Here is a 230,686-nt window from a genome sequence, read left to right on the forward strand (position 1 = left end):
TCTCTTCAAACTTTTCTATCGGTGCAATTCCTGAAGCAAGTTTTATATTTGAAGATGGGTTTGTAATTACATAAAGTCCCTTGTCTTTAAATATATCCATGTCTTCATCGTTTAAATATACACAGTGGTATCCTCCACCACCGTAATCATATATGCCCAGTTCATCGAAAAGTTTTGTAGGTGTTATGCCATATCTTTCGATACAGTCTTCAACTTCCTTTTTTGTTTCAGAGTTATGAGTCCAAACCGGTGCTTTATATTTTTCAGCAAGTTTTCCAATCTCTTCTAAAAGCTCTTTTGAACAGGTGTACTCTGCGTGAAATCCTAGTTTATATGAAATTAATCCATTATATTTTTCGTCATTGTATTCAATATAGGACTTTTCCATGTCTTCAATTGAAGACACAAAGTTATTTAGCGCACCACATAGTACGGTTCTAAATCCAGTATCAACGGAAGCCTTCACTATCATGTCCTCTGGGAAGTACATGTCGAAGTTTGCAGTTATACCTGATGTTAAATATTCCATAATGGCAAGAATTGAAAGCCAGTAAACATCGTCCCCTTGAAGCTGTGCCTCCCTCGGAAAAATATGTTCAGTAAGCCATGTTTGTAGTGGATAGTCATCTGCATTGGATCTTAAGAAGGTCATTGCAGAGTGAGTGTGTGCATTTTTAAATCCAGGCATAAGAAGATTTCCCTTAAGGTCTATCTCTTCATCCCATTTAATATCGCCGTCCTTCTTCTCTCCAACATAAATAATTTTATTATCCTGTACCCAAACTTCTTTTTCTTCTACTTCATAACCATTTGCCATGGTTAAAATTCTTCCATTGTAAAATCTTATATTCATTATCTCTTTCCTTTGTCGTAAATTTCTCCAAGTGCTCTAGGTGCTCTATTGCTCTTACTAAAGAATACAAGTAAAAGTAATGTCAATAGATATGGCAGTACCATTATCAAGTTAGAGTAGCTACTTGGTAGTTTTAATAGTTGTATAAATTGGAAACCTGCAGATTTTGCAAATCCAAATAGTAAACATGCGCCAAGTGTAGGTATTATGGTCCAGTTCCCAAATATTAAAGCTGCAATGGACAAGTATCCATATCCAACAAAAAGTGCGGATGAGAAGTTTGTGGAAATTGAATATGCAAAACTTATTCCCGCAAGTCCTGAAAGGGCTCCTGAGAACATTACCGCAATAAATCTTGTCTTTGCCACGTCAATTCCCGCAGCATCTGCAGAGTTAGGATTTTCACCACAGGCTCTTAAGTGAAGGCCATACTTGGTCTTGTAAAGTATATACCAAGCGATGAAGGCAATCACTATAATGATAATTTCAAATGGATATATCTTTGAGAAAAATCCACCGATTATTGGTATCTGTGATAAATATGGAATCGTGATTCTATCTGATACATCCAATACAAACTTATCTGAAGGGTTGTTGAACACAACTTTATTTATTTGCTTTGTCAAGAAAGTTGTTAGGGCCAGGGCAAGAATATTTATTACCACACCGGATATAACTTGATCCGCCTTAAACTTTATACATAGTAGAGCGTGTAGCATTGAGTAAATCATCCCTACAACCATTGCAAGTAAAAGGGATAGATAGTACACAGACTTTCCTTCCATTCCCCAAAAGCTCACTGCCATAACTGCAAACAGTGCTCCTCCAAATGCTCCAAAGCCTTGTAAGCCTTCCAGCGCCAAGTTCGTAATCCCCGACTTTTCAGAATAGATTCCTCCAATGGCCATTATTAAAAGTGGAAGTGCAAAGGACATTCCGTCAATTATTATCGTATTAAGCATTTTCTTCCTCCTTGTTTGCACTTTCTTTAATTACTGCTTTTTCTCTATTGTTAAGTTTGTATTTAAAATATGCTCCACAGGCACTAAATAGTAATATCAGTCCTGTTATAACTGCAGATATTTCTCTGTCCACTCCCGCTTGTGAACTCATATAGTTTCCACCTTCACTAATTAAGTTGATTATAAATGATGCAAACACAATTCCCACAGGGTTTGAGTTACCAAGTAGACAAACTGCAATGGCGTCAAAGCCCACAGCTGGAAGTACATTTGGTCTTATTGAACCGTAGTATCCAAGGAAGTAGGTTACTCCGGCAATTCCTGCAAGTCCACCGGAGATAAACATTGTCTGTAAAGTCTTTTTTCCAACGTCAATCCCCATGTATCTTGAAGCCTCTTTACCTGCCCCAACGGATTTTATTTCAAAACCCATAACTGTCTTATCCATTATGAATTTAATTACAATCACTGTTATAATCGCCAAGATTATAGCCAGTGGAATATTTATTTTAAATCCACCGATGCGCATATTCATTAGGGTAAGCCTAGCATTTTGAGAAATATTTTTAGACTGTCTACTAACGGGGTCGACATATTTCGTATTTATGAAAAATGCAATTATATATTGGGCAATGTAGTTTAGCATTATGGATGACACAACTTCGTTTATATTGAATTTGTATTTTAAAAATCCAATTAGTCCACCAACAATTGCTCCCACGATAAATCCAATTATAATAACAAGTGGCTTTGCAATTACTGCATTTAAATCTGAATAGCCTATTAACACAGTTGTTATAAAACCAGCCACAAGCATCTGTCCAGAAACACCAATATTGAAAAGTCCACCCTTTAAGGCAACCATTACTGCAAGGGATGCAAATATCATTGGAGTAAGTGCGTTCAAGAAGTCCGCAAAGTCTGTAACCATAGACTTTCCTCCGGCGTATCTTGCCTTTGGCGCAAGTCCCACACCTTGTAGTAGATTATAAAATGCAGAAAGAGGATTCTTACCAAGTATTAGTAAAATTATTGCTGCAACCACAAGGGATAATGCAATGGAAAGTATTGGGATTAAAATATTTTGTCTTTTCATGAAATTCTTTTCAGTTTTATTTTTCATTCCCTCACCCCCATCATGGCAGCTCCAACTTCTGTACTGGTAAGTTTAGAAGCTTCTTCGATTTTTAATATTTCACCATTGTAGATTACGCCAATGGTATCAGCAAGGTTCATTACCTCTTCCAGTTCAAGGGAAATTAAAAGTATTGCCTTGCCCTTCTTTCTCTCTTCCAAAATATATCTGTGAATATTTGTTACGGCACCTATATCAAGGCCCCTGGTAGGTTGTACATAGATTTGAAGTGGAGAGTCCTGTTCAATTTCACGACCGATTATGGCCTTTTGTTGGTTACCACCACTCATGGAACGAACTATGGTGTCTCCCCTCTGTCCCGATCTAATATCGTATTTGTCTATTATTTCATCGCCATATGACTTTATCTTTGAAAAGTTTAAAACTCCCGACTTTGAAAAGCCATCCTTATAATAATTTTTGGAAGAAATATTGTCTTCAAGATTAAAGTCCATTATTAGACCAACTGAATGTCTGTCCTCTGGAATATATGAAATTCCACCGTCATTTCTTTCTCTAATAGACCAATGGGTAATATCTTTTCCCAAAAGTTTTATATTTCCAGATTCCGCCTTCATCATACCTGCAATTGCATCAGCCAGTTCCACCTGTCCATTTCCTGACACACCGGCTATGGCCATTATTTCGCCCTCTCTAATGTTGAAGCTTACGTCTTTTACAACTTTTAACTTATCTTTGTTAATAACATTTAGATTCTTAACTTCAAGAACATTTTTACCAAAATTTGCTTCTTCTTTTTCAAGGGTTAGCTCGATGTCCTTGCCAACCATCATAGATGAAAGTTCTTTTTTACTAACATCCTTAGTTTCAACCACATCAATGAGCTTTCCTCTACGAAGAATTGCACATCTATCTGCAACTTTTTTTATTTCGTCCAATTTATGTGTAATAAGAAGAATGGTCTTTCCCGCTTTTTTTAAATTCAAAATAATTTCAAGAAGGTATTCTATCTCTTGAGGAGTTAAAACAGCGGTTGGCTCGTCAAATATTAAAATCTCTGACTCTCTGTAGAGCATCTTTAAAATTTCAACTCTTTGTTGAATAGAAACATTTAAATCTTCTATAACAGACTTCGGGTCAACTTCAAGTCCATATCTCGTTGAAAACTCTTCAACTTTTTTATTCGCCTCTTCCATGTTCACATATGGAAATAGCCCCAAAAATTTCTTTTGCGGTTCAATTCCCATAATTATATTTTCTGCCACAGTATAATTTGGAACCAGTTTAAAATGTTGGTGAACCATTCCAATGTTTAATTCTGTAGCAACATTTGGTGATGTAATTCTAACTTCTTTGCCATCTATTAAAATACGACCTTCGTCAGGTTCGTACATTCCAAAAAGCATACTCATCAGTGTGGATTTGCCCGCACCGTTTTCTCCAAGTAGTGCAAATATCTCCCCTTTTTTTACTTTTATAGTAACATCGTCATTTGCAACAACACCTGGAAATCTCTTGGTAATATTTTGCATCTCTACAATATACTCCGCCATTGTACCCTCCTCTTTAATATGTAGAGGTTACCCGAAGGTAACCTTAATCTTATAGTCCTTTAAATTGTTCAGGAGTTTCTTCGCTGAAGTTTGATGGAGGTACTATATTACCATTTTTAACTTCGCCATATGCTTCTTCTAACTTCTTAAGAGTTTCTTCAGATAGTTGATGTCTTCCTTCTTCCTTTACATATCCTGTAGAGTCAGTGTCTGCTTGAAGAAGTGCATTTTCACCTTTGAAACTTCCGTCAGCTATTGCATTTAATTGTTTTTCAACATTCATATGCATAACTTTTAGTCCAGAAGTAAGAATAACATTGCCTGAACCTGTCTTACCATCATCAAATTGGTCTACGTCACAGCCTATAACCTTAACGTCTGTAGCTTCTTTAGCAGCGGTAAATACACCATTTCCTGATCCACCAGCAGCTACAAATAGTATATCTACGCCTTCTTTAATTAAAGCTTCCCCAACAACTTTACCTTTAGCTTCGTCATTGAAGTTACCAACGTAGTTACCACCAACGTTTTTGCCTGTAACATCTTCACCAGCATATGATGGAAGTTCTACTAATTCTGCCTTAGCTCCCATGTTTTTAACCGCATAGTTTACACCAGCTTCAAAACCATATTGGTAGTTAACATTTGATGGGAATGCAATACCATTTACTACAGCAACCTTACCTGTTTTTGTTTCAAGAGCTGCAGCGATACCTGCAAAGAATCCTGATTCTTGTTCAGCGAATTGCATTGCATAAACATTGTCAACAACTTTTTCTTCTCCGCCAACTGTTGGATAGGAGTCAACTAAGATAAACTTAGTGTCTGGGTTTTCTTCTGCGATGTCACCGATTCCTGCAAATTGGAAACCACAGCAAACTATTACGTCATAGTCTGCAACGATATCTGCAACTTGTTTAACTCCTGCTGCAGGGTCCCCTGTTGGTTCCTTGATTGGAGTAACCTTTGCATTTGGATGGTTTTCAATAAATGCTAAAACCCCATTGTAGTTATCTTCGTTGAAACTTCCGTCATCAACACCTGATGGACTTGAAACTATTGCAATGTTTAGTCCTTCTTCACTTGTTTTTCCTGCTGCACTTGATGCACCAGTTGATCCTGTTTCAGGAGCTGGTTTACAAGCAGTTAAGAAAAATGATAGTACAAGTAGTAGCGATAAAATCGCTATGTTTCTTTTCTTCATCTTTATCCCCCTATTATAAATTTTTTAAACTCTCCTCATACGGAGGTCTACATATCCCTTTTTCAGTAATGATTGCAGTGATTAAGCTGTGATCAGTTACATCAAAAGCTGGATTATATGCTTTAACACCCTTTGGTGCCATCGCCTTTTCATACCACTTAGTACTGATTTCTTCTTCAGGTCTAAGCTCGATTTCAATATCCTCTCCCGTCTTACAATTTAAATCAAGAGTGGAAGTAGGTCCTAGTACATAAAATGGAATGTTGTAATGTTTTGCTAAAATTGCAACTCCACTGGTACCAATCTTATTTGCCACGTCTCCATTAGCAGCAATTCTGTCGCAGCCTACAAGAACTGCTTGAACCTTGCCTGACTTCATGACGATACTTGCCATGTTGTCACATATAAGCGTGGTGTCAAGGCCCGCCTTTTGTAACTCGTATGCAGTTAGTCTTGCACCTTGTAAGAGAGGTCTTGTTTCATCTGCAAATACATGGAAGTTCATTCCCTCTTCCTTACCAAGTATCATAGGTCCTAGTGCCGTACCATAAAGTGACGTTGCCATTGGCCCTGCATTACAATGGGTAAGTAGTCCCATTCCATCTTCAAGTAGTGACAGACCATTCTTTGATATGGCCTTACACATTTCTATATCTTCATCTTGAATTTTTATAGCTTCTTCTCTTAAAAGCTTTCTCAATTCATCTGCTGAGTCTCCCTTATACTCTTCCACCAATTTGTTCATTCTATTAAGTGCCCAAGAAAGATTTACTGCAGTTGGTCTTGAAGAATTTAAATACTCAGAGTCTTTGAAAAACTTTTCTTTAAATACATTTAGGTCGTCATCATAGCCCTTGGATAAAATATACATGGCATATCCACCACATATTCCAATGGCAGGTGCTCCTCTGACTTTCAAATGAAATATTGCATCATAAATATCTTTGGCATCTTCTAATTCAATATAAACCTCTTCACCTGGAAGCTTTGTTTGGTCCAGAATAATAAGTTTATCTTCATCGTTCAAATAAATATTATTAGGTTTCATTAATCCTCCCATAATTTAAATCCAACTTTAAAGCTTTTTGATGAAAAAGCTTTTTCATAGTCCTTCAGTTCAAAAAATTCAACATCGGGAAATTCCACATATCCTTTTTTCAATAGGTTTAATGCCGGTTTAAAAGGACCACATCTAGAACCTTTGATAGAAATCTCTCTCACTACGATTTCAGAAAGGTCAATTTCTACATTTTCAGTGTAGGTGGACTTCACAATTATTCGTCCTCTATTTTCAACAAGCTTTAATGCAGTTTCTATTCCCGAAGGACTTCCCGTTGCATCAATAACTATTTCAAAAGTGTCCTTCGTATCCATTATAACATTAGCAAAACCTTTAAAGTTATCTAACTTCTCCTGGTGTTTACCAAGCACTGTAAGGTCCGCTCCAGTAAGTGCTATAACCTGGCCAATCATAAAAGATAATCTTCCATCTCCCACTAGAAGAACCCTTGAAGTTGGTTTTATATCTTCCCTCTCACATATTTCAACAGCCGCCGCCAGTGGCTCTGTGAAAATGGCCTTCTTTGGATCAAGATTGTCTTCTACAACGTGAAGTAAGTCGTTCTTCCAAGTTATATACTGTGTGAACACACCGTCGTGGCCACTAATGCCAAGAACTTTTCTGTCAATGCAGTGGGTCTCTTCACCTCTTAGGCAGTACTTACAGTGGCCACATCCCTGGTTTATTTCACCTACAACAACCTTACCTAAAAGTTCTTCGTCATTTGACTCCACCACTTCTCCCACAAATTCGTGTCCAAGGACGCCTTTGAAGTCGGGCCTATAGCCCTTCATTATCTCTCTATCCGTGTTACAAATTCCAGCGTATAAAATTTTTATAAGGGCTTCATCTTCCGCCCTTACTGGCTTTTCATAGTCCTCTAAATATTCTAAGGACTTTCCATTAAAGTATAGCGCCTTCATTAGATTATCTCGTTTATCTTTCCAAGTGTATCTTTTACAATTTCCTTAAACTTAGGTGCCACAAGTTTTGCATTTTCATTTACCTCTTCATGAGTAAGTGGGTCTTCGCTCATGCCTGCAGCTAAGTTACTTATAAATGATATTCCACAAACTCTCATGCCCATGTGAACTGCAACCATGGCTTCAACGGTGGTGGACATACCAACTGCGTCAGCGCCCACAACCTTTGCAAATTTTATCTCCGCTGGAGTTTCAAAGTTAGGTCCAGTAGTTTGTAGATAAACTCCCTCTTTCATTTCGTGACCAACTTCCTTTGCAGCATCCCTAATTACATCTATTAGTTCAGGGTCGTAGACATGGGACATGTCTGGAAATCTTGTTCCCCATCTATCGTCATTTTCTCCAATAAGTGGTGATGGAACTAAACAGCTTATATGATCCTTAATAATCATAAGGTCAGCTGGTACATAGTCATCGTTACAGCCTCCCGCCGCGTTAGTTAGGAATAAAACCTTTGCACCCATTTCCTTCATAAGCCTAACTGGAAGAACAACATCCTCCATCTTGTAGCCTTCATAGTAGTGAACTCTTCCTTGCATAATAACAGTTGGAAGTCCATTTACATGGGCAAACACAAATCTTCCCTTATGTCCTTCAACGGTTGACTTTGGAAAGTCTTCAATGTCCGCATAGTCAATAGTTCCTTCTATTTCTAAATCACTGGCAAAGTCTCCAAGGCCTGATCCCAATATTAGAGCAAGTTTTGGCTCAAATGGAATCTTGTCCTTTAAACTTTCGTAACAACTTTGTACTCTTTCATATGCTTTTGTCATCTTTTACCTCCATCCTTTATTCCATTATATAACAAGAGTAATGTAAAATAAAATTAAAAATTATTTACACTTGCACTTAATTTTATACCCAATTAAAGCAATTTCCCTTTACATAGTGGAATTGCTTTATTATTTTTAAATTACATATTATAATTAAATGAGATTTGACAAAGGAGAACAGATTGATATTTAACAAGTACAGAAAAAATATTAATTTGATTCTTTCAATACTTTCCATAGCAACTGTTGTATTTATTTTTCTAGCAGCTCCCTTTGGACTGCAGAGAATTTTCCAGAAAGAATACATCAGCAAAGATATTTATGTAAAGGAAAAGGGTTTAAGACGAGAAACTTTTTCAAATAATTATTTGAAAGAATCGGATAATCTATTAAACAATAAAATATTAATACCTTCAGAGAAAAATAACTATTGGACATATAATGGTGACATGAATGAGTTCAAAGATAAAAATAGGTCGGATCAGCGTTACCTATATTCCTTTTTTATGCTTAACGATTTAGTAAATGCATACACTCAAACGGAAGATGTGGAATATTTGAAAAAGGGATTTGCATACTTAAAGGACTTTTATGAACAATGTCCCTACGACTTCGAGCCAGTTAATAATATGCCATGGCATGACGAGGCAACGGCCCAAAGGCAAATAAATACAGTAAGGTTTTATAAGATAGCAAAGAATTTTTTAAATGATGACGAATTAAAGCTTATGCGTGATAACTTGGAGTTTACTGCGGAGAGATTAAATTCTGAAATGTATTCTGGGTTTAATAATCATGGAATGTTTCAAGACCTGTCCCTATACTTCTACGGAAAGGCCTTTGCAAAACCAGAGTATGTTTCAACATCAACCGGTAGGCTTCAAGACTACTTCTTAAAATCTTTTTCTAGTGAAGGAGTGCATCTTGAAAACTCTCCAGAATATCATTTTGAAATGCTTTATATATTAAAGGACTTTTTCAATTCGGTGCAAAGGGATGATTTTGACAAGTACAATGAACTACTGGATGTTTATAAAAAGAGTATCCACTATTCAAAGGCAATTATTTTACCAAATGGATACCTGCCAAATATAGGCGACACCGCATCAATAAAGATAGACCTGATGGATTTCTATTCAAAGGAAGATTTAAAAAATAGTCATGAAGGTAGAAATGCCTTTTTAGACTCGGGCTTTGATATTTATAAAAGGGACAAAAACTATCTTGCCTTTATCGGCCCTGCATATCTGTCCTATCATCATCACGACCACGACCTGTCCTTCTGGCTATATAAAAATGGAAATATTTTTACGGAAGTTGGAAAGTACGGATACGACTGGGACAACCCAGAGAGTCAGTATGTTAGAACCTATCCTGCACATAATAGCGTTGTAATTGATGGTGAAGAGGAAATTTCTCCAAGCGTTTTAGACGGTGAAATGTTAAACCTTGGGGACAACAAAATGGCAGCCATTTCAAGAAGATCACAAAGGGCAGAAATTTACCGCGAAATTGATTTTGACGATGAGCTAACGAAGATAAATGTTAAAACCTCCATCTTTCCAAAAGATGATAAAGAAAAAACCTACGAAATGTACTTCCACTTGGCGCCGGAAATAAAAGCTGTATCTTCAAAGGACAAAAACTCTATAGAACTTTTTAGAGCAGACGAAAGTATTGGAAGTGTTCACTGCAAGGAAGAGATGGAATTAAAAAATGATAAATACTATTCAAAATCCTATGACAAGGGACAAAAGATACAGGTTATTTACATCAAAACAACTGGATTAGAAAAGCATATAGATTTTGAAATCAAATTAAAATAGTCAAGCACTCCTAGGAGTCTTGACTTATTTTATTTCACTATTATCCCTTAACACTTTATAGAAAGTTCTGTGGTTCGCAATCCTCCTTGGCAAGAGTTTTTGAACCTGTTTGTCGTTGACGGCGTCCATCATTTCTTTATATTCTTTAGTATCCATATTGATAAAAAGTTCCACATAGGACTTTTCTTTAAATGCTCTACTCTTAAATCTATTTAACTGTAAAAATATATCAAAATCCATTCCCGCCTTTTGACTCTTGAATATCTTAAACAGCTTCTCCTTTCCTTTTTCATCTATTTTATAATATGAATTCACCATATGGTCTGGAAGAAAACTGCTGACTTCATATAAATAGATATTGTATTCCAAATGCAAGTCCTCCAAGGCCTTTCTAAACACATAGTTACACCATCTGTGTTCATAGTGGGAGTCGTAGGGAGTTACTATAAATACATTTTTATAATCTTTTCCCTTTAGATAATCCTCCAGGTCATTTGCTGTTTGTGAAGTGTATTTATTTACATTATTATTTTCAGCGTCAAATATTTTAATTGACCTTAATCCAAGTTCCTTCGCCAAGGTATTTGCTTCCATCTTTCTCTCAGCCTTAATGTCAACTCCCTTTATGGGTTTTGATCCTGAAGAGTCCGTAAGGTAGATAAGGTCCACCTTATCGTTATATTTTTTATTTCCCAGAAGAAGACCTCCCATTCCAATTGTCTCATCATCCACATGGGGAGATATAACTAGGGTTTCTCCTAAAGGTATTTTTATCTCTTTTAAATCTTTGAAACTTTTACTTCCATACATCCTCTTAATATTAAAAATATTAAACCATTTTATAGGATAGTATAAAATTTCTGCAAGAGTATCTTTCCACATTTATTTTAATTCCTCCAAGGCTTTTTTAAAGCCAATCATCTTCTTTATTCTCTTTCCCTTGTCTGAAGTAAAGTAGTCTAAAATGTATATATTTGTAAATGAATTTGCATATCCAAACTTCCAAGCATATCCTCCAACGCCGAAGTTAAACTTTTTAAATTCACCACGTTTAAACAACTCTTCAAATATAAAATAGAATAGTGCATTGTTGAGTCTATATTCTCTATATTCTGGAGAGTACCCCGTGTTCCAAGACACAAGCTCTTCTCCATTTACATAGCAATTTCTATAGGCAATAACTTTTCCCGTATCAACATCACGAATAATAAAGTTTTTAACAGCACGGGACCCAAGCTGCACATTTTTTATAAACTCTTCCCTCTTTTCATCTTCATATAAAGAGTATCTTTCGTTCCTTCCCTGGGATTTTAAAAAACTCTTTTCCTCTATATGAATATTTTTTATCTCTTCATAAAGTTCTTCACTCATATCATCAATTACTTGAAACTCGATGTTCTTTTCCCTTAAAATCTTATTTTTATACTTCCTGGTGTTTGAGGGAAAAGTTTTATTATATTCGTCAAAGTTCTCGTAATCTTCAAGATTTAATGTTGGAACCATATTTTGTTGAAAAAAGTTTCCATTTAGTTTTTGATTTTTTAAAATGTATTTACTCAAATAACATTCGTGCAAAATATTATCAAGAACAACTCGGTCAATTGCAAGTTCTTCAATGTACTTAAAGAGATTTTTTATTGATGTGTCGTAGTTTACAACACAGTCGTCCAAAAGAATGTTTTTAAAATCTCCCTCTAAACCAAATTGTAGTTCATTCCATTTTGAAAGGGCGGCCTTCCTCTCCCTAATTTCAAAGGGAGCAAGAAGTATGGGATTGTTGTTTTCAAACATTAGTAGATAGAGAAGATTTTTGTCTTCATTTGCCCTCACATATTCCCTTAAAAAAAATGGCGATGAAAAAACTATTTTTTCCTTAGTATTTTCCCAAATCTTTTCAATATCAGAAATATACTTTTCAAAATCTTCTAAATTTTTAATCTCTATTATTTCCATCTTCTTCCCTTTCTTATGTTCTTCAACCTTTCTCTATTTGTAATAGCAAGAAATATCGCCGTTATTATTGAAACTATAAGGCCATACACAAATCCAGAAGGAACATATTTTAACTCCACATGGTTTTCTCCACTAACTCCATCTATCTTTAAAAAACTTCCATAAAAGCTATCGGTTTTAGCAGGCTTGCCATTGACATAGGCCTTCCATCCTTCGTTATATGGAATTGATGTAAGTATTTCGCCGCTGTCACTGTCTATGTCAAAGCTTACCTTTTCCTTATGAATATTTACATTCTTTGCGCCATTTTCCATTACATTTTCAAAGCCTTTAACATAGTTATCCTCTTCAAGCTTAAACACTCTAAAGAAGAAGTCCTCACTGTCTCCTTCTCCAAATTCCACATTTATTTTAAAGATGTCGCCCTTGTTAAAATGAAGTCCACCAACAATATTCTTGTTTCGTACATCAAAGGAGGTTCTTTCTCCATAGTAGTCCACAACAAATTTATCGTCGTCAACATGATCAGAGTCAAAGTAATAGTAGCCATCTTCAGTGGCTTCATATTCTAGTGTTAGATGTGAAACGTCCTCTTTCATATTAAAAAATACCTTATCTTCAAAGGAATTTGTAATCTTTAATCCCATGCCAGATTCAGAAATTCTCGGAACTTCCGTGAAAATATCTTTTTCAACACCATAAATCATTTTAAAAAGCTCTTCTTGATTTTCTATATTATCATATTTGAATTCGTCCTTAGATATATCCCCCTTAGGCTCAAAGGCCAGCGGAAGACAGTACTCGTTTTCTAAAAGTCTAACGCTTCCCCAACTGGAAATCTCTTTGAATCCAAATACATCCACAGGATAATCCCTCTCGTAAATGTATCCAATATTTAAAAATCCATTTATAACTGGAGTGGTGTAGTTGTAGTAGACTCTATTTCCAATTGGACTTGCACTATGTCCCATCTTTTCTAAAAATGTGGACACTCTTTTGTCCAGTGTGGAAGAAAATAAAGACAGTCCATTGTAACCATAAAGGGCCGGGTCATTAAATGTGAAGCGGTTCATAGACTCTTGTCTCTTAAACTCTTTTTTATCCGTCTCCCCTTGTAATACCTTTATCTCCTCTTTGCCCTTAATAAAATCATAGTAGTTTGTGCTTCCTCCAGAATAAAGTCCAAAGCATCCGTTAACTATAAGTTCTATGGAAAGTAATATGCAAAATATTTTCTTGCCATAGTCTTCTCTTCTAATAATTAAAAATGTACAAATTATATAAGCAAACATCAACAAAAGGTTAGCAACAGTAATCTCCCAGTCTCTTTCCTGTCCAATATAATAAATTATAAATAGGGACAAAAAGGCAAAGGGGAAAATCATTTTTATATTTATAGTTTCCAAGTTAGTATAGGTTTTGTAACATATTATACCTATTATAAACGCTAGAATAAATGTAAACCTTGAAGGTAACATATTTGAATATCTAAAACCATGCCAAATATAGTCAAGCACATTTATATTGGTACTAAGATATAAAAAGAGAATGAAAAATAAGCTAATTAACTTTTCTCTCTTGGAGATGCCCTTTACAAAGATATACACAAAAATAAAAAATATTATTATTAGTCCGCTGTAGATGTTTGGAAGGCCGTCCCTTACTGTGGACTCGTTAAATGCCAGTGCATTTGCCATTAAGTCCCTAAAGTCGTTAACTAACTTTATCCTCTCGTTAAAGGCGGCGGGAGTTTTATATACTCTGCTAAGCCCAATTGCCGTGGGCACAAGTAAAACGGCAGAACAAAGGGCCGCAGCAACGGAGTAGTACAGAGTTTTAAAACCCTTTTTCAAAAAGTCTCTAAGGTTGAGTCTATAGAAAAAGCTGTAGCCGAAATAAAACAAAATAATTCCAATAACTACAAATATGGACATGTAGTAGTTAAATATAAAGCATCCTAGCAATGTAAAAAAATAAAATTTATATGAGTTTGAACATACTATGTTTTTAACTCCAAGAATTGTAAGTGGAAATAAAATAATTACATCAAGCCACATAATATTCCAGTAGTATCCACATATAAATCCACTTAATGAGTAGATTAGTGAAAACACAACCAAAGAGTAGTCCTTCTTTTTATAAATAAAATAAAGAAATACACTGAAGCTAAGGCCTGCCAATCCAATTTTAAATGCAATTAAAAACTCAAAAAATACAATTACAAAATCTTCAGGAATTGCAATTAAAAGCAGATTAAAGGGAGACATTAAGTAATAGGCCATAAGGCCAATAAAATCAGACCCAAGTCCCATGGCAAATGTATAGAAAAATCCCCCGCCATTAATTAACTTATCCCGTAATACTTGAAAAAATTGAAAATATTGATGATATGCATCAACAATTAAAATTTGATTCTTCCCAATTGGATAGTATCCATTTGCAATATATGTAATTACAAAGGTCAAAAATGGAATCAAAAATGCCAATGTAAAAAAATAATATTTCTTTTGTTTTAGTCTTTCGTGTTTTTCTTTCATAGTTCCCCCTCTAGAGTATTATACTAGAAAGTAAAAAAGGTTTCATTAAAAGAGGTTGGAAGTGGAAGATGATAAAGTTAAAAATAATTGTATAACAAAGATTAGCGAGAGTTTCTTTTAAAAACTCTCGAGATGTTTCGACTCGCTCACGCTCGCTCAACATGACATGTCGAAGTATTTGTGCTCCAATATAGCAACTATTTACCATGAAAGTCTTTTTGAATGTAAAATTTTGTAGTCGAAGAGTCTAAAAAGAAGCCAAAAATTTCAATCAGCTTCTCTAAATTTAAATTTATAATTAACCTATTTTTTTATACGCCCCAATCCTTTGTCTAAACTTATGGGCTCCTATAAATATTAGTATAACAAATGCTGCAAAGGTAATAGTAGACTGAACCAGTGGTGCCATATTGTATGTTTTTCCCAAGTAGAAATCTAAAAACTTTTCGTCTCCTATATGGTACATTGGCAAGAACAACCTTCCAAATGTGTTTAAAGCCTTTGGTAGTGAGTCCTTTCCCACTCCCATCAATCCAGAAGTGACCATGGCGAAGAAGTAAAAACTCATTGTAAATGCATATGTTGTTCCAAACTTTCTTGTGGCATATGCCACCCCATGGGCAAGTAGCATAAATAGTACTGCCAATATATAAAACATTATTAACGACCCAATTAGTCCCACTAATGAAGGTTTCCTTATATCAAGCACCGACTCTGCAACTATAGTATAAATTGATAAGTCTATGGTCACATAGATTAAATTTGAAACTAGCTTTGCAAGGAAAAGTTTCTTAGGGCTATTTCCAAATAGTTCCAATCGAAGTGGTATATCTTTTTCAAGTGACTCTGCATATAGCGCCGCGTATCCAATATGCATTGCTGAAAAGGGGATTACTATACAAAAGCCTAAAAACAAACCCGTCTGTACATCTGGAAGTATTTCCTTTGGCACATCTCCTAAACCAGTTTTTCCAACAATTAACAATAGAAAAAGTGGAAGGAAAAGTCCAAATATTAAAAATAGAACATTTTTCAACATGGTTTTTAGTTCCATTATAACTAGATATTTAAAATTATTCTTTTTCATTACTTCCTCCTCAATGCATTTATATACATTACTTCCATATCGTTAGATGTTCTTTCAAAGTCGATGTCTTTTTGAACCAAAATCCTCCCCAGTTCAAGCTCCTCTTCGTCATTGTCTATGGAAATTACAACTCTTCCCTCTGGTGCTTCAATTTTTTTATATTTCTTCATAAGATTTTCATCATAGTCCAAAGCACTAAATGAAATTATTCTGTTTCCACAATACTTTTTAAACAGTGCAGTTTTTGAATCATAATCCACAACTTTTCCATTTTCTAAAATCAGTACATCATCCACTAGCCTTTCCAACTCGTCATAGTAGTGGGACACTAAAATCAAAGTGTCGTCCCTGTCTCTATACCACTTTTCCAAAAGCTCCATAAGTGAAGTTCTCGTTTGAAAGTCAAGGCCAGAGGTCACTTCGTCAAAAATCGTAAGTGGGCTCTCCTGGGCAAGGACTAAAATCACAGTCAGTCTTTGCTTTTGCCCTCCTGAAAGATCTTTATAGGTTTTTTTAAGCGCGGATTCAAACTTAAAAAACTTTATTAACTGCATAATCTTTTCTGAATTCTCAATCTTACATCCAATAATTGCTTCCATAACCGTTCTTACAGCTATTGTTTCAGGGTAGTTATTGTACTGCATATGAACTGCAATTTCATTTGTTGGAATATCCTTTACAATGCTCCCACTGTATGGCACAAGCTCCATTATGGCATTGATTAAAGTGGTCTTTCCCGCTCCATTGGATCCTAATATACCAAGCTTTTTATTCTTATCAATAATTATTTCATCTTCAATGGTAAGTGCTGTAAAGTCACCATATTTAACCTTAAGATTATCGATCTTAATCATCTCTTCCCCTCCTTAACACTGTTAAAACTCCCTTGTTTTTATTTTTCACTTCAATTTCAAGTCCAATTAAATTTGAGTAGTACTTTGCAATGTATAGACCAAGGCCCTTGCTCTTACTCTCAGTGGAAGATACAAAGGGTTCCATTATGGATTTTTCAATCTCCCTAGGTATGGCCGCCTCTTCGTTGTAAATACTTATCTCTTCCCCAAGTTCTATGTCAATAAAGCCATTTTCGCTTGTATAGTTAATGGCATTTTCCAAAATATTATCTATTACTTTGATAAAAATTTCTGAGTCGGTGTTTAAAACGCCATCCCCTATTAAATTCACTTTTAAATTCTTTTCTTCAGCTTTAAGTTTATGCTTTAAAATCTCCTTTTCAAAAGTATCCCTTAAATTAATATCTCCAAAGGAAAGTTCTTCCATTTCTTTTGTGGTTAAAAGAATTTCTGAAACCATGGAGCTCATCTCCAAGAGTTCTTTTTTTAAAACCCTTAAATACTTATCCCTGTCTTCATACTTTCCTAGATTATTAATCATGCCATCACATAGTAGGATTGACGCAGCAATAGGTGTCTTTAGTTCATGGGTTGCAGATCTTGTGAAGACTTCCTTCCTCTCCCCTTCAACCCTAAGTTTTTCAATGTTTTTTCTTAACGCCTTGTCCATTTCAACTATATTTCTACTAAGGGTTGCTATTTCATCTTCTCCATGAAAGTTAATGGAATTATAATTTGGAGTTGACCTCTTTGAAACTTCGCTAAACCTTTGTATCTTTACAATTGGCTCCACAATCCTTCTTGAATAAAGACTTGAAACAACTATTACAAGTAACATCAAAACTAAAATAATCATTGGGATACTGGATAACACCACTGGAAGTAAGTCTTCAATTCTAGGTGCAATGAAAGAGTCAAGGGAAACCTTATAAAAACCATCTTCATTTGTAATTAAAATGCAGTTAATGTATTCAGCCACATTTTCTTCCCTATAACCAAGGCTTAGCATCACAGTGTTTATATTTAGCTTTTTAAATTCAGTATATGAATTTTCATCAGGCCTTTTAATAGCTTCACTAAATTTTAAATCGGTTTTAATTCCCTCAATTTTAAAATTGTCCTGAATATAGTTTCCAATTTTACTAGCTTCTTTTTCTACTTCATCTGCATCTTTGTCGTCCATTTTTTGATTCTTTCCAGTCTTAATCGAAATCTCTTCAATTTTTTTAAGACTTTGCTGTATTTCAGAACAGCTAATGTCTACTTTTCCCTTTAAACCGATGGAGTTTAGTTTTATTTCATTAAAACCCTTATCAACTTCAATAAAAACTTGGTTCCCAAGTTTACTTATCTTCCGTAAATCCTTAGCGCCATCAACCATTTCAAAATGAGATTTTTTTATTTCTTCGTTAATACTTTCAATATTTTGCTCCACATATAGATTTGGTAATAGAAATGCCAAATAGGAAATTATTATTATTAAAATTGTCACAGCAAGGAAGATGCTGTAGATTAAATTTTTCTTACCTAATTTCATTTTCACTAAACTTATATCCTATTCCAATAACGGTTTTGATATAATCCTTTCCCAGTTTTTTTCTAATATTTTTTATATGTGCGTCAATAATTCTGTCATTGCCAATATAATCCTCATTAAATGCACCCATAATTAACTGTTCCCTGCTTAAAACTTTATTTTTATTTTCGTAAAGCATTTGAAGTATTAAAAACTCACTTAGGGTAAATGGAATTTCCTCCCCATCAACAAATACAGTATAAGATTCATCATCCATAATAAACTCGTGGTCAACTAGAACCTGTGGCTTAATACGACGAAGCAGTGTTTCAATTCTCTTTATTAAAATAATCGGCGACACTGGCTTTACCAAATACTCGTCGGCAAAGTTGTTAAAAGCCGACACCTGAGTTCCTATATCATCCAGGGCAGTGAGCATTATTACCCCGATATTTTTTGTCTTGGGATTCTTCCTGATAAAAGACAGAACATCAATTCCACTCATTCCTGGAACCATAATATCTAAAACTGCCACGTCAATATCTTCGCCTTTTAATATTTCAACGGCTTCATTGCCGTCCTCTGCTTCAAACGTGGTCGCTCCAGAAACTTTTAAATACTCAACCAGTACTTCTCTTATGTTTTTTTCATCTTCCAATATTAATATATTTGCCATATCTATCTCCTTAGGATTATATTAACAGCTCCATGTGAATTTCATATGAAGTTTTTATGATTGTTTAAATTTAGTTTATTAAAAAACAAAAAAGATGAAGCTATTAACCTCATCTTTTCATTATTATTTCTTTTTTTCTTCCACAAATCCACTTTGTTTATTTGAAACCTTAAGTCCCTTGCCATAAACAAAGTAAATTACAATTGAGTTTAGTAGTACAAGTAGTACTGAATAAACTAAGTTTACCGCTTTTGCATTTAAAGTTTCCGCCGATGAAGCATTTTGCGCAATGATTATACCAATTGTTTCGCTTCCCGGTGGATATAGGAATGCAGACATATTATACTCTGCTAGGTTTGTATTAAAGTTTAGCGCGCATAGTGCCAGTGCCGTTGGCAGTACCGCCGGTAATACTACTTTTAAGAATGTTCTTAGTGAACTTGCTCCCAAGTTTTGTGAAGCCTCTTCTAAACTGGTATTAAAGTTATAGTATGCACTCTTTAAATATCTTAGAGTGGCCGGGATAATTGCAACCGTATATGCAATTACAAGTATCCACTGTGAACCAATAACCGATTGATTGAAGATTAATAGTCTTGGTCTGTCATAAATCATCATATATCCTAGAGCTATTAGGATTGATGGCACTAGCCAAGGCACGTAGTAGAAGTATTCTAAGCTCTTTATAAGTTTATTACTCTTTGCCTTCATAACTAGTCTTACAAGTACAAGCATCAACAACACAGAAGCCACTGCTGCAATTCCTGAAAACACAAATGATCTCAGTAGCGGGTTCAAGTTACTTGATTTTGTTAGTACATTTTTATAGTTTTCTAATGTAAAATGTCTAAAGTCTATAACATTTCTTGAAAGGGCCTGTGTGTCTAAGAATGATGAAATAACTATCATCACACATGGTAGTGCTTGAATAATAAATAGTATTACTGCCACCACATATGCAAAGACCTTTGCCACAGGGCTGTGTATTTTTTGCTTTTTTAGTCTCTTTTTACTATTTGACACAGACATGTAATTTCCCTTTGATTCATTCCATGTCATAAAGGCCAAGAGTAGTATTTGAAATGATGCCAGCACCAGTGAAAGCACCGCTGCAATATCCCTTGATCTTGGTCTATTTGCAAAGGTCAGTATCAGTGGAGAAATTGTTTGAAAGTTCTTCCCCCCTACCATAAGTGGTGCCGCAAAGGAAGTTAAACCTGTTTGAAATGTAATAACAGTTAGTGTTATTAATGTAGGTTTAACTATTGGCATAACAACTTTAAACAGGATTTGCAATTGATTACTTCCTAAGTTCTTTGCTGAGTCAATCAATTCATTATCTATTCCCTTTATTGCATTTCTAAAGAAGATCATGTACTGATGGGTACATGCAAAGGTCATTACAAAGAAAACTGCAAATGCTCCATTAAACCAACCTGGGTCAAGGTTTGGAAAAATCTTAGTCAAAAACTGTGTAAGTATTCCAGTCTTTCCATACACATATAGATAACCACTATTTAATATAACTCCTGAAAAAACCAGTGGTAACATATATGCGGCCTTGAACACTTTGGAAAATTTCAAATCAAAATATTCTGTTAATAATACCTGTGTAACTCCTACAATGGTAGTTGTAAATATTAGAACAAGCCCCGTCAATAGTGAATTTTTTATTGAGGTCATTGCCCTTTTAGAGTTTAATACCTTTTTAACCGCATTAAAGCTAAAGCCTGATCCATCATGAAATGAACTAACTATTATAGTTGCCGTTGGTAAAATTATAAATGCTACTGCAAACCAGACTATAACTAAAATTAAAAGTATTTTTGGGATATTAATATCTCTACTTTTTTCAAAACTTTTATTCTTAGAATTTTTCATAACTACACCTCATATTCTAAGATGTCTTCCGGATTAATATATAAATCTATTTCCTCGTTAAGATTTATATTTGTAGTAGAGTCATTTTTTTGTAAAATTGTCAGGTCTGAACCAAATACATTTATAATGTAGTGGGAGTAGGCTCCCTCATACATAAGCCTTTCAACTTTCCCTTTAACTTTTACGGTTTCTCTATCTTGTAATGGATGAAGTAAAATCTTTTCATTTCTTATATAGTGATTTTTATTTGAATCAAATTTAACAGTTGATGAGTTTTCGTTTATATAATTTAAAAGTTCCTTGCCTATCTTGTTTGATTCACCGATGAATGTACAGACAAATTCAGTTTTTGACCTGTCATATATTTCAAGTGGCTTACCTATTTGTTCAACACGTCCCTTGTTAAACACAGCAATTCTATCTGACATTTCAAGAGCTTCCTCTTGGTCATGGGTTACATAAATTGCTGTCATTCCAGTTTTTCTTTGAATATCCTTCATTTCTTGACGAAGTTGCTTTCTAAGTTTTGCATCAAGATTAGATAGTGGCTCATCAAATAATATAAGCTTAGGGTCCTTTGCCAAGGCTCTTGCTATGGCAACTCTCTGCTGCTGTCCTCCTGAAAGTTCAGACACATTTCTCTTTAGATGTTCCTCTTTGATTTCAACAAGATTTGCCATTTCGATGACTTTTTTATGTATTTCATCCTTTGGCATCTTCATTATCTTTAAGCCGTAGCTAATATTATCAAAAACTGTCATTGTAGGAAATAGTGCATAGGACTGGAACACCATACCTATTTGTCTCTTCTCCGGCGCAACATTTGTTATGTCCTTTCCTTCTAAGATAACATTTCCACTATATGGTTTTATAAAGCCTGCTATGGATCTAAGTATTGTAGTTTTGCCGCATCCAGAAGGTCCTAGAAAAGTAAAAAATTCTCCTTCTTTAACGTCAATATTCACGTCTTTAACTGCAACATAATCTCCATATCTTATTTCTATATCATTTAACTCTATCATATATCCTCCCTGTTAAATAAAATGCGGGAAAGCTCCCGCATTCTATTTAAAAATTTATGGCATAATTTCTAATTCTAATTTTTCAACCCATTCGTCAAGGTGTTCGTTTAAAGCTTTCCAATCAACTTTCATACGATCAGTTTGTTCAAATAATTCAAGAACTCTTGGGTCTGCTGCATCTTTTGCATTGTTATTTGCAGGAACTACTCCAAAGTCCTTTGCCCAAGCTTTTTGAATTTCTGGTGTTCCCCACCATTCAGCAAATTCTTTTGCCACTGTGTAGTCTGCATCATCACCATGATCCATTACACCAATTTGTTCTGCCATGGCAAAAATTCCCTTTTCTGGGTTTATTGGCACAGCCTTAACACCAAATTCTTTTTCAGCTTTTATTATTCCACCAGAATAATAGAAACTATAATCTAGTTCGCCGTCCTTTACCATTGTCATAGTCTTTTGAAGACCTGCTAAACTGCTTTCAGCTTCAACTGACTTACCATATTTATAATAATTCTTTGCTAGTTCCCATCCCTTATCTGAAACTCCAAGTTCTCCATTTTCATCTAGGTTTTGAAGTAAGATTGGGAATACTATTTTTTGGTTTGTAGAGCTTGATAGATTGTCTGGAACATAGTATCTGCCATCATTCTTTTCAACTGCAAGTTCTTCATATGACTTTGGCGCGTCTGCCTTGTCCATTTGATTTTCATCAAAGTAGTAGAAGATACGTTGTTCAGACCATGGGTAGTAGTATCCATCTCCATGGATTAATTCAGTATCAATGTCACTTTTCCATTCAGGATCCCACTCTGTAAGCATTTCTTCTTCATGTAGCTTTGCAAATCCACCTTCGTCAAGACCGATGACAACATCTGCTTGAGGGTCGTTCTTTTCCGCTAATAGTCTTTGAAGTAAATCTCCTCCAGGGATATATACTATTTCAACATCAAAGCCAGCTTCCTTTGTCTTTTCTTCAAGCCAAGTTGTCTTGTCATCTGTGAAAGAGTTACTGTAAAGAACTAATTTTTTGTCCTTTGCTCCTTCTTGTTTTTCACCTGTTTCCTTTTTAGAACCGATTTCAGTACCATCAGTATTACTTGGTTTATTACAAGCTACCAAAGTGATTGATAGTAAAAGAAACATCGCTAAAATACGCAATTTTGATTTCACTAACACTTCATCCTTTCTATTTTGTAATCAATTTCATTATACCATAATTAAATTGCTTTTTGGCAACATTAGATTTTTGAAATTTTTATAGATTGTCGAATAATATAAAAAAATCTTTGACATTGATATTGATTTATCCAAACATAAAAGTTTCCACTAAAAAAATGCGGGTAATCCCGCATTAATTTACAGTTTATGGCATAATTTCTAATTCAAATTTTTCAACCCAATCGTCAAGATGTTCATTTAGTAGTTCCCAATCTACATCCATACGATCGGTTTGGTCAAATAGTTCAAGAACTCTTGGATCTGCTGCTTTTCTTGCGTTATTATTTGCTGGAACAGTACCAAATTCTTTTGCCCAAGCTTCTTGTACTTCTGGTGTTCCCCACCACTCAGCAAAACCTTTAGCCGCTGTATAGTCTTTATCTTCACCATGGTCAACTATTCCAACTTGTTCTGCCATGGCAAATACACCCTTTTCTGGGTTTATTGGCACTGAGTTTATATCAAATTCTTTTTCAGCTTTGATAATACCACCTGAGAAGTAATAACTATATTTTAATTCTCCGTCCTTTACCATCGCCATAGATTTTTGAAGAGCACCTAAACTATTTTCAGCTTCCACTGTCTTTCCATATTTATAATAATTCTTTGCTAGTTCCCAGCCTTTTTCTGAAACTCCAAGCTCTCCATTTTCATCTAGGTTTTGAAGTAAGATTGGGAATACAATCTTTTGGTTTGTTGAACTTGTTAAGTTGTCTGGTATATAGTACTTGCCTTGGTTTTCTTCTGTAGCAAGTTCTTCATATGACTTTGGTGCATCTGCCTTGTCAACTTGATTGCCATCAAAGTAGTAGAAGATACGTTGCTCAGACCATGGGTAGTAATATCCATCACCATAGATTAAGTCGCTGTCTATTTCTTGTTTCCACTCCGGATCCCATTTTCTAAACATATTTTCTGCTTGTAGTTTTGAAAATCCTCCTTCGTCAAGACCAATAACAACATCTGCTTGAGGGTCATTCTTTTCTGCTAATAATCTTTGAAGTAAATCTCCACCTGGAATAAATACAACTTCAACATTAAATCCAGCTTCCTTTGACTTTTCTTCAAGCCAAGTTATCTTTTCGTCTGCAAAGGAGTTACTATAAAGAACAATCTTTTTGTCCTTTGCGCCTTCTTGTACTTCTGTTTTAGAACCCATTTCTGTACCATCAGTATTATTTGGTTTATTACATGCTACCAAAGTGATTGATAGTAAAAGAAACATCGCTAAAACACGTAATTTTGATTTCATTAATATCATCCTTTCATTATAATTTTCTATCCCATTGTATCATATACAATTTTATTTACATAATCTGTAGGTCAATGGGAAAATGAAAATTTTTTTATCATCTGTTATAATATATTTGAAAATTTGAAAGGTGATTATATGAAAAGAATAGCAATAGTAAGTGATACCCATGGAATGTTTTTAGATGAAACCGCTAAACTGATTCTTGAAAACAAATGTGAATACATAATTTTTTTGGGAGATTTTTATTTAGATGGTCCTGTACTACAAGAAAAGACTTCTTTAGAATGTGTAAGCGTCTTGGGGAATAATGATTATAAAATTTATGATAAGTATGAAGATGAAGCTTTAGTTGAAATAAATGGCTATAAAATATTTGCCTGCCATGGCCATAAGTATAAAGTTGAAGAGGACTTAAAAAGGCTACAAGAAAAGGCAAAGAGAGAAAATTTTGATATCTGCCTATTTGGGCACACCCATGTGTATCAACATGAAGTTATAGATGGAGTTCACTACTTTAACCCTGGCAGCCCCACCATAGCAAAGTATAATTATGATCCAACTAGCTTTGCAATTATGGACTTAAGTGATGGTGTGAAATTTGAAAAAATAATACTGGCACCACCTATTTCTGAAATAAAAATAAAATAAAAAAAGACCCTCTTACCATATTGGTAAAAGGGTTTTGTTTTATAGATTATCTTCAACTAATGCTGTTGCTTCGATTTCTATTACAGCATCCTTTGGTAGTTTGCAAACTTGTACGCATGCTCTTGCAGGTTTATGATCTTTAAAGAATTCTTCATATACCTTGTTCACTTCGCCAAAGTCGTCCATATTCTTTACAAATACTCCAACTCTTGCAATGTCCTCTAATTTTCCGCCACCTGCAATAACTATTTCAAGCACATTTTCAAGGCTTGCCTTAGTTGCTTCTTTAATATCTGTCTTTAATTCTCCATCTTTAATTGGAAGTTGTCCTGATACTAAAAGTACTCTTGCACCTTTTTCTCCAACTGTTCCTTGTGAGTAAGGTCCGATTGCTTCAGGGGCCTTATGAGTTTTAATAAATTCTAATCCCATGGTACATCTCCTTTAAATTTATTTCCACAATCTTTCAAGATTGTAGTATTCTCTTGCTTCTGGTGTAAAAACATGCACAATAATATCTCCCAGGTCTACAAGTATCCAGCTACCTTCTCTGTATCCTTCTACGCCAACAATGGTCATTCCATTTTCTAGGGCAACTTTTTCAACTTCGTCAGCGATTGCCTGGGTCTGGCTAGATGTATTTCCTGTAGCGATTACAAAGTAGTCTGCTATTGCCATGCCCTCTTGTAGTTTTATGGACAATACATCCTTTGCAATCTTGTCTTCGCATGCCTTTACTACTAAATCAATCTCTTTCACCAATACCTCCTAATAAAAAGTTTCTAAGTTCTATACTCTCCGGTGCGATGGTTCTATTTTTTTCAATTAAGTACATTATCGTATTGTTTAAACTAAGCACGATGGCTTGGTCCATATTTATCATGGAAATTTTTCTAATTTCATCTACACCGTCATAATCTCTATTGTCTTCAGTCTTGTCCGCCAAGTAGAGAACCTTTGCAAGGTCCGTCATGTGTAGACTTCCCGTTGTATGTTCCTTTATGGCATTAAGAATTTCCACGTCACTTATTTTATATTTTTCCTTCGCTACTATCATACCCAATAAGCAGTGTTTTAAAAAAGGATTTTCATATTGTCTATTCTCATCACGACTTAAAAGTTCATTGAATTCATCACTATATTTTTCTTCATAATATTTTTCATTTCCCTTGGCACAGTCGTGAAGAAGCCCCGCCAGTTCACAAGTCTCTTCGTCAAGTGAAAACTTCTTTCCAAGTTCAATTGCCTTCTTCGCCACTGAAAGGGTGTGCTCAAAACGACTCTTTGAAAGCTTCACCTTTAAGTCTTTAATTATTTCATCTTTACTAATCATATAGACCTCTTTGTTTTATATAATCATATGAAGCCTTTGGTATATAGTACTTCGGATCTCTTTTTTCTTTAAACTCTTCTCTTATATATGAAGAAGATATTTCAAGATTAGGTATCTTTACAAATTTTACTTCAATACCTTTTTTTGCATATCTTTTTATCTTTTCTTCAATGGTATCTGAATATTCTGTTTTTCTATTTACCACTATTAGCTTAACCTTTGAAATAAGTTCTTCATATTTATACCAGTCTTCGATTTCCATAAAGGAGTCCTCACCAATAATAAAGTACATGTCCTTGCAATTGTACTTTTCTTCCAAATGCTCTATGGTCTCAAGAGAATAGGACTTTGAAGTCTTTTTAATTTCGTAATCTTCAATTACAAAATCACTATTGTCTTCAATTGCAAGACTTAACATTTGAAGCCTGTCCTCTTTTGTTACATCTGCCTTCTTATGGGGAGGATTTCCCGAAGGGACAAAGATAATCTTTTCCAAGTTCATCTTCTCCTTTACTTCCTGCGCCAGGATTAAATGGGCAATATGCACTGGATTAAATGTCCCTCCAAAAATACCAAAATTATGGCAACTCAATTTTCTTTTCCTCTGACTGTCTATAAATTGTTAATTTTGAACCGATGAACTGAACAAATTCACATTGCAATTTTTCAGTTATCTCTTCAATCATCTCTTGTCTACTATCTAAGTTGTTGTCTAAAATTTTTATCTTAACCAGCTCTCTGCTGTTTAAAAGGTCGTTTAACTCTGCAATGGTATTTTTAGTAATACCATCCTTACCTATTCTTAAAAGTGGCTCCATGTTGTGAGCAAGCCCTTTTAAATAAGATCTCTGTTTAGGACTTATCATAATACCTCCTATCCTAAATAATCAAATTCCATTTCTCCTACGATTACCGTATCATTTTCCTGAATACCCATTTCCTTTAGTTCTTCAAAGACTCCCTTGTCCGTTAAAACCTTTTGGAAATGGCGTAGTGCTTCATGATCTTCAAAATTCGTTCTATATACTAAGTTGTCTATTAGTGGTCCAGTGACGATGTATGCGCCGTCTTCCTTTGTAATTGTGTAGTCTGGCTCTGCTTCCTCTTCCACTGGAATATATATTTCGTCAAATGTCTGTGGATTGATATTTGCTTCTTGCACGGCTTCATAAATTTTATATTTTAATTCATCAATATTTTCCGTTGTCGCAGCAGAAATTGCAATTATATCTTCAAGTCTATCTGAAAATACCTTTTTCAAATTTTCCAGGCCCTCTTCTGCTCCCGGAATATCCATTTTATTTGCAACAATAATCTCTCTCTTGTCGCCGATTTTTAAATTATAAGAAAGCATTTCCTTTCTTATTATATTATAGTCTTCAATTGGATCTCTGCCTTCAGAACCGGACACGTCAAGCACATGAACAAGTACTTTTGTCCTTTCAATATGCTTTAAAAAGTCGAATCCAAGTCCAACACCTTCGCTGGCACCTTCAATAAGTCCAGGTATGTCTGCAATTACAAATGAATTGTGATTTCCCACGTCTACAACTCCAAGATTTGGTTCAAGAGTTGTAAAGTGATAGTTTGCAATCTTTGGTCTTGCCTTTGACATAATGGATAGTAGTGAAGACTTTCCAACATTCGGCATTCCCACAAGGCCAACATCTGCAATTAATTTCATCTCAAGCTTTATAGTCTTTTCTTCGCCCTTTGTTCCAGGCTCTGCAAATCTTGGCGCCTGTCTTTTTGAAGTGGCAAATCTCGCGTTTCCTCTACCACCTCTACCGCCTTTACAAACCAGGGCCTCTTGACCATTCTCCCTTAGGTCGAACATAACAGTGTCGGTGTCAAAGTCTTTGATTAAGGTTCCCACTGGAACTTTAAGGAATAAATCTTCTCCCCTCTTACCAAACATCTTCTTCGTGCCACCATTTTGACCATTTTCTGCCTTATAGTGTTTTCTATATCTGAAGTCTAAAAGTGTTGTTACAGATTCGTCGGCAACAAAGTAAATACTTCCACCATTACCACCATCGCCGCCGTATGGTCCACCTGACGGTTCGAACTTCTCTCGTCTAAAGGAAACAGCTCCGTCTCCTCCCTTTCCTGCCTTTAATTCTATCTTTGCTATATCTATAAACATGTTATTTTCCTTTCAATTCATCTTTCTGTTCCTATAATATCATAAATACAGAAAATAACCATAAAATAAAAATCACCGATAAACGGTGATTAATTAAGCTAAATTTTCTTTAGGATAAACAGAAACTTTTTTCTTTGTCTTTCCTAATCTTTCAAATTTTACAACTCCGTCAACTTTTGCAAATAAAGTGTCATCGCTTCCTTTACCTACATTAGCTCCTGGATGAATCTTTGTTCCTCTTTGTCTAACAAGGATATTTCCTGCTAAAACGAATTGTCCATCTGCTCTCTTAGTACCAAGCATCTTAGCTTTACTATCACGGCCGTTCTTAGATGAACCTACCCCTTTTTTACTTGCAAATAATTGCAAATTAAGCTTTAACATTATTGCACCTCCTCAGTTACAATTTTAATGTATTCTCCGTATGAATCCTCAACTGAAGTCAAGGCTAATTTTAAACTTTCTAATATTAAAGTAGTTTCCCTTTTCTTTTCTAAATCAAGATTGTCATAGTACACATTCAATAAAAAATGTCCTTCGCCAATCTCATATTCAATAAAGTCTTCTACTTCAACTATCTCGGTTAATGTATTTATTGTGTTGGTTAGATATATTGAAACTGCAGCACAGATAATGTCTTCGCCATATTCATCTGAGTCCGCATGACCCATTACTGAAATGCTTATAATATCCTTGGCTTCGTTTTTAATAATCTTACCTTCAATCATATTAACCTTCTATTGCTTCTATTTTTACTTGAGTGAAAGGTTGACGATGTCCTTTTTTCTTTCTGAAGTTCTTCTTTGCTTTGAACTTATAAACGATAACCTTCTTGCCTTTTCCTTGAGCTTCAACAGTTGCTTTAACCTTAGCTCCTTCAAGAACTGGTTTACCTACTTTAAGTTCTTCTCCATCAGAAATCATTAGAACCTTGTCAAATTCTACAGTATCTCCTTCAGATACATTAAGTTTTTCAACTTTGTAGCTTTTGCCAACCTCAACATTTAGTTGTTTTCCACCTGTTTCAATTATTGCGTACATAGTGCACCTCCTCATATTTAAGACTCGCCGACACAGGTGCTTTCGCTTGAAACCTGTATCGTGCGGTTACACACTTGATTATTATATTTCAATTATCTTGAAATGTCAACAGTTATTGCAGACTTTGTGAACTCTAAAAGTCCTAATTTAGTTATTCCATGAAATTTTATTTTAAAGTGTCTTTTTAATTCATCTTCAATGAACTCTGCAAGTAACTTTTCATCTTTTTTATTCATTGTAATGGCGTCCACCACGACAATGCCATGGAGGGTCAAAACATCAATTGCCCTTAGGGTTTCTCTAACAGCTTCCCTATTGGTTTCTAAAAAGTTTTTATCTCCAAGGCCATTTATATCCACAACCGTCATGGCCTTTGTCTTTTCTACTATGATGTTCCCTCCACTAGGTAAAGGCAAAACTCCCCTCTTTAAGTTTACCAAGTCCTCTTCTAAACTTCCGTCAAATTCATATGAATAGTTTTCATCAAGGAAAATTTTCTTTTCGCCCAAATACTTTTCTAAAAATTTATAGATTTCTCCATCATTTACAATAATATTCTCCTTGTCCTCTAAAATTGAAAAGAGATTTTTGTATGATGTAAATAACTTTCGTGGCACTGGAAGAAATTTTGATTCCTGTAAAATCTTTTCATTTACCTTTTTAAGTCGTTCATACTCTGTTATGATTTTAGAAAAATTCACTTTGTAGGAATTGGTCCTTAAGTCCACTCCGATAATTTTATTTTCCTTAGCCTGATGTAAGAGAAACTCTCTTTTATCCTTGGGAACTTTCTTTGACACATTTACCTTTTTTGAATTTGGATAGTACACGATGTATCGCCCTGGTATGGAGTAGTCCATGGTGTATTTGTCAAGCTTGTCCTGTGAGGTCTTCTTATATAGCCCCACCAGCACAGCATCTCCCGGCTTTACTTGTCCAGTGGTTTTGTTTTCATCTAAGAGGCCCTTTTCTTTATTTTCCAGAGAAATAATATATCCACTATAGTTTGGCATCTTTCTTTCTATTCTTGCAATGAAAATCGCCTCGCTATTGGTGATTTTAAAAATGTTTTGTAATTTTTTGTCCTTTATACTGCCAACTATTAGTTCATCTTTTTTCTTTTCTACAAAATGCTTTATCATTTATTTTCCTTTGGTGATGCTTCAAGGCATGCTCCCATAATCTCCCTTACCATTGGACTTATGTTCATACTTGTTCCCGCTTGTGTTACCACTGCGGCGATTACATATTGTGGATCATCATATGGTGCAAATCCAATCATCCAACCATAGTCGCTATAAGGCTTATGAGTAACTGGGTTAGTAAAACCAACTTCCGCAGTCCCCGACTTAACTCCCATCTCAAATGGAAGTTTGCCTAGAACCCTTCCAGTGTGTCCCTCTTTTGCCGCCATATTAGCTCCCTCTCTAATAACTTGCAGTGAAGAGAAGTCATCAATATCTATTTTGTCGCCAGTAGGACTGTTTTTGTAAATAACTCTTCCATTCATAGGATCCTTTACTTCATCTACAACGGAGACCTTGTTCTTAGTTCCTCCATTGGAAATTGTGGCCATGTACCTTGCCATTTGCAGTGGTGTGTAGGCATTTTGTCCCTGACCGATTACAACGTTTAAACTGTCTCCCACTAACCAATTCGATTGGTCGATATAGTTATACTTTATTTGCGCAGGGAAGTTTTGTTTTGAATCCCCCACAACTTTTGCCGTGTCAAATCCAAGGTCCTTAAGTCTCTTTACAATTTCAGTTTCAGTTGGAACCTCTTTTTCGTCAATCCACTTTACCATAGTTTGAATCTTTTCTTCCAGTTCTTCTTTTTTTATATTTTTATCTATTAAATACTTTTCTGAATTTTCCTCTAAGAAATTTTGGTATAGCCTCTTATAAGTGGCCTTTTTTATGCTTCTATCTGGAAGTATTCCCGTTGCTTCCTTTGGAATATTTATATCTATTCCCGTCTTTTCTCCAAGACCAAGTATCTTTGCATACTTCGCAACATCATCCACATTTAATTTATACGGACCATTGTCCTTTGATCCCTTTTCAACTCCTAGGGCTAAATTGTAAAAGTAATAGTTACATGAGTCTCTAATTGCCTCCCTAGTACCTTCGTTGCCATGAACTCCCCTATATAGTCCCCAAATGGCGTCTTGGAAAGTTCTTCCACCAACTTCAATAAAGCCTTGACATTTTATAGTGAAGTCCGGGTTAAGTCCCGTTTCAAGTCCTGCTAGTGATGTGGCAAGTTTAAATGTGGAACCTGGCTGTATTGCAGATTGCATCGCCATATTCAAAAGTGGTCTTGGTGCAATCAAATCCCTTTCGTCCTTTGGAAATAGATTTTTCCAGTCGGAGGCGGATATGCCCGTTGCAAACATATTTAAGTTGATGTCCGGTGCGTTTGCCATGGCTACCAGCTGTCCAGTCTTTGCATTTAAAACTACAACTGAGCCTGAAGAGGCGTCTTTATACTGTCCAGTGGTGTTTGAATTAACCATATTGACATCGCCCCATTTAGAGTTAAACACATTGTCGGTTTGAAGGGAATTTATAGTTTCTTTCAGTGCATCTTCTGCAGCCTTTTGAATATTTTTATCCAGTGAAAGATATACATCATTTCCAGGAATTGGTTTGGTCTCTCCTAAAACTTCCGTAACATTCCCACGGTTATCAACCATGACTCTTCTACTTCCATTAGTTCCCTTTAACTGTCTCTCTTGGCTCTCTTCAATCCCATTTTTACCAATTAGTGATGCCAAATTATAATTTTTATCAGACAAATAGTCCTCTTTTTCAACTTCCGTGGAAATTTTTCCAATATAACCAATTGTATGTGATGCAAGGGAACCTTCAGGATAGTATCTTATGGGTTCCGAGTCCACAATTATACCTGAACCACTTGGAAATCTCTCTTCAATCGACGCAAATGTAACTTCCGATAGATTGTAAGTTAGATCCAGCGGTACATATCGTAGGTCACCATGCTTATTTATAAGGTCATAGAGCTTTAAGATATTATATTGGTCATAGATGTCATAGTCCTTTAACTCATAGTAGTCTATAACTTCAGCATAAAGCTTTTTAATATCATCCTTTTCTCTATCCAGTTTAAATCTCTCATACATATCGTCAATGTTTTTTTCATATGAATAAATCCAGTCCTTTACAGAGATTGATGGCAAGATGTTTTTATTCGTATTTATATTTTGTGCAATGTACTTAACGTCGTCATTTGTTATAAACTCTTTCATTAACCCATTTTCGTTAAGTAGTGATATTAACATATCCTGCGCTTTTAAGTCATGCTTTTCATCGTCTTTATATTCAATTGTCGCCACTGGTTTATTAGCATCTTTTTCATCTAACACAACCTTAAGATTGTGATTTATATTTTTTTTATCCAAAAGTTCAATGGCATACTTTGCAGGAACCATAACTTTTTCTTCAGCCTTTGAGTTAATTGTTACATTTGAAATCAGTTCATCAAGGGATGATTTTTTTACAATTTCCACAAAGTCATCCTTTGCAGAGGACTTTTCCGTTATTCCAGGGTATTCCTTTGCAAGCTTTGCCTTTGTCTCCCAAAGTGCCATTTCATCTTGAAATCCCATTGGTACAAGTTCAAGATTCTCTTCTAGTTTCGAAGACTCTAACAATTCAAAGGCAAGTTTTCTTCCTACAGGATGGTTTAAAATATTTCTAATTATACCTTCGTCCTTGCTAAGGTTTCTACCTAGAAATTCGTAAGGCACTTCCCCATCATAGTAGGAATTGTCCTTTAAGTACTGTGAGCCCTTAGGATTTATAAACTCTATCTTTTCACTTCCAGACATAACCGGAAGGTCAACTCCCTTGTTCTTCATGGACTTTATAACAGTGTCTATAACTCTGTACTTATAGCCTTCATGTTCTTCCTCTTTATAGATTAAGGTCTTTAAAAGGTCGTTGTCCTTTATTATCTCAATCATCTTTTCAGTTGGACTTAGCTCTTCATTTTTATAGGCCTCTTTGTCCTTGTACTTTATAAGGTTTAAAGACAATACATAATCTGGATTTATATTTGAACCGTCAAGCTCTAAAAGCCTACTTAGGTCCCTTAAATTTTTATTTCTCTCTTCTTGATCATGCTCTAAGAATTCATTTTTTAAAATGCTCGCTGTAAAAACCGTCTTATTTGTGGCTAAGATTTCACCATTTCGGTCGTAAATATTTCCTCTGGGAGCTGCTATTTCAATATCCCTTATTCTTGTGTTCTCAGACATTTCACTATAGTAGTCCCCCTTTACCACCGTCAAATAAAACAGTTTTAAAAAAAGAATGAGCATTAGAATAAATAGGATGATTTTTGTAACAAAAAATCTATCCTCTCTATCTGATGCTTTAAAAAATTTTTTTATATTTTTCATATTCACACCTATAACCTAAACTTTGGAAATTCGAAAAACTTTTGAAATATCATAAATATTGGGATGTAGCATATGGAATTTAAAATAAGCTCAATTAGCATTGGAAAGAATGAATTTCTAAAACTAAATGAATCGCCAATTAGTTTTCCAATTATAATTGTCAACACAAAGGACGCTACTGTGGAAAGTGCCGTAAGAACAACTCCCGTCCTAACGTCGTCCTTGTTAATTCCCATATCTGAATATCCTACTAAAAAACCTATTACAAAGTATATTAAGGCCTTAACTCCAAGCACCCTACCAAACAGAATGTCTTCCAAAAGCCCTATTAAAAGCCCTGAAAAACCTCCAGTGTATGCACCAAAACCAAGTCCCAGTGCAACCACTATTGGAATTGTGATATTAGGGTTAATTCCAAAAATCTGTATTCTACTAAATAGAACCGTCTGTAATAACAGGTTCAATATTATCACTATAAATATCTTGTATCTATTCATTGTCTTCTTCTCTCATCGTCTTCAATACCAATACTCTGTAAATATTGTTAAAATCTATTGCCGGTTCTATGCTAACCTCTTTTACGGCGTTGGAGTCATCTTTAAAAACCTCTTTAACCTGACCTATATAAAGATCCGGTGGATAGGTTCCACCAAGTCCAGAAGTGTAGACCTTGTCACCAACGGCAATGTCAGCAGAGGTCTTATACATAAATCCCTTTAGTTCACCCTTTTTGCTTCCCTTAATAACACCAATGGCGTCGCTTCGTGAAGTCTTAAAGGAAGTTCCCGTGGTGGAGTTTGTTATGGATGAAACCTTTGCGTAGTTAAATCCAACGTCGGTTACAACACCTAAAAGCCCTTCCACTATGGAAGAGTCCTCTCCAACAACACCTTGAACCACAGGGTCGTTTACACTTATATCATCCTTAGTTCCCTTGTCTATTGTGAATCTATCGTAAAGATTTGACGAATCCACACCAACAATACTAGCTCTCACAAGTTTGTCGTCCTTTTTTGAGATAAGATTGTATTCGTCTTTCAAATATTCTTCATTGTCAATAACCTTTTGCATATTTGCATTTTGATCTTTAAGGGTCAAATTCTCTTTGGTAAGTCTTTCGTTTTCATCTCTCATCTCCCTTGAACCAAAAATAAATTCAATTCCATCAATCACTTTGGAAGATGTAAAGTAAAACACCTTTGAAATAGGAGTTGTTATTGATGAAATTACATTGCCTCCAAAGTCAATAACTTTACTATTTCCATTGCTCGTACCTATTAAAGAAATCAAGAATATGCATACTATGGCAAAAACGCTCAGTTTTCTTTTTTTATTGTTGTTTCTAAAGTCTCTATAAATCATTTTTCCTAAATATAAACCTCTTTCTTTCCTTTAAAAGAGTTAAAGCCTTACCTATTCCAACTCCCGTAACCTTAATTGGATTTTCAACCACAAATGCATTTATCTCCAGGTTGTCCCTGATGGATTCCACAAGGCCAGAAAGCTCCGCCATGCCACCACATATTTTAACTCCGTCATAAATAACTTCTCCAGATATTTCCGGTGGTGTTGTCTCAAGCACATCCCTAATGCAAGTGTGAACTTCATTTACCAGTGGTAGTACACATGGTAGTAGATCACTGGCAGTTATATTTGCCACCTTTGGCATTCCAGAAACCAAGTCCTTGCCACTTATGGTTGCAGACTTGTCCTGTTCATCTGTCTTTAAACTAAGTATATTGTTCTTTAAATACTCTGCAGTGCTATCTCCAATTACAAAGTTGTAATTCTTCTTTATAAATTTCTTTATATTTCTCTCCACATTGTCTCCACCGTACTTTCTAGAACTTGAAGACACAACTCCCGCAAGAGAAACCACAGAAACTTGCACCGTTCCCGCACCAATGTTTAAAATTAAATTTCCCTTTGGTTCATTAATATCGATGCCCATGCCAATTGCAGATGCAATATTTTCATCAAGAAGCTTTACATCTCTACATCCGGCATAGATTACAACATCTTCCACCGCCCTCTTTTCAATATCAGTTAAGAAAGACGGAACCGTTACAACAGCCCTTGGTTGAAACACAGAAAATCCAGAGTTTGCCTTTCTTATAAAGAACTCAAGCATGGCCCTTGTTAATTCAAAATCTGAAATAACTCCATTTTCTAAGGGCCTAACCGCCATAATATTTTCTGGAGTCTTTCCAATCATATTTTTTGCTTCAACACCTACTGCCAGCACCTCATATGTCTTTAAGTCAATGGCAACAACAGAAGGTTCCTTAACCAAAACATTACCGTCAATGTCGGTGATAATGGTATTTGAACTACCTAAATCTATTCCTATGTCCTTTGGAAAAAACTTTATAAATGTTGCCATAACTTACTCCTTAAAAATATGATTTTTCTTTAAAACTTAAATATTTTCCATCTCCAATAATAAGATGGTCTAAGACTTCTATGCCTAAGAGTTTTCCCGCCTGTTCCAGGCGCAGAGTTAACTTTATATCTTCGTTACTAGGCGTAACATCACCACTTGGGTGATTATGTAAAAGTATAATCGACTTAGCACTCTTCTTTACTGCGGGCTTAAAAACCTCCCTTGGGTGGACCAATGAAGAACTCAAAGTCCCTATGGAAATTTCTTCCGCCGAAATAATTGTGTTTTTTGTGTTAAGTAAGATTATATAAAAATATTCCCTTAATTCTCCCGACAGCTTGTGCATAAAAATTTCTGCAAGCGACCTGGGACTGTCCACCTTATAGTGTTCCTTAGTGGCCTGCCTTACATTAAGCCTCTTCACAAGCTCTATGGCAGCCATAATGGTCGCTCCCTTTGAAAGCTTTATGCCGTCAATCTTCATAAGCTCGTCAAGGGTTATGTCGTTGAAGTTGTTTTGACTTTCAATCTCGTCAAGAACCTTTGACGCAAGCTCAAGTGCATTTAACTTCTTCGTTCCAGTTCCAAGCAAAATTGCCATAAGCTCCTGTTCAGAAAGACTTGAAGGACCATAGTCCCTCATCTTCTCTCTAGGTCTATCAAAGGTTGAAAACTCCTTTATAGTCTTCATCTTTCTATCATTGCTATTATCTTTAGAAAGTCCTTCATTATTATCTTTCTTTTTCTTTACTTCTTTTTTAACTAATTCATCATTAATTTCATCCACATCTTTTTCTATAATAAGAATAGGCGTTTCTTTTATTTTATCATCCGACATTTATATCACCTTTTTTAAGTCTATCTGAAACAAATTTAGAAGTAATACCAACTATATAACCTGTGACAACCCCCATTAATGCCATTACTGGAAGGTATGCCATAATCCTAATATTATTTAAAATAAAACTTGCAGCAAGAAGTTGCGCAAAGTTAAAAAATAACGATCCAAGCTCACTTACACCAATTAAACTTAACCATCTTCCCAAATATCTATGGGAAAGGTACATTGCCACTACGGCAAACATGGTTCCCGTAAGGCTATATGGAAGCGCTCCAAGCCTTCCAGAGACCAAAACCATTAAAATCGATTTAAACACTGCCACAATAAAGCCTTCCTTAAGTCCAAACATAAGTAGAGTTACAAGCAGAACTATATTAGAAAGTCCAAGCTTTACCCCCGGCACCGGAATTGGTATGGGCATCATGTTTTCAAAAAGCGATATTATAAGTGCAAATGATATTAAAATTCCTAATTTAACTGTCTTTCTCAATAGTTAATACCATCCAATTCTTTTTCACTGTTGTCACTCTTTATTTCCACCACAACTTTATTGGGAACACAAACTAAAACCTCGCCCACTTTGGAGATATATCCCTGTTTAATACAAAGTTTATCAGGGCAATCCGCCTCAGTCATATGCACCTTGTCCCCATCTACCTCTATTATATTTAAACCTTCGTCAGTATCGAGTTTGTATTTATACGAATCGTTTTTAGAAGTAAAAGTAAGTCTTTTGAATTCACTTCCATTAAACTGTACCGAAATATATTTATCTCTATCCTCACTGCCCGAAAAATATATAATTACATAGGCAAGTAACGATAAAATAACTATGGCTGAAATGAGTATTTTATCTCCCTTTGTCATGTTATAATCCTTTCTTTTTCTCCATTAAGTGTATCATATTGAGAGGCTTTTTTAAATAGAGACTAGTAGTTAGAGGTGAGTTGAGATGTTAGAAACATTATAAGAAAATTTCTGAAGAATATTCCTAATATGTTTCTAATGTCTTATATTTAACCTTTATTGAACTAGGTTGAAGGTAAGTTGTTAATGACATATAAAAAACCGACCACATGGTCGGTTTCTCTAACTTGGTAATTTAAATATTTTTTCTTCGTAATCTCTTATTGAGTTTTGTGGACATTTTTCTATACATATTCCACAGTCAATACATTTGTCATGATCTATATGTGCAAGGAATTTTTCTACTGTAATTGCTTCTTCTGGACAGTTCTTTTCACAGATCTTACATCCGATACAGCCCACTTTACAATATCCTCTTACATCTTTACCTTTGTCAGTTGTACTACATAGTACTTCTGTTTGATTGTCGTATGGCATCAGTGTGATTAAATCTCTTGGACAGATCTTAATACACATTTCACATGCGGTACATTTTTCTTTATCGACTTTTGCAACACCATTTACAATGTGAATTGCATCGAATTGACAAACGTCAACGCAAGTTCCACATCCTAAACATCCAAAAGGACATTTTTTATGACCATTTTGTAGCGCTTGATCCGCTCTACAGTCTCTAATTCCAACATATTTAAATTTATCTTCTGCAAGTGTTTTGTCTCCTGCACATCTTACTACTGCAACTTGCTTTGATGTTTCGTTTGCAACTTGTCCCATTATTTCTGCAAGATGTTCTACGACTTCTGATCCTCCTACAGGACATGCATTTATGCTTGCGTTACCATTTGCTATGGCGTCTGCAAGTCCGTCGCATCCTGGAAAACCACAGGCACCGCAGTTTGCTCCTGGAAGTGCAGCTCTAACTTCTTGTACTTTTGGATCTACTGGTACGTGAAATACTTTTGATGCAAATCCTAATAGTACGGCAAAGACTATAGCTACCGCCCCTAAACTTCCAACTGCTATAAGAATTTGATTAATATCCATTTACTCCCCCTATACTAATCCTGAAAAACCTAGGAATGACATCGCCATAAGCCCTATTGCTATCATTGCGATTGGAACGCCTTTGAAAGGTTTTGGCACATTGGCAAGTTCTAATTTTTCTCTAATTGCAGCAAGGAAAACTATAGATATAAAGAATCCTACTGATGAACCTATTGCTGATGCTAAGGTTTCAATAAGTGTGTATCCTTGTTGTATGTTTGCAATTGCAACTCCAAGTACAACGCAGTTTGTTGTGATTAGTGGTAGGAAAACTCCCAAGGCGCTATATAGCCCTGGCATTGTCTTTTTTAGTACCATTTCAACAAATTGTACCAGTGATGCTATTACTAAAATAAACACTATGGTTTGTAAAAATTGCAAGTTTAGTGGTTCTAGAATTAAGTACTGAATTGCATAGGTAACTACTGATGCAATTGTAATTACGAAGGTAACTGCAATACCCATACCTGCCGCTGTTTCTGTCTTTTTTGAAACTCCTATTAGTGGACAGATTCCAAGGAATTGTCCAAGCACGTAGTTGTTTACAAAAATATATAAAATAAGTATTTTAAAAATATTACTTAACATAGTCTACCCCCTACTTGCTTTCTTCTTTTTTGCTTGCTACATAGTTAAATACTGCAAGTATCATACCAAGTACGATAAATGATCCTGGAGCTTGTGCAATTATACCTATTGGTTTTATTCCCTCTCCTGAAAGTAATTCATATCCGAAGATTGCTCCTGCTCCTAATAACTCTCTTACAAAAGCAAGTATAACTATTGTAATTGTGTATCCAACACCATTTGCAAAACCGTCAACTATTGAAGGTAGTATTTTGTTTTTATTTGCAAAGCCTTCAGCTCTTGCAAGGATTAAACAGTTTACTACTATAAGTGGTATAAAGATACCTAGTTGAGCATAAAGTTCTGGAGTGTATGCCTTCATAACCATGTCTACCATTGTTACGAATGATGCTATAACTACTATATAGCATGGAATTCTAACTTCGTCTGGTATAAAGTTTCTAAGTAGGGAAACTACAAGGTTTGATAGGGTTGCTACTACAATTACCGCCGCACCCATTCCAAGTGCGTTCATTACTGTTGTACTTACACCGAGAACTGAACATAGTCCTACAAGTTGAATAAGAACTGGGTTGTTGTCTATGATTCCACTTTTTAAAATTTTCTTCATCATCTTCCCCCTATCCTCTTAGTTCCGCCAAAGCCTTAACTGCACCGTTAAGTCCGTTTAGTATTGCCTTAACTGAAATTGTAGTTCCTGAAATAGCTTGGATTTCGTTGTCCGCTGATGGATTGTCAGCTTTTGTCATTTCCCCTGCCATGCTCTTTCCCACTACTGATGAGATAAAAGGCTCTTCTGCTACTTGTGAACCGAATCCCTTTGTTTCAGAGGATTCAAGAACTTGATATCCTACAATTTTATCTTCTTTGTCTACGCCTACTACAAATGTAATAGGTCCACCGTAACCACCTTTACCAACGGTCTTTATAACATACCCAACTTCTTCATTGCCCTTTAATGCAATAACGATGTCTTGGACATTTTCATTTTCTTCAACGATTTTATCAAACTGAGCTTTATCCTCTTCTTCAAGTGATTTAAAGCTGTCTGCCTCTTCAAAAACCATTTTCATGGATGCTTCATATTCTTCCCTTGCTCTCTTTTCAACAATTGGAGATGTGAAGCCATTTATTATGGTTAGGCAAGTTGTAGCCACTGCTGTGATTACAAATAGTTTTAATGCTAAAGTCAAAATCTTTTTCATTAGTTCTTACCTCCCCTTCCAAAAGGTTTTGGAGTGGTTAGCTTTTCAATAAGAGGTGTTGCACAGTTCATTACAAGAATTGAGTATGAAACCCCTTCTGGTAGTGATCCGTAAACTCTTATGGCTGCCGTAATAAGCCCACAGCCTATGGCAAATATAATTTGTCCCTTTTTACTTACTGGAGCTGTAACATAGTCCGTTGCCATAAAGATAGCCCCTAGTAAAAGTCCACCAATAAGTACATGATTTAATAGTTCTCCTGCTGGTACTCCGAAAATAAATAGGAAAACCACTGTTGTTAAAATATATGTCAATGGTATTCTTATGTGTATTACCTTTTTAACTAATAGATAAATTCCACCGATTAAAAGCGCAAGGGCTGAAACTTCACCAATACATCCTCCCATATTTCCAAGGAAGGCGTCTAGAAGTTTTACTTCTCCTCCTGCAAGTGGTGTAGCTATTGACACAGCGTCTGGCCCTGGTGCAACATAATTTGCCATTTCCTTTGGCCATGAGGCCATTAGTGCCGCTCTAGCTGCAAGTGCAGGGTTCATAAAGTTGGCACCTATTCCACCAAATAATTGTTTTGTAATAATTATCGCAAAAATTCCACCAAATATTACCATGTAAAATGGCATGGTTACAGGCACGTTAAATGCAAGTAATAATCCTGTTACAACCGCTGACAAGTCTCCTATGGTTACAGGTCTTTTTGTTAGCTTTTGAAAAGCGTACTCAGAAAGCACACATGAACCAACAGATACAAGACATAATAACAAAGCTCTCATTCTAAAGAAGTAAACACCTGCAATAAGAGCTGGCATTAAGGCTATAATTACATCTAACATAACCTTAGAACTTGTTATTGAATCTCTCAAATGAGGAATAGCAGATACTTCAAGCTTTCCTTCAAGATTATCAATAACTTCTTGATCTTTTATTTTTTTCTCCACTATAACTCTCCTATCTCTTACTTGACTGAGCTCTAAGTTCTCTCTTACCATGTCTGATAGCCTCTATAAGAGGTCTCTTTGAAGGACATACATAGGAACATGATCCACATTCAATACAGTCCATGATATAAAGGTCCCTTGCTTCTTCAAATCTATTGTGTAAAACATTTAATTGAATATATAAAGGCATTAGTCCTATTGGACAAACATCAACGCATTTGCCACATTTTATGCATGGTGTTACCACTGGAGGTTTTGCCTCTTCCTTATTTAGCACAAGGATACCACCAACGGCCTTTATAGTTGGAAGATCTGTCTTAAATTGACTTTCCCCCATCATAGGCCCACCAATTATAACTTTGCCCACATCATCTTTTACTCCACCACAAAATTCAAGAATTTCATTAATTGGAGTACCAACCCTAACAAGTAGATTGGAAGGTCTGTTTATAGAAGAGCCTGTTACAGTAACAACCTTTTCATAAAGAGGTTTTCCTTCAACTACGGCTTCATATACAGAAGCGGCCGTACTTGAGTTAATAACTTGAACCCTTTGAGTAGTACTTCTTACAGAAGAAGGCATCTTCATCTTTAATATAGAGTCAATCAATCTTCTTTGATCCCCTTGAGGATACTTTGTCTTTAAAACAGAAACCTCTACATCGTTAAATTTCTTACAAACTTGATCGATAAGTTCTATGGCTTTAGGCTTATTGGACTCAATTCCAATATATCCCTTTTTAGCCCCCATGGCCTTCATTACAATTCTTAGACCATTTACAACCTTTTCAGGATATTTTTCCATAGTCTTTTGATCACTAGTCAAATAAGGTTCACATTCTGCACCATTAATAAGAACGTAATCAATTTTGTCATCAGGCTTTGTCTTGATTTTAACATGAGTAGGGAAACCTGCCCCACCTAAACCAACAACTCCTGCCTCTTTTACCCTTTCCACTATAGTAGCAGAATCTAAACTTTCATAGTCATCATCATAAGGAGTATAACCAATAGTGTCTAATCCATCGTTTTCAATAACAATGGCCTTAGTATGTACCCCAGTAACTGTGGTCAAATCTTTAATTTCCACAACTGTACCTGAGACACTGGCATGAACCGGTGCTGTAATAGTTCCTGGCGCCTCTCCAATCTTTTGTCCCATCTTAACTTCATCCCCAACCTTAACAAGAGGACTACATGGTACCCCTGTGTGTTGGTGAAGAGCGATGTAAACCTTTTTTGAAACTGGGCCATTCTCTATTTCACATTGATTGGTCAATTCCTTAAAATCATGCATATGAGTTCCACCTTTAAAGGTCAACTCAATCTTACTCATAACACCCCTACCTTTCATTTATTTAAAATAATCGCATTCCCTCAAGAATTTGCTTTTATTTATTCTTACATTATACATTATAACATAATTTTCACTATTAGATTTTACAAAAAAGCTGATTGACTCAAATTAATTAGCATTTTCATAATAATTTGAGATTAATAAAAAAAGAATGCAAATAAAAATTCTTTTTTATTATCAGTTCATTAGCCCTTTGGAACCAAAAATATTTTCATTCACTTAACAATGCTTTTCAAAAAAATCTCTCAGTAGTTAAAAAGCCTTGAAACGTTTATATTTCAAGGCTTTTCCTGGTGACCCATCAGGGGTTCGAACCCTGGACAACCTGATTAAGAGTCAGGTGCTCTACCAGCTGAGCTAATGAGTCATACTATTATGTTGTATTATTTTATTTAGATTGTCTTATTATTAAACTTATTTATTCAATGCCGCTCATCTTTTTTTTGCTTCGCAAAGACTAAGTTATCGCCTCCATTTCCTGTGGGAAATGGGCCGCTCACTTATACCAGCTGAGCTAATGAGTCATACTATTATGTTGTTTTATTTTATTTAGATTGTCTTATTATTAAGCTTATTTATTCAATGCCGCTCATCTTTTTTTTGCTTCGCAAAGACTAAGTTATCGCCTCCATTTCCTGTGGGAAATGGGCCGCTTACTTATACCAGCTGAGCTAATGAGTCATACTATTATGTTGTATTATTTTATTTAGATTGTCTTATTATTAAGCTTATTTATTCAATGCCGCTCATCTTTTTTTTGCTTCGCAAAGACTAAGTTATCGCCTCCATTTCCTGTGGGAAATGGGCCGCTCACTTATACCAGCTGAGCTAATGAGTCATATCAATTTATTATTTTGTTTTAATCTAACAGTAAAATTATATCACCAATTATTTACTTTGTAAACACTGGTGCCCAGAGCCGGAATCGAACCAGCGACACGAGGATTTTCAGTCCTCTGCTCTACCGACTGAGCTATCTGGGCTCATACTATATTTTTTGTATTAACAAGTTTTTAAAAAAATTATTTTGTTTATTTCCCGACCGCTCATTCTTTTTTTGCTTCGCAAAGACTAAGTTATCTGGGCGCAATCTATAACAAAAAATTTGAAAATAATTGGCCGCTTTAGCGGCCAGCATTTCAACTATAGGGTATGTAAACTACATACTCCGAAAACAGAATACATAGTTGGTGGGCCTTCAGGGACTCGAACCCCGGACCTACCGGTTATGAGCCGGGCGCTCTAACCGACTGAGCTAAAGGCCCCTATAGTTGGCGGAGAAGGAGGGATTTGAACCCTCGCATCCCTTATCAGGATCTACTCCCTTAGCAGGGGAGCCTCTTCAGCCACTTGAGTACTTCTCCTAAACCAATCTAAAAAAAATTGGCGGAGAGGGTGGGATTCGAACCCACGTGGGCTTGCACCCTAACGGTTTTCAAGACCGCCCCGTTATGACCACTTCGGTACCTCTCCTTGATGGTGACCCATCCGCGACTCGAACGCGGGACACCCTGATTAAAAGTCAGGTGCTCTGCCGACTGAGCTAATGGGTCATATATAATTGTATTCTTATGATGCCAATTTTTTAAGCTATTTATTTTATTTTATCCACTCGCTCATTCTTTTTTGCTTCGCAAAAACTAAGTTATCGCCACCATTTCCTGTGGGAAATGGGCCGCTCACTTATGCCGACTGAGCTAATGGGTCATGTATTGTATTTTGAAAAGTAAATATTGGCTGGGGTGACAGGACTCGAACCTGTGGAATGCTAGAGTCAAAGTCTAGTGCCTTACCGACTTGGCGACACCCCATTATGGCGCACCTAAGAGGAGTCGAACCTCTGACACACGGATTAGAAGTCCGTTGCTCTATCCAACTGAGCTATAGGTGCATATGGAGCGGGTGAAGGGAATCGAACCCTCGCAACCAGCTTGGAAGGCTGGGGCTCTACCACTGAGCTACACCCGCATATTAAACTGTTTTTTATTAAGTATGATTTAAATAATGGTGGAGGAGAGTGGATTCGAACCACTGAAAGCACAGCTAACGGATTTACAGTCCGTCCCCTTTGGCCAACTCGGGAACTCCTCCATGTATTATTTAAGTGGAGCTGATGAGAGGACTTGAACCCCCAACCTACTGATTACAAGTCAGTTGCTCTACCAATTGAGCTACATCAGCATATTGTGACTTTAATTGGTCACGTATTGTGCGTATCCAACATGTCACATATTAATAAAGTAATTGGCGACCTTGATCGGGCTCGAACCGACGACCTCCAGCGTTATTGACCTAACTTAGCGAACGTAGTGAGCTTTAGTAGGTCACATACAACCTGTTTCCCAAGAGGCGTAGCCGATTGGTTGAAACAGTCTGTAAAGGCTCGCCTGGCACGCTTGCCCTATCTGTCTTATTTTAATAAAGTAATTTTGGCGACCTTGATCGGGCTCGAACCGACGACCTCCAGCGTGACAGGCTGGCATTCTAACCAACTGAACTACAAGGCCATATACTATTAATACTTTATTAATTAAAATCATTATGGTGGGCGGTACAGGGCTCGAACCTGTGACCCCCTGCTTGTAAGGCAGATGCTCTCCCAGCTGAGCTAACCGCCCATAATGGTGACCCTACCGGGATTCGAACCCGGGATACCGCCGTGAAAGGGCGATGTCTTAACCGCTTGACCATAGGGCCATAATATTATAGTTTATTATATTATATCAATTCGTATTTCTAAGATTGCAGCTTCGCTGCAAATGTCTTAGTCGCTTCATAACGAAATCGAAGATTTCTATTTCGCGACATTTGACCTACCTACAAATCACTTCGTGATTTGGGTTAGGATCAAGAACCGCTTGACCATAGGGCCATAAAATATATACATAATTTATGATTATTGATTTGTTAAAGTTTTTCTTTTATAGCGGTTACCGCTTTCTAGACCTAACTTAGCGAACGTAGTGAGCTTTAGTAGGTCTGATGCAACCTGTTTCCCAAGAGGCGTAGCCGATTGGTTGAAACAGTCTGCTGACCATAGGGCCTTATAAAAACAAATCAATGTTTTTTGTCTCTCTTACGATGTGACTAGTTTATTATAGCTCATGTAAAAACTAATGTCAAATATTTTTTAAACTTTTTTTACATTTGCTCTCTCAAATCAATCCGTCTTTTTTGACGTCGAATAACATTGTAATATAATCCTTATTTTTTTTCAAGTGTTTTTTTGAAAAAAGGCAAGATTTTTTAAAAAAACTTGCCTTACCTTCTACTTTCCGCTATTTATTCAATTTCTAGTTCTATAAAATCAAATTTATTTACATCAAAAAGTCCCTCATCTGTTATTTTTAATTCAGGAATTACTGGTAGCGACATAAAGCAAAGCGTCATTATTGGATCTATATTTGAATTAACTTTAAGTTCTTCTATGGCAATGTTGTGAATATCTTTTAATTTCTCATTTACTTCTTCTATGGACTTGTCACTCATAATCCCACCGATTACAAGTTCCATCCTGCCTATAACTTTTCCGTTTTTAATAAGCACAACTCCCCCGCCTTGGTTGGTAAGTTCTTCAACCGCTGCTGCCATGTCCTCGTTGTTTGTTCCAGATACTATTATATTATGCGAGTCGTGGGCTATGGATATTGCAACAGCACCACTTTTTATTCCATATCCCTTCAGTAGTCCCACTGCAACATTTCCAGTGCCATTATGTCTTTCCACAACTGCTATCTTTACTATATCTCTATTAGGATTGTATAAGAAATCTCCCTTTTCATCTACTTCTATTTCTTCTACTATACTTTTGGTTACGACTCCTCCGGGAATTATTTCTATTACATTTGCTTTTTCAATTTTTAAATTTAATTTTAATCTATCTATACTAAAATTTTTTACATTAAAAGAATTTATGACTTTTTCCATATTGGCTTTTTTTACTTTGGATAAATGCTTACCATTTTCAGAAACTTTTTTACCTTCTATAAAGGTCATGGTGTTTTTAAAGTCTTTTAAATCTTTAAACACCGCTAGATCCGCTCTTCTTCCAGGGGCTATTGCTCCTCTTTCATTAAATCCATAACAGCTGGCTGCGTTTATTGTTGCAATTTGGATTGCCATTATAGGGTCTAGCCCATGCTTTACTGCTATTCTTAAATGATTGTCTATGTGTCCATCTTTTAATATTGTCTCTGGTTGTCTGTCGTCTGAACAGAACATACATCTTTGGTAATTTTTTTCATCTACAACTTCTATTAGTCTTTCTAAGTCGTGGCAAGCTGAGCCATGACGAAGTTGTATATACATTCCCTTAGATATTTTTTCCTTCATTTCTTCTTCCGTCATACATTCGTGGTCTGTCGTAATCCCCGCACCAATATATGCGTTTAGTTCCAATCCCCTAAGGCCTGGACAGTGGCCATCAATTATTTTATAATTTTTCTTTGCAAGATTTATTTTCTTTAGACACTCCTCATCGCCGTAAATGACACCTGGAAAGTTCATAAACTCACCTAGACCAATTATATCTTCCATCTTCATATGTTCACGCATGTCATCGGCGTTCACAATTGCTCCTGCATTTTCAAATGGAGTTGCTGGCACACATGATGGCAACACATACTTTATATCAAGTTCGGTGTTCTTTGAAGCTTCAATCATGTAGTTTAGTCCATCTAGTCCTTTAACATTTACAATTTCATGAGGGTCTGCAACTATGGTTGTGGTTCCAAAGTTCACAAGTAATGATCCTAGTTCCTCTGGTGTTAGATAGGAAGACTCTATATGTATATGTCCATCAATAAGGCCTGGAGTTACAAATTCCCCTTGTAAATCTATTTCTTCCACTCCATCGTAATCGCCAAAACCAACAATCACTCCTTCATGTATTGCCAAGTCCTCTTCTATAATGCTTCTTGAAAATACATCTATAATCTTTCCATTTTTTAAAACTAAATCGGCTTTTTTTCTTTTCATGGCTACGTCTATAAATTCTTTATTTGCATTAAACATAATTTCCTCCTAAGAGCTTTCTATATGAACATTATACCAGTTTTGGGCATAAAAAAAACGACCCTAAAGGTCGTTTTGGCAGGGACAGGAGGATTTGAACCCCCGACATTTGGTTTTGGAGACCAACGCTCTACCAGCTGAACTATGCCCCTATATAACAAATTAGATTATACTAAAACAAGAAAACATTGTCAAATCTTTTTAAGTTTTTAGTTTTAATATTTTTAAATAAAAAATAGCATGGGGATTTTCCCACATGCTATCTATTATCTTTTTATTTTAGAATCCCATTCCGCCTGGCATTGCTGGTGGCATTGGTGGAGCTGGTTCTTCTTTTTCTATGTCTGCTACTGCAGCTTCTGTTGTCAATAACATTGCAGATACTGATGCAGCGTTTTGAAGTGCTGATCTTGTAACTTTTGCAGGGTCAACAATTCCAGCTTCAATCATATTTACATATTTTTCGTTGTAAGCGTCAAAGCCGATTCCCTTTTCTTCAGCCTTTACCTTTTCAACTATAACTGATCCTTCAAGGCCAGCATTCTTAGCAATTTGCTTAATTGGTTCTTCAAGTGCATTTAGTATAATGTTTACTCCTGTTCTTTCGTCGCCTTCAACTTCATCAAGAAGTGCTGCAATCTTGTCAAGAGTGTTAATATAAGCAGTTCCACCACCGGCTACTATACCTTCTTCTACAGCAGCTCTAGTAGCAGCTAGTGCGTCTTCAAGTCTTAATTTTCTTTCCTTTAATTCAGTTTCAGTTGCAGCTCCAACTTGGATTACTGCTACACCACCTGCAAGTCTTGCAAGTCTTTCTTGAAGTTTGTCTCTATCGAAATCTGATTCCGCATTTTCTAATTGCTTTTTAATTATGTGAACTCTTTCTTCAATAGCTTCTTTAGTTCCTGCTCCGTCAACGATAACAGTGTTATCTTTAGATACATTAACTTTTCTTGCAGTTCCTAAATCGTTAATTGTTACAGATGATAATTCTATTCCAACATCATCAGAAATCATGTTAGCTCCAGTAAGGATCGCTACGTCTTTTAACATTTCTTTTCTTCTGTCGCCAAATCCAGGTGCCTTAACAGCTACAACGTTGAAAGTTCCTCTAAGTTTGTTAATTACAAGAGTTGAAAGAGCTTCTCCTTCTACATCTTCTGCAACAATGAATAGAGGCTTTCCTGACTTAACAACTTGTTCAAGTACAGGTAATATATCTTGAATGTTTGAAATTTTCTTGTCAGTTACAAGTACATATGGATCTTCAAGATGAGCTTCCATCTTTTCAGTATCTGTCATCATGTATGGTGATAGATATCCTCTTCCAAATTGCATACCTTCAACAACGTCTAAAGTTGTTCCCATAGTGTTTGATTCTTCTACAGTTATAACTCCGTCTTTGCCAACTTTTTCCATTGCTTCAGCAATCATTTGTCCAACATGTTCGTCAGCTGCAGAAATTGCTCCAACTTGCGCTATTGCTGATGAAGTTTCTACAGGCATTGCAATGTTTTTTATTTCTTCCACAGCAACGTCAACAGCCTTCTTAATACCCTTTTGCATAATCATTGGGTTTGCTCCAGCCGCAAGGTTTTTAACACCTTCTCTAACGATTGCTTGAGCAAGTAGCGTTGCAGTTGTTGTTCCGTCTCCTGCGATATCGTTTGTCTTAGTTGCAACTTCTCTTACAAGTTGTGCGCCCATGTTTTCGAATCTATCTTCTAATTCAATTTCTCTAGCAATTGTAACACCATCATTTGTTATAAGAGGTGATCCAAATTTTTTATCTAATACAACATTTCTTCCCTTAGGTCCTAAAGTAACCTTAACTGTATCGGAAAGCTTGTTAACTCCATTTATTAAACCTTCTCTTGCATCTACTGCAAATTTAACTTCTTTAGCCATGTTTCCTCCTTCTATCCTTCAACGATTGCAAGTACATCTTCAAGTTTTACAATGATGTATTCTTCGTTTTCTAACTTAACTTCTGTTCCTGCATACTTTGAGTAAATAACCTTTGTTCCAACTTCTATATTTAAATTATCTTTTCCTGATAATTCGTTGGATATAGCAACCACTTCCGCAACTTGTGGCTTTTCTTGTGCTGAGCTTGGTAATACAATACCTGAAGCAGTTTTTTCTTCTACTTCCAACATTTTTACAACAATTCTTTCTCCTATTGGTTTCAGATTCATAATACCCTCCTATTTATTTTATCACTCTCTCGATTGGAGTGCTAATAACTACATTCTTATCATAATACATTTTTTTAAATATTGCAAGCGAATTTAATTCTTTTTACTTTTCTATTCTATACTGTCTTCTATAAAAAAGAAAGGCTTTTCCCGTTGTAAGTTTACAAATTTATTTTTTCAAAATAAAAAGGGCCACGCCACTAGCGCATGCCCTTCATATAGGTAAATATTTATTCAATTACAACATTAGACTTCCGAAGCTAAAAATCATAACATATCTTTTTAGAATTTCCATCATTGAATTTGAGTAGCCAACCATCACCGCAATAAAAATTATATGTGGTATGGCTAGGAGTATGCATATGGTCACAACTAAAAAGTTTTTTTTAACGAATAGAAGTCCAAACAAAACTAGCCAAGACCAAAGGCAAAATGGTATAAAGAAAGTCATATCTGCAAGGAAGTCCAATCTTTTATTAAACACACTGCCATCTAATCTTCCATTGACGGCGGTAATTATAACTCCCACCGCAAAAATTAACAGGGAAATAGCAGTAAATATATAAAATATTTTTCTTGAGTCCATTTCCTTTTTCTCTTTTTTACTCATTTTGCACCTTCTATAAATTTATTTTATGATTTTTTCAAGCTCATCTTTTTCCACAATTCTTATGCCCAGTTCCTTCGCCTTGTCAAACTTTGAACCTGGTTTTTCGCCGACCACAACCATGTCTGTGTTTTTGGATACAGATGAGGAGGTCTTTGCTCCCATGGATTTAAATATCTCTTCAAGTTCTTTTCTTGAATAGTCTTCAAAGGACCCTGTTATAACTACACGCATGTCGCTAAACTTTTGTTCAACATCTTTTTTATTTTCTTCTTTTATAATTTCAACGCCTTCATCAAGTAGCCTGTCTAGACCTTCCACCACCTTTTCATCATGGAAGAACTCTTCTATTGCATCGGCGGTTATGTCACCAATGTCCGGAACTTCCACCAGCTCCTGGGCAGTAGCCTTTCTAAGATTGTCAAATGTTTTAAATCTATTTGCCAAGTCCTCTGCAGTTTTTATTCCCACATTTGGTATTCCAATGGCGTAGATAAAGTTTTTGAGTCTTACTTCTTTGCTATTTTCAATTGCATTTAAAAGATTGTTTACTTTTTTATCTTTAAATCCTGGAAGTTTATATAAATCTTCTGCAGTTAGTGAATATATTTGTGATATTTCCTGTACCTTTAGTATCTCAAGCATCTTCTCAATGGTCTTTTCACTAAGTCCATCTATATTCATGGCGTCCCTTGATGCAAAGTGAACAAGCCTTGAAACAAGTTGCGGTTCACAGTTCATGGAGTTGGGACAGAAATAGTGTACTCCGTCTCTTATTAGTGGTGTGTGGCAGAATGGACAGTCACTAGGCATAACTATTTCTTTTGAATCTTCATAGTCTTCAATCTTTCCAAGGATTTCTGGGATTACGTCATTGGACCTTCTGATTAACACCCTGGAATTTATCTTAACTTGTTTTCTTTCGATGTCGTCCATGTTGTTTAAAGTGGCACGACTAACTAATACATCGCCTATTTCCACCGGCTCAAGTAAAGCAGTTGGCGTTACCTTGCCAGACCTACCAACATTCCACTCAACTTCTCTGACGATGGTGCTGTACTCTTCTGGTTCAAACTTATATGCAATGGCCCATCTTGGAAATTTATTTGTGTATCCAAGAACTTCCCTGGTCTTCATGTCGTTTATCTTTATAACTGCACCGTCAGTTAATACATCAATCTCTTTTCTGTACTCTTCTATATATGAAAGAATTTCTTCCAGCTCTTCCAATGTCTTGGCTTTTTTTATAAATGGATGCACTTTAAAGCGATTGTCTTTTAAAAACTGCATCATCTCTTCTTGACTTGTAAACTCTTTTCCTTCAATATAGCCCACATTATAAAAGTATGCTGTGAGATTTCTCTTTTTCGTCTCCTTTGGGTCCAGATTTCTCAAAGCTCCCGCCGCTGCATTTCGTGCGTTCTTAAGGGCAGGAGTATACTTTTCGTTATATTTTCGCAGTGCAGAAAGTGGCATTAGCCCCTCTCCTTGCACTTCAATTCTACCCTTATATGGAATTGTAAATGGTATTGATGGGATGGTCTTTACTTGGGCCAAAATGTCTTCTCCAACAACACCATTTCCTCTAGTGGCTGCCATAACAAGCCTTCCTTCGTCATAGGTTAGGTTTATTGTAAGGCCGTCAAATTTAAGTTCTACTAAAAATAATAATTCTAATACTTTTTCATTTGAGGCCTTTACAAGTCTTTCCGCCCTCTTCTCCCACTCACGGATCTTTTCAATATTTTGTGCCTTGTCCAAACTATATAGAGGAGCCAAGTGGGTATGTTTTACAAAGCCCTCTAAAAGCTCACCACCAACTCTTTGTGTCGGCGATTCGGACAATACTATTCCCGTTTCATGTTCAAGCTTTACTAATTCATCATATAATTTATCGTATTCGCCATCAGATACTATGGGCTCGTCAAGAGTATAGTAGTGATAGTTGTAGTCGTTTAATTGTTTTACTAATTCTTCAATTCTCTTATTACTCATCTAATAACTCCAATGGGGCCATGCTCTTGTTAAGCTTTTTAATGCCTTTTTTATCAAAGGCGATTACAAGCTCGTCCCCTCCATTTTTTTCAGTGATTGTTATAATTGTTCCAATACCAAAGCTCTTGTGCTTTACCTTGTATCCAAGTTTTAACTCTACCCCTTCCAAGGTCTTTTTGTTTGGGTCAGATTTTTTTACAAAGCTAGCCCTTAAATCCTTTGCCATATCCTGTGCAGAAGTTGCAAAGGTCTCTCTAAAGTTGTCGGTGTATTGGTATGACTTCGGCTTTTCAACTTCAAGCAAATCGCCCATCTCTTCAATAAAGCGGGATGGTTTATGCATCATAAATTTTCCAAAGACCCTTCTGCTGCTGCATGATGTAAGATATAACTTTTCTTCCGCTCTAGTTAGGGCCACATAGCAAAGCCTTCTCTCCTCTTCCAGACCGTCGTCTTCTACAATTGTCCTTTCTGAAGGGAAAAGCCCTTCTTCCATGCCCGTTAGAAATACAATTTTATATTCTAGTCCCTTTGCCGCATGTATGGTCATAAGGCTAACTCCCGTCTTAGAGTCGTCGGTCTTATCCACATCTGAAAGCAAAGTCACCGTTGCAAGGTAATCTTCCAAGGAAGGCTCTTCTGCAGATTTTTCATAATCTGAAATCGCCGATACAAAGGAAGAAATATTTTCTATTCTCGTTTTATCTTCCCTTAAGTTTGAGTCTTCTAACATCTTTAAATATCCCGACTTTTCTAAAACATGGTTTGCAAAGTCCGTAACAGATAAACTATCCTTTTCTCTTTTTATATTTTCCATCATATAAATAAACTCTTGAAGCTTTGCCTTGGTACGTCCAGTTATTCCTTCAATGGCAGTTTCAGAAAGAATTCTATATATGGATGAATTTTTTTCAAGGGCAATGTCGGAAAGTTTATTTAATGTAGTATCTCCAATGCCCCTCTTAGGGATGTTGATAATTCTCTTTAACGCCACATCATCATCGGGATTTACAAATATCTTCAAGTATGCAACAAGATCCTTAATCTCCTTGCGGTCATAGAACTTCAGTCCACCAACAACCCTGTAGTTGATGCCTTCACGCATGAGCATCTCCTCGAAGGCACGGGACTGGGCATTTGTCCTGTATAGAATTGCCATATCTTCAAACTTGTAGCCGTCATGGCGAAGCTGTTCAATATAATTTGTAACTACCATGGCCTCTTCAGAGTCTGAGTCCACCTCTTTGTAAATAACCTTGTCACCTTTTTTATTATCGGTCCAAAGATTTTTTTCTTTTCTTTCAAAGTTATTTTTTATTACCTTATTGGCAGTATCCAAAATATTTTTTGTAGATCTATAATTTTGTTCCAATAAAATTACCTTCGCCTTATCAAAGTCCTTTTCGAAGTTTAAAATATTACTTATGTCGGCACCTCTCCATCCATAAATGGATTGGTCTCCATCGCCAACGGCACAAATATTTCCATATCCTTTAGAAAAATATTTGATTAGTTCATATTGTGGCTTGTTAGTGTCTTGATATTCATCCACAAATACATATTTAAATTTATTTTCGTATTTTTGTCTTATGGAGTCATGTTCTCTAAACAGTTCCAAAGTCTTTAGTATTAAGTCGTCAAAGTCCAAAGAATTATATAATTTTTTCTTTCTCTCATACTCTTCAAAAATTTCCCCAAATACTTTATAAGTTGGATGGTATCCGTAGATGTCATTAATGTAATTGACACCTTCCCCAATATTTTTCGCAGAGGAAATTGCGTTTAAACATTGTGACACGGGAAAGTCCTTTGCACTTAGTCCCTTGTCCCTAAGTATCTCTTTGATTAGTGACTGTTGATCGGACCTGTCGTATATGGTGAAGTTGTTTGTGTATCCAAGGGCTGAAATCTCTGCACGAAGAATCCTTACACAAATGGAGTGAAAGGTTCCAATCCACATGCTTGAAACATCTTCTCCCAGTAGATTTTCAACTCTCTCCTTCATCTCCCCAGCGGCCTTGTTGGTGAAGGTAAAGGCAAGTACTTCCCATCTTCTTGCAAGGCCTTCGTTTAATATATGGGCGATTCTCGTTGTTAATACCCTTGTCTTCCCACTGCCGGCTCCAGCAAGTATCAAAAGTGGACCTTCCGTTGTCAACACCGCTTCTCTTTGTCTGTCATTAAGTCCTTTAAGTAATTCGTTCATTTATTTCTCCTATCAAAAAAGGTCTAAATATAAATATTAAAGACCTGTTAGCTATTTCAAAATTTATTTCATTCCCTTATTCATTATAACATAGCAAAATAAAAAAGAGCCTACAGGCCCTCTTTATCTATAAATTTAATTCGCAAAGTTCGTGCTTAGTGTCCTTTGCCACGGATTTAATAACAACCTTGCCATCATATGTGTTTATTCCCGATTTTAATTCAGGAAATTTTTCAATGGCACCCTTAAGACCATATTCGCCAATTGCCTTTGCATACACTGTTGTGGCATTTGATAATGCATATGTGGAAGTCATGGCAACAGCCCCCGGTATATTTGCAACGGCATAAAATGTTACGCCATACTCTTTGAAAACTGGATGGCTATGACTTGTTGGACGTCCCTGTGTTATGTCAGTTGAGCCACCTTGGTCAATGGCAACGTCGACTACAACGGAACCTTCCTTCATCTTCTTAACGCTGTCCACCTTAACCAGCTGTGGAGCACGTCCCCCTGGTATTAACACAGTTGATATAACAAGGTCCGCCCCACTAACGGCTTCGTCGATGTTAATAGGATTTGAATAAAGGGTTTCAATTTTATCTGGGAAGATATTGTGAAGTTTTGTAAGGGCATCCACATTTACATCCAAAACAGTAACCCTTGCACCCATACCAACTGCTATTCTAGTTGCCCCTGTACCAACTGTACCGGCACCAACTATAACCACATTGGCAGGCCTTACTCCAGGCACACCTTGTAACAGGATTCCCCTTCCACCTTCAGGCTTTGTCAAATATCTCGCTCCTTCTTGCACTGCCATTCTACCGGCGATTTCAGACATAGGTTGAAGTAATGGAAGTTTATTTCCCTTTTGCACCGTTTCAAAACCAATTGCAGTTACCTTATGTTTTATTAATTCATCCACAAGCTCTTCGTTACCTGCCAAGTGTAGGTAGGCATATAGAATAAGGCCTTCCCTTAAATATTTATACTCTTCTCTAAGGGGCTCCTTAACTTTGTAAATCATATCTGCCCTCTCCCAAACCTCTTTGGCAGAATTTATAATATGCGCTCCCGCGTCTTCATATTCTTTATCGCTAATTCCAGAGCCCAGTCCCGCTCCAGTTTCGATTAACACTTCTATTCCATGTTTTACAAGGTCACTAACCGCTGCTGGAACAGCTGCAACCCTTGACTCTTGATCTTTTAATTCTTTTGGTATTCCTATTATCATATTTTTCCCTCACTTTCTTTAATAAATTTTTATACATCAACACAATTAAATTTCTTCATTTTATCTTGAATGATATTATTATAAAATGGATTAATTTTCATGTCAATTTATAAATTTAAATTGCTAAATTATTTTCGTAAATAAAAAAGGAGCCGCCGCCCCTTCTATTTTAAAAATGTAAAATATAAAATTACAATTAGTCCCAGTGCTATTCTATACCAACCAAACACCTTGAAGTCATGTCTCTTTACATATGAAAGCAAGAACTTTATTGTAAGTATGGATACAACAAATGAAACTATGGAAGACACTAGGAGTATCATCAGCTCAAAGGATGTAAATACAAACCCAAACTTAAGTAGTTTTAAAAAGCTTGCGCCAAACATAACAGGGATTGCCAAGTAAAAAGTAAACTCTGCGGCAACGGTTCTGGATAGTCCAAGGAGAATACCTCCAAGTATTGTGGATCCTGATCTTGAAACCCCTGGAAATATTCCTGCAAAGAGCTGAAACACACCGATATAAAAAGCAATCTTGTAACTTATGCTTTTGACGTCATTAACCTTAGGAACTTTATCTTTATTTCTGTTTTCAACAATTATAAATAGTATACCAACTATTATAAGCGCCAGTGCTATGGGGATCGGTTTATGAAACATCTCTTCAAACACATCATCAAATGGAATAATTAAAGCAGCAGGAATGCAGGCAATAATAATTTTCCCCCAAAGGCTAAACTTTTCTTTATTTAGAGCAACCTTTCCCTCTCTCTTTTCAAATGGGAAGATGTCGTTCCAAAATAGTACCACCACAGCTAAAATTGCTCCAAGTTGGATTACAATTTTAAACATGGACATAAATTCATCACTTACATTAAGTTTTATTAATTCGTCAACTAAAATAATATGGCCCGTTGAAGATATGGGAAGCCATTCCGTAATCCCTTCAACAATCCCAAGTATAATCGCTTTTAAAATTTCTATCATAATTCACCTCGATTATTCAATTATACAAAAAAATAAGCTACATAATCAAATCTTACTTGATTTTTTCACATCTTTATCATACATTATAATAAAACATTAGGAGGTATTATGAAGACAAAGAGTAAAAAGTTTTTATTTGTGAAAATAATTGTTCTTTTGGTCCTTGGGTGTGCCCTTTTCTTTGCTGGAATGTTAAAGACGAAGAAGGAAATGACTCCAGAGATGACCACCGAACTAATTAATAATAGACTGGAAGAAGCAAAAGAATTAACTACAACGAAATATTATTATACAAATATGGGACAGTTTGAAAATCAAAACGACTTCTATGGTTGGAAGGTTCCCTTCACCACAAAGAGTTTTATAGTTTCATACGACGGTATAATTCATGCCGGTGTGAATTTAGAAAATGCAGTGGTGGACTTTGGAAATAATAGAATTGATATTCAAATTCCTAGTTCCACAATACTTTCCCATGAGATAAAGGAAGAGTCACTAAAGGTTTTTTTAGAAAAGGATACAATATTTAATCCCATAAAGATTGAAGACTATAACGACTTTTCAAAGGATCAAAAGAAAGTTGTGGAAGAAAAGGCAATTAAAAATGGTCTTTTAACTGAAGCAAATGAAAAGGCTGAAAAGACAATTAAGGAACTACTTAAACTTGATGACCTTTTCAAAGATTACGAAATAAAAATTTATTTTAAGTAAAAATAAGCTCCAAATTATTTTGGAGTTGTTTTTTTGCATTACTTGTATTATAATCATTAATACATATAAGACAGCGGAAGGAGAGCATATGATTTTAAAAATTGATATGGCAAGTGAATTTCCAATCTACCAGCAGGTGCGAGACGAAATCGTATCTTTAATAGGCATGGGTGAACTTAAGCCAGGAGATGAACTTCCTGCAGTGAGATCCCTTGCAGCAGATCTTGGAATAAATCCAATGACCATTCAAAAGTCCTACAACATTTTAAAAAATGAAGGCTTTATCGAAATTCACAGACGAGTTGGCGCTAGAGTTTCAAATTTAAATAATTTAAAACAAGATGAATTTGAAAAGAACTTAGAAAGACTTTTACTGGAAGGCAAGGCTCGTGGGTACAACATTGAAGAACTTATTAGGAGGGTGCTATGATATTTAATTTAATCCTTGTGGGCTGTTTGGTTTTAATACTTTTTTTAATGAAGTTTCAAATAAAATATATTACAAATTACAAAAACGGATATATTTTAGCCACATCCATGCCTTACGACATAATTAACGACGAAAGGGTAAGTGAAATTACAGAAAATTTAAAAAGAGAAAGCTCTTTAATATTTAAAATATTTCTTCCAATACCCCTTTTGGTATTTTTTGCAGAGACAGAATTAATTAAAATGCTTTTATTTGTCTTTGGGATTATTATTTACGCCATTTTAATAAACATCTTCATCTACAAGGCAATGAAGGAGCTTAGGGAGTATAAAAAGCTTAAGAGAGTACAGTCAAGTGTAAAGTACGCCGACTTAAAGGCAAATGTGGAAATAAAAAAGAATATGCCAAGTAAATTCATGCACCTACTTCCAATGATATTACTTTTACCGGGACTTTTCTTTTTAGACTTTGACGTTAAAACTTCCACCATGATGCTAATTACTGGGTCCCTTATAAACCTAAGCCTAATTTACTTTGCCATGTCAATAGAAAAATCGCCAAATATAATTTATTCAGAGGACACAGAGGAAAATGTAAAGCTAAATATAAAAAACAAGGGCAAGTTTAGTAAAACGATACTTATCTTTACTTCATTTCTATCTGTATTGACTTTGCTAGCAACTATTATTTCTTACAAAAACCCATATGCATATTGGCCATTTATAATTTATGTAATCGCCATAACTTTTGGAATGCTCGCCATTGTCATTAGTCAGTATAGGGTTTCAAAGGAAGATGTAAATTTAAATGTGGATGAAGTGGACTACTACGATATCTTTGGATATAAAAACAAAGACGATGCAAGAATATTTGTGCCATCAAAGTTGTCCCCGGGCAATATAGATTTAAACCGAGGAAGACCAGTAGGTAAGGCAATTTTTTATGGAAGTATCGTCATAGGAGTGGTTCTACTAGCATCACTACCTTACTTCCTATCTCCTACAAACTACAATTACAATGTGGGAAGGGATAAAATATTAATCTCTGCAAAGATGTACAATGACGAAATAAAATATAAGGACATCAAAGAAATAAAATTATTGGATGAATTTCCTAAAAGCGAAGTTGTAAGGACAAATGGCACCTCATTGGAAAGCCAAAGTTATGGATCCTTTTCAGTAAGGGGAATTGGAAATGTAAGGCTATATTATTACAACAACAGCAAAAAAGTTATCTTTATAAAGGCGGATAAAAATTATATTTTCAATGAAAAGACCGACAAGGATACGGAAATGTTATATGATAAAATTAAAAGCGAAATAAAATAGCGAAGGCTCATAGAGTCTTCGCTTATTTATTCTCCAAGTCCAAGGTTTAATGCCTTTCTTATGGTTTCTCTTGCTATTGGCCCAGCGGATTCGTCTCCACCGGTTCCACTGTCTTCCAATACAACTGCAACAGCAATGGTCGGATTTTTCGCCGGCGCTGTTGCAATAAACCATGCGTTTGTGGACTTTTTATCTTTTATTTCTGCAGTACCTGACTTACCTGCAACTGTAACTGCTCTCAAGCTCGCTTCCGAGCCATCCCTTACTACTGCAACCATATCTTTTAAGATTTCATTTGCAATTTCAGGTGTGGTTACCTTTGAAAGTATTTCAGGATTTTTCTTAAACTCAACTTCTCCTTCAGGGTTTGTAACCTTGTCTACTATATATGGCTTCATCATAACTCCATTGTTTGCAATGGCAGACATGACCATTGCCATATTAAGGGGAGTAACTAAAGTGTCCCCCTGTCCAAAGGATGTGGTTGCAATATTTGCAGCGTCTATTCCATCATAGTATCCATTAATGGACTTTGTAGTTGGTAGGTCAAATGGAATTTTTTCTCCGATGAAGTATCTACTACTTACATCTTGCAAAATCTTTCCACCAACTTCTGAACCGAGCTTACTAAAGTAAACATTGGATGATTTTACTAGAGCCTTTTTCAAATCGGTTCTTCCATTTACCATTCCATTAATGTTACTTACTTTATATCCACCTATCTTAATTGAACCTTCGTCCTCTATTTCCATGCTCTCAACTTTATCTTGATTTTCTAAAATACCTGTGGCAGTTACAACCTTGAATACGGAACCCGGTGTGTAAAGCCCTTGAGTAGCTCTGTTAAGTAGCCTAGCGTCCTTTTCATTATTTATAATGTCTTCCCAGTCCGCTGTAATTGTATTTGGGTCGAATGTTGGGAAGGAAGCCATGGCATAAATTTCTCCAGTCTTTGGATTCATTGCCACAATGGACCCCTTATGCTCTTTCAAAAGCTTCATGGTATAGCTTTGAAGTTCTGAGTTTGTTGTTAGTGTCAAGTTGTTTCCATCTTTTTGATTTTCCACAAGCTTCTTTAATTCAGATAGTGGTGTATTCTCTTTTATGTTTAAAAGTGTCTTTGCATATGACTTTTCAAGACCAGCTGTTCCATAATTCTTAGAGTTGAATCCAGTAATTGGCGAGTAGATAGAACCGTATAAAAACTTTCTAAAGTTATTGTTGTTGCTGTCGGTTTGAGTTTCAACTAGCACATTTCCTTCAGAGTCGTAAATAGTTCCCCTCTTGACTTTATTTTCATCAACCCAATGTCTTCTGTTGTACTGAGCGTACTCCCCAGTTGCAATGTCCTTTGCCTTTACAATTTGGAAGTAAGTCATGTATAACACCAAGGCTAAGAACATTCCTAAAAACATGGTAAGCACAACTATTATCTTTTTATTTATTCTTTCCATTCTTCCACCATCTTATCTTTTATATCCGATGAACAGTATTGTAATATTCCTAGACAGATAAACGAAGTTACCATGGAGCTACCACCATAACTTACAAATGGAATTGTAATACCTGTCATTGGAATTAGTTTTAGTACTCCACCTATCATAAACACGGCTTGGAAGGCAAACATTATTGAAATGCCCAACGCTACGTATTTAAAAAATAGATTATTTTGTTCCATGGATATTTTAAAACCTCTATACACAAGTATCATAAATAGCATTATAATACCCATACCTGTAAACACTCCCATCTCCTCTACAATTGCAGGGAAGATGAAGTCAGAGCTTGCAACGGGTATTAAATCGGGACGACCAAGTCTAAGTCCCGTACCAAAGAAGCCTCCCGATGCAAGAGCAAATAGGGATTGTACAATTTGGTATCCCTTGTCTTGTACTGACTTCCATGGATCAAGCCATATATCAAATCTAACTCTTATATGAGAGAACATTAGGTAGGCCATTATACTTCCCACCACTGCTAAGAGCATGTTTAAGGCTAAGAAGTATCTATTATAATCAAAGATGTACATAAAAATAATATACACTATGAAAAATATTACAGCAGACCCTAAGTCCTTTTGTATAAAAAACAGTCCAATTAGCGAATAGGCAACCACCATAAAGGTAAGCGGCTTTTTCTTTTCAATTAAAAAGTGATACTTGGACAGCTTCTTGCCGGTCAATAGATTTTCATTTGTTTCAAAAGATGCTATAAAGAAGATGAATAATATCTTCGTTAATTCCGATGGCTGAAACACTATGCCCTTAATATCGGCCCAGTTCTTTGCACCGTACTTTTCAAAACCGAATACTATGGTTATGAAAAACATAAAGAAACATCCTGCCAAGTAAAGTAGCGTAAGATTTTCCCAGCCCTTAAATGACTTTAGTATAAAGTAGGTTACATAGAACATAGAAACGCCTATTAAATACCAAAATAGCTGTCTTGTTCCCTCGTATGGATTAAGTCTAAAAATCATTACAACGCCAATACTAAATAGCATTGAGGCTACCAGTAATAGATAGTTGTCTCCATCGGTGACCTTTACCACCAATCTATTTGCCACATTAACACCAATAATAAAAGAAATGAATAGCAAAGTGTTTTTCGTATTGAAGTTTTCTCCAGCAGATACAGAAATAAGTCCCATGGCAAGTATCTGAAACCAAAGTAAAAGCCTTAGGGGATTTTTTACGCTGGATCTAGTAAAGTTGAAGTCTTTACTAAATATCTTTTTAAAAAAACTGCTTTCATTTCTCTTAAGCGTTTTTTTATTTTTCATCGTCATCATCACCATCTACAAATAAGAATTCAACTTGACCAAAGTCAACCAAATCCTTATCTTTAAGTAATACTACCCCAGACACCTTTTGGCCATTTACATATGAGCCATTGGCAGAGCCCAGGTCTTCAAGGTAGAACTGTCCCCTTTGTTTAAAAATTCTGGCATGTTTTTTTGAGATAAATCTATCTCCAAGCACAATGTCATTACCGTCAGCTCTTCCGATTGTAGTATTATTTTTTATAAAATAATGTTCTTGTATTTTGAAAGGTAATCTCTCTTTTCTATTGATAAGTTTCAAATAGCTGTCCGCCGGTGTATTTAAATTATTAATTCCCTTGATGTCAAGGTAAATCATCTTTATTATGTTGAAGATGAAATAATAAATTATTATTACAAAGGCGTATTTGAATATCATGGCCAATAGGTCATATAGTTTCATATTGGCTGTCAATTGAATTGAGAAAAACTTTTCAAGTAATTCAATAATAAAATTCATATCTTCTCCTAATATTTTAAGTACTAATATTCCAAGTACTAATATTTTACACGAAAAACTTAAATTTTCCTATAATTTAGAGATTTTGTAACATTTGTTAAAAGTCTACAGAGTTTTCAAACTCCACTTTGCCATTTTCTAAAGATTTTATTGTGGCAAGTGACTCAATTTCATATCTCTTTTCCCTAAGCCTCTTTCCTCCATTTTGAAATCCCTTTTCAATTAGTATTCCAGTGGACACAAGCTCTGCCCCAGCTTGATTTAAAATATCGTAAACCCCTTCCAAGGCCTTTCCATTTGCTAAAAAATCATCTATAACTAAAACTCTGTCACCTTTGTTCAAATAGTTTTTGGAAACCATAATATCATAGGTAACTCCCTTAGTATAACTGTATACAGAGCTTTTGTACACATCATCTCCAAGGGTTTTTGAAATATTTTTCTTTGCGAATACAACTTTTTTATTCATGGCAAGTCCAACTGCAAATGCTATTGCAATTCCAGAAACTTCCACCGTAAGTATTTTATCTATATCTAAATGTTCGAATCGCCTCTTGAACTCTTCTGCAATCTGCATAAAAAATTCTGGGTCGATTCTATGATTAACAAAGCCATCTACCTTTAGTACATTTCCTGGAAGGACTATTCCTTCGTCAAGAATTCTCTTTTCTAATATGTTCAAGTTGTCCTCCTTAAATATGTTTACAACTATTATATCAAAAGGGCATAAAAAAAGAGAAGACTTGCTTCTCTCTTTCTAAACTCTATCTATTTTTTCTTTAGTACTCTTTTCAATTAAATCCAATTTCTTTTTAGAGTCCTTTTCACTTTCTCCCTTGGAGTAGATATATATTTTTATTTTAGGCTCTGTGCCTGAAGGTCTAAGGGCGTACCATGATCCATCATCAAAGTAATACTTAAGTACATTTGACTTTGGTATTCCAGTGTCGTCATTTAAATAGTCAATGGTCTTTTCAAGTTTCATTCCCTTTATCTCTGTAAGAGGATTTTCTCTAAACTCCTTCATGATTTGACCAATCTTTTCTTGTCCTTCAAGCCCTTCAAGAACGATGGAAATTAATCTTTCATCATAGAAACCATACTCATCCTTAAGTTCTTCAAGCACATCCAGTAATGACTTGCCCTGCTTTTTATAGTAAGCAGCCATTTCACAAATCACCATTGCTGAACTTACTGCATCTTTGTCCCTTACAAAAGTTCCGTAGTTATAACCAATACTTTCTTCAAATCCATAGATAAATTCTTTTTCACCGGTGATTTCAGATTCATTTGCAACCGCACAGATATTTTTAAATCCAGTAAGGGTTTCAATTGTTTCAACGGAGTATTTATTCGCAATGGCCTTGCCCAAGTCTCCCGTTACAATACTCTTTACTATAACTGAGTTTGAAGGAAGATCTTTCTTTTCATATCTTTGGCTCAAGATGTAATGGATCATTAGAGCGCCAATTTTATTTCCATTTAGGAACACGTAGTTTCCTTCTTTGTCCCTAACTTCAATGGCTGCTCTATCCGCATCAGGGTCTGTGCCTATTAACATTTCAGCAGAAACTTTTTTGCCAAGATCAATGGCATACTTAAAGGCCTTTGGATCCTCAGGGTTTGGATAGCCAACAGTTGTAAAGTCGGGGTCTGGGTTTTCTTGTTCTTCAACCACAACTATGTTATTAAAGCCCCTTCTCTTTAAAACCTCTCTAACATATTTGTTTCCAGTTCCATTTAGTGGAGTGTAAACAATTTTTATATCCTTATCAATATCTTCATTTATTGTAAGGGACAGTACGTCCTTTAAATATTTTTTGTCAAGCTCTGTGGAGTACATCTCAATAAGTCCCTTTTCAATTCCCTCTTCCAGTGGCAACCTCTTAACTTCAGAAAAACTTTCAATCTTTCCAATGTTTTCTTCAATGGAACTTGCCATGTCTTCAAGAATTTGTGACCCTTCTGGTCCATAAGCCTTGTATCCGTTATACTCCTTTGGGTTGTGGCTTGCAGTTACCATTACCCCACCGGCACATTTAAAGTTTCTCACCGCGTAGGATAGTAGTGGTGTTGGTCTAATGTCGTCAGAAAGATATACCTTTATTCCATTTCCCGCAAAGACTTCCGCAGTGATTCTTGCAAACTCCTTTGAAAAATGTCTAACGTCATATGATATGGCAACTCCTTCGCCCTTTATGTCGTCGCCTTTTTCAATTATAGTAGTTGCAAATCCCTGTGTAGCTTTTGCAACCATGTACTCGTTCATTCTATTTGTACCGGCTCCAATCTTTCCCCTAAGGCCTGCAGTCCCAAATTGTAAGCTTTGATAAAATCTGTCTTTAATCTCTTCTTCGTCAGACGCTATGGCCGCCAGTTCTTTTTTTGTCTCATCGTCAAACTCATTTCCGTTTAACCATTGTCTATAAATTTCTTTGTAATTCATTTTGCCCTCCTAACGAAAGTACGCCAATCCCTTGTAAAGTGATTTACTCCTTATCCAACGGGATAAATCAGTTTCAAAAAATTCATGTCCATTGAATATCTTTGCAAATATTTTTTCTCCTTCTCGCTTAACACCTACTATAAGTCCCCACTTGCCCCTCAACTTTTCGTCCTTGTTGTTCCAAGTTACCATTAATAAAGGACAGCCGTGGTATAGACCGGAGTTAATATAATTATAAATGGCCTCTTCCTTCCAAATCCATGCATTTTTCATGTAATGCATCTTTCTGCCTCTCTTTACGCTGAAAGCTCTTACCCTATGGGCCATTTGAAGAATTAAAAAGGCCTTGTTCTCAAAAACTTTTTTGAAATCCCAAAAAGCATTCTCATCGTTAAATAGATACCCATATTTGTCCATTTTGTAATAAAAATAGTAGAGCATTATAAAAGCTTCTAAATTCCCATTGAATTCCTGTGTTCTTCTGTCTTTAAAAATTTTATCTTTGGTTAAAAGAAAGTTTTCATCTTTTAACATCTCTTCAAACCCATCTAGTTCTCTATATTCCATTTTTACATCCAATTTTGTAAACATAACTTGTAATTGGTGAAATTTTAATATTTTCACCTAAAGAAACTTCCCTTTCATCTTCTCCAAAAATTATTTTCATATTTTTAATGGAAAGGTCTTTGTAATTGTTTTTTATATGATCTTCAAGATTTTTATATTCCAAAGTGAATTCGACTCTTCCGCTGTTGTGAAGCACAAATAGAATTTCATCTTGGGCTAATATGGTGTAAGCAATTACTGAGTCAGGAAGATTTTCTATAAAGTAAAAGCTTTCAGAAATATCTTCGTAGCTCTTTAACATGAACTTTGAATTTTCTCTTCTTAGATGAATAAGTTTCCTCACATGTTCATTTAACTCATAGTTTTCCTTTTTCAAACTCCAATGGATTTGGTTTGTGGTTATGGGACTATTGTATGAGTTATGGTCCATGTTCTTCGAACGGGAGAACTCATTTCCAGCGTGGAAGAATGGTAGGCCCAGTGAAAGTAAAATTATACTAAAAGCCATTTTGCTTATTTCCGTAAAGTTTTCTACGTCTTCTTCTGAAATAGATTTTTTTAATTTGTCCGCCAAGATTAAATTGTCGTGGGAGTTAAAGTAGTTTATGCTCTCCTGTGGATACATGGTTAGCCCTTCATAACCTTCCAGTGAGGTTGTGCTTCCCATGATGCCAACTTGAACATCTCCCTTCATCCAAAACTCACCTTGAATGTAACCCTTGCCGTCCGAGTCGTTGTCACCTTTAATGGAGTCTCTAAATCTAGAGTTGAATATGGAAAAGCCTCTGCCCTTTTGTGAACCTGGTAGGGTTTGATTATTTATTGGCAAGGTTGAACCCCACGCCATCCACGGCTCGCCGTAGATTAAAACATTTGGATTTATCTCTCTTAATTCCTCTATTAAAATATCAACGGTCTCCCTATCCATTAGCGCCATTAAATCAAATCTAAATCCATCAATTTTATACTCTTTAACCCAATACTTAAGGGAGTCGATAATAAACTTTCTTCCCAAGGCCTTCTCTGAAGCAAATTCATTTCCACAACCTGATCCGTTGGAGAAGGTGCCATCTTGATTCATTCTATAATAATATGATGGAGCAAGCACATTGAAGTTTGAGTCCATGGTTCTAAAGGTATGATTATAAACCACATCAATTACTACGGATATTCCTTTTTCATGTGCCGCCATCACGAGCTCTTTAAAATCTTTTATCCTTGCAATTGGGTCAGTTGAATCAACTGCGTAGGACCCTTCTGGAACATTATAAAGTTCAGGGTCGTAGCCCCAGTTATAATTGTTTTGATTGTCAAAGGCTTCGTTATTTTCATCCACTGTTAAATAGTCATAAATCGGCATCAAGTGAAGATGTGTTATGCCAAGCTCCTGTAGGTGGCTAAGTCCTGTTTTATATCCTTCGTAATTTGTGTCTACTTCAGTAATGCCCAAAAACTTTCCACGATGCGCTTTTGAAACTCCCGATGACTCATGGAAACTGAAGTCCTTAACATGGGTTTCGTAAATTATTGCATCGTCTTTGTTATTCACCGGCACTTCATGTTCCAAAAAGCCCTTTGGATTTGTCATTTCCAAGTCTATAACAACGGACCTCTTACTGTTCACTGAAGCAGAAACAGAATAGGGATCTGTCACTTCATATTCTTCATCAACTAAATAATTATAGTACTTAAGATTTAAATCACCTTCTACTACACATTCCCAAAAACCAAATTCATCCTTTTGCATTTCATATTTTTCCCTTTCCATGGTCTGTGGGTCGTTATATATAAGAAGGGATATCTTCTTACGTGGAGAATAGGTCTTAAATGTAGTTTTTTCTTTGCTGTACCTAAATCCTAAGTTTATATCTTTTATCTCTTCGTAATTCATATACACCTGCTAAAATTTTAGGAGATAGAAAAATCACCGCAAGCTTTTATGCTCTGTAACGATTTTTTTCTCCAATCATCTTTATTTCTATAATCTCTTTCTATTTCTTTCCATTTCTCATAGTATTCATCATAATTTTCAAACACTTGAAAACTGTCATTGTATTTTAAAATCAAATTGTAAAGCTCTTCAAAGGAATTTTTAAGTTCAAAGAAATTAGAATTTCTTATTTTATTTATAAGATTTCCCAAACGACCACTTCTAATTTTTTCTTCTATCTTAGAAAGGTCTTTGTATTCCACTTCCTCCTTCGAACTTCCAAATAGATATATGAAACAGCCATTATTCTCTTCCAGTTCTAAATTGATTCCAGTTCTACTTCCCATTACAAGGGATCCGTTTATCATGTAATTTAAAACTTTTTTCGCCACAACTTCAAGTCCTGGAGTTGCAATTTGTTCAACCACATCACAGCCCTTTGAAAGATTTAGTATTTTCTTTCTGTTTAAATCTTCCACAAAGACAATTTTTAGCTTATCCTTTATGGACAGGTCGCTATTCACAATGTCCTTCAATATATTTATATATTTTATCACATGTTTTGATTGAAGATATTTTGGCGAAGACAATCCACCAATAAAGTAGGTCATGTCCGGCATATCTAAGCTAGCGTTTTCAATAAGTTCAAAATACTTTTCAGTTAGGTATAGACAGGTCAAAAACTGTCTTCTCTTCTCTTGAAAAGTCCCAAAGTTCATAATGTACATGGACTTTGGATTTAAAATTATTTTGTATTCTTCAAAAATATCTCTCTTTATGTCTAACTTGTTTTCATATTTTATCTTTTCAAATTCATTTTGCTGTTCAACTTTTAATTGGTCAGGAAGTTTTTTTAATGAAGAAGGATTTTTTGAAACATCTTCTTCCAATACATCACTTAAAAGTTTATACAGTTTTGGATTTGCCTGACAAAGCCAAGGCGAAATATTTAGTAGATTTTTTTCCACTTCATATTCCTTGGAAATTCCGCCATTATTTAGACTGTACTCCCTACTAAAGCTTTCACTTTGCATCTTAGACATGGGAACTATATTCTTCACTGTGTTAAATAATATTTTATAAAAATTATAGTACTCCGCTTCATTTTCAAATCCACCATAAATATAGTCAAGATATTCTAAAATATCTGGACAAACCTCTTCTATTAAACTTCTAGACCAAATCTTTTTATTTGTCTCAATGGACTCAAAGGTTCTAAATTCAAAATTTTCTTCTATTGTCTTTAGTGCTTCCTCTTTAGAAACTCCAAAGTTTTTTGTGTACTCTTTAATGAAGATTGGAATTGTTATTATGGTATGACTTCCATTTAAAAGTACTTTGAAATTATTTTCAAATTCACCCTCATCAACTTTCTTAAAGTCATTTATAATGTCACTTACTCCAGAACTTGCCAAAAAGTATTCCTGTCCAAGTCTTATCTTCTTGCCCAGTGGATTAACATCTTCCATGTATAAAAATCTTGAAAGAGAATTTGTAAAGAGATAATTTTCAATATCCCTAAGGCCCTCTCCCTCAATTATCTTCATGGGATATGTTAGCCTCTCAACATTGGATTCAAATAGCCTAAGGGTGTTTGTATTATCCAAGTTCCCTGTCATAATAGGTATGTCATAGGCTGTGGACTTAATGTCCTTGCCATATATCTTTATGTCTTCGCTATTTCTTTTTATTTCCCATGGAAAGTATTCCAAGGTCCAGTTATTAACCATTTCAACTTGGTTATGATTTACTATTTCCTGTTTGAACCTTCCACTTTCATATCTTAATCCATAGGCCTTTACTTTACTTTTAGAGTTACCTTCAAGCATAAAGTATGAAAGGTCCCCTAGCTCCCCCTCTCCAAGAAGAGGAAACACTTCACACTTTAATATTTCATCTAATTCGTATCCTAATATCTGAAGGGCCTGTCGTGCCACTTCATTAAGGCCAAGATGATTTAAGTTCTTTTTTAAAAAGTTGCTGATATTATATTCAAAGGAGAAGATATAAATCTGCTCCCTTGAAAAAGGCTTATCCTTAGAACGCCTCCAAGAATAAGCCACCATATCTCTAATAGATTTTACCAATGCGTTATACACATCTTTTTTATTTACTTCGTAGTCCGCCAAGGCATTTCTTATATAGAGTTCTTCTTCAATTTTTTGTGCTAATTCATATCTATCAACTTTAATCATATATTCCCGAAGTCCTCTTATATAATTTTAAATATTCATTGGCAGAGCTTTCCCAGTCATTCTTTTGAAGCATGGCCGATTTTTGAAGTTTATTAAAAGCTTCCTTGTCATAGTAGGTTGCTATTGCATTTTTAATTGTGAACAGCAGTTCGTGGGCATTTATATTCGCAAATGAAAAACCCGTTCCCTCTCCAGTAAATTTATTATATGGAATGACCGTGTCTTTAAGTCCGCCGGTCTCTCTAACGATTGGAAGATTTCCATATCTCATTGCCATTAGCTGAGATATTCCACATGGTTCTGCCAGTGAAGGCATCAATAGGAAGTCCCCTCCTGCATATAGTAAATGAGACTCGTCATTTGAATAATAAATTCTTGCGGCAAACTTGTCTGGATATTTATTTTGGAAGTACTTAAGTGACTCTTCGTAGTTATAACTTCCAGTTCCAAGAACCACCACCTGTATATCTTCAAAGTAAAGTAGTTCGTCCATAATGAAAAGCAAAATGTCTAATCCCTTCATGTCCACAAGTCTAGACACCATGACAAACATAGGTATGTTAGGATTTTGTGGTAGGTTATACATCTTTTGAACTTCAAGTTTATTTAAAACCTTGTCATCGATGCTATCTATGTCATAATTTTTCACAAGATATTTATCCGTTAATGGATTCCATGTGTTATAGTCCAGTCCATTTACGATTCCATATAGCTTGTAGGAATATTTTCTTATTATGCCGTCCAGTCCCTCTCCAAAGTAAGCATGTTGTATTTCATTGGAGTAGGTGTTTGAAACCGTTGTAAGGATGTCTGAAAAAACAATTCCACCCTTCATAAAGTTTACACAGTCGTAGTACTTTAGGGCTTCGTCATTGAAGTACTCTGGAGAAAGTCCTGCAAAGCCAAGTATGTCTGAGTTAAAGACACCTTGGTACTTTAGATTGTGAATTGTAAACATTGTCTTGATGGATTTATAATAGTCGTCTCCCCTGGCAAAGTCCTTTACATATACATTCACCATGGCAGTATGCCAGTCATTGGTGTGAATGACATCAGGTTTAAAGTTTATTACCTTTGGAAGTATGGTTACAGCCTTTGAGAAGAATAAAAATCTCTCTCCATCATCAATCTCACCATAAACATTTTGCCTTTTAAAATAGAATTCATTGTCTAAAAAGTAAAATGTTACATCATCATGCACAAGCTTCATTATGCCCACATAGTCATGTCTCATTCCAATGTCCACATAATAATAGCCCACATACTCCATTTTTTCTCTATATTCATTTGGTATTTGACCATAGAGAGGAAGCACAACGCGAATGTCCTCTCCCATGGCTTTAAGCTCTAAAGGCAGTGAGCCTGCAACGTCAGCAAGCCCTCCCGTCTTAATAAATGGATAGCTTTCAGAGCTACAATAAAGTATATTCATCTTATTTCTCCACAACTAAATATTTCTCAACTACATAAGGTGCAGTTCTTGATCCTGCAATGGACACTTCACTTTTTATGATTGCGCCCTTGTCCGTAATGGTGTTCACCACCACCGCATCCTTTTCAACAACTGTGTTTTGGAAAAGGATGGAGTTTTTTATAACTGCTCCCGATTTTATTTCCACTCCTCTAAATATAATGGAGTTTTCAACATAGCCATCAATTTTACAACCATTTGCAATTAGCGAGTTATTTATCTTTGCATTTTCTCCATAGGATGTTGATGGTTCGTCCTTTGACTTTGTAAGAACAACTCCATTTTCATAAAAGAGTTTATTATAAAAGTCTTGATTTAAAAGTTTCATATTTACATCATAAAATGATTTTAAATCCCTAATTAGTTCCACGCTTGAATCCTGTTTGTAAATTCCTATTTTAAGTTCATCCATATTATTTGAAATAGCTTCAAGAAGTGTTTTTGCATCGGAATTTTCCACTGCCTTTTTAACTAGTTTTATAAAGACTTCTTTTTTTACAAAGCCCTCTCTAATAAGCATTGGGAATGACTCTTCAGTACCAAGGTTGGTACCTATTTTTATTAGATTTTCATCTTCACTAAAGATAAGTTTCTTTTCGCCAATGTACTTTCCTAGACTGTCCTCTTGTTCCACATAGAATAAAAGCACATCCAAATCTTCTTTCCTCATTCTGTCATAGGCCTTTGTTAAGTCCTCCTTGTCAATTGCCATTGGGTCTACAAAGTAAAGATACTCTTCCCTAGAGTCTTCAAAGTACTTTAGCGTTTCAAAAAACATTCCCATCTCAGTGTTTCCATTTGCCACTGAACTCTTTATCTCTGGAAATATTATTAAACCATTTCTCCTTCTATTTAGTTCCCAAGACTTTCCATTTCCAATATGGTCCAAGGTGGATCTCAAATTTCCACCGCCATATAAAATCACATTGGACAAGTCGTTGTTTGCGAGGTTCGAAAGGGTAAAGTCAATCAATCTATATCTGCCTGCAAATGGAAGCATATAGGCAGGTCTTGTCTTGCAAAGAGAACTAAATTTGTCTGTGGATTTTCCTCCAATTATTATACCAATACAGTCTTGCATATGCCCCTCCTATTCTTCAGCAATTCCATCGCCAGACACTAGATACACCTTGCCATCTTCAGGGCTTCCAATTTCTTCCCCCTCTTCAATAACAAGATCCTCTGTAATAACAGAGTTATATACCTTTGCGTCCTTCTTTATTTTTACGTTTGATAATACTACACAGTTTTCAACTACGGCCCCCTCTTCCACAGTCACCTTTGAAAATAGAACTGAGTTTGAAACCTTTCCTGAAATCACACAGGCTTCGTTAACAAGGGACTTCTTCACCTTGCCCGTAGATGAAACATAATGTGGTGGAAGGTCCTTTGACTTTGTAAAGATTCTAAAGCTATTGTCGTATAGATTCAATTTTTCGTCATCTTCAAGTAGATCTAGATTTGCTTCCCAAAATGACCTTACTGTTCCAACGTCCTTCCAATATCCATCAAATTTATATGCATAAACCGGTTTGTCGTCACCAATAATGCTTGGAATAATATTTTTTCCAAAGTCATGGGAGGTGTTTGGATCTTTATTGTCCTTTTCCAAATAGTGTTTTAAGATTGGCCAGTCAAACATGTATATCCCCATGGATGCCAAATTGCTCTTTGGATGTTCCGGCTTTTCTTCGAACTCTACAATTCGTCCTTCGTCATCCGTATTTAAAATCCCAAAGCGTGGCGCCTCATCCCAAGGCACTTCACGAACTGCAACTGTAAGTGCAGCACCATTTTCTCTGTGGCATTTTAAAAGTTCGTTGTAATCCATCTTATAAATGTGATCTGCAGAAAGTATTAATACATATTCTGGAGATAGATGTTCCAAATAATTTATGTTTTCATAAATGGCATTGGCAGTTCCCTCGTACCACTTACCACCTTCTTCTGTGTAGAAGGGTTGAAGTATTCTAAGTCCACCATTGTTTCTGTCTAAGTCCCATGGAGCACCATTTCCCAAGTGGGCGTTTAGTGAAAAGGGCTTGTACTGAGTTAATACACCTATATCTCTTATGTCCGAATTGGTTGCATTGCTCAAAGCAAAGTCAATAATTCTATATTTTCCTCCAAAAGGTACGGCAGGCTTGGCAATATTTTTTGTTAAGTCTTTTAGTCTTGAGCCCTGTCCCCCTGCCAGGAGCATGGCCACAACTCTTTTCTTCGCCCTCATATCTCCCTCCTATTTTTTCTTTATAAACACCGCAGATAACGGTTCTAAGTCTATTCTAAAAGAGTTTTCTCTTCCTTGAAAATCTTCCTTATTCGTCTTTATACTCTTATTTCTACTTAAATGACCACCATATTTTTCCATGGCACTGTTAAAGATTACTTTGTAACTTCCCTCTTCATTCACTCCAATTGGATAATTTTCTCTCTTAACTCCTGTGAAGTTAAATGCACAGATTATCTTCTCTCCGTCCTTTGCAATTCTTTCAAATATGAATACGGATTCGTCCCTATTATTAACTTCAATCCACTCAAAGCCGTCATAGGAGTCGTCCACTTCCCAAAGGGCTTTTTCTTTTCTATAAACTTCATTTAATTCTTTGAAAAACTTTTGATATTTTCTGTGGGAGTCGTAGTCTAAAACGGACCATGTTAAGCTTCCCCATTCATTCCATTCATCAAATTGGGCAATTTCATTTCCCATGAAGTTTAATTTCTTGCCAGGATGTCCAAACATAAACATCATAAGTAGTTTTAGTGCAGAAAATTTATCGTCATAATTTCCAGGCATCTTATTTATCATTGAGCCCTTCATGTGAACAACTTCATCGTGGCTAAATGGAAGTATAAAATTTTCATTAAAGGCATACACCAAACTAAATGTAATTAGATCGTGGTGGTCCTTTCTAAATAGCGGATCCATTTCTACATATTTTAATGTGTCATTCATCCAGCCCATGTTCCACTTGAATTCAAATCCAAGTCCGCCGTCAGAAACGCTCTTTGTTACATTTGGCCATGGCGACGAGTCCTCTGCAACCATGATTACTTCTGGATAAAACTTTCTAATTGTTTCGTTTAATTCCTTTAAGAAGTTTACTCCATTCCAGTCCACATTGTTGCTATTTGGATTTCCCACCTCATGGTCTATTCTATAGTGAATGATATATGCCACCGCGTCCACTCTTATGCCATCTATGTGGTAGTAGTCCATCCAATATAGCGCGGAAGAAATTAAAAAGTTTTTAACTTCGTTTCTACCTAAGTCGAAGTTCACAGTGCCCCAGTGTTCGTTTTGTGAAAGGGAAGAGTGTTCCGATTCATAGGTTGGTGTTCCGTCAAACTCCCTTAGTGCAAACTCGTCGGGACAGAAATGCCCTGGAACCCAGTCCAGTATAACGCCAATATTTTTTTGATGAAATTTGTCCACCATGTACATAAAGTCATGTGGCGTTCCAAATCGTGATGTTGGTGCGAAGTATCCAGAAATTTGGTATCCCCAAGAGCCATCATATGGATGTTCCATTACGGGCATAAGCTCCACATGTGTAAAGCCCATTTCCTTTACATAGTCCACCAGTTCATCTGCCATCTCTCTATATGAATAGAAGTCGCCATTGTCCTTTTTCTTCCAGGAACCAAGGTTCAGTTCATATATGGATATGGGTGAGTCGATTCCGTTTTTATTAACCCTCTTATTCATCCATCTCTTGTCATTCCATTTATAGCCTTCAAGGTCATAGAACTTTGATGCAGTATTAGGTCTGTTTTCTGCGTGGAATGCAAATGGATCTGATTTTAATTTCACTTGGTCATTTGGACCGACTATTCTATACTTGTAGCTGTCATAAATATTTATCCCTTCCACAGTAATGGTCCAAAGTCCCGTTTGACCAATCCTCTCTAATGGAAGATTGAGTTCGTCCCAGTAGTTAAAGTCTCCACATAGGTTGACGAACTTCGCCCTAGGAGCCCAAACAACAAATCGAACATATTCTTTTCCATCTATATTTATTTTGTGGGAGCCTAAAAAATCATAAGCCTTGTAATTTTTACCTTCATTATAAAGGTATGCGTCTTTTTCTAAATTGTCCTGATAAAAAAATTTCATATGAATCACCTATTTAATACACTTTATATTATTATACCCTTAATTCACGAATTAAAGTATTAAATCCATAATAACAAAGTTAAATTTTGTTAAAATTAAAGGGCCAAGTAAAACTTAAGCCCTAAAATTTATTTTTTTAATTTTTCCTGTTCCTTCTCTTCTGAGAAGTCGTTGTAAATATTCATGATTTCATTTTTAATATTGTATATTTTTCTTCTCACATCGGAGTAGTCATCTCCCGACATATTCTTCAAATCATTTAAGAAGTCTTTGCTCTTTATATTGTCCAAATTTTTAATTAAGTCATCTACTTCCGATTCAATTTCAAAGGAGTTTTTAACATTTTCATATGCAGTGTTTATGCTCTCCTTGCCCGGTTCAAGAACAAACTCTTCGTTTAGTCTTGGTATTGTACAGTCAAGACCAAGGCCCTCTTCCAATGTGTTTTTAAATTCCTTTTGAGCTTCCTCTTCACCATGGACTATAAACACCTTTGGTTTGCCTTCAAAGTGTTTCATCCACTCATATAACATATTTTTATCTGCGTGGCCGGAGAATCCGTCTAGGTCATACACTTCTGCATTTACTTTTATATCTTCTCCAAGTATCTTTACATTCTTAACTCCATCGAGAATTATTCTTCCAAGGGAGCCTTCTGATTGGTAACCTACAAATACAACTGCATTTTTTTCGTCCCATAGATTGTGCTTCAAGTGATGTCTTACTCTACCTGCCGTTGCCATTCCAGAGGATGAAATTATTACCCTTGGAAACTTCACTTTGTTTAATGTAATGGACTCTTCCACATTTGAAACATATTTTAAGTTTTCAAACTCAAAAATATTGTCTCCACTCTTAATCAAATCCCTTGCCATGTCGTCAAAGAAGTAGGAATTTTTCATAAAGGCTTCAGTTGCACGAACTGCCAGTGGAGAGTCGATATAAATTGGAACTCTGTTATGGTATTCTATATTTTCAGCGCTGTCGTAGTGGCTGTTCAAATCATAAATAATCTCTTGTGTTCTACCCACTGCAAAGGAAGGTATGATTACCGTGCCTCCCCTATTTGTAACCTTGTCAATAATTTCAGTTAATTTTTGAACTGAGTATTCATATTTGGGATGCAATCTGTTTCCATAGGTGGACTCTACGATTACATAATCTGCAGAGTTAATGAATTCCGGATCTTTAAGTATTGGTTTGTCAGGCATTCCCAGGTCTCCAGAGAATACAATCTTGGTAGTCTCTTCATCCTCTTTAACCCAGATTTCAAGACAGGCTGAACCTAGAATGTGCCCTGCGTCTCTAAACCTTACGGATACATTGTCATTTATTTTCATTATGTCGTCATAGTAGCAACCTTGAAAATATCTCATAACATTTTCTGCGTCATTTATATTGTAAAGAGGTTCTACTAGAGGCTTGCCCGCCCTTGTTCTCTTTCTATTTTCCCATTCCACATCCGACTCTTGAATCTTTGCGCTATCCTGTAACATGATTTCGCAAAGGTCTACAGTTGGCTTTGTTGCATAGATTGGATTTTTATATCCCCTTTTATAAAGTAATGGCAATCTACCACTGTGGTCAATATGGGCGTGGCTTAATATTACAAAGTCTATTTCACTTGGATTGAATTTAAAATCTTCCTTATTTAACTCTTCAAGTTCTTTTCTTCCTTGGAACATTCCACAGTCAATTAAAAATTTTTCATTTTTCGTCTCAACTAAGTAATTTGATCCCGTAACTTCTCTTGCTGCACCTAAGAAACTTATTTTCATAATGCACCTCCTTCTATGTTTATACCCAAAAAAGACCCTGGACTTAACCAAGGTCTTTTAATTATAAACTGTCCTCAAATTGACTATTGTATAAATTGTAATAGAATCCTCTTTTAGCCATTAGCTCTTCGTGGTTTCCACTTTCGATAATGTCACCTTTGTCAAGCACGAGGATTATATCTGAATTTATTATTGTAGAAATTCTATGGGCAATAACAAATGAAGTTCGTCCCTTCATTAACTTATCCATGGCCCTTTGAATTACAATTTCCGTTCTCGTGTCCACATTACTTGTGGCTTCGTCAAGTATAAGCATTGGCGCATCCTTTGCCATGGCCCTTGCTATTGTTATAAGCTGCCTTTGCCCTTGAGATATGGATACATTTGAATTTAATACTGTGTCATATCCATCTGATAGAGCTTCTATAAAGTGATGTAGCCCAATGCTCTTTGCAATCTTTACCACCTCTTCCTTTGAACTGCCAGAGTTATAAGCGATGTTTTCATACACTGTGCCTTCAAATATCCAAGTGTCTTGAAGTACCATGCAGAAGAGTTCTGCAATATTTTCTCTAGTGATGTCCACCGTGTCCACTCCGTCAATTAAAACCCTTCCACCATCGATTTTGTAAAACTTCATGAGTAGATTTACCAGGGTGGTCTTTCCTGCTCCAGTTGGTCCAACTATGGCAACCTTTTGTCCGCCCTTCACGTCGACGGAAAAATCTTTTATGATTATTTTTTCTGGAACATAACCAAAGGACACATGTTCAAATAGTACATCGCCCCTAACTTCATCTGGATTCAAATATAACTCCTTATGGCTTTCGTCTTCAAGTTCTCTTTCTTCTAAGAATTCATACACCCTTTCACCTGCCGCCGCTGCACTTTGCATGGTGGTGGCAATCTCTGCAATATTTGTAAGTGGATGTGTGAACATTCTAATATACATCATAAATGAAACGATTATTCCAAATGTAATCCTTCCATCCATTACAAGGTATGCACCTATTATGGCGATGGCAACGTAGCCGAAGTTTCCGATGAAGTTCATCACTGGATACATAAATCTTGACAAGAACTCCGCCTTCCAAACTGAATCGTAAAGCCTTTCGTTTATCTCATTAAACTCTTCAGTGACTTCCGTCTTTGCATTGTAGGTCTTGACAATAGTATGGCCTTCAAATACCTCTTCAATATATCCATTTAATTCTCCAAGGGTCTGTTGCTTTTCAAAAAAATATTTTTGTGAAAGGCCCATAATCACAAACATAAGTGCAAAACCTATTAGGGTTGATCCCACTGATGCCGCCGTCAAAAGTAGATTTGTCGTAAGCATCATATACAGTGAACCAACTAACGAAGTAATGGATCCCACAAAGGAACTCATGCCCATGTAAAGACTTTGGGATATCATGTCCACGTCATTTGTAACTCTACTTAAAATGTCTCCGGTGCTATTGTTGTCGAAATACTCAAGCGGAATTTTATTTATCTTTCTTGCAATCTTGTTACGAAGTTTTCTTGATACCTTTTGCACCACGGTAACTATAATAAATTCCTGGCCGTAGAGCATAATAGCACCAAGCACCATTAGTACCACAGCAACCATGGCAATGCTCTTTATATTTTGGAAATTAATACTTCCTTCAATGCCCTTCTTTACTTCATTCGCCATGTCACCAAGTTTTTTTGGAGTCATCAAGAAGAAAATATTTGCCATAAAGGAAAGTACTAGTGCAATAATCGTTGGAAATTTATAGTCATTGAATTCACCTAGTAGTTTCTTCCACGCTTTTAAAAAGTTTTTAGGTTTGTTCTTCTTTTTCTTGTCCATTTTATTTTCCATTATTATCACCCACTTCCTCTTTTATGGAAAGTTGTGTACTTGCAATCTCTTGATAAAGTTCGCATGACTTCATAAGCTCTTCATGCTTTCCAAAACCAACTATCTTTCCTTCTTCAAGCACCATTATCTTGTCCGCATTCATAATGGAACTAATTCTTTGACTAACTATAATCTTGGTGCTGTCCTTTGAATATTTTTGTAGTGCAGATCTTAATGCCTTGTCGGTTTTTAAATCAAGGGCGGAAAATGAATCGTCAAATATCATTATAGGAGCGTTCTTTACAAGACCTCTAGCAATGGAAAGTCTTTGCTTTTGTCCTCCAGAGAAGTTACTTCCCCTCTGTGAAACTTTGTGGGTCAAGCCTTCGGGGCTTTTATCTATAAAGTCAAGCGCCTGCGAAACTTCCAACGCCCTTAACATCTCTTCTACGGAAGAATCTTCTTCGTCACCAAAACTCAAATTGGATTTAACCGTTCCCGAAAGAAGCAGTGCCTTTTGCGGCACATAGGAGATGTTTTCATAGAGGCTTTTGAGCTTGTAATTTTTTATATCAACTCCATTTACCTTTATAACTCCACGGCTCGGGTCATATAGTCTAAGGAGTAGTGACGCTATGGTAGTCTTTCCCGACCCTGTGGGTCCAATTATCCCCATGGTCTCTCCAGGGTTTAGTGTAAAGGAAATATTTTCAAGTACATTCTCTCTGCTGTCGTAGTATGAAAAAGATACATCTTCAAATTCAACCAGTCCAATGTCAGTATTTGAATTTTCCAAATCCCCTTCTTCAATGGAAGTTTCCTTCTCCAACAGCTCCTTAACTCTGTTTACGGAAACCATAACCCTTGGTAGCATAACAAATATAAATGAAAGCATCATAAATGAAACTATAACTTGAACCGCATAGGAACTAAACACCACCATGTCGCTAAACACGCCTAGCTTTTCAGGCGTTGCAGTCTTAACCAATATATAGGCGCCGGTCCAATAGATGGTCAAACTCAATATGCTTACCATGGATCTCATTATTGGATTTAAAACTGCCATGGCACGGCCTGTATACATTTGATTTTCCATTAGCTCGTTATTTGCTTTAAAGAATTTTTCTTCTTGAAAACTTTGTCCATTAAAGGCTCTTACTTCTCTAATACCTTCAAGGCCCTCTCTAGTAACCCTATTTATTCCATCAATTAACTTTTGCACCTTTTTAAACTTCGGTATGGAAAGTTTTGAAATTATAAATACAACACAGACAATTATGACAACGGATAAAAATGTTAACGAAGTCCAAAGTCCGTTTCTTCCCATTATCTTCCATATGGCCATGGCAGCCATAACCGGAGCCCTCACCGCAAGTTGCGTTCCCATTATAAGAAGATTTTGCACTTGGATGATGTCATTTGTTGATCTTGTTATTAAGCTATCTGTGGAAAAATAATTTACTTCCCTTTCAGAAAGGCTATTTACCTTTTCAAACACCGCCGCCCTTAGCTTCTTTGAAAACCCTGCACCAACTCTAGACACCAAGAATCCACAGATAAATGCAAGGATTAATACAATCAGTGCTGAAAGTAACATCTTCTTTCCACCGGCGATGATTGAAGCGAACTGCCCCTGATTTTGTAATGTCTCTGTAATGTCCTCCATGTAGTCTGGAATTTTAAGTTCTAAAAACACCCTCACAAAAATTAGGAGGATGTTTATTATAATAAAAGTCCAGTCCTTAGGACTCAAATACTTTAGTAATTTTTTCAAATAACCACCTTTTTTCTAAATAAAAATTAATATAATACTTATACCCATTTTAAACAAGTCTTTCGGGACAGGAATATATATGATACCTCTCTCCCCTGGTGAAACCACATATGGTGATGTTGTACTTCTTTGCCATGTCCACACCAAGGCTTGTAGGGGCAGACTTCGAAATAAAGATTGGTACCCCCATCATGGACAGCTTATTGATTATCTCAAAGGGAATTCTTCCGGAAAAAACAATAATCTTATCGCTAATATCAATTTCTTTTAAAACGCAGTAGCCCATTAGCTTGTCCACGGTGTTATGCCTTCCAATATCCTCCATAAATAAAATTATCTCTTCCCCATCGCAAATCCCGGCGTTATGAACTCCACCGGTTCTTGAAAAAAGATTTGCCCTTTCTTGAAGCTTCTTCATAAGCTTGGGCACCTTTTCTTTTGGTAAGGTCAATGGTGACTTAACAAATTTGTAGTCCCTGTTTTTATTTTTCGTTTCAATATTAAGAAAAACTTTAATAATTTCTTCTCCAATGTCGATTGACTTTATGTCCTCCTTATTGTCGATTAAATTTCTCATCCACATATTTCCAACTAAAAGTTCTAGCACATTGAAAGGAGAACAGGTTAAGTTATATAAAATTTTTTCATTTACAATGACTTGGTATCTCTTTTCCTCCACCACATCTTCAACGCTTTCAAACACATTTCCATCTTCATAGGTTAACACATCGTAATTTAAAGTTTTTTCCTTCATAGTGTCTCCTTCGCCATCTTTAAAAATTCACTTTGGGCCTTGGTTATATACTTGTTCTTCAAATAATAAAAACAGATGTCCCTGTCATTTTCATAATTCTCCAGCTTGTAGTAGCAAAGGGAGTCATTGTCCCCCACATTTCTAATTAAATAGTCGGAGATAAACGAAATCCCCAGGCCATATGCCGTAAGGTTGTAGGATGTAATCTGCTGTTCAACTTCCAGTAACACCTTTGGAGATATATTTTCATTTACAAATTTCTTATGTGCCCTTGTTCTAGTGTCGTTACCCTCTTTAAGTAATATAAAATTTTCATCTTTAAACTCTGACAGTTTAACAAATGGAATGTCATCGTTTTTAAATTCTCCCGACTTTATCTCTTCAAAGCTTAGGGCATAGTTCTTTAAGTTTTCATTTGATGAAAAACTCTTTGGCACCGTCAGTATCATAGTGTCCTTCGTTTGAAACTGTCTCGAATAGTCCTCTTCATCATAGGAGTAGTTATCTATGGCAATGTCGATTATGCCTTCATTCAAGTACCTTATTAGTGACGAGGTCTTTGCCTCTACTATGTCCACATTTATATGTGGATACTTCTCAATAAACTTTGATACAATTGCCGGCAGCATATAGGAAGTGTATTGTTGGGTACCACCAACAGAAACATTTCCCGCCTTTAAATCGTCCACGTCATTTACATATTGAATAAAATGCCTTTCCAGTTTCAAAATCTTTTCAATTGTCTTAATGTATTTCTCTCCAATGTCCGTTACTCCAATTGGCTTTGTGGATCTGTCGAAAATTTCATAGCCAATCTCTTCCTCCACCCTTTTTATAGTTCCACTTAGGGATGGCTGGGAAATAAAAAGATTTTTTGCCGCTTTTGAAAAGCTTCTTTCCTTATATACTTCATAAACATATTCATTTGCATTAAACATTATAAGTACCTACCTATACTTCCATATCGTTATTTGTATTTTATTCTATACTAATCTAATCATATAATATAATCAAGAGGATAGAAATGATAATTTTTGAAAGGAGCAAAAAATGAAAGATTTTAGAGTTGAATCAGATTCCATAGGAGAACTTCAAATACCTAAAGAGGCCTATTATGGTGTGCAAACTTTAAGGGCAAAAAATAATTTTCACATAACAAACTCAAAGATGCATCCACTTCTAATCGAATCTTTGGCAGATGTTAAAAAGGCCTGCGCCATTACAAATATAAAGACAAAAGCTTTGGACGAGAAGATTGGTAACGCTATCATCGAAGCTTGTAACGACATCATCGAAGGCAAGTACAGAGATGAATTTATTGTAGATCCTATTCAAGGTGGTGCCGGAACTTCTGCAAACATGAATGCAAATGAAGTTATTGCAAACATAGCCCTTGAAAAACTTGACAGCATCAAGGGAAATTATAATCTTGTTCACCCTAATGACCACGTGAACTTAAGTCAATCTACAAATGACGTGTTCCCTACTTCTGGAAAGATAACTGCAATCAAGCTCCTTTACAAACTGCTAGCTGAACTTGAAGAGCTTTATAAAGATTTAATGGTTAAGGCAATTGAATTTAAAGATGTAATCAAAATGGGTCGAACTCAACTTGAAGACGCAGTGCCAACAACACTGGGCAAGGAGTTTCAAGCCTATGCCGCTGCCATAAAGAGGGACATTAGAAGAACCAAGATGTCCATTGAGGAACTGGAATATGTAAACATGGGCGCCACTGCCATCGGTACTGGAATAAATGCATCAAAAGATTTCTTAGATGAAATTGTAATAGAGCTTGATAGGGTTTGTGATTTAAATTTAAAACCATGTGAAGACCTTGTTGATGGAACTCAAAACCTAGACTGCTATGGCTTTGTGTCTGGCAATTTAAAAACCTTGGCCATAAGTTTGTCCAAGATGTCAAACGACTTAAGACTTATGAACTCTGGACCAAGGGCAGGACTTAGCGAAGTGTTCCTACCCGCAAAGCAAAATGGATCTTCCATAATGCCAGGCAAGGTAAATCCAGTTATCCCTGAAGTTGTAAATCAAATTTCCTTCAATGTAATTGGAAATGACACCACCATAGCAATGGCATGTGAAGGTGGACAGTTAGAACTAAATGCATTTGAACCAATAATCTTTTACAATCTATTTGAGTCAATTCAAACACTAACAAATGGAATAAACACTTTTAGAATAAATGCCATAAAGGATTTAAAGGCCAATGAAGAAAATTGTAGAAGACATGTGGACAATTCAATTGGACTTATCACTGCGGCAAATCCATATATCGGATATGAAAAGTCTGCAAAGATTGCCAAGGAAGCCCTTAAGACAAATAAAACAGTAAAATCACTTCTTCTTGAACAAGAGATTTTTGACGAAGAAAAGATTGACGACATACTAGACCCTAAGCATATGCTTGAGCCTAAATAAAAAATAAAAAAATCGGGATGCTGAACAATAGCATCCCTTATTTTAAATTAAAAAGGCTCCCTTTTTGTCAATTTCCAGTGTCATAACCCTATATGAATTTGATAGGCATTCTAATTTTTTTCTAATTTCACTTTCAGTTGTTTCATCATCTGAATTTAAAATCAACATTATTGTTGAACCAGCGCCACTTAGGTAGTGACCAATGGCGTCGGACTCTTTAATAATTTTTTCAATCTTTTCTATTTCAGGAATAAGTTTATATCTGTAGGGCTGATGAATTTTATCTTCAAGGGAAGCTTTTAAATTATCTTCATTCCCAGACATTAAAGATAAAATCAACATGGAAACCCTTGAGATGTTAAACACTGCGTCTTCCTTACTGTATTCTTTAGGAAGGGTCTCTCTTGCATCCCTGGTTGAAAGTTCAAAGTCTGGAATAATTGCCATGAATTTAAACTTGTTTGAAACTTCAAACCTCTCTACAAAAACATCGTCCTTTAAGATTGACACATTTGCTCCACCGTAAATTGCCGGCGACACATTGTCGGGATGTCCCTCAATTTTTGTTGCGATTTTTAAAATTTCCTTTTTATCAAAATCTCTTTTCATTACGGAAAATGCCATAAACACTCCCATTACAATGCAAGCTGCAGAAGAACCCAGTCCCCTTGACAGCGGAATATTTGTACAAAGGTCGATGTCTATCGGAATAACTTCTTCGTTATAAAAATCGAAGGCATATTTGTAGGAACTATAGATTAAATTCTCTTTTACATTTTTTTCAAACTTGTTTTTGTCATCTGTAAAATTAAACTCACAAGTATTGTATAGATTTACTCCAAGGCCCAGTGCATCGAACCCAGGTCCCAGGTTCGCGGAAGTTGCTGGAACGGAAATTCTTTTGCCTCTGTTGGCAAATTCCATAACTTCTCTTTCAATTTCATCTTTTGAAATCTTTGTATTATGAATAATCTTTTTGTCCCTTAACTTTTTAATTTCCTTTGGAATTTTAACTCCCGTTACTCTATTAAGCAAATTTATATTTTCAAATTCGTCATTTGAAAGCTCGATCCCAAGGGCTTCAAGAACTGAAGATGAAAACTTATATGGACTTGCTGTGGATAAAATCACTGTGTTTTTAAGGCCGAGCTTGTCTACAATATTTTTTGCAACGCCAGTGTGTGGGTCCATTAAATAGCCTTCTTCTTTATAAACTTTTGCAATAGTCTTTTTTGTGTCTTCTTCAGTTGTATATCCACATAAAAATTCATCGAAGTCGCAATCAAATTCAAAAACACCTTCATTTTTTAAGTCTTCCATCTTCTCCCTCACCACTTTGTCACAAGACTTGTGATAAAGAAGTCTCTCTAGGTTTGATGACACCAATATATCCATGGATGGAGAGATTGTCTTTACAAGTTTTCTATTTGCATCATAGGTTCCAGTTTCAAAAAAGTCTGTCAGTACATTGTTTTCGTTTGATGCTATTATTAGTTTATCCACTGGAAGTCCCATTTCCTTTGCATAATACCCCGCCAAAATGTCGCCAAAGTTTCCCGTTGGTACACAGAAGGAAATTTTTTCCCCCGCAGATATTTTTTTATTATTCACCAAGTCGGCATAGGAATAAAAATAATAAACTATTTGTGGAATTAACCTGCCAATATTAATGGAGTTTGCAGAGGAAAGACAGATGTTTTTTCTTTTCAATTTAGCTTTTACATCTTCATCATTAAAAATTTTCTTTACTGCATTTTGAGCATCATCAAAATCGCCATTAATGGAAATAACTTTTGAATTTAGTGACGAAGTTGTGTCCATCTGCGCCTTTTGAATGGAACTTACGCCTTCCGTTGGATATAGCACCAAGATGTCGATGTCTTCAGTATTATAAAAGCCTTCCAGGGCGGCCTTGCCAGTATCCCCAGAAGTGGCCGTTAAAATTAAAGTCTTTTCATTAATACCAAGGGATTTTTTTGCATATGACAAAAGATTTGGCAACAAACATAGGGCAAAATCCTTAAATGCAGAAGTCCTACCATGATAGAGTTCCAAATAAAAATCTTTTACATAGGAAACTTTTGCAATTCCATCTTCAAAACTTTCGTATGATTTCTCTATAATCTCCAGAAGGTCATGGCTATCAAAGTCCGTTAGATAAAGGGACAAAATTTTATGGGCCAACTCCGTATAAGATAGGTCCAGATGATCCATTATATTAAACTCAGGAAAGCTTTCAGGCACATAGAGTCCTCCATCTTCAGCTATTCCATTTATAATTGCTTCTCTACTAGAAATTTTTAATTCTGAATTTCTTGTTGATAAAAATTTCATATTGTTCCCTCTATTTCTGCAATAAACATTTCTTCTTCAAGCAATTTTTTTAATTCATCAAGGGGAATTTCCCTTGTAATAATATGGTGGTCCTGTCCTAAAACTTTTTCTTCTTCAATTATTTCTTTTAATCCAGGCGTAACCACTGAAGTTCTCACATAGTACTTGATCTTTAAATTATTTTCCACTTCATATGAATTTGACGAATCATAAAAAGTGTTTATTTCTCTACGGGAAAGAATTCTTAAAAGGTCTCGCATAATTGCATCTGCCGTTTCAAGTTTCCCTGCACCAGGCCCCTTTAATTCATAACAAGAAAAGTTTTCTCCCCATACCTTTACTGCGTTTGTGCCTTCAAAGGTCTTCGCAAAGAAGTTGTCCTTTAAAAAAGTTGGAATAACTGAAATATTTATCTTTCCCTGAGACAGTTTCGACTTTGCAATAAGCCTTATGGAATAACAAAGCCCTTTTGCATAGTCAAAGTCGGATTTTTTTATATTTGAAATCCCAAAAGTGAAGATGTCCCCTTCATCAATCTTTGCATTATATATAAGGGAAGATAAAATTCTAATCTTTCTCATGGCGTCAAAGCCACCAACATCCGCCGTAGGATCTGCTTCCGCATAACCAAGGTCTTGAGCTTCTTTCAGTACATCCTCATAGGACGAACCTTCCACTTCCATCTTGGATAAAATATAGTTGGAAGTTCCATTTAAAATTCCGTAAATCTTGTCCATATCGCTGAAGAAAGTCTCTTCCATTATTGGATGGATTATTGGAATTGCCCCTGCCACGGAAGCTTCGTAGGAAAAATAAACTTTATTTTCTTTTGCCAAGGCATTTAATTCTTCAAAATATTTTGAAACCACCGCCTTGTTTGCAGTTACAATGTTCTTTCCCGCCTTCATTAATAAAACAATTCTTTCAAAAGTTTCTTCAAGGCTTGAAGTAACATCAATTACCGTATCCACCTCTGAATTTAAAATTTCGTCAAAATTATTAGTAAAAACTAAATCACTTTTTAATGGCGACCTCTTTTTATCTTTGTTCTTTATTAAAACCCTATCAATTTCTATATCAAAACCATTTTTTAATAGGGACTCCTTCTTTTTATATAAAATTTCTTCGACACCTGTTCCCACAGTGCCAAAGCCCATTATTGCAATTTTCAAATTAAACCTCCAAGACTTTTTTAGCAATCTGCACTGCGTTAGTTGCAGCTCCCTTCCTTATGTTATCTGCACAGCACCATAAATTTAATCCATTTTCCACTGTAAAGTCACGTCTAATTCTACCGACAAAGACTTCATTTTTACCAGTCGAAGTAATTGGCATTGGATATTTTTTTTCTGCAAGGTCATCTTCAAGAACCATTCCAGGATACTCTGAAATAATTTTCTTTACATCTTCCACTTCAAAAGGTTTTTCTGTTTCAATATTAATGGAAACGCAGTGGGAAGATTTTACTGGAACACGCACAGTTGTGGCAGTTACAAGAATGGAGTCGTCATGAAGAATTTTTTTAGTTTCATCAATCATCTTCATCTCTTCCTTTGTATAGCCATTGTCTAAAAACACATCTATTTGTGGAATACAGTTGTTATTAATTGGGTACTTGTAAGCCAGTTGTGTTCCCTTTTCCAAGTCAGAAATTCCATTTAATCCAGATCCAGATACTGATTGATAAGTTGAATAGATAACTCTTTTAATTTTATATTTATCGTGAATTGGTTTTAGTGGCAACACCGATTGTATTGTGGAACAATTTGGATTTGCAATAATGCCCTTATTGCTCTTAATGTCCTCCGCATTTATTTCTGGAACAACCAGTGGCACGTCCTTGTCCATTCTAAAGCAAGAGCTATTGTCAATTACAGTTACTCCAGCCCTTGCCGCAATAGGCGCGTACTTTTCACTTACGGCCCCGCCTGCAGCAAATAGGGCAATCTTTATACCCCTTCCATCAAAGGAGTCCTCTTTCAACTCTTCAACAATGTACTCCTTCCCACAGTAATTTATCTTTTCACCATGGGAATTTTTGGAACCGAATAAATATAATTTATCTACTGGAAAATTTTCTTCACTTAAAACCTGTAACATCATGCCACCAACAAGACCAGTAGCACCTACAACCGCTAAATTAACTTTCATCTTAGTCCTCCTTGTAAAATTCTTCGTATATGGAACGAATTGCCTTTTCAAAATCCTTTGTTTCAACGCCAATAATAATATTTATTTCACTTGAGCCCTGGCTAATCATCTTTATATTTACTCCTTCTTTTGCAAGGGCAGTAAAGGTTCTCGATGATACTCCCTTTTCATTTATCATGCCACGACCAACCACGGCAATAAGGGAAATATCCCTCTCCCAAGAAATACTGTCCACATTTAAATAGATTTTCAATTCTTCAATGACCTTGTTTAACTTTGGTGCAATGTAAGAATCCGCCACAAGAACGGAAACGGAGTCAATACTTGAAGGCATATGCTCAATGGAAATGTCGTTGGATTCAAAAACCGTAGTAAGCTTTCTAAAAAAGTCCTTCTCCGAGTTCATATTTACCTTTTCAAGATTTATAACGGTAAATCCTTTTTTGCCAGATATGCCAGTTAAAATATTTTTATTCTTCTTGTCACATTTCGATAAAATTAAAGTGCCATCTTCATCTGGCGCATTTGTGTTCTTTATGTTAATTGGAATGTTTTTATCTCTAAGAGGAAAAATCGCCTCTTCATGAAGTACCTTTGCACCCATGTAGGAAAGCTCGCGAAGCTCGTTGTAAGTGATGGTGCCCATGGGATGTGGATTTTTTACAATCTTTGGATCCACCACCAAAAAGCCTGACACGTCAGTGAAGTTTTCATACATCTTAGCATCAAGGGCAGATGCAATAACAGAACCCGTAACATCAGAGCCGCCACGAGTAAAAGTTTTGACCCTTCCCTCTTCATCAACGCCATAAAAACCTGGTACAACGGCCCTTTCATGTTTAGATAAAATATTTTTAATCTTCTCCTGGGACTTGTGAAGGTCCAACACTCTATCATTAAAAACAATTAAGTCCTTTGCATCCACAAAGTCATATCCTAAGTAGGAAGCAAGAACTTGTGCGCTAATAAACTCCCCACGGCTAATAACATAGTCATAGCTTGCGCCACCTTCAATCTCTTCCTTAACTTCTGCTAAAATACTATCAATGTCAATATGCAAAACAAGATCATCAACAATATTTTTATAAACATTCTCGATGATCTTGTAAACTTCATTAAAATTTAAATCGTGGTCACTTAATTCATGACACATTGCTAGAAGGTCAGTAACCTTGTGATTATTTTTTGCACCCTTTCCAGGCGCAGAAACGACGATGTACTTTCTAGCATCATCTTCAAGTATAATATCTCTAACTTTTTTAAGCTGAATAGCATCAGCCAGTGAACTTCCACCAAATTTTACAACTTTCATAACTTTCCCCTTTAAATTTAAAATAACAATCTCTTGAGTCAATTTTATATAAAAATAAAAGTAATTTCAACGATTATATAATGATTTAGTTAAGTTGTCAATTAAAGAGTGAAAGCATGAATGGAAATAGGAGGTTAGATGTTAGATGTTAGAAATGAAGTAATAAAAAAGCTTTTGTTTTTTTGAGATCTTTCGACTCCAAAATTCCTCTGGAATTTTTTCGCTCAAGATGACAAATACGACATGTTTTCGTTCTACTATAGATATTCTCTATCCTGAATGTCATTCTGAGGGAGAAAATTTTGAAAAAATTTTCGAATCGAAGAATCTCTCTTTCCGTAAGGAAAGTGTCACTAAAGGTGACAGCTCTATTGTCAAACAAATCTCTCACATCTCACTTCTAAGCAAAAAAACTGCCCTCCCACGAGAGCAGTTTCTATCTATTCTTTTTCTATTGAAAGTTCTCCATCTTTCACTGTTATTACAACTCTATCTTCATCGGACACTTCCCCTTTAAGAAGCTTTCTTCCAAGTTCTGTCTCCACATACTTTTGTAAAAATCTCTTAATTGGTCTTGCGCCATAGTGAACATCATAGGCCCTTGCAAGAATAAGTTCCTTTGCAACCTTGTCAAGTTCAACAGTGATTTGTCTTTCTGAAAGTCTGTCCTCTATTTCCTTCATATCTTTATCTAAGATATCATAAACTTCATTTTCTGTTAGTGGTTTAAACAACACGATATTGTCCACTCTGTTTAAGAACTCTGGTCTGAATGTAAACTTCATTTTATCCATTACTTCTTCCCTTGCATCTTCAGATATTTCTCCATCTTGATTAATACCATCAAGAAGATTTTCTGAACCAATATTTGAAGTCATAATTATAATGGTATTTTTAAAGTCCACTGTTCTACCTTGATTGTCTGTTAGTCTACCATCATCTAACACTTGAAGTAAGATATTAAACACATCTGGATGTGCCTTTTCAATTTCGTCAAATAGCACCACTGAATATGGTTTTCTTCTTACCGCTTCTGTTAATTGTCCACCTTCTTCATAGCCAACGTATCCTGGAGGTGAACCTACAAGTCTTGATACGGAATGTTTTTCCATATACTCAGACATATCTATTCTAATCAAGTTCTTTTCATCATCGAACATGGCTTCTGTAAGTGCCTTTGCAAGTTCGGTCTTACCAACTCCTGTAGGTCCTAGGAATATAAATGATCCAATTGGCTTTTCGAATGATCCTATGCCAGATCTTGAACGGATTATGGCTTCAGTTACTGCTTCCACAGCTTCCTCTTGGCCGATAACTCTCTTGTGAAGAACTTCATCCATGTTTAATATTCTATCTCTTTCAGACTCAACCAATTTATTTACTGGAATATGGGTCCAATTTGATACGACTTCTGCAATTTCTTCTTCAGTTACTTCTTCCTTTAGTGAAGAGTCGCTGTTCTTTACATTTTCAGTTGCCTGTGCAAGTTTTGTTTCAAGTTCTGCCAGTGTGGAGTATCTAAGTTTTGAAAGCTTTTCAAAGTCGTAGTTTCTTTCCGCTTCTTCCATTTGAATACGAACTCTGTCAATTTCAGCCTTAAGTTCCTTTACTTCATCTATTTCAGACTTTTTATTTCTCCAGTCCTCATACTCTAAGTCATATTCATTCTTCAAATCTTGAAGTTCTTTTTCCAAATCTTCAAGCCTCTTCTTGCTCAATGAATCGTCTTCCCTCTTTAATGCAGCCCTTTCAATTTCAAGTTGCAATACCTTTCTCTTCTTTTCATCAAGAGATGATGGCATGGAGTCGATTTCAGTTCTAACCATGGCAGAGGCTTCGTCCATTAAGTCGATTGCCTTGTCAGGTAAGAATCTATCGGTTATATATCTATTGGAAAGTGTGGCACATGCAATAACTGCATTGTCAGAAATCCTAATACCATGATGTATTTCGTATTTCTCTTTAATTCCCCTCAAGATTGAAATTGTATCTTCAACAGTAGGTTCAGTTACAAGTACCTTTTGGAATCTTCTTTCTAGCGCGCCGTCCTTTTCAATATATTTTCTATATTCATCAAGGGTTGTTGCACCAATTGTATGGATTTCTCCCCTTGCAAGCATCGGCTTTAACATATTTGATGCATCCATTGCCCCTTCAGATGCTCCCGCTCCAACTAGAGTGTGAAGTTCGTCAATGAATAAAATTATTTCACCGTCGGACTCCTCAATCTCTTTCAAAACAGATTTAAGTCTTTCTTCAAATTGACCTCTATACTTTGCTCCAGCAACTAATGACGCCAAGTCCAGTGCAAAGATGGTCTTATCCCTAAGTGTTTCAGGAACGTCATTCTTTACAATTCTTTGAGCTAGCCCTTCAACAATTGCTGTCTTACCAACACCAGGTTCACCAATTAAAACTGGATTGTTCTTGGTTCTTCTGGAAAGAATTCGAACGCAGTTTCTTATCTCTTCGTCTCTACCAATTACAGGGTCAATCTTTCCCTTTCTAGCTTCTTCGGTTAAATCCCTTCCATATTTTTCCAAAGCATTCATGGAGCTTTCAGGGTCATCGGTTTCAACTCTGTTACCCTTTCTAATTTCCGCAAGAACCTTTTCAAAACCCTTGGCAGTAATATTATATTTTTTCAAAATTTCAGGAAAAGTCATATTCTTTTCTTTTATTAATGCAAGATAGATATGTTCAACAGAAATAAAACTGTCCTTCATCCTCTTTGCTTCATCTTCTGCAATCAAAATAATTCTTTGGAACAATTGAGACGGATAAATATTTGATGCACTGTCCACCTTAGGAAGTCTATCAAGTTCATAACTCAAGTCCTTAAGGTAGCTTTCCATATCAACTCCCATCTTCTCCAAAGTCTTATTAACTATACCTTCAACATCTGCAACCAGTGCATAGTGAAGATGTAAATCAGAAATCTCAGGATTTTTATTCTTTAGCGCAATATTTTGAGCATCTTGCACCGCTTCCATTGATTTTTTAGTAAGTTTGTTTAAATCCATATTATCCCTCCTTACTACATTTCTTTTAATTTTCTATATAATTCTTCTTGTTCTTCATTTAAGGTTTCAGGGTTTACAATTTGAACTTCCAAATATAAATTCCCTTTATTTCCCTTCATATCCCTAAAGCCTTTACCAGACAATTTTATTCTTTGTCCGGACTTAATGCCCTTAGGCACACTTACTTTTATCTTCTTTTCTAAAGTGTCCACAACAACCTTGTGACCAAAATATGCATCCCATGGATACACTTCAATCTTCTTAGTTATATCGAGACCATCAAGAATATTTTTAGAATCAATAACATTTACCTTGATGTAGATGTCACCATCAAGACCAATCTTTTCGCCCTTGGTCCTAATCTTCTTGCCTGGAAGAATCCCCTTAGGAATCTTTACATTTAGCGATTTATTTTCACCATTTACATTTAGCGCAAGAGTCTTCTCTGCACCTTCATAAGCTTCCTTTAAGCTAATGGAAATTTCAGTGTCATATCTTTCCCTTTTCTTTTTAGAGCGGCCGGTGAAACCAGAAAAAATATCCCTCTTGTTCTTGCCAGAGCCCTTAGCTCCACCACCTAAACCACCAAAGATCATATTGAAAAAGTCAGAGAAACCTTCCCCACCACTAGTTGTGTAGGTGTATGATCCATTGCCAAAATTTGAAAAATCAAATCCATAGGCAGATGGATCGAAGTTTTGACCACCGGTAAAGTTATAACCAGAGCCAAAAGTATCATATTTTTTTCTCTTTTCCTTATCACCTAGCACCTCATAAGCTTCGTTAATCTCCTTTAACTTTTCAGATGCCTTCTCATCTCCTTGATTTAAATCAGGATGATACTTCTTTGCAAGTTTTCTATATGCTTGTTTTATATCACTATCAGAAGCAGACTTTTCCACTCCCAATATCTTATAATAATCTTTATATTCCATAATGCCTCCTTGGACTTTGACTTTCTTTGACTATCATTAGTATACCATAGTTAAATGCAATTATCAATAGAATTATAAAAAAATATTTCAATTTTTAAATAGTTTTACACTCTCTCATCTATGTCATTCTTAATGGAAAATTCTTTCAAAAAATTTGAGTCGAAGATTCTCAAAAAGTAACAGCTTATTGCTTTATTTTCTATAACTTCTAACATCTAACATCTCACTTCTAACCTCTCATTTCTCACTTCCCCTTCCCAACTCTTAATTAAAAGAAATTTCTTTTCGTAACAAAAACAACGCAAAAGTGCAACGTATTTTTTTACGTTGCACTTTTGCGTTGCAATTTAACGTATTTTTGTTTTATATCTCATCATATTAGTGTCATATCTAATGCTTTCGCTTATCTATAACTTTATATATTTTGTTCCCCTACCTCGTCCTACTTTCTTAACTAATCCCTCGCTCATTAATTCTTCCAGTTCTCTAAGGGTCTTATATTTATCAAAACCTGTTATTTTTTCAATTTCCATTCTACTTAACTCTTTATTTCTAGGTATTTTTTGTAGGATAATAGACGCATTTTTACTTATTCCTTCTACTTTATCAATAAGAATAGGCAGCCTAACCATTATTGAATTAGGATAAGTTTGAAACTGAGGTTGTTTAGCTCTTCCTTGATATAAGTATTTTATCCTTCTTATCCCTGTTCCAAATTTTTCTATTAACCCTAGTCTATTAAATAAACTTCCTATCTTCTCATTTCTGAGAATAGAAATTTGACCACGAACATATTCTTCATTACTTATTCCCTTAGGTAAGCCACCTGGGGATGAAATGTCGATATATTGATCATGTAATTCAACTTTAATCGGTGCAGAGATACTCCAATCTCTATGAACAAGCGCATTTGCTATGGCCTCTCTGAAAGCATCTTCAGGTATAAGCTCAATAGTTTTTCTAACAAATCCATCAATTTTTTCATACTTAAAATACCTATTAAACACTTCTATAGTTTTATAATAGGCACTAAGTATAGAAGTATTTTCAATTATGATTCTTTCTTTAAACTCGTTAATATTAGCTCCAAACTTGACAATATCAAAGATTTTATAATTATTTTCGTCCGATATAATATTCGCCGCTAGATTATATCCTTTTTTATCATCATATAGTCCCAATGTTTTTAAGATGTTCAGACTTATGCTATCTATATTCATCTTTTCTTGTAATTCACTTTCTAAAATGTTAAAAGATAAATTCTGATTATTAGATGGCAAATCTTCATAATTTTGGTTCATTCCCTCTAGTATAAGTCTTTTTAATTCTTCTCTATCGTCTACAGGTAAACTTGAAGAGTCTCTTCTCATATAGGCCTTGCCCTTGTAAAAATAAGGTTTTAACTCCCCTTCATATACTTTTAGTAAAACAATTTCATTATATTCATCTATTTCAATGTTATACTCCGGTATCGGATTGATACTATCATTTATTTTGTTCTCTAGCCTTAATGCCAATTCTTTTAAATTGTTAATATGCAAAGATTCACCACTATCATCTACTCCAAATTGAATAATTCCATCATTATAATTAGCATATGCACTAACTGTTTTTAAAAAACTATCTGATAATTTTGACTTAAATTCTAGATTATATGTTTCTCTCATGATAATATTCTCACCTCCATGATCTTATCGTAACAAAAACAACGCAAAAGTGCAACGTATTTTTTTACGTTGCACTTTTGCGTTGAACTTTAACGTATTTTTATTTTTGCGTTAATTAGCGCTACAAAATCTAGAAAAGCCAATATTGAGGCGTACGTGAAGCACGCCGCAATGAAGGTACTTTCGAAACAAGCCTAGTTTGACATTTTTACCGCAAATTTATTCCTATTCTTCTTTTCCAAAAGTATAGTATATCCCAAACCATTCAAAATACTGCATTCTATTTTTTTAGAGTATCACTAAATCCACCTAATTATAGGACGTTTTCAAATTTTTAGTCTCGTCCCAGTACAGGAATTAAATTTAATAACAGAAATGTACATCTTTAACCGCATCATAATATGACTTCTTTATTGAAAATTAGACTCCCTTTGTCATTTTGACGAATTTTATTTAAATGTCAACCGAAAAATTAATCACATTGTCCTTCCCTTAAGGGAAATGTGTTTTACATATAGCTAATAGATTCTTTGACCACTCCATTGTATCTTCCATTCTATAACTTTTTTCCCTTGATATCCATAATATGTGCTCTATGAGCAAGTCTATCTACTATAGTCCCAGTTAGCATAGGATCTTTAAAAACTTCCCCCCATCTTTCAAAATTTAAATCTGTTGTTAAAAAGAATCTAACATCCTATCTTATCAAATGAAACATAACCTAAAGAGTACTAAGTCGTGTTTTTCAAATTTTTTCTTGTAGTTAGTAATGTGACTTTTACTCATAGCCTACCGTAATTCTATTACAAGGTTAGAAACTGAAATAAATAGTATATTCTTTCCTGCAATACATGCCTTAATACCTAAGGCAGTCGCATAATGAGTTTTACCATATTTAGGTGTCACTATTAAGATAATATTTTCTTTGTTATCTACAAATGTTAAAGTTTCTAAGTATTCAATTTCTTATTTAATTCAAGATATATTTGCTTTTATCAAAGTCTTCTAAAAACTTTTTATTGATAAAATAAGATTATTAGCCTCACCTATATTTCACTTACGGAGTACAAACTAAAGTAAGTGGTCCATTTTTCGATTAGAATTAATCGACTATTGGACCACTTGTTGTTTATCATTTGCATCCATTCTTAATTAAGCACTTCTACACTTTTTAGTTTTTTCATAATTTTATTTTTATTTTCAAGTTCTATAATTGATTAGTAAATAGTTATTTTACTTATTTAAACATAACAAAAAGCCATCCCTAAGGAAGGCTTTTTGTCTTTTACTTCTCATACATATTATATCTTTTGTATTTTCTAGTCTTATATAAACCTATAGCGGAACCAATAAAGGCTAGGATAACAAAATTATCTAAACCTGATATACCTGTCTTAGGATTGTCACCCTTTGTAGGAGAAGTAGTTTTCTTCTTGTAGATATGCTTTGTATTTCCTTGTTCATCGGTTTTTGTTTCTACAAATTCATATCCAGGAATATCTTTTTTGTCTTTTGTTCCAGTTTCCTTAGGAGAAATAGTATTACCATCTTCATCGACATATTCAGTAACTACCTCTGTAGTAGGAGTAGTTTTCTTCTTATAGATATGTTTTGTATTTCCTTGTTCATCTTTTTCGGTTTTTACAAATTCATATCCTTCGATATCTTTTTTAGGTTGTCTACCATTTTCCTTAGGAGCAATAGTCTTACCATCTTCATCCACGTACTCTGTTACTACAGCTGGTGTAGGAGTAGTAGTTTTCTTCTTGTAGATGTGTTTTGTATTACCCTTATCATCAGTTTCGGTTTTTACAAATTCATATCCATCAATGTCTTTTTTAGTTTGTTTACCATTTTCCTTAGGAGCAATAGTATTACCATCTTCGTCAACGTATTCTGTAACTACATCAGCAGGTGGTGTGACTTTCTTGTAGATATGTTTTGTATTTCCTTGTTCATCAGTTTTTGTTTCTACAAATTCATATCCATCAATATCTTTTTTGTCTTTTGTTCCATTTTCCTTAGGAGCAATAGTATTACCTTCTTCATCGACATATTCAGTAACTACCTCAACATCTGGTGTAAATACCCATGTTCCTTTTACGTTTTCGTCTTTGTTAGTGATTTCTACTTCATTCTTATCGTATGATTTGAATGTCCAAGTTCCCTTGTTTGCTTCATCTCTAAATTCAGCGTCATCGCCTGTTGGAACTGGGGATGTTACTTTATCACCTTTTACTTTGCCTGTTACGTCTTCTGGAGCTTTTGCTTTCAATGCTTCTGGTAATTCTTTACCATCTGTTCCACTTACGTATTCATAAGTTACTTTGTGTTCATTTGGTGTGAATTTCCATTTTCCTTCGAATGTTACATCAGATTTATCAATAGTTTTACTATTTTCATCATAACCTTCGAATGTCCATGTTCCATCGTTTTCTGTATCTTCGACTGTTTTTTGTGCTGGATCAGTAGGAGTTACAGTTTCTCCATCTTTCTTACCAGTTTTTTGGTCTGGTATTAAATCTGTAACAGCTTTTGGAAGTTCTTTGCCTTCTGTTGATGATACAAATTTATGATTTACATTGTAATCAGTAGGAGTGGTTTTTGGTGTGAATTCCCATGTACCTGTAAACTCAACATCCTTGTTATCGATAGTTTCTTGATTTTTGTCATATTTTACAAAAGTCCAAGTACCATCTTTTACATTAACTGTTGTTGTTTGTGGTGCGGTTGGTTTTACTACTTCACCTTTAACTTTTCCAGTTTGATTTTCTGGTAGAAGAGCAAGTACTTCTTGTGGAAGTTCTTTGTTTGGATCGTTACTTACAAATTTGTGGGTTACGTTGTGTTTCTCTGGTTCTGGATCTTGATTAGGTGTGAATTCCCATGTTCCTGTGAATTCTACATCCTTGTTATCGACAGTTTCTTGATCTTTGTCATAACTTACAAATTTCCATGTTCCATCTTCAACTTTTACTTCTTTTGTTTCTGGCTCTGTTGGTTTTACTACTTCGCCTTTAACTTTTCCAGTTTGATTTTCTGGTAGAAGAGCAAGTACTTCTTGTGGAAGTTCTTTGTTTGGATCGTTACTTACAAATTTGTGGGTTACGTTGTGTTTCTCTGGTTCTGGATCTTGATTAGGTGTGAATTCCCATGTTCCTGTGAATTCTACATCCTTGTTATCGACAGTTTCTTGATCTTTGTCATAACTTACAAATTTCCATGTTCCATCTTCAACTTTTACTTCTTTTGTTTCTGGCTCTGTTGGTTTTACTACTTCGCCTTTAACTTTTCCAGTTTGATTTTCTGGTAGAAGAGCAAGTACTTCTTGTGGAAGTTCTTTGTTTGGATCGTTACTTACAAATTTGTGGGTTACGTTGTGTTTCTCTGGTTCTGGATCTTGATTAGGTGTGAATTCCCATGTTCCTGTGAATTCTACATCCTTGTTATCGACAGTTTCTTGATCTTTGTCATAACTTACAAATTTCCATGTTCCATCTTCAACTTTTACTTCTTTTGTTTCTGGCTCTGTTGGTTTTACTACTTCGCCTTTAACTTTTCCAGTTTGATTTTCTGGTAGAAGATCAAGTACTTCTTGTGGAAGTTTTTTATTTGGATCTTTACTTGCAAATTTGTGTGTTACGTTGTATTTTTCTGGCTCTGGATCCGGTGTGAATACCCATGTTCCTGTGACTTTTTCGTCTTGGTTAGAAATTGTTACGTCATTCTTATCGTATGACTTGAATGTCCAAGTTCCTTTGTTTACATCATCTCTAAATGTAGCATCTTCACCTGTTGGAACTGGGGATGTTACTTTATCGCCTTTAACTTTGCCTGTTACTTTTTCTGGAGCTTTTGCTTTTAATGCTTCTGGTAATTCTTTACCTTCTGTTCCACTTACGTATTCATAAGTTACGTTGTGTTTGTTTGGTGTGAATTTCCATTTGCCTTCGAATGTTACATCTGCTCCGTTTACTTTTGCATCTACTTCGTCTGTAGTTGTATCTTGATCTTTATAGCCTTCGAATGTCCATTTTCCATCGTTTTCTGTATCTGCTACTTCTTTTTGTGTTGGGGCAGTAGGAGTTACAGTGCTTCCATCTTCGTTATCTGGTTTATCTTTTGGTGTTAAATCTTTTACGGCTTGTGGAAGTTCTTTATTTGGATCTTTACTTGCAAATTTGTGTGTTACGTTGTATTTTTCTGGCTCTGGATCCGGTGTGAATACCCATGTTCCTGTGACGGTTTCGTCTTTGTTAGAGATTGTTACGTCATTCTTATCGTATGATTTGAATGTCCATGTTCCCTTGTTTACATCATCTCTAAATGTAGCGTCATCGCCTGTTGGAACTGGGGATGTTACTGTTTCACCTTTTACTTTGCCTGTTACGTCTTTTGGTGCTTTTTCTTTTAATGCTTCTGGTAATTCTACGCCTTTTGTTCCACTTACGTATTCGTAAGTTACGTTGTGTTCGTTTGGTGTGAATTTCCAGCTTCCTTCGAATGTTACATCTGCGCTATTTACTTTTGCATCTACTTCGGTAGTATCTTTATCTTGGTCTTTGTAGCCTTCGAATGTCCATGTTCCATCATTGTCTGTATCTTTTACTTCTGTTTGTGTTGGAGCTGTTGGTTTAACAACACTTCCATCTTCTTTGTCTGTTTGATCTTTTGGTGTTAAATCTGTAACAGCTTTTGGAAGGTCTTTGCCTTCTGTTGCAGATACAAATTTATGTTTAACATTGTATTCTGGATCTGGTGTGAATTCCCATGTTCCTTTTACGTTTTCGTCTTTGTTAGTGATTTCTACTGAATCTTTGTCGTATGATTTGAATGTCCAAGTTCCCTTGTTTACATCATCTCTAAATGTAGCGTCATCGCCTGTTGGAACTGGGGATGTTACTGTATCACCTTTTACTTTTCCAGTTGCTTCTTTTGGAGCTTTATTTTTTAATGCTTCTGGTAATTCTTTACCTTCTGTTCCACTTACGTATTCGTATGTTACTTTGTGTTCGTTTGGTGTGAATTTCCATTTTCCTTCGAATGTTACATCAGCTCCGTTTACTTTTGCATCTACTTCGTCTGTAGTTGTATCTTGATCTTTGAAACCTTCGAATTTCCAAACACCGTCATTTGTTTTATCTTCTACGTCTTTTGGATTTTTTAATTCTCCCGGTGTAACTATTTTGCCATCTTCTGCTGTTTTATCTTCTGGAAGTTGGGCATCAACGGCTGTTTTAACATCAGCTGGCATTTCTTTAACTGGAGAATCATCTGCTACTTTAAACTCATGTGTTACTTTAAATTCATCTTTTACAAAATTAGCTTTAAATGTAAGTGGTTCTGTGATTACTGCTTGTTTTAATTGTTCTTCAGTAATTTTTCCTCCAGCAGGAATTTTTGTTCCATCATTTAATGTGATTTCTTTATCAGCTGTCCAGTGGCTAAATTTATATCCTTCATTTGCTTTTGTTTCTGTGCCCTTTGGATTTGTTTTAAGTTCAACTCCTTCTTTTGTATTATCTACAAAGTTTTCGCCTTCCTTAACTTGTCCATTACCATCAGTTGTGTAATTGATGATAGGAGCCCAGATTGCGTAGATATAATTATTTTTATCTTCTTCTAATTGGTTGACATTGACCTCTTCACCTGCTTGGAATTCAGCTTTTGTTGCAGCTTTATCTCTGCTCCAGCCCTTAAAGACATATCCTTCACGGCTGTATTTAAGATTTTCGTCTTTATCATTGTCTAGGACCTTATGGAAGTCTTCTACAATTATATTTTCAACTGTATATTGCTTACCTGTGCCACCGTTTGGATCATAAGTTACTTTTGTAGTTGCTAGATCTGGAAATTCTTTCCATTGAGCGTAAAGAGTTTTATTTTTATCCATTAGGACAGTTTCGCTTGGTAGAATTAGTCCGCTAGAACCATCTTTTGTTTCACTCCAACCTACAAAAACTTTTTTGCCGCCATTTACTTTAACTTTTCCTATATCCTGAGCTTGTGCTTTGGCATCTCTGATATAAGTGTTTGAATCTGTTGGAGCAGTTCCTTCAACTTTGTCAGTAGCTGGCAAGTTCAAATCGTATTTTAATTCTAAATAACCATATTTCCACTTAGCATATAAGTGAGTATCATTATTTTTAATTTGTTTGCGAAGATTTGCTTTTACATATCTTCCATATTGATTTTTTTCATACCATCCCAAAAATTCTGTTGCGCCTTCTGGTTGAATTGGTTGAGGGAAATTCTCTTTGCTAGCTTTGGCATCTTTATATTTTCCATCATAAAGAGTGCCATCTTCTGGAATTTCAGTTATTTTTTCTATATCTTTTTCATAGTCATCTTGGTTGGTGTGGAAGGTCACTTCGTATTGACGAGAATCCCATTTTGCATAGACTGTAATGTCATGAGCAGGCATTTTTGCTCCATTTTCATGTTTGTGTTCTACGCTAAATGTTGAGTCTTCATACCAACCCATAAATACTTGATTAGGATTTTTAGGATTTGTGGTTACTCCTTTTTCATAACCAAGTCCAAAATCGCTTGTATCAGCCTCGTATTTGTATGGATTGGATTTTAATCTTGTACTACCAGAGTAATAATTTATATTATAAGTTTTGCGTTCGTAGAATAAGAAACCTACATAAGAACCATCTTCTATATATGGTGTTCCTGTGTAGTTTTGATAACCTCCTAACCCTTTACCTGCGGCAAACATATAATCTCTAAATGCAGGGTTATTTACATTTACTGATTGCAAACCATCTCGAGACATATCACCTTTCTTAGGTTGGAATCCTTTTATGTCATCTACATGGTCAGTTTTATCCACCCAAGAATATGTGACTTGTTGATAATTATTGTTGTATGGTTCAAAGACTCTATATTTTTGTCCATTCCAATTCATGTACCACTCAGAGTTTTGGAAGCTTACTCTTTTACCAATTTCTTTCATGGTACCAAGGGTAGATTGCAAGGTTCCAAGATTTGATGAGTTTATCTGTGCATTAAATTTACTTGGGTCCCATTCAACAAAGCGGAGTTGATATTTTGTACCCTGAGCATAAACTCTATACATGTAGATGTCTTTATCACCCATTGCTGGTGCTCTAGTATAGAAAGATCCTATGTTTTTGTCCATATAGTAAACATAGTTTTTATCAAGCTTATCAAACCATGTTTCAGAACTTTGACCGTAACGCAAATCTACGTGAATATTTCCATTTTGATCTGTAGCATTGACCCAATTAGCTTGATAATAACTAATTGCACTTGCATTTTTATAAACCCATATAGTATGAACATTTCTATCCATATAGACAGGCACAACTGTGCTGCCATCAGCTTCTATTGTTTCAAAAGCTTGTTTTGTTTTTTCTTCATTTAAATGGAAGCCTAAATAATCTAGGGTTTGAGGATTAGTATATTTGTGATCCATGTTTCCATTTTTATCTTTACTATTGTAGCCATTGTTAAAGCGGCCATCTTTTTCTGTTAGATTTTTAATATCTTCTACTATTGGACCAGTTGGAGCAACTTTAGGATCTGGATTTTCACTTCCTTTAAAAGGTAGGCTTGTTTTTTCTCCATTAAGTCCTCTTGCTGATATTATTTCATGGAAAGTGTAGCCATCATCATTTATATTTTGGACCATAACCTTAAATTTATAGTCAACTACAACTGGTTTCCATACAGCATAGACATCAATGTCTTCGTTTAGTTCTAAAGTTTTAAGATCAACAGGCTTTCCATCTTCTGTCAAAGACCAATAGCTAAATTCATAGCCTTCTCTTGTAGGATCTTCTGGCATTTTCTCAAGCTTACTACCTTCACCTTCAAATATTTGATCTTGGAAGCTTGCACCGTCCCCTGTTATAAATGTTGCCTTATGTTTAGACTCTGTAATTGCATAAAGTTTAATGTCAGTTTTTCCTGCTTCAATATCTTTTTTCAAAGAATTTTCATCATAAAGGCCAGATGAGCCGTCTTTAGATGTTGACCAATTTACGAAGTATTTATTAGCATCATAAATTGTAGGCTCTACTGGTAGTTTATAAGAACTAGCATCAGTGATGGTGTCAGTCATATAAACTCTATCATTTGTACTGCCAGTTATATAGTAGGTTATTACTACTTGGTTTTTGAAAACTGGGTAAACTTTAATTATTTTTTTGTCGTTACCTTTAATTTCTATCGGCGTATCAAATTTGATGTCGTTACCTTCTTCATCTTGCCATTTCTCCAAAACTTTGCTTTTATCTTTGAAGACATGGCCAGGATCAGATATTTTTCCTTTATCGACAATTATTTGTTTTTGTATTTCTTTGGCTGAATCTTTGTTTTCTATTGAGTCATTATAGAAATGATACTCATTGATTCCTTGTTTTTCAAATAATATGTTAGCATAGCTTGACTTTATAACAGGAAAAATAAAAGCGACAGCTAATAATACTGAAAACAAAATTATCCCAAAGTGCTTGTGTTTATCTTTCATACTTCCTCCTTGTTTTTCAAATAGTATGTTAGCATAGATTGGCTTTATACCAGAAAAAACGATAAAAGCGACAGCTAATAATACTTACAACAAAATTTTTCCAAAGTGTTTGTGTTTCTATTTCATATTTCCTCCTTTTTTTCAAAGTCTAACATGGCATAACATGGGTATTGAAAACATGATCTACCAGCTAGAATCAATAGTTCTCGTTAAAATAATTTACATGCAACATAATAACCAACAAGCAATTTACAATTTAGGGAAAAGCAGGTGAGCCCTAGTTTTATATTGAGTGAATTTGTAAAATCAACTCTTATATGAAAACGGTATCCTTTCAAATAAAATTCCCATATTGTTGTTTATTATTATATCACATTTTCTTGAAAATTGAATTGTTTACAGAATATATATTTATAATTTGATGATAATAATTGATGTTTATTGGATGAAGTAATTTTTACATAGATGTTATAAGAAGAGATTGACCTAATAAACCTTAATAATTATGGATGTTTATAAAAATAGAGGGTTAAGCTTTTTGAAAAATCCCCGAGAGTGTGAGATTTTTCCTGTAAATTGCCTTTTTCATCTGTTCAAGATCTCCTTTAATGAAATTATCAATGGATATTTCAAAAACTTCACTTAGTAATACATTACCATTTATATCTGGATAATTTTTATTATTTTCCCAATTTGAAACAGTTTGTCTTGAAACATATACTCTATATGCTAGTTCTATTATCTTATTTGACTTTTGATAAATCAGAAATCTACTACAACATTTCTGTTTTAGTGAAAATCAACTGTCGACAAATGTCGACTTCTGATTTTATCTCCAATCAAAAAACTCACAAATAATAACATTCTTGTATATTTTGTGAGTTTTTAAAATTTCTACTATATTTTTTCCAAACAAGCTGAATAATTTGCGAGGAAAAATGTTATAAATAGACGAAGTGCAAAAAAGCCCACAGTGAGGCGTACAACAAGTACGCCGCAACGAGGGCTATTTGAAACAAGCCTAGTTCGACATTTAAAATGCTACAACAATTTGCGGAAATAAATGGATGGATTAGACGCCGATGAGGAGTCTCGCAGCCGAGTCGTACAATTAGTACGTCGAGGTTGTGAGACGGCGAATCAAGTTTATTTCGTCATTTAATACCACAACAATTTGCGAGGAAAAATGTTATAAATAGACGAAGTGCAGGAAGTGCCGGAATGAGGCGTACATTAGATACGCCGCAATGAGGTACTTCCGAAACAAGCCTAGGTCGCCATTTAGACCGCAAATTTATTCCCACTCTTCTTTTCCAAACGTACGATATATCCCAAATCATTCAAAATACTGGATTCTATTTTTTGTAGTACCACTAAATCCACCTAATTATAGGACGTTTTAGGATTTTTAGTCCCGTCCCAGTCCCAGTACCGGTCAAAAATTTATAAATTTTTAACTCTTTCAGTTTCTCTATCATCAATCTCAAAGGATCCGTCATTTACTTCATAAAATCTTTTCATAAGTTTTCCAAGTAGATCAAGCATTTTATATTTATCTTTTTTCTCTTGTTCCTTGTCAAAATATACGGGTTCATCATTGCAATCAATTTTATAATATGATGAATATAAATCCGAAATTTCATCATTTAGATTTTGAATGTATTCATCATGATCAACCACATCTATTCCGGTAACTAATTCTTCCTTTTAGAACTTATTTCTATTCCGTTTTCAGTTTAGTTTTCATCATTAATAATGATTGATATTTAGACTATTCAATAAGTCTTCTTAAAATATACTTTGAAACTATCCCTATTTTTGGCTCAATTTTATGAAAATTCTCTTGTATTCTTTTTTTCAACTCGTTTACAGTTTCAAAATCCTCATTAATAATTGCTGAAATTATTTTAATGTCTCTATCATAAACTCCAATATCTTTAAGAATTTTTTTTGATGGTGAATTAATAAAATACACTTTTTCAATATTAGTCATCAGGTTCTCTTCTACAATTTCAACTAATTTCGCAAACCCTTCCAACTTCATAAAATATAGAACAACGGATATTTTTTTATAAAATTCATGTTCTATATAACTACTTTTCATTTTTATAGTCGTAGTAATAATTCTATCTAAATCAATATCAGTTTTCTTAAAAGCTTCTCTTGTTTTTTCAACTGTCTGTCGAATATTCGGAGCAGTCTTATATGTCAACACGTTTATAATATAAGTATTTAAATAACTATTATAAGTATTACTTTCAATAATCTTATAGAGTGGCCTTATCAATTTCAATTTACTTTGTTGACCTAATTCACTAAATTCTTTAATAGCGTTTATTAATTCTGATTTATTATTTTGGTATCTTGTATATATAAATTTTACAGTTGAAAATCTACAAACTGTTGCTAAATTAGTTTTATAATCTTCGTATGAAATAGCTAGTTTATTTAATAATTCAATAAACTCAGGATGATCTTGATAATGCCCATTATTAATATCCATGTCAATTGATTCAGAAGTAACTTCAAATTCAATTGATTTTAGCGCTTCTCCTTTAAGATACTCTCGATCTTCTGGCCCACGTATATAGTGTGCGGTACCTAAATAATATCTATATAACCTACCTGTTCTACCAACTAAATTGAAAAAATCAAAAGCGTCAAATTCATTAGTACTTCTTGCTGGCTTTGTAATTATTATATGTTCTGCAGCTGTATTAACCCCTTCTAGCAAAGTAGATGTACATAACATAACATCAAAATTGCTTTCTAAATCATTAAATAATTCAAGAACAATCATTCTAATTCCCAGAGGCAACTGACCATTATGAACTAACACTCCTCTCTCGAGCGCTTTTAACACCGACCATTCTTCATGTATTTCCTCTTTTGCCCAGTCTATAAACTCCTCAAGAATAGGGTTGGGAGCTATATCTTTTAAAATATTTATACTTCTAGCATATTTGTTAAGGCTACTAACTGTTGGAAAATATACTAACGTTTTTCCTTTGAGATTGAGTAAAATATCTGAAGTTTTTTCTTCCCTATCACGCTCATCCAGTATTTTATATTCTATAACTTCATTTACTACAGGAGCAAAATTACTTGAGTAAAAGTTCGGCTCCGATTTAAGTTTTTCAATATTTTTTATATTTTTCAAGAACGGTGCTAGCAAAACATATTTCCTGGCTTTTTCTGCTAATAACTTATACGCAAGATTTAAAATAAGGACTCTATCATTCGACATGTCTTTCTTTAACTTATAAACTTCATCAATAACTAAAAAATCTATTTCACTTAAGATTTTGTCAGCATCCTCAGTAACGACACGATCGTGAGTTAAAATAAAAAGATTATACTTTGAAAAATCATATTGTCCATCTGGATTAATGCTTAAGTAAACACGATATTCTGAAAACTCTTCCTTATATTTGTTAATCACCCTCTGTTTATATTCATCAACTAAGGCTAATGTAGGCACAATGAGTACAACATTCTTAGGTTTGTACCTAACTATATATTCAAAAATCACAAAAGTTTTACCAAAACTCGTTGGAGCACTAAAAATAGTCCCTATATTTTCAGATATTTTATTTAAAATTTTCATTTGTTCAGGGTGAAGAGAGATGTTTTCATCTAAGTAACTAACGGCAAATCCGTTATATATTGCTGATTGTAAAGAATACTCTTTTGAATACATAGTCAATCCTAGATTAAATAAGTTCTCAGAATTTTTTTTGGCAAAAACTGTTCGATTGGAACTTTCATGAAGCTCAAGTATAAATGAATCTCTATATTTCTCAATTTGATGGAATTTTTCTTCTGTATTCATCTTGTTTCTTCACCGCCAATCTTATTGCATATTCCACAAATATTCTTTTATCTATTACGGGCAGGGAAATAAATAAGTATTTCGTATTAAATCCTGCTATCTTTTTAATTTTTATCTTGTCAAATGCATTTAGAATTTTTTCAATATCAGTATCTATTTCACCCCCATGTGCTATAAATACAGGAATAACTACTGATTGAATCCCCTCCATCTTTGCAAACTGATCAAATGAACAGCATAGTTCTATACTATCTCCATACGACTTCATAAATTGTGAATCTAGTTGTAAGAAACTATTTGATAATATTAACAAAAATTCCTCAGCTATTTGATGCTCATAATTCAGTAAGGAGACATTTATTAATTCTATTCCATTATCAATACTGTTAGAAAACTTTGACTCACCGAAAAGTATTTCAGAATTATCTTGATCATAAAACAGCGCATCAATTCCAAAAACACTCATATTTCTATTTGTCGTGAGCGTAAACTTTGGAATAATACAACGGTATTGAAAATACTTACTAAGAAGTAAATGGAAAACATATTCCCCAATTTTCCCAATCTTATCATTTTGAACTATAAACTTTCCCTGCTCTTCAATACAGTCATATTCATCGCTCAAAATTTTTTTCAAATCTTCATCAATATTGGTCATGGGAATTTTTTCTAACTCATCATTTAAAAAATATGAAATATTCTTATATAAGTGAACATATTCTTTGTCTCCAGGATTAAAATCGATTCCAGTTAAATTTTCTGTATAAAACAATAGATTCTGTTCACTAAAAATATATTCAACTAACCCTTCAATAAATTTATCTGCTTCAGTAAAATTCGCATATATAATGCTATATCTTTCATTATCATTTGAATGATATACAGTAAACTCATCAAACTTATGCTGTTTCAAGTTACACCTCCTTCCCTATTTAATAAATATTCTCTTTAAAATTCTCAGCCTGTTCCATGACAATATTAAATACTTCGTCATTCCACTCTGATGGGTATCCATTTTCATATAGTAAGATAACTAAATGCATCTTTAATTGTGACTTAATATCGTTTCTATTCGACCAATCTGTATACTGAGATTTATTATCTACCAATTCTTTAATCTTCTTTCCATTTGTCTTTTTCTAGTAAATGGCCTCCTTAAGGTTCGATATAAATTTGTTCTCTAAAATATCCATCTACACCTTTCTTTTGTAAGAACAACAAAAAGTCTGGCTCAAATCTTTCGCCTGTATCAAATTCATAAATAACCAAGGCTGGAATTTTCTCATTTCTTACCAAATAAATTTCATCATATTTTAGGTACAATAGAATGGTTATCTATACCATTTTTAGCGATGTCCCACCTTGCAACTTTAATTTTTTTAATTCTTCTACCACTTCCATAATCAAGTAGATCTTCTCTATTTAGGTTATTTAATATCTTATTTAAGCTACCTAAGCCACTAGATGATAGTAAATAAGCTTCTTCCGGATTACACAACTTACAATATATAAGCAATTGACCTAAATCATGTAAATTTAAAGCTGTTTTTTTAGCTTCAATGAAGTAAATTTCTGCTTTATCACTCTCTTTAACTATACCCAAAACATCTATTTGTATATTTAATCCTACCGCCTGTGGATAGTATTTAATTACATCGTGTTTATTCAAAACAGAATCCAAGTCTACAGCATGACTATCTTCAATAATAATAGTACAATCTTTATTCTTATATTTATCATTAAGGTATACTCCTAACCATTTGCACATTGGTTTATAGAGTTCAATTTCAAATTTAACATTTTTATTCAGCATACCCTAAATCCTTTGCTAAATCTGTCCAAGAATCATAATGTTTTCCACGTATTTTTAAAGGCAGACTAGAATCATTTTCCATAGGATGTTTTTCTTTTTTTCTTATTCTTACTGGTTTTTCCCAATAAAATTTATGTGTTTTATTTTCATCCATATATTCTAACAATTCTTCCGCATATTTTTCTAAGGCTCTTTGCTTATGAACAATGTTAAATCCAATTGGTAGAAATTCATTTGCCCATATTTTTACTTGATGTTCTTTTTTCCAATAATTTGGTTTTCCTTCATTATATTTTTTTAAGTTTGAATCTCTAAAATTCGGATGACCAAAATCTATTGTCTGTATTGGTATGTCTAATGTTTTCAGCATATTTGCAATATCAATAACAAATTGCCAATTCCCTGGTATTTCAATATAAACTCTATGCTGTCCCTGTTGACCGTATGCCATATTACTTCTTCTTATATAACCAGTAACATCAGCTACTCCTCGTAATAATTCTTTTTTCTCATCAGTAGTTATATTGAACAAATCATCATTCATTGTCATAGTAGAATGATGGACACCATTTCCTATAAACCTTAAAATTTCTCTCATTGTATAATCTTCATTTGATTTTGTAAAAGAAATTTTTGTAGCTCTTTTTGTTTGTGTTATAGGAATTGAGTGACCTATCAAAGGCTCTATAACATTCCTAATATCAGCCAAGCTACTTTTAACATAGACCGATACCTCTAAGCCATCGTCATCTTTTAAATTTTTATGAGGAATTTCTATAGTTATTGTTGTGTCTCTTTTATTTCTCTGTATTTCTCCGTTGCCTAATATCATTCCTATTAAATAAGCCATTTGATTATTCATTTAAATTTCCTCACTTTCTGTATTCGTAAAAGCATTATATATTTGATCAGCTATAGCTTTTGCTAATAATGGTGGAACTGCATTACCTATCTGAGTTCTTATATCAACCTTATTACCATAAAAAATAAAATTATCATCAAATGATTGTATCCTAGCAGCTTCTCTTGGTGTTATTGATCTATTAAGATATGGGTGATTATTTGTACCATTTGATGCGGCATCAAATCTTGTATCAATCGTTGGAGATGGTTCATCCCATTTTAAACGTCCCCATGTAGAATTAAATTTTTGATTCCCTAATAAGTGATCAGGCAAATACTCTTTTCCTTTTTCAGGTGGAATCATACTTAACTTTTTAATAGCTACATCAGAATGATTTGACGCTTTATGGTTATATAATTTTTTAGATCCATGTCTCATATTCTGTTGATACTCTGAATTCGGATTGATTTTATAATCTTGTTCAAAATCTCCCTCATTAGAGTTTAAAAAAGATAAGTCACCAATAGCTTCCCTAACAGTAACAGGTTTAATTGCCGAAGGTTCTGGCAACTCAATTGTACTACTCTTACTGCATATAAAGATGGCTCTCTCTCTATTTTGAGGAACCCCATAATCACTTGCCTTTACGATTCCATAACTAACTTTATATCCTAAATTTTTAATTTCTTTTATAATTTGCTCTTTAAACCATCCATTGGAAGTAGCTAATAAATTTTTGACATTTTCAATGACAAATACTTCAGGATTTATTCTTTCAACTATGTGAAGATATTCTATAAACAGAAAATTTCTAGGATCCTTTAAGCCAAGTTTCTTGCCTTTTAAAGAAAACCCTTGACAAGGAGGTCCACCTATAATCATATTAACTTTATTTTTTATAGATAAATCAACTATATTATCTTGAATTTTTTTGTCTCTAATATCACCTATTATCACTTTAGCATCAGGCATATTTTTAATAAAAGTTTGTGCTAATTTGTCATTTACATCTAATGCTATTTTCGTGGTAAAGTTGCTATTTTTATGCATTCCATAAGACATGCCCCCAGCACCACAGAATAAATCTAATATTCTAAATTTCATAAGATTCTCTCTTTCGTTTTCTAATCAGTATTCTCTTAAAAGTTTCTTTGCCATTAATAACTGGTTTAAATAAATCAAACTCATTATCTGATCCATGATTGGCTTCTCCTATTATCTCATAAGATTTTTCATCATAATATTTTAAAAAAGTAATAGGTACACCCATTACTCCATCATAATCGTATGGAATTTCTGAAACTTTTGAAATGTGAATTGCATCAAAGTTATCATACTTAGGATACTTACCCTCAACGTATTTATGTTTTAAAATTAGTTGGTTAATATTTTTATTTATATCTAAATTGGTTAACCACATAGCATTTCCTATACTTCTCCATTTTTGACCTGATTCATCAATCCAAAATCTTGTTCTTCTAGGCTCGGTATCAGCAGGAACTTTAAACTGCATATCTCCAAAATGATATCCAATTTTAGCTTTATTCATTTTTATATAGGGGAATATTTCTTTATATGTGATAGCGTTTTGATTGCTTATTAACAAATATTTTTTATTATATTGAGATATTAAAGAAAATAACTCAATAAATTTAGAAAAAGGTGGATTTGTAACCACAATATCGGATTCAATTAGGTATTTAATAGATTCTTCACTTCTAAAATCACCATCTCCAAGTAATTTTTTTACAAAATTGTTCTCTTTTATATATTTCTCTATTTCTTCACCATATAATGAATCTGGTAAATGGTCTATTTCTAACACCAAGCCTCTATCACAATCTAACGAATGCATCTTTGATTTCCCATAAGATATGCAAACAAGTTTTTTAAGCTCTAGCTTATTAAAATTATTCAAAAAATATTTTGAGAATGAAGATTCATAAGGATCATCACAATTGCATAATACAATTTTATTTTTAAATTGAGGCATATAATTAGATAATTCTTTTTCTACAGTTTCATAAGTTGTATACCATTCATCGGTATTGCTTTTACTGTATTTTGCTTTATTTAAAATTGAATTTCCCAAATTATTCTCCTTACATTTTAACTAATGATTTTCTGTGCTAGTTTTTTCACATTCAACAATATCTGATATATCGCAATCCAGTGTATTACAAATTCTTAAAAGCACATCTGTAGTAACATTTTGTCCATTTTTTATTTTATAAAATGTACTTTTACTTATTTGTGCTTTGTCCATAAGTTCAGTACTTTTCATTTCTAAGTCTATAAGTTTTTTAAACAATTTTTTATAACTAAATTTCAGCATGAGATATTTGAAACAACTCCCTATATTTATCTATATTGTCTTAATTATACCATTAAAACCATTCTTTTAACAGGCTTTTATTCTCTTATCTCGAACTAATTAAATAATTATTTTCTTAATAACAGGGAATGTATATCCAATATCTCTTTTACCAATTTTTCTATTTTTTCTCTCATATAGTCAATATCTTTTTTGTAAATAACACCAGTTGTATTAGTAGCTTTTGCAATTTGGTTTATATTATTTGTTGCATTTGAAAGTAGCCATTGGAGATCTCTAAATGGTTCTAGGTCTACAATATAAATTTCTTTTTCTAATACACATTTTCTAAGAAAGTGGGACATTGTTTTGAAGTTTGCAAGTTTCATTTTCTTTTCAAAAATTTCTTTTTCTTCATCTGTTAAATATATTTTTAGTTGATTATTTCTTTTTCTATTATCCATATATTTCTCCTTTTAACTTATCTTTTGGGGTCTTAGGGTTCTCCCTAACAAGGAAAAAATCATAAAATTATATAGCCTTAATAACTATTGATTTTTTGATTTTTTCGTAAGTGGGTACTCACTTACTGTGCTTGCTACTACTAACGAGTTTTTAATCTATTTTTTAATATTTTTTCAAATAGGAATTAATAAGTGTAACTGTAACTCACAAAATAAAAACTTCCAAAATTAGGCGAGCTTGTTTTAAGAGTCTGTGACAACTCCTTATTATCAAGCCATTAATTTATGTAATCCTAATTTAAGAAGATTTATAACAATAGGTTACAGGTTACAAAGTTACATTTGTATCTTTACTTGATTTGCTGTATCTATTTCTAATTGATTTTCTTTTTGCCATTCTTCTGGCAATAAATTCTTGTCAGCTTCTATAAAGTCAGTTTCGTTTTCTATTTTCTTTTCATAATATAGTTTTACTGGAATTGAGACTCCACTTGGTGATATTCTCTTGGTCTTTGATGACCTAACTGGAATCCATTCTTGAAAATAATTATCCATAATTTCTGAAAAGGATTTTGATTTTATTTGGTAGCCTTGCATGGTTAGTTCTTTGAAACAAGTTATATTTGGATCTGCACTTTTTGGCTTATATTCTTCTAAGAAATATCTAATGTCTTCCACATCTGGGTTTAGATATTTGAATTTTTCTTGTTCCTTATACAAGTCTTTTAAAAGATTTTTTGGTATAGTCCATGCGTGAGTCTTGTTTTTAAAGATTTCATATCCAAAGGCTAGAGCCTGGTTAAAATCATCTCTTATAAGAGATATATATTCTTTATCCGAGAGTTTTTCCTTATTATTTTTATCTGGATATATAGTCCTTACTCTTTTATTTGGGTTGCATTCCACAGGCAAATATCTTCTTTCTCCAGTATGATCATTAAGAAAAGTTCTTTCGTTTAATGTCCCTATGAAGATACAAGTTCTAGGCACATCTGTTGCATATTTTTCGTAGGGTATTCTTATCCTATCACTTAATTTTGATAAAAAAGATTTAGCTTCATTAGCCGATTTTGCATTTCTTAAAGCAACAAATTCTTCGATTTCAACGACAGTTTTACCCATAAGGTTCATGACGGCATCCTTGCCTTGAATGTTTTCAATTGTGCAAAACCAATCATCTGTTATGGACAAGTATCTTGCAAAAGTCGATTTGCCTATACCTTGTCCACCAACTAAAACAATCATCTCATCAAACTTAGCTCCTGGATTGAAAATTCTTTTTATCATGCCCAATATCATATGTTGCATTATCCAATTGTTAAGCTCTGTATCATCTGCTCCCAAATACTTTGGTAAAAGTTTTCTAATGGCATTTTTATCTCCATTCCATTTTAAATTTTGAAGATATTGCTTTGGCGGACTCACTTCATATTGGTGAGCTACAAAACGAATAGCTTCCCACATTTTATTGGCGTTATAATTAATTCCAAAATGTTTTTCTATCTCTAAGCCCAGTCTATTGTTTAAAGAATCATCCCAAAGTCGTATTTGATTTTCCTTTATATTTCTTTCTCCGATAATTTTCCCCTGGAATTTTATTTCATTGGTAAATTTATCAAAGAATATTTGTCCCTCAATTATTTTTTGATTTTGACAATATTTGGGATTTAAAATAGCTGTTACAATATTCCCAGTAATTTGTCTAACCGTCCCCTTATCTGTAGTTTGTAAGTCTAAAAAGGCGTAAGTCTGATCTATTTCTGGGAATTTTAATTTAATATCTGTCATAAGCCTTACTCCTCTTCTTTTTACAACCATCTAATCTCTTTATTGTTTTATATTTATTCTCCATTTTATCCTCCTGTCTGGTATAAATAAGACTCCTGTGGTAAAATGAACTTGTCTAGAGAACACTTCTCACAGGAGTGCATGCCTTTACTCTTTGTAGTAGGGGCTTTTTTCTTTTTTGATTTCTTCATATATTTCTAAAATATAGATTAAAATATCAGTTTCATCGTCATTGAGTTTGCCAAACTTTTTAATAGCTTTTGCTAGTTGAAATATTTCCTTGGCTATATTATCAGAAAGTCTATAATCACTTACTAACTTAACTTCGTGATTTAATAGCATTTGTAGAAAATAATCTTGTTTTTTAAGTCCACTGATTTCAATCTTTTTGTTTATTAGATCATATTCTTCTTCAGATACTCTAAAGTTTAAAATTCGATTTCTTTTTCTATTTTTGTCTTTATTTCTCGTTTTTTTAGAAATTTCATCTAATGAATGTCTTCTAAACATCTTTATCATCCTCTTCTAATAAATCTTTCCAGTTATTTGCCTTATTATTTCTTACTTGTGTTAAAGACAAAGCCATTTCTTTTTGCTTACTAGGGAAGAGATGAGCGTATCTATAGGTTATATCAATCGATTCATGTCCAACCCTATCAGCTATTGCAGTTGCAGAAAATCCAAGTTCAATTAAGAGAGAAACGTGAGAATGCCTTAAATCATGTATTCTAATTCTTTTTACTTGAGATTTCTTAGATCCCCTATCCATTTCATGGTGTAGGTAACTCTTAGAAAAATTAAATATTAAGTCTTTTGGTTTTAACTTATAAAAGCTATCAATATATTCTTTAATCTCATCAGTTAAAAATTCAGGCATAACTATTGTCCTTATGCTTTTTTTAGTCTTAGGGGCTGTTATTATATTTTTCCCATCAATTCTTTGCAAAGATTCATCAATTTTTAATGTATGCCTTTCAAAATCAAATTTCTCTTTTGTTAAAGCTAATAATTCTCCCATTCTAAGACCACACCAATATAAAAGTTCAAAAGCATAGAATGATTCAGGTTTATCTTTTATAGCTTCTATAAATCTTTCGTATTCATCTTGAGTCCAAAAGAGCATTTCATCAGCTTCTTTTTCACCCATAGAACCGACATCACGAGCAACATTAGTTTTTAAATTATAGTACCTGCAAGCATGATTTAAAATACTAGATAACTGGGCATGAATAGTTCTCAAATAAGTAGGAGAGTAGTTCTTCCCATTTTTATCCTTAATCTTCATAAGCTCATTTTGCCATTGAATAATGGTTACATTATTAATCTCATTAAGCATTAAATCACCAATATAGGGAAGTATTTTTTGATTTACAATTGCTTCTTTTGTCCTCCAAGTATTTTCTCTTATTCTTGGTTTTCTATCCCTCTTGTAAAGTTCAAAAAACTCCCTAAAGGTCATCTCAATTGATTCAGAATGTTGATTTAAAAATTCTTGTTCCCATTTTAATGCTTCTTTTTTTGTTAAAAATCCACGTTTTTTCTTAGTTAATTTTTCTCCTTTCCAGTTGGTATAATAAAACCTGCAATACCAAGTTTTGTTTCCACTTTCATCTCTATATGCTGGCACTTTAAACCTCCTTTGTATTTGTTGGTTTATAGCAATACTTTTCCATAAAGTATTCTCTATTTACCTTTCCTCTTTGCACACGATAACCTAATTTAAGTAGATCTTGATTCATATCGTTTATTATCTGATATGCTGTTGTCCTACTTACATCAAGAAATTCTTGTACATCTTTTGCATTCATAAAAATACCTTTCATAATGTCCTCCTTTTATAGTTTGTAAGGTTCTACATCCTCAAAAGGGCGAGCATTAATTTATATGTCTTACAATCTCCGTTCAATATTGAACGGTATGTATATATAATAACAGTTCATATTTGTTCTGTCAAGTTTTTTCTATTTATTTTTTTCTAAAATATTCAGATACTTACAAATATTTACAACAGAACAGTTTTGTTGAGCTTTTGTTCGTTTTGTGATAAAATATTTATAGTTATTGTGAAATAAGGAGGAGTTAGTTTGATTTCTGGAGAAAAATTAAAAAAGTTAAGACTTATGCGAAACTTAACTCAAAAAGAACTTGCCATTAAGTCTGGTTTGACAGATGCTGCTATAAGAAATTACGAGCTTGGGAATAGATCTCCAAGTAAAGAACAATTACAAAAAATATCTGAAGCACTTGATTGTGATATATCAGCATTAATTAATCATGAACCTAATTCTATTTTTGAAATAATGCATATAATCTTTGATTATGAAAAAGATATGAAGTTTAGACCCTTCGCAGACGAAGGAGAAATTACTGGACTTTTATCAAATGATGTAGACTTCAATAATTTTCTTATAGAATGGAATGAGATGAGAAAAAAGCATTACAACGATGAGATAACAGACGAGGAATTTGAAGATTGGAAGTTATCATATCCTAAAAAATCAAGATTTTTAAAATAAAATATGTACGCAAAAAGACCGCAGCTTGAAACTACGGTCTTATTTTTTGTCCAAATGTAAACTACTAAGAACTATTATTTTAATTATTCTTTTTTACTTCCAGTACCATTCGAGTCCCAGTACCTAACAATATAGGCAAAAACAATCTATTAAATTTTTAAAGAATCTTATCTTCCTTATGGAATCCTTAAATTTGTATTTTATACTAAGTTTATAAAATGAAAAGGAGGTTCATTTATATGGACAAATTGATATTAGAAACAAAAAATCTTACTAAAACATTTGGAAAACAAAAAGCAGTAGATGATATTTCTTTAAAAATAAAAGAGAATTCTATCTATGGATTGCTAGGACCTAATGGGGCTGGTAAATCGACTACATTAAAGATGATTACTGGAATGATTCATAAAACATCTGCCCAAATCTTTTTTGAAGGTCATGAGTGGAGTCGTGACGATTTATCTGATATTGGTGCCTTGATAGAAATGCCTGCCTTGTATGAGAACTTATCGGCTAGGGAAAATTTAAAAGTAAGGACACTCCTGTTAGGGTTGCCAGATTCTAGGATTGATGAAGTTTTGGAAATAGTAAGTTTAAAAGATACTGGTAAAAAGAAAAGTGGTCAGTTTTCAATAGGCATGAAACAAAGACTAGGAATCGCCATTGCCTTATTAAATAATCCTAAGCTTTTGATTTTAGATGAACCAACAAACGGACTTGATCCTCTTGGAATTCAAGAATTACGTGATTTAATAAGATCTTTCCCAGAAAAAGGAATAACCGTTATTTTGTCTAGTCATATTTTAGCAGAAGTTGAACAAACTGCTGATCATATTGGGATTATTAATAATGGAAAATTGCAATATCAAAACATTATTAATAATGATGACAATTTAGAAGAACTTTTTATGAATGTTATAAAAAGTGGAATGGGAGTGTAAAAAATGATAAATTATATTCTTGCAGAAAATTTAAAACATAAAGGCACTTTTTTGAAGAAGTTATTAGTTATTATGCCAATATCTTTAATCTTGTTGTCACTCTTTCTTATGCCAAGTTATTTCACTGCTAATTCCTATAACTGGTGGTACGTTATAATAATGCCTACAACTTTTGCATTAATCCCAGCAATGATGGATAGAAAAGAAAGTAGGAAATTAAACTACAGAGCAGTTTTCCCTCTAAATATTAATCTCAAAAAGTTATGGGTTTCAAAGATAATCACAGCATTTATTTATATGAGTATTGCTGCTATAATTCATATGCTAGGGGTGTATATTTTTCAATTTTTAATTGGAGGGCAATTAACACCAAACTATGGATTTTCCACATTACTATTTGCTAGTGCCTTACTAATAATAACCAATATTTGGCAAATCCCTCTATGCTTTTTCTTAGCAAAAAAATTTGGCTTTATCGCAAGTATTGCAGTAAATGCAGTATTAGGTTTAGGATCAGGAATATTGTTGTCTGACAGTGCTTTTTGGATTTATTGCCCATATTCTTGGGGAATCAGATTAATGATTCCTGTTATGCGTATTCTACCAAGTGGCATTTTAATAGAAGCATCAAATCCAATGATATCAAACACATCGTTACTTATTCCTTGTATTTTATCTATATGTCTATTTACCTTACTAACAATGATAAGTGCAAAATGGTTTTCAAAACAAGAGGTAAAATAATGATAAATATAATAAAATCAGAAATATACAAAATTAAAGGCACCTGGCTTTCTTGGATTCACATAGTCTTACCTATAGCCTATTCTTTATTATTTTATGTGACATCAAAAACTACTGGATTAAAAAATTTTGAAGAAAGCGATATAATACAAACTTATTTTGTACTTTTAGGAGCGGTAATGCCAATAATATTAAGTTTTATAAGTTCAAAAGTCGTTGATATGGAGATGAGTGCTGGGAAATTTCAAGTGCTCTTATCAACTACAAAATCTAGAAGCAAAGCCTATATAGGAAAACTCCTTGTATTAGAATTGGGATTTGTTATTTCTCTTGCTTTAGCTATTATATTTTTTGCAATATTAACAGGATATCAAAATATCTTAGATTGGTTTATTGAATTTTTCTTAATTCTTATTAGCAGCCTTTCTCTATACATGATTCATCTTTGGGTATCAATTGAATTAAGTAGTGGTGCATCTATAGGATTGGGTTTTCTAGAAACATTGGTTGCTTTACTCTCAATGACTGTCATTGGCGATAGTATTTGGTATTTTATACCTTGTACTTGGGGCTCCAGGCTTCCTGCCATGTATATAAGGCTGGGCAAAGCTTTAGATCCTTCATATTTTTATAAAGAGTTAAGGCTGTGGGGTTTAATAGCTTCCTTTATTATCTTAATCCTATTTATTTCCTCAATAATTTGGTTTAATAAGTGGGATGGGAAATCTGTTAGTGAATAAAAGTTTTTAATTTGAAATTAAGAGGTGATGAAATGTCTTTAATTCTTGCAGTTGATGACGAGCTAGATATGCTTGATTTAATAGAAAATATTTTGAAAAAGAACAACCATCAAGTCGATATATATCAAAATCCTTTAGACGTTGATAATAGTAAACTCAACAAATATGACTTGATTCTACTTGATATTATGATGCCAGGTATTGACGGAATTAGTTTCTGTAAGGATATTCGAGCTAAAGTAGACTGCCCTATTCTTTTTTTAACAGCGAAAACTATGGAAGAAGATATAGTTGAAGGCTTATTAATTGGTGGTGATGATTACATCACAAAACCATTCGGTGCAGCAGAACTCCTAGCTCGTATAGAAGCACATTTAAGACGAGAAAAAAGAGAACGACACACTAGTTTAAATCTTGGTGAAATTCGATTTGATTTATCTTCAAATGAAGTTTTTGTAGGAGATGAAAAAGTTCATTTAACAAAATCCGAGTATCAAATTTCAGAATTGCTAGCAAAAAGAAAAGGACAAGTATTTTCAAGGGAGCAAATATATGAGCTTATCTTTGGATTTGATGGTATAGGAGATGCATCTGCAATATCAGAACATATAAAAAATATTAGGGCAAAGTTTCAAAAATATTGGAAAAATCCAATTGAAACAGTATGGGGAATCGGATATAAATGGAATTAAAATCAAAAGGTAAATCTCTTAAAAATATACTTTTTAAATATTTGCTAAGTATTGCACTAGGACTAGTAATCTCCGTTGGATTAATAATAGTTTTTATATCTGCTTCTTTCCAATTTAAGTGGATATTTCCTGCTAACTATACTGAGAATCTAATTCTTGAAAAAAGGACAGATATTTCCACTTCAAAAAATTTCGAAAAATCATTACTTCCAGATAATACATCTTATCTATTTCTATCAAAAGACGAAAAAGTTATAGAAACAAATATGAATAAGAATATCCAAGATATAGCCTTTAACTATCATAAGGGCTCTGGTAATTCTAATGCCAACTTATCCTTTATGGAAATACAAAGATCAGATGGATATGTGCTTGTAGCTTATGACCTAAAGCCTTTTTATAAAAGTCCTTGGATGCAAAAAAATCTACCACAAGTAAATAATTTATTTCTAAGCTTGCTTATAATATTTTTTCTTATAAGTATTATTACTATCACATTAATTTGGGCAAAGAAATTAGCAAAAGAATTAAATCCTTTGCTAGAAGCTTCGGAAGAAATCGGGAAACAAAACTTAGACTTCCAAGTCAAAAAGTCAAATATTCAGGAATTTAATGCTATATTAGATAGTTTAGAAAAAATGAAAGTAGGATTAAGTGAATCTTTAAGGACAAACTGGAGAGAGGAAGAGAAAAAAAGAAATCAGATTTCAGCATTAAGCCATGATATAAAGACTCCTCTTTCAATTATAAAGGGAAATTCAGAGTTATTGGGAGAAACAAACCTAACAGAAGATCAGGAAAGCTATCTAGGTTATATTAGGAAAAATACAAACCGTATTGGTAAATATATTGAAACCTTAATGCTTGTTAATAAATCTAACCAAGTAAATGAATTAAACTTTACTCAAATTAGAGCAAAAGAATTTGTAGAAAACATTGAAAAACTAGCTAAAGAATTCACATCGACTTATAAGTTAAATCTTTTAGAAGATATTAACTATGATGATGATTTTTTAATAGTAGATTTAAAAAATTTTGAACGAGCCTTTCTTAATATTCTTAGCAATGCTGAGGAACACAGTCCTAAAAACTCAACCATTGAGTTACTTATATGTTCCAAAGCTGATGAGCTTAAAATATCAATATTAGACCAAGGGCATGGATTTACAGGTGAAGACCTATTATATGCAACAGATCAATTCTACCAAGGAGACAAAAGTAGGCATTCAAAAGAAAACCATGGAATCGGATTATTTGTTGCCGAACAAATTATTAAGATGCATGGAGGAAGTCTTGTTTTAGAAAATAGGACTGATGAATATGGTGCTAAAGTCAGCATACTATTGCCAATAAAGAATACTCAAGAATAGGGGTATTCTTTTTTCTTTCATTTATGAATTTTATGTGTGTGGTTTTTGTATATCTTTTTAAAAGCACTTTCATAAGTTTTTTCACTTTTAGTAATATAATCTACTTCTAAATTTAGAGCTTATATTATAGGATATATTTTTGTAATTACCATACTAAATACCATAACTTTCTTTTGATTTATTAAGAAGTAGGAAATGGATCTGCCATATTTCTCTTGATAATTTTTCTATTTCTTTATTCATTGAATCAATTTCATTTTTGTATATAACACCAGTTGTATTAGTATCCTTTGCAATCTAGTTTATATTATTTGTTGCATTTGAAATTAACCATTGTAGATCTCTAAATAAATTAATCGTCATAATATATACGCAAAAAAGACCGCAGCTTGAAACTACGGTCTAATTTTTTGTCCAAATGCAAACCACTTGGAACTATTATTCAATTTATTCTTTTTTATAAATGTTCCCATTTTAATCCCAGTTACAGTTTTTTATCTTCTGTAACCGTTGATTTTACAAGTATTTTTGTTTTTTTGCGACTATTCCCACTCGATTGTTGCAGGGGGTTTGCTTGTAACATCATACACAATTCTATTTATATGATCCACTTCGTTTATTATTCTAACGGAAACTTTATCTAGCACTTCGTATGGGATTCTAACCCATTCTGCTGTCATAAAGTCTGTGGTGTGCACTGCTCGTAGTGCCAATGTGTAGTCATAGGTTCTGAAGTCCCCCATTACTCCCACTGTTCTGTTTTCTGTAAGCACTGCAAAGTATTGGGATAGGTTTTCAACTTTGTTCTTTTCTAATTCTTGTCTAAAGATGTAGTCTGCGTCTCTTAGGACTTCAAGTTTTTCTTCTGTAACTTCTCCTATTACTCTTATGCCAAGGCCTGGACCTGGGAATGGTTGTCTATTTACTAATACGTCTGAAAGGCCAAGTTCTCTTCCCAGTCTTCTAACTTCGTCTTTGAAGAGCATTCTAAGTGGTTCGATTAAGCCTGTAAAGTCTACAACGTCTGGTAGTCCTCCTACATTGTGATGGGATTTTATTACTGCCGCATCCCCTACTCCCGACTCGATTATGTCTGGGTAGATTGTTCCCTGTGCTAGGAAGTCAACCTTACCTATCTTTTTGGCTTCGTCTTCGAAGACTCTTATAAATTCTTCGCCGATTACCTTTCTCTTTTCTTCTGGATCTCTCACGCCTTTTAATTTTTCAAGGAATCTATCTTTTGCGTTTACTCTTATGAAGTGCATACCTGAGTCTTTAAATGCCTCTTCCACTTCGTCCCCTTCGTTCTTTCTCATAAGGCCATGGTCCACGAATATGCATGTCAATTGGTCGCCGATTGCCTTTGATAAAAGCGCCGCCACAACTGAAGAGTCCACTCCTCCTGATAGGGCAAGTAAAACTTTATTGTCTTTAACTTTTTCTCTTACATCTTCAATGGCTTTTTTTGCATAGTTTGCCATTGTCCAGTCCTGTTTTGCCTTGCAGATATTTACAAGAAAGTTTTCTATCATCTTTATTCCATATTCACTGTGGTTTACTTCTGGATGGAATTGTAATGCATATAGTTTTCTCTCTTCATCTGCCATTGCCGCAATTTCTGTGTTGTCTGTGCTTCCAATTATTTTAAATCCTTTTGGAAGTTTTACAACTTTGTCCACATGGCTCATCCACACAATGCTTTCTTTTGGAATATCTTTAAAGATTTCATTGTCTTCTAGCTTGAATTCTGTCTTCCCAAATTCCCTTTGGCTTGACTCTTTAACTTCTCCGCCAAGGCTATGGGCCATTAGTTGCATTCCATAGCAAAGTCCAAGGATTGGAATTCCCAGTTCAAACACTTCTTTTTCTAGTTTTGGTGCACCTTCAGCGTAAACTGAGTTTGGGCCACCGGTGAAGATTACTCCCTCCGGTGACTTTGCTTTTATTTCTTCAAGGGCCTTTGTATATGGCACAACTTCGCAATATACATTTAAGTCCCTAACTCTTCTGGCAATCAGTTGGTTATATTGACCACCAAAGTCTATAACTAATATCATGTTAATCTCCTTCTTATAAGCCCTTTGTAAAGTATTCTACGGCAGACTTAAATAGATTTTGTAATTCTATGTCGTAAATATTTTTATATATATCCTTTGTAAATCTTTCGCTATGGCCCATCTTACCTATAACTTTTCCGTCCTTAGACATGATGGACTCAATTGAATAGTCGGCACCGTTGTAGTTTTCAACGTATTGACTTACAACTTGTTCGTTGTCTAAAAGTTCTTGTAACTTTTCTTCCCCTACTACAAACCTTCCTTCTCCATGTGAAATTGGAACTTTGTATGTCTTTTCTTCCAGATTTGTTAGCCATGGTGAGTTAGTTGTAAGCATTTTAGTTTCTGCAATGCATGCAACGTGGCGTCTGCAGGTGTTAAATGTGATTGAAGGGTCGTCTTCTTTTGTCTTTGTAACCTTGCCATATGGAAGTAGCCCTGTTTTTATTAGAGCTTGGAATCCGTTACAAATACCTAGTACCAGTCCGTCATTTTCTTTTAATAGATAGTCGATGGCATCTGAAACTTTTTCACTTCTCAAAACATTTGCAATGAACTTTCCTGATCCGTCTGGTTCGTCTCCCATTGAAAATCCTCCTGGGATTGCAAATATTTGTGACTTCTTAATTGACTCAGCAAGTTCATCAATGGATTTTTCAATGTCTTCTTTATTTTGATTTCTAAATACTATTATTTTTCCATCTGCTCCATTTTCCTTAAATGCTTCCAAGGTATCCCATTCACTATTTGTTCCAGGGAAGGATGCCACCGTTACAAATGGTTTTTCACAAGGTTTATTTGATACCAGTCTTCTTTCAACCTTTTTATTCTTAAGTTCTTTAACTTCTGCATCAGCTTTTGGTTTAAACACCTTGTCCAATGTGTGAAGATAATTTTCTTTAAGAGTTTTTTCTTCCAGGGTTTCTCCGTTGACTTTAATTCCTTCAGAAAACTCTCCAACATTTTCAATAAAGTCTCTATCTTCTAGGTACTCAACAATAAATGTTCCATATCTTGGTGAGTAAAGGTCTTTTAAATTTACATCAAATCCAGTGTTACCAACTGCATTTGCGTAGATTAGCGGTAGAGTTCCCTTGTGGTTTACTGCAATTGCAGTGATTATATTTCCATCCACAATGTCCTTGTGAATCTTTTCCATATTGCCCTTAAGTTCTTCAAGGTCTAACATTCCATTTTCATCATATTCAATGTTCACAAGTCCAATATGGCCCTTACCCTTAAAGTCTTGTGATGTAATATGTTCCAAATCTCCAGTTGTAACTGCAAATGAGATTAGTGTCGGAGGTACACAAATATTTTCAAATGTACCACTCATGGAGTCCTTTCCACCAATTGGAGGTGCATTAAAGAACTTTGAAGGAATGAATGCACCAAGAAGTGACTTAAGTGGTTTTGACCAAGACTGTTCATCTGTAAGTCTTTCATAGAACTCTTGGAATGTAAGTCTAATCTTTTGTAGGTCTGCACCTGTTGCCACAAGCTTTGCAATGGATTCTATAACTGCGTAATATCCTCCTAAGAACTGTGACTGTTCTGAAAGATATGGGTTAAATCCATAGGACATAATGGATGCAGTCTTTGTCTTATATTCATCTGTGTATGGAATAAGTGAAACCATTGCCTGTGATTGATTGAACTGTTTCTTTCCACCATATGGATGAAGAACTGTACTTCTACCAACGGTTGCATCAAATAGCTCCATCAAATTCTTTTGACTTGTTATATTTAAATCCTTTAGATAGTTCTTTAAATTTTTAGGGTCATTATCTTTATTCTTTAAAACCTCTGCCACATCTTCAGTCTTTACAGATACATTTTGACTTCTGTCGGCGCCATTTGTGTTTATAAAGTCATATGAAAGTTCACAGATAACTTCGTCTTCAAATAGCATAATCATACGCTTTTTGTCATTTATCTCTGCAACAACTGTGTGTTCAAGGTTCTCTTCTTCGCAGTACTTTGCAAATTTATCCACATCTTCTTTTCTAATAACTACAGCCATTCTCTCTTGTGATTCTGAAATGGCAATTTCCATTGGTGTAAGTCCCTTGTACTTTAGTGGAACCCTATCAAGGTGAATTGTTACGCCATCTGCAATTTCTCCAATTGCAACGCAAACTCCACCGGCACCAAAGTCGTTACACTTCTTTATTAATGTGGTTACTTCCTTATTTCTGAAAAGCCTTTGAATCTTTCTTTCCTCTGGGGCATTTCCCTTTTGTACTTGGGCAGACTCTGTTGTTATGGACTCTTCTGTGTGGCTCTTTGATGAACCAGTTGCTCCACCAATTCCATCTCTACCTGTTCTTCCACCAAGTAAAACAACAACGTCGCCAACTACAGGTTCTTCCCTTATAACATTTTCTAAAGGTGCCGCTGCAATAACAGCTCCCGCTTCCAGTCTCTTTGCCATGTAGCCGTCGTGGTAAATCTCTTCAACAAAGCCTGATGGTAAACCGATTTGGTTTCCGTAGGATGAATAACCAAGGGCTGCTTCCCTTACGATTTTAATTTGTGGAAGCTTTCCAGGTAATGTTTCTTCAATTGGCTTTGTTGGGTCTGCAGCTCCAGAAATTCTCATGGCTTGATAAACATAGGATCTTCCAGAAAGTGGGTCCCTAATGGCTCCACCAAGGCAGGTGCTTGCTCCACCAAGAGGTTCGATTTCTGTAGGGTGGTTATGGGTTTCGTTTTTGAACATAAGTAGATAGTCCCTTAGTTCTTCCTTGCCATCAACATCAACCCTAACCTTTATCTTTACAGAACATGCATTTATTTCCGAACTTATTTCTAAGTCTTCAAGCTCGCCGGTTTCCCTAAAATATTTTCCAAGGATTGTTCCAAGATTCATTAGTGAAACTTCTTTTTTAACTCCAAGTTCTTCTCTCATGTCAAGATACTCTTGGAATGTGTCTTTAATTATTCTGTCCAATGCAGTCTTTTCATCAAAGCCAACCTTTAGATAAGTGTTGAAAGTGGTGTGACGACAGTGGTCGGACCAATATGTGTCAAGCACTCTGATTTCAGTTATATTTGGATTTCTATTTTCAGATTTGAAATAATCTTGAATACACTTTAAGTCATCAAGGCTCATTGCCAAGTTCTCTTCATCTAGAAACTTTTCAAGGCCCTTTTCATCAAGATCTATAAAGCCTTCAAACACAGGATTATCTCTATTAATTTTGTTTTTACTTGCAAGGGTTGTAGGTATGCCCAGTAGCGGAACAACCTCTGAGTCAACTGGGTTTACTAAAAACTCCTCTATCTTCTTAAGCTCTTCTTCGTTTATTCCTTCGAAGCTATACACCTTTGAAGTACTTGCATTTATTTCCTTGCCCAGTACCAGGTAGGCAGTGTCTATTAGCGCTTGCCTTCTTTGGTCAAATTGTCCAGGAAGATATGAAACTGCAATGGCACTTTTCATTTCACTTTGTAATTTAAGCGCTTCTTCTCCAGTGTAGATATGGTCCACAACTTTTTCAGAAAGAATAGTATCTTTTATTTTTTCTAAATCAGAATCGTCAATTTCAATATCATAGCGACTGTAAACTTCTACATTCTTCGCTTCAATTCCCAGTGCATTTTTAATTTCGTCCTTTAATTCCTTTGCAGCGTAGTTAAATCTGTCCTTCTTAGACACATAAACTCTTTTTACCTTTGGCCCAATATCATTTCTATAGTGCATATCTTTAAAACTCACTTTCTTTGCGTCTTCATAAACTTGTCTTTGAACTTCGTCAAAGCATTTGCCCGTAGCAATAATATTCAGTACTCTTCCACCGGACGTGTAGAGCTTTCCATCTTCTTCCTTTGTTCCCGCGTGGCATATTTTTGATTTTATGCCATCTTTTAGTTCTATTTCTAAACCCTTGTCGTAACTTCCAGGGTAACCACCTGAAGTCATTACAAGGCAAATCGCCTTGTTGTCATTTTTTTGTAGAGTAACTTTTTCAAGCTCTCCCTTTGATGTGCTTTGAAGTATCTCAAGTAAGTCATTGTCTATAAGAGGAAGGATTACTTGGGTTTCTGGGTCACCAAATCTTGCATTAAATTCAAGTACATATATACCTTCTTGGTTTATCATAAGGCCGATGAATAGTGCCCCTCTATAGTCGATGCCCTCACTTTGAAGGCCATGTAAAATTTTTTCTAAAATTTCATCTTCAATCTGTGGCATAAAGCTTTCCGCTTCTAGATTTGGAGCATAGGTTCCCATGCCGCCAGTATTTGGTCCCTTTTCATTTTCAAACACCTTTTTATGATCCCTTGAAGTTGGAAATAGCACCATGTTCTTTGAGTCCGTCAAGGTGATTAAACTCATTTCAAAGCCTTCAATAAACTCTTCAACCACAATTTTCTTTTCATCAAAGATGCCGTCTTCTAAAATATCTTTAATAAACTGGTCTGATTCCTCTACATTTGTAACAATTTTTACGCCCTTGCCTGCAGCAAGACCATCTGCCTTAAGTACAGATTTGCCATTTTTTTCAATTAGCTTCCTTGAAAACTCACTGGCTTTTTTTACGTCTGTTGTCTCAAGGTAATCAGCAGTCTTAATATCATACTTAACTAAAAAGTCCTTTGTAAAAGCCTTTGACTTTTCGAACATTGCACCTTCTTCCCTTGGTCCAAATATTGAAAGGCCTTCCTTTTCAAATAGGTCAACTATACCTTCACAAAGCGGCGCTTCTGGGCCAACCACCGTGTAGTCAATGTTTTCTTTCTTTGCAAACTCAAGTAGACCGTGGATATCTTCAGCTGCTACTGCAATATTTTCTCCCAAATTTTTCGTTCCACCATTTCCCGGAGCAAAATAAAGTTTTCTACTTTTATCAGCCTGTAATATCTTATCTCCTATGGCAAATTCTCTGCCGCCGCTACCTACAATAAGTATCTTCAACATGTCCTCCCCATTAATAAAATAGAGAACCCAAAAGGATTCTCTCTCTTATGCAAATGAGCATAGTAATCCCCTATGGTCATTTGCATATCTTTCAATTCCATTTTTTGAAGGAACAATATGTAATGAAAAAATTTTAAAAGTATTTGTTTTAATCTGTGCTACAATTTTAAAGTTTTCCATAGTTGTCCCCCTTTACCCATCTTATTATATCAAAGATTTTTAAAAGAATAAATGAATTAGAAAAGGAAAGCCTAAAGCTTTCCTCAAATCTATTCGTTCATTAGTCCTAGTCTGTCAAATGCATAGAATATTAAACTTAAAACAACTGCCACTAGTGATGAAAGAACCATTCCAGAAAGTTGAACTCCACCTAGGTTTAATGTAACTCCTGAAAGTCCTGTTACAAAGATTACAGATGTTAAGATTAAGTTCTTTGACTTAGAGTAGTCCACTCTGTCATCAACAAGCAGTCTTATTCCTGATGAACCAATCATTCCATAAAGTAAGAAGGTTACTCCACCGATAACATCGCCAGGAATTGTTGAAATAAGCGCAGAAAGTGGTCCAATAAATGCCATCAAGATGGATATTACCGCCGCACCTGCAATTACATATACAGAATAAACTCCCGTTACTGCCATTACACCGATATTTTCTCCATATGTTGTAGTAGGAACCCCACCAATTAGCCCTGAAAGAGCTGTGGAGAAGTTATCTGCAAAGATTGATCTGTGAAGACCAGGGTCTTTTAATAAATTTTTTCCAATAATATTTGATGTAACAACTTGGTGTGAAATATGTTCCGAAGCTATTACCAGTATTACTGGAAGCATTGTAAGAATTGCCCTGCTATCAAAGGCCGGCGCCCTAAAGGTTGGCAGTGTAAATAATTTTGCTTCAAGTACCGGTGTGAAGTCCACCATGTCAAAGGCAAAAGCAGTTATATAACCTACGATAATTGCAATTAGAATTGGTATAGTTGCAAAGAACTTTCTAAAGCAAACTGAACCGATAATCGCTATGCCAAGGGTTACTAGAAAAACAGTAATATGTTGTGGTGATACATTTTCAGTCATAATCTCTGCACCAATCTTACCACCATTAACCGTACTTCCCGCAAGTTCAAAACCAATTAACGCCACTACGGAACCCATTGCCGCCGGTGGAAGGACTATTCCAATCCAGTCGGTACCAAATTTATAAATAATATAGGCAAGGATACATCCTACAAGTCCGATGGCTATAAAGCCCCCCTGTGCATACTCTGGTCCCATTTGGGAAATTACAATTCCTGCAGGACCTAAAAAGGCAAATGATGAGCCTAGATAGGCAGGAGCTTTTCCCTTAGTTATCAAAATAAATAATAGCGTTCCGATACCATTCATAAGTAAAACTATGGATGGGTCGAACTTTAATACGATTGGAACAAGCACTGACGCACCGAACATTGCAAATGTGTGTTGCAAGCTAAGTGGAAAGAGCATTGATCCTGGAACTTTTTCATTTACAGCATAAATTTTCTTAGACATAATACCTCCTTATAATCTCTGTATATTATACTACACTTCAAATTTTTTTCCAGTAATTTATTTTTATTTTTCACTTAATTCTTTCAAAAAATTCTCAAAAAATTTTTACGAACTAATCATTTTTGTTATATAATAAAATTACAAACTATAAAAAGGAGATGATTTGATGATTACAGATGGACTTCAGTTTATTGCACTTTTGATGTTTGCGTCCGGAATAGTAATTTGGCTTGAAAAAAAACATGGTGATAACGGTTTCTTTAAATACGTTCCAGCCCTTGTTGTTATTTATTTCGGATCCATGCTCATGTCCACATTCAAAGTATGGGACATGTCTTCAGAAAGTGTTTCAACTGCAAGAAATGTAATTAAGGATGCAATACTTCCTGCAATGATATTTTTAATGCTTTTAAGAGCAGATCTTAGGGATATTGCAAAGCTAGGACCAAGGATGATACTTTCATTCTTTGCTGCAAGTATAACTATTATGATTGGTTTTGTAGTAGGTTTTATGATTTTCAAAGGCAAACTTGCAGACAATGCAAACATGACACTTGGTGCATTAGCAGGTAGCTGGGTTGGAGGAACCCAAAACATGGTAGCCGTTCAACAGGCTATTGGCCTAGAGGGCTCCGGTATGGGTTACACTCTACTAATTGACTCAATTGACTACTCTATTTGGATAATGTTTTTACTATTCTTAGTTCCATTCCAAGACAAGTTCAACAAATGGACTAAGGCAGACACTTCCAAAATAGACAATATCAACAAGCATTTAACTTTAAAGTTCTCAAAAATCAGCAAGGAAATAACTTTCCAAGATATTTTCTTCTTGTTAAGTATCTCCCTTGCAGTTACAGCAGTGACAAATGTCCTTGGAGCAAAGATGATAGAGCTTCCAGGCCTTTCATTTATGGGTCAAACAGGTTGTGCAATTATCCTAACTACAGTACTTGGTGTAATTTGTGCAATGACACCACTCGCAAAAATACCTGGCTCACCAGAACTTTCAAATGTAATGCTTTACATGCTAATAGGTTTAATCGCTGCAACAGCAAACTTCAAAGAACTTACAGAAGCACCTGCATATATACTAACAGGTTTCGTAGTTCTAATAGTTCACGGCCTATTGATGACACTAATCAGTAAAATATTTAAACTGGACCTATTCACTTTTGGAGTTTCATCCCTTGCAAACATAGGTGGAGTTGCATCAGCCCCTGTACTTGCGGCGGCATACTCACAATCCTTAGTTCCAGTAGCAGTACTAATGGCTCTAATAGGAGTTATATGTGGAACCTTCTTTGGAATAGGACTATCACAATTATTAGCACTATTAGCTTAAAAAAATCCGCTATGAGGATAACCTTGTAGCGGTTTTTTATTTGTATTAAAATAAATTGCAGAATTTGTGACTATTTTCATCAATAATGTTATAATTAAACTATATTTAAAGAAAGGAGCGAAAATAATGGAAAATAACTTGTTTAAAGACATAAAGACAAGATTAATCGATGCCGAAATTAGGCCAACATATCAAAGAATTAAAATTTTAGAATACTTAGATGAACATAGAACACATCCAACGGCAGATGAAATCTATTCATCACTAGCTCCTAGCATACCAACACTATCCAAGACCACAGTTTATAACACCCTGGCAACCTTTAAAGAGTCAGGACTGGTTAACGAAATTAGAATTAATGGAATAGAAACAAGATTCGATATTATTTTAAAACCCCATGGTCATTTTACCTGTGTGGAATGTGGAGAGCTTTTTGACTTTGACTACAACATAGACTCCTTCGCTACAAAAGATTTAAACGACTACAAGATTTTGAACAAGAGTTTTATTGTAGAAGGCATCTGTCCAAAGTGTTTAAAGACAAAACAAAAACAATAAAAAGCAATTTAAAAAGGATACCTCGGTATTCCTTTTTTATTTAAGAACAAAGGGCCATTACATTTACAATATGGCACAACTATGATAAAATCAGTATGATTTTCAAGCAAAGGAAGGACGATAATATGAAATTAGGAATTGTAGGTCTACCTAATGTAGGTAAGAGTACAATGTTTAATGCAATAACAAAGGCTGGAGCAGAATCTGCAAACTATCCTTTTTGTACAATAGATCCAAACGTGGGAATGGTTGACGTTCCCGATGAAAGATTACAAAAATTAAGCGACATCTCAGGAAGCCACAAGATAATCCCAGCAAGCATAGAATTCTATGACATTGCAGGCCTAGTTAAAGGCGCATCAAAGGGAGAAGGACTTGGAAACAAATTCCTTTCAAACATAAGAGAAGTAGATGCAATAGTAGAAGTGTTAAGATGCTTCAAAGACGATAACATAGTCCACGTTGACGGCGACATCGACCCAATTAGAGATATCGAAACAATAAATCTTGAACTAATCTTTTCCGATATGGAAATGGTAGAAAAAAGACTGGACAAGTCATCAAGAGCATTAAAGGGCAACAAGGAATTAAAACCAGAAGTAGATTTACTAGAAAAACTTTTAAAAGTACTAGAAGAAGGTAAATCAGCAAGAGTTTTAGACTTAAATGATGATGAGAAAAAATTATTAAGAGGCTTTAACTTACTTTCAGACAAGCCAATAATATATGTGGCAAATATTTCAGAAGACGAAGTTTCCGACCCAGAAGCAAACGAATATGTACAACAAATCGAAGAATTTGCAAAGACAGAAAACGCAAAAGTAGTTCCAATCTCCGTAAAGATTGAACAGGAGATATCAGAACTAGAAAAAGAAGAAAAAGAAGAATTCATCGAAGCACTGGGCATAAAAGAATCAGGCGTGGACAGTCTAATAAAAGCATCCTATGACCTACTTGGACTAATGTCCTTCCTAACAACAGGAGAAGTAGAAACAAGAGCCTGGACAATAAAGAAAGGCACAAAGGCAGTAGATGCAGCAGGAAAAATCCACACAGACATATCAAGAGGATTCATCAGAGCAGAAATAGTATCCTACGACGACCTTGTAGAACAAGGCAGCATGAATGGTGCAAGAGAAAAAGGACTTGTGCGCCTAGAAGGAAAAGACTATATAATGCAAGATGGCGATGTGGTCCACTTCCGTTTCAATGTGTAATATGTATAAAGGCAGGTAACTGCCTTTTTTTATTGCCAAAAACACTTCCTTATGCTTACAAACAAGAAAGTGTTTTTGGCAATCACGTGAACTTTCTTGTAGAAAGTTCACGCCAAAGTTCTTAATATATTTTGTAAGGCTTCGCCATACCACTCCATTATTTTCAATACATTTCTTCTTTTTACATTCAGGGACAGGATAAAGGGGATTGCGATTTCCCCTCATATCCTATCCCTGAAACCCAACCTTTTACACCCTTAAAACGCTTGGGGATACCCCAAACCCCAATAAAAGAAGTAGAAAATCTTGTTGGATTTTCATCTAGTTTTATAAGGTGTTTTGGATGTTTTCATTCTTCCTAGAAATGTCTTCCCCTCTTATGTCATCTTGAACGAAAAAATTCAGAAGGAATTTTGTAGTCGAAAGGTTCTTGATCTAACAGAAGACAAAGTCTTCGTTGTAGGTCAAATGTCGATCTCGTTTCACTTTTCAATGAAAAGTGTCAGAAGGCGACCTCGAGATTTTCTTTTTAGAAAATCTCGTTACACCCCGTCACGCATCCAACTTCTCACTTCTAATTTCCCACCTCTCACATATCTTCAATCTTCTCAATAGAAACATTATCCACCTGTACTGTCATTCTGAGCGTAAATTTTTTGGCACAAAAAATTGGAGTCGAAGAATCCCGCATTTGATTTATCAAATGCGTACAATACCTCTAACTTCTATCCTCTCTTCAGTCAAAGGAGCAAAAAGCTTTTGCTTTTTTGAGATCCTTCGAATCGCTGTTGCTCCCTCAGGATGACAAGTACGACATACTTTTGCTGTAATATATCAACCTTCTCCCTCGCCATTTCAATCCTCATTTTCTTATACTTTCTTAGAAATAAAATACCTAACTATGTCATTCTGAGCGAAAAAAATTTCGAAGAAATTTTTGAGTCGAAGAATCTCTCTTTCCGTAAGGAAAGTGTCACCAAAGGTGACTTTATCCCTAGTCACGCGAATAATTTTCAAATCCCCACAAATAAAAAAAGAACTCAGGATTTCTCCCAAGTTCTTTTCATTTACTTACCTAGCTCATTAAGAACTTTATCACTAACCATACTTCTACCACCAATTGCAGTTATCTTTTCAATCTTTGATTTTGCAATATAGTCCTTTAGTGATTGTGGTGCATTGTTTGCTCCTGTCAATAGAATTGGAATATCTAAGATACCACCAACCGGTCCTATTACAAGTGCATCCATCCATTGTTCTCCATTTGCTAAGAATATTTCATTTGCATTATTAAACTTCTTGTTCACAATATCAATAGCTGTTTCATATCTTGAGTTTCCTCTTAATCTTTCAACCACTGTTGGTAATGAAGACTCAAGAGATTTAGCCACTGTTGAGTAACCACCTGCTATTGTTACCTTAGTTATAGATAGGTCTTTAATAGCCTTATTAATTGATGGTGGTACACTGTTTCGTTTAACTAGTAGTATTGGATAGCCTTCCCTAGCTGCGAAAGGTGCAACTGTTAGTGCATCGGCGAAAACTTCACCTGAAGCTACTACGCCGTGACCAATCTTTCCAGTTATTCCAACTACTCTTCTTGCAACTTGTGCAGAAGTTTCATATCTGTCCCTACCATAGATCCTTTCAACTTCATCCTTATCAAACTTAGCAAGCTCTTTCTTAACAGCTTCTGATACCGATGAGTTACCACCTACGATAATTACATCCCTTGCACCAAGCCTTTGAATTTCAGCAGCAACCCTTGGATCAAGTCTATTAGTTTCAGTTAATAAAATAGGTGCATTTAGTAATTTTGATAACACTGATGCAGTCATTGCGTCAGGGAAATCTTTTCTATCTACAACTATTACAGTGTTTGCTTGACCAAAGTACTTCTTAGAAATTTCAATAGCAGTGTCAGTTCTGTCCTTACCACCAATTCTTCCACCATCAGGCTTGTTCGGATCTTTTTCGTCCGTAGGATTTGATGGTCCTGGTACAACTATAACATCTTTTTCTCTCTCTTTGTACTGAGCTGTATGAGTTGTATCTTCAGAATATTTTGTTTTAACTGTAGGATCCCATCCAGTAAAGTCATAACCTTTATTTGGTGTAACTTTTGGCGCTGTTATATTAACATCTGTGTCCTTTAGAACCCAATACTCTTTTGTTTCAGTATCAGCTATAGTTCCATGTTCGCCTTTATCAAAAGTTACTTTTACATAATTTTCCTTATCATTTGGATCTTCTGTTAAAACTTTCTTTAGATATTGTGCTGTTAATACTATGTCTTTATTGATTGGTGTTGATTTATCCTTATCCCAACCAACATGTTTCCATTCATAGTCTGCCTTTACTTCTGGATAGGTCAAATCAGATAGTTTCTTTCCTGATTTTGGATTTATATAGTAAACATCTGTTTGATTTTGATCAATAGTTCCATGTTCGCCTTGTTTGAATGTTACAGTTACATAACCATTAGGTTTTGGCTTATCTCCTGGAATTATATCGTCTAACTCTTCATATTGAGCTGTAATCTTTGTGTCTTCTGTAAATGTTCGAGTTAATTTACTATCCCAAGCATCATTTCCATCTTTTTGTTTCCATCCAGTTTCTGCTTTTACTGTTGGTGCAGGTACTGTTACTTCTTTATTTGGTCTTACATAGTAAACTGTTTGTCCACTTAAAGTACCATGTTCCCCCTTATCAAATGTTACAGTTAAATACCCTTCTGGTTTATCAGATTCATCAGTATTCTTTTGAGGAATTACATCATCAATTTCATTGTATAGAGCTGTTATGACATCTCCATCTGAATATTGAATCTTCTTTGATATTTGAGTATCCCAGTCTGCAAACTTATATCCAACATCCGCTTTAACATTAGGGGCCTTATCTATAAGAGCCACTGCTTTATTTGGGTTAAGATAGAAAACAGTATTGCCTTCTAATGTTCCATGCTCACCTTTGTCAAAAGTAACTGTAATGTAGCCTTCTGGTCTGTCAGAACCATCTGTTTTTTCTTGAGGAATTACATCATCTAGTGCCTTAAATGTTATTGTATAAGTTGCATCCTCTGTATATTTCTTACTTGTAATTTCTGGATCCCATGATGCACCTTCAGCAGTATAACCTACATTCGGTTTCTTAATTAGAGCTTCGGCTTTTTCTGTTAAGTCTACTTTCTTTGATCCATTTACATAATAAACAGTTTCTCCTTCTAAATTACCATTAACAGCTTTAAATGTTACAGTAACATATCCTTCAGGTTTTTCATTGTTTTTACCTGGAATAATATCTTCTAGCTTTTTGAAATTACCTTTTACTGTTGTGTTTTCAGTATACTTCTTAGCTGTTGTAGTATCTTGGTCCCATTTTTCAAATTCATATCCTGTATCAGCTACTGTCTTTGGTTGAGGAACTGTTACATCCTTTTCTGGATTTACATAATAAGTTGTAACTTCTTTATCTACAATCTTTCCACCTTCTGCTGGTTCAATTACAAATGTTACTTTCACGTAATTATCAGGTACATTTGGTTTATCATTTCCAGTTTGTGGTACAACATTATCTACAACAGTTACTGGAACTTTAACTACGACAGTCTTTCCATTTGGATAGGTTACTTTTACACTTGCTGTAGTTTTTCCTGCTTTACTTACATCTGGTTCTCCATTTTCTGCATATTCAAATGTTGTATTTTCAGGTAAATTATCTCTGCTTTCAGTATTGTTACTATCGAAAATATTCTCGATTAAATCCTTAGCGTCTGGTGTAACATTTACCGGAGTTATTACATTTTTCTTTCCTATTGGAGCAGCAATTAATTCTCCAGGATTTACTAATGCTTTATATTGAGCTGTAATTTCCGTATCTTGAATAAATATTCCCTTTATGTTTTCATCATTCCAAGAATCTATCGTACCTGTTGTTACGGTCCAGCCTTTGAAATCATAAGTGTATTCAATACCACTAATGGTTTCTTTTATACCTTCTGGTTTGTTTTTAATAGTAACTTCCTTAGTTGGATTTACAAAATAAACTTTATTTTCTGTATCTTTTGCCTTTTCCGTTGGAATAAGAGTTACAGTTACATATCCGTCAGGTTTTTCTTGGTTATCATTTGTTTTTGGAATAACATCATCAAGCGCTTTGAAGATAAATTTAATTTCTGTATCTTCACTAAATGTTTGCTTCAATTCTTTATCCCAACTTCCTCCTTCTGCTGTGTATCCAGTATTTGGAGTCTTGGTTATAGCTTTAGCTTTTTCTGTTAAATCAACTTCTACCTTTGGATTTACATGGTAACTTGTTGTTCCTGCTAAAGTTCCATTTCCATCAGCTACAAATGTTACAGTTACATAACCTTCAGGTTTAGTTTGGTCACCTGGAATTATACTATCCAGTGGTGAATATTGTGCTGTAATTTCATAAGTTGGAGCATCAGCACTTAGATTTACTGTTAAACCCTTGTCCCAATTTTCAAATTTGTATCCTACGTTAGGCTTTACAGTTGGAGCTGGAATATTAACTTCTACCCCTGGTTTGATCCAATATTCTGTAGTTCCTGATAATGAGCCATTAGTTCCTGGTTTAAATACAACTTTTACATATCCTTCTACTTCTTTTTCAGAAATATTTCCTGGATCATTATAAAGAGCTGTGATTTTAGCACCATCTTCATATTGAATTGCTTGGTCAATAGATATATCCCAACCTGCTGAAGTATATCCTGTATTAGGCTTAATAGTAGGATCTTGTCCTTCAAGAACTACAGCTTTATTAGGATTTACATAGAATATAGTATTACCTTCTAGTTCTCCATGGTCGCCCTTAACAAATGTTACTGTAATATAACCTTGAGGCTTTTTATTTTCTCCACCTTGTGGATTTTCTTTTGGAATTACATCATCTAATGCTTTGAATGCAAATGTATAAGTTTCATCCGCAGCATACTTCTTTGATTCTATTGATGGTGACCAAGTTCCACCTTCTGATGTGTATCCAGTATTTGGATTCTTAGTTATATCTTTAGCTTGTGTTGTTAAATCAACTTCCACCTTTGGATTTACATGGTAGCTTGTTGTGCCTGTTAAAGTTCCATTTCCATCAGCCACAAAAGTTACCGTTACATAGCCTTCTGGTTTTGGCTTATCTCCTGGAATTATATCTTCAAGTGTTTTGAAGTTTCCTTTTACTGTTGTATCTTTCTCATACTTCTTATCTTTTGTAGTATCAGTATCCCATTTGCCAAACTCATAACCTGTTTCAGCTTGGGTCTTTGGTTGAGGAACTGTTACTTCTTTAGCTGGGTTTACATAATAAACTGTAACTTCTTTATCTACAATTTTTCCACCTGCTGCCGGTTCAATTATAAATTCGACTTTCTTATATCCAGCTGGTTGTTTATTTTCACTTCCATCTGGATTTGTTTTTGGAATTATATCTTTCAAACCATTAAAGCTTCCAGTAATAGTAGTATCTTCTTTATAAACTGTAGGGATTGTAGCGTCTTTATCCCAAGTTCCAAATACAAAACCTGTTTCAGCCTTTGTTGCTGGCGGGTTAATTGTTACATATTCTGTTGGATTTACATAGAATTTTGCAATGCCATCTATTGAACCTTTAGATTCATCTCCAGTTTTAATAACAAATGTTACTTCCTTGTAGCCTTTTGGCTTTTCATTAGGTTTATCGTTCTTATCTTTTTCTGGAATAACATTATCAAGCTTTGTAGCCTTTGCTGTTACAACTATATCAGTAGCTTCAATTACAAGGCTATCTTCTTTGTCCCACTTGTCAAACTTATATCCTGTACTTACTTCATATTTTGGTTTTACAAGTTCTTCATTGCCAAGTGTGATTCCTGCATTTTTCTTTACATAATATGCTTTTTGCTCTATTAATTTTAATCCAGTATCAGCCGCAAAAGTTACTCTTACATAGCCTTCTGGTCTTGGCATTGGGTCTGGAACACTTGGGTCGTAAGGAATTATATTTTCTGTTTCTCCATAGGTTGCAGTGATTACTGTTGTTGCATCAGTAAACTTTTGTGCAGTGCTTGGAGTATAAACTTCTCCCTTAGCATCTGCTCCCATCTTCCATTCTTTGAAGGTGTAGGTAGCCTTAGCTTCTGGATTTGCAATTGGAATTATTACATCCTTCTTAGGATTTACATAGAAGATCTTTTCTGTTATATCTGTCGCCTTATCAGTTGGAACGAATTTTACCTCTACATATCCATCTGGTTTTTCATTACCTTTACTTGGAATAACATCAGGAAGTTTTTCATAGTAAATCTTTATTGTTGCTTTATCTTTTAAAGCATATTTTGAATTTGCTGGGTTTAGTTCAATTCTGTTGAACTTATAGCCTATAAACTTTGGAGCATTGTCTTTTGTGTAGACATCATTAGCTATCGCTTCGCCAGCTGTGCCTTCTTTTTCTGTTGGATATTTTTCTGTGTCAATCTTAAATTTATCAGCAATAGGCTTGCCATCTAGGTCAAGGTAAGCAATTTTTGCACTTGCTTTGCCATAGTGGGCATAGAAAGTATCTCCTGTTGGCTTATACGTTTCTGAATCCCAGCCTTTGAATTTAATCCCATAGTCATCAGCAACTTTTGTTCCATCTGCTGCCTTGTCATACCATCCAATAAATTCAAAACCATCTTTAGTTGGCTTGCCATATTCTTCTTCTACCGCTTGTCTAACTTCAGCAAAAGTTACTCCGGCAATATCAGGTTTTGCTTCTGTAAAGTATACATAAACAGTTTTTTGAGTATCTGTTGGTGAGCCAAATTGACCGTCGTTGGCATCAAATACAACCGGGAAGTATTGGGTTTCTTTGTTTGACTTATCTTCTGTGGTTACTTTTTTATTGTATTTGTATGTGATTGTATCCAGATTATTAGGATCTGTTGGATCTTTATATTTAGGTCCCTTTATTGCATCTCTATCACCATTAACATATCCCTTAAATTCAGGTCCTTGTTTAGGAATATCTTCATCTTTAACATCTGAATTTAGCTTACCTGATTTGTCTGAAGGATACTCTATTCCATCGATTTGATAGTCAGCAGAAATTTCATCGCCTTTTTCATCAACGTATTTGATGTTAATTATACCTTGCTTTTCTTTTTCATATTGGGCCTTGATAGTTGTCTCTCCACTAAATTGATGTCTTGGTTTTTCTTTAAGCTTGTATTCAGTATCTGTCCCATCAATTAGCCACTTAGTAAATAGATTGTCCCCTGTTCCTGTTGGGTCTTTCCCTGGTATAACAACTTTAGCATCTGGGTTTACATAATAGACTGTCCTTTGTGGATCCTTGGCCTTTGTTGTTGGATCAAGAGTTACTTTTTTGTATCCATCTGGTACATAATAAGGCTTTTCTGCTAAAGTCTTTGCTTCGTAGATATTTTTGATAATCTTTATAGGGATTTCTACTTCTTGGCTTGTGCCATTTTTGTGAGTTACTTTTGCCTTAACAGTTTCTTTTCTTGTAGGTTCATCATTAGGATTATCTTTTTCTTTTAACTTTCCATATAGAAAATCTTTTAAACTTTCATCAGTTGTATATTCCGTTTCTCCATCAACTATTGCAAATGTGTCGTCATTTGCTAATGCTTGTGGATCTCCATTTCCATCCTTTATCTTTACTTGTTTCTTTAAAGTTTCAAGTGTTGGAATAAAGTCATTTACATAGCCTGTTTCATCTTTAAATGATTCATTAACTGTTAATTCTTCTGTTGTAATTTCGTTGTTGTCCCAAATTGCATAGAAAGTCTTTTTTTCTGTGATATTTTTAAAGACTTCATCTGTTACAGGAGTTTTGCCATCTTGAGTTGTTGACCAGCCTTTAAAGGTTTTTCTGTCCTTTGTAGGATCTTCAGCCTTGTCAGTTAAAGTGCCTTCATATTCTACTTCTTTTACGATTTTAGTTTCTGTATCAGGTGCTGTAAAATTAGCAAACTTACCACCATTTGCATCAAAGGTTACAGGGATGACTTCTGTCATAGTAAGCTTTCCGCCGTTTATAACATCGTATTGTAAGTCATACTTAAACTTATACTTTATAGGGCTATCTTCTAAACTTGTGATTACTTTATTTGCTTCATCAATATTGTAGGTTGGTGTTCCATCAATATCATTTTCGTCTTCAAACTCAAGACCTTGAACTACCTTAACATCTGGAACATTCCTAAAAGAGCCTGCTGAGTCCTGATCATATGGAAGGTCAGGTGGGTTAGCTGGATCGTAATTATTATTCCTAAGTTGGATAGATTCTGTATTGTTTTTAGGAAAGGCGATCAAATTTTCGATTTCATTTCCATATAAGTCTTTGTTCTTGGTGTTGTATAAACCTTCAACAACTGGCCTAGCATCTTCTCCCAAATTGGCCTTCCATTCAGATGAAAATCTAGTAGATGCAACTTGTCCTAGTTCCAACTTAAGTGGAATAGTCGCAACATTTCTACCTTGCTCATCCTTCTTAAAAGTAGATTTTTCATCTGTAGTGCCAAGTTCCATAGTTAAAAGCTTCACCTTATCTGTCAATTGATAATCTAAAGCTGCATCATATTCATATGGTTCAAGTTTATCAGAATAAAGTGGAAGTAAGGCTTCTTTTCCAAAGGTATCTAGCCACTTATATTGTCCACCTTCACTAACTAAGAGTGTATAACGTCCAGTTTCTTCTCTAGTTTTCGCATCTCTTTGTATAAAGTGGATTTTCGCATTGGTTGGATTTCCATTAGAGTCTTCCCCAAAAATTTCCTTCCATTGAAATTCTTTTTCAGTACCGTTATCATTTAATCCTACTGTTTTAAAGTTTACATGGACTTTCCCATAGGCTACAGCCTTTTCTTCATCTGTAGGATTTTGACCTGGTAAATAAGGATTATCTGCCGAGAATAATCCTGCACCATGTTCTCTTTTTCTTATTTTCTGATTTTCTCTCGCTTGTTTTTGGATTGCTAAGATAGTTTTATTATCCAACTTAGGATAATCTTTTGTATCTAACTCTCCAACTTTGACGAGATCTTGTTTGGATTCTTTATCCGAAGAGCCATTAGCTGCTAAGGCTACTCCCGGTACAATAGTTTGTACCAGGATTAGCATAGCAAGCATAAATGCTGTTATTTTTTTCTTCATTCATTCTCTCCTTACTTCACCATATAAGATTTTACTGGTGATTTGATTCCATCTTTCTCAGCCCAATATTTAATTAAATCCCCTGATTGGACTGCTTGAGGTAGAGTGAAATATACTATTTTTTCTTTAACAATACGTCTACCTTTTCTTCTTGTCTTAGTTTCTACTTTTGGTTCAAGAACTGTTTCTTGTCCATTTATAGTTAGTTCTAGTTTTCCTGTTGCACCTTTTAAGTCTTTTATTACATGGACAATTTTATCTCCTGCTTTCGGTAGTTGAATTTCCATGTTTGGAATATCTACTCCATTTGCAGCAATTGTTGTATTGTCTTTAAAAGTATCAACTACAAGTCCATCTTTTAATATTCTACCTTGCCATTCTCTAAACTCATAATTGTCTACTTTGTTGTAAACAACAGGTGGCTTAATCTTAACTTCTTTATTTTTAGCAACATAGAATTTATATGCAGTATCCATATATGCTTTTTCTTTAGGTACTACAAATGTTACTAATACCATGCCCTCTGGCATTTCTTTTTTAATTTCTTCATCAGAAGTTCCCGGTTCTATTGGTATAACATCAGCTTCTGGTTCGTATTGCGCTGTAAACTCTACATTTTGTTTTTCAAGTTTAAGCGCCTTGTCCCAGCCTTCATTATCAGCTTTTGCCTTGTAGTATTTATCTGGAACAATACCTGGAACTACTAAACCTGCTTGAACAGCTTTAGCAAAGTCATAGTCTTTGGCAACTTTGTAAGTTACTTTTTCAACATTTTTATTTTGTCCTTCTTTTAGCGTTCCATGTTCACCCTTTAAAAAGGTAACTTTGATAAATTGTTCTTCGACAGTATCATTTTCACCAATCTTTTGAACAGGGTCTTGCCAAATAGCAATTAAAGTCTTGTCTGCTGTAATTTGAGTTGTGAAATCGAAGTAATCTTTGTCACTTTCTTTTTCTTTCCAACCCATAAAGACCTTACCATCTAATTTTGGTGCCTCTGGTTTATTTGCAGTTTGTCCATGTTCGACTGTTTGACTGTCTACATTACTTCCACCTTTAGAGTCGAATGTTACTGTGTGGCTGTTGGTCTTCCACTGTGCTGTGGCTGTTCTGGCTTTTTCAAGTTTAACTTGTTCACCTGGTTGGTAAATTTTCTCATCTTCATCTAATTTCCATCCAGCAAAGCTTGCTTTTGGTTTTTTAAGATTTCCAGGTCCTGCTAGTCCAACTATTTCTCCATATTTTGCTGTTGCTTTGTCTGGAACATCTCCAGTTACATCATCTCCACCTTTTTCATAGGTCAATGTTACTTCTCCTAATTGGAATATAGCAACATGAACTCTTTCGCTTGTGATTGGAGTATTTTCATCAATGTTTTCTTGCCATTCTTTAAATACATAGTTTGTATTTGCTATCGTTGTTGGAACTGCAAGTTGTTTATCTTTTGCTGTTTCGTCTTCGCCTAAAACTTTTAAAGTAATTCCTGCATTTGGATTTACATAGTAGATTTTTTCTAATTTTTCGCCTTCAAGCTTACCCTTATTTTCATCTTCTGTTTTGAAAGTTACTTTTACATAGCCTTCTGGGATAACTTGTTCAGGGTCGTCAATTTTTTCTACTATATCATCTGACTTATCAAAGTTAAATACAAATTCAGTTACAGGATCTGTGAATGTTTCTTTTAAAGCTTTATTATCTTTGTTAGTCCAATTTTCTCCATTTACAAAGTATCCAATATCTGGAGTTTTTATAACTTTACCAGCTGATTCAGTCATATCCACTTCTACTTCTGGACTTACATAGTAAACTAAGTCTCCGGATACTGTTCCACCTGTGCCTGCTTTGAAGATTACTTTCACATAATTATCCAAAGCGTCCTTAGGTCTTTGTCCACCTGGTGCTTCTGGAATTATGTTTTTGAGAACTTCTACAGGTATTACAACTGGATTGTCATTTGTTCCTTGAGTTGATCCGTCTTTGTACTTAACGATAACTTTAGCTGGTTCATTGCCAACTGTATTTCCATCTGGTTTTGAAATAACTTCTATTGATTTAATTTCTTTACCCTCTTGTGGTGTAATTTGTTTAACTAAATCTTCATTTGTTATTTCTTTACCTTGTGGTGTATCTAATTTTGTAGTCTTTAATGGCTCTTCAATCTTGCCTGGTTGAATTGATTTTTTATAAGCAGATTCAATTACTGTTACTTTGTCAGTAAATTTATTCTTAGCTAAGTCAATTTTTACTGCTGGTGTTACATCTTTTAACTTATCATCAGCTTCTCCAGTTTGAACCTTTTGCCATTCTTTAAAGATATAGTTAACTTTCTTTTTGCCAAGTTTCGGTATATCAACTTCTTGGTCTGATTTACCTGTTGGATTTGCTACTACTAGATTGACTTCCTTAGTAGGGTTAACCCAGAATGTTTTTTCAAATGCTGTTGCATCTGTTGCTTTATCAGTTGTTTTTACTATAACTTTTACATAAGAATCAGGTACATCTGGTTTCTTTTTTGGATCTGTTTGTTCTACTACATCCTTAGCGTCCTTTGGACTAATTACTGTATCTTCAGTAAATTTATGTCGTTTTCCAAAATCAAAAATTCCATTCTCTGCTTGTTCTTCGTTTTGAGCAGCCTTGTCAGCTGTCCAATTGACAAATGTTGATGAACCTTCAGTTTTAACTTCTGGTATTTCCACCCATGCATTTTTATTTACATAGTAAATTTTGTCGTCTTTAGCGTTAAAGTCTTTGCTTGCTTTTATCGTAACCATTACATAGTCGCCAGTTACATCACTTAATCCACCATCTTTAGCTTCTTTACCTTCAGCTTCTTTTAAGAATAGTGGCTTGTCGCCTTCCTTGTTTAGTGCTTCGTAGACATTTTTGTAAACTTTGATTGGAATAGTTAGCTCTTGTGGGTCTTTGCCGTCTTTGAAAGTAACTTTAGCTGTAATGTTTACTGTGCGAACAAGCTCTTCTTTATCGGCCTTGCCTATTTCTTTTACTAAATTATAAACTTGGTCATCTGTTGTTATTTTATTACCTGCTTCGTCAAAGAACTCTATTATTGTTCCTGCTGGTAGTTTTTTAACTTCATCTTTTTCTTTCCAAACAAGTTGTTTCTTTAAGTCTTCAATCTTTGGAGCAAAGTCGTTTGTCCACTTGTCATTTTCATCTTTATAAGCTTCTGTTCTTACTAGACCTTTTGCACTTAGTCCTGACCATTCAAAGTAGGCTGTAAATACATAGAAGTCTTTTGTATCATTATCAACTATTGTGTTTTTGTTTAATAACTTACTATTATCCCATTTTGTAAACTTCTTACCATCGTCTGGTGTGATATAATACTTACCTTCTTCTTTTTTACTTTCTTCAATAGGGCCTCCTGGAACTGGAAGTAAGTCTGACTTAAGTCCATCTATTACATCATAGTGAAGTTCTGTTACAGATTTTCCATCCTTATCCGTGAAAGCTCCACCCTTGTCTTTTTCATCTATCTTGAATGTGACTCTTACATAACCTTCTGGCGGCTCTTTATCTCCAGGAACTTCGATTACTCTTACGTCCTTATAGTAGAAGGTAATTTCATCTTTGCCTGTACCGTTGATACCTAAGAATTCGTTGGTTTCTTCGTTTAGGTCAAAGAAAAGTTGTTGTTGAGGGTCGCTAGTTAAAACCCAACCTGGGATTGGTCTATAGTTTCTTGCATCATAGTGACGATTACCATTTGTAACAAGCTCTTGGCCTATAATAGCTGCATCTTTTTCGTTTTCTTTGCCTTTAAATCTTTCATCTATATAGTTAACCTTGTATTCACGTTGTCTAAAAGGTCTATAGAAGAAGTGGAATTCATTGCCCTTGTAGTTAGGATTAGCAATCATTTCACTTGAGTCAGGATCTTTAATCTTTTCTGGCTCTATACGTTGGTTTTGGAAATAGGTATTGTTAAAACCAAAATCTTCATTATACTTTTTATAAAGATCTGTTATTTTTTTATCTTGAGACTTTTCTAGCTCTTCATGAGGTGCAAGAATCCATTTTTGGCCTTGTTGGTCTCCAGTTGTTGCAGTATAGTAACCGGTTCTCTTGTCTTCAAGATATTCTACAAGTGGAGCTCCATCCTCTTTGCAGTCCTTGTCTAAGAAGTGGTGTACTACCTTTACATCTACTCTTTGGTTTGGATTCCAAATCGCTTTTAGGTAAATTGGACTTACAACGTCGTTACCAAAGGTATAAAGTTCTGGTACTCCATATTCGTCACGATATGAAGTGTCTATTTCATCTGTATAATCACCAGTTTTTTCATCCTTCTTATAATGAATTACTTCCCAACCCATAAAATCATAGCCTTTTCTTACAGGTTCTACAGGTTTTACTAGTTTTTGTCTTTGGATTACTGTAAATACTTGTTTGTCGCCGTCATTTTCTTCTTTTTTAGCATAGGTATTTATTTCTTCTTGGCCTATGTCACCTTCTTGGATTTTTTTACGTTCTGTTGTTAGTTTTTCTTCTTTAATTGTCTTTAGTCTTCCACCATCTGGGTCAAATGTTACCTTCCATTTGTAGTCTGGCTCGCCCCATTTTGCGTATAAGTTAACTGGGTGGAAAGGCATTGTTTCGTCCTTGTTTTCCCAAACGAGTTTTGTGCCGGCAGGGTCTAGTGCCCAGCCCTTGAAGACCATTTGATCTGATAAGCCTTCTGGTCTTTTAACTTTTAACTTGCCATCAGTATCTGTAAAAACAAGGTCTGTAAGGCCTAATTTTTGTAAATTTCCTGGATTATCTAGTAAGTTTTTAGGTCCTTCCTTTGTACCTACTTTCTTGTATTCATCATTTGAATCTACATCAGGACTTAGGGCCTTTAGTGGGAATTCATAAAAAGTATCTAATTGGTTTGTGCTATTAAACTCACTATCGTCCTTAATCTTTGATGGATCGTAGTTAAACCTTAGTGGGTACTTGTTACGTTTGTAATGGAATTGTAGGTAGCCGTTTTCTTTAAACGCACTTTTTTCTCCTCCTAATGGATCGCCATACTCATCGGTATCGCTAAAGAAGGCCGGTATAAAGTCCAGCTGGCCGATAGGAAGTTTTATTCCATTGTTGTTATAGTATGTCCCACTATTGTTAGGGTTTATTTCGTCACGCTCGTCGTTTAGTTCATCAATTCTATCTTCGTCCACACGACCATCATCCTGCTGACCCTCTCGGATTACCGGCCATTCTTTTTTAGGGTCATACCCATAAGGGGTAAAGCCCTGTACTCTTGGGTACCTGTGACCATATAACGGGTCAGATGTATCTGCCTTGGTCCTAACAAGGTCATAACGGATAATGGTTTCGCCATCCTTAAAGCCGTCCATCCAAAAGTCCATATGGTGAGGAATAGATGGCTTGTCCTGTTTTATACCAAAGGAAAGGGTTGTGAAATCGAATCTATCTAAATCCATGGTTGTGCCGTCGCCCTTGTCTATCTTCTTGGTATAGCCACCCCAGTCGGTGTAGTTTCCCATATCTAGGAATTCCTCGGCATTTAGCCTGTATGGTGGTGTGTCCAGGTGCTTTGGCCAATTAGGTACAGAGTAGTTTGGTCCCCAACCAAAGCTTTGATATCCAGGAGTAAAGCCCTTGGTTTGCTTAGCATCGTTTGGCCATTTATACATCATTTCATTAAATCTAGCCTTGTAGTGGTAGAGATTGCCAGGTCCACCCTTCATTACCGCTTCACCTTTTTTTCGTCGTATCCCCAAATTTCAGGGTAGAAGGTGTTTTCTTCAGGTTGTGCATTGGACTTAGTAAAGTAAAGGTCGTAGACCTGTCTGTCGTAGTAGATATTGTAGACAGTTTTGCCTGTAGCTGATATAGACTTTACCACATTTGAATTATTAGGGTCCTTGTTTTGATCATGAGTTAAATCTTTGTTGTAGACAAAGAACTTGTTTAGATAAAGATTTCGGCCTTTATTAAATTTATCGCCATTCCATATCTTTTGTAAGCGAGCTTGGTTTAGGTCTGGGAAGACTATGTCTTTTACAGGTTCTGCATCAAGGTTTGGTGTAGATCCTGTTTTAGCATCCTTATGAACATGGGTTCCCATATATTCGTACTTGTCCATTATAGATGCATTATCAGCGTGGTCAGATTTTTCTACCCAGAACTGGATTGCGTAGTCTGCCTTTTCCTTGTCCTTCCAAACTGCTGTGAATTTAAGTCTTTCTCTTGATTTTTCGTCCTTGCCTAATAAAAGTGCAGGCATTTTAAGATGCACATCTAAATCAAAGGCAGGTTTCCCATCTGCTTTATTAATAATTTGTCCTTTTGGATAATCTTTTCCAGCTTTATCCTTTAAATCATGGGACGGCTTCCAACCAAGAAAATCACAACCTATTTTTGTTGGGATATTTTCTTTTTCTATTTTTGGAATTTCTTGGTCATAGTAATAAGTTCTTGTTGGGAGTGGTGTTCCGCCCATAGTGTCAAAGTCTACATTGTAATGGGCACGGTTGTAACGGTACTCAAGCACAAAGTCTGTAGCGTCCTCTGGCACTTGCATTGTTATATATGGCGCTTCTGGAACAAAACCTCGTCTATCCTTTTCTTCTAATGGACTTACTTCCATGGTGGATCCAGTGTTTCCATTTTGAGTGGTAATAAGTTCCCCTTCTTCTCCAACAGTGCCATTAGGATTGGTGTACTTGGTAAAGTCATTCATATCTTGGAAAAGATGTTTTATTTTTATTTCATTTGCCTTGGCTTTGTATCTAAAATCTTGCTCTGCAAAAAATCTAAATCCGTTTTCCTTATTACCTGTTTTACCTTTACCATCTGCAACATTTTTTACAGTGTCATAGTCAATGGTATAAGTATCATCTAACTGTGACTTGTCATAGCCTGCAAGGTCTGGTAAAGTTATTTCTTGTTTTACCTTAGCTTTTTCCTCTGGCGTTGCATCTGCACCTACACTGGCTATGTAGGGTTGGTAATTGATTTCATATTTATCACCCTTTTGCACCTTGTAGTCGGTACGTAGTGTGTAGATAGCTGGCTGTTTTGGATTTTTAATTAATTCCTTAGCATTTTCTCCTTCTTTTAATTTAGCCGGTGTAACGTCTTTATCGTTAATAATCTCCGACTTGTCTTTTGTTAGGTTATCATAGTCTGACGGTTTAGGCGCTGCCAAGCTTTGTAAAGGTAAACTTGTTACAAGCATAATGGCTACTAACAAACCGCTTAAACCCCTTTTGAAAATTTGTTTCAACATCTTCTTCCTCCTGTTTTTATTTTCTTATTTCTAGAAAAATGTTTTTTTGCCTTTAAAAAATTTTAATTTTTGAATCTCAAAATTTTTTGCATACTTTCCCCACTTTAATTCTAACTTTATAACTTTATTGTAGTCCATATTTGTAATTTTTTCAAATTATATTCACCCTCTATACTCTGTATAATAACAGATTTGTACAGACTTTAAATCTTAACATTTTTAATCAACTTTTTAAAAAAATATACATAAATATAATGAAATTTATAACATGAGTATGGTATTAGTTTAACAAGTATGGTATAATGATGTTATCCATACAAGAATAGTATGGTATAAAATATTAGGAGGGATAGTATGAAAATTATTGTAATCGGAGCAAACCACGCAGGTACTGCTGCATCAAACACAATCCTTGATCATTTTAAGGACAACGAAGTTACAATCTACGACAGAAATAATAATATTTCTTTCCTAGGTTGTGGTATGGCACTATGGATTGGCGAACAAATTTCAACCTCTGACGGACTTTTCTATTGCAACAAAAATGTTTTTGAAGAAAAGGGTGCCAAGGTACATATGGAATCTGAAGTTCTTTCTGTTGATGAAGACAAAAAGACTGTTAAAGTTAGACTTAAGGACGGAAGCGAAATCGAAGATTCTTATGACAAGTTAATAATTGCAACTGGATCAAGACCAAGATCAAACAAACTTCCTGGTGAAGACTTAGAAAATATTGAAGTTGCAAAGCTTTTCCAAGATGCTAAAAAAGTTAAAGCAATTGGCGAAAGAGAAGATATTAAAAATGTCGTTGTAGTTGGCTCTGGATATATTGGAGTTGAACTTGCAGAAGCCTTCCAAAGAATAGGCAAGAATACTACACTTGTTACAAGGGACAGCAAAATCCTTGAAAATTATTTTGATCATGAATTTTCAAAACCACTTGAAGATGCAATGGCAGAAAACGGAATAAAACTTGTATACAATGAAGACGTTGTAGAATTTAAAGGCGAAGACGGAAAAGTTATGAGCGTTGTTACAAATAAGGGCGAATACGAAGCAGACCTTGTAATAAACTCAATTGGATTTGTGCCAAATGTTTATCTATGCGAAGATCTTAAGAGACACGAAAGAAGTGGCGCATACCTAGTAGATAAACGCTTTAGAACATCAAACGAAGACATCTATGCAATTGGTGACTGTGCAACTATCTACTACAAACCTTCCGATGCGCAAGAATATGTAGCCCTTGCGACAAATGCAGTTCGTTCAGGAATTGTAGCAGCACTTAACGCTTGTGGCGTCGACATCGCAAGCCCAGGAGTACAAGGTTCATCAGGAATGCAAATTTATGGACATAAGATTGTTATGACAGGTATGTCCGTTGACCTTGCAAAGAAATATGGAATAGAAGTAGAATACACAGACTTTGAAGACTTACAAAAACCAGCATTTATGGAAGATGTTCCTAATGCACAGGTAAAAATAAGAATTATTTATAGAAAAGATGACAGAAGAATTATCGGTGCACAACTTGGTTCAACATATGATGTATCAATGGGAATCCATATGTTCAGCCTTGCAATTCAAAAGGACGTTACAATTGATGAATTGGCGTTGACAGATATATTCTTTATGCCACATTTCAACCAACCATATAACTATATAACAATGGCAGCAGTAAAGGCAGTACTAGGTTAAGGGTAATGGTAAAAGGAGGCGACTGCCTCCTTTTTTAATCCTCTATTTTTGTTTTGTAGGGTTATACCCTGCCTGGGAGTGTTGCTCCCCCGCTCTGTCATGTTGAGCGAGCGTAGCGAGTCGAAGTATCTCACTTTCCATCAGGAAAGTGTCACCAAAGGTGACAACTCCCACGAAATACAAATCTTCCATTTCTTCCTCGAAGTGTTAGCCCCTCTTATGTCATCTTGAGCGAAAAAATTCTTAGGGAATTTTGTAGTCGAAAGATCTCAGACAGTTTTTTTAACTGTCCGTAAAAGTTTATTAATATGTTATTCTGTAGTGTTTCACCCTACTACCATTTTATTTTCAATACATTTCTTCTTTTTACTCCTGGGACAGGATGAAGGGGATTGCGATTTCCCCTCATATCCTATCCCTAAAACCCAACCTTTTACACCCTTAAAACGCTTGGGGATACCCCAAACCCCAATGTAAGCTGTAAAAAATCTTGTTGGATTTTCTGTGTTTATAGTTGTGTTTCGTAAGTTTTCGTAGTTCGTAGGAATATTATCCCACCGTACTGTCATACTGAGGGAGCGAAGCGAGTTCTTGACCTAACAGAAGACGAAGTCTTCGTCGTAGGTCAAATGTCGATCTCGTTTCTCTTTTCGTCAGGAAAGTGTCAGAAGGCGACCTCGTCTTTCTTCCTTCGACATGAGATAATATTATTTCCAACTTCCAACCTCTCAATTCTCACCTCTCACTTCGAACCTCTAACCTACAATTTTTCCCTAAAAATCAGCAATATGCCAGACACTGTCTGGAATATTGAGACAAAAAATTTTAAAAATATACCATACAACGTATCGCTCAACTTTTCTACGTTTTACTCAACTCTTTCGCGTTTTACTCAACTCTTCCGCATTTTACTCAACTCTACTGCGATTTACTCAACTTTTATGTAAACAAAAAGCAAAGGATCCCCCTTGCTTAATTTCTGCTGAATATTATTCTAAAATCAAAAACTTTTAACTATTAATTTCTCTTATCACTTCATATATCCATGATGGGACCGATTTTGCTTCATTCATTAAATCTGCTCTCTCTTTTTCAGATAAGTTTCCTCTTATCTTTTGTACAACCTGATCATTTATATTTTCCTTGCCCAAAGACTTGATTGCCTGAATTACAGTTGCAGTCTTTAAAGACATGTTGGCAATTTCTCCAGGATTTACCTTTTTAAATTCCAAAGTAGTATCGCCTATCTTATATTCCTTGTATCTCCCACTTGAAATATATTTATAATGAGTCGGAACCTGTGATGATAAACCCAATAAATTTAAAGCAGTACTATTATATGGAGCAATATTCCAATTATATTTTCTAGCTATAGCTAAAGCTAGCTCATGAATAGATACCTCTTCATATTCACCAATTAGCTCGCTATACCTAGGATTATAATAAAATCCATTTATTACCCTTTTGATTTTGCCTTCGGAAACAAGTTGATTTAAAGTTCTGCGAACAGTTTCTTTTCCAGCTATATCTAAAAAATCATTATTAATAAAAACTTTTTCGTTGCTCAAATTTTTAATTCTATTTTTTATTTGATCTAAGTATGAAGTCATTTTACACTCCTTTCTCCCGAATATTATATCATATTCGGGAGAAATATACTTTATCCTTAACATTACAGCCAAATACTGGAATAAATTACGTCCAAATACCGGAATAAAATATAGCCAAATACTGGAATGGATAGCCATTTACTGGAATGAATTACGGCCAAATACTGGAATAAAATACATTCCTATTCTCAAACTTCCAACTTCCAACTTCTCACTTCTCACTTCTCACTTCTCACTACTTTTCCCACATAAAAAGACGATTGTCATTCACTTACACAATCGCCCTTTTTATTATACAAATCCCCCACTATTATTTTTTTACTTTCCAATACCCACTTTTTGAACTACCTACATACTCAATTAATTTATCATCAGTAAGTTTTTTCAAATCTCGTTTAATTGTCCTTTCTGTTAAATTAAACTTTTTGGATAAATCAGTAGCTGTTATTCCATGATTATTTTCAATTATTCTAATAATTTGTTTTCTTCTCTCTGGAGGCTTTAATCTTTGGGTGTCATTTACGTCTTTTTGGGTGACATTTTTATCTTTTTGAGTGACATTTTGGGTGACATTTACGTCTTTTTGGGTGTCACTTTGACCCTCATTTTGACCCTCACTTTGACCTTCATTTTGACCGACATTTTGACTGACATTTGTCTCACTTTGACCGACATTCTTCTCACTTCTATTAAAGGGGTCTCCCATTGGTTAAAAAAGGAATTATATCAGAAATAAAAAGGTGGTAGGGTGAAACAGTACAGAATAACATATTAATAAACTTTTGCAGATGCTTTTCTAAGAAAAGCATCTGGGATTCTTCGACTTCAATTTTTTGTTCCAAAAAATTTACGCTCAGAATGACAATGAGGGGGAGGGAACGTTCCTAGGGAGAAGAGAAAACTTACGTAACACGATTATAAAACAAAAAGAAAATCCAACAAGATTTTCTTCTTCTCACTAAGCAGGTTTTCAGGACGGCCAGTCCTGAATCGTTTGGAAGGTAAGGAAGAGGGGATTTCAAGGGGAGAACGTTAGAAACCATACGAAAAGGTTTCTTAGTTCTCCCCTTGGGATGATTTTTAATAAAAGTTTTTATAAAAAACTTGCTCACTACTCCTGTCCCTGGAGTAAAGAGAATAACTATATTGGAAAGAATATCGTAGTAGGTCATAGACCTACAAAATAACATATTAATAAACTTTAGCGTGAACTTTCTACTAGAAAGTTCACGAGATGTTTCGACTCGCTTTGCTCGCTCAACATGACATAATTGGGGACAATATTCCTAGGAAGAAGATGTTCAAAATATATTACGTGCCGCAAGGCACTAAAAGAAAATCCAACAAGATTTTCTACAACTTACAACGGGGTTTGGGGTATCCCCAAGCGTTTTAAGGGTGTAAAAGGTTGGGTTTCAGGGATAGGATATGAGGGAAAATCGCAATCCCCTTCATCCTGCCCTTGGATTAAAGAGATTAACTATATTGGAAAGAATATCGTAGTAGGTCATAGACCTACAAAATATATCCATAACGGTTGTAGGTGTTAAACCTACATCGTAAACCTCCTCCTGTCTTCTACCAGTATCCCACACAGTATTCCATCATTCATTTTCTTTCTCACCAGTGTCTTATTATCTAAAACTTTTATTTCAACACCATTTTTTAAGTACAATATTCCGTCATTACATTCTTTTATTTTGTTCAAATTTACAAAGGCAAGAGTTCCATCATTTTTGCAAATCGGTTTTCTCGTCTTTATTCCAATGTAAATGTGGTTTTTATCAAAGACATGTGGAAGGGACTTTTTTAACGAAGAATATTTTTTTATTAGTTCATGTACTTGTTTCATATCTATTAGTTCTGTTTTTGCTATTTCCTTTAACACTGTATTTATCTTTCTTTTGTCTATTATAGTCTCGCCATTTTCAAGGTAAATTTTTGTGGCATCTCCAAATCCCTTTTCATAAATTGGTTCGACCGCTACGATATTTTCTTTAAAAAACATATAAAACCTCCTTAAGGAAAGTATAGCAGAACATATGTTCTCAGTCAATATTCCTTATATTTTTCTTCAATTCCCGTTTTTTATAATTCCAAATTCAGTTTTATTATGTAAGCACCCGGGAATTTAACGCAGCTGCAAGAAAGGTTTTGTTTTGAAAACTGATATGCAGATTGAAAAGATTATTGAAAACAAAGACATAAAAAATGTAGATGTGATTGTAAAGAAGTATCATCCCCTTATAGTGTCCTCTATTAACAGGTACTATAACAAGCCCCACGAGTTTGAAGAGCTATACGATGAAGGCGTGTTAGAAATTTGTGAAGCATTAAGGGACTATGATGTTAAAAGAAATGATTCATTTGGTGGCTATTTGAAGTCACGACTTTATTTCTTTTATATTAGCAAGAATAAAGAGAAGGAAAGTTTGTCCTTAGATGAGCCCATTGGCGAAGATGATTTAACATTGATGGACACTTTGATGGACCCTTCCAATATTGAAGATGATTTTGAAGAAAGGGAAGAATACAAGGCACTTTATAAAGGGATTAGTTCTTTAACCCATAGACAAAGGAATGTGATTTTAGACTTCTATATAAAGAAGGAATCCATTTCTGATATTGCAAAAAAGTATGGTGTTAAATATAGAACTGTAGTTAATACAAAGTTTATGGCCCTTCAAAAAATAAAAAAATATTTATTGAGTAGTAAAAATTCTTAAATTTGGAATATACAATTAGGAGGTGAAAGCGATGCTAAAGAGCGTAAAGATGAAATTAGGCTTTGAGGTTGACAGAGACGGCAAGACTAGAATGAAGTCAAAAACTATCTCTAATATCTCAGAACAAGCAGATGACGAAAAGTTAAAAGTAGTTGCAAACAGTCTATATGCATTGATTGATGGAACTATGGTCGAAACTACTAAGATTGTTGAATCAACAATTGAGTAGTTCGTGGTAAATGGACAAAGGAGGTGAATTAGATGGCAAAATATCTTTCTATGAAGTTTAAGAATGAACTTAATGACAGTGGTATGGTTAGACTTGATTATATTAAGGATGACCTAAACGATGAACAAGTAAAAGCTGCTGTTACAGCGATTGTTGACAATAAGGTGCTTGTAGGCAAGAAAGGCGTTCTTGACCAAGCAGTACAAGCGAGGGTTGTTGAAACAACTTATCAAGATTTTAGTATATTATAGTTAGAGTCCGGCTTTATGCCGGATTTTGACTATGGAAAGGAGATATGATGACAGAGTTATTAGAATATGTATCCAATATAGGTTTCCCAATAGTTCTTTCGTGGTTTTTAATTACCAGAATTGAGTCAAAATTGGAAACACTATCGGAAAGTATAAAAGAACTTGCCATAGTAATTGAGGGTTTACAGTAAAAAGGAGGATGTGTCAGGGTTAATCTGGCACATCCTCTTTTTACGAGCTTATTAAAAAAAGCTCGCAAAAGTTTATTGTTTTGTAGGTCGATGACCTACTACTTTTTTTATTTCTAATATCATCTTTCTTTTAACCAAGGGAAGAACTAAGAAACCTTTTCGTATGGTTTCTAACGTTCTCCCCTTGAAATCCCCTCTTCCTTACCTTCCAAACGACTTGGGGATTATCCCCAAGACCCCTTTTATAAAGCTGTAGAAAATCTTGTTGGATTTTCTTTTAGTGCCTTCGGCACATAGTGCATTTTGTACATCTTCTTCCTCGAAGTGTTAGCCCCTCTTATGTCATCTTGAGCGAAAAAATTTCGAAGAAATTTTGTAGTCGAAAGATCTCGAGATTTTCTTTGAAAATCTCGCTAAAGTTTCTTAATATGTTTTTCTGTAGTTTTTCACCCTAAGAAGTGTTATCCCTTCTTGTGTCATTCTGAGCGAAAAAATTTTTGAAAAAAATTTTGCAGTCGAAGAATCTCGAACACTTTTTCTAAAAAAGTGTTCGCTAAACCCTCATAATATGTTATTCTAAGTTTTATAAACTTACCAAATCCTTATTATATCAACATATTCATTCCTAAACCCAGGGACAGGATGAAGGGGATTGCGATTTCCCCTCATATCCTATCCCTGAAACCCAACCTTTTACACCCTTAAAACGCTTGGGGATACCCCAAACCCCAGTATAAGAAGTAGAAAATCTTGCTGGATTTTCCGTATTTTTATATCCTACTAAGTATCTATCTAACATCCTGATTCAAACATATAACTTCTTACAACACTTAGACCAATTATGTAAAGTGATTTTTTATTAAAGACCAAAAAAACTGTTAGGGTACACTGATTCAAATACCATAACAGTTTTTTAATGATTAATTTTTAATATTTTAAGATGTTGCTATTAATTTTTTTTGAGAATTTGTTAAAATTGAATTATTTAGCCATGCAGGTTCTGTATTAATTATAGAATTAGCTTTATCAATTATAGCATCATTAACCATTACATAAGCATATTGGTTTAAATCCAATGTACCATCTTGATCAATTTTCACTTCAATAAATCTATAGCTATTCAAGCCAGAAACTAGAGCAGTGTCTACTAAAACCTTACCTCCAGGTAAAGGAAGCTGTTTTATATTTTTTAGGCAAGCAGAAATTTTTTCTTTATAATCCAGTAATGTTATTATATTATTATAACCTGATAGATTTAGATCATTTATTAAATAGTTTGTCATAAAAATTCCTCCTTCCTAAATATCTGTAATTAATTATATAGTTGATAAAACTCATTAATTAGATTTAAATTAGTGATAATCAATTCTCTTGCTGTTTTTAAATCCTCAATAACTTCAGTATCCATTGAATCTTGACTCCAATGTGAATACGGATGCCTGATTCTATTATATGAATTATATAGCCTGTTTAAGTAATCTATCTGTGAATTATTTAAATCTTTCTTATCAGAATTATAATAGTATTCCTTCGTTTCCTTATTTATGCTAAAAAAAGAAAAATTATTTTTACTATTAATATTCTCAGTTTCTTTACCTAAATAATCATTTAATATTTTATGAAGATAATATTCCATAGCTCTAAAAACAGGTGTTACTAAAAATGTAAAGTCTGGTAAATCTGCTATTAACTTTGTGCTGAATACAGCTGATATCAAAGTATTTCTAACCTTTAGGTTTTCTGTATTACTTGGAAAATCTGGCAAAAATTGTGAAAAAGTATTTTCCAAGTCATCTTTTTCTATATTAACAGCATGATAAGTATTTAAAACCTCTACCACAGCACTATCTGTTGGCAATAATTCTATAGCGTAAGATATTAACTTTTGAAATAAAGTGCTTTGCTTACCTTGAACATATGACTTTTGACCATTATAACAATTTATAGTAAGTTTCTCTTTTCCTTTTTGAACTTTGATCTTATTTAAATAATCATTTACTCTTTCAAGATTATAAACTATCTTTTCATCTTCATCTGTAAAATCATATTTTATATCTTCAATAATATTAGACCATTTCTTGTCATCAAATCCAACAAAATAAACTGATCCGTCATTATAGGTTTTATATCCTTGTGCTAATAATGCTTTTTTTGCTAAAGCATCAGCTTTTTCATTATAAGAAATCCCACTATGTGCTGGAACTTTACAGAATTCAATGTCAATCAACAATTTCTTTTCGTCTATAAACTTTACATATCCTTTTGTTAAATCATTTTTTGCTTTCCACTCAGAAGTTGCCCATTTCTCAATACCTTCATAATCATAGTAGATTGTTATTTTTTTCTTATCATTATCTATAGCCCAAAGAATTACTTCTTTGACGCCGCTTAATTCTCCTGCAACATTTCTATAATTAATATTCTCCATATCTATATAAGCTTTGTATAAATTATTCTCTTTTTTATCTGATAGAATGACCGCTCCAAAAGAATACTTTTCTTTTCCATCAGCATTTTCTGAATAACTTCCGTCAACAAATGCAATTACTTTATCACTGTCTAACTCTTTAATTTTCTTTGATATTTCATTATTTAAGTCTTCAAAATTTTCGAGTTCCTCATCTACTGTCGCATCTTCTTTAATAAATTTCAGAGCTTCTTCTTCTGTTAAAAACGATTTATAAACTGAACCAGAAAAACCTTCTACTTGCACTTTTGTTTGTTCCCATGTTTGATATATTCCAGGGTTTTTTCCTACTTTTACAGCATAGTATTTTTTCTTTCCCATACGTTTCATAAGCTCCTTTCAATTTAAATTATAATTCTCTAAATTATAGTTAAATCAAATTACCCGACCTGGTGCACATTATTAAGAGACCGTCGGGTACTAGTTACATTATAATAAATGATTTAACATATTTTGTCAAGTATTTTATAATATTTATTCTATCATCAGGTTTTAGTATTGAGTTGCTCTTTGTCTCTTTTAATTTAAATTCTTTAAAATTTTATTAAAGGCAGATTCTATAGTTCTAAACTCTAATTTAAATTCTTCCATTTTTTTAATCTTCTCAAACCCCAACTTCTCACTTCTCTACACTCAATCCCGTTTCACTTTCAGAACAAATAATCTAACATTAAGTTTTATTTGACTTATTAGTATGTAATGATATAATTTATTTTAATACAGATTTCGTTGTGTGTAATACATTATAAGCTAATTATAATTGAAAAAGGATAAAAATATGAGATTTCAGGATTTTTTCATAGATTATAAAATTAATTTAAAACAAATCGAAGGAAAAATAAAATATAATGATTTACCTCGTTACCGAAAGATTTTTATTATTTTATTATATTTAAATTTGTTTTGTTTTGTTACATCAATACTGATTTTAATAATTTCATCAATATTTTTTAAAGATTTTTATTTAAATTCTCATTTAGTATCATATTTAGAAGTTAGCTCAATTATTTCGTTTTTCTTCTTTTTTATTTTAATTTTTTCATTCTTGAAAATTGATAATAGAGAAAAAAATTTGAAAAAAATGTCACTCGACTTTTATTGTTCTTATTCATTAAAACGAATGAATATGGTAATTAGCCTGTTAAAAAATTATAATATAGATATTAACAATAGCAAGTCTATCAATAGACTTATAAAAGAATCAAAAAAGCAACTAGCAAGATATAATTTAATAAAAATTTTAAAATTCTTAGGTGTAGTTACTGGTATTTTTAAAAGCGACATTTATAACATTATGAATTTTCCAAATAATAATATTAATTCATTATTTTTGGTTATTTTGTATTTCGCGTTATTATATATACTTATTCGTTTTATACTATATTTCTTTTTCTCTGATAAAAATGAGTATGAAGATTTAATATCCGATTTAAGACAAGTAAAACTTTTTTACTCAAATAACAAAAAGAACATGGATAAACTAAGAAAACAAATGAAATCTTTGAACAAATTTATTAATTCAAAAAAATTTAAAAAAATAAAAGAGTTTAAAGATGTACCAAAAGTTAATAAAATAACAAAAGTTAATTACATTGTAAAAGTTAAAAATATAAAGTCATTAAAAAAAGTTCATGAAATAAAAATAATTATTTCTCAGTGAAATTTTTCAAGTTAATAAATCTACAAAAAAAACTGTTGAGGTCATATAACTATCCCAACAGTTTTTTATTCCATTTCTTACATCTCACATCTCATTTCCCATCTCTCATTTCTCACTTCCTATCCCTCAACAACGAGATCCTTCGAGTCGCTTACGCTCCCTCAGGATGACAGGGGTGGGGGTTTTTGCAACCAAAAAAGAGAGGACACGCCTCTCTTTTTCTAAGCATTATTATGCTCTATTAAATTTCTTCAGCTTCTCTTTTCTTCATAGCAACTACTGCGCTAACCATTAGTGCAATACCTACTGCTGCGAAGATTATTGTACCGATACCACCTGTTTGTGGGATATCAACTTTCTTGTTTATGATTCTCATAGCATTATCTTCTGCTTGATCATCATTAATACCAAAGTCAATTTCTTTTGGAGTTTGTTCTCCATCATCACCAATTGTGAATGTGAATTCTAGTTTTGCCTTAGTTGCATCTACATAAGTGTCAGGAGCTTTAACTTCCACTAAAGTATATGTTCCAGGTGCAAGACCAGCTATTTCAAATTGACCTAGTTCATTTGATGTTAATTTTAGTACATCTTCTGCGTCTTTAGAATCAGCCCAAGTTGTCATATCTTTTAGTGTTGCATTCCAAGCATCATCTCTAGCTTTTTCTAATTTTTGTATTTTTGCTCTTTCAGCCTCAGTTTGTTTATCTGCTTCTAAAGCATTATAATCTTTAATTGCTTGTTCAAAAGCGCTTTGTGCTTTATTATATTCTGTTCTGTCAGCAGCTTTTCCTGTTAAGAAAACTTCTTTTTCTCCATCATCAGTTGTTATAGTTTTCTTAACTACAAATTCCGCTCCTGGAAGTCTCTTACCTTCAGTATCGGTCTTAACAAATTTTGCTCCGTAAGTTACAACTTTTGGTTCGTTAGGATTGATTGGCTTTGGATTGTTATCTTTGTAGTTCTTTGCTGTTAATCCACCAGCCTCTGTAGTCTTACCATATTCTACAGAGTGTCCGTCAATATAAGTTTCCACTACCTTGTACTCAATATTTTTGTTTAAACCTTTCCAAGTATAAGTCATAGTTTCACCTGCAGTTATAGTTACAGGGTTTTCGAATTCATATCCGTCTACAGTTTCTACATCTTTAGCTTCAACTTTTTTACCAGTTTGAGCATTGTATAGTGTAAATTCTACATTTTGCTTAGCAACGCCAGTATCCCAATCCTTTGTAATAGTTAGTTCACCATTATCATTTGGTTTATTCGGAACTGGTGTATTTCCATGATCTTCGTTGTTTCCATAGTGGAATGTAACGTCGTTTGATTCTGGAATAGCTACTACTGCTTTTTCATTAAGAGTTGCATGGTAGTCTATTCTTATTGTTTTTTCTTCAGTTGCTTTTGCAATTTCTTTAAGGCCTGTGTCTGTTAATTTTAATTTAAATCCATTTTCAGTTTCATCTAATTCATACCATTCTTTATTCATTTCTTTACCATCATATTTAACAGTTAAGCCTTTATTGTATAGTTTATCGCCTTCTGCTTTGCCTTTTACATCTTCTCTTTTAACAAATGTAAGACCTTCTGTCATCTTATCGTCCCAGAATGCAGTTTTCCATTTAGTCTTTGCAGGAACTTTTGTAGTTACTGTGTAGTCAATAACATCTCCTACATTGTGTGGTTCAGCTTTTGCATCTGATTTTTCTTGATCTGTTCTACCGTTTTTTCCGTTTTCAAATTCTCTGGTAAAGTCTTTGTTTGTATCTGGTTTTTCTTCAGTGTTCTTTGGATATACGTGAGCTTCTTCAACAACACCTTCCTTATTTACAAGTGGTAAAGTTATTGTTGTTGGAACTGCTTTCATATCTGTAAGAGTTTTACCGTCTTTACCAACATATTCTGATTTTTCATGAACTTCGTTAATTCTGTAAGTTCCCTTTGGAAGTTTAGAAGTATCAAGTTCTAATGCAGTGAAAGTTTTTTGTCCAACTGTTATTTCTTTTGTTAATCCAGCTAACGCATCTGATAAGTCAGCTTTTGCTTCTGTACCTGTAGTTGTAACAGCCTTCCATACCTTTTTAGTTGCTCCTTCTTCTGCACCTTCAGATGTATCTGGTACTGTAAATTCTTTTTCAACTACGAAGTATACTCCTGGAATTTCTGTAGCGCCTTCGCCGAAGAATGTTCCAAGATTTTCTATTTGATTTCCATCATATCCTTCTTTGTTAACATTATGAGCATCTAATTGTGCTTTTGTCATTAACATTTTGTGAACATAAACTTTTTTAGTTCCTTGTTCATCTTTTTTTTCATCTACTGCCGCAAACACTGGTGCTGCTACGCCTAGCACCATTACGAATGCTAATAGCATTGATAATAATTTTTTCGTCTTTTGCATTTTTCTCTCCTTAAATTTTGAGTTTTGTAATAATTAAGATTATTACTTTTGGTCTTTGTGGGGAAGATGGTAAGAGCCATCTTCCTTCCAAAGCCTTGACTGTTTTCACAGTCCATAGAAATTAATTATTTTGCAATTGTCTCCCATAACAGTCCGTAGACTGTTACTTATCTTCCCTTTGGTCTTTCGACCCCTCGGTGATAGTCTTTTATTCTATCACCTTCTTTCTTTTATATCCTATATAGGCTGCAGTCATTAATCCTGCTCCTATTATAGCAAATATTAGTGCCCCAATTCCACCTGTAAGTGGGTATTCGGTCTTAGTGTTTTCAACCTGAATAGGTGTATCGTCAACCTTGTCGACATAAACTGGTTCTTTACTTGAAAGATTATTTAAATCAAGTTTATAGGTTAGTTCGTCAAGAGTTGTCCTGTCGAAATATAGGTCAAGTCCAATATCTACTGGATTGTTTTTATTATCTAATTGACCTGTCATCTCTACTACTATGGCTTTATTAGTTTCAATCATATCACTAGCATGAGACTGTCCAAATAGGCTTCTTACTGGATATCTTAGTACCGTAGCGTCTCCTATTTTAAATGGATTTAGAGAAACTACATCATTAAAGTCTTTTTCTTCTAAGTTATCAAGAGTTTTGCCTTTTTCTAGAACTGCGGCCTTTACTAGAGGACCTGTTTGACTTGCTACCATTCCTTCTTTATTATTTTTCCAACCATTTTCTAGGAATCTTAGATAGGTTCCTGGAGCATCAAACTTCCAAGTATCATGGTTAGGATTTATTATTATCCTTTGTGTAAACGTACCATTTTCTTTATCTACTTTTATGATTTCACTTGTAAGCTTTCCACCATCGCCTTTGGTTAGGGATGTTTTTAATGGATCTTTTTCAAGGACTTGAACTTTACTACCGTCAAGTTTAAATTCTTTAATATAACCTGGTATTAGTGTATATCCTGCCGGCGCTTTAGTTTCTTTAAGCGCATAGAATCCATCTTTTGAAATCTTTAGGCTGAAATTACCTTTCTCGTCTGACTTGATTACATCTTTATAATTTTCTAGCTTTTTGTATTCGCCATCTTGTTTTTCTTTGTAGTAAAGATCAAATTTAGCGTTTGCTAGTCTCTTGGATATATCATCACCATCTACCTTTACAAAGTTGATGTCCTTATAGTTTATAACTTCATAAGGTATATCATCCATTGGAATCCTATAAGGCTTACCAAAGTCTTCTGGTAATATACTCTTATGTTCTGGACCCTTTGCAGCTTCAAGTTCTTTAACTAAAGTTACTAAACCTTCAATAGTTTTAGCTTTTGAAATTGGTTCAAAATAAATTTTTGAATCTATTCCTATTTCGTTTAGCCTTTGGATTGCTAAGTTCTTAGCATCTGTAAGATTCTTTTCTTTTGTCTCTTTTTGAGTAGATTCTCTTGTAATCTTACCGTCCTTATCAACTTCGAACTCAACTACATATCCTTCTATCTTTCTGTAACCTTCAGGTGCATATTTTTCTACTAGGGCGTATTTGCCTGGGCTTAGCTCTTCATAGGTTACTAGTCCATCTTTGCCAGATGTTTTATCTGTACCTTCTATTTTACGATAATCTTTTGCATCTTCATTGTATTTAACAAGATAGAACTCTGCTCCAGCTAGGGCAACTCCACCTTCGTCCATTTTCCTGAATATTACTTTGTTAGTTGGGTTGATTGCACTGATTTCTAGTTTGCCTGTAGCGTCTGCCTCGTGAGTGTAGGCAAATATTTGATCCCATCTATGCATGTAGTAGTTTGCATAAGTTTGGCCATACCATTGATAAGGGCTGTATACTTTTGCAATACCCTTGAAGTATTTGAATCCTTCTTTATCTACCTTACCTGATACCTTGACAATAGTAGATCTTGTACTTGGGAAGGTACCTATCTCAGCCGCGTTTTCACTATCAGCTTCCACATTGCCGAATGTTACAGTTTGTATTTTTTTAAGATTACTATCATTTTCATTAACTCCAAATGATGCTGGCATTGTAGTGTATGAAGCTGGTGCATAGTAGTAAGGATAGTAGTTATTAACTAAATCGAAATATTCAAATTTCAAATCATTAACCGCTACATTTGGTTGATATTCAAAATAGTTATTATAACCAGTGTTGTTTCTATCTCTATTTAGGTAGATGTAGTGAACAAATTCACCAGTTTCTACATTGAAGCTTACAATCTTTGATGACATACCAAGTAAGTTGTTATTATTACCTGGTCTTGTTACATCTACGTCATAATATACATATAAATCTTTGTATTTACTTGTATCTTTTCCTAGACCAACTCCAACTTTTTGCCAGCCAGTATTCTTAACCTTGTCTAATGTTATATTTGCTGCCAATACATTTGAGAAGTCCTCTAATGTGTATTGGGCTGCATATCTTGTAAAGGTGTAGGTTATTGTGCCAGCTTCTTTATCGTACTTAGCCTTGGCTACAGTACCTATACCGTCTGCAAATAGGTTGAAATTGTCATCTGAGCCTCTCTTTACTCCTTCTAGGTCGATGTTATCTGATAATTTAAGAGTGAAGTAATCTCCCGGTTTTATCTTTGTACCATCTTTTATCTTAAAGTCTGTAAAGAATTGTAAGTTTTCTCCTATATGAGGCCTTATTTGATTATTTCCTTGATCCGTATCCTCATTAGGTCTTAGTACTTTGAGCTCTGATTTTTCTATTTCAAGTGATGTTGTTATATCATTACCACCTGTACTATTATCGTCTATATATGGGTCTAGACCATTACCTCCGACTGTGAACTGCCATGTTTGGTCTGTAAGAACGTGACCTGGAACAGTTTCTATTTCTTGTAGAATATATTGTCCTATTGGAAGTAGTTCAAAGACTAGTTTACCATTTTCATCTACAGTACCAGTGTAAATACCATCTGGTTTTTCCTTTTCGCCTGGTTCTATAGCTTCCTTACTTGTAATTCTAGTTAACTTGAACTTAGCTCCTGGAAGTAGTTTTCCATTTTCGTCAAGCTTAGTGATTTCAACTTTTCCTTTACCAGGTCTTTCGTTGATAATCTTACCCATGTTCTTGGCTGTGGCTGCTGTTACATAGTCTACTAGCTTACCACTACCTGAAGCATTTGCACCTGCATATCTTACAATACTGTTGTTTTCACCATACTCTATTGTAATAGCTCCTCTACCTGGTGTAATAGTCTCATGAGTGATTTCATTTATCTGAGCTTCTTCATAAGCTATGGTCATATAGAGTATCGGCTCATTAATTGGTCTGTATCCTTTCGGAGCCTTTACTTCTCTTAGTCTGTAACGACCTGGTCCAAGGCCTCTAAATCCAAAGTAGCCGTTGAAGGCTGAGGATACATATGATCCTGGTACGTCTTCGTAGGTGTTAGAGTTGCCGACTCTCTTTTCTAGTTTGAAGATTGCACCTTCTAGTCTGTTGTCAGTTATATTTTTACTGTTATCTCCCCATTCATCTCCTGTACCATCACGTCCATGTTTAGAGAAAGTGATGTTATAAACTTCTTCTTCGTTTATAAGGTCAAGGCCATCTTTTGGAATTTCCTTGGCATTCTCAGGTTTTGTTTCGGTATATAGACTTGAGATATCTGCTGCAGTGTGGATGGTTGCATTTGGTTTAAGCGTACCGCCCCATTTGTCAACTTCGATTGATGGAACAATCTTACCACCTTCCCTACTTAGGATACTAACTTCTTTGATTTTGCCGTCAGGTCCAGTTATATTATTAGCCTTGTAATATGCATTAAGGGCTTGGTTACCTGCTAGGAAGTTGCCTTTAGGATAATCTACACGTTTCCACTCAATTTTATTTGTTTTTTCGTTGTAGACTGCTTGATGGAACTCTCTTGGTCCATTATAGAACTTAAAGTCCATTTCAAGTTTCTTAAGGTCTTCTGGTTTGATGTCTGTTCTATCGTAAGGATCTTTTTGCTTTTTAGTATCTGGGTCTATTTCCTTAGTTGCCTTACCAGTTATTAAAGCATCGTCATAGTAACCTTCCACGTCGATAAAGTATACTCCTCCTGGTTCTAGGTTTAGAATATCTTCGTCAAATCCCCAACCAAATGGTCTCCATCTAGCTGTGTTTACCATTTCTACGTTTTTCTTAGATAAGTCGTAGTATTTTAGAACGTCATTAACATCATTTTCTGTCATATCAACCTTAGGATTGTTGATTTTGTAGGTTGTCCTATAAGCTGTCTTTAGACCTTCTTTATTTGTCTCTGGTGGAATAACATTGCCTTCTTTATCAGGTGCGTAGTCAGTTTCTTCTCTCTTATGTTTTGGAGTAATTTGTAAGTTGACCTTTTCTTTTCCACCGTAACCTCTCATATCGATGTAAATTCTTTGAACAAAGGTCTTAGCATCTGGGTCAATATGAGTTATCTTAGACTTGTATTTGATGTTAAGGTTGGTGTTAACTGTTGATTCACCATAAGATTTGTCATCATTTACAAATTGTCCAGATGTTTTTTGTGGAGCGAAGTATTCTGCTGACATCTTTCCACTATCATTCTTAACATGGATTTTCCAAACGTCTGACGCTTTCTTATAACCCTTTGGTGACTCAGTTTCTTCTACAGTATAGTAGCCTGCTTGAAGCTTGATAGGCTTGCCTGACTGGTCTAGGAAGGTTATATTACCATCTTTGTCTGATTCGGCTGTTACTGTAAAGCCTTCTTCTGGATTTTGGTAATTTGCATCGGTCTTACTCAACTTAAACTTACCACCTGGAAGACCTAGGCCTTCTCTATTTTTCTTAAATAGTTTAAGCTCGATACCAACTTGTCTGTTGATAATTTGTGGTAGTTTAGGCGTATCTCCATTGATTAGGATGTCTTTTCCATCTTCAGGTTTGAAGTTTATAAGTGGGTCTACGAACTCTTTGAAAGTAGCTTTTACTTCCACATCACTCTTAGGCATTTGGAAAGTGTACTTGTCATAGTCATTTACTTTAGAAGTTACATCTTCATTACCCACTGTTAGTTTATCAAGAACATATCCCTTATCTGGACTAACTGTTAATGTTACTTCTTCACCTTCATTTAAACCTTCTTCAGGCTCTGCACTAACCGAACCATTTGACATAGGTCCGAAAGTGACCTTGAAGCCGTCTTGTTGGGTTGAAGATTTCTTCCATGTAGCATAGACAGTTGTGTTTTTATTGACTTTAAAGCTGTCGCCTGGGTTTTTCTCTACACCATCTATAGACCATTTGTCAAATTCCCAGTCTCCTGTCGGAGCTGTAAATGAATATTCACCTGGAGTCTTTAAGGTATATTGGCCACCTTGTTTTACTCCTATTTCAACCTTTGTTCCAGAACCTTGGCCAGGTGCAATTGTAACGGTCAAGTAAGGCTTTTCTTTCCATGTGGCTGTTACAGTTGTTGGACCGTTAACAGTAATAGTTTGGCCTGGATCATATTTTGTTCCATTTACATCCCACTTGTCAAAGACTTTGTCAGTTGGTGGGGTAAGGCCTTTTGGTTGTGGTAATTTATAGCTTGTACCAACTTCAACAGTTTGACTTTCCATTGATCCTGATCCTTCGCCTGGGCTAAATGTTATTGTAGCCTGAGCTGGTCCCGGATCTCCCCAAGTTGCTTTGATTTTTACACTGGCACTTAGGGTTATTTTTTCACCTGGTTGCTTAATTTGTCCACTTACATCCCATCCCTTAAACTCTAGGTTTTGTGGATGAGTAAATGTGTTGGCAGGTAATTCGTATTCTGTATTTCTTTCACGACTTACTGGTTCCATAGATCCTTGACCACCATTTGGATCAAAGGTAACTGTTACAAGGTCTTTTACTTTCTTTGTAATCAAACCAGGTGTTGTATCAAGGTTTACATCTGCACTTGATTGGTCTGGCTTATATTTCATTACATTATGAATAGTGTAGTCAGTATTATCTGATGCAGTATTCTTTAAGTTAATTGTGTAACTTAAGTTTAGTATTTGGCCTTTTTTTAGGTTGATACCAGTCAAGTTAAATCCGTTAGTTGTAGTGTTGTTTATGTTTCCATAATTTGCACTTGGGCCTTCTTTAATCTTAACTTGATCAGTTAGACCAATGTTAATGCTTGCATTATTTACTATATTTGCATCTTCTGATGGAGTTCCTTTTAGGTACTCATCTTTCATAAGATTTGATTCTAGGAACCCCTTGTAAGAGTAGATACCATTTGCTGTTTTTGATGTATCCTTCTCAATCTTCCAAGTTCCCGAGTTGTTACCCATGTATTCTTCATAATTTGTCCATTGACCAGATTTTTGTTCTATATGAAGAATGTAAGAATCAAAGATCTTATCCTTATCTTGCTTGCCTGGATCCCTAAACGGCCAGTTATTATCAGCTATATAGTATTTCTTAAAATCTCTATCCCAAGAATTTGGTAGATAGTAGGTAGCTTTAGTGACATCAAAGTTTGCAACGTTTAGAACAATTCTCTTGTCGTATTTTTTGCCATTTCCTACAATATTGTTGTAGTAATTATTGATGTTTCCATTTAATACTTGTGAACCATCATCCGTACTGTTTCTATTTGTTGGTCTTGCACTTATACCCACTTTTCCTAAAATATCTTTAGCTGTAACATTGTTCCTATCATTAAAGGCGTTAGTTTTCATGTTGTAGGTGAATGAGTTTGCAGAATTGTATAGGTTCATAAGGTCTTGATTATAAGATCCTAAAACTTTTGCGCCACTCTTTGAGTATTCAATAAATGTTATATCTATATTGGCGTTATTAGCTTTGGCTTTTTCTGCCAAATCTGTCAAGAATTTGTTAATATTCTTGTCTATAGTAGGTGTGTCTGCTGTCTTTATATTTGTAGCAGCATCTCTTGACCTATCTATCATGAATACATATTGTAAATTCTTACCAACTAGTCCTGTGTTTCCACTTTCTTTAGGTTTAACAGATACATTTATTGTTCTTGTACCATCTGTAGTATCAACAGCTCCTGCATTTACTTTAATAGTTGCATTGCTAGAGTCTACATCATAGTTGATTTCACTTATATTGCTTGCTCCTACTGGATTGCCTACTAAGTTATCTCCTATTTCAAGTCCTGCTGTCATGTTCAATAGGTTTAGTTTCATTGAACGTGTTGCTAATGCAATAGGACTTGTGTTTCCTCCTATGGCATTTGGACCATCTGCTAGATAGTAGGATCTGTCTTTGCCTGTAGAATCTTTGTTTTCTGGAAGTGGTTCTAGGTTAACATCATTAATAGAGTTATACTTTTCCGCTCCCCATGCAGTTCCCCTATTTATGAAGTCCATTCCTAAGCCAAATGCACCTGAGTTAGGTAGACTTGATTCTACTTCTACCATAAGGGTCTTACTTTGGCTAACAGTGGTATTGATTACAATTCTATCAATATCTCTGCCATCATTGGTTCTCTTTGTTCCTATCTTATGTGTGAATGGCACATCATTTCCTGGACTTACAATTTTGTCAGGTTCTGAGTCTGCTCCTACTTCCTTAATTGATAAAATCTTAGTATTTGAATCTGAAAGATTTTTATCTTCTGGATATGAGTGGATTTGAAGCTCTGGATTATCCAAGTAATTTCTTGCTTTATTTAAAATAAATACTTGTTTGAACTTCTTGTTTGCTATATCCACTTCAGTAATATAGGTCTTAAGAGCCTTGCCTGCGTTATAAGGGTTGGTATCATAAGAAGCTTGTCTTCTATCCCTACCTGCATTAGGCGAATTAAGGTCATTTACCTCTTGCCATTGTGGTCCACTTGGCTGTGGCTTTGTACCACCAGGATTATTGTCTCTAAAGTAGATCTTGCCTTCTTTGGTGACTGTGACTGTCCAGGTTGTGTCTTGGTATTCATAACCTAGGGCAGGTCCTGTTTCTTTTAAGGTATAGACACCTGGTGTTAGGTCTTTGAACTTTACATAGCCGTCTTTATCGGATTTTTCCCATTTTTCTGCCCTTGATGGTTTTGGTCCTTGAAGCTTGAAAGTTGCTCCTGATATAGCGTCTGCTGTATCAGAATCGTTCTTCTTTTCTTTAACCTTTTGGACTCTGAAGTTGTATCTTTCTTGAGTGTTTGATACGTCTAGGGAGTCTTCTGATATATAACCACCCTTGATATCTTCTTGTTTTTGGTCGCCTTTTGGCTTAACTAAGTCTCCTTCAGGAATTATTCCTACACTTTCGTAGTAGTCAGATTTCCAGTAGACTGTGTTATTTGCTGTAAGGTCCATACCAGTACCTACTCCACCGTCTTCTGATGTGTAAGGTACTTTAACGTCTATTACTAGAGGCTTGCCAGACTTAACAGCTTCTTTAACAGAGTCTGAGAAATTCAAGGTCATCCTTTTTTGGTTGCCTGAATATTGTATAGAGCCTGTAGTTATATCTTTCTTACCTGTATTAATTTCTAAGGTATCTAAGCTGTAGGATCCTAGTCTTAGGTCTTCAACATTACCTACTGCTGGTCCGTCTTTTAGTATAAACGCCTTGATATCTTCAGTGCCAGCATACCAAGTCATGTTGTTATACCAAGGTTTTTCCCTGTGAATAATAGCATTGTCTAGGTCCATGGCTGCTTTTTCTGGATTGATGATATATCTTTGAATGACATATTTTTTATCTTTATTGATACCGATAATTCTAGTACCCATTTTGTATGGGTCTCTACGGTTATCTACATAGCCACCCCATCTGTTGTCGTAAATGTCCCAACCTGTAAGTGGTCTATGGGCTACGTCAACCCATTTTGTGCCATCATCATCACCAAGTAGTGATTGGTTGACTGTATCATCTGTTCCTTCTTTTTTTCCTTCTACATAGTTATAGATTTTAGCTTTATTTTTACCACTTTCTGTAGTTACTTCTACTACCCACTTCTTGTCAAGCTTCTTATATCCTGATGGAGCTTCAATTTCTTGAAGGATATAGGTGCCTTTTTCTAGTTTCCTATCAAAGGTAACTTTACCATTTTCATCTGAAGTTCCAGTTGCAAATGGAGTATTTTCTCCTTGCTTAGTTAGAGTAAATTTAGCTCCTTTAAGTGGTTTGTTTTCGTCATCTTTTTTATAGACGTTGAAGTCTGTTCCCGTTGGTTTATTTGTAATATCAATATTTATATTGTTACCAACGATGGACTGTCCAGTAGCATTTAGTCCAGTTTCTGTAATAGTTACAACCCCTTGGGAGTTAACGTTAATTTGCCATACAGAGTCTACCTTACTGTATCCTTCTGGTGCTGTGACTTCTTCTAGTCTGTAGTTACCAGGTCTTAGGTTTGTGAAGTTTATCTTACCATCTTGGTCTGTAGTCCTATAGATGGTCCTATCATCATCACCTGTTAGGGAGAATACTGCTCCTTGTAGAAGTGTATTTCTATCAGCATCATTTCTCTTTGTGATTGTGAAGTTACCTGGTGTATATTTCTTATTAATTAGCTTAACTTTTTGAATATAGAACTTTGGTACTTCCTTGCCTGTTTGGTCAGCTATAGCTCTATTTTCGTTAACCTTTGTTGTGAAGGCTGATTCTAGGTTGCCGTTTGTCATGTAGAAGGTTCTCCAAAGTCTCTTCCATCTTGGCATGTCAGTAACTTTAAAGGTTTGTTCTATTACATAACCTTCATCTTGCCCTGATATTGCAGGCATCCTCAATCTCAATGGCGAGAAGGAGTTAATCGTACCCTTTGATTTTATTTCGTCTGGGTCGTAATCAAGAGTTATATTGCCTTGCTTGTCAGACCTAATCCTATTATCTGGATTAATCGCTCTAGAATATACCATTGTATAGGTACCAGGGTCTTGGTCTGGCCTAATACCAAAGGATAGTGGCATGTTGTGTTCGTTTGTAAGTTTACCATTATAAACTGATGGTAGAACACGGTAGACTTTTACGTCTTGTAGCTTGAAGGCTGGCATTTCACCTTCTATTGGCCATCTTGCAATGTTCAAATCGTTTCTTCTCTTGGTTGATGACCAGTTGAACTTTAGCGTCCTTGCTCCTCTGTGACTATCCACTAATGGGTTGTAGTAGGCTATGGCTGTTACATACCATTCGTTTCCTACTTGATACACGTCTCTAAAGTAATAAGATTGAGCTGGTGTACTATAGCTTGTATCATAGGTTTCATAGTTTGAAGGTATAGCCGCTTCTGAACTTTGAAAACCGGTTACACCTGTCTTTCCTGGCTCTACTACGTTTGTAAAATAGTAAGTGCCGTTATTTTGTGCATAGAATTTAGATGGGATAATACCCTTTATTTCTAGCTTGAAGTTTGTATACTGGCTTGAAACATTGTCATTAAATACATAGGTTAGAGTATTGGTGTTGTAGTCGAAATATGGTTCTGCTACAACTACTCCCTTTTCATAGGCTTTAGGCATGTCATTTACGTATTGAGTAAAGTCTAGGTTAGGGTCAAATTGAATTTTAAGCCTTGATCCTGATGACACATTTGAAAGGTCTATATCAGCATTGTATTTTAATGATTCATAGCGGTAGGCTTCCCAAACTCCTGGCCTAATACCAATGTCACCTGGTTCATTTTCCCAGATTTCAAGCTTGTTTACCTTTACATTTGTAACTATGGTGTCAGATGGGTTTTGACTTGATTCTTCGTTTTCTATGATGTAGTCATAGCCATTTACTGGTGTACCCTTGCCATCTTTAAATCTAGCCTTATAGGACACTTTGTTGGAAGAGTCTACTGTAACATCAAATACAATATTTGATTTTAGGTAGCCGTCTGGAGCTGATTCTTCTTCAATTACATATTTTCCTTCTGGCATTTCTCCAAAGATCGCCCTACCTTCGCTGTCAGTACCAACAGTCTTTATGACCTCTCCCTTTTCATCCATTATCTTAAATCTAGCACCTTGTAGTTTGTCTTTATTTTGGTCAATTTTGTCAACTTGTACAGGTCTAGTTTTGAAGGATTCGTTAGTTATTGTTATAACTGATTCTGATGTGTCTCCCTTGCCTGAAATGGTGACAGAGGTTTGGATTTTAGCGTTGTTTTTAACAAAATCGTTGTTACCGTCTGTTAGCCAGTTGAAAGTTAAGCCTGGTGCTGTTGCGTCTGCATTCTTTTGGCCTTCCACCTTGATCAAGAATCCCCATTCATTTTCCATTCTTTTCTTTGGAATTTTGATTTGGTAGCCAGTGTCTCCTGTGTAACGGTCTGTAAAGTTTTTTTGTCCTTTTATGGTGTCCCAGTGTTCTTCATTTATAACATTGATTCCTAGGTTTGATATTTTATCTACCGTTTGATTTTCCATGGCAGTATAGACTGTGTTTTTCCATGTAGTGTTAGGATCAACGTCAAACATTTCAACGTTTGTTATACTTCCACCTGTTGGAACTAAAGATATTCTAGTATCTCTATTTGTTGTACCTCCTTTTGGGTGTAGGTATATATAGGATACTGTTTTACCGTTATTATCTACTGTTCCGTAGAAAGACGCATTCATATAGTCTGGGTAATTTTGGTCTTCTGCATAGCCAGTAGATGCTTTTCCTCCTGCTAGTGTAGCATTAGGAGATTGGCCTATGTTTACTCCGCCTTGATTATCTACTGTAACTTGTATATCGTCGCCAACTTTGTATCCTGCTGGTGCATTTGTTTCCACAAGTGTGTAAGAACCTGGTAAGATGTTAGAAAATTTTGCCTTACCATTTGAGTCAGTAGTTACTAGTCTGTCGTCTGTTCCTGTATTTGCACCTAGTAATTTGAAGGTCGCGCCTGGTAATTTTTTCTCAGTACCATCTTTGTTCTTATTCTTGTCAATTTTTACAATTGAGAAAGTGGTTAATTTTTCATTTACATCTTTAGTTGCTCTGTTGTGGATAAAATATTCTTTTATATCAGCTTTGCCAAAGTAGTTGGTGTTTTCGTAATATTTTACAGCATTATTACCTTCTCCTTCTGTCTTTGGTAGGTCTTGTACAACTTTTGGCATTGTTTTTGTTGCTTTACCATTGTCAATTGACCATACTTTGACATTTGGGATGGTGAATTTTCTGCTATTTTTATTTTGGTCTTGTTCTTCTGGAACAGTAACTCTAGCATCCCCTGCTTTGATGGTTTGCTCTGGCATATTTGTGCCTGGAGCTAATGACCATTCTTGGTTAACGTAGATATCTTGGAATCTTGAGATAGCTACTCCACCAAGGGTTAATGGTGCTGGGTCATTGTCACTCCCTACTTTCGCTTTATATTCATAAACAGCAATAGTTCCTACATCTTGGTTGGTATTTGGATTTGTTCCTTTTTCAGGAATTTTTGTAATTTGTTCTTCACTCTTTTTAGCAACCATTTTACCTTCATTGTCAAGGCCATAAACTGCTATATATGATGGACTTGCCAACTCTTGTTTATTCGTTTCAAACTTTCTTGTTTCTAATGGAAGCTTCGTTTCTGTGTCGCCAGTTGAAACTGCATCAGTTACAGTCCACTTAGTCATAGTATTTGAAGTAAACTCACCAAAAATAGTAGTTCTATTGTTCATACCAACTCTATTTGGAGTTGCATCTGAAATCTTATCTGTGTTATAACCTTCATCTACTATAAATCTCTTAGCTCCAACTTTGTTTTGATTTGTAAGGGCTAGTGAGAAGTCCATCATGTACTTTGCTTGTACATCTGTAGCCTTTGTATAGAAGGTATAGGTTATTTCTTCCACTCCATTTTCTGTTAGATTATGGTGTTTAGAGTCAACTATGCCAAGATTTCCACCAAGTTGGTCAGTTAATTCAACATCTTTTCCATTCATCTTGACTTGTTCGATATCTCCAAGACCTGACCCCTTTACCGTTGTAAAGTTAGCCTTGTATCCTAGTGACTTCAAGTCTGTATTTGATGTTATCTTGAAAGTCCAGTAGTATCCCTTTAGTTGTTTGTCTTCGATATGTGGTGTTGAATAACCATCTAGGTATACCTTGTAGTTTTTGTTATCTGGTTCTACTATCTGAGTAACATCATTTCTACCTGACTCTATAATTTGATGTACTATTTCACCATTTTTATTAACTTGAGTTGGTATTAAATCTTTCGGGTTAGTCACTCCAAGTCCTGTTACCTTGTTAGTAACTGTAAATGTACCATCTTTATCAAGCGTTATTTTTGATGGGTTATAGTCCACTGGTATATTTAGAGGGATTTCGACTTTTTCAGGAATTTTCCCGTTCATTTTATATGTTATAACGTTTGATGTCTTATCATATGACGGTATCGCTATTTCCCTTTGATTATATATTATTGGCGGCAAAGAACTAGGATCGTTTACAGTAAGCTCATCGTCCAAATGAATTTTAAAATATTGATAGTCTTGAATCGGTCCATTAATATTTGACGTTTGGAAGATTGTTCTTACATTAAACTTCTTACCTTCAAGATTAAGGTCTCCAGCTCCCACAGCTTGTGGGTTTACTTCTGGGCCAATGTCTAGAAGCATAGATGGTCTAAAGTTTTCATCAGCGTCTTTTGCAATTAAAGCTTTTATGGCGTCGCCATTGTCGTCCATTAGCTTTAATTGTTCCTCTCTTGAAAGGTTGTACTTTTCTTCGAAGCTATTTAGAAGTTTTTGGATTTCTTCTAGTCCATTCTTTTCGTCTTTTAGTGCAGCTTTTAGTTCTTTATCTGCCTTTTGTAGATCTGTAAGGCCGAAAAGTTTTTTTATTCCTTCTACTACGCCCTTTTTCTCTTCCTTATTATTAGGGTCTTGTTTTATCTCTTCTTTTGTTTCTTCTAAAGCTTTTTCGAATTCTTGAACTTTTTCGTCTTCTTCTGCTGTAACTTCTTTTTTATCATCTATTTTATTTTCTTGAGGAGTTTTTTCTTTTTGTTCTTTTGTTTCTTGAACATTTTCTTTTGTTTCTTCTTTTTCTGTTGCTTCTGTTGCTTTTGTTTCTTCAGTAGCTTCTTCTGCTTCTGTTTCTTCTTCTACTATAGTCTTACCAAGTTCTTCTACTTCTTTTTCTTCTTGGTCTTTTTCTAGTGAAGTTATTTCTGTTAAAACCTTGTTGTCGTCTTTAACTTGTTTTGACTCAAGTGTAAAGATGTATTTGTATCCTGGGTCTAGTTCGTCTAGGTTTAGTGAAGTCACCTTGTTTTCGTCTTCGTGGGCTTCTTCTAGAACTTCTTCAAAAACTTTTTCTACTGTGATTGTGTCTTCGTCTTCTTCTCCAGAATAAACTTTTTCTACCTTTATAATGTCTAGGTCTTTTACTTCTTCTTCGCCTTTGAAGCTTAGTAGAAGTTCTTCAAGGTCTTTGTAACTATTAACAAAGATTTCTTTTGTTAGTTCTTCTTCGTCTCTTTTTAGAGTAAGTGTTTCGTTCTTTGTGCTTTCGTATTTATTTTCTAGGTCGTTTATAACTAGTGGTACTGAAAGCTCGTCATATTCCTTGTAGTTTATTGTAAGTAATACTTCTACGGGTTCTAATTCTTGAAGTTTTTCTTCTTTATATAACTCATAGTTTTCTCTATACTCTTTTATGATTTTGTTAAGTTCGTCTATATTGGAGAACTCTTCTAGATTTTCTCCTTTTATAATAGAAACTTTGCCTTTTTCATCTTTTTCTACAAATGTGTAGTCTTTGATGTCAAAGTCTTCTTCTGAACTCATCACAAAAGGTCCTCTTAGAAATGCAAAGCTATCGTCTTCCAGTCTGTTGACGTAGTTAAGCTCTAAAGGACTGAGTTTCTTTTTTACTGCAGGGGAAATTATGGTTTCTGAATGTGCATCGTTCTTCATTTCCTCTGTCTTTGTTTCTGTTGGCAAGTCGTTCGTGTTTTGAACCGCCATTACTGGTTGCACTAATACTTGTAAAACAAGTATCAAACTTAGTAGGCCCGATGATATTCGCCTAAATGTTTTGCTGTTCATGTCTCCTCCTGAAATATTTTCTATTATGATTTGATTTCTTTATCCTAGCGGAACGATATGATATGCTCCACGTCAAAAAATCGTTATTAGTAGCATAACAATGAATTAAATAATTTTAGTTAAAAAAAATTACAAGAATTGCAAGTATACATTCTTTTAAATTGCTGTTGTTAAATTATTGTTGAATAAAATCGAAGTAAAAATTTTAAGATTAGAAATTATGTATTAACTAATGGATCTTTAAAATTTGTTTAATTACTCCAATGATTATTCATATTTTACTTATAATTTAAGTGTAAACGACTTCTTGAAAAAATCAAGTTTTTATAAGTACTTTTGCCCTTTTATTTCATCTTTATTACTTTTTTGTAATATTTTCAATAGATTGTACCTTTTTTTTAATTTTATGATTTTTGGCTTGTTGCCTGAGCTCCTTTTGTGTTTTTATTTTTTCTCTCTATCTCTTTAATCGGGTAAACATGTATGTGTAAAGGTTTGTTTGTTTTGGTTTCAATATTTTTTTGTTTTGGTTTCAATATTTTTTGCTTTTGTAATTGGCTAGTGGCTTTCGTTTTGTCTTTATTTTTCTTTGCGTCAGGTGTTGGGACTTAGTTTAGTTATATTTTTTTAAGAATAAATTCAGCTTTTGAAGATTTTTTAATACTGCGTGTTGTTGTACTTGGCGTGGGAGTTTTTGTAATATTTATTCGTTGTTTTTCATTTTTTTGCAGTGCCGGAGTAAAGTTGATGAAGAGATGGGTTGGAAATGAGAAGTGAGAGGTTAATAGTTGGAGGTTGTTATACCTGAAAAACATATTATGATAGATTGGCGTGAACTTTTTAAAAGAAAGTTCACGAGGTCGCCTTCTGACACTTTCCTGTCAGAAAGTGAAACGAGATCGACATTTGACTTAATATAAGTGAGGTTAAAAAATGAGATGTTGGAGAAGGAAAGTTAGAGAAATTGGAATAAAAAAATGTATCAACCCTTACCCTTATATCAGGATTTAGGTTGATACACAAAGTTATTTACAGACCCACTTTTATTAAGTTTACTCAACTCTTATGTGTTTTACTCAACTCTTCTACGTTTTACTCAACTCTTCTATGTTTTACTCAACTCTTCTATGTTTTACTCAACTCTTCTATGTTTTACTCAACTCTTCTATGTTTTACTCAACTCTTCTATGTTTTACTCAACTCTTCTATGTTTTACTCAACTCTTCTATGTTTTACTCAACTCTTCTATGTTTTACTCAACTCTTCTATGTTTTACTCAACTCTTCTGTGTTTTACTCAACTCTTCTACGTTTTACTCAACTCTTCTATGCTTTACTCAACTCTTCTGTATTCTACTCAACTCATATACGTTTTACTCAACTCTTCTGTATTCTACTCAACTCATATACGTTTTACTCTACTCTTCTGTATTCTACTCAACTCATATACGTTTTACTCTACTCTTCTGTATTCTACTCAACTCATATACGTTTTACTCAACTCTTCTGTATTCTACTCAACTCATATACGTTTTACTCAACTCTTCTACGTTTTACTCAACTCTTCTACGTTTTACTCAACTCTTCTATGTTTTACTCAACTCTTCTACGTTTTACTCAACTCTTCTACGTTTTACTCAACTCTTCTACGTTTTACTCAACTCTTCTACGTTTTACTCAACTCTTCTACGTTTTACTCAACTCTTCTACGTTTTACTCAACTCTTCTACGTTTTAAAGTTCAAGAGAATAGTACTGTGTCCTGTCATTCACCGACGTTCCATGCCACTCTAACAATCCTTTATCTTCGAGATTTTTAAGTATCTTTCTACAAAATGTAGATCCTTTTCCTGTGATTTCAGTTGCTTTTTTAGTCGTTATTTTTTCTCCACTATTAAACATGAAGTGTAATATTAATCTTTCTTCTTCTTTTAAGTTTTTAAAATTTTCTTCAGAAATCATGCCTTTAATTTTTTCTGAAATTCTCATACTTCTATTCAAAATATTATTCTCTAAGACTAGCATTACATTTCTATTAGGTTCATAGTATTTAGGATTTTTCAAAAATAATTTTTCCATTTCAGAATAAATTCTCTTGACACCTTCATTCATTTCCTTTACCCATCCAAATTCACATAAGGTTCTAGCAATTCTTGGGTTTCTAGAATACCTCTGATTTAAAATATTTTCTATCGTTACAATGTTTGGTAATAGCCCCGGACTAATTATTTCCATTCTATTATCAAAGATTAATACCTTAATATGCTCCCCTCTTATTGCATAATTCCTATGAGTTAAAGCATTAACTATACCTTCAAACCATGCAAATTCAGGATACTCTGGCATCACTTTGAATTTTCCATCTTTATTTAAATATTGAAAATCTCTTAGTTGGGTGTTAATAAATTCTCTTGCATTTTTTATAATATTAGGAATAGCTCCATCAAATGTTTTTTCTTTAATAATATTTATTTCTGTTCCAACTTTTTGATTAATTCCGCTATACTTAATTACTCTCAGCCTTGCCTGAGGCAAGAATTTTGATGGATTTTTTGAAAAAAGCAAAACTCCTGCATTTGTTAATTTATCATCTATCATCAAGTTTCTTGCTTTTAAAATTTCTTCATTAGAAAGATCACTTATATCCATTATCTTTTTGTAACTATCCATCAAATCAATATCTATATCATCTATGCTTGAAAGTGGTACAATTTCATCTTCGAAATATCTTTGTCCCCTATCATATTGTAATTGTAGAATTTGCTCAAAATTTAATTCTTTAGATGCGTCATTTTGCCTAAGATATACTTTGCCGTCATACGATTTAATTACCCTATCATAGGACACGTCAACTGAAATGACTAATATATTATCATTTTTATTTTGATTATTTTCAACCTCTAAAATATCAAACCTTGGACTTATAGGAGTTTCCCTCAATTCCGTTAAAAATATATTTCTGTATTCATCAATATTGTGTGCTGCTTCATAGTCAAAACCTGTAATCTTACCATCATCCTCGATTCCGATAACTAATTGCCCTCCTTCTGCATTTGCAAAAGCAACTAAATGCTTTAAAATATCTAAGGGCTTTATTCTAGCGCTTTTTCTATCAAAAAATTGATTTTCAGGTTCAAAACAATAATAAGGTAATTTCTTAATAAAATTATCACTCATAGCATTCATTCTTTCCTCCCACATTTAATTTATTAAATTCGATATATCAATATTTTTCTTTAATTTTATAATTACATATTTTAAGCTTTTTTATTGTAGATTTTAAATTCATAAACTTATTTCAACTCTCAGCTCAAATATTTCCTTATTATTAATTATACATTATTCTTTATCTTGTCAACAATTACGTCTTATTCGTTTAGTTTTTAGTTAAATTTTAACAACATTAATTCATCGTTCAATATTCTTTAAGTTCTTCTATCTTTTATTTTTTTGCATTACTGGAGTAAAGCTGTTAAGTGAGAGGTGAGAGATGAAAGGTTAGAAGTGAGAAATTGGAACAAAAAGGTGGTAGGGTGAAACCCTACAAAATAACATATTATGAGACTTTAGCGTGAATTTTCTAAGAGAAAGTTCACGAGGTCGCCTTCTGACACTTTCCTGTCAGAAAGTGAAACGAGATCGACATTTGACCTACAACGAAGACTTCGTCTTCTGTTAGGTCAAGAATGCTTCGACTTCAATTTTTTTGTGCCAAAAAAATTTTCGCTCAGGATGACACGACTGGGGTTAATATTCCTAGGGAAAAGATGAAACCTACGTAACACGATTATAAAAGTAGAAGAAAATCCAACAAGATTTTCTTCTTACTAAGCAGGTTTTCAGGACGGCCAGTCCTGAATCGTTTGGAAGGTAAGGAAGAGGGGATTTCAAGGGGAGAACGTTAGAAACCATACGAAAAGGTTTCTTAGTTCTCCCCTTGGTTGAATGAGAAAGTGGATTAGAAATAAATAGGTGGTAGGGTAAAACCCTACAAAATAACATATTATGATAGAAATACGGAAAGTTTTAAAAAACTTTCCGAGATCTTTCGACTACAAAATTCCTTCGGAATTTTTCCGCTCAAGATGACATGGCGGTGGGTCGCCACGCTTCGTAGGGTGGAAACCCTACAAAACAACCCAGGAATGGTTAAAGGAGAACCCCTCGGTTCTCCTTACAATTTCATGCTTAGTCCTACTTTTCCTGTTTCCTTGTCTATATTTATTATTTTCACTTCTACTATGTCTGACACTTCTACCACGTCTGATGGATGTTTTATAAAGCTATGGGACATTTGTGAAATATGCACAAGTCCATCATTTTTTATTCCAATGTCTACGAAGCAACCGAAGTCCACCACGTTTCGCACTGTGCCTTTTAGTATCATCCCCTCTTCTAGGTCGTCTATGGAAAGCACGTCGGAGCGAAGGATTGGTTTTGGCATTTCGTCCCTTGGGTCTCTTCCTGGTTTTTTAAGTTCTTTTAGGATATCTGCCAGTGTTGGAATCCCTATTCCCAATTCTTTTGAAACTTTTGACACCTGCACTTTGTTAAGGTCTCTTTCTAAAAGTTTTTCTGCAATTTCGTAGCTCTCTGGGTGAACTGCCGTATTGTCTAGAATATTTTCTGACTCTGGTATTCTTAAAAAGCCGGCGCATTGTGTAAATGCTTTTGGTCCAAGGCCCTTTACTTTATTCAGTTCTTTTCTGTTTTTGAATGGACCATTTTCTTCTTTATATTCTACAATATTTTTTGCTACTGATTTTGATATTCCTGAAACGTAGTTTAATAGCGCCGGTGATGCAGTATTTACATTTACTCCAACGGAGTTAACGCAGTCTTCTACTACATTTGAAAGGGTCTCTTTCAATTCTTTTTGGTTTACGTCGTGTTGGTACTGTCCAACGCCAAGATGTTCTGGTTCTATCTTTACCAGTTCTGCCAGTGGATCTTGTATTCTTCTTGCTATTGAAATGGCTCCTCTTATGGTTACATCAAGGTCTGGGAACTCCTCTTGTCCAAGTTTTGATGCTGAATAGATGGAAGCTCCTGCTTCGTTTACGATTGTGTAGAATAAATCTTTTCTATTTAGTTCTTCTATTAGGCTTGATGCAAGGTTTTCTGTTTCTCTTGAGGCTGTTCCATTTCCTATGGCTATAAGGTTTACTCCATGCTTCTCAATTAGCTCTTTCAGAACTTTCTTTGATCCTGCAATGTCTTCCCTCGGCTTTGTTGGATAGATTGTGGTATAGTCTAACACCTTACCGTGGCTTGAAATAACTGCAACTTTACATCCTGTTCTATAGCCTGGGTCAAGTCCTATTACTACAGATTCTTTAATTGGTGGCTGCATTAGGTATGGCTTTAAGTTCTTTCCAAATACTTTTATGGACTCCTTGTCCGCCTTTTCTTTTAATTCGTTTTTTACTTCTGTTTCGATTGATGGAAGGAGTAATCTTTTGTAGCCGTCAATCACTGCTTCTTCAATGTATTTATAGTAGTCTTTGTCACTAAGGTAGGAATAAGACTGTAAAATCTTTTGGATATTGTACTCGTCGTTTAGGTCGAACTTTAACTTTAATACTCCCTCTTTTTCTCCTCTAAACAGCGCAAGTATTCTGTGGGGTTTAAGATGTTTAAGTCTTTCTAAGAAGTTGTAGTACATCTCGTAGGTCTTGTTTTCGTCTTCGCCATTTTGTGTGGACTCTATTCCTCCACTTTCTTTGGCAGAGTGTCTAAGTATATCTCTAAACTCTATGGACTCTGAAACCATTTCTGCAATTATATCCATGGCTCCCTTTATTGCGTCTTCTTCTGTTAGAACTTCTTTTTCTTCATCTATAAGTTCTTTTGCCATAGCAGTAAAGTCGTCGTCAGTTGAGTCTTCCTCTAGCATTAAATTTGCCAGTGGTTCAAGGCCACGTTCTCGGGCCTGTGTGGCTCTAGTTCTCTTCTTTTGTTTATATGGAAGGTATAGGTCTTCAACTTCTTTAAGTAATTCTGCAGCTTCTATCTTTTCTTTTAATTCTTCTGTAAGCTTGCCCTGTTCGTCAATTAGTCTTATTACATCTTCTTTTCTCTCTTCCAGTGACCTTTGGTATTTCAAAAGCTCTTCCAGTTGACGAAGCTGTTCATCTGTTAAGTTTCCCGTAACTTCTTTTCTATAACGGGATATAAATGGAATTGTATTTCCCTCGTCAATTAGTTTTACTGTGTCCTTTACTTGCTTTTCCGTAATGTTTAATTCTTTTGCTATTTTTAAATCTATATTCAAAATCCACCTCATAAAAAAGAGCACCCTCGTGCTCTATTTATCTATTGCTTTCATCTTTAGATATTCGTCAATAAAATCGTCCAGTTCTCCGTCCATAACTGCCTGTATATTTCCGGTTTCATAGTTGGTTCTATGATCTTTTACAAGGCAATATGGATTGAATACATATGACCTTATTTGTGAACCCCATGCTATTTTATTGTACTTTCCTTGAATATCTTCAATTTTTTCTCTGTTTTCTTCTTCCTTTATTGCAATAAGCCTTGCCTTAAGCATATTCATTGCAGTTTCCCTATTGGTGATTTGACTTCTCTCCGACTGACATTGCACCGTAACCCCAGTTGGTATGTGGGTTATTCTAACTGCGGAGTCGGTGGTGTTAACATGTTGTCCACCGGCACCACTGGCTCTATAGGTGTCGATACGAAGGTCGTTCATGTCGATTTCAATTTCGTGGTGGTTGTCGATGTCGGGATATACGTCTACCGAGGCAAAGGAAGTGTGTCTCTTTTTATTTGAGTCAAATGGAGAAATTCTAACCAGGCGATGAACGCCCTTTTCTGACTTAAGATAGCCATAGGCGTACATTCCCTTTACCATAATGGTTACGGATTTTATGCCCCCTTCGGTGTCACGATTGTAGTCGAGAACCGTGTAGCTATAGCCCTTGTCACTAAGCCATCTGGTGTACATTCTTAGAAGCATCTCCGTCCAGTCCTGGGCCTCGGTGCCTCCTGCCCCAGAGTTTATGGCAAATATGGCATTGTTTTTGTCATACTCGCCACTTAGCATGGTCTTTAGCTTTGCCTTGTTCAGTTTCTTTCGAAGCCTTTGTATTCTCTGTTCTATTTCAGAGTCATACTCCGGCGACTCCTCTTCTCGAACAAGCTCTATTAGGGTCTTTAAGTCTTCAAGCTCTTCACTTAAATTGTCATATTCTCCAACATCGTCCTTTAGGGACTTTATCTTGGAGAAAATCTGTTGGGCAGTGTCGCTGTCGTCCCAAAAGCCCTCCTCCAAGGTTTTACTTTCTAAATCTTTTAATTCATTTCTTAGTTTTGGTAAGTCAAAGAGAGTCTCCGACTTCTTCTAGGTCGTTGGATAGGCTCTTTATCTCTTCATTTACTACATATGTGTCCATCTATGCATCCCTACCGCAACATTTTTTATATTTCTTTCCGCTGCCACATGGACATGGATCGTTTCTTCCAATCTTCTTGCCCTTAACAATTGTTACTTGGTCTTCGGAAGTTTTGGTTTCCTTGGCAACTTGTTTTCTTTCTATCTCTTCAACTGGTCTAACATTGAACAGTCCCTTTAATGTGTCCTCTTTAATAGAGTGGTTCATCTCTTCGAACATATCGAAACCTTCTTCGTTATATGCTCTTACAGGGTCTTGTTGACCGTAGGATCTAAGTCCAATACCTTGACGAAGTTGGTCCATGGCGTCAATGTGATCCATCCACTTTCTGTCAACTACCATTAGAAGGATAACACGTTCTATCTCTCTAAATCTTTCGGAGCCCATTTCCTCTTCTTTGTCGTTGTAGGCCTGTACAGCTCTTTCTGTTAGATAGTTTTTAAGGTCCGTTCTCTTCCAACCGCTCATGTTGGAGAAGTCCAGGTATCCATCAGGCATAAATGCAGATTTTAGATATAGCATAAGGCCTTCCATATCCCAGTTTTCTGGATGGTCGCCACCTTGTGTGAAGTTATCTACTGTAAGGGAAATTATTTCGTGTAACATTTCAAGAATGTACTCTTTCATGTTTTCACCTTGAAGAACCCTCTCTCTTTCTCCGTAGATTATCTTTCTTTGAACATTCATAACGTCGTCATATTGAAGAACGTGTTTACGAATACCGAAGTTATTAACTTCCACTTTCTTTTGCGCCCTTTCAATGGCCTTTGTAACTGGTTTGAACTCTAGTGGTTCATCTTCAGGGAAGTCGCCTCTTTCGGCAAACTTTTGGATGGTTTCTCCACCGAAAAGTCTCATTAGATTGTCTTCTAGTGACACGAAAAATCTTGAACTACCAGGGTCTCCCTGTCTTCCCGCACGACCTCTAAGCTGATTGTCAACACGTCTTGACTCGTGTCTTTCAGTACCTAAGATATATAGTCCACCGGCTTCAAGCACCTTCTTTGCATCTTCGTCAGTTTGTTTTTTATATTTTTCGTAAAGATTATGATAAACATTTTTTGCTGCCTTGATTTCCTCGTCATCTATTTCCACAAATGAGTCTAGGGCTTCAAGCACATAGTCTGCATAACCTTGTTTTTTCATATCGTGTTTAGCCATAAAGTCTGGGTTACCACCAAGAATAATATCCGTACCACGACCTGCCATGTTTGTGGCGATGGTAACTTTACCAAATGTACCGGCTTGTGCTACGATTTCTGCCTCTCTCTCGTGTTGCTTAGCGTTAAGAACATCGTGAGGGATGCCTTCTTTTTTAAGAAGTCTTGAGATTATTTCAGAAACTTCGATGGATGCAGTACCTACAAGTATTGGTTGTCCCGTTTCGTGAACCCTCTCAACCTCTTCAACTATGGCTCTGTATTTCGCTTCTGTGTTTATATATACTCTGTCGTGGTTGTCCTCTCTTATAACTGGTTTATTTGTCGGGATTTCCACAACGTCCATGTTGTAAATTTCAGAAAACTCGTCTTCTTCAGTCTTTGCAGTACCGGTCATACCTGAAAGCTTGTTGTACATTCTAAAGTAGTTTTGGAATGTAATTGTGGCAAGGGTTTTAGATTCGGATTGAACTGCAACTCCTTCTTTTGCTTCAATAGCTTGGTGTAGACCGTCGGAGTATCTTCTACCTTCCATAATACGGCCTGTGAACTCATCTACGATTAAAACTTCGCCGTCTTTAAGTACATAGTCAATGTCTTTTTTCATTGTGTGATGTGCCTTAAGAGCTTGGTTTATGTGGTGAGCTGTTTCCATGTTTGAAACGTCAGATAGGTTTTCAAGTCCAAAGTACTTTTCTGCCTTTGCTGTACCTTTTTCTGTAAGAGAAGCTGTTTTCTTCTTTTCGTCTACTACAAAGTCAACTTTTTCTTCCTTTATTTCCTTGTCGAAGATATCTTGTTTTTCTTCGTTAGGGTCGATTATTCTACCGGTAAGGGTTCGTACAAATCGGTCCGCTCTAACGTACATGTCTGTGGATTCGTCGCCCATACCAGAGATTATAAGTGGAGTTCTCGCTTCGTCTATAAGAATGGAGTCAACCTCGTCCACTATGGCATAGTTTAAGTCCCTTTGTACTTGCTCTTCTTTATATATAACCATGTTGTCCCTTAGGTAGTCGAAACCAAATTGGTTGTTTGTACCGTAAGTGATGTCACAGTTATAATTTTTCTTTCTTTCATCATTGTCAAGGCCATGAATGATACATCCTACTGTTAGTCCTAAAAATTCATGAACCTTACCCATCCACTCCATATCACGCTTAGCAAGATAGTCGTTTACGGTTACAACGTGAACGCCTTCTCCAGTAAGTGCGTTTAGGTAGGCTGGTAGTGTTGCCACAAGTGTTTTACCTTCACCTGTTTTCATTTCCGCAATTCTACCTTGGTGTAGTATAATACCACCAATTAGCTGTACCCTATATTGTTTCATTCCTAAAACTCTAAAGGACGCTTCCCTTACAACTGCGAAAGCTTCAACTAAAAGGTCGTCAAGTGTGGCTCCTTTTTCTAATCTATCTTTAAATTCAACTGTTTTGTTTTTTAACTCTTCGTCACTGAGTTTTTGCATTTCCTCGTCAAGGGCTTCAATTTTGTCAACAATAGGTTCAATTTTTCTAACCTCTTTCTTTGAGCCCGTTGAGAATAAGTTTTTTAAAATTTCCATTTTCCACCTCATTATCCACGGTTAATTTTAACACATTCAACGTCCATTATTCAAATTAAACTTTGAAATTTACACATTTAATCAAAAAAGACCCCACATTTGTGAAATCTTTTAAATTTATTTTAATCTATGACAAAAAACTATTTTAATTTTTTCGTCTATAATTTCACTACCCTCTATTATATAATGAATGTCAATAATTTCATAGCTAAATGGCTTAAAAATTCAATAATAGATGTTTTTCTTTCCTTATTTATATTATAATGATAGAAGGAGGTGGCGAAATGAAATATTTAGAATCACATTCTAACGACCCACAATACAATTTAAGTTTTGAAGAATATATCTTTAAGAATTTGCCGTTGGAGGAAGAAGAATATGTGTACCTTTGGATTAACTCTCCATCTATTATCATAGGAAGAAACCAAAACGCCTATGCGGAAATAAATGAAGACTATGTAATTGAAAACAATCTAAAGGTGTGTAGAAGAATAACTGGAGGGGGCGCAGTTTACCACGACTTAGGAAACTTAAACTTCTCCTTCATAACAAAGACCAAGGGCCACGATAGAATAGACTTTAAACAATACTACATTCCTATCGTAAACGCACTGAAGGCAATTGGAATTGACGCTGAGCTTTCCGGAAGAAACGACATAACCATCGAAGGAAAAAAATGTATCGGTTCAAGTCAGTCAGTTTATAACCACAGAGTCCTTTCAAATGGCTGTATTCTTTTCAATGTTCAATTGGAAGAACTGGCAAAGGCACTTAATGTAAGAAAAGAGAAACTTGCATCAAAGGGAGTAAAGTCAGTAAGGGCAAGGGTTACAAATATTGCCCCATACCTTGAAGACAAAAACCTTTCAACAGAGGACTTTGAAGCAATACTACTAAAAGAAATCTTTAAACAATTCGACCAAGAACCAGAAGAGTATGTGTTATCTGAAGAAGAACTTCAGGGAGTAAAGGAAATTTATGACTCAAGATTTTCTATGGATGCATGGAACTACGGTAAGAAACCTGTGGGAGAAGTAATACAATATAGAAAATTCCCGGCGGGATTTGTAGAACTTGCCTATGACCTGGACAATGGAAAGATTAGAAATTTCTATATAAACGGAGACTTCTTCGGAAAAGAAGATGTGGAAGAAATAAGAGAAAAACTTGATGGCATAGACTACAAGAAGTCAAAGGTAATTGAAATATTGGAAAGCTTCAAATTAGAAGACTACTTTGGAAATATTACAGCTGGGGAACTTGCAGATGTATTTTTTCAAGATTGTTAGTTAAGAGAGGAAGAGTTCTTCCTCTTTTTTTGTGGAAAAAAGTTTTAAAAAACTTTTTATGAAAATTTTATTTTTATTTTGTAGGTTTGTAGGTCTATGACCTACGAGGCTTGGGGTCTCCCAGTATTGTCATACTGAGCGAGCGATAGCGAGTCGAAGCATTCTTGACCTAACAGAAGACGTAGTCTTCGTTGTAGGTCAAATGTCGATCTCGTTTCACTTTTCGACTGGAAAGTGTCAGAAGGCGACCTCGTGAACTTTCTTGTGGAAAGTTCACGCTTAAGTATCCTGAATTGTTTTTAAAGTTTTAAAAAACTTTAAATCAAAAGTTTTCGCCTTACTGCATAGTCATTAAGTTTTATAAACTTACCTAATTTTTATTTTACTAAAATTATTTTTCCTATTCTCAGGGTAAGGATGAAGGGGATTGCGATTTCCCCTCATATCCTTACCCTGAAACCCGAACCTTTTACACCCTTAAAACGCTTGGGGATACCCCAAACCCCATTGTAAGTTGTAGAAAATCTTGCTGTATTTTCTATTTTTTTAATATCATACTTTGAATACTATTGAATTATTAAATTTATTTTGTTCCTCTAACATATACTTAGTAATGAGATTCTTCGACTCCAATTTTTACTTCGTAAAAATTTTCGCTCAGAATGACATAGCGAGGGAATAACATTTCTAAAAAAGTTGAAAACTTACGAAACAATTATATAAACAGAAGAAAATCCAGCAAGATTTTCTTCCTCTTTCTACGCAGGTTTTCAGGACGGCCAGTCCTGAATCGTTTGGAAGGTAAGGAAGAGGGGATTTCAAGGGGAGAACGTTAGAAATCATACGAAAAGGTTTCTTAGTTCTCCCCTTGGTTAAAAAAGGAATTATATTGAAAATAAAGAGGTCGTAGGGTTACCCTAAAAATAACATATTACGATACTTTAGCGCGAACTTTCTAAAGAAAGTTCACGAGATCCTTCAGCTACAAATTTGCTACGCAAATTTTCCGTTCAGGATGACACAGAGAGGGTATGATATTCCTAGGAAGAAGAAGTAAAAGATGCATAAGTGCCGATAGGCACAGCGTGGAAAGCCTTAGCTTTCCTTCAACTCTATAAAATGGGTTGTAGGGTAACCCTACCAAAAAAGGAGGGCCACCGGCTCTCCTTTCCTCTGCTACTCTTATTCTGTTATCTTGTCGTCTTTACCAACTGTTTGTTCTTTTTTATCTTCGCTCTTGAATTCTTTATCAGCTTCTTCTTTATTGTATTCATAGCTTGCCATTCTAACGTAGCTTTGGTATCTTGCTTTAGCGTCTTCTTCCGCTTCTTTGAATAGTACTTCTGCTTCTTCTGGGAATGATCTTTGTAGTGAAGTGTATCTAACTTCTGATGCTATGAAGTCTTGGAATGAAGCTTTTGGTTCTTTTGAGTCTAGTGTAAATGGATTCTTTCCTTCGTCTTTAAGTCTTGGGTCGAATCTATATAGATGCCAGTAACCTGCTTCTACTGCTCTCTTTTGTTGTGCTTGTGAGTGGCCCATTCCGCCTTTGATACCGTGGTTGATACATGGTGAGTAAGCGATTATTAGTGATGGTCCATCATAGCTTTCCGCTTCTCTAATGGCTTTTAGTGTTTGTGCTTGGTTTGCTCCCATAGCTATTTGTGCTACGTAAACATATCCATATGTTGTTGCCATTAGCCCAAGGTCTTTCTTTCTAATCTTCTTTCCTGATGCAGCAAATTTTGCTACTGCTGCTGTTGGTGTTGATTTTGATGATTGTCCACCTGTGTTTGAATAAACTTCTGTGTCCATTACAAGTACGTTTACATCTCTTCCTGATGCTAGTACATGGTCAAGTCCGCCATATCCAATATCATATGCCCAACCGTCTCCACCGAAGATCCAAACTGATTTCTTGATTAGATAGTCTTTTCTTTCTTCGATTTCTGAGATAATCTTGTCTGCAGCTTCGTCGCCTGTCTTTTCGTCTAGGTGTAGAAGGATTTCTGCTGATGCTTCTTTTGACTTGTCTGAGTCGTTCATTCCTTCAATCCAAGCTTTGAATAGGTCGTTTAGTGGTGAATTAATTCCAAGTTCTATAAATTCTTCCATTAGTAGACGAATTTTTTCTCTTGTCTTTTCAATTCCCATTTCCATACCGTATCCGTATTCGGCGTTGTCTTCAAATAGTGAGTTAGCCCAAGCTGGTCCCTTGCAGTCTTTGTTCTTACAGAATACTGTTGCTGGTGCTGAACCTCCCCAAATTGATGAACATCCTGTTGCGTTTGCAACTAACATTCTATCGCCAAATAGTTGTGTGATTAATTTTGCGTATGGTGTTTCACCACAGCCTGCACATGCTCCTGAGAATTCTAGTAATGGTTGTTTGAACTGACTTCCCTTAACATTTGTTTCTGGTACTAGTCCTTCTTTGTATCCCACTACGTCATGGGCATATTTCCAGTTTTCTTTTTGTTCTTTATATTGTTCTTCAAATGGTTCCATTGAAAGTGATTTTACTTTTGATGGACATACTTCAACACAGTTTCCGCATCCTGTACAGTCCATTGTGGAAACTTGAATTCTGAATGTGTAGTCTTCAAGTCCCTTACCAATTGCTTTTTTAGTTTCAAAGTTTTCTGGTGCGTTTGCCTTTTCTTCTTCTGTTACTAAGAATGGTCTTATAACTGCATGTGGACAAACATATGAACATTGGTTACATTGGATACAGTTTTCTATATGCCATTTTGGAACTTTAAGCGCAATACATCTCTTTTCGTATTGTGAAGTTCCTTGTGGGAATTCTCCATTTGCTCTGTCTGCAAATTTAGATACCGGAAGGTCGTCTCCTTCGTGAGCGTTTATTGGTTTAACAATTTCTCTAATGAATTCTGGAAGATTTTCGTCGTTTTCTTCTTCGTCCTTTAAGTCTTTCCAGCTTTCTAGAACATCTATCTTAACTAAAGCGTCAACACCTTGTTCAACCGCTTTGTAGTTCATGTTAACTACTTCTTCACCTTTTCTACCGTAGGATTTAACGATTTGTGCCTTTAGTCTTTCAATTGCTTCATCGATTGGAAGTACTTTTGAAAGGTTGAAGAATGCTGATTGCATTACCATGTTTATTCTTCCACCTAGTCCAATGTCTGCTGCTATCTTTGATGCATTGATTGTGTAGAATTCAATTTCGTTTTCTGCAATCTTTCTCTTTAATGAGTTTGGTAGATGTGATTCTAGTTCGTCTTCTGACCAAATACAGTTAAGTAGGAATGTTCCACCTTTTTTTATTCCCTTTAATAGGTCGTATTGGTTAACGTATGCTTGTTTTGAACATGATACGAAGTCTGGGTGTTCAACAAAGTATGTTGATCTTATTGGGCTGTCTCCAAATCTCAAGTGAGATATTGTAATACCACCGGATTTCTTTGAGTCATATTCAAAGTATCCTTGTGCATACATGTCTGTTCCGTCTGCGATAATCTTGATTGCAGATTTGTTTGCTCCAACTGTACCGTCTGATCCATATCCCCAGAATTTACAGTTGATTGTTCCTTCTGGAACTGTATTTAAGTTTCTTGTTACGTCAAGTGATCTATATGTTACGTCGTCTGTAATACCGATTGTAAATCTCTTCTTTGGTTCATCTGCTACTAGATTGTCATAAACTGCAAGAATTTGTCCTGGAGTTGTGTCCTTTGAACCTAGTCCATAGATACCTGAATAGATTTTTGGTTGTCTTTCTTCGTCATAGAATGCAGATTTAACATCTAGGTAAAGTGGTTCTCCTAGAGATCCTTTTTCCTTTGTTCTGTCAAGAACTGCAATTCTCTTAACGCTTGCAGGAATCTTTTCTAATAGATGTTTCTTTGAGAATGGTCTATATAGATGTACTTTTACAAGACCAACTTTTCTTCCTTCGCTTCTTAAGAAGTCGATGGTTTCTTCTATGGTTTCTGTTACTGAACCCATGGCGATAATAACGTCTTCTGCATCTTCGTCACCATAGTAGTCGAATAGGCCATAGTTTCTTCCTGTAAGCTTGTTGATTTCGTTTATATAATTTTCAGTTACTCCAACTATATCTTCGTAATAAGTATTTGAAGCTTCTATTGATTGGAAGTAGATGTCTGGGTTTTGAGCTGTTCCCATAGTCTTAGGATTTTCTGGGTTTAAAGCTCTTTCTCTAAATGCCTTTATAGCATCGTGGTCTACAAGTTTTGCTAGTTCGTCATATTCTATAACTTCAATCTTTTGAATTTCATGTGATGTTCTAAATCCGTCAAAGAAGTGTAGGAATGGAATTCTTCCTTTAATAGCTGAAAGATGTGCTACTGCCGCAAGGTCCATAACTTCTTGTACTGATCCTGATGCAAGCATTGCAAAGCCTGTTTGTCTTGTTGCCATAACGTCTTGATGGTCACCGAAGATGCTTAGGGCATGGCTTGCTAAAGCTCTGGCAGATACGTGGAATACTCCTGGTAGAAGTTCCCCTGAGATCTTATACATATTAGGAATCATAAGTAAAAGTCCTTGTGATGCTGTGAATGTTGTTCCTAATGATCCTGCTACTAACGCTCCGTGTAATGCTCCTGCTGCACCGGCTTCAGATTGTAATTCTGAAACGTGAACAGTTTGTCCAAAAATGTTCTTTCTTCCAAAAGCAGCCCAGTTGTCCACATACTCTGCCATGTTTGATGACGGTGTTATAGGATAAATTGCTGCAACATCTGTAAATGCATAAGCCACGTGAGCGGCAGCCATATTACCGTCCATAGCTTGCATTGTCTTTTCCTTCATTTTATTTCCCCCTTTGAATTTTACCTAACTGTTATTCATCTTCGTTAGTTGAAAACAGTCTCTTACTTAGTTCGATAGCCGCATTGTATCCATAGTTTCTCTGTCTGTAGTTTCTAACAGCTACTTCCACAATCATGGCTATGTCTCTTCCCGGTTTAACCGGTATGGTTACCTTTTGAACATTGACACCAAGTATGTCCACGTACTCGATATCAAGTCCAAGCCTGTCATATTCCTTGTCGTCGTCCCAAGGTTCCAAACATGCCACAAGCTCTATCTCAACGTCCGGTTTTACCGAACCTATACCATAGAGCCTTTGAATGTCTAATATACCTATTCCACGAATTTCAAGGAAGTGACGTATATTCTTAGGAGCTTGGCCTATAAGAACTTTGTCCATTCTCCTTACTTCAACCACATCATCTGCCACAAGTCTGTGGCCACGAATAATTAAATCCAGTGCAGTTTCCGACTTACCTACGGAAGATTTTCCAGTGATTAGAACACCTATACCGAAAACTTCCATTAGACCGGCGTGCATGTTAGTCTGTTCACTTAAAAAATATGCTAGCTTATCGTCAATTCTTGAAATAAGCCTTGTGGTCGGTCTCGTAGAGCGAATCAATGTCTTGTCGTGCTTTTTTGCAAGCTCCACCACATAGTCCTCAATCTCTTGACCTTGGGTGAAGATAAGACATGGAATGTCCCTGGACATAATCCCTTCGAGTCTTTGTATTCTCACGTCTTTGTCCATTGAGTTTAAAAAGATTGACTCGGTCTTGCCTATTATTTGAAGCCTTTTATTTGGAAAGTGTTCAAAGAATCCGGAAAGTTGAATCCCGGGCCTATTTACCTGTGAATTGGTAATGGTTAGCTCTTCAAAATCGGAACTTGCCATTACAACTTCAAGTTCCAGCTCTTCAATTAGCTTTTTTAATTTAATTCCCTTCATCTTCTACTCCATTAAAATGATTATATAAATTCTCTGCACTTCTTCTGTCTATCTTGTCCACTTCTAAAAGCTCTGTAATAGATGCCTTCTTTATTTTATCTATGGACTTAAAGTGTTTCATAAGTGCTTTTTTTCTAACTTCTCCTATTCCCTTCACATCGTCTAGCTCAGACTTTATCATATTTTTATCCCTTAACTTTCTATGGTAGTTAATGGCAAACCTATGTGTCTCTTCTTGAATGTCGAATAGGAAGCGGTATATATTGCTTGATACCTTTAGTGGTATCTCCTGACCACTATATACAATTCCCTTGGTATTGTGAAATTCGTCCTTATAAAGTCCACATATTGGAATCTCTTCCATGTTTAAAAGTGACATGGCAAACTTTGCCGCATTCACATGGCCCTTGCCCCCGTCAATTATGATTAGGGATGGCTTTCTTCCAAAGGAAACTTCTCTATTGCCTAGGGCATTTTCACTTTTTAGCCTTTCAAGCCTTCTAGTTAAAACCTCTTGATGGCTGGCGTAGTCGTTTGGTCCTTCAACCGTCTTTATCTTAAACTTTCTGTACTCTCCCGGTGCCTTTTGTCCGTTTTCATAAACCACCATGGAGCCGACGGATTGCACTCCCGATATATTTGAAATGTCATAACATTCAATTCTTGAAAGTGGAGAGATAGAAAGTAGCTCTTCCAGCTCTTCAAGACCCTTTGGTCTTTCCCTCTCTCTTCGTCTAATGTATGCAAGATGTTTTTCCAAGGTCTCTTTGGCATTTTTTTCAACAAGTTCAACCAGTCTTAACTTTTCGCCCCTCTTTGGCACTGTTAAAGTTACCTTTTTCCCTTTTATGCGGGTCAAGTACTCTTCCAGTGTGGATGAGTCCACGGGCTCTTTCTGGATTACAATCTCTTTTGGCACAAAGGCCATGTCGAAATAGAACTGTTGAATAAATGACGAAAATACTTCTTCGTCCTCTCCCTTAATGGAGTCATCTAAGATAAAGTGCTCCCTATCTATTATTTTACCACTTCTCATAATAAACACCTGCATGGAGATAGTGTCTTTCTCCCGGGCCATGGCAATAATGTCCATTTCTCTATCCTTAGACGTTCGAACGATTTGCTTTTCTACAATGGTCTCAAGGGAGTTAATATTGTCCCTATATCTTGCAGCCAGTTCAAAGTTTAAGTTTTGTGACGCCCTATCCATCTTCTTTTTAAGAGATGTTATAATCTTTTTTTGCTTTCCCTTTAAAAAATCTTCCACATTTAAAAGGTCTTCCAAATATTCTTCTTCTGTTATGGCCTTAATACAAGGTCCAGAACACTTGTGTATAAAGTAGTATAGACAAGGTCTTTTTAAATATTGATTTTTGTCAAAATTTAGGTTACACCTTCTTATTTTATACATATCCTGAAACAGTTCAATGATTTCAGTCACCCCATAGGCATTTGGAAAGGGTCCGTAGTAGTCGGCGCCGTCTTGCCTTATGACTCTGTCCTTTAAAATGCGTGGGTACTTTTCCTTGGTGATTTTTATAAAGGGATATTTTTCGCCTGATTTTAATAATATATTATACTTCGGTTTCTTGTCCTTGATAAAGTTTGACTCAAGTATCAAGGACTCCACTTCATTGTCCACAATGATGTATTCAAACCGACTTATGTGTTTAACCATCTCCCGAACTTTTTCAATTGTCTGTCCAGAAGGTGTAAAGTATTGTCTGACTCTGTTACGAAGATTTTTTGCCTTCCCCACATATATAATTGTATCATTTTCGTCAATCATCAGATAAACCCCTGGTGATGTGGGCAAAGTTTTTAAATTCTTCTCAATGTCAAACATTAAATCTCCTCAGTTGCCTTTCTTAAATATTCTAGTGCAGATCCTTCTAGCATTGGACTTAATTTTTCAAGACAAAGTTTATGATATTCGTTTATCCATTTTATTTCATCTTCTGTTAGAAGTGACTTATCAACTGGTCTTAGGTCTATTGGCACAATGGAAAGTGATTCAAATCCGAAGAATTTTCCAAAGGAAGTTTCACACTTTTCCACACATACCATGATGTTTTCAATTCTTATTCCATGGCTTCCTTCAACGTAAACACCTGGTTCGTCTGATGTAACCATTCCAGGAACCATGTTTACATCGTTATTTGCCCTTGAAATGTTTTGTGGCCCTTCATGAACTCCTAACACGAATCCAACGCCATGTCCTGTACCGTGGTTAAAGTCGATTCCCTCTTTCCATAGTGGCCCTCTGGCAAATACATCTAGTGCAGATGACTTTGTGCCCTCTTTGAAAATGGCAGTTAAAAGTGCAATGTGTGACTTAAGGGTCATGGTGTAGTGGAAGATTTCGTCCTTTGTAAGTTCTCCCAATGCAACGGTTCTAGTAATATCTGTTGTACCGTCCTTATATTGTCCACCACTGTCCAGTAGGTAAAGTCCCTTCTTTTCTAAATAAACAGGGTTGTCCTTGGATGGAGAGTAGTGAGGTAGTGCTGCATTTTCTCCATATGCTGAGATTGATCCAAAGCTTGGTTCAATAAATAGATCTTGTTCTTGTCTAAAGGAAAGAAGTTTGTCTGAGCAATCTAGCTCTGTAATCTTTTCTCCCTTTTCTAATGAATCTTCAACCCAGTTAAAGAAGTTCACTAAGGCAGCTCCATCTTTTACATAGGCATTTCTTTGGTTTTTAATTTCAACTTCATTTTTTACTGCCTTCATATCTGTTGAAATATTTCTACCAACAATTGTCTTTATCTCTTCAGGAATTGATTTGTATAGCTTTACATTTATACTTCTCTTATTGAAGTAAAGAACTTCTTCACTTGGTATGGCCTTTACAAAGTCAAATACCTCTTGGTATTTTTTAACTGTAACGCCAATCTTGTCCAAGTGATTTTTTACATCTTTTGTAATCTTTTCTTCATCTACAAATAAAACCACTTGGTCTCTGTTTATATAAAGGTAGGAAAGTATTACTGGTGTGAATAGTATATCTCCACCTCTTATGTTTAGTGTGTATGCAATGTCGTCAAGGGTTGTAACTAGTGTTGCAGTTGCACCTTTTTTATTAAGTTTTTCTCTAATCTCTCTTACCTTGTCATGGGCAGAAACTCCAACATATTTTTCCTCTAAAACAAAGGCCTTGTTGGAAGACTTTTTAACTCTGTCTTCCCAAATGTCTTCAACGAGAGTTTGGTTATAGAAAATATTTTCTTCTGGAATGTCCTTTGCAATGTAATCTAAAAGCCAAAGGGGAAAAGTTTCTCCATTGAATCCAATCTTGTAGTCACCGTTGAAGTTTTCTTCCACAAACTCCTTCATTGTAGGAACTCCAGCTTCTCCCATTTTATATAATGTAATGCCAGAACCTTCAAGCTCTTTTGCAGCCTGTATAAAGTATCTTCCGTCGGTCCATAGTCCGGCGTTGTCATGTGTCACTATTACAGTGCCGGCGGAACCTGTGAAGCCTGAAATAAATTCCCTGGTCTTATAACTGTCGGGAACGTATTCAGAACAATGAGGATCCGATGTTGGAACTATATACATATCAAGTCCAGCTTGTTTCATTTTTTCTCTTAATTTTAATATTTTATCTGAAGCCATATAGCACGTCCTTTCCCATAGATATCTACTTTAATTATATCACATAGCATGAAATCTCCTAATAAATTAAAAGATTTTTATAAATTTATGATTTAGTAACTTAAGAGCCAATTGCAATTCGATTTTAAATATAAAAAGAGCGGCCATACAGCCGCCCTCTTTAAAAAAGGAGTCATTTGACTTATTCTAGAATCCTGTCAATCCCTTGAAGAAGTAATATCCTAATGGAGTGTAGTATAATCCATCGATATTTGGCTTCATCATGTGGGAATTGTTGTAGAAGTAGATTGGTGCAACAACTGCATCTTCGCCTACTAATATATCTTCAGCTTTGTGCATGTTTTCCATTCTTTCTGCTTGGTCTGAAGTAGCCTTTGCCGCCTTAACAATTTCATCATACTTAGGGTTCTTGTATTGAGCGTCGTTGTTACCTCCACCAGTCATCCACATATCTATAAATGACATTGGATCGTTGTAGTCTGCAATCCATCCACTTCTTGCGATGTTAAAGTTACCTTGTTTTCTTTCAGTTAAGAATACGTTCCAGTCTTGGTTTTGTAGAGTAACTTGAACACCAAGTTTTTCTTGCCACATATTTTGTAGTGCTTCAGCTATAGCCTTGTGACCTTCATTTGTGTTGTATAGGTATTCAACTTGTGGGAATCCTTCGCCGTCTTTATAACCTGCTTCTTCCATAAGCTTCTTAGCTTCTTCTACATTCTTTTCATAATCGTCAACTTTTATTGAGTAATAGTCTCCACCAACTGTTCTAAAGTCGTCGCCTTCTGCTCCGTCAACATCGTATACTCCTGATGGAACATATCCTGATGCTGGTTCTTGTCCTTGCCCAGTAACTTGTCTAACGATAAAGTCTCTGTCTATTACAAGTGAGAAAGCCTTTCTAACTCTTGCGTCGTTAAATGGTTCTTTTTCAACGTTAAATACTACATAGTAAGTTCCTACTTGTGGAAGAACTTTAAGTTCTTTTGTATCTAGAAGTTTTTGAACTTCTTCTTGAGGTACGGAGTTTATAAAGTCTAAGTCGCCAGATCTATATGATGCATAGATTGCGTTTTGGTCATCTTGTAAGTGGAAAGCTAATTTTTCAGCTTTTACAGAATCTGCGTCGTAATATTCAGGATTCTTTTCCATTTCGATAACTTGATTATGTTTCCATTCTTTAAGAACGTAAGGTCCATTTGCAATTAATGTGTCTGGAGAGTTTGTCCAGTTTTCTGTTCCTTCAACAGCGTCCTTTCTAACAGGCATTACTGCAGGGAAAGCACATATTTCTTCAAAGTATGGACATTTTACACTTAGGTTAACAACGAAAGTCTTTTCGTCTGGTGCAGATATTTCAAGTTTCTTTTCTTCATATCCCTTAACCATGTCTAACATATATTCGTAGTCAGCACCTGTGTCAGGGTTTACTAATCTGTTCCATGCATATACAAAGTCTTCTGCTACTATTGGCTTACCGTCTGACCACTTAGCATCTCTTAAGTGGAAAGTCCAAGTAAGTCCGTCATCAGAAACATCCCATGACTCTGCAATACCTGGTTTTAATACGGCATTTCCATTTCCATCGTCATCCCATCTTATAAGTGATTCAAAAAGATGAGATATCATTATAGCACCGTCTACAGCACTGTTAAGAGCTGGGTCTATTGACTCTGGTTCTGAAGCGATGTTTATATCAAAAACACCATCTTCTCTTCCTGCTTCTTCATTAGAAGCTGCGTTTCCATTTCCTGCTTGTCCTGTTCCTTGGTTTTTTCCACCGTTACCACAAGCACTTAGTAACATTACAAAGCCAAGCATAATAGCAAGCAATCTCAAACTAAATTTCTTTTTCATTTCTTCCTCCTAAATACTAATTTTTATATGATATGACAACTTACGAAGTGTCCATCCTCAACTTCTCTAAACTCCGGTTCCACTTCACTACATATATCCTTTGCATAAGGGCATCTCTCATGGAATCTACATCCCTTAGGTGGATGTATTGGTGAAGGAATTTCACCTTCAAGTTTTATCCTCTTTAAACTTCTTGTTAACTTTGGATCCGGTAGTGGTATTGCGGAAAGTAGTGACTTGGTGTATGGATGAAGAGGATTTTCATAAAGTCTCTTCGAATCCACAAGTTCTACCATCTTTCCTAAATACATAACTGCAATTCTGTCACTAATATGTTTTACTACTGAAAGGTCGTGGGCAATAAACATATAGGTTAGCCCAAACTCTTCTTGCATGTCCTGTAACATGTTTACAATTTGCGCTTGTATGGAAACATCCAGTGCAGAGATTGGCTCGTCACATACTATAAACTCTGGTTCAACCGCCAATGCTCTGGCAATTCCAATACGCTGTTGTTGCCCACCTGAAAACTCATGGGGATATCTATTAGAGTGTTCCTGGTTAAGTCCAACACGTCTAAGCAGTTCATTAATTCTATCTCTTCTGTTTTCTTTATAAAGTCCATGTATATCCAGCGCCTCGCCTACAATTTCCGCTACGGTCATTCTAGGGTCAAGGGATGCAGAAGGGTCTTGGAATATTATTTGCATCTTCCTTCTATATGGATACATTTCAGCCTTTATATTCTTTTCACTATCAAAAATAACTTCGCCATCATAGGTTATGCGTCCAGAAGTTGGTTCGTGAAGCCTTAATATGGTTCTTCCCAAAGTGGTCTTACCACATCCCGACTCACCTACAACTCCCAGTGTCTCTCCCTTCTTTATATAGAAGGACACATCTTCCACCGCATGTACTGTTGCTGTCTTGTTAAATGTTTCCTTGACGGTGAAATGTTTTACAATATTGTCGCAAACAAGTAATTTATTGTCTTCCATTTACTACCTCCTTTAAATGTAGGAAACACTTTGACCTATGTCCATCTGCCATTTCAACCATTGGTGGCTCTTTTCTCAAACAGATATTCATACAGTGTTCACATCTTGTAGAGAAACCACATCCACTTGGTGGGTTCAACATATCAACGGGAGTTCCTTCAATACTATCAAGTCTTGCTCCCTCGTTGTCGTCAATTCTTGGCATGGATTTTAAAAGGCCCTTTGTGTAAGGATGTTGAGGGTTGTAGAATATGTCATCAACACTTCCCTGTTCAACAATCTTTCCAGCATACATTACAGATACACTGTCGCAAATTTGAGCAACAACCGCCAAGTTGTGAGTTATAAAGATTACAGACATCTTGTTCTTTTGTTGAATTTCCTTTATAAGCTCCAGTATTTGTGCCTGAATTGTAACATCCAGTGCAGTTGTCGGTTCGTCTGCAATTAGAACGTCCGGCTCACATATAAGCCCCATCCCAATCATGACTCTCTGTCTCATACCACCAGATAGTTCGTGGGGATATTGTTTCATTCTCTTTTCAGGATTTGCAATACCTACAAGTTCAAGCATCTTAACTGCCCTCTTATAAGCTTCATCCTTACTTACTTTCTTATGGACCAATACGGCTTCCATAAGTTGATTACCTATTGTATAAACAGGATTTAAACAAGTCATTGGGTTTTGAAAAATCATGGAGCACTTGTTGCCTCTGAAATTTCTCATTTCATTCTTGTCAAAATCCAAAACATTTTTTCCATCAAATAATATCTTTCCAGATTTTACCTTGCCTGGAGATTGTAAAAGTCCCATTATCCCATAGGATTCCACCGACTTACCAGATCCGGACTCTCCTACAATTCCCATTATTTCATTCTCATGTAGTGTATAGCTTATGCCATCCACCGCTTTAACTTCACCTACAGGTGTGTAGAAGGAAATAGCAAGGTCTTCGACTTTTAAAACTTCTTTTTCTTTTACTCTATTTTCCATAATCACACCTACTTTTTAAGTCTTGGGTCTAAGGCATCCCTTAGTCCATCAGCAAATAAATTTAGCGCCAGTATCATCAAACTAAGTATTACTGAAGGTATTATTAACCTATATGCATAGGAGTAAATTCCTCCAAGGGCATCCGCCGCCATGGCTCCTAGAGATGTCATCGGTGCAGAAACACCAATCCCTAAGAATGATAGGAATGATTCCAAGAATATGGCTGACGGTATTTGCATAGCGGTCATAACAATAACTTGACCGATACAGTTCGGGAATAAATGCCTTTTTATAATTCTCTTTCTAGATCCACCAAGGGCTTCTACTGCAGTAACAAACTCTTGCTTCTTAAGCATAAGCACTTGCCCTCTTATAATTCTTGCCATTCCTACCCAGTATAGTAGACCAAAGGCAATAAATATTGAAATAAGAGCTGGCCCCAGTGTTGCAACCTTCTTCGCAATAGCTGAAGTGGAACTATTTACGTAAGACTTCATCGGTTGTGATATCCCAATGGATAATAAAATTACCACCAAAACATCTGGAATTGAATAGATTAAATCCAAAATTCTCATCATCACCGCGTCAACTTTTCCACCACAGTAACCAGATATTGATCCATAAATTGTTCCAATAATAAGTACTATAAGTGATGCAAATAGACCTACAATAAGAGAAACTCTAGTTCCATACATTGTACGAACCATTATGTCACGACCTAATTTGTCAGTACCAAATGGATATCTTGCGCATGGAAATAAATCTTCGTCCCCTCTAAACTGAGTGGTGTAGTCCCCTTCTACAAACAGTGGTCCAATGAATGCAAATAAAAATATAATTACTATGAACCCTAAAGATACCATAGCTATTTTATTTTCCTTTAAGCGCCTTAAAGCATCTTGAAAATATGATGTTGAAGGAGCCTTGGTCATGAAGCTTTCCTTAGCTTCAGAAGATGCAAGTTCAAAGTCATCTTCAGTAAATTCATATTCCTCTAATTTAAGCTTAGAGTTTAAACTTAGAAAGTTTTCCATATTAATCCCCCTTCGACAAATCAATTCTAGGGTCTATAAATCTATATAGAATGTCAACCACCATATTCATGAAGATTACTAATGAAGCAAAGAATAATGTAGTTGCCATAATAATAGGATAATCCCTATTTAATACTGAGTTTATAAAATATCTTCCCAGTCCTTGCACGGAAAATACTGACTCAACAACCATTGAACCAGTTATGATTCCAGCAGTTAGTGGCCCTAAATATGTAAGAACCGGAATAAAACCATTTTTAAGAGCGTGTTTGAAAAGAATTTTTCCTTCACTAACACCCTTTGCCCTTGCAGTTCTTATATAGTCTTGACTCATTGCATCAAGCATGGAAGATCTCGATAACCTTGCAATATAACACATTGAATAAAATCCAAGGGAGAAACATGGCATTAGATAAGATTTAAAACCATTTAGTCCCATGGTAGGAAGAACCTTTAACTTAACCCCAAAGAGTAAAAGTAAAAGAGTTGCAACTACGAAACCAGGAGCAGAAATACCAATTGTAGTAAGTACCCTTAAAAAGGAATCCAATTTCTTTCCCCTGTGGTAAGCTGCCAAACTTCCCAAAGAAACCCCAACTATAGTTGCCCATGTCAGAGCAATTAGACCTAGCTTTGCACTAGTTGGGAACATCTCCTTTAAAATGTCCATTACAGGTCTGTCCTTTTGCATCTTCAAAGATACACCGAACTCTCCTTTTAATGCATTTGTAATAAATTTTTTTAACTGAACAAGATACGGTTGATCAAGTCCATACTTTTTGTTCAAAGCTTCCAGTACTTCCGGTGACTGTGCCTTTTCACTTGCGAAAGGCGAACCGGGTACAAGCTTCATTAAGAAGAATGTAATACAAGTTACCAAAAACAAAACGGCAATAGCTTGTAAAATTCTCTTGAAAATATACTTTACCATAAATGACCTCCTTATTTCGTACAATTATACACTTTATTAATGTAAATTGCAAGCATTTTAAAACAATAAAGTTTTGCAGTGCTAAGTATTGAAATAATAGTGTTTGTAACGTTTTCATAGGTGTAGCAACAAAAATATTTTCAAAACAATTTAAAATAATTTTACAAGTTTTTCGGAAATTTATTGAAATTTATCAAATTTTTTGTAAAATTTTGCGATTTAAAACAGACTTAATTGCGTAGTTTGCTTAAAAAATGAGTTTTTGGAAGTATAAAAAGCATGAGATTTAGGTAAAGAGAAATAAAAGATTAGACGTTAGAAGTTGAAACAAAAAGCTGTCGATTTTTGAGATTCTTCGACTACAAAATTTTTTTCAAAAATTTTTTCGCCCAGAATAACATGGCGAGGTGTATTGGCTTCGTACAAAGAAAACATACAAAACATAATATAAATCCAGAAGAAAATCCAACAAGATTTTCTTCAGCTTACATTGGGGTTTGGGGTATCCCCAAGCGTTTTAAGGGTGTAAAAGGTTCGGGTTTCAGGGTAAGGATATGAGGGGAAATCGCAATCCCCTTCATCCTTACCCTGGGATTAAGAAAGAAAATGTTAGTAGAATAAGGATTGGGTAAGTTTGTAATACTTAGTAAAACACATTTTGAAGCTCTTGCGAGATTTTCAAAGAAAATTTCGGGATCTTTCGACTACAAAATCCCTTCGGAATTTTTTCGCTCAAGATGACACGACTGGGTATGATATTCCTAGGTAGAAGATGTACAAAATACATTATGTGCCGAAGGCACAGCAGGAAAGCCTTAGCTTTCCTACAACTTTATTAAAAGGGGTCTTGGGGATATCCCCAAGTCGTTGGGAGGTAAAGGGGGTTTTCAAGGGGGATAGGAACCGTACGAAACGGTGCCTTTTCCCCCTTGGTAGAATAAAAAGAAAACATATATAGGAATAAAAAAGTCGTAGGGCATTACCCTACATAACAATGCCGCAAGGCATATAAAACGAATGACTATAATAGAAATAAAAAGGTAGTATGGTGACATCCTAGATAACAAATCAGGTAACTTTAGCAGATGCTTTTCAAAGAAAAAGCATCTGAGATTCTTCGACTCCAATTTTTACTTCGTAAAAATTTTCGCTCAGAATGACACACGTTGGGCTATCAAACTTCGAGTAAAAAAAACATACAAAACAAAACTAAAAATTAGAAGAAAATCCAACAAGATTTTCTTCCTCTTTCTAAGCAGGTTTTCAGGACGGCCAGTCCTGAATCGTTTGGAAGGTAAGAAAAAGGGAATTTCAAGGGGAAAAGCGATAGAAACCATACGAAAAGGTTTCTTAGTTCTCCCCTTGGTTAAAAGAGAAATTAGAGTAGAAACGAATAAAGTAGTAGGTCATCGACCTACAAAATAAAAAAAGTTTTTAGTTTGAATTTTTTCAAAAAATTCAAAAAAGAAAGCCTTTAGCTTTCCTTTTTCTTTCCCTTTTTCAGTGTTATTCTATTTATTATAACCGTCCTCATAAATTTAAAGGCTTCTTTTATACAGGCTATTGGCGCTTTTGTAAAGGAAACCAGTGAGTACCCAATAAATGAAAGATACTTTTTATTTCTCTTACTGGCTACTGCAAGCACTGCATAGTGCCTCATATTTATAAATCGTATTTGCTCCTTTGTTAAGAGGTGAAAATACTTTTTCTTTTTTTCTTGTAAAATCTTTTCGCCCTTTATTTTATTTCTTCCTGTGGAAATGGCTTCACCCTTATGTCTAAACACCACCACGTCGTACTCGTCAAGGTAACCTATTTTAAATCCATTCTCGATGGCCTTTAGCATTAGGTAAAACTCTTGCCCCATTATGGCCTGGTCAAAACCACCAATCTCTTTAAGTTTCTCCGCTTTGAACATATATGTTGGTGTTCCCGTTGCATGGCGCATTATGTGATATTTTAATAGCTCGCTATTTTCAAAGGACCAAATATCATGATAGTCCCTTACGTCTATAACGGCACCTTTTGCATTTTTAATTTCCATGTTTGAAAAAATTAAATCATAGTCATTTTCTTCAATAAACTTAACCTGCTTCGAAACCTTCTCCTCTTTATACATATCATCGTCATCTAAAAATGTTATGTAATCTCCAGTGGCTTTAAAAATTCCCACATTTCTCGCCAAAGCTCCACCAAGGTTCACTTCATTTTGTATATATATAATTCTGTCGTCATGTAGTTGTTCTATGTATTCTTTAATCTCATGCCTTCTGTCATAATCTTTAGGAGAGTCATCTATGATAATAATCTCCAAGTTTTCATATGTTTGATTTTGCAAAGATTCTACTGCCCTTTTTATATATGGAACTTCTCTTTTACATGTGGGCATTATAACTGAAACTCTCTTCATAGTCCCTCCCCTTTCAAAGTTTAATTATATCAGTTTTTGTAAGCTTTTTCCATTATCATGCTCTTTATTCCACAAAAAAACAGGTGCATTGCACCCGTCTCTATTCTAAAGCTAATTCTTTTATATCATTCTTTATATTTTCCACAACCTCTTTTATATCTTCCCTTGTAAGGCATGGATGGATTGCACAAAATCTTAGTACAGTCTTTCCTCTAAGTTGTGTTGTGTAGTAGATTGATTTATTTCTCTTTGTAGCCATCTCGGAGAGTTTGTGGTTAATTTCGTTTAGTTCTTCTTCTGAATACTTTTCATTGTAATATCTAATGTTGATACATGAAAGCATTGCCGGTGAAACTATTTCGAAATAGTCTTCCTCTTTAAATAGTTCTTCGAAGTACTTTGCAGATTCAAAACCTGTGTCGATTGCACTTCTCATTCCCTTTAGTCCAACTCTTTGTAATGTGTACCAAAGTCTCATTCCCCTTGCTGGCGATGTTAGTTCTATTCCTATATCCCAGAAGTTTACTTTTGAGTCATCTGCGGCAACGTCTTTTAAGTACTCTGGGTTTGCGTTGAAGGTTCTTGTCATTGCAAGTCTGTCTTTACAGATAATCGCTGCACATCCGTATGATTGGAAAAGCCACTTATGTCCGTCCCAGCTTACTGAGTCACTTCTTTCGATGCCTTTAAACAGATGTTTGTATGATGAAAGCACTCCCGTTGCACCATATGCGCCGTCAATGTGAAGCCATGCGTCAAATTCTTCCGCAATGTCTGCAAGGTCATCTAGAGGGTCGATTGAGCCTGTGTTTGTAGTTCCTGCAGTTCCTACAATTAAAAACGGAATATATCCTTCTTCTTTATCCTTTTTCATTTGCGCTCTAAGTACATCTGGTTTTATTCTGAAAAGTTCGTCTGTTTCAACTTTTCTGATATTTTTTAGAGGCACTCCCATTATGTGAAAGCCCTTTGCTACTGATGAATGGGTTTGGTCTGAAATATATACAGTTCCCTTTAAAATCTCTTCATCTTTTAGCTTTTCATTTTTTGCAATAACTGATGCAGTTAGGTTTGCCATGGATCCGCCGGACACAAATAGTCCACCAAGTTCTTTTACAGGATATCCTATATTTTCTCCCATCCAGTTAATAAGCCACTTTTGTGCAGTTGCAACACCTTCTGAAAGCACATGTGACCCGCCATATGGAGAGTAGATTGAGTTAATAACCTCTCCCACTATTGACGCTGGGGACAGTGCCAGTGGTATAAATGAGAAGAACTTTGGATGACTTTGCTTTGTTGAATATCTGTAAATTAAATCGTGCATCTGGTCGATTACTTCATGGGCATCCCTTGGATCTTCTCCAAATTCTATATTTTTAATTTCATCTTCTTTGTCTAAAGGTATGGGATTATCTATATCAAAATCCCTAACATTTTCTTGATTATCAAGTAGTTTTGGCATTAGAGTTGCTAAAATTTCTTTAGCTTCCTGCCAATCGTATAAAATCTCTTTTTCATCTCTTTGATTTTCCATTCTATCCCTCCCTATAGGATTATACCACTAGTTAAATAGTGGGGTCATCCTACCTATTCTTTCTTTTAAATGAACCAAGGATTCCCCTTGCCATCTCTCTTCCAATTTGCCTTGTAAAGGCTCCTAAGATGGAGTTTACAGTCTTGTCAACGTATTTGTACTTTTCTTTTCTCTCGCGTTCTTCCTGTCTGCGAATTTTTTCCGCTTCCTTCTCCATTCTTTCCATTTCTTTTCTATCAAGTTCCTCTTGTTTTCTTCTCTCTTCTTCAAGTTCTGCCTGTTTTTGCTCTTCTTCCTCTTCCTTTAGCCTTTCAGACAAGATTTCATAGGCTGAGACTCTATCTATGGTCTCCCTATACTTTTCAAAAATATCAGAGTTTGAAACTATATACTGTAAATCAGAGGCTGAAATTACATCAAAGGAGCTATGTGGTGGTCTGATAATGACCTTCTCAACTTCCGTTGGAGTGTTTTTCTCGTCAAGGGTTTGTATAACAGCTTCCCCAACTCCAAGATTTAATATTTCGTCCATGGTGTCAACGCCTTCCCTTTGTCGTAGAGACTCGGAAATAACCTTAACAGCCTTTGCTTCCTTTGGTGAAAAGGCCCTAAGTTAATGAATAATCTTTGTGCCAAGTTGCGCGGAGATTTCATTTGGAATATCAAGAGGATTTTGAGTTATAAAGAAAACTCCCACACCCTTTGAACGAATCAACCTAACAACGGTCACAATCTTTTCCAATAAATTCTTTGAAATATTATTAAATATTAAATGAGCTTCATCAAAGAAAAATACCATAACAGGTTTTTCAGGATTACCTACTTCAGGAAGTATTTCAAAAAGCTCAGAGAAAAGATAAATTAAAAATGCACAGTATAGCCTTGGCTTTTGCATTAGCCTCTTGCTATTAAGTATATTTACAAATCCATTTCCCAGTTCGTCCTTTGTTAAAAAGTCCTTTATATCAACGGCAGTTTCTCCAAAGAATTCATTTGCCCCCTCTTCCTCAAGAACAAGTAGTTTTCTTTGAATTGCAGCAATGGAAGAACCTGAAATATTTCCATACTTTTCAGAAATCTCTTTAGAATTTCTCCTTAAGTGGTCAAGCATTTGAGTTAAGTCCTTGAAGTCCAAAAGTAAAAGACCCTCTTCATCAGCAACCCTAAATAAAACATTTAAAACGCCTTCTTGAGTTTCATTTAGTTCCAGCACTTCAGATAAAAGCACAGGACCAAACTGTGACACAGTAACCCTAAGAGGAATTCCTTCTTCCTTATATATGTCCCAAATATTAATAGGATAGTTTCTATATTCAAAATCAGACAAACCTAAAGTCTGTAGTCTTTCATTTAGCTTTTCACTGGCAGTTCCAACCTTAGAAAGATTAATTATATCTCCCTTAACATCACTGATAAAAGTTGGCACACCAAGGCTCGAAAGCTCTTCACATAAAACCTTTACAGTAACGGTCTTTCCACTGCCCGTCGCCCCAGAAATAATACCATGCTGGTTCAGTTTGTCACTTAGTAAATTAAAGTTATTATCTCCCTTACCTAAATATAAATCCATAATGCCTCCTTCGCCCTTTAAGGTTATTATATCATTAAAAAGGAAGGGGAAAAGTTTTAAAAAACTTTTTATGAAAATTTTATTTTTGTTTTGTAGTACGTTGTCCTACTACCATTTATTTCTATTATATTTTATCATTTAATTCTACCAAGGGGGAAAATAGGAAGAAAGTTTTAAAAAACTTTAAATCAAAAGTTTTCGCCTTACGGCATAGTCATTAAGTTTTATAAACTTACCTAATTTTTATTTTACTAAAATTATTTTCCCTATTCTCAGGGTAAGGATGAAGGGGATTGCGATTTCCCCTCATATCCTTACCCTGAAACCCGAACCTTTTACACCCTTAAAACGCTTGGGGATACCCCAAACCCCATTGTAAGATGTAGAAAATCTTTTTGGATTTTCTTCTATTTTTATGGATTTGTTTTATAAGGTTTTTATTTTCATTTTTATTTGTTTCTAGTTTTTATATTTATTTTCTTGAGATTCTTCGACTTCAATTTTTTGTACCAAAAAATTTTGAAAATGGTACCCCTTTTTCAAATAAATCTCTTAAAATTAATGACAAAAACTTTGCTTCCCATAAAAACACTCATGCGGAGTCAAATATCCTATTGAACTATGAGGTCTTTCAGTATTGTAATAATTAGTCCAATATTCTACTATCATCTTGTATTGTTCTACAGTGTAATGTTTCACTGACCCTATTTCTGTTTTCATGCTCTTAAAGAATGTTTCTATGAATATATTATCTACTGGTCTATATGGTCTGGACATACTGCTAATTATCCCATTTTCTTTTAAAGTTGATTGAAACAACTTACTTGTGAACTGTGGTCCTCTATCTGAAAGTATCATATCTGGCTTACCATACTTTCTTATCGCTTCTTCTAATGTGTCAACCGCAAACTGTGCATCCATTTTAAATGATTGTTTGTTTCCTACAAGCACCTTCCTTTTTATGTCTATTATTGCACAAGTATATACCTTTTTCTCAGCTGTTTTTTGTTCTGTAAAGTCTATTGCCCAAGCATTTACTTTATCTTGTTCTTCTTCTGGCATTTCGTTATATATGTTTTCTGATACGTATTTTTCACTAGTTTCTTCACATGTATATACGTTCTTTATTCTAGGTCTACCATATTTACCTACTAGCCCTAGTTCTTTCATAATGTTACTTATTTTCTTCTCTGAAAAAACTATATTATCCCTTTGTAGACACACTTTAAGCATTCTTCTTCCGAAGCTTCTATTATGCTTTATGAACATTTCTTTAACTAGATTTTTTTCTTCTTCAGTATATCTTGGTTTCCTAGGGTTTTTTCTTCTGTAGTAGTATCTTTGCTCATTAATATTCAATACTCGGCATACTATGCGCACTGGATATTCTGTTAGATGTTCCACCGCAAAGTCTACTATCTTATCTTCTTCTTCGCAAAGTATGCCTCGGCTTTTTTTAATATTTCATTCTCCATTTCAAGTTCTTTTAATCTTTGATATATTTCAAGATCTCGTCCTGGAACTACTCCTTTTCCAGACATTCCTATTTCAGCATGTTTATTATATTCATCAACCCATCTATGGATTGTTTGTCTATCTAGGTCATACATTTTACATATTTCTGATGTTTTCATGTTTCCTAAAAGCTTAAGTTGTACTATTTTGATTTTAAATTCTTGAGAGAATGTTCTTCTTTTTAATTTTGACATTTAATTTTCCCTTCTATTTTGTAATTAAAATGATTTGCTCTTAATTGTTATGAAGTTTTTTCTAAAGGTTCTGTCAAGGAGAAAAGCGAAGCGATCCTTGACGGGTTCTTTGAAAAAACTAGAATTTAAGAGCCAGCAAATCATTTAGTCTGTCATTAGCGATGTATATGATTTCATTATACCATTCTCTTTCGCTCAGAATGACACACGTGGGGCTATCACATTTCGTAAAAAGATAACATACAAAACAAAACTAAAAAAACAGAAGAAAATCCAACAAGATTTTCTTCCTCTTGCTAAGCAGGTTTTCAGGACGGCCAGTCCTGAATCGTTGGAGGTGCAGGGTGTGGGTTTAAAAGGGCGAGGGATAGGAACATACGAAACGTTCCTAAGTCCCTCGCCCTTTGGTATAGAATGAATAACTTTATTAGAAATAACAAGGTAGTAGGGCATTGCCCTACATAACAACACCATTGTTTGCTGCCTTTTTAAAGGCAAAAAAAAGGACCCTAAGCAATGCTTGAGGTCCATTTTTTCAATTCTTATTTGTCTAATGGTTTTTCTGCTGATACTGCCCAGTCTCCTGAGTTAGTAACTTTTTCACCATTACCATAACCTGCGTCATAGTTTAGCACACGGTTATTAACCATTTGCCATCCTGTTCTCCATTGTAGTGGAATTGCAGGTACTTCATCAAATACTATTTGTTGGAAGTCTTTGTAAGCTTGAGCCATGAATTCTGGGTCTGCTGCTTCTGGACTTGTAATTCTGTCAATAGCTTCTTGTAACTTGTCAGAAGTATATCTTGACATGTTAAATGCTGCACTATTTCCATAAGTTTCTTTTGGACTTGGGTTTGTTCCTACTCCCCAAGCTGCTGCGAATACGTCGATTCCAGGGTCTTCTGCTTCAAGTTTATCATAGAATGAGTTAAATTCTATTAGGTTACCTGTTGCAAGTTCAGCCTTGATACCGATCTTTTCCCAACATTGTAGATAGTATTGTGAAAGTGGTTCTTGTGTATCTCCACCTGACATCATAGCTAGATTGATGCTGAAAGGTTCGCCATTTGGATCTTCTCTAAATCCGTCGTTGTCAACGTCTTTGTATCCAGCTTCATCAAGAAGTTTCATAGCTTTGTCTGGATCGTATACATATCCTTCAATGTCGTTGTTGTAGAATTCTGTAAAGATAGGAAGTGTAACTGACTTAGCTAATTCGTTGTGTCCTTTGTAGAACTTTTCAGCGATAGCATTTTGGTCAATTGCATATCCTAAAGCTTTTCTTAGGTTAACATTCGCCATTTTAGCGTCTGGATTTGTAGTGATTTCTCCCTTTTCCTTGTCATAGTGTCCAAGTGCAAATCCAAAGTAACTATAGAAGAAGTCACCTGTTCCTACCATTTGGTATCCTGGAACATCTTGTAATTCGTCTACAGATTTAGATGGCACTGAAGAAATCATGTCGTATTTATGTGCTTTCATTGCAGATACTACGTTTGATACTGGAACAACTTCAATGTTTATCTTAGCGATTTTAGGTTTTCCTTTGTAGTAGTGTTCGTTTGCTGAAAGCTCAATCTTTTGTCCTTGTACATAGTTTGAAATGTAGTAAGGTCCAGCTGAAAGTGGTTTAACACGAATTTGGTCTGATTCTTCTAGTTCACCTATAGGAATATCTTTTAGATAGTGATATGGTGATAGGTCAACACGAAGTCCTGAACCCCATTGAGTTGCAGGTGTAAGTTCAGTGTATTGAACAACAACTGTGTGATCGTCTGGTGTAGTTATACCTTCAATCTTATCAGTTTTTCCTTCATGATATTCTTTCATACCAACGATTCTTTCGTCTTCTGTCTTATCATAACGAACTCCAGTGTAATCCTTATGTCCAACGATGTAGTATGGATAAGCTAAGTCCATAGCTGTAACTGGTGTACCATCGTTCCATTTTAAATCTGGATTTAACTTGAAAGTAACTGTCTTTGCATCTTGATCATAGTTTATTTCAACTCTGTCAGATGAAATTATACGGAAACTGTCATCAGAATCGTATAGGTTTCCACCATTCATTAGTCCCATAACAGTACTATCGTTTTGATCACTGTATAGTGATGCGTCAAACACACCTTTAATTGGTGAATCTGATACTAGACCATATTCAAGAATACCGTCTTCAATTGGTTCCCCTTCGTTCTCTACAGGTAGACTCTTAACGTCCCAATTGATTTTGGATTCGCCGTTGTCCTTGCTTACAACTTCAGTTGAGTTTGTGTTGCCTGCGCCAGTAGAACCAGTTTTTCCACTGTCTGCAGGTTTACATGCTGTTAGCGACATTCCAACTGCCAATGTTAATGCTAACACTTTGGTAAATTTTTTCATTTCTACACTCCTTTTTTTATTTTTTACATGCTAAGCATGAAAAATAACTAATTAAACCCTTCTTTGTTTTGCGTCTGCAGCCCTTCTTAGAGCTTGTCCCACATAGTTTATAGATAGGGTGAATACAAGTACCAAAAGCACCGCCGGAACCCATATATATAGCTTATCTGCAATAACTTCTGGGTCTTTTGCGTATGAGATTAAAGTTCCAAGGGATGGCTCTTTTAGTGGTAAACCGAATCCTAGGAAGGTAAGTCCCGTTTCAATACCTATATTTGCAGCTAATGCCAGTGTACTGTCAACGATTATTATTGAACCTATATTTGGAAGTATCTCTCCAAACATTATCTTTAATGGTGGTGTTCCCATTGTCTTTGAAGCGGATATATAGTCCTTTCTTCCTTCAGAAAGTGACTTTGATCTTACAAGCCTTGCCACCCCTGTCCAATAAAACGCCGACATTATAAGAACAAATTTCCATTTGTTGTATTTTGGAATAATTGTTACAAGTACGATTATTATCATGGTTACTGGAAGAACTTGTAAAAAGTCTATAATTCTCATGATTATATTGTCCACCATTCCACCGTAGTAACCGATTATAAGTCCAACTGTTACACCAAGTACCGTTGTGATCACTGTTACTAAAAATCCAATTTGTACCGATGTGTAACCACCAAGAAGAAGTTGTCCTAGAATATCCCTTCCACCTTTGTCGGCACCAAGGATAAATCCTTCTTCTCCCGGTCTTGCATAGGAGTTGAATATATCAACTTCCATAACAGCTTTTTTATCTAAAACAATTCTTGATACAATTAGTCCTATTATTAAAATGCAAAGCAAAAAGAATGATACCAGTGCAATTTTATCGTTTTTAACTTCGTTTACTATAACTTTAAAACCCATTGGTTTCTCTGAAACTTCTGGTTTTTTCTTCATTGTTTTTTCCATATTGCACCCCCTAGTCTATCCTTATTCTAGGGTCAACTATGGTCATAATGATGTCAGATAGAAGTGAACCCATTAGTGTTAGTAGTCCATATAACAACACTAGGGTTGTTATAACTGAATAGTCTCTAGAGGTTATACTCTCTATGAACAAAGAACCCATTCCTGGATATGCAAATACAGTTTCAATCATTACTGAACCTCCAAGAAGTCCTGTGATTTGGAAACCGAAGAAAGCTGCAATTGGAAGTAGTGAGTTTCTAAAAATATGGTGGCTGTACACCTTTTTTGTAGGAACCCCTTTTGCCCTTGCTGTTCTTACATAGTCTTGAGTCTTTGCATCTATAATTTCATTTCTTAAATATTGCACTGTACCTGTTGTTGCAATTAGTGCATATGATAGAGCAGGTAATAACATGTGGTATAGTCTTGAACCAATGTATGAAAGACCTGTTCCAGCAGATATTGAAACCGTTCCACCAGTTGGGAACCACTTTAATCTATAACCAAAGATTAAAAGTGAAACCAAGTACATTACAAAGCCCGGTATGGATAGGGTTAAGAAGTTATACAGGTTAATGGCCTGGTCCACCTTCGTGCCGCTTTTCCGCCCCGCAATAATTCCTAGAGGAAGAGCGATTGCATACATCAATATCATTGATAGTAGTGCTAACCAGAAAGTGTTTTGTGCCCTTGCTCCAATAACTCTATTTACAGGCATCTTCATTGTATATGACTTACCGAAGTCGCCATGTACTGCATTCTTTAACCATCTTACATATTGTGTTGGTATTGGGTCGTTAAGCCCAGCCTTTTCCCTAAGTTCCTCAAGCCTTGATTGTGGTGTTTGAGGATTTATCATTCCTGTGAACGGATCCCCAGGCATGAACTTTGCAAGTACAAACACAAATATAGAAAGTATAAATAGCTGAGGTATCATAATTAAAGTTCTACGCAATACTGTTTTCCACATTGTACAATACCCCCTTGTCTTTTATTGCTGCATAGTGATCTTCTCCTACTTCAATAAGGTCGTAAACCCTACCTTCAGGACTATAATAATCACCTTTTTCTTCATGATATAACTTTTCAACTGCAATTCTATTGGCTTGAACCTCTTTTTTAATATTTGGGTTCACTTGAGGAATGGCAGCTATAAGTCTCTTGGTGTAAATGTGAGCAGGTTCTTTATAGATAACATCTCTATTGCCCTGTTCAACAAATCTACCTCTGTGCATAATGTAGATGTAGTCACACATATGCTTTACAACCCCTAAGTCATGGGAAATAAATAGGTAGGCAAGTCCAAAAGCCTCTTGAATATTTTTCATGTAGTTTAAAACTTGGGCTTGAACTGAAAGGTCCAGTGCAGAAACCGGTTCGTCAGCTATGATTAGCTTTGGTTTTAATGCAACGGCCCTTGCTACACCAATTCTTTGTCTTTGTCCACCAGAGAACTCGTGAGGATATTTGTAAAGTGCATCATGAGGCATACCTACAATGTCAAGTAGCTCAAGAACTCTTTTCTTTCTCTCCTCAGGAGTTAATGTCTTTTCAAAGTTATCAAGGGGTTCTGCAATAATATCTAAAACCCTTCTCTTAGGGTCTAGTGAAGATGCAGAATCTTGGAAAATCATTTGAACATCTTTATTAAATTTTATTCTTTTTCTAGTTTTTTTATTTGAAACATCTTCCCCGTTATAGATGATACTTCCGTCAGTTATCTTTTCAAGGCCTACAATTGTCTTACCAATTGTAGATTTTCCAGAACCAGACTCTCCAATAAGTCCATAGGTCTTTCCAGGTTCTATAGTCATATTCACGCCGTCAACAGCACGAACATAGTCTTGAATAGTGTTAAAGAAGCCTCCCCTTATAGGGTAATGTATCTTTAGATCTTTAATTTCTAAAAAGCTCATTCCTTCACCTCTTCCCCTGGAAAATAGAAAGTCTTGTAACAAGTACATCTTACAAAGTGACCTTCTGATACTTCATGAAGTACCGGATCTTCTTCGTGGGCTTCCGCTGGAATCCATGGGATTCTTGAAGAGAATCTACATCCAGTCTTAGGCATGTTCTTAAGAGATGGAACCATACCTTGAATAACATGAAGATCTTCTCCCACCGCATCATCCTGTGGCACGGAGTTTAGTAGAGATCTTGTATAAGGATGAAGAGGGTTGTTAAATAGCTCTTCCACCGGTGCTATTTCAACAAGTTGACCAGCGTACATAACCGCAACTCTATCAGCAGTTTGAGCAACAACACCAAGATCGTGAGTAATTAAAATAATTCCTGCATTGATTTCTTTTCTTAACTTATTAATAAGATCTAGGATTTGTGCCTGTATAGTTACATCAAGAGCAGTTGTAGGTTCGTCTGCAATAAGCACATTTGGATTACATGAAAGTGCAATGGCAATAATAACACGCTGACGCATACCACCAGATAGTTCATGAGGAAACTGTCTATAACATCTTTCCGGGTTTTCTATCCCAACTTTGTCTAAAAGTTCGATAGCTTTTTTCTTTCTCTCTTCTTTATTCAGCTTAGTATGATAAATAAGAGCTTCCTCAATTTGTTCCCCAATCCTATGTAGAGGATTTAGAGAAGCAAGAGGGTCTTGAAATATCATTCCAATTTCTCCACCACGTATTTCAGTGAACTTCTTTTCGTCATAAGTAAGAAGATTTTCTCCATTATATATGACTTCACCACTAACCTTAGTGTAGACCATGTTGTGTAGGCCCATCACCGTAGTAGCTATGGTTGACTTTCCACAACCAGATTCACCAACTATGGCAAGAACTTCATCAGAATAAAGATCCAGATCCACACCGTCCACCGCATCGTAGTATTCACCGTCGATACGAAAGGCTGTATGAAGATCTTTGATTTCTAAAAGTTTTTTCTTCTCCATATTTTCTCCATTCCACCCTTGCGGGTCTGTAATATTTAATAAAAAACTTTATTCATCTTAAGAATACATCTACTAAAGTTTTTTACCAAAATTCATCACATATTTTCATAAAGATTAAAGATTTTATAACTTTATGCATTGATGATTAAAATTTTTTTCCTGCAAAGATATTCAAAATCCTTACAAGAATTTACTTATTTCTATTATGATAACATAAAGCTTTCTCAAGTGGCAAATTTTTTTTAACCATATTTCAAACCTTTCCCAATTACTAAGGCTTAATGCCTAAAAAAAGAAAATTTCTCTGCTTTATAATTAAAAAAATCATCGTACCTGCAAAAAAATTTATGCAGATAAAATGAATAAATTCTCACATCACTTTTGTTTTATTATCACAATTGAATTATACTTGCATAGTTTTTATCCTATGCTCGTTTATATTAATATGATAACAGACAAAAGCAATCTTGTCTAGAACAATATTAAACAATAGTACAAAGTCACTTGAATTTCTCAGCGCTGTAATTTAATATAGAAACAGGAGGGATAGAATGAAATTTAATGAAATGAAATATGAAAGACCCAAACTTGAAGATATAAAAGAAAAGTATGAGTCATTTAAAGAAAAGATGGAAAACGCAACAAGCGGACAAGAGCTTGTTGACACAATCAAAGAATTTTCTAAATTCGAAAAAGAGATTGGAACTGCTTACTCACTAGTAAGCGTTAGACACTCCATCGACACGAGAGATGAGTTCTATAAAGAAGAAAATGACTACTGGGACGAAGTTAGTCCAGTTATGTCAAACTACTACTCAGAACTTGCAAAAGTAATCCTTAACTCAAAATATAAAGACGATGTGGAAAGAGAAATTGGTAAACACTACCTTGACCTACTAGAATGTTCACTTGTAATAGAAGAAAAGGCAATTCCATATTTACAAAAAGAAAATAATTTAATTAGTCAGTACAACAACCTAATTGCAAATTCAGAAATAGAATTTGAAGGTAAAACTTATACACTGACACAAATGGGACCACTTCTTCAAGATACCGATAGAGAAAGAAGAAAGGCTGCATACAACGCAAGATGGAACTTCTTTAAAGAAAACATGGAAACAATTGACAAGATCTATGACGACATGGTAAAGGTACGTCACGAGATGGCTGTTGCCCTTGGATACAAGGACTATATCGAATTTAGATATAAAGAACTTTCAAGAACAGACTACACAAGAGAAGAAGTTAAGAACTACAGAGAAAAAATTCTTAAAAATATCACACCACTAGTTGTAGAACTACACAAGATACAAGCAGAAGGCCTTGGCATAGAAGACTTTAAGTTCTACGACAAGCCAATTGAATTCAAAGACGGAACACCAAGACCAATGGGCGACAAGGACTACATCGTTGAAAAGGCAAAACACATGTATGAAGAGCTTTCAAAAGAAACGGGAGAGTTTTTCAACTTTATGATCGACAACGACCTAATGGACCTTAATGCACAACCTGGCAAAATGGGCGGAGGCTACTGCACTTCATTTGATGCATATAAGGCACCATTTATATTTGCAAACTTCAACGGTACAAAGGGCGACGTGGAAGTTGTAACCCACGAAGCAGGCCACGCATTCCAAAACTACATGTCACAAGACAAAGAGATTGTAGAATACATTTGGCCAACCTACGAAGCTTGCGAAATCCATTCAATGTCAATGGAATTTTTAACATGGCCATGGATGAAAGACTTCTTCGAAAACGAAGACAAATTTAAATTTGCACATCTAAAAGGAGCAATCTCATTCTTACCATATGGAGTTACCATCGACCACTTCCAACACTGGGTATACGAAAACCCAACAGCAACACCGGAAGAGAGAAGAAAGAAATTCCACGAAATTGAAATGCTTTACCAACCAGACCTAGACTATGACAATGAGTTCTTAGAAAAAGGTGGATATTGGTTTACACAGGGACATGTGTTCTCAGCGCCATTCTACTATATTGACTACACATTGGCACAAGTTCTAGCATTTGAATATTTAATCAAATCACTGGAAGATCCAAAGAAGACCTTAGACGAATATATAACATTATGTAAAGCCGGTGGACAAGAGTCATTCTTTAACCTAATTGAAATTGGAAAACTTAAAAACCCAATGACAACAGACGTGCTTGATGAAATAAAACCAAAACTAGAAAAGATTTTAAAGGAATTAAAAGAAAAGATATCATAAAAAAGATGCCAGTTGGCATCTTTTTTTATGAGAAGTATATGTTTAGAGGTGAGAAGTTAGAGAAATGCATGTCGTGGCTTAACGAGAGTTTCTAAAAGAAACTCTCGAGATTCTTCGACTTCAAAAATTTCTTACAGAAATTTTTTACGCTCAGAATGACAATACCGGTAGCAATATTCCTAATAATAGTGCCGAAGCACTAAAAGAAAATCAAACAAGATTTTCTTCATTTTTCACCGGGGTTTGGGGTGTCCCCAAGCGTTTTAAGGGTGTAAAAGGTTCGGGTTTCAGGGTAAGGATATGAGGGGAAATCGCAATCCCCTTCATCCTTACCCTGAGATTAGAAATGAAAATTTTGTTAAGTATGATTACTCATAGTTTTTAAAACTTTGCAAAACACATTATGATACTTTTGCCGAGATTTTCAAAGAAAATCTCGAGGTCGCCTTCTGACACTTTCCTATAGGAAAGTGAAACGAGATCGACATTTGACCTAGTATTTGCAAATAAGTCATAACAAACAAAAACTCTAATTTACAATCTAAGTATAAAAAATGCACGCATATGCGTGCATAATTTATTTAATATTTTATCCGTTTAAAATTATTTCTTCAAAGTACTTGTAATTATCTATGAGAACATCGGTTTCTGGTATATAGGACGCTCCGATAACTTCGTCTGGCTTGTACTCTTCTTTGATGCGCTTCCAAGTTTTTGATGCTTCATCAATGTCGCCTTCAATGGATAGACCCTTGGAAGTTCTAAGGACAAATTTTTCCATGGACGTGAGTTCAGGCTCATTGTCAGGATCTAGTTTCATAAATTCCTTGCGTTCTTTTCTGATAAATTGCAGAGAAATATTTTCAGCGTGCTTCTTTAGAACTTCCGCTTCTTTCTTGGTCTTTGCAATGTTAACAGAAGTGCCAAGCATTACATAAGGTTTATCCAGATATTTTGAAGGCTTGAATTCTTTTCTGTAAATGCCAAGGGCATAACCAATAGTATTTGGTGCAAAGTGGCCAGCAAAAGAATACGGTAGACCGAGCTCTGCTGCTATGTGGGCAGAGGTTTCCGATGAGCCTAGTATAGTTAGAGGAATTTTTGAGCCAGCTCCTGGAAAAGGTGCCACATCTAAATTCCATGCATCATCAGACATATACATTTGCATTTCCTGGATAGCCTTTTTAAAATCTTCTTCTCTATAAATATTTCTATAAATTAATTCTGCCGTTTTCATATCTGTGCCAGGTGCACGGCCGATGCCTATGTCAACCCTGCCAGGGTGGAGAATATTAAGGGTCGCATATCTTTCGACAACTTGAAATGGCGTGTGGTTGGGAAGCATTACTCCGCCAGCCCCAACTGTAATTCTCTTTGTATTATTTAAAATGTGGCCAATCATTAGATCTGTGGCGGCACCTAAAACTGCTGGGCTGTTGTGGTGTTCTGCCAGCCAGTACCTAGAAAAATCGTGATCGTCAGCAAATTGTGCCAAAGAAACTGCTCTATTTATGGCATCAATTTGACTTTCGTCCCTGAATTTTGGTATTAAATTTAAAATTGAAACTTTTGTCATAATAACTCCTTTCTATTTACATTTACCCAATATAGTGAGTTATTAATTATCCCATACTCTTTTAATTGAAAAAACTATAATTTAAGAGCTAGAAAATCATTTAGTCTGTCATTAACGATGTATATGATTTCATTATACCACTCACTTCCGCTCAGAATGACATGGCGAGGGACTAACATTTCTAGGAAAGATGAAAAACTTACGAAATACAACTATAAAAACACAAGAAAATCCAACAAGATTTTCTACAGCTTTAAATGGGGTTTGGGGTATCCCCAAGCGTTTTAAGGGTGTAAAAGGTTCGGGTTTCAGGGTAAGGATATGAGGGGAAATCGCAATCCCCTTCATCCTTACCCTGAGAATAGGAATGAAAATTTTGTTAAGTATGATTACTCAAAGTTTTTAAAACTTTGTAACACATGCCGCAAGGCATATAAACGAATGACTATAATAGAAATAAAAAGGTCGTAGGGTAACACACTAGATAACAAATCAGGAAACTTAAACGGACAGTTTCCAATTAGAAACTGTCCGAGATTCTTCGACTTCAATTTTTTTGTGCCAAAAAAATTTCGAAAATGGTACCCCTTTTTCAAATAAATCTCTTAAAATTAATGACAAAAACTTTGCTTCCCATAAAAACACTCATGCGGAGTCAAATATCCTATTGAACTATGAGGTCTTTCAGTATTGTAATAATTAGTCCAATATTCTACTATCATCTTGTATTGTTCTACAGTGTAATGTTTCACTGACCCTATTTCTGTTTTCATGCTCTTAAAGAATGTTTCTATGAATATATTATCTACTGGTCTATATGGTCTGGACATACTGCTAATTATCCCATTTTCTTTTAAAGTTGATTGAAACAACTTACTTGTGAACTGTGGTCCTCTATCTGAAAGTATCATATCTGGCTTACCATACTTTCTTATCGCTTCTTCTAATGTGTCAACCGCAAACTGTGCATCCATTTTAAATGATTGTTTGTTTCCTACAAGCACCTTCCTTTTTATGTCTATTATTGCACAAGTATATACCTTTTTCTCAGCTGTTTTTTGTTCTGTAAAGTCTATTGCCCAAGCATTTACTTTATCTTGTTCTTCTTCTGGCATTTCGTTATATATGTTTTCTGATACGTATTTTTCACTAGTTTCTTCACATGTATATACGTTCTTTATTCTAGGTCTACCATATTTACCTACTAGCCCTAGTTCTTTCATAATGTTACTTATTTTCTTCTCTGAAAAAACTATATTATCCCTTTGTAGACACACTTTAAGCATTCTTCTTCCGAAGCTTCTATTATGCTTTATGAACATTTCTTTAACTAGATTTTTTTCTTCTTCAGTATATCTTGGTTTCCTAGGGTTTTTTCTTCTGTAGTAGTATCTTTGCTCATTAATATTCAATACTCGGCATACTATGCGCACTGGATATTCTGTTAGATGTTCCACCGCAAAGTCTACTATCTTATCTTCTTCTTCGCAAAGTATGCCTCGGCTTTTTTTAATATTTCATTCTCCATTTCAAGTTCTTTTAATCTTTGATATATTTCAAGATCTCGTCCTGGAACTACTCCTTTTCCAGACATTCCTATTTCAGCATGTTTATTATATTCATCAACCCATCTATGGATTGTTTGTCTATCTAGGTCATACATTTTACATATTTCTGATGTTTTCATGTTTCCTAAAAGCTTAAGTTGTACTATTTTGATTTTAAATTCTTGAGAGAATGTTCTTCTTTTTAATTTTGACATTTAATTTTCCCTTCTATTTTGTAATTAAAATGATTTGCTCTTAATTGTTATGAAGTTTTTTCTAAAGGTTCTGTCAAGGAGAAAAGCGAAGCGATCCTTGACGGGTTCTTTGAAAAAACTAGAATTTAAGAGCCAGCAAATCATTTAGTCTGTCATTAGCGATGTATATGATTTCATTATACCATTCTCTTCCGCTCAGAATGACATGGCGAGGGACTAACATTTCTAGGAAAGATGAAAAACTTACGAAATACAACTATAAAAACACAAGAAAATCCAACAAGATTTTCTTCCTCTTACTATGCAGGTTTTCAGGACGGCCAGTCCTGAATCGTTTGGAAGGTAAGGAAGAGGGGATTTCAAGGGGAGAACGTTAGAAACCATACGAAAAGGTTTCTTAGTTCTCCCCTTGGTTAAACGAGAAAGTGGATTAGTAATAAAATGGTAGTAGGTCATCGACCTACAAAATAATATATTATGAGACTTTTGCCGAGATTTTCAAAGAAAATCTCGAGATACTTCGACTCGCTTCGCTCGCTCAGTATGACAGTGCCGGCAGGCATCAAACCTCGTAGGGCATTGCCCTAGAAAATAAGAAAAAATAAAAAAAGAAGGAAAGCTTTGCTTTCCTCCCCTTCCTTTAGTGTGTTTTCCCTCCAGTAACTTTTATATCTGTATCATTTTCCACAATTGCTTCTATTGCAAGTTCTAACGCCTTTACAATTGTATCCAGTGCCATTGATGGCATGTTCTTCTTATCAGTAACTTGTTCTGGTAAGAATGGAATGTGAATAAATCCAGTTCTCATGTTTGGGTATTTTGTTGCTTGAATGTGACAAACTCCATAAAGAACGTGGTTACAGATAAATGTTCCTGCAGTGTTTGAAACTGATGCTGGAATTTTTCCTTCTTTAATATGTTCAACCATTGCCTTTATTGGTAGAGTTGAAAAATATGCCGCTGGGCCATCTTCTGCTACCTTTTCGTCAATTGGTTGATTACCTTCGTTGTCTTTAATTCTGCAGTCGTCGCAGTTTATTCCAACTCTTTCCACTGTAATGTCAGGTCTTCCCCCTGCTTGTCCAATGGATAGTACCACATCGGGGTTAACTTCTTCAATCTTTTCTCTAATCTTATTAACAGATTTTCCAATTACTGTAGGAATTTCTAACTTAATTATTTCCGCTCCCTTAATTTCATCCGGTAATTTCTTTACCGATTCAATTGCTGGGTTAATAGATTCACCGCCAAATGGGTCAAATCCAGTTACTAAAATTTTCATTAAATCACTCCTTAGTTAAAATCCAAATACTAACATCAAAATAATGTGAACAACAATTAAAGTTAATGCCACAGGTGCTTGAGTCTTCATAATTGTGTACTCGTTCTCTGTTTCAAGTATAGCCGCAGGAACGATATTGAAATTTGCAGCCATTGGAGTCATAAGAGTACCACAGTAGCCACAAGTCATACCAAGGGCACCAATTACAGCTGGGTTTGCACCATTTGCAATTACAAATGGAATACCAACACCAAGAGTAATAACGGTAAATGCAGCAAAGGCATTACCCATGATCATTGTAAATATAACCATACCTAGGCAATATGCAACTACACCTAATACTTTTGCTCCCGGTGGCACAATAGCAGTTACACCAGAACCAATAACTTCACCAACTCCCGCCGCTGCAAAAACAGTACCAAGAGCACCTAGAAGTTGAGGTAATAGTGACGAACTACCAATAGTCATAAGCATCTTTGCAGTATCTTCCTTAGTTTCATGAAATTTAGCCTTTGTAATAACAAGGGCGATGATTATGGCTATTATAGATGATATACCCAAAGTTTGCGCCGCTGAAAACCCAAAGAAAATTGGACCCTCTTCACCAGTACCAACAGGAATTTTAAAACTCTTTGCTTGAGCCATAATCATGGCAATAATACCAATAGCAAGAGCAGGAATAAAGATTTTATTGCCAACTCTCTTACCATACTCTACCTTTTGTTCCTCACTTTGGTTTTCAAACTCACCAACTTGAACTTGTTTAGTCAAAGTTAAAACACCAAGCACAAGTAAAAGGCCACCAACAATTGCTCCACCATATTCTAGTTTGTCAACTAAAAGCTTACCAGTGCAGAACAAAATACCAAGTAAAGTCCAAAAGACAAAAGTTCCCATCCTAGATTTTTTATTTCTTAGACCAGTAATACCAGTCATAATACAAATCAGTCCACATAAAATATAGATGATTTCATCAATTATAATGCTGTTATCAGCTATAAATTTAAACATGCTTCATGTCCTTTCTTAATCTTCTCTCATATAGATAACATTGTACTAGAGCTAAAATAAGCATGGAAACCCCAGCTAAAATAGAACTCTTCGCTATCTCGCCATTAGTAACATCGTAACCAGCTTGGTTAAGAGTACCTTGAATTAAAAGTACACCAGAAGCCACAGGGAAAATATTTTGTCCAAAAAAGTTTCCGTAGTTTTCAGCAGCCCCAGCAAGGCCTTTCAACTCCTCAAGCCTCTTGTCAGAAAGCTCAACCTTCTTATTAGCAGCTCCTTCAGCCATAGGTAAAATTAATGGTCTAACAAATTGAACGTGACCACCCAGGCGTAGAGAAAGGGCCGCCGCTGCCCATCTAATTAAGATGTAAAGCCCAACAACACCACCGGCACTGGCAGACTTCATCTTTTGAATAGCCTCCGCCGCCCTGTCCTTAAGACCATATCTTTCCATAATGGCAATTAGAGGTAAACTTAAGAAGAAAAGTGACATGTATCTGTTGTTTACAAATCCCTTTCCAATTACATCTAATACTTCAACAATTGGCATTCCGGCAATAAGTCCAGTAACCAATCCAGATATAAGCACTACTGCAACAACATCAAGCTTTAAAGCAAAGCCAATGACAATTATCAGTACGCCTACTAAAACCCAATAGTTCATATAGAACCTCCTTCTATTAGAATAAAATAAATTCATACAGCACAAGTATCGCAAAATATAATAAAAGCGCCGCATTTTTTAATTATACCATATGAAGGGGGAAGTTTTTTGTAAAAACTTTTTTGTAAAAACTTTTTTGGTTTTTTTGTTTTGTAGGGCAACGCCCTACTACCTGTTTATTTCTATTATATTTTATCTTTTAATTCTACCAAGGGGGAATAAGGAACCGTTTCGTACGTTCCTTTCCCCCTTGGGAACCCCCTTTACCTCCCAACGACTTGGGGATATCCCCAAGACCCCTTTTGTAAAGTAGTAGGAAAGCTAAGGCTTTCCTTACTGTGCCTTCGGCACGTTGTTTTTATTTTGTAGGGTTATACCCTACGACCTAGTTATTCCTAATATATTTTATCTTTTTACAATCAGGGGCAGGATGAAGGGAATTGCGATTTTCCCTCATATCCTGCCCCTAAAACCCCATCCTTTTACACCCTTAAAACGCTTGGGGATACCCCAAACCCCAATGTAAGCTGTAGAAAATCTTGTTGGATTTTCTTTTAGTGCCTTTCGGCACTTATATCATGCCTATACTTTCAGGAAAGAAAATTTCTATATTACAATGAATATATGTCGTCACTATCATTCTGAGCGGAAATTTTTACGAAGTAAAAATTGGAGTCGAAGAATCTCATTACTAAGTATATGTTAGAGGAACAAAGTAAATTTAATAATCCAAAAGTGTTCAAAGTTTAATATTACAAATAGAAGAAAATCCAACAAGATTTTCTTCCTCTTTCTAAGCAGGTTTTCAGGACGGCCAGTCCTGAATCGTTTGGAAGGTAAGGAAGAGGGGATTTCAAGGGGAGAACGTTAGAAACCATACGAAAAGGTTTCTTAGTTCTCCCCTTGGTTAAATGAGAAAGTGGATTAGTAATGAAAAAAGGTCGTAGGTCATAGACCTACAAAACAACAATAATTTTTTGCTTGAATTTTTTCAAAAAATTCAAAAAAAAAGAACCCCATAGGTTCTTTCTTTATTTCTTCTCAAAACGTTTCATAAACGAATCTGTCACCAGATTCCCCTTCATATAGTTCATGTCAATCTTATTCTTTATCTTAAGCGCTAGCTTATTATGCATGGCAAATGGTCCCCAGGAAAGTATCGCCTTATCATCAGACGTATTTATAATTTGAAGGTACCTCTCCTGTGGAACATAGCTTTCAAGCTCGCCGTCACCAAAGATTACATGAAACACATTGTTTACAAGAATGGGCGTCATCCTTATGGCAAACACCCCCGCCTTTGGCATATGTGGAAACTCTCTTATATGAACCATATCACCAATGGCAAGAATATTGTCCGCCGCAAATAAATTATTATTCACCTTCAAAAAGTTTCTCTCGTCCACTTCAAAACCCTTATAATTAATATCCACACCCGTAACTCCCGTACTTACTAGCGCCTGGTCAAAATGAATCTCCCCACCATCATAGTAGGCGGTGTTTCCATCAATATGGTCAATATCAACACCATACATCACATTAATATTTCTAAACTCCAGTACTTTTTTTGCTAGTTTCCTAGTTCTATCATTAAATTTAAGTAAAATATCATGCTTGTCGGCAATTGTAATATTAAGTCCCGGGTACTTATGGCCATATGCCAAGGCTAGTTCAACCCCTGCAGCGCCACCACCAATAATTAGAAGCGAATCCTGTCCACCACCAATATCCTTAAGCTCCTTAAATCCATAAATTGGCTTAACATAGTGAAGGCTTTCAGTTTCAGGACCAAAACTTTCAATAGACTTTGATCCAAGATTCATACATAGATAATCAAAACTGTAACTTTCATTTCTAGTTATAACCACATTTTCATTCTTGTCAATTTCAACAATCTCATCAAAAATTAGTTCAATATTTGGATTCTTACAATAGTCCTCCACCTTAAAAGAAACTTCCTCCAAGGAAAATGATCCATTAATATACCCAGGTAACATGCCAGAATAAAATTGTCTATCATAATTTGTAATCACAACTACCTTCAAGTCATTAAGGTCCATCTCCTGTAACTTAGAAAGAATTTGTATATGTCCATGGCCACAACCAGCCAGTACTAAAGTCTTCATAAAATCACCCCATTTATATATACCCAAGGACATATAAAAAAGGGGTTACCCCCTTAATCTATATTTTTTATTTCATTTACCACCGATGATGAAACGGAACCTTCACCACCAACAACAATAACCTTATTAATATTAGAATTGTTAGCAATAAAATCCCTTACAACCTTCGGCAAAGCGTCCTTACCAGTTAAAAGAATTGCCCCATTATTCATCTTAGCAAGAGGCGCTGAAGAAAGAGCATCGGGATAATTATTTCCATCAACCAAAATAACAGTGTCGATATTCTTATCCAAAACAGTTTCATATGCCTTTGCAATTTCAACAGAAGTGTCAAAACGACTCTTACCAGAATACCTTACCTTCTCAGCATATCCCTTAGGCACAGAAGATTTTCCACCAAAAGCCATGTAATAAGGAATCTTATTAGTATTTCCCTTTACAAAAGGATATAGATAAGTTGTAGTTGGCATTTGACCAACAAAAGGAGCAGCACTTAAACTGTCCGCAAAATTTGCCCCATCAACAACGGCAACCCTTTCGCCGGGAGTTATAAACTCCGCATATTTAAAACGCATCTCCCTTACCTTAATAGCAGTGTCAAGCCTGTTTCTTCCAGAAAGCCTTTCAACCTTGTAGCCCTTATTTAAAAGCGTTTCATAAACAGAATTAGAAATAGTCGAGTCACCACCAAGTAAAAACACAACCTCAGTCTCAAGCCTATCAAGTTCATTAAGAACATTTGAAGGGATAGAAGACTTAGAAGTTAAAAGCACCGGAGCATTTAACTGAGTGGCAAGAGTTCCACCAACAAGAGCATCGGGATAATTTTCCCCAGACGCAATAATTGCATACTTAGAATTATTAAAAGTATTAATTGAAGAAGTAACAGCAGTGTCATATCTGCTCTTACCAGAATATCTTTCAACGGTAATCCCCCTAGAAGCAAGTGAGCTTGTTGGAACTGCCGTTGCAAGTAGTAATGTACCAAGTAGTATGTATTTTAAGTTTAGTTTTTTTATTTTTTTCATTTTTTCCTCTCCTTTTAAATAATTATATCATAATAAAAGAAAGAAGCGAGATAAGAAAATGAGATATAAGAAATTTTCATGCCATAAGAAGAAAAACAAGGTCGCCTTCTGACACTTTCTTTCAGAAAGTAAAACGAAATCGACATTTGACCTACAACGAAGACTTCGTCTTCTGTTAGGTCAAGAATACTTCGACTCGCTACGCTCGCTCAGGATGACACACGTGGACTGTCACACTTCGTATAACGAAAACATACAAAATACAATTACAAAAATTATA

The 230,686-nt window shown here is 35.2% G+C and carries 157 protein-coding genes, 15 tRNA genes, 3 pseudogenes and 1 other annotated feature (1 of these 176 running past the window's edge); of the genes and pseudogenes, 23 read left to right on the plus strand and 152 right to left on the minus strand.

The features are described from left to right. The 8 genes in view from L6651_RS03995 to L6651_RS04030 are tightly spaced (at most 49 nt apart) and all read right to left on the minus strand, a layout consistent with a single transcriptional unit that may run on beyond the window. On the minus strand, positions 1-853 hold the 5' portion of the coding sequence (locus L6651_RS03995) for an amidohydrolase (RefSeq protein ID WP_237036722.1). Its footprint begins 422 nt before the window's first position; 853 of the gene's 1,275 nt are visible here — the first part of the coding sequence; the start codon lies at positions 851-853; the stop codon falls past the left edge of the window. Beyond that, positions 853-1,815 carry an ABC transporter permease gene (locus tag L6651_RS04000; protein ID WP_237036723.1) on the minus strand — a complete coding sequence of 321 codons (963 nt, stop codon included), beginning with the start codon at positions 1,813-1,815 and terminating at the stop codon, positions 853-855. Before L6651_RS04000 ends, L6651_RS03995 begins: the two co-directional genes overlap by 1 nt. Beyond that, positions 1,808-2,938, minus strand: a complete 1,131-nt coding sequence (locus L6651_RS04005; RefSeq protein WP_237036724.1) for an ABC transporter permease — start codon at positions 2,936-2,938, stop codon at positions 1,808-1,810. The genes L6651_RS04000 and L6651_RS04005 overlap by 8 nt, the downstream gene beginning before the upstream one ends. Continuing rightward, positions 2,935-4,464 carry an ABC transporter ATP-binding protein gene (locus L6651_RS04010; protein ID WP_237036725.1) on the minus strand — a complete coding sequence of 510 codons (1,530 nt, stop codon included), beginning with the start codon at positions 4,462-4,464 and terminating at the stop codon, positions 2,935-2,937. Before L6651_RS04010 ends, L6651_RS04005 begins: the two co-directional genes overlap by 4 nt. 49 nt (positions 4,465-4,513) lie before the next feature. Beyond that, on the minus strand, positions 4,514-5,668 hold the full coding sequence (locus L6651_RS04015; protein WP_237036726.1) for a BMP family lipoprotein: 1,155 nt from the start codon (positions 5,666-5,668) through the stop codon (positions 4,514-4,516). A 13-nt stretch (positions 5,669-5,681) separates the two neighbouring features. Then, entirely contained in the window at positions 5,682-6,716 is a 1,035-nt protein-coding gene (gene mtnA / locus L6651_RS04020; protein WP_237036727.1) for an S-methyl-5-thioribose-1-phosphate isomerase, read from the minus strand. After that, positions 6,716-7,651, minus strand: a complete 936-nt coding sequence (locus tag L6651_RS04025; protein WP_237036728.1) for an MDR/zinc-dependent alcohol dehydrogenase-like family protein — start codon at positions 7,649-7,651, stop codon at positions 6,716-6,718. The genes mtnA and L6651_RS04025 overlap by 1 nt, the downstream gene beginning before the upstream one ends. Beyond that, on the minus strand, positions 7,651-8,484 hold the full coding sequence (locus tag L6651_RS04030; RefSeq protein WP_237036729.1) for a purine-nucleoside phosphorylase: 834 nt from the start codon (positions 8,482-8,484) through the stop codon (positions 7,651-7,653). Before L6651_RS04030 ends, L6651_RS04025 begins: the two co-directional genes overlap by 1 nt. A 182-nt stretch (positions 8,485-8,666) precedes the next feature. Here L6651_RS04030 and L6651_RS04035 point away from each other — a divergent pair, with 182 nt between their 5' ends. Continuing rightward, the gene (locus L6651_RS04035; RefSeq protein ID WP_237036730.1) at positions 8,667-10,310 is read left to right on the plus strand and encodes a heparinase II/III domain-containing protein; all 1,644 of its coding nucleotides are present in this window, start codon (positions 8,667-8,669) and stop codon (positions 10,308-10,310) included. A gap of 24 nt (positions 10,311-10,334) precedes the next feature. On the opposite strand, the gene L6651_RS04040 is transcribed toward L6651_RS04035, so the two are convergent. The 11 genes from L6651_RS04040 to L6651_RS04090 all read right to left on the minus strand — a co-directional run bounded on the left by L6651_RS04040 (position 10,335) and on the right by L6651_RS04090 (position 24,306). Then, a complete protein-coding gene (locus tag L6651_RS04040) occupies positions 10,335-11,192 on the minus strand; it encodes a PIG-L deacetylase family protein (protein ID WP_237036731.1) in 858 nt (285 codons plus the stop codon). Next, positions 11,193-12,263 (minus strand): GNAT family N-acetyltransferase, encoded by a 1,071-nt coding sequence (locus tag L6651_RS04045; protein ID WP_237036732.1) that lies wholly within the window; start codon positions 12,261-12,263, stop codon positions 11,193-11,195. It abuts the gene before it with no gap. After that, positions 12,254-14,800 (minus strand): YfhO family protein, encoded by a 2,547-nt coding sequence (locus L6651_RS04050; protein WP_237036733.1) that lies wholly within the window; start codon positions 14,798-14,800, stop codon positions 12,254-12,256. The genes L6651_RS04045 and L6651_RS04050 overlap by 10 nt, the downstream gene beginning before the upstream one ends. Before the next feature lie 298 nt (positions 14,801-15,098). Further along, positions 15,099-15,887, minus strand: a complete 789-nt coding sequence (locus L6651_RS04055) for a hypothetical protein (protein ID WP_237036734.1) — start codon at positions 15,885-15,887, stop codon at positions 15,099-15,101. Beyond that, positions 15,887-16,741: an ATP-binding cassette domain-containing protein gene (locus tag L6651_RS04060; RefSeq protein WP_237036735.1), complete on the minus strand. Its 855-nt coding sequence runs from the start codon at positions 16,739-16,741 to the stop codon at positions 15,887-15,889. The genes L6651_RS04055 and L6651_RS04060 overlap by 1 nt, the downstream gene beginning before the upstream one ends. Further along, positions 16,734-18,278 (minus strand): sensor histidine kinase, encoded by a 1,545-nt coding sequence (locus L6651_RS04065; RefSeq protein WP_237036736.1) that lies wholly within the window; start codon positions 18,276-18,278, stop codon positions 16,734-16,736. Before L6651_RS04065 ends, L6651_RS04060 begins: the two co-directional genes overlap by 8 nt. Beyond that, entirely contained in the window at positions 18,265-18,933 is a 669-nt protein-coding gene (locus L6651_RS04070) for a response regulator transcription factor (RefSeq protein WP_237036737.1), read from the minus strand. The genes L6651_RS04065 and L6651_RS04070 overlap by 14 nt, the downstream gene beginning before the upstream one ends. A 123-nt stretch (positions 18,934-19,056) precedes the next feature. After that, positions 19,057-20,814, minus strand: a complete 1,758-nt coding sequence (locus L6651_RS04075) for an ABC transporter permease (protein ID WP_237036738.1) — start codon at positions 20,812-20,814, stop codon at positions 19,057-19,059. A gap of 2 nt (positions 20,815-20,816) precedes the next feature. Continuing rightward, on the minus strand, positions 20,817-21,836 hold the full coding sequence (locus L6651_RS04080; protein ID WP_237036739.1) for an ABC transporter ATP-binding protein: 1,020 nt from the start codon (positions 21,834-21,836) through the stop codon (positions 20,817-20,819). A gap of 54 nt (positions 21,837-21,890) precedes the next feature. Further along, positions 21,891-23,006, minus strand: coding sequence for an extracellular solute-binding protein (locus L6651_RS04085; protein WP_237036740.1), 1,116 nt, complete (start codon positions 23,004-23,006; stop codon positions 21,891-21,893). 193 nt (positions 23,007-23,199) lie between these two features. Next, on the minus strand, positions 23,200-24,306 hold the full coding sequence (locus L6651_RS04090) for an extracellular solute-binding protein (protein WP_237036741.1): 1,107 nt from the start codon (positions 24,304-24,306) through the stop codon (positions 23,200-23,202). A 138-nt stretch (positions 24,307-24,444) separates the two neighbouring features. Here L6651_RS04090 and L6651_RS04095 point away from each other — a divergent pair, with 138 nt between their 5' ends. Then, complete coding sequence (locus L6651_RS04095; RefSeq protein WP_237036742.1) at positions 24,445-24,957, plus strand: metallophosphoesterase family protein; 513 nt, start codon at positions 24,445-24,447, stop codon at positions 24,955-24,957. Positions 24,958-24,996: 39 nt separating this feature from the next. Here L6651_RS04095 and L6651_RS04100 read toward each other — a convergent pair whose 3' ends face one another. From L6651_RS04100 to L6651_RS04325, 46 genes are all read right to left on the minus strand, one after another. Further along, on the minus strand, positions 24,997-25,389 hold the full coding sequence (locus tag L6651_RS04100; RefSeq protein WP_237036743.1) for a RidA family protein: 393 nt from the start codon (positions 25,387-25,389) through the stop codon (positions 24,997-24,999). 18 nt (positions 25,390-25,407) lie between these two features. Then, a complete protein-coding gene (gene rsfS, locus L6651_RS04105) occupies positions 25,408-25,716 on the minus strand; it encodes a ribosome silencing factor (protein WP_237036744.1) in 309 nt (102 codons plus the stop codon). Next, positions 25,703-26,290, minus strand: a complete 588-nt coding sequence (gene yqeK, locus L6651_RS04110) for a bis(5'-nucleosyl)-tetraphosphatase (symmetrical) YqeK (protein WP_237036745.1) — start codon at positions 26,288-26,290, stop codon at positions 25,703-25,705. Before yqeK ends, rsfS begins: the two co-directional genes overlap by 14 nt. After that, entirely contained in the window at positions 26,283-26,882 is a 600-nt protein-coding gene (gene nadD / locus L6651_RS04115; RefSeq protein ID WP_237036746.1) for a nicotinate (nicotinamide) nucleotide adenylyltransferase, read from the minus strand. The genes yqeK and nadD overlap by 8 nt, the downstream gene beginning before the upstream one ends. After that, complete coding sequence (gene yhbY, locus L6651_RS04120) at positions 26,869-27,156, minus strand: ribosome assembly RNA-binding protein YhbY (protein WP_237036747.1); 288 nt, start codon at positions 27,154-27,156, stop codon at positions 26,869-26,871. Before yhbY ends, nadD begins: the two co-directional genes overlap by 14 nt. 8 nt (positions 27,157-27,164) lie before the next feature. After that, positions 27,165-28,436 (minus strand): GTPase ObgE, encoded by a 1,272-nt coding sequence (gene obgE, locus L6651_RS04125; RefSeq protein WP_237036748.1) that lies wholly within the window; start codon positions 28,434-28,436, stop codon positions 27,165-27,167. A gap of 93 nt (positions 28,437-28,529) precedes the next feature. Continuing rightward, the gene (gene rpmA, locus L6651_RS04130) at positions 28,530-28,820 is read right to left on the minus strand and encodes a 50S ribosomal protein L27 (RefSeq protein ID WP_237036749.1); all 291 of its coding nucleotides are present in this window, start codon (positions 28,818-28,820) and stop codon (positions 28,530-28,532) included. Further along, a complete protein-coding gene (locus L6651_RS04135; protein ID WP_237036750.1) occupies positions 28,820-29,164 on the minus strand; it encodes a ribosomal-processing cysteine protease Prp in 345 nt (114 codons plus the stop codon). Before L6651_RS04135 ends, rpmA begins: the two co-directional genes overlap by 1 nt. A gap of 1 nt (position 29,165) precedes the next feature. Further along, entirely contained in the window at positions 29,166-29,477 is a 312-nt protein-coding gene (gene rplU / locus L6651_RS04140) for a 50S ribosomal protein L21 (protein ID WP_237036751.1), read from the minus strand. A gap of 10 nt (positions 29,478-29,487) precedes the next feature. Beyond that, positions 29,488-29,555 (minus strand) — a sequence feature (ribosomal protein L21 leader region). Positions 29,556-29,569: 14 nt separating this feature from the next. Continuing rightward, a complete protein-coding gene (locus L6651_RS04145) occupies positions 29,570-30,619 on the minus strand; it encodes a ribonuclease E/G (protein ID WP_237036752.1) in 1,050 nt (349 codons plus the stop codon). Further along, positions 30,616-33,903 (minus strand): penicillin-binding transpeptidase domain-containing protein, encoded by a 3,288-nt coding sequence (locus tag L6651_RS04150; protein WP_237036753.1) that lies wholly within the window; start codon positions 33,901-33,903, stop codon positions 30,616-30,618. The genes L6651_RS04145 and L6651_RS04150 overlap by 4 nt, the downstream gene beginning before the upstream one ends. Before the next feature lie 8 nt (positions 33,904-33,911). Further along, positions 33,912-34,400, minus strand: a complete 489-nt coding sequence (gene mreD, locus L6651_RS04155) for a rod shape-determining protein MreD (protein WP_237036754.1) — start codon at positions 34,398-34,400, stop codon at positions 33,912-33,914. Further along, positions 34,393-35,265 carry a rod shape-determining protein MreC gene (mreC, locus tag L6651_RS04160; protein ID WP_237036755.1) on the minus strand — a complete coding sequence of 291 codons (873 nt, stop codon included), beginning with the start codon at positions 35,263-35,265 and terminating at the stop codon, positions 34,393-34,395. The genes mreD and mreC overlap by 8 nt, the downstream gene beginning before the upstream one ends. Then, on the minus strand, positions 35,255-36,286 hold the full coding sequence (gene mreB, locus L6651_RS04165) for a rod shape-determining protein (protein WP_237036756.1): 1,032 nt from the start codon (positions 36,284-36,286) through the stop codon (positions 35,255-35,257). Before mreB ends, mreC begins: the two co-directional genes overlap by 11 nt. Positions 36,287-36,296: 10 nt before the next feature. Then, positions 36,297-37,124, minus strand: a complete 828-nt coding sequence (radC, locus tag L6651_RS04170; protein ID WP_237036757.1) for a RadC family protein — start codon at positions 37,122-37,124, stop codon at positions 36,297-36,299. Then, positions 37,114-37,617, minus strand: coding sequence for a Gx transporter family protein (locus L6651_RS04175; protein ID WP_237036758.1), 504 nt, complete (start codon positions 37,615-37,617; stop codon positions 37,114-37,116). Before L6651_RS04175 ends, radC begins: the two co-directional genes overlap by 11 nt. Next, complete coding sequence (locus L6651_RS04180) at positions 37,614-37,994, minus strand: NusG domain II-containing protein (RefSeq protein WP_237036759.1); 381 nt, start codon at positions 37,992-37,994, stop codon at positions 37,614-37,616. Before L6651_RS04180 ends, L6651_RS04175 begins: the two co-directional genes overlap by 4 nt. A 222-nt stretch (positions 37,995-38,216) precedes the next feature. Then, entirely contained in the window at positions 38,217-39,038 is an 822-nt protein-coding gene (gene rnfB / locus L6651_RS04185; RefSeq protein WP_237036760.1) for an RnfABCDGE type electron transport complex subunit B, read from the minus strand. A 9-nt stretch (positions 39,039-39,047) separates the two neighbouring features. Further along, positions 39,048-39,626, minus strand: a complete 579-nt coding sequence (locus L6651_RS04190; RefSeq protein ID WP_237036761.1) for an electron transport complex protein RnfA — start codon at positions 39,624-39,626, stop codon at positions 39,048-39,050. Positions 39,627-39,636: 10 nt separating this feature from the next. Beyond that, on the minus strand, positions 39,637-40,236 hold the full coding sequence (gene rsxE, locus L6651_RS04195) for an electron transport complex subunit RsxE (RefSeq protein WP_237036762.1): 600 nt from the start codon (positions 40,234-40,236) through the stop codon (positions 39,637-39,639). A 10-nt stretch (positions 40,237-40,246) separates the two neighbouring features. Next, positions 40,247-40,831, minus strand: coding sequence for an FMN-binding protein (locus tag L6651_RS04200; protein ID WP_237036763.1), 585 nt, complete (start codon positions 40,829-40,831; stop codon positions 40,247-40,249). Further along, positions 40,831-41,787, minus strand: a complete 957-nt coding sequence (locus L6651_RS04205) for an RnfABCDGE type electron transport complex subunit D (protein ID WP_237036764.1) — start codon at positions 41,785-41,787, stop codon at positions 40,831-40,833. The genes L6651_RS04200 and L6651_RS04205 overlap by 1 nt, the downstream gene beginning before the upstream one ends. A gap of 10 nt (positions 41,788-41,797) precedes the next feature. Continuing rightward, positions 41,798-43,123 carry an electron transport complex subunit RsxC gene (rsxC, locus tag L6651_RS04210; RefSeq protein ID WP_237036765.1) on the minus strand — a complete coding sequence of 442 codons (1,326 nt, stop codon included), beginning with the start codon at positions 43,121-43,123 and terminating at the stop codon, positions 41,798-41,800. 312 nt (positions 43,124-43,435) lie between these two features. Continuing rightward, positions 43,436-43,511 (minus strand) — tRNA-Lys (locus tag L6651_RS04215). A 540-nt stretch (positions 43,512-44,051) separates the two neighbouring features. After that, positions 44,052-44,127 (minus strand) — tRNA-Phe (locus L6651_RS04220). Between the two features lie 205 nt (positions 44,128-44,332). Beyond that, positions 44,333-44,409, minus strand: a tRNA-Ile gene (locus L6651_RS04225). 7 nt (positions 44,410-44,416) lie between these two features. Next, positions 44,417-44,508, minus strand: a tRNA-Ser gene (locus L6651_RS04230). Positions 44,509-44,528: 20 nt separating this feature from the next. Continuing rightward, positions 44,529-44,617, minus strand: a tRNA-Ser gene (locus L6651_RS04235). Positions 44,618-44,621: 4 nt separating this feature from the next. Beyond that, positions 44,622-44,697: transfer RNA gene (locus tag L6651_RS04240), tRNA-Lys, on the minus strand. Between the two features lie 181 nt (positions 44,698-44,878). Further along, positions 44,879-44,955, minus strand: a tRNA-Gln gene (locus L6651_RS04245). Positions 44,956-44,958: 3 nt separating this feature from the next. Next, a tRNA-Arg gene (locus L6651_RS04250) sits at positions 44,959-45,035 on the minus strand. A gap of 3 nt (positions 45,036-45,038) precedes the next feature. Beyond that, positions 45,039-45,112 (minus strand) — tRNA-Gly (locus L6651_RS04255). Between the two features lie 37 nt (positions 45,113-45,149). Continuing rightward, positions 45,150-45,235, minus strand: a tRNA-Tyr gene (locus tag L6651_RS04260). Positions 45,236-45,249: 14 nt separating this feature from the next. Next, a tRNA-Thr gene (locus L6651_RS04265) sits at positions 45,250-45,325 on the minus strand. Between the two features lie 249 nt (positions 45,326-45,574). Next, positions 45,575-45,651, minus strand: a tRNA-Asp gene (locus tag L6651_RS04270). A 35-nt stretch (positions 45,652-45,686) separates the two neighbouring features. Continuing rightward, positions 45,687-45,762 (minus strand) — tRNA-Val (locus L6651_RS04275). Between the two features lie 4 nt (positions 45,763-45,766). After that, positions 45,767-45,841: transfer RNA gene (locus L6651_RS04280), tRNA-Glu, on the minus strand. A 585-nt stretch (positions 45,842-46,426) separates the two neighbouring features. Continuing rightward, positions 46,427-48,157, minus strand: a complete 1,731-nt coding sequence (gene ade / locus L6651_RS04285; RefSeq protein ID WP_237036766.1) for an adenine deaminase — start codon at positions 48,155-48,157, stop codon at positions 46,427-46,429. 76 nt (positions 48,158-48,233) lie between these two features. Further along, positions 48,234-48,309 (minus strand) — tRNA-Trp (locus L6651_RS04290). 127 nt (positions 48,310-48,436) lie between these two features. Further along, positions 48,437-50,065 (minus strand): chaperonin GroEL, encoded by a 1,629-nt coding sequence (groL, locus tag L6651_RS04295; protein ID WP_237036767.1) that lies wholly within the window; start codon positions 50,063-50,065, stop codon positions 48,437-48,439. An 11-nt stretch (positions 50,066-50,076) separates the two neighbouring features. Continuing rightward, positions 50,077-50,355: a co-chaperone GroES gene (locus L6651_RS04300; protein ID WP_237036768.1), complete on the minus strand. Its 279-nt coding sequence runs from the start codon at positions 50,353-50,355 to the stop codon at positions 50,077-50,079. 238 nt (positions 50,356-50,593) lie between these two features. Further along, a complete protein-coding gene (locus L6651_RS04305) occupies positions 50,594-50,965 on the minus strand; it encodes a hypothetical protein (protein WP_237036769.1) in 372 nt (123 codons plus the stop codon). 18 nt (positions 50,966-50,983) lie between these two features. Continuing rightward, positions 50,984-52,957 (minus strand): NAD-dependent DNA ligase LigA, encoded by a 1,974-nt coding sequence (ligA, locus tag L6651_RS04310; protein WP_237036770.1) that lies wholly within the window; start codon positions 52,955-52,957, stop codon positions 50,984-50,986. Next, positions 52,950-55,163 carry an ATP-dependent helicase gene (locus tag L6651_RS04315; protein ID WP_237036771.1) on the minus strand — a complete coding sequence of 738 codons (2,214 nt, stop codon included), beginning with the start codon at positions 55,161-55,163 and terminating at the stop codon, positions 52,950-52,952. The genes ligA and L6651_RS04315 overlap by 8 nt, the downstream gene beginning before the upstream one ends. A 127-nt stretch (positions 55,164-55,290) precedes the next feature. Continuing rightward, positions 55,291-56,400 (minus strand): alanine dehydrogenase, encoded by a 1,110-nt coding sequence (gene ald, locus L6651_RS04320; protein WP_237036772.1) that lies wholly within the window; start codon positions 56,398-56,400, stop codon positions 55,291-55,293. Between the two features lie 164 nt (positions 56,401-56,564). Continuing rightward, positions 56,565-57,386: an undecaprenyl-diphosphate phosphatase gene (locus tag L6651_RS04325; RefSeq protein WP_237036773.1), complete on the minus strand. Its 822-nt coding sequence runs from the start codon at positions 57,384-57,386 to the stop codon at positions 56,565-56,567. A 108-nt stretch (positions 57,387-57,494) separates the two neighbouring features. On the opposite strand from L6651_RS04325, the gene L6651_RS04330 reads away from it, so the two are divergent. From L6651_RS04330 to L6651_RS04340, 3 genes are all read left to right on the plus strand, one after another. Beyond that, the gene (locus L6651_RS04330) at positions 57,495-58,097 is read left to right on the plus strand and encodes a DUF4230 domain-containing protein (protein ID WP_237036774.1); all 603 of its coding nucleotides are present in this window, start codon (positions 57,495-57,497) and stop codon (positions 58,095-58,097) included. 88 nt (positions 58,098-58,185) lie between these two features. Beyond that, positions 58,186-58,527 carry a GntR family transcriptional regulator gene (locus L6651_RS04335; RefSeq protein ID WP_237036775.1) on the plus strand — a complete coding sequence of 114 codons (342 nt, stop codon included), beginning with the start codon at positions 58,186-58,188 and terminating at the stop codon, positions 58,525-58,527. After that, positions 58,524-59,855 carry a PH domain-containing protein gene (locus tag L6651_RS04340; protein ID WP_237036776.1) on the plus strand — a complete coding sequence of 444 codons (1,332 nt, stop codon included), beginning with the start codon at positions 58,524-58,526 and terminating at the stop codon, positions 59,853-59,855. Before L6651_RS04335 ends, L6651_RS04340 begins: the two co-directional genes overlap by 4 nt. Before the next feature lie 26 nt (positions 59,856-59,881). Here the strand turns inward: L6651_RS04340 and L6651_RS04345 are convergent, their stop codons facing one another. The 17 genes from L6651_RS04345 to L6651_RS04425 form a co-directional block, all read right to left on the minus strand. Further along, the gene (locus tag L6651_RS04345; RefSeq protein WP_237036777.1) at positions 59,882-61,309 is read right to left on the minus strand and encodes a peptidoglycan D,D-transpeptidase FtsI family protein; all 1,428 of its coding nucleotides are present in this window, start codon (positions 61,307-61,309) and stop codon (positions 59,882-59,884) included. After that, positions 61,297-62,637 (minus strand): FtsW/RodA/SpoVE family cell cycle protein, encoded by a 1,341-nt coding sequence (locus tag L6651_RS04350; RefSeq protein WP_237036778.1) that lies wholly within the window; start codon positions 62,635-62,637, stop codon positions 61,297-61,299. Before L6651_RS04350 ends, L6651_RS04345 begins: the two co-directional genes overlap by 13 nt. Further along, the gene (locus tag L6651_RS04355; RefSeq protein WP_237036779.1) at positions 62,627-63,136 is read right to left on the minus strand and encodes an FHA domain-containing protein; all 510 of its coding nucleotides are present in this window, start codon (positions 63,134-63,136) and stop codon (positions 62,627-62,629) included. The genes L6651_RS04350 and L6651_RS04355 overlap by 11 nt, the downstream gene beginning before the upstream one ends. Before the next feature lie 97 nt (positions 63,137-63,233). Beyond that, on the minus strand, positions 63,234-63,818 hold the full coding sequence (locus L6651_RS04360; protein WP_237036780.1) for a xanthine phosphoribosyltransferase: 585 nt from the start codon (positions 63,816-63,818) through the stop codon (positions 63,234-63,236). A 75-nt stretch (positions 63,819-63,893) separates the two neighbouring features. Beyond that, the gene (locus tag L6651_RS04365) at positions 63,894-65,582 is read right to left on the minus strand and encodes a phospho-sugar mutase (RefSeq protein ID WP_237036781.1); all 1,689 of its coding nucleotides are present in this window, start codon (positions 65,580-65,582) and stop codon (positions 63,894-63,896) included. A gap of 9 nt (positions 65,583-65,591) precedes the next feature. Continuing rightward, positions 65,592-66,149: a hypothetical protein gene (locus L6651_RS04370; RefSeq protein ID WP_237036782.1), complete on the minus strand. Its 558-nt coding sequence runs from the start codon at positions 66,147-66,149 to the stop codon at positions 65,592-65,594. Continuing rightward, positions 66,139-68,040: a type I pullulanase gene (pulA, locus tag L6651_RS04375; RefSeq protein ID WP_237036783.1), complete on the minus strand. Its 1,902-nt coding sequence runs from the start codon at positions 68,038-68,040 to the stop codon at positions 66,139-66,141. The genes L6651_RS04370 and pulA overlap by 11 nt, the downstream gene beginning before the upstream one ends. 17 nt (positions 68,041-68,057) lie before the next feature. Beyond that, positions 68,058-70,274, minus strand: coding sequence for a glycogen/starch/alpha-glucan phosphorylase (locus L6651_RS04380; protein ID WP_237036784.1), 2,217 nt, complete (start codon positions 70,272-70,274; stop codon positions 68,058-68,060). Then, positions 70,267-71,706: a glycogen synthase GlgA gene (glgA, locus tag L6651_RS04385; RefSeq protein ID WP_237036785.1), complete on the minus strand. Its 1,440-nt coding sequence runs from the start codon at positions 71,704-71,706 to the stop codon at positions 70,267-70,269. Before glgA ends, L6651_RS04380 begins: the two co-directional genes overlap by 8 nt. Before the next feature lies 1 nt (position 71,707). Further along, positions 71,708-72,826: a glucose-1-phosphate adenylyltransferase subunit GlgD gene (glgD, locus tag L6651_RS04390; protein WP_237036786.1), complete on the minus strand. Its 1,119-nt coding sequence runs from the start codon at positions 72,824-72,826 to the stop codon at positions 71,708-71,710. A 9-nt stretch (positions 72,827-72,835) separates the two neighbouring features. Continuing rightward, positions 72,836-73,975, minus strand: coding sequence for a glucose-1-phosphate adenylyltransferase (locus tag L6651_RS04395; protein WP_237036787.1), 1,140 nt, complete (start codon positions 73,973-73,975; stop codon positions 72,836-72,838). Positions 73,976-73,984: 9 nt separating this feature from the next. Beyond that, positions 73,985-75,862 (minus strand): 1,4-alpha-glucan branching protein GlgB, encoded by a 1,878-nt coding sequence (glgB, locus tag L6651_RS04400; RefSeq protein WP_237036788.1) that lies wholly within the window; start codon positions 75,860-75,862, stop codon positions 73,985-73,987. Positions 75,863-75,990: 128 nt separating this feature from the next. Next, the gene (locus tag L6651_RS04405; RefSeq protein WP_237036789.1) at positions 75,991-77,640 is read right to left on the minus strand and encodes an MBL fold metallo-hydrolase RNA specificity domain-containing protein; all 1,650 of its coding nucleotides are present in this window, start codon (positions 77,638-77,640) and stop codon (positions 75,991-75,993) included. A 61-nt stretch (positions 77,641-77,701) separates the two neighbouring features. Next, positions 77,702-79,489, minus strand: a complete 1,788-nt coding sequence (locus L6651_RS04410) for an ABC transporter ATP-binding protein (protein ID WP_237036790.1) — start codon at positions 79,487-79,489, stop codon at positions 77,702-77,704. Beyond that, positions 79,479-81,242 (minus strand): ABC transporter ATP-binding protein, encoded by a 1,764-nt coding sequence (locus L6651_RS04415; RefSeq protein ID WP_237036791.1) that lies wholly within the window; start codon positions 81,240-81,242, stop codon positions 79,479-79,481. The genes L6651_RS04410 and L6651_RS04415 overlap by 11 nt, the downstream gene beginning before the upstream one ends. Positions 81,243-81,291: 49 nt before the next feature. After that, complete coding sequence (gene fdhD, locus L6651_RS04420; RefSeq protein ID WP_237036792.1) at positions 81,292-81,996, minus strand: formate dehydrogenase accessory sulfurtransferase FdhD; 705 nt, start codon at positions 81,994-81,996, stop codon at positions 81,292-81,294. After that, a complete protein-coding gene (locus L6651_RS04425; protein ID WP_237036793.1) occupies positions 81,993-82,934 on the minus strand; it encodes a LysR family transcriptional regulator in 942 nt (313 codons plus the stop codon). The genes fdhD and L6651_RS04425 overlap by 4 nt, the downstream gene beginning before the upstream one ends. 112 nt (positions 82,935-83,046) lie before the next feature. Here L6651_RS04425 and L6651_RS04430 point away from each other — a divergent pair, with 112 nt between their 5' ends. After that, positions 83,047-84,435, plus strand: coding sequence for an aspartate ammonia-lyase (locus L6651_RS04430; protein WP_237036794.1), 1,389 nt, complete (start codon positions 83,047-83,049; stop codon positions 84,433-84,435). Positions 84,436-84,477: 42 nt separating this feature from the next. Here L6651_RS04430 and thrB read toward each other — a convergent pair whose 3' ends face one another. The 24 genes and pseudogenes from thrB to L6651_RS04540 form a co-directional block, all read right to left on the minus strand. Then, on the minus strand, positions 84,478-86,769 hold the full coding sequence (gene thrB / locus L6651_RS09430) for a homoserine kinase (protein ID WP_237036795.1): 2,292 nt from the start codon (positions 86,767-86,769) through the stop codon (positions 84,478-84,480). After that, the gene (locus L6651_RS04440) at positions 86,766-87,941 is read right to left on the minus strand and encodes a homoserine dehydrogenase (protein WP_237036796.1); all 1,176 of its coding nucleotides are present in this window, start codon (positions 87,939-87,941) and stop codon (positions 86,766-86,768) included. The genes thrB and L6651_RS04440 overlap by 4 nt, the downstream gene beginning before the upstream one ends. A 1-nt stretch (position 87,942) precedes the next feature. Continuing rightward, entirely contained in the window at positions 87,943-88,920 is a 978-nt protein-coding gene (locus L6651_RS04445) for an aspartate-semialdehyde dehydrogenase (RefSeq protein WP_237036797.1), read from the minus strand. A gap of 1 nt (position 88,921) precedes the next feature. Next, complete coding sequence (locus L6651_RS04450) at positions 88,922-90,232, minus strand: aspartate kinase (RefSeq protein ID WP_237036798.1); 1,311 nt, start codon at positions 90,230-90,232, stop codon at positions 88,922-88,924. A gap of 440 nt (positions 90,233-90,672) precedes the next feature. After that, a complete protein-coding gene (clpB, locus tag L6651_RS04455) occupies positions 90,673-93,255 on the minus strand; it encodes an ATP-dependent chaperone ClpB (protein WP_237036799.1) in 2,583 nt (860 codons plus the stop codon). 14 nt (positions 93,256-93,269) lie between these two features. After that, positions 93,270-94,190, minus strand: a complete 921-nt coding sequence (locus tag L6651_RS04460; protein ID WP_237036800.1) for a DnaJ C-terminal domain-containing protein — start codon at positions 94,188-94,190, stop codon at positions 93,270-93,272. Between the two features lie 407 nt (positions 94,191-94,597). Further along, entirely contained in the window at positions 94,598-95,857 is a 1,260-nt protein-coding gene (locus tag L6651_RS04465; RefSeq protein WP_237036801.1) for an RNA-binding domain-containing protein, read from the minus strand. A 556-nt stretch (positions 95,858-96,413) separates the two neighbouring features. After that, positions 96,414-96,530, minus strand: a pseudogene (locus L6651_RS09475) (ATP-binding protein); the annotation flags it as partial. Between the two features lie 116 nt (positions 96,531-96,646). Beyond that, positions 96,647-96,820, minus strand: coding sequence for an ATP-binding protein (locus tag L6651_RS09480; RefSeq protein ID WP_416389101.1), 174 nt, complete (start codon positions 96,818-96,820; stop codon positions 96,647-96,649). 322 nt (positions 96,821-97,142) lie between these two features. Beyond that, the gene (locus tag L6651_RS04470; RefSeq protein ID WP_237036802.1) at positions 97,143-104,357 is read right to left on the minus strand and encodes an SHIRT domain-containing protein; all 7,215 of its coding nucleotides are present in this window, start codon (positions 104,355-104,357) and stop codon (positions 97,143-97,145) included. A gap of 1,443 nt (positions 104,358-105,800) precedes the next feature. Beyond that, complete coding sequence (locus tag L6651_RS04475) at positions 105,801-106,037, minus strand: RNA helicase (RefSeq protein WP_237036803.1); 237 nt, start codon at positions 106,035-106,037, stop codon at positions 105,801-105,803. Positions 106,038-106,128: 91 nt separating this feature from the next. After that, positions 106,129-108,189 (minus strand): DEAD/DEAH box helicase, encoded by a 2,061-nt coding sequence (locus L6651_RS04480; protein ID WP_237036804.1) that lies wholly within the window; start codon positions 108,187-108,189, stop codon positions 106,129-106,131. Next, the gene (locus L6651_RS04485; protein WP_237036805.1) at positions 108,158-109,102 is read right to left on the minus strand and encodes a Hachiman antiphage defense system protein HamA; all 945 of its coding nucleotides are present in this window, start codon (positions 109,100-109,102) and stop codon (positions 108,158-108,160) included. Before L6651_RS04485 ends, L6651_RS04480 begins: the two co-directional genes overlap by 32 nt. Before the next feature lie 19 nt (positions 109,103-109,121). Then, complete coding sequence (locus L6651_RS04490) at positions 109,122-109,307, minus strand: type I restriction enzyme endonuclease domain-containing protein (protein ID WP_255784943.1); 186 nt, start codon at positions 109,305-109,307, stop codon at positions 109,122-109,124. Between the two features lie 188 nt (positions 109,308-109,495). Continuing rightward, positions 109,496-110,002 carry a hypothetical protein gene (locus tag L6651_RS04495; protein ID WP_237036807.1) on the minus strand — a complete coding sequence of 169 codons (507 nt, stop codon included), beginning with the start codon at positions 110,000-110,002 and terminating at the stop codon, positions 109,496-109,498. Next, complete coding sequence (locus L6651_RS04500; RefSeq protein WP_237036808.1) at positions 109,992-110,864, minus strand: hypothetical protein; 873 nt, start codon at positions 110,862-110,864, stop codon at positions 109,992-109,994. The genes L6651_RS04495 and L6651_RS04500 overlap by 11 nt, the downstream gene beginning before the upstream one ends. Beyond that, positions 110,865-111,950, minus strand: a complete 1,086-nt coding sequence (locus L6651_RS04505; RefSeq protein ID WP_237036809.1) for a DNA cytosine methyltransferase — start codon at positions 111,948-111,950, stop codon at positions 110,865-110,867. It abuts the gene before it with no gap. Then, entirely contained in the window at positions 111,940-112,938 is a 999-nt protein-coding gene (locus L6651_RS04510; RefSeq protein ID WP_237036810.1) for an adenine-specific methyltransferase EcoRI family protein, read from the minus strand. Before L6651_RS04510 ends, L6651_RS04505 begins: the two co-directional genes overlap by 11 nt. A 21-nt stretch (positions 112,939-112,959) precedes the next feature. Then, positions 112,960-113,181, minus strand: coding sequence for a helix-turn-helix domain-containing protein (locus tag L6651_RS04515; RefSeq protein ID WP_237036811.1), 222 nt, complete (start codon positions 113,179-113,181; stop codon positions 112,960-112,962). Between the two features lie 107 nt (positions 113,182-113,288). Further along, entirely contained in the window at positions 113,289-113,624 is a 336-nt protein-coding gene (locus tag L6651_RS04520) for a plasmid mobilization protein (protein WP_237036812.1), read from the minus strand. A 336-nt stretch (positions 113,625-113,960) separates the two neighbouring features. Then, positions 113,961-115,412, minus strand: coding sequence for a virulence-associated E family protein (locus tag L6651_RS04525; RefSeq protein WP_237036813.1), 1,452 nt, complete (start codon positions 115,410-115,412; stop codon positions 113,961-113,963). 147 nt (positions 115,413-115,559) lie between these two features. Beyond that, the gene (locus tag L6651_RS04530) at positions 115,560-115,922 is read right to left on the minus strand and encodes a plasmid mobilization protein (RefSeq protein WP_070640727.1); all 363 of its coding nucleotides are present in this window, start codon (positions 115,920-115,922) and stop codon (positions 115,560-115,562) included. Continuing rightward, positions 115,915-117,039 (minus strand): site-specific integrase, encoded by a 1,125-nt coding sequence (locus tag L6651_RS04535; RefSeq protein ID WP_237036814.1) that lies wholly within the window; start codon positions 117,037-117,039, stop codon positions 115,915-115,917. Before L6651_RS04535 ends, L6651_RS04530 begins: the two co-directional genes overlap by 8 nt. 1 nt (position 117,040) lies before the next feature. Beyond that, complete coding sequence (locus tag L6651_RS04540; protein ID WP_004835545.1) at positions 117,041-117,235, minus strand: hypothetical protein; 195 nt, start codon at positions 117,233-117,235, stop codon at positions 117,041-117,043. A 261-nt stretch (positions 117,236-117,496) separates the two neighbouring features. On the opposite strand from L6651_RS04540, the gene L6651_RS04545 reads away from it, so the two are divergent. From L6651_RS04545 to L6651_RS04570, 6 genes are all read left to right on the plus strand, one after another. Continuing rightward, on the plus strand, positions 117,497-117,928 hold the full coding sequence (locus L6651_RS04545; protein ID WP_237036815.1) for a helix-turn-helix domain-containing protein: 432 nt from the start codon (positions 117,497-117,499) through the stop codon (positions 117,926-117,928). 239 nt (positions 117,929-118,167) lie between these two features. Further along, complete coding sequence (locus tag L6651_RS04550) at positions 118,168-118,869, plus strand: lantibiotic protection ABC transporter ATP-binding protein (protein ID WP_237036816.1); 702 nt, start codon at positions 118,168-118,170, stop codon at positions 118,867-118,869. 3 nt (positions 118,870-118,872) lie between these two features. Next, positions 118,873-119,613: a lantibiotic immunity ABC transporter MutE/EpiE family permease subunit gene (locus tag L6651_RS04555; RefSeq protein WP_237036817.1), complete on the plus strand. Its 741-nt coding sequence runs from the start codon at positions 118,873-118,875 to the stop codon at positions 119,611-119,613. Beyond that, entirely contained in the window at positions 119,613-120,353 is a 741-nt protein-coding gene (locus L6651_RS04560; RefSeq protein WP_237036818.1) for a lantibiotic immunity ABC transporter MutG family permease subunit, read from the plus strand. The genes L6651_RS04555 and L6651_RS04560 overlap by 1 nt, the downstream gene beginning before the upstream one ends. Before the next feature lie 32 nt (positions 120,354-120,385). Further along, a complete protein-coding gene (locus L6651_RS04565) occupies positions 120,386-121,045 on the plus strand; it encodes a response regulator transcription factor (protein WP_237036819.1) in 660 nt (219 codons plus the stop codon). Then, positions 121,036-122,415, plus strand: a complete 1,380-nt coding sequence (locus tag L6651_RS04570; protein ID WP_237036820.1) for a sensor histidine kinase — start codon at positions 121,036-121,038, stop codon at positions 122,413-122,415. Before L6651_RS04565 ends, L6651_RS04570 begins: the two co-directional genes overlap by 10 nt. Positions 122,416-122,568: 153 nt before the next feature. On the opposite strand, the pseudogene L6651_RS04575 reads toward L6651_RS04570, so the two are convergent. From L6651_RS04575 to uraA, 5 genes and pseudogenes are all read right to left on the minus strand, one after another. Then, positions 122,569-122,766 (minus strand): annotated as a pseudogene (locus L6651_RS04575) (plasmid mobilization relaxosome protein MobC); the annotation flags it as partial. A gap of 191 nt (positions 122,767-122,957) precedes the next feature. Next, a complete protein-coding gene (guaA, locus tag L6651_RS04580) occupies positions 122,958-124,472 on the minus strand; it encodes a glutamine-hydrolyzing GMP synthase (RefSeq protein WP_237036821.1) in 1,515 nt (504 codons plus the stop codon). A gap of 13 nt (positions 124,473-124,485) precedes the next feature. After that, positions 124,486-129,393 carry a phosphoribosylformylglycinamidine synthase gene (locus tag L6651_RS04585; RefSeq protein WP_237036822.1) on the minus strand — a complete coding sequence of 1,636 codons (4,908 nt, stop codon included), beginning with the start codon at positions 129,391-129,393 and terminating at the stop codon, positions 124,486-124,488. A gap of 48 nt (positions 129,394-129,441) precedes the next feature. Next, entirely contained in the window at positions 129,442-129,576 is a 135-nt protein-coding gene (locus L6651_RS09365; protein ID WP_255784620.1) for a hypothetical protein, read from the minus strand. Positions 129,577-129,665: 89 nt separating this feature from the next. Further along, complete coding sequence (uraA, locus tag L6651_RS04590) at positions 129,666-130,925, minus strand: uracil permease (RefSeq protein ID WP_237036823.1); 1,260 nt, start codon at positions 130,923-130,925, stop codon at positions 129,666-129,668. A 166-nt stretch (positions 130,926-131,091) separates the two neighbouring features. Between uraA and L6651_RS04595 the strand changes: the two genes are divergently transcribed. The 3 genes from L6651_RS04595 (at position 131,092) to ychF (ending at position 134,045) form a co-directional block, all read left to right on the plus strand. Further along, complete coding sequence (locus L6651_RS04595) at positions 131,092-132,270, plus strand: DUF819 family protein (protein WP_237036824.1); 1,179 nt, start codon at positions 131,092-131,094, stop codon at positions 132,268-132,270. A 126-nt stretch (positions 132,271-132,396) separates the two neighbouring features. Beyond that, entirely contained in the window at positions 132,397-132,828 is a 432-nt protein-coding gene (locus L6651_RS04600; protein WP_237036825.1) for a Fur family transcriptional regulator, read from the plus strand. A 125-nt stretch (positions 132,829-132,953) separates the two neighbouring features. After that, positions 132,954-134,045 carry a redox-regulated ATPase YchF gene (gene ychF, locus L6651_RS04605; RefSeq protein WP_237036826.1) on the plus strand — a complete coding sequence of 364 codons (1,092 nt, stop codon included), beginning with the start codon at positions 132,954-132,956 and terminating at the stop codon, positions 134,043-134,045. Between the two features lie 1,067 nt (positions 134,046-135,112). Here ychF and L6651_RS04610 read toward each other — a convergent pair. Genes L6651_RS04610 through L6651_RS09370 form a run of 3 tightly spaced genes read right to left on the minus strand, consistent with a single transcriptional unit; the run spans position 135,113 to position 150,467 of the window. Next, the gene (locus L6651_RS04610) at positions 135,113-143,203 is read right to left on the minus strand and encodes a cell wall-binding repeat-containing protein (RefSeq protein WP_237036827.1); all 8,091 of its coding nucleotides are present in this window, start codon (positions 143,201-143,203) and stop codon (positions 135,113-135,115) included. 11 nt (positions 143,204-143,214) lie between these two features. After that, positions 143,215-148,923, minus strand: a complete 5,709-nt coding sequence (locus L6651_RS04615) for an InlB B-repeat-containing protein (protein ID WP_255784621.1) — start codon at positions 148,921-148,923, stop codon at positions 143,215-143,217. Further along, positions 148,923-150,467 carry a hypothetical protein gene (locus L6651_RS09370; RefSeq protein ID WP_255784622.1) on the minus strand — a complete coding sequence of 515 codons (1,545 nt, stop codon included), beginning with the start codon at positions 150,465-150,467 and terminating at the stop codon, positions 148,923-148,925. Before L6651_RS09370 ends, L6651_RS04615 begins: the two co-directional genes overlap by 1 nt. 354 nt (positions 150,468-150,821) lie before the next feature. Between L6651_RS09370 and nox the strand changes: the two genes are divergently transcribed. Beyond that, the gene (gene nox, locus L6651_RS04620) at positions 150,822-152,165 is read left to right on the plus strand and encodes a H2O-forming NADH oxidase (protein ID WP_237036828.1); all 1,344 of its coding nucleotides are present in this window, start codon (positions 150,822-150,824) and stop codon (positions 152,163-152,165) included. A 1,010-nt stretch (positions 152,166-153,175) separates the two neighbouring features. Here the strand turns inward: nox and L6651_RS04625 are convergent. From L6651_RS04625 to L6651_RS04635, 3 genes are all read right to left on the minus strand, one after another. Then, positions 153,176-153,775, minus strand: a complete 600-nt coding sequence (locus L6651_RS04625; RefSeq protein ID WP_237036829.1) for a DUF6088 family protein — start codon at positions 153,773-153,775, stop codon at positions 153,176-153,178. Between the two features lie 310 nt (positions 153,776-154,085). Continuing rightward, a complete protein-coding gene (locus tag L6651_RS04630) occupies positions 154,086-154,481 on the minus strand; it encodes an HTH domain-containing protein (protein WP_237036830.1) in 396 nt (131 codons plus the stop codon). 846 nt (positions 154,482-155,327) lie between these two features. Next, positions 155,328-155,783 carry a hypothetical protein gene (locus tag L6651_RS04635; protein ID WP_237036831.1) on the minus strand — a complete coding sequence of 152 codons (456 nt, stop codon included), beginning with the start codon at positions 155,781-155,783 and terminating at the stop codon, positions 155,328-155,330. 151 nt (positions 155,784-155,934) lie between these two features. On the opposite strand from L6651_RS04635, the gene L6651_RS04640 reads away from it, so the two are divergent. The 4 genes from L6651_RS04640 to L6651_RS04655 are packed head-to-tail and all read left to right on the plus strand — an operon-like array spanning position 155,935 to position 157,172. Further along, positions 155,935-156,501: a sigma-70 family RNA polymerase sigma factor gene (locus L6651_RS04640; RefSeq protein WP_237036832.1), complete on the plus strand. Its 567-nt coding sequence runs from the start codon at positions 155,935-155,937 to the stop codon at positions 156,499-156,501. Between the two features lie 31 nt (positions 156,502-156,532). Beyond that, complete coding sequence (locus L6651_RS04645) at positions 156,533-156,730, plus strand: DUF1659 domain-containing protein (RefSeq protein WP_237036833.1); 198 nt, start codon at positions 156,533-156,535, stop codon at positions 156,728-156,730. Positions 156,731-156,762: 32 nt separating this feature from the next. Beyond that, positions 156,763-156,981, plus strand: a complete 219-nt coding sequence (locus L6651_RS04650; protein ID WP_237036834.1) for a DUF2922 domain-containing protein — start codon at positions 156,763-156,765, stop codon at positions 156,979-156,981. Positions 156,982-157,028: 47 nt separating this feature from the next. Beyond that, entirely contained in the window at positions 157,029-157,172 is a 144-nt protein-coding gene (locus tag L6651_RS04655; protein WP_237036835.1) for a YvrJ family protein, read from the plus strand. Between the two features lie 935 nt (positions 157,173-158,107). Here L6651_RS04655 and L6651_RS04660 read toward each other — a convergent pair. Both L6651_RS04660 and L6651_RS04665 read right to left on the minus strand, forming a co-directional pair. Further along, positions 158,108-158,455 carry a type II toxin-antitoxin system RnlB family antitoxin gene (locus tag L6651_RS04660; RefSeq protein WP_237036836.1) on the minus strand — a complete coding sequence of 116 codons (348 nt, stop codon included), beginning with the start codon at positions 158,453-158,455 and terminating at the stop codon, positions 158,108-158,110. A gap of 29 nt (positions 158,456-158,484) precedes the next feature. Continuing rightward, complete coding sequence (locus tag L6651_RS04665; protein WP_237036837.1) at positions 158,485-159,960, minus strand: ribonuclease H1 domain-containing protein; 1,476 nt, start codon at positions 159,958-159,960, stop codon at positions 158,485-158,487. Between the two features lie 457 nt (positions 159,961-160,417). Between L6651_RS04665 and L6651_RS04670 the strand changes: the two genes are divergently transcribed. Further along, a complete protein-coding gene (locus L6651_RS04670; protein ID WP_237036838.1) occupies positions 160,418-161,299 on the plus strand; it encodes a hypothetical protein in 882 nt (293 codons plus the stop codon). Between the two features lie 241 nt (positions 161,300-161,540). Here L6651_RS04670 and L6651_RS04675 read toward each other — a convergent pair whose 3' ends face one another. The 6 genes from L6651_RS04675 to secA form a co-directional block, all read right to left on the minus strand. Then, on the minus strand, positions 161,541-163,700 hold the full coding sequence (locus L6651_RS04675) for an isopeptide-forming domain-containing fimbrial protein (RefSeq protein WP_237036839.1): 2,160 nt from the start codon (positions 163,698-163,700) through the stop codon (positions 161,541-161,543). A gap of 208 nt (positions 163,701-163,908) precedes the next feature. Beyond that, the gene (locus L6651_RS04680; protein ID WP_237036840.1) at positions 163,909-178,635 is read right to left on the minus strand and encodes a SpaA isopeptide-forming pilin-related protein; all 14,727 of its coding nucleotides are present in this window, start codon (positions 178,633-178,635) and stop codon (positions 163,909-163,911) included. Positions 178,636-180,367: 1,732 nt separating this feature from the next. Further along, on the minus strand, positions 180,368-181,819 hold the full coding sequence (locus L6651_RS04685) for an ATP-binding protein (RefSeq protein ID WP_237036841.1): 1,452 nt from the start codon (positions 181,817-181,819) through the stop codon (positions 180,368-180,370). Positions 181,820-182,807: 988 nt separating this feature from the next. Beyond that, positions 182,808-184,907 carry a Tex family protein gene (locus L6651_RS04690; protein WP_331473703.1) on the minus strand — a complete coding sequence of 700 codons (2,100 nt, stop codon included), beginning with the start codon at positions 184,905-184,907 and terminating at the stop codon, positions 182,808-182,810. A gap of 33 nt (positions 184,908-184,940) precedes the next feature. Then, positions 184,941-186,048, minus strand: a protein-coding gene (prfB, locus tag L6651_RS04695; protein ID WP_237036842.1) for a peptide chain release factor 2 whose coding sequence is annotated in 2 segments (ribosomal slippage) — positions 184,941-185,975 and positions 185,977-186,048 — 1,107 coding nt in all. Because the reading frame shifts where the segments join, the coding sequence is not laid out codon by codon here. Next, complete coding sequence (secA, locus tag L6651_RS04700; protein WP_237036843.1) at positions 186,049-188,772, minus strand: preprotein translocase subunit SecA; 2,724 nt, start codon at positions 188,770-188,772, stop codon at positions 186,049-186,051. A 284-nt stretch (positions 188,773-189,056) separates the two neighbouring features. Between secA and L6651_RS04705 the strand changes: the two genes are divergently transcribed. Next, positions 189,057-190,061, plus strand: coding sequence for a lipoate--protein ligase (locus tag L6651_RS04705; protein WP_237036844.1), 1,005 nt, complete (start codon positions 189,057-189,059; stop codon positions 190,059-190,061). A gap of 1,182 nt (positions 190,062-191,243) precedes the next feature. Here L6651_RS04705 and nifJ read toward each other — a convergent pair. The 19 genes and pseudogenes from nifJ to L6651_RS04800 form a co-directional block, all read right to left on the minus strand. Beyond that, positions 191,244-194,861, minus strand: coding sequence for a pyruvate:ferredoxin (flavodoxin) oxidoreductase (gene nifJ, locus L6651_RS04710; protein ID WP_237036845.1), 3,618 nt, complete (start codon positions 194,859-194,861; stop codon positions 191,244-191,246). A 31-nt stretch (positions 194,862-194,892) separates the two neighbouring features. After that, entirely contained in the window at positions 194,893-195,813 is a 921-nt protein-coding gene (gene hprK, locus L6651_RS04715) for an HPr(Ser) kinase/phosphatase (RefSeq protein WP_237036846.1), read from the minus strand. Then, positions 195,800-197,659 (minus strand): excinuclease ABC subunit UvrC, encoded by a 1,860-nt coding sequence (gene uvrC / locus L6651_RS04720; protein WP_237036847.1) that lies wholly within the window; start codon positions 197,657-197,659, stop codon positions 195,800-195,802. The genes hprK and uvrC overlap by 14 nt, the downstream gene beginning before the upstream one ends. Then, positions 197,659-199,431 carry an aminopeptidase P family protein gene (locus L6651_RS04725; protein ID WP_237036848.1) on the minus strand — a complete coding sequence of 591 codons (1,773 nt, stop codon included), beginning with the start codon at positions 199,429-199,431 and terminating at the stop codon, positions 197,659-197,661. The genes uvrC and L6651_RS04725 overlap by 1 nt, the downstream gene beginning before the upstream one ends. A gap of 186 nt (positions 199,432-199,617) precedes the next feature. After that, positions 199,618-201,288, minus strand: a complete 1,671-nt coding sequence (locus tag L6651_RS04730) for a peptide ABC transporter substrate-binding protein (protein WP_237036849.1) — start codon at positions 201,286-201,288, stop codon at positions 199,618-199,620. A 23-nt stretch (positions 201,289-201,311) separates the two neighbouring features. Further along, complete coding sequence (locus tag L6651_RS04735; protein WP_237036850.1) at positions 201,312-202,286, minus strand: ABC transporter ATP-binding protein; 975 nt, start codon at positions 202,284-202,286, stop codon at positions 201,312-201,314. After that, positions 202,273-203,280, minus strand: a complete 1,008-nt coding sequence (locus L6651_RS04740) for an ABC transporter ATP-binding protein (RefSeq protein WP_237036851.1) — start codon at positions 203,278-203,280, stop codon at positions 202,273-202,275. The genes L6651_RS04735 and L6651_RS04740 overlap by 14 nt, the downstream gene beginning before the upstream one ends. 8 nt (positions 203,281-203,288) lie before the next feature. Next, complete coding sequence (locus L6651_RS04745) at positions 203,289-204,314, minus strand: ABC transporter permease (RefSeq protein WP_237036852.1); 1,026 nt, start codon at positions 204,312-204,314, stop codon at positions 203,289-203,291. 1 nt (position 204,315) lies between these two features. Next, entirely contained in the window at positions 204,316-205,245 is a 930-nt protein-coding gene (locus L6651_RS04750; protein ID WP_237036853.1) for an ABC transporter permease, read from the minus strand. A 1,474-nt stretch (positions 205,246-206,719) separates the two neighbouring features. Next, complete coding sequence (locus L6651_RS04755; RefSeq protein ID WP_237036854.1) at positions 206,720-207,655, minus strand: glycosyltransferase family 2 protein; 936 nt, start codon at positions 207,653-207,655, stop codon at positions 206,720-206,722. Between the two features lie 100 nt (positions 207,656-207,755). After that, positions 207,756-209,192, minus strand: coding sequence for a pyridoxal phosphate-dependent decarboxylase family protein (locus L6651_RS04760; protein ID WP_237036855.1), 1,437 nt, complete (start codon positions 209,190-209,192; stop codon positions 207,756-207,758). Between the two features lie 49 nt (positions 209,193-209,241). Further along, positions 209,242-210,762, minus strand: a pseudogene (locus tag L6651_RS04765) (helicase HerA-like domain-containing protein). 558 nt (positions 210,763-211,320) lie between these two features. Then, positions 211,321-212,166, minus strand: coding sequence for an IS3 family transposase (locus L6651_RS04770; protein WP_237036856.1), 846 nt, complete (start codon positions 212,164-212,166; stop codon positions 211,321-211,323). An 11-nt stretch (positions 212,167-212,177) separates the two neighbouring features. After that, positions 212,178-212,471: a transposase gene (locus L6651_RS04775; RefSeq protein WP_237036857.1), complete on the minus strand. Its 294-nt coding sequence runs from the start codon at positions 212,469-212,471 to the stop codon at positions 212,178-212,180. A gap of 542 nt (positions 212,472-213,013) precedes the next feature. Beyond that, positions 213,014-214,852 (minus strand): oligopeptide ABC transporter substrate-binding protein, encoded by a 1,839-nt coding sequence (locus L6651_RS04780; protein ID WP_237036858.1) that lies wholly within the window; start codon positions 214,850-214,852, stop codon positions 213,014-213,016. A 51-nt stretch (positions 214,853-214,903) separates the two neighbouring features. Beyond that, complete coding sequence (locus L6651_RS04785) at positions 214,904-215,803, minus strand: ABC transporter permease (RefSeq protein ID WP_237036859.1); 900 nt, start codon at positions 215,801-215,803, stop codon at positions 214,904-214,906. A 10-nt stretch (positions 215,804-215,813) separates the two neighbouring features. Continuing rightward, the gene (opp4B, locus tag L6651_RS04790) at positions 215,814-216,773 is read right to left on the minus strand and encodes an oligopeptide ABC transporter permease (protein WP_237036860.1); all 960 of its coding nucleotides are present in this window, start codon (positions 216,771-216,773) and stop codon (positions 215,814-215,816) included. Continuing rightward, entirely contained in the window at positions 216,751-217,719 is a 969-nt protein-coding gene (locus L6651_RS04795; protein ID WP_237036861.1) for an ATP-binding cassette domain-containing protein, read from the minus strand. The genes opp4B and L6651_RS04795 overlap by 23 nt, the downstream gene beginning before the upstream one ends. Then, complete coding sequence (locus L6651_RS04800; protein WP_237036862.1) at positions 217,716-218,720, minus strand: ABC transporter ATP-binding protein; 1,005 nt, start codon at positions 218,718-218,720, stop codon at positions 217,716-217,718. Before L6651_RS04800 ends, L6651_RS04795 begins: the two co-directional genes overlap by 4 nt. A 551-nt stretch (positions 218,721-219,271) precedes the next feature. On the opposite strand from L6651_RS04800, the gene L6651_RS04805 reads away from it, so the two are divergent. After that, on the plus strand, positions 219,272-220,957 hold the full coding sequence (locus L6651_RS04805) for a M3 family oligoendopeptidase (protein ID WP_237036863.1): 1,686 nt from the start codon (positions 219,272-219,274) through the stop codon (positions 220,955-220,957). 589 nt (positions 220,958-221,546) lie between these two features. Here the strand turns inward: L6651_RS04805 and L6651_RS04810 are convergent. The 8 genes from L6651_RS04810 to L6651_RS04845 all read right to left on the minus strand — a co-directional run bounded on the left by L6651_RS04810 (position 221,547) and on the right by L6651_RS04845 (position 230,406). Further along, positions 221,547-222,533, minus strand: a complete 987-nt coding sequence (locus L6651_RS04810; RefSeq protein ID WP_237036864.1) for an MsnO8 family LLM class oxidoreductase — start codon at positions 222,531-222,533, stop codon at positions 221,547-221,549. 611 nt (positions 222,534-223,144) lie between these two features. Then, the gene (locus L6651_RS04815) at positions 223,145-223,990 is read right to left on the minus strand and encodes an IS3 family transposase (protein WP_237036856.1); all 846 of its coding nucleotides are present in this window, start codon (positions 223,988-223,990) and stop codon (positions 223,145-223,147) included. An 11-nt stretch (positions 223,991-224,001) separates the two neighbouring features. Beyond that, a complete protein-coding gene (locus tag L6651_RS04820; RefSeq protein ID WP_237036857.1) occupies positions 224,002-224,295 on the minus strand; it encodes a transposase in 294 nt (97 codons plus the stop codon). 640 nt (positions 224,296-224,935) lie between these two features. Then, complete coding sequence (gene pcp / locus L6651_RS04825) at positions 224,936-225,577, minus strand: pyroglutamyl-peptidase I (protein ID WP_237036865.1); 642 nt, start codon at positions 225,575-225,577, stop codon at positions 224,936-224,938. Between the two features lie 15 nt (positions 225,578-225,592). Continuing rightward, positions 225,593-226,588 (minus strand): DUF979 domain-containing protein, encoded by a 996-nt coding sequence (locus L6651_RS04830; protein ID WP_237036866.1) that lies wholly within the window; start codon positions 226,586-226,588, stop codon positions 225,593-225,595. Further along, a complete protein-coding gene (locus tag L6651_RS04835; RefSeq protein WP_237036867.1) occupies positions 226,581-227,252 on the minus strand; it encodes a DUF969 domain-containing protein in 672 nt (223 codons plus the stop codon). Before L6651_RS04835 ends, L6651_RS04830 begins: the two co-directional genes overlap by 8 nt. A gap of 1,031 nt (positions 227,253-228,283) precedes the next feature. Then, positions 228,284-229,378 carry an NAD(P)/FAD-dependent oxidoreductase gene (locus tag L6651_RS04840; protein WP_237036868.1) on the minus strand — a complete coding sequence of 365 codons (1,095 nt, stop codon included), beginning with the start codon at positions 229,376-229,378 and terminating at the stop codon, positions 228,284-228,286. 53 nt (positions 229,379-229,431) lie between these two features. Continuing rightward, positions 229,432-230,406: a cell wall-binding repeat-containing protein gene (locus L6651_RS04845; RefSeq protein WP_237036869.1), complete on the minus strand. Its 975-nt coding sequence runs from the start codon at positions 230,404-230,406 to the stop codon at positions 229,432-229,434. Positions 230,407-230,686 lie beyond the last annotated feature (280 nt).

This window comes from Mediannikoviicoccus vaginalis, from assembly GCF_928097925.1.
In the GTDB taxonomy this organism is placed as follows: domain Bacteria; phylum Bacillota; class Clostridia; order Tissierellales; family Peptoniphilaceae; genus Mediannikoviicoccus; species Mediannikoviicoccus vaginalis.

Excerpts from the sequence above, each read along its gene's own strand:
- L6651_RS04000 (WP_237036723.1), bottom strand. The coding sequence starts at position 1,815 with ATGCTTAATACGATAATAATTGACGGAATGTCCTTTGCACTTCCACTT.
- L6651_RS04005 (WP_237036724.1), bottom strand. The coding sequence starts at position 2,938 with ATGAAAAATAAAACTGAAAAGAATTTCATGAAAAGACAAAATATTTTA.
- L6651_RS04010 (WP_237036725.1), bottom strand. The coding sequence starts at position 4,464 with ATGGCGGAGTATATTGTAGAGATGCAAAATATTACCAAGAGATTTCCA.
- L6651_RS04015 (WP_237036726.1), bottom strand. The coding sequence starts at position 5,668 with ATGAAGAAAAGAAACATAGCGATTTTATCGCTACTACTTGTACTATCA.
- mtnA (WP_237036727.1), bottom strand. The coding sequence starts at position 6,716 with ATGAAACCTAATAATATTTATTTGAACGATGAAGATAAACTTATTATT.
- L6651_RS04025 (WP_237036728.1), bottom strand. The coding sequence starts at position 7,651 with ATGAAGGCGCTATACTTTAATGGAAAGTCCTTAGAATATTTAGAGGAC.
- L6651_RS04030 (WP_237036729.1), bottom strand. The coding sequence starts at position 8,484 with ATGACAAAAGCATATGAAAGAGTACAAAGTTGTTACGAAAGTTTAAAG.
- L6651_RS04040 (WP_237036731.1), bottom strand. The coding sequence starts at position 11,192 with ATGTGGAAAGATACTCTTGCAGAAATTTTATACTATCCTATAAAATGG.
- L6651_RS04045 (WP_237036732.1), bottom strand. The coding sequence starts at position 12,263 with ATGGAAATAATAGAGATTAAAAATTTAGAAGATTTTGAAAAGTATATT.
- L6651_RS04050 (WP_237036733.1), bottom strand. The coding sequence starts at position 14,800 with ATGAAAGAAAAACACGAAAGACTAAAACAAAAGAAATATTATTTTTTT.
- L6651_RS04055 (WP_237036734.1), bottom strand. The coding sequence starts at position 15,887 with ATGAAAAAGAATAATTTTAAATATCTAGTTATAATGGAACTAAAAACC.
- L6651_RS04060 (WP_237036735.1), bottom strand. The coding sequence starts at position 16,741 with ATGATTAAGATCGATAATCTTAAGGTTAAATATGGTGACTTTACAGCA.
- L6651_RS04065 (WP_237036736.1), bottom strand. The coding sequence starts at position 18,278 with ATGAAATTAGGTAAGAAAAATTTAATCTACAGCATCTTCCTTGCTGTG.
- L6651_RS04070 (WP_237036737.1), bottom strand. The coding sequence starts at position 18,933 with ATGGCAAATATATTAATATTGGAAGATGAAAAAAACATAAGAGAAGTA.
- L6651_RS04075 (WP_237036738.1), bottom strand. The coding sequence starts at position 20,814 with ATGAAAAATTCTAAGAATAAAAGTTTTGAAAAAAGTAGAGATATTAAT.
- L6651_RS04080 (WP_237036739.1), bottom strand. The coding sequence starts at position 21,836 with ATGATAGAGTTAAATGATATAGAAATAAGATATGGAGATTATGTTGCA.
- L6651_RS04090 (WP_237036741.1), bottom strand. The coding sequence starts at position 24,306 with ATGAAATCAAAATTACGTGTTTTAGCGATGTTTCTTTTACTATCAATC.
- L6651_RS04095 (WP_237036742.1), top strand. The coding sequence starts at position 24,445 with ATGAAAAGAATAGCAATAGTAAGTGATACCCATGGAATGTTTTTAGAT.
- L6651_RS04100 (WP_237036743.1), bottom strand. The coding sequence starts at position 25,389 with ATGGGATTAGAATTTATTAAAACTCATAAGGCCCCTGAAGCAATCGGA.
- yqeK (WP_237036745.1), bottom strand. The coding sequence starts at position 26,290 with ATGATTAGTAAAGATGAAATAATTAAAGACTTAAAGGTGAAGCTTTCA.
- yhbY (WP_237036747.1), bottom strand. The coding sequence starts at position 27,156 with ATGATAAGTCCTAAACAGAGATCTTATTTAAAAGGGCTTGCTCACAAC.
- obgE (WP_237036748.1), bottom strand. The coding sequence starts at position 28,436 with ATGTTTATAGATATAGCAAAGATAGAATTAAAGGCAGGAAAGGGAGGA.
- rpmA (WP_237036749.1), bottom strand. The coding sequence starts at position 28,820 with ATGTTAAAGCTTAATTTGCAATTATTTGCAAGTAAAAAAGGGGTAGGT.
- L6651_RS04135 (WP_237036750.1), bottom strand. The coding sequence starts at position 29,164 with ATGATTGAAGGTAAGATTATTAAAAACGAAGCCAAGGATATTATAAGC.
- rplU (WP_237036751.1), bottom strand. The coding sequence starts at position 29,477 with ATGTACGCAATAATTGAAACAGGTGGAAAACAACTAAATGTTGAGGTT.
- L6651_RS04145 (WP_237036752.1), bottom strand. The coding sequence starts at position 30,619 with ATGATAAAGCATTTTGTAGAAAAGAAAAAAGATGAACTAATAGTTGGC.
- L6651_RS04150 (WP_237036753.1), bottom strand. The coding sequence starts at position 33,903 with ATGAAAAATATAAAAAAATTTTTTAAAGCATCAGATAGAGAGGATAGA.
- mreD (WP_237036754.1), bottom strand. The coding sequence starts at position 34,400 with ATGAATAGATACAAGATATTTATAGTGATAATATTGAACCTGTTATTA.
- mreC (WP_237036755.1), bottom strand. The coding sequence starts at position 35,265 with ATGATTTATAGAGACTTTAGAAACAACAATAAAAAAAGAAAACTGAGC.
- mreB (WP_237036756.1), bottom strand. The coding sequence starts at position 36,286 with ATGGCAACATTTATAAAGTTTTTTCCAAAGGACATAGGAATAGATTTA.
- radC (WP_237036757.1), bottom strand. The coding sequence starts at position 37,124 with ATGTCGGATGATAAAATAAAAGAAACGCCTATTCTTATTATAGAAAAA.
- L6651_RS04180 (WP_237036759.1), bottom strand. The coding sequence starts at position 37,994 with ATGACAAAGGGAGATAAAATACTCATTTCAGCCATAGTTATTTTATCG.
- rnfB (WP_237036760.1), bottom strand. The coding sequence starts at position 39,038 with ATGGATATTAATCAAATTCTTATAGCAGTTGGAAGTTTAGGGGCGGTA.
- L6651_RS04190 (WP_237036761.1), bottom strand. The coding sequence starts at position 39,626 with ATGTTAAGTAATATTTTTAAAATACTTATTTTATATATTTTTGTAAAC.
- rsxE (WP_237036762.1), bottom strand. The coding sequence starts at position 40,236 with ATGAAGAAAATTTTAAAAAGTGGAATCATAGACAACAACCCAGTTCTT.
- L6651_RS04200 (WP_237036763.1), bottom strand. The coding sequence starts at position 40,831 with ATGAAAAAGATTTTGACTTTAGCATTAAAACTATTTGTAATCACAGCA.
- rsxC (WP_237036765.1), bottom strand. The coding sequence starts at position 43,123 with ATGAGTAAGATTGAGTTGACCTTTAAAGGTGGAACTCATATGCATGAT.
- ade (WP_237036766.1), bottom strand. The coding sequence starts at position 48,157 with ATGTTTAATGCAAATAAAGAATTTATAGACGTAGCCATGAAAAGAAAA.
- groL (WP_237036767.1), bottom strand. The coding sequence starts at position 50,065 with ATGGCTAAAGAAGTTAAATTTGCAGTAGATGCAAGAGAAGGTTTAATA.
- L6651_RS04300 (WP_237036768.1), bottom strand. The coding sequence starts at position 50,355 with ATGAATCTGAAACCAATAGGAGAAAGAATTGTTGTAAAAATGTTGGAA.
- L6651_RS04305 (WP_237036769.1), bottom strand. The coding sequence starts at position 50,965 with ATGAGTAAAAAAGAGAAAAAGGAAATGGACTCAAGAAAAATATTTTAT.
- ligA (WP_237036770.1), bottom strand. The coding sequence starts at position 52,957 with ATGAGTAATAAGAGAATTGAAGAATTAGTAAAACAATTAAACGACTAC.
- L6651_RS04315 (WP_237036771.1), bottom strand. The coding sequence starts at position 55,163 with ATGAACGAATTACTTAAAGGACTTAATGACAGACAAAGAGAAGCGGTG.
- ald (WP_237036772.1), bottom strand. The coding sequence starts at position 56,400 with ATGATAATAGGAATACCAAAAGAATTAAAAGATCAAGAGTCAAGGGTT.
- L6651_RS04325 (WP_237036773.1), bottom strand. The coding sequence starts at position 57,386 with ATGATAGAAATTTTAAAAGCGATTATACTTGGGATTGTTGAAGGGATT.
- L6651_RS04330 (WP_237036774.1), top strand. The coding sequence starts at position 57,495 with ATGAAGACAAAGAGTAAAAAGTTTTTATTTGTGAAAATAATTGTTCTT.
- L6651_RS04335 (WP_237036775.1), top strand. The coding sequence starts at position 58,186 with ATGATTTTAAAAATTGATATGGCAAGTGAATTTCCAATCTACCAGCAG.
- L6651_RS04340 (WP_237036776.1), top strand. The coding sequence starts at position 58,524 with ATGATATTTAATTTAATCCTTGTGGGCTGTTTGGTTTTAATACTTTTT.
- L6651_RS04345 (WP_237036777.1), bottom strand. The coding sequence starts at position 61,309 with ATGGAAAGAATAAATAAAAAGATAATAGTTGTGCTTACCATGTTTTTA.
- L6651_RS04350 (WP_237036778.1), bottom strand. The coding sequence starts at position 62,637 with ATGAAAAATAAAAAAACGCTTAAGAGAAATGAAAGCAGTTTTTTTAAA.
- L6651_RS04355 (WP_237036779.1), bottom strand. The coding sequence starts at position 63,136 with ATGAATTTTATTATTGAATTACTTGAAAAGTTTTTCTCAATTCAATTG.
- L6651_RS04365 (WP_237036781.1), bottom strand. The coding sequence starts at position 65,582 with ATGAATTACAAAGAAATTTATAGACAATGGTTAAACGGAAATGAGTTT.
- L6651_RS04370 (WP_237036782.1), bottom strand. The coding sequence starts at position 66,149 with ATGGAATATAGAGAACTAGATGGGTTTGAAGAGATGTTAAAAGATGAA.
- pulA (WP_237036783.1), bottom strand. The coding sequence starts at position 68,040 with ATGAATTACGAAGAGATAAAAGATATAAACTTAGGATTTAGGTACAGC.
- L6651_RS04380 (WP_237036784.1), bottom strand. The coding sequence starts at position 70,274 with ATGATTAAAGTTGATAGATATGAATTAGCACAAAAAATTGAAGAAGAA.
- glgA (WP_237036785.1), bottom strand. The coding sequence starts at position 71,706 with ATGAATATACTTTATTGTAGCTCTGAAAGCTATCCATTTATTAAGACG.
- glgD (WP_237036786.1), bottom strand. The coding sequence starts at position 72,826 with ATGCAAGACTGTATTGGTATAATAATTGGAGGAAAATCCACAGACAAA.
- L6651_RS04395 (WP_237036787.1), bottom strand. The coding sequence starts at position 73,975 with ATGAGGGCGAAGAAAAGAGTTGTGGCCATGCTCCTGGCAGGGGGACAG.
- glgB (WP_237036788.1), bottom strand. The coding sequence starts at position 75,862 with ATGAAATTTTTTTATCAGGACAATTTAGAAAAAGACGCATACCTTTAT.
- L6651_RS04405 (WP_237036789.1), bottom strand. The coding sequence starts at position 77,640 with ATGAAAATAAGTTTCTTAGGTGCAGCAAGAGAAGTTACGGGATCAAAT.
- L6651_RS04410 (WP_237036790.1), bottom strand. The coding sequence starts at position 79,489 with ATGGAAAATAAAATGGACAAGAAAAAGAAGAACAAACCTAAAAACTTT.
- fdhD (WP_237036792.1), bottom strand. The coding sequence starts at position 81,996 with ATGAAGGAAAAAACTTTAAATTACGATGTGTTAACCTATGAAGATGGA.
- L6651_RS04425 (WP_237036793.1), bottom strand. The coding sequence starts at position 82,934 with ATGTTTAATGCAAATGAATATGTTTATGAAGTATATAAGGAAAGAAGC.
- L6651_RS04430 (WP_237036794.1), top strand. The coding sequence starts at position 83,047 with ATGAAAGATTTTAGAGTTGAATCAGATTCCATAGGAGAACTTCAAATA.
- thrB (WP_237036795.1), bottom strand. The coding sequence starts at position 86,769 with ATGAAATTTTTATCAACAAGAAATTCAGAATTAAAAATTTCTAGTAGA.
- L6651_RS04445 (WP_237036797.1), bottom strand. The coding sequence starts at position 88,920 with ATGAAAGTTAATTTAGCGGTTGTAGGTGCTACTGGTCTTGTTGGTGGC.
- L6651_RS04450 (WP_237036798.1), bottom strand. The coding sequence starts at position 90,232 with ATGAAAGTTGTAAAATTTGGTGGAAGTTCACTGGCTGATGCTATTCAG.
- clpB (WP_237036799.1), bottom strand. The coding sequence starts at position 93,255 with ATGGATTTAAACAAACTTACTAAAAAATCAATGGAAGCGGTGCAAGAT.
- L6651_RS04460 (WP_237036800.1), bottom strand. The coding sequence starts at position 94,190 with ATGGAATATAAAGATTATTATAAGATATTGGGAGTGGAAAAGTCTGCT.
- L6651_RS04465 (WP_237036801.1), bottom strand. The coding sequence starts at position 95,857 with ATGAGAGAAACATATAATCTAGAATTTAAGTCAAAATTATCAGATAGT.
- L6651_RS04470 (WP_237036802.1), bottom strand. The coding sequence starts at position 104,357 with ATGAAAGATAAACACAAGCACTTTGGGATAATTTTGTTTTCAGTATTA.
- L6651_RS04480 (WP_237036804.1), bottom strand. The coding sequence starts at position 108,189 with ATGAATACAGAAGAAAAATTCCATCAAATTGAGAAATATAGAGATTCA.
- L6651_RS04495 (WP_237036807.1), bottom strand. The coding sequence starts at position 110,002 with ATGCTGAATAAAAATGTTAAATTTGAAATTGAACTCTATAAACCAATG.
- L6651_RS04500 (WP_237036808.1), bottom strand. The coding sequence starts at position 110,864 with ATGAATAATCAAATGGCTTATTTAATAGGAATGATATTAGGCAACGGA.
- L6651_RS04505 (WP_237036809.1), bottom strand. The coding sequence starts at position 111,950 with ATGAAATTTAGAATATTAGATTTATTCTGTGGTGCTGGGGGCATGTCT.
- L6651_RS04515 (WP_237036811.1), bottom strand. The coding sequence starts at position 113,181 with ATGCTGAAATTTAGTTATAAAAAATTGTTTAAAAAACTTATAGACTTA.
- L6651_RS04520 (WP_237036812.1), bottom strand. The coding sequence starts at position 113,624 with ATGGATAATAGAAAAAGAAATAATCAACTAAAAATATATTTAACAGAT.
- L6651_RS04525 (WP_237036813.1), bottom strand. The coding sequence starts at position 115,412 with ATGACAGATATTAAATTAAAATTCCCAGAAATAGATCAGACTTACGCC.
- L6651_RS04530 (WP_070640727.1), bottom strand. The coding sequence starts at position 115,922 with ATGTTTAGAAGACATTCATTAGATGAAATTTCTAAAAAAACGAGAAAT.
- L6651_RS04540 (WP_004835545.1), bottom strand. The coding sequence starts at position 117,235 with ATGAAAGGTATTTTTATGAATGCAAAAGATGTACAAGAATTTCTTGAT.
- L6651_RS04550 (WP_237036816.1), top strand. The coding sequence starts at position 118,168 with ATGGACAAATTGATATTAGAAACAAAAAATCTTACTAAAACATTTGGA.
- L6651_RS04555 (WP_237036817.1), top strand. The coding sequence starts at position 118,873 with ATGATAAATTATATTCTTGCAGAAAATTTAAAACATAAAGGCACTTTT.
- L6651_RS04560 (WP_237036818.1), top strand. The coding sequence starts at position 119,613 with ATGATAAATATAATAAAATCAGAAATATACAAAATTAAAGGCACCTGG.
- L6651_RS04565 (WP_237036819.1), top strand. The coding sequence starts at position 120,386 with ATGTCTTTAATTCTTGCAGTTGATGACGAGCTAGATATGCTTGATTTA.
- L6651_RS04570 (WP_237036820.1), top strand. The coding sequence starts at position 121,036 with ATGGAATTAAAATCAAAAGGTAAATCTCTTAAAAATATACTTTTTAAA.
- guaA (WP_237036821.1), bottom strand. The coding sequence starts at position 124,472 with ATGATATTAGTTATAGACTTTGGTGGTCAATATAACCAACTGATTGCC.
- L6651_RS09365 (WP_255784620.1), bottom strand. The coding sequence starts at position 129,576 with ATGGAAAACTTTAAAATTGTAGCACAGATTAAAACAAATACTTTTAAA.
- uraA (WP_237036823.1), bottom strand. The coding sequence starts at position 130,925 with ATGTCTAAGAAAATTTATGCTGTAAATGAAAAAGTTCCAGGATCAATG.
- L6651_RS04595 (WP_237036824.1), top strand. The coding sequence starts at position 131,092 with ATGATTACAGATGGACTTCAGTTTATTGCACTTTTGATGTTTGCGTCC.
- L6651_RS04600 (WP_237036825.1), top strand. The coding sequence starts at position 132,397 with ATGGAAAATAACTTGTTTAAAGACATAAAGACAAGATTAATCGATGCC.
- ychF (WP_237036826.1), top strand. The coding sequence starts at position 132,954 with ATGAAATTAGGAATTGTAGGTCTACCTAATGTAGGTAAGAGTACAATG.
- L6651_RS04610 (WP_237036827.1), bottom strand. The coding sequence starts at position 143,203 with ATGAAGAAAAAAATAACAGCATTTATGCTTGCTATGCTAATCCTGGTA.
- L6651_RS04615 (WP_255784621.1), bottom strand. The coding sequence starts at position 148,923 with ATGAAGGGTGGACCTGGCAATCTCTACCACTACAAGGCTAGATTTAAT.
- L6651_RS09370 (WP_255784622.1), bottom strand. The coding sequence starts at position 150,467 with ATGTTGAAACAAATTTTCAAAAGGGGTTTAAGCGGTTTGTTAGTAGCC.
- nox (WP_237036828.1), top strand. The coding sequence starts at position 150,822 with ATGAAAATTATTGTAATCGGAGCAAACCACGCAGGTACTGCTGCATCA.
- L6651_RS04625 (WP_237036829.1), bottom strand. The coding sequence starts at position 153,775 with ATGACTTCATACTTAGATCAAATAAAAAATAGAATTAAAAATTTGAGC.
- L6651_RS04630 (WP_237036830.1), bottom strand. The coding sequence starts at position 154,481 with ATGGGAGACCCCTTTAATAGAAGTGAGAAGAATGTCGGTCAAAGTGAG.
- L6651_RS04635 (WP_237036831.1), bottom strand. The coding sequence starts at position 155,783 with ATGTTTTTTAAAGAAAATATCGTAGCGGTCGAACCAATTTATGAAAAG.
- L6651_RS04645 (WP_237036833.1), top strand. The coding sequence starts at position 156,533 with ATGCTAAAGAGCGTAAAGATGAAATTAGGCTTTGAGGTTGACAGAGAC.
- L6651_RS04650 (WP_237036834.1), top strand. The coding sequence starts at position 156,763 with ATGGCAAAATATCTTTCTATGAAGTTTAAGAATGAACTTAATGACAGT.
- L6651_RS04655 (WP_237036835.1), top strand. The coding sequence starts at position 157,029 with ATGACAGAGTTATTAGAATATGTATCCAATATAGGTTTCCCAATAGTT.
- L6651_RS04660 (WP_237036836.1), bottom strand. The coding sequence starts at position 158,455 with ATGACAAACTATTTAATAAATGATCTAAATCTATCAGGTTATAATAAT.
- L6651_RS04665 (WP_237036837.1), bottom strand. The coding sequence starts at position 159,960 with ATGGGAAAGAAAAAATACTATGCTGTAAAAGTAGGAAAAAACCCTGGA.
- L6651_RS04670 (WP_237036838.1), top strand. The coding sequence starts at position 160,418 with ATGAGATTTCAGGATTTTTTCATAGATTATAAAATTAATTTAAAACAA.
- L6651_RS04675 (WP_237036839.1), bottom strand. The coding sequence starts at position 163,700 with ATGCAAAAGACGAAAAAATTATTATCAATGCTATTAGCATTCGTAATG.
- L6651_RS04680 (WP_237036840.1), bottom strand. The coding sequence starts at position 178,635 with ATGAACAGCAAAACATTTAGGCGAATATCATCGGGCCTACTAAGTTTG.
- L6651_RS04685 (WP_237036841.1), bottom strand. The coding sequence starts at position 181,819 with ATGAATGCTATGAGTGATAATTTTATTAAGAAATTACCTTATTATTGT.
- secA (WP_237036843.1), bottom strand. The coding sequence starts at position 188,772 with ATGGAAATTTTAAAAAACTTATTCTCAACGGGCTCAAAGAAAGAGGTT.
- L6651_RS04705 (WP_237036844.1), top strand. The coding sequence starts at position 189,057 with ATGAAATATTTAGAATCACATTCTAACGACCCACAATACAATTTAAGT.
- nifJ (WP_237036845.1), bottom strand. The coding sequence starts at position 194,861 with ATGAAGGAAAAGACAATGCAAGCTATGGACGGTAATATGGCTGCCGCT.
- hprK (WP_237036846.1), bottom strand. The coding sequence starts at position 195,813 with ATGAAGGGAATTAAATTAAAAAAGCTAATTGAAGAGCTGGAACTTGAA.
- uvrC (WP_237036847.1), bottom strand. The coding sequence starts at position 197,659 with ATGTTTGACATTGAGAAGAATTTAAAAACTTTGCCCACATCACCAGGG.
- L6651_RS04725 (WP_237036848.1), bottom strand. The coding sequence starts at position 199,431 with ATGGCTTCAGATAAAATATTAAAATTAAGAGAAAAAATGAAACAAGCT.
- L6651_RS04730 (WP_237036849.1), bottom strand. The coding sequence starts at position 201,288 with ATGAAAAAGAAATTTAGTTTGAGATTGCTTGCTATTATGCTTGGCTTT.
- L6651_RS04735 (WP_237036850.1), bottom strand. The coding sequence starts at position 202,286 with ATGGAAGACAATAAATTACTTGTTTGCGACAATATTGTAAAACATTTC.
- L6651_RS04740 (WP_237036851.1), bottom strand. The coding sequence starts at position 203,280 with ATGGAAAATAGAGTAAAAGAAAAAGAAGTTTTAAAAGTCGAAGACCTT.
- L6651_RS04745 (WP_237036852.1), bottom strand. The coding sequence starts at position 204,314 with ATGGAAAACTTTCTAAGTTTAAACTCTAAGCTTAAATTAGAGGAATAT.
- L6651_RS04750 (WP_237036853.1), bottom strand. The coding sequence starts at position 205,245 with ATGGTAAAGTATATTTTCAAGAGAATTTTACAAGCTATTGCCGTTTTG.
- L6651_RS04755 (WP_237036854.1), bottom strand. The coding sequence starts at position 207,655 with ATGAAGAGAGTTTCAGTTATAATGCCCACATGTAAAAGAGAAGTTCCA.
- L6651_RS04760 (WP_237036855.1), bottom strand. The coding sequence starts at position 209,192 with ATGGAAAATCAAAGAGATGAAAAAGAGATTTTATACGATTGGCAGGAA.
- L6651_RS04775 (WP_237036857.1), bottom strand. The coding sequence starts at position 212,471 with ATGTCAAAATTAAAAAGAAGAACATTCTCTCAAGAATTTAAAATCAAA.
- L6651_RS04780 (WP_237036858.1), bottom strand. The coding sequence starts at position 214,852 with ATGAAAAAATTTACCAAAGTGTTAGCATTAACATTGGCAGTTGGAATG.
- L6651_RS04785 (WP_237036859.1), bottom strand. The coding sequence starts at position 215,803 with ATGGAAAAAACAATGAAGAAAAAACCAGAAGTTTCAGAGAAACCAATG.
- opp4B (WP_237036860.1), bottom strand. The coding sequence starts at position 216,773 with ATGTGGAAAACAGTATTGCGTAGAACTTTAATTATGATACCTCAGCTA.
- L6651_RS04795 (WP_237036861.1), bottom strand. The coding sequence starts at position 217,719 with ATGAGCTTTTTAGAAATTAAAGATCTAAAGATACATTACCCTATAAGG.
- L6651_RS04800 (WP_237036862.1), bottom strand. The coding sequence starts at position 218,720 with ATGGAGAAGAAAAAACTTTTAGAAATCAAAGATCTTCATACAGCCTTT.
- L6651_RS04805 (WP_237036863.1), top strand. The coding sequence starts at position 219,272 with ATGAAATTTAATGAAATGAAATATGAAAGACCCAAACTTGAAGATATA.
- L6651_RS04810 (WP_237036864.1), bottom strand. The coding sequence starts at position 222,533 with ATGACAAAAGTTTCAATTTTAAATTTAATACCAAAATTCAGGGACGAA.
- L6651_RS04820 (WP_237036857.1), bottom strand. The coding sequence starts at position 224,295 with ATGTCAAAATTAAAAAGAAGAACATTCTCTCAAGAATTTAAAATCAAA.
- pcp (WP_237036865.1), bottom strand. The coding sequence starts at position 225,577 with ATGAAAATTTTAGTAACTGGATTTGACCCATTTGGCGGTGAATCTATT.
- L6651_RS04830 (WP_237036866.1), bottom strand. The coding sequence starts at position 226,588 with ATGTTTAAATTTATAGCTGATAACAGCATTATAATTGATGAAATCATC.
- L6651_RS04835 (WP_237036867.1), bottom strand. The coding sequence starts at position 227,252 with ATGAACTATTGGGTTTTAGTAGGCGTACTGATAATTGTCATTGGCTTT.
- L6651_RS04840 (WP_237036868.1), bottom strand. The coding sequence starts at position 229,378 with ATGAAGACTTTAGTACTGGCTGGTTGTGGCCATGGACATATACAAATT.
- L6651_RS04845 (WP_237036869.1), bottom strand. The coding sequence starts at position 230,406 with ATGAAAAAAATAAAAAAACTAAACTTAAAATACATACTACTTGGTACA.